179 protein-coding genes and 2 pseudogenes (1 of these 181 cut by a window edge) are annotated in these 230,686 nt (G+C 63.3%); 90 read left to right on the top strand and 91 right to left on the bottom strand.

The genetic code is table 11. From position 1 onward, the window contains the following. Positions 1 to 583, bottom strand: partial view of a thymidine phosphorylase family protein gene (locus tag PSO31014_RS00905; protein ID WP_150549879.1) — the beginning only. Its footprint begins 1,022 nt before the window's first position; the window shows 583 of its 1,605 coding nt (coding positions 1-583); it begins with the start codon at positions 581 to 583; its stop codon lies beyond the left edge, outside the window. A 424-nt stretch (positions 584 to 1,007) separates the two neighbouring features. Here PSO31014_RS00905 and PSO31014_RS00900 point away from each other — a divergent pair, with 424 nt between their 5' ends. From PSO31014_RS00900 to PSO31014_RS00875, 6 genes are all read left to right on the top strand, one after another. Further along, positions 1,008 to 1,517, top strand: coding sequence for a hypothetical protein (locus tag PSO31014_RS00900; protein ID WP_150549878.1), 510 nt, complete (start codon positions 1,008 to 1,010; stop codon positions 1,515 to 1,517). Between the two features lie 86 nt (positions 1,518 to 1,603). Next, on the top strand, positions 1,604 to 2,311 hold the full coding sequence (locus tag PSO31014_RS00895; protein ID WP_150549877.1) for an ABC transporter ATP-binding protein: 708 nt from the start codon (positions 1,604 to 1,606) through the stop codon (positions 2,309 to 2,311). Continuing rightward, positions 2,308 to 3,393 carry an HlyD family secretion protein gene (locus PSO31014_RS00890; protein ID WP_150549876.1) on the top strand — a complete coding sequence of 362 codons (1,086 nt, stop codon included), beginning with the start codon at positions 2,308 to 2,310 and terminating at the stop codon, positions 3,391 to 3,393. Before PSO31014_RS00895 ends, PSO31014_RS00890 begins: the two co-directional genes overlap by 4 nt. A gap of 31 nt (positions 3,394 to 3,424) precedes the next feature. After that, positions 3,425 to 4,567 carry an ABC transporter permease gene (locus PSO31014_RS00885; RefSeq protein WP_150549875.1) on the top strand — a complete coding sequence of 381 codons (1,143 nt, stop codon included), beginning with the start codon at positions 3,425 to 3,427 and terminating at the stop codon, positions 4,565 to 4,567. Positions 4,568 to 4,770: 203 nt separating this feature from the next. After that, the gene (locus tag PSO31014_RS00880) at positions 4,771 to 5,808 is read left to right on the top strand and encodes an Acg family FMN-binding oxidoreductase (RefSeq protein ID WP_150549874.1); all 1,038 of its coding nucleotides are present in this window, start codon (positions 4,771 to 4,773) and stop codon (positions 5,806 to 5,808) included. Positions 5,809 to 5,882: 74 nt separating this feature from the next. Further along, entirely contained in the window at positions 5,883 to 7,196 is a 1,314-nt protein-coding gene (locus tag PSO31014_RS00875) for an NRAMP family divalent metal transporter (RefSeq protein ID WP_425494829.1), read from the top strand. 62 nt (positions 7,197 to 7,258) lie between these two features. On the opposite strand, the gene PSO31014_RS00870 is transcribed toward PSO31014_RS00875, so the two are convergent. Next, on the bottom strand, positions 7,259 to 8,086 hold the full coding sequence (locus PSO31014_RS00870; protein WP_150549873.1) for a universal stress protein: 828 nt from the start codon (positions 8,084 to 8,086) through the stop codon (positions 7,259 to 7,261). Positions 8,087 to 8,400: 314 nt separating this feature from the next. On the opposite strand from PSO31014_RS00870, the gene PSO31014_RS00865 reads away from it, so the two are divergent. The 3 genes from PSO31014_RS00865 (at position 8,401) to PSO31014_RS00855 (ending at position 10,120) form a co-directional block, all read left to right on the top strand. Continuing rightward, positions 8,401 to 9,054 (top strand): BON domain-containing protein, encoded by a 654-nt coding sequence (locus PSO31014_RS00865; RefSeq protein ID WP_174975381.1) that lies wholly within the window; start codon positions 8,401 to 8,403, stop codon positions 9,052 to 9,054. A 66-nt stretch (positions 9,055 to 9,120) separates the two neighbouring features. Continuing rightward, positions 9,121 to 9,594 carry a pyridoxamine 5'-phosphate oxidase family protein gene (locus PSO31014_RS00860; RefSeq protein ID WP_174976327.1) on the top strand — a complete coding sequence of 158 codons (474 nt, stop codon included), beginning with the start codon at positions 9,121 to 9,123 and terminating at the stop codon, positions 9,592 to 9,594. 64 nt (positions 9,595 to 9,658) lie between these two features. Further along, the gene (locus PSO31014_RS00855; RefSeq protein ID WP_150549870.1) at positions 9,659 to 10,120 is read left to right on the top strand and encodes a universal stress protein; all 462 of its coding nucleotides are present in this window, start codon (positions 9,659 to 9,661) and stop codon (positions 10,118 to 10,120) included. Between the two features lie 63 nt (positions 10,121 to 10,183). Here PSO31014_RS00855 and PSO31014_RS00850 read toward each other — a convergent pair whose 3' ends face one another. Then, positions 10,184 to 11,143: a universal stress protein gene (locus tag PSO31014_RS00850; protein ID WP_150549869.1), complete on the bottom strand. Its 960-nt coding sequence runs from the start codon at positions 11,141 to 11,143 to the stop codon at positions 10,184 to 10,186. A gap of 167 nt (positions 11,144 to 11,310) precedes the next feature. On the opposite strand from PSO31014_RS00850, the gene PSO31014_RS00845 reads away from it, so the two are divergent. Together PSO31014_RS00845 and PSO31014_RS00840 are read left to right on the top strand one after the other, a co-directional pair. Further along, positions 11,311 to 12,561 carry an MgtC/SapB family protein gene (locus tag PSO31014_RS00845; protein ID WP_174976326.1) on the top strand — a complete coding sequence of 417 codons (1,251 nt, stop codon included), beginning with the start codon at positions 11,311 to 11,313 and terminating at the stop codon, positions 12,559 to 12,561. A gap of 125 nt (positions 12,562 to 12,686) precedes the next feature. Then, the gene (locus PSO31014_RS00840; RefSeq protein WP_150549867.1) at positions 12,687 to 13,115 is read left to right on the top strand and encodes an Hsp20/alpha crystallin family protein; all 429 of its coding nucleotides are present in this window, start codon (positions 12,687 to 12,689) and stop codon (positions 13,113 to 13,115) included. 51 nt (positions 13,116 to 13,166) lie between these two features. On the opposite strand, the gene PSO31014_RS00835 is transcribed toward PSO31014_RS00840, so the two are convergent. Next, a complete protein-coding gene (locus tag PSO31014_RS00835; protein WP_150549866.1) occupies positions 13,167 to 13,403 on the bottom strand; it encodes a hypothetical protein in 237 nt (78 codons plus the stop codon). 728 nt (positions 13,404 to 14,131) lie between these two features. Between PSO31014_RS00835 and PSO31014_RS00830 the strand changes: the two genes are divergently transcribed. Then, the gene (locus PSO31014_RS00830; protein ID WP_150549865.1) at positions 14,132 to 14,779 is read left to right on the top strand and encodes a response regulator; all 648 of its coding nucleotides are present in this window, start codon (positions 14,132 to 14,134) and stop codon (positions 14,777 to 14,779) included. A gap of 65 nt (positions 14,780 to 14,844) precedes the next feature. Here the strand turns inward: PSO31014_RS00830 and fnr are convergent, their stop codons facing one another. After that, positions 14,845 to 15,630 (bottom strand): fumarate/nitrate reduction transcriptional regulator Fnr, encoded by a 786-nt coding sequence (gene fnr / locus PSO31014_RS00825; RefSeq protein ID WP_150550387.1) that lies wholly within the window; start codon positions 15,628 to 15,630, stop codon positions 14,845 to 14,847. A 366-nt stretch (positions 15,631 to 15,996) separates the two neighbouring features. Here fnr and PSO31014_RS00820 point away from each other — a divergent pair, with 366 nt between their 5' ends. The 10 genes from PSO31014_RS00820 to PSO31014_RS00775 all read left to right on the top strand — a co-directional run bounded on the left by PSO31014_RS00820 (position 15,997) and on the right by PSO31014_RS00775 (position 25,229). Next, positions 15,997 to 16,623: a phosphoribosyltransferase gene (locus PSO31014_RS00820; protein ID WP_130026002.1), complete on the top strand. Its 627-nt coding sequence runs from the start codon at positions 15,997 to 15,999 to the stop codon at positions 16,621 to 16,623. A 70-nt stretch (positions 16,624 to 16,693) separates the two neighbouring features. Then, a complete protein-coding gene (gene polX, locus PSO31014_RS00815; protein WP_246176175.1) occupies positions 16,694 to 18,484 on the top strand; it encodes a DNA polymerase/3'-5' exonuclease PolX in 1,791 nt (596 codons plus the stop codon). Between the two features lie 149 nt (positions 18,485 to 18,633). After that, positions 18,634 to 19,008, top strand: a complete 375-nt coding sequence (locus tag PSO31014_RS00810) for an ElaB/YgaM/YqjD family protein (RefSeq protein WP_150549864.1) — start codon at positions 18,634 to 18,636, stop codon at positions 19,006 to 19,008. A gap of 13 nt (positions 19,009 to 19,021) precedes the next feature. Further along, positions 19,022 to 19,399 (top strand): TraR/DksA family transcriptional regulator, encoded by a 378-nt coding sequence (locus PSO31014_RS00805; protein ID WP_150549863.1) that lies wholly within the window; start codon positions 19,022 to 19,024, stop codon positions 19,397 to 19,399. After that, complete coding sequence (locus PSO31014_RS00800; RefSeq protein WP_150549862.1) at positions 19,396 to 20,205, top strand: polysaccharide deacetylase family protein; 810 nt, start codon at positions 19,396 to 19,398, stop codon at positions 20,203 to 20,205. Before PSO31014_RS00805 ends, PSO31014_RS00800 begins: the two co-directional genes overlap by 4 nt. Next, on the top strand, positions 20,198 to 21,466 hold the full coding sequence (locus PSO31014_RS00795) for a putative glycoside hydrolase (protein ID WP_174976325.1): 1,269 nt from the start codon (positions 20,198 to 20,200) through the stop codon (positions 21,464 to 21,466). Before PSO31014_RS00800 ends, PSO31014_RS00795 begins: the two co-directional genes overlap by 8 nt. A gap of 255 nt (positions 21,467 to 21,721) precedes the next feature. After that, positions 21,722 to 22,225 (top strand): BCAM0308 family protein, encoded by a 504-nt coding sequence (locus PSO31014_RS00790; protein WP_174976324.1) that lies wholly within the window; start codon positions 21,722 to 21,724, stop codon positions 22,223 to 22,225. A gap of 16 nt (positions 22,226 to 22,241) precedes the next feature. Continuing rightward, on the top strand, positions 22,242 to 24,047 hold the full coding sequence (locus PSO31014_RS00785) for an adenosylcobalamin-dependent ribonucleoside-diphosphate reductase (RefSeq protein WP_150549860.1): 1,806 nt from the start codon (positions 22,242 to 22,244) through the stop codon (positions 24,045 to 24,047). Between the two features lie 155 nt (positions 24,048 to 24,202). Then, positions 24,203 to 24,856: a nitroreductase family protein gene (locus PSO31014_RS00780; protein WP_150549859.1), complete on the top strand. Its 654-nt coding sequence runs from the start codon at positions 24,203 to 24,205 to the stop codon at positions 24,854 to 24,856. A 166-nt stretch (positions 24,857 to 25,022) separates the two neighbouring features. Next, positions 25,023 to 25,229: a dodecin family protein gene (locus PSO31014_RS00775; protein WP_017234467.1), complete on the top strand. Its 207-nt coding sequence runs from the start codon at positions 25,023 to 25,025 to the stop codon at positions 25,227 to 25,229. A 34-nt stretch (positions 25,230 to 25,263) separates the two neighbouring features. Here the strand turns inward: PSO31014_RS00775 and PSO31014_RS00770 are convergent, their stop codons facing one another. From PSO31014_RS00770 to ftsH, 3 genes are all read right to left on the bottom strand, one after another. Next, on the bottom strand, positions 25,264 to 26,874 hold the full coding sequence (locus PSO31014_RS00770; protein WP_150550384.1) for a methyl-accepting chemotaxis protein: 1,611 nt from the start codon (positions 26,872 to 26,874) through the stop codon (positions 25,264 to 25,266). 314 nt (positions 26,875 to 27,188) lie between these two features. Then, positions 27,189 to 27,995 carry a polyphosphate kinase 2 gene (ppk2, locus tag PSO31014_RS00765; protein ID WP_150549858.1) on the bottom strand — a complete coding sequence of 269 codons (807 nt, stop codon included), beginning with the start codon at positions 27,993 to 27,995 and terminating at the stop codon, positions 27,189 to 27,191. After that, entirely contained in the window at positions 27,967 to 29,913 is a 1,947-nt protein-coding gene (ftsH, locus tag PSO31014_RS00760; protein WP_150549857.1) for an ATP-dependent zinc metalloprotease FtsH, read from the bottom strand. The genes ppk2 and ftsH overlap by 29 nt, the downstream gene beginning before the upstream one ends. Positions 29,914 to 30,136: 223 nt before the next feature. Here ftsH and PSO31014_RS00755 point away from each other — a divergent pair, with 223 nt between their 5' ends. Both PSO31014_RS00755 and PSO31014_RS00750 read left to right on the top strand, forming a co-directional pair. Further along, positions 30,137 to 30,982 carry a TPM domain-containing protein gene (locus tag PSO31014_RS00755; protein WP_150549856.1) on the top strand — a complete coding sequence of 282 codons (846 nt, stop codon included), beginning with the start codon at positions 30,137 to 30,139 and terminating at the stop codon, positions 30,980 to 30,982. Next, on the top strand, positions 30,976 to 31,482 hold the full coding sequence (locus PSO31014_RS00750; RefSeq protein WP_217424899.1) for a TPM domain-containing protein: 507 nt from the start codon (positions 30,976 to 30,978) through the stop codon (positions 31,480 to 31,482). Before PSO31014_RS00755 ends, PSO31014_RS00750 begins: the two co-directional genes overlap by 7 nt. A gap of 18 nt (positions 31,483 to 31,500) precedes the next feature. On the opposite strand, the gene PSO31014_RS00745 is transcribed toward PSO31014_RS00750, so the two are convergent. From PSO31014_RS00745 to PSO31014_RS00710, 8 genes are all read right to left on the bottom strand, one after another. Further along, positions 31,501 to 32,895 carry a heavy metal sensor histidine kinase gene (locus tag PSO31014_RS00745; RefSeq protein ID WP_150550383.1) on the bottom strand — a complete coding sequence of 465 codons (1,395 nt, stop codon included), beginning with the start codon at positions 32,893 to 32,895 and terminating at the stop codon, positions 31,501 to 31,503. Positions 32,896 to 32,897: 2 nt separating this feature from the next. Next, complete coding sequence (locus tag PSO31014_RS00740; protein WP_150549854.1) at positions 32,898 to 33,569, bottom strand: heavy metal response regulator transcription factor; 672 nt, start codon at positions 33,567 to 33,569, stop codon at positions 32,898 to 32,900. A gap of 122 nt (positions 33,570 to 33,691) precedes the next feature. Beyond that, positions 33,692 to 34,615: a copper homeostasis membrane protein CopD gene (copD, locus tag PSO31014_RS00735; RefSeq protein ID WP_150549853.1), complete on the bottom strand. Its 924-nt coding sequence runs from the start codon at positions 34,613 to 34,615 to the stop codon at positions 33,692 to 33,694. A 5-nt stretch (positions 34,616 to 34,620) separates the two neighbouring features. Further along, positions 34,621 to 35,007 (bottom strand): copper homeostasis periplasmic binding protein CopC, encoded by a 387-nt coding sequence (gene copC / locus PSO31014_RS00730; RefSeq protein WP_150549852.1) that lies wholly within the window; start codon positions 35,005 to 35,007, stop codon positions 34,621 to 34,623. A gap of 73 nt (positions 35,008 to 35,080) precedes the next feature. Continuing rightward, positions 35,081 to 35,971: a copper resistance protein B gene (locus tag PSO31014_RS00725; RefSeq protein ID WP_246176174.1), complete on the bottom strand. Its 891-nt coding sequence runs from the start codon at positions 35,969 to 35,971 to the stop codon at positions 35,081 to 35,083. A 17-nt stretch (positions 35,972 to 35,988) separates the two neighbouring features. Further along, complete coding sequence (locus PSO31014_RS00720; protein ID WP_150549850.1) at positions 35,989 to 37,833, bottom strand: copper resistance system multicopper oxidase; 1,845 nt, start codon at positions 37,831 to 37,833, stop codon at positions 35,989 to 35,991. A 246-nt stretch (positions 37,834 to 38,079) separates the two neighbouring features. Then, positions 38,080 to 39,450: an APC family permease gene (locus PSO31014_RS00715; protein ID WP_130025986.1), complete on the bottom strand. Its 1,371-nt coding sequence runs from the start codon at positions 39,448 to 39,450 to the stop codon at positions 38,080 to 38,082. 228 nt (positions 39,451 to 39,678) lie between these two features. Next, positions 39,679 to 40,599: a LysR substrate-binding domain-containing protein gene (locus PSO31014_RS00710; protein WP_150549849.1), complete on the bottom strand. Its 921-nt coding sequence runs from the start codon at positions 40,597 to 40,599 to the stop codon at positions 39,679 to 39,681. A gap of 224 nt (positions 40,600 to 40,823) precedes the next feature. On the opposite strand from PSO31014_RS00710, the gene PSO31014_RS00705 reads away from it, so the two are divergent. The 6 genes from PSO31014_RS00705 (at position 40,824) to tcuC (ending at position 48,909) form a co-directional block, all read left to right on the top strand. Next, positions 40,824 to 42,269, top strand: a complete 1,446-nt coding sequence (locus PSO31014_RS00705; RefSeq protein ID WP_150549848.1) for an aldehyde dehydrogenase family protein — start codon at positions 40,824 to 40,826, stop codon at positions 42,267 to 42,269. Positions 42,270 to 42,389: 120 nt separating this feature from the next. Then, positions 42,390 to 43,718, top strand: a complete 1,329-nt coding sequence (locus PSO31014_RS00700; RefSeq protein ID WP_150549847.1) for an NAD(P)/FAD-dependent oxidoreductase — start codon at positions 42,390 to 42,392, stop codon at positions 43,716 to 43,718. Between the two features lie 176 nt (positions 43,719 to 43,894). Continuing rightward, complete coding sequence (locus tag PSO31014_RS00695; protein WP_150549846.1) at positions 43,895 to 44,848, top strand: LysR family transcriptional regulator; 954 nt, start codon at positions 43,895 to 43,897, stop codon at positions 44,846 to 44,848. A gap of 63 nt (positions 44,849 to 44,911) precedes the next feature. Continuing rightward, on the top strand, positions 44,912 to 46,321 hold the full coding sequence (gene tcuA, locus PSO31014_RS00690; RefSeq protein WP_150549845.1) for an FAD-dependent tricarballylate dehydrogenase TcuA: 1,410 nt from the start codon (positions 44,912 to 44,914) through the stop codon (positions 46,319 to 46,321). Next, positions 46,308 to 47,531, top strand: coding sequence for a tricarballylate utilization 4Fe-4S protein TcuB (tcuB, locus tag PSO31014_RS00685; RefSeq protein WP_150549844.1), 1,224 nt, complete (start codon positions 46,308 to 46,310; stop codon positions 47,529 to 47,531). The genes tcuA and tcuB overlap by 14 nt, the downstream gene beginning before the upstream one ends. Before the next feature lie 58 nt (positions 47,532 to 47,589). After that, complete coding sequence (tcuC, locus tag PSO31014_RS00680) at positions 47,590 to 48,909, top strand: MFS transporter (RefSeq protein WP_150549843.1); 1,320 nt, start codon at positions 47,590 to 47,592, stop codon at positions 48,907 to 48,909. A 199-nt stretch (positions 48,910 to 49,108) separates the two neighbouring features. Here the strand turns inward: tcuC and PSO31014_RS00675 are convergent, their stop codons facing one another. Beyond that, on the bottom strand, positions 49,109 to 57,751 hold the full coding sequence (locus tag PSO31014_RS00675; RefSeq protein WP_150549842.1) for a GH36-type glycosyl hydrolase domain-containing protein: 8,643 nt from the start codon (positions 57,749 to 57,751) through the stop codon (positions 49,109 to 49,111). Between the two features lie 27 nt (positions 57,752 to 57,778). Further along, positions 57,779 to 58,111 carry a hypothetical protein gene (locus tag PSO31014_RS00670; RefSeq protein WP_150549841.1) on the bottom strand — a complete coding sequence of 111 codons (333 nt, stop codon included), beginning with the start codon at positions 58,109 to 58,111 and terminating at the stop codon, positions 57,779 to 57,781. Positions 58,112 to 58,322: 211 nt separating this feature from the next. Here PSO31014_RS00670 and PSO31014_RS00665 point away from each other — a divergent pair, with 211 nt between their 5' ends. Further along, the gene (locus PSO31014_RS00665; RefSeq protein ID WP_150549840.1) at positions 58,323 to 59,141 is read left to right on the top strand and encodes a PRC-barrel domain-containing protein; all 819 of its coding nucleotides are present in this window, start codon (positions 58,323 to 58,325) and stop codon (positions 59,139 to 59,141) included. A gap of 80 nt (positions 59,142 to 59,221) precedes the next feature. Further along, positions 59,222 to 60,091 (top strand): slipin family protein, encoded by an 870-nt coding sequence (locus PSO31014_RS00660; protein WP_150549839.1) that lies wholly within the window; start codon positions 59,222 to 59,224, stop codon positions 60,089 to 60,091. Between the two features lie 37 nt (positions 60,092 to 60,128). Here the strand turns inward: PSO31014_RS00660 and PSO31014_RS00655 are convergent, their stop codons facing one another. The 3 genes from PSO31014_RS00655 to PSO31014_RS22280 all read right to left on the bottom strand — a co-directional run bounded on the left by PSO31014_RS00655 (position 60,129) and on the right by PSO31014_RS22280 (position 62,681). Next, on the bottom strand, positions 60,129 to 61,220 hold the full coding sequence (locus PSO31014_RS00655) for an AI-2E family transporter (RefSeq protein ID WP_150549838.1): 1,092 nt from the start codon (positions 61,218 to 61,220) through the stop codon (positions 60,129 to 60,131). A 387-nt stretch (positions 61,221 to 61,607) separates the two neighbouring features. After that, positions 61,608 to 62,069, bottom strand: coding sequence for a BON domain-containing protein (locus PSO31014_RS00650; protein ID WP_150549837.1), 462 nt, complete (start codon positions 62,067 to 62,069; stop codon positions 61,608 to 61,610). Positions 62,070 to 62,510: 441 nt separating this feature from the next. Continuing rightward, the gene (locus PSO31014_RS22280; RefSeq protein ID WP_174975356.1) at positions 62,511 to 62,681 is read right to left on the bottom strand and encodes a hypothetical protein; all 171 of its coding nucleotides are present in this window, start codon (positions 62,679 to 62,681) and stop codon (positions 62,511 to 62,513) included. A 225-nt stretch (positions 62,682 to 62,906) separates the two neighbouring features. On the opposite strand from PSO31014_RS22280, the gene PSO31014_RS00645 reads away from it, so the two are divergent. Continuing rightward, positions 62,907 to 63,146, top strand: a complete 240-nt coding sequence (locus tag PSO31014_RS00645; protein ID WP_174976323.1) for a hypothetical protein — start codon at positions 62,907 to 62,909, stop codon at positions 63,144 to 63,146. 185 nt (positions 63,147 to 63,331) lie between these two features. Here the strand turns inward: PSO31014_RS00645 and pgm are convergent, their stop codons facing one another. Next, positions 63,332 to 65,026 (bottom strand): phosphoglucomutase (alpha-D-glucose-1,6-bisphosphate-dependent), encoded by a 1,695-nt coding sequence (gene pgm / locus PSO31014_RS00640; protein ID WP_246176173.1) that lies wholly within the window; start codon positions 65,024 to 65,026, stop codon positions 63,332 to 63,334. After that, the gene (gene tkt, locus PSO31014_RS00635) at positions 65,023 to 67,131 is read right to left on the bottom strand and encodes a transketolase (RefSeq protein WP_150549835.1); all 2,109 of its coding nucleotides are present in this window, start codon (positions 67,129 to 67,131) and stop codon (positions 65,023 to 65,025) included. Before tkt ends, pgm begins: the two co-directional genes overlap by 4 nt. Positions 67,132 to 67,432: 301 nt before the next feature. Here tkt and PSO31014_RS00630 point away from each other — a divergent pair, with 301 nt between their 5' ends. Beyond that, entirely contained in the window at positions 67,433 to 67,591 is a 159-nt protein-coding gene (locus tag PSO31014_RS00630) for a DUF3309 family protein (protein ID WP_150549834.1), read from the top strand. Between the two features lie 126 nt (positions 67,592 to 67,717). After that, complete coding sequence (locus PSO31014_RS00625) at positions 67,718 to 67,894, top strand: CsbD family protein (protein WP_150549833.1); 177 nt, start codon at positions 67,718 to 67,720, stop codon at positions 67,892 to 67,894. Between the two features lie 81 nt (positions 67,895 to 67,975). Here the strand turns inward: PSO31014_RS00625 and tal are convergent, their stop codons facing one another. The 5 genes from tal to PSO31014_RS22890 form a co-directional block, all read right to left on the bottom strand. Next, the gene (tal, locus tag PSO31014_RS00620) at positions 67,976 to 69,049 is read right to left on the bottom strand and encodes a transaldolase (protein ID WP_150549832.1); all 1,074 of its coding nucleotides are present in this window, start codon (positions 69,047 to 69,049) and stop codon (positions 67,976 to 67,978) included. Between the two features lie 1,027 nt (positions 69,050 to 70,076). Next, entirely contained in the window at positions 70,077 to 70,796 is a 720-nt protein-coding gene (locus PSO31014_RS00615) for a Crp/Fnr family transcriptional regulator (RefSeq protein ID WP_150550382.1), read from the bottom strand. 230 nt (positions 70,797 to 71,026) lie between these two features. Further along, entirely contained in the window at positions 71,027 to 71,209 is a 183-nt protein-coding gene (locus PSO31014_RS00610) for a hypothetical protein (RefSeq protein ID WP_150549831.1), read from the bottom strand. 238 nt (positions 71,210 to 71,447) lie between these two features. Continuing rightward, the gene (locus tag PSO31014_RS00605; RefSeq protein ID WP_246176172.1) at positions 71,448 to 72,728 is read right to left on the bottom strand and encodes an NRAMP family divalent metal transporter; all 1,281 of its coding nucleotides are present in this window, start codon (positions 72,726 to 72,728) and stop codon (positions 71,448 to 71,450) included. Between the two features lie 165 nt (positions 72,729 to 72,893). Continuing rightward, positions 72,894 to 73,034: a glycine zipper 2TM domain-containing protein gene (locus PSO31014_RS22890; RefSeq protein WP_224785787.1), complete on the bottom strand. Its 141-nt coding sequence runs from the start codon at positions 73,032 to 73,034 to the stop codon at positions 72,894 to 72,896. A gap of 659 nt (positions 73,035 to 73,693) precedes the next feature. On the opposite strand from PSO31014_RS22890, the gene PSO31014_RS00595 reads away from it, so the two are divergent. Then, entirely contained in the window at positions 73,694 to 76,804 is a 3,111-nt protein-coding gene (locus tag PSO31014_RS00595; RefSeq protein WP_150549828.1) for a transglycosylase domain-containing protein, read from the top strand. A gap of 112 nt (positions 76,805 to 76,916) precedes the next feature. Here the strand turns inward: PSO31014_RS00595 and ppsA are convergent, their stop codons facing one another. Both ppsA and PSO31014_RS22860 read right to left on the bottom strand, forming a co-directional pair. Further along, complete coding sequence (gene ppsA / locus PSO31014_RS00590; RefSeq protein ID WP_150549827.1) at positions 76,917 to 79,322, bottom strand: phosphoenolpyruvate synthase; 2,406 nt, start codon at positions 79,320 to 79,322, stop codon at positions 76,917 to 76,919. 196 nt (positions 79,323 to 79,518) lie between these two features. Continuing rightward, positions 79,519 to 79,701: pseudogene (locus PSO31014_RS22860) on the bottom strand (transposase); the annotation flags it as partial. Positions 79,702 to 80,075: 374 nt separating this feature from the next. On the opposite strand from PSO31014_RS22860, the gene PSO31014_RS00580 reads away from it, so the two are divergent. After that, positions 80,076 to 81,038, top strand: a complete 963-nt coding sequence (locus PSO31014_RS00580; RefSeq protein ID WP_150549825.1) for a LysR family transcriptional regulator — start codon at positions 80,076 to 80,078, stop codon at positions 81,036 to 81,038. A gap of 66 nt (positions 81,039 to 81,104) precedes the next feature. Here the strand turns inward: PSO31014_RS00580 and PSO31014_RS00575 are convergent, their stop codons facing one another. From PSO31014_RS00575 to PSO31014_RS00540, 8 genes are all read right to left on the bottom strand, one after another. Further along, the gene (locus PSO31014_RS00575) at positions 81,105 to 81,911 is read right to left on the bottom strand and encodes an enoyl-CoA hydratase/isomerase family protein (protein ID WP_150549824.1); all 807 of its coding nucleotides are present in this window, start codon (positions 81,909 to 81,911) and stop codon (positions 81,105 to 81,107) included. Positions 81,912 to 81,986: 75 nt separating this feature from the next. Beyond that, positions 81,987 to 82,595, bottom strand: a complete 609-nt coding sequence (locus PSO31014_RS00570) for a UbiX family flavin prenyltransferase (protein WP_150549823.1) — start codon at positions 82,593 to 82,595, stop codon at positions 81,987 to 81,989. Further along, complete coding sequence (locus tag PSO31014_RS00565; protein ID WP_150549822.1) at positions 82,592 to 84,049, bottom strand: UbiD family decarboxylase; 1,458 nt, start codon at positions 84,047 to 84,049, stop codon at positions 82,592 to 82,594. The genes PSO31014_RS00570 and PSO31014_RS00565 overlap by 4 nt, the downstream gene beginning before the upstream one ends. 20 nt (positions 84,050 to 84,069) lie before the next feature. Then, positions 84,070 to 85,623 (bottom strand): AMP-binding protein, encoded by a 1,554-nt coding sequence (locus PSO31014_RS00560; protein WP_150550381.1) that lies wholly within the window; start codon positions 85,621 to 85,623, stop codon positions 84,070 to 84,072. A gap of 11 nt (positions 85,624 to 85,634) precedes the next feature. After that, positions 85,635 to 86,147, bottom strand: a complete 513-nt coding sequence (locus PSO31014_RS00555; protein ID WP_150549821.1) for a (2Fe-2S)-binding protein — start codon at positions 86,145 to 86,147, stop codon at positions 85,635 to 85,637. Then, the gene (locus PSO31014_RS00550) at positions 86,144 to 86,962 is read right to left on the bottom strand and encodes an FAD binding domain-containing protein (RefSeq protein WP_017234390.1); all 819 of its coding nucleotides are present in this window, start codon (positions 86,960 to 86,962) and stop codon (positions 86,144 to 86,146) included. The genes PSO31014_RS00555 and PSO31014_RS00550 overlap by 4 nt, the downstream gene beginning before the upstream one ends. Next, positions 86,959 to 90,003, bottom strand: coding sequence for a xanthine dehydrogenase family protein molybdopterin-binding subunit (locus tag PSO31014_RS00545; protein WP_150549820.1), 3,045 nt, complete (start codon positions 90,001 to 90,003; stop codon positions 86,959 to 86,961). The genes PSO31014_RS00550 and PSO31014_RS00545 overlap by 4 nt, the downstream gene beginning before the upstream one ends. Before the next feature lie 438 nt (positions 90,004 to 90,441). Then, on the bottom strand, positions 90,442 to 91,233 hold the full coding sequence (locus PSO31014_RS00540) for a sterol desaturase family protein (RefSeq protein WP_150550380.1): 792 nt from the start codon (positions 91,231 to 91,233) through the stop codon (positions 90,442 to 90,444). A 177-nt stretch (positions 91,234 to 91,410) separates the two neighbouring features. Here PSO31014_RS00540 and PSO31014_RS00535 point away from each other — a divergent pair, with 177 nt between their 5' ends. Beyond that, positions 91,411 to 92,049, top strand: coding sequence for a TetR/AcrR family transcriptional regulator (locus PSO31014_RS00535; RefSeq protein WP_150549819.1), 639 nt, complete (start codon positions 91,411 to 91,413; stop codon positions 92,047 to 92,049). 80 nt (positions 92,050 to 92,129) lie between these two features. On the opposite strand, the gene PSO31014_RS00530 is transcribed toward PSO31014_RS00535, so the two are convergent. The 3 genes from PSO31014_RS00530 to PSO31014_RS00520 form a co-directional block, all read right to left on the bottom strand. Continuing rightward, positions 92,130 to 93,587: an aldehyde dehydrogenase family protein gene (locus tag PSO31014_RS00530; protein WP_150549818.1), complete on the bottom strand. Its 1,458-nt coding sequence runs from the start codon at positions 93,585 to 93,587 to the stop codon at positions 92,130 to 92,132. Positions 93,588 to 93,743: 156 nt separating this feature from the next. Next, positions 93,744 to 95,099: an MFS transporter gene (locus PSO31014_RS00525; protein WP_017234385.1), complete on the bottom strand. Its 1,356-nt coding sequence runs from the start codon at positions 95,097 to 95,099 to the stop codon at positions 93,744 to 93,746. Between the two features lie 114 nt (positions 95,100 to 95,213). Continuing rightward, positions 95,214 to 96,989, bottom strand: coding sequence for a GMC family oxidoreductase N-terminal domain-containing protein (locus PSO31014_RS00520; RefSeq protein ID WP_150549817.1), 1,776 nt, complete (start codon positions 96,987 to 96,989; stop codon positions 95,214 to 95,216). 382 nt (positions 96,990 to 97,371) lie between these two features. Between PSO31014_RS00520 and PSO31014_RS00515 the strand changes: the two genes are divergently transcribed. After that, positions 97,372 to 98,379 (top strand): XdhC family protein, encoded by a 1,008-nt coding sequence (locus PSO31014_RS00515; RefSeq protein WP_150549816.1) that lies wholly within the window; start codon positions 97,372 to 97,374, stop codon positions 98,377 to 98,379. A gap of 384 nt (positions 98,380 to 98,763) precedes the next feature. Further along, positions 98,764 to 99,612 carry a class I SAM-dependent methyltransferase gene (locus PSO31014_RS00510; protein WP_150549815.1) on the top strand — a complete coding sequence of 283 codons (849 nt, stop codon included), beginning with the start codon at positions 98,764 to 98,766 and terminating at the stop codon, positions 99,610 to 99,612. A gap of 56 nt (positions 99,613 to 99,668) precedes the next feature. Here PSO31014_RS00510 and PSO31014_RS22490 read toward each other — a convergent pair whose 3' ends face one another. Next, positions 99,669 to 100,133, bottom strand: coding sequence for a hypothetical protein (locus PSO31014_RS22490; RefSeq protein WP_150549814.1), 465 nt, complete (start codon positions 100,131 to 100,133; stop codon positions 99,669 to 99,671). A 280-nt stretch (positions 100,134 to 100,413) separates the two neighbouring features. On the opposite strand from PSO31014_RS22490, the gene PSO31014_RS00500 reads away from it, so the two are divergent. The 9 genes from PSO31014_RS00500 (at position 100,414) to PSO31014_RS00460 (ending at position 110,704) form a co-directional block, all read left to right on the top strand. Beyond that, complete coding sequence (locus PSO31014_RS00500) at positions 100,414 to 100,959, top strand: carboxypeptidase-like regulatory domain-containing protein (RefSeq protein WP_343039565.1); 546 nt, start codon at positions 100,414 to 100,416, stop codon at positions 100,957 to 100,959. A gap of 41 nt (positions 100,960 to 101,000) precedes the next feature. After that, positions 101,001 to 103,547 (top strand): cation-translocating P-type ATPase, encoded by a 2,547-nt coding sequence (locus PSO31014_RS00495; RefSeq protein ID WP_246176171.1) that lies wholly within the window; start codon positions 101,001 to 101,003, stop codon positions 103,545 to 103,547. A 206-nt stretch (positions 103,548 to 103,753) separates the two neighbouring features. Further along, positions 103,754 to 104,371 (top strand): sigma-70 family RNA polymerase sigma factor, encoded by a 618-nt coding sequence (locus PSO31014_RS00490; protein WP_150549813.1) that lies wholly within the window; start codon positions 103,754 to 103,756, stop codon positions 104,369 to 104,371. Next, entirely contained in the window at positions 104,368 to 105,102 is a 735-nt protein-coding gene (locus tag PSO31014_RS00485; protein WP_150549812.1) for an anti-sigma factor, read from the top strand. The genes PSO31014_RS00490 and PSO31014_RS00485 overlap by 4 nt, the downstream gene beginning before the upstream one ends. 187 nt (positions 105,103 to 105,289) lie before the next feature. Next, positions 105,290 to 106,081 (top strand): DUF1295 domain-containing protein, encoded by a 792-nt coding sequence (locus PSO31014_RS00480; RefSeq protein ID WP_150549811.1) that lies wholly within the window; start codon positions 105,290 to 105,292, stop codon positions 106,079 to 106,081. A gap of 31 nt (positions 106,082 to 106,112) precedes the next feature. Continuing rightward, a complete protein-coding gene (locus PSO31014_RS00475) occupies positions 106,113 to 107,216 on the top strand; it encodes an SAM-dependent methyltransferase (RefSeq protein ID WP_150549810.1) in 1,104 nt (367 codons plus the stop codon). Between the two features lie 151 nt (positions 107,217 to 107,367). Continuing rightward, positions 107,368 to 108,672 (top strand): NAD(P)/FAD-dependent oxidoreductase, encoded by a 1,305-nt coding sequence (locus PSO31014_RS00470; protein WP_150549809.1) that lies wholly within the window; start codon positions 107,368 to 107,370, stop codon positions 108,670 to 108,672. Next, the gene (locus tag PSO31014_RS00465) at positions 108,669 to 109,496 is read left to right on the top strand and encodes a DUF1365 domain-containing protein (protein ID WP_246176170.1); all 828 of its coding nucleotides are present in this window, start codon (positions 108,669 to 108,671) and stop codon (positions 109,494 to 109,496) included. Before PSO31014_RS00470 ends, PSO31014_RS00465 begins: the two co-directional genes overlap by 4 nt. Then, positions 109,493 to 110,704: an SAM-dependent methyltransferase gene (locus tag PSO31014_RS00460; RefSeq protein WP_150549808.1), complete on the top strand. Its 1,212-nt coding sequence runs from the start codon at positions 109,493 to 109,495 to the stop codon at positions 110,702 to 110,704. The genes PSO31014_RS00465 and PSO31014_RS00460 overlap by 4 nt, the downstream gene beginning before the upstream one ends. 56 nt (positions 110,705 to 110,760) lie before the next feature. Here PSO31014_RS00460 and PSO31014_RS00455 read toward each other — a convergent pair whose 3' ends face one another. Both PSO31014_RS00455 and PSO31014_RS00450 read right to left on the bottom strand, forming a co-directional pair. After that, entirely contained in the window at positions 110,761 to 112,536 is a 1,776-nt protein-coding gene (locus PSO31014_RS00455; RefSeq protein ID WP_150549807.1) for a GGDEF domain-containing protein, read from the bottom strand. 226 nt (positions 112,537 to 112,762) lie between these two features. Next, positions 112,763 to 114,784, bottom strand: coding sequence for an NADPH-dependent 2,4-dienoyl-CoA reductase (locus PSO31014_RS00450; protein ID WP_150549806.1), 2,022 nt, complete (start codon positions 114,782 to 114,784; stop codon positions 112,763 to 112,765). 188 nt (positions 114,785 to 114,972) lie between these two features. Between PSO31014_RS00450 and PSO31014_RS00445 the strand changes: the two genes are divergently transcribed. The 3 genes from PSO31014_RS00445 (at position 114,973) to PSO31014_RS00435 (ending at position 117,781) form a co-directional block, all read left to right on the top strand. Continuing rightward, on the top strand, positions 114,973 to 115,542 hold the full coding sequence (locus PSO31014_RS00445; RefSeq protein WP_150549805.1) for a PadR family transcriptional regulator: 570 nt from the start codon (positions 114,973 to 114,975) through the stop codon (positions 115,540 to 115,542). A gap of 197 nt (positions 115,543 to 115,739) precedes the next feature. Further along, entirely contained in the window at positions 115,740 to 116,762 is a 1,023-nt protein-coding gene (locus PSO31014_RS00440) for a YVTN family beta-propeller repeat protein (protein WP_150549804.1), read from the top strand. 11 nt (positions 116,763 to 116,773) lie between these two features. Further along, positions 116,774 to 117,781 carry a sterol desaturase family protein gene (locus tag PSO31014_RS00435; protein WP_150549803.1) on the top strand — a complete coding sequence of 336 codons (1,008 nt, stop codon included), beginning with the start codon at positions 116,774 to 116,776 and terminating at the stop codon, positions 117,779 to 117,781. A gap of 31 nt (positions 117,782 to 117,812) precedes the next feature. On the opposite strand, the gene PSO31014_RS00430 is transcribed toward PSO31014_RS00435, so the two are convergent. Next, entirely contained in the window at positions 117,813 to 118,406 is a 594-nt protein-coding gene (locus tag PSO31014_RS00430) for a putative pterin-binding protein (protein ID WP_150549802.1), read from the bottom strand. 344 nt (positions 118,407 to 118,750) lie between these two features. Here PSO31014_RS00430 and metE point away from each other — a divergent pair, with 344 nt between their 5' ends. From metE to PSO31014_RS00370, 12 genes are all read left to right on the top strand, one after another. After that, positions 118,751 to 121,039, top strand: coding sequence for a 5-methyltetrahydropteroyltriglutamate--homocysteine S-methyltransferase (gene metE / locus PSO31014_RS00425; RefSeq protein WP_150549801.1), 2,289 nt, complete (start codon positions 118,751 to 118,753; stop codon positions 121,037 to 121,039). A 384-nt stretch (positions 121,040 to 121,423) separates the two neighbouring features. After that, complete coding sequence (locus PSO31014_RS00420; RefSeq protein ID WP_150549800.1) at positions 121,424 to 122,083, top strand: response regulator transcription factor; 660 nt, start codon at positions 121,424 to 121,426, stop codon at positions 122,081 to 122,083. Continuing rightward, the gene (locus PSO31014_RS00415) at positions 122,080 to 123,447 is read left to right on the top strand and encodes a sensor histidine kinase (RefSeq protein ID WP_150549799.1); all 1,368 of its coding nucleotides are present in this window, start codon (positions 122,080 to 122,082) and stop codon (positions 123,445 to 123,447) included. The genes PSO31014_RS00420 and PSO31014_RS00415 overlap by 4 nt, the downstream gene beginning before the upstream one ends. A 60-nt stretch (positions 123,448 to 123,507) precedes the next feature. Beyond that, the gene (locus PSO31014_RS00410) at positions 123,508 to 125,223 is read left to right on the top strand and encodes a glycosyltransferase family 39 protein (RefSeq protein WP_150549798.1); all 1,716 of its coding nucleotides are present in this window, start codon (positions 123,508 to 123,510) and stop codon (positions 125,221 to 125,223) included. 318 nt (positions 125,224 to 125,541) lie between these two features. Then, the gene (locus PSO31014_RS00405) at positions 125,542 to 128,718 is read left to right on the top strand and encodes an efflux RND transporter permease subunit (protein ID WP_150549797.1); all 3,177 of its coding nucleotides are present in this window, start codon (positions 125,542 to 125,544) and stop codon (positions 128,716 to 128,718) included. A gap of 13 nt (positions 128,719 to 128,731) precedes the next feature. Beyond that, on the top strand, positions 128,732 to 129,985 hold the full coding sequence (locus PSO31014_RS00400; protein WP_150549796.1) for an efflux RND transporter periplasmic adaptor subunit: 1,254 nt from the start codon (positions 128,732 to 128,734) through the stop codon (positions 129,983 to 129,985). Between the two features lie 8 nt (positions 129,986 to 129,993). Then, positions 129,994 to 131,448 carry an efflux transporter outer membrane subunit gene (locus PSO31014_RS00395; protein ID WP_150550376.1) on the top strand — a complete coding sequence of 485 codons (1,455 nt, stop codon included), beginning with the start codon at positions 129,994 to 129,996 and terminating at the stop codon, positions 131,446 to 131,448. A 9-nt stretch (positions 131,449 to 131,457) separates the two neighbouring features. Next, the gene (locus PSO31014_RS00390; protein ID WP_150549795.1) at positions 131,458 to 132,132 is read left to right on the top strand and encodes a heavy metal response regulator transcription factor; all 675 of its coding nucleotides are present in this window, start codon (positions 131,458 to 131,460) and stop codon (positions 132,130 to 132,132) included. A 32-nt stretch (positions 132,133 to 132,164) separates the two neighbouring features. Then, the gene (locus PSO31014_RS00385) at positions 132,165 to 133,619 is read left to right on the top strand and encodes a heavy metal sensor histidine kinase (protein ID WP_217424898.1); all 1,455 of its coding nucleotides are present in this window, start codon (positions 132,165 to 132,167) and stop codon (positions 133,617 to 133,619) included. A 112-nt stretch (positions 133,620 to 133,731) separates the two neighbouring features. Beyond that, positions 133,732 to 134,148 carry an alternative ribosome rescue aminoacyl-tRNA hydrolase ArfB gene (arfB, locus tag PSO31014_RS00380; RefSeq protein ID WP_150549794.1) on the top strand — a complete coding sequence of 139 codons (417 nt, stop codon included), beginning with the start codon at positions 133,732 to 133,734 and terminating at the stop codon, positions 134,146 to 134,148. 110 nt (positions 134,149 to 134,258) lie between these two features. Continuing rightward, on the top strand, positions 134,259 to 134,558 hold the full coding sequence (locus tag PSO31014_RS00375) for a helix-turn-helix transcriptional regulator (protein ID WP_150549793.1): 300 nt from the start codon (positions 134,259 to 134,261) through the stop codon (positions 134,556 to 134,558). Between the two features lie 26 nt (positions 134,559 to 134,584). Further along, complete coding sequence (locus PSO31014_RS00370) at positions 134,585 to 135,880, top strand: type II toxin-antitoxin system HipA family toxin (protein ID WP_150549792.1); 1,296 nt, start codon at positions 134,585 to 134,587, stop codon at positions 135,878 to 135,880. A 27-nt stretch (positions 135,881 to 135,907) separates the two neighbouring features. On the opposite strand, the gene PSO31014_RS00365 is transcribed toward PSO31014_RS00370, so the two are convergent. The 5 genes from PSO31014_RS00365 to PSO31014_RS00345 form a co-directional block, all read right to left on the bottom strand. Continuing rightward, the gene (locus PSO31014_RS00365) at positions 135,908 to 137,122 is read right to left on the bottom strand and encodes an MFS transporter (RefSeq protein ID WP_150549791.1); all 1,215 of its coding nucleotides are present in this window, start codon (positions 137,120 to 137,122) and stop codon (positions 135,908 to 135,910) included. 369 nt (positions 137,123 to 137,491) lie between these two features. Then, on the bottom strand, positions 137,492 to 137,734 hold the full coding sequence (locus PSO31014_RS00360) for a ChaB family protein (RefSeq protein WP_150549790.1): 243 nt from the start codon (positions 137,732 to 137,734) through the stop codon (positions 137,492 to 137,494). A 323-nt stretch (positions 137,735 to 138,057) separates the two neighbouring features. Next, on the bottom strand, positions 138,058 to 138,489 hold the full coding sequence (locus PSO31014_RS00355) for a PRC-barrel domain-containing protein (protein WP_150549789.1): 432 nt from the start codon (positions 138,487 to 138,489) through the stop codon (positions 138,058 to 138,060). A gap of 72 nt (positions 138,490 to 138,561) precedes the next feature. Further along, positions 138,562 to 138,924 (bottom strand): BON domain-containing protein, encoded by a 363-nt coding sequence (locus PSO31014_RS00350; protein WP_174976322.1) that lies wholly within the window; start codon positions 138,922 to 138,924, stop codon positions 138,562 to 138,564. A gap of 224 nt (positions 138,925 to 139,148) precedes the next feature. Further along, positions 139,149 to 139,880, bottom strand: a complete 732-nt coding sequence (locus PSO31014_RS00345) for a BON domain-containing protein (RefSeq protein WP_174976321.1) — start codon at positions 139,878 to 139,880, stop codon at positions 139,149 to 139,151. Between the two features lie 606 nt (positions 139,881 to 140,486). Between PSO31014_RS00345 and PSO31014_RS00340 the strand changes: the two genes are divergently transcribed. Continuing rightward, positions 140,487 to 140,699 carry a DUF2061 domain-containing protein gene (locus tag PSO31014_RS00340; protein ID WP_150549786.1) on the top strand — a complete coding sequence of 71 codons (213 nt, stop codon included), beginning with the start codon at positions 140,487 to 140,489 and terminating at the stop codon, positions 140,697 to 140,699. A gap of 15 nt (positions 140,700 to 140,714) precedes the next feature. On the opposite strand, the gene PSO31014_RS00335 is transcribed toward PSO31014_RS00340, so the two are convergent. Both PSO31014_RS00335 and PSO31014_RS00330 read right to left on the bottom strand, forming a co-directional pair. Then, entirely contained in the window at positions 140,715 to 143,798 is a 3,084-nt protein-coding gene (locus PSO31014_RS00335) for a transglycosylase domain-containing protein (protein ID WP_150549785.1), read from the bottom strand. 153 nt (positions 143,799 to 143,951) lie between these two features. Then, entirely contained in the window at positions 143,952 to 145,370 is a 1,419-nt protein-coding gene (locus PSO31014_RS00330; protein WP_150549784.1) for a DUF2252 domain-containing protein, read from the bottom strand. A gap of 418 nt (positions 145,371 to 145,788) precedes the next feature. Here PSO31014_RS00330 and PSO31014_RS00325 point away from each other — a divergent pair, with 418 nt between their 5' ends. Then, entirely contained in the window at positions 145,789 to 147,909 is a 2,121-nt protein-coding gene (locus tag PSO31014_RS00325; protein WP_150549783.1) for a putative bifunctional diguanylate cyclase/phosphodiesterase, read from the top strand. Positions 147,910 to 148,000: 91 nt separating this feature from the next. Here the strand turns inward: PSO31014_RS00325 and PSO31014_RS00320 are convergent, their stop codons facing one another. Together PSO31014_RS00320 and PSO31014_RS00315 are read right to left on the bottom strand one after the other, a co-directional pair. Then, complete coding sequence (locus tag PSO31014_RS00320; protein WP_150549782.1) at positions 148,001 to 148,405, bottom strand: cupin domain-containing protein; 405 nt, start codon at positions 148,403 to 148,405, stop codon at positions 148,001 to 148,003. 39 nt (positions 148,406 to 148,444) lie between these two features. Further along, positions 148,445 to 149,197, bottom strand: coding sequence for an SDR family oxidoreductase (locus PSO31014_RS00315; protein ID WP_150549781.1), 753 nt, complete (start codon positions 149,195 to 149,197; stop codon positions 148,445 to 148,447). A gap of 187 nt (positions 149,198 to 149,384) precedes the next feature. Here PSO31014_RS00315 and pdxR point away from each other — a divergent pair, with 187 nt between their 5' ends. Next, complete coding sequence (gene pdxR, locus PSO31014_RS00310) at positions 149,385 to 150,926, top strand: MocR-like pyridoxine biosynthesis transcription factor PdxR (RefSeq protein ID WP_150549780.1); 1,542 nt, start codon at positions 149,385 to 149,387, stop codon at positions 150,924 to 150,926. Positions 150,927 to 150,983: 57 nt separating this feature from the next. On the opposite strand, the gene PSO31014_RS00305 is transcribed toward pdxR, so the two are convergent. Next, on the bottom strand, positions 150,984 to 152,009 hold the full coding sequence (locus PSO31014_RS00305; RefSeq protein ID WP_150549779.1) for a DNA-binding protein: 1,026 nt from the start codon (positions 152,007 to 152,009) through the stop codon (positions 150,984 to 150,986). Positions 152,010 to 152,138: 129 nt separating this feature from the next. Between PSO31014_RS00305 and PSO31014_RS00300 the strand changes: the two genes are divergently transcribed. Both PSO31014_RS00300 and PSO31014_RS00295 read left to right on the top strand, forming a co-directional pair. After that, positions 152,139 to 153,308 (top strand): site-specific integrase, encoded by a 1,170-nt coding sequence (locus PSO31014_RS00300; RefSeq protein ID WP_150549778.1) that lies wholly within the window; start codon positions 152,139 to 152,141, stop codon positions 153,306 to 153,308. 164 nt (positions 153,309 to 153,472) lie between these two features. Beyond that, the gene (locus PSO31014_RS00295; protein ID WP_174976320.1) at positions 153,473 to 154,606 is read left to right on the top strand and encodes an NAD(P)H-dependent flavin oxidoreductase; all 1,134 of its coding nucleotides are present in this window, start codon (positions 153,473 to 153,475) and stop codon (positions 154,604 to 154,606) included. Positions 154,607 to 154,626: 20 nt separating this feature from the next. Here the strand turns inward: PSO31014_RS00295 and PSO31014_RS00290 are convergent, their stop codons facing one another. The 8 genes from PSO31014_RS00290 to PSO31014_RS00255 form a co-directional block, all read right to left on the bottom strand. Further along, positions 154,627 to 155,349 (bottom strand): ABC transporter ATP-binding protein, encoded by a 723-nt coding sequence (locus PSO31014_RS00290; RefSeq protein WP_017234338.1) that lies wholly within the window; start codon positions 155,347 to 155,349, stop codon positions 154,627 to 154,629. Between the two features lie 73 nt (positions 155,350 to 155,422). After that, on the bottom strand, positions 155,423 to 157,303 hold the full coding sequence (locus tag PSO31014_RS00285; RefSeq protein WP_150550374.1) for a branched-chain amino acid ABC transporter ATP-binding protein/permease: 1,881 nt from the start codon (positions 157,301 to 157,303) through the stop codon (positions 155,423 to 155,425). 110 nt (positions 157,304 to 157,413) lie between these two features. Beyond that, a complete protein-coding gene (locus tag PSO31014_RS00280) occupies positions 157,414 to 158,292 on the bottom strand; it encodes a branched-chain amino acid ABC transporter permease (RefSeq protein WP_150549776.1) in 879 nt (292 codons plus the stop codon). Positions 158,293 to 158,520: 228 nt separating this feature from the next. Then, positions 158,521 to 159,735 carry an ABC transporter substrate-binding protein gene (locus PSO31014_RS00275; RefSeq protein WP_150549775.1) on the bottom strand — a complete coding sequence of 405 codons (1,215 nt, stop codon included), beginning with the start codon at positions 159,733 to 159,735 and terminating at the stop codon, positions 158,521 to 158,523. 391 nt (positions 159,736 to 160,126) lie between these two features. Next, positions 160,127 to 163,456: an FtsK/SpoIIIE family DNA translocase gene (locus tag PSO31014_RS00270; RefSeq protein WP_150549774.1), complete on the bottom strand. Its 3,330-nt coding sequence runs from the start codon at positions 163,454 to 163,456 to the stop codon at positions 160,127 to 160,129. Between the two features lie 119 nt (positions 163,457 to 163,575). Next, positions 163,576 to 164,583: a hypothetical protein gene (locus PSO31014_RS00265; RefSeq protein WP_150549773.1), complete on the bottom strand. Its 1,008-nt coding sequence runs from the start codon at positions 164,581 to 164,583 to the stop codon at positions 163,576 to 163,578. A gap of 491 nt (positions 164,584 to 165,074) precedes the next feature. Continuing rightward, complete coding sequence (locus PSO31014_RS00260; protein ID WP_150549772.1) at positions 165,075 to 168,092, bottom strand: putative bifunctional diguanylate cyclase/phosphodiesterase; 3,018 nt, start codon at positions 168,090 to 168,092, stop codon at positions 165,075 to 165,077. A gap of 218 nt (positions 168,093 to 168,310) precedes the next feature. After that, positions 168,311 to 169,183, bottom strand: coding sequence for an N-acyl amino acid synthase FeeM domain-containing protein (locus PSO31014_RS00255; protein ID WP_150549771.1), 873 nt, complete (start codon positions 169,181 to 169,183; stop codon positions 168,311 to 168,313). A 363-nt stretch (positions 169,184 to 169,546) separates the two neighbouring features. On the opposite strand from PSO31014_RS00255, the gene PSO31014_RS00250 reads away from it, so the two are divergent. Next, positions 169,547 to 170,035, top strand: coding sequence for a MarR family winged helix-turn-helix transcriptional regulator (locus tag PSO31014_RS00250; RefSeq protein ID WP_217424897.1), 489 nt, complete (start codon positions 169,547 to 169,549; stop codon positions 170,033 to 170,035). Positions 170,036 to 170,117: 82 nt separating this feature from the next. Continuing rightward, positions 170,118 to 171,671 (top strand): MDR family MFS transporter, encoded by a 1,554-nt coding sequence (locus tag PSO31014_RS00245; protein WP_150549769.1) that lies wholly within the window; start codon positions 170,118 to 170,120, stop codon positions 171,669 to 171,671. A 7-nt stretch (positions 171,672 to 171,678) separates the two neighbouring features. Here PSO31014_RS00245 and PSO31014_RS00240 read toward each other — a convergent pair whose 3' ends face one another. The 8 genes from PSO31014_RS00240 to PSO31014_RS00205 form a co-directional block, all read right to left on the bottom strand. Then, entirely contained in the window at positions 171,679 to 172,473 is a 795-nt protein-coding gene (locus PSO31014_RS00240; protein WP_246176212.1) for an IclR family transcriptional regulator, read from the bottom strand. Between the two features lie 192 nt (positions 172,474 to 172,665). Further along, entirely contained in the window at positions 172,666 to 174,243 is a 1,578-nt protein-coding gene (locus PSO31014_RS00235) for an AMP-binding protein (RefSeq protein ID WP_150550373.1), read from the bottom strand. A gap of 74 nt (positions 174,244 to 174,317) precedes the next feature. After that, positions 174,318 to 176,069: an ABC transporter permease subunit gene (locus PSO31014_RS00230; RefSeq protein WP_150549767.1), complete on the bottom strand. Its 1,752-nt coding sequence runs from the start codon at positions 176,067 to 176,069 to the stop codon at positions 174,318 to 174,320. A gap of 46 nt (positions 176,070 to 176,115) precedes the next feature. Further along, positions 176,116 to 177,189: an ABC transporter ATP-binding protein gene (locus tag PSO31014_RS00225; RefSeq protein ID WP_150549766.1), complete on the bottom strand. Its 1,074-nt coding sequence runs from the start codon at positions 177,187 to 177,189 to the stop codon at positions 176,116 to 176,118. Positions 177,190 to 177,223: 34 nt separating this feature from the next. Further along, positions 177,224 to 178,306, bottom strand: coding sequence for an ABC transporter substrate-binding protein (locus tag PSO31014_RS00220; RefSeq protein WP_150549765.1), 1,083 nt, complete (start codon positions 178,304 to 178,306; stop codon positions 177,224 to 177,226). Between the two features lie 117 nt (positions 178,307 to 178,423). After that, positions 178,424 to 179,224: an enoyl-CoA hydratase/isomerase family protein gene (locus PSO31014_RS00215; protein WP_130025871.1), complete on the bottom strand. Its 801-nt coding sequence runs from the start codon at positions 179,222 to 179,224 to the stop codon at positions 178,424 to 178,426. 275 nt (positions 179,225 to 179,499) lie between these two features. Further along, positions 179,500 to 179,925, bottom strand: a complete 426-nt coding sequence (locus PSO31014_RS00210; protein ID WP_150549764.1) for a F0F1 ATP synthase subunit epsilon — start codon at positions 179,923 to 179,925, stop codon at positions 179,500 to 179,502. Positions 179,926 to 180,554: 629 nt separating this feature from the next. Then, positions 180,555 to 181,067 carry a hypothetical protein gene (locus tag PSO31014_RS00205; RefSeq protein WP_150549763.1) on the bottom strand — a complete coding sequence of 171 codons (513 nt, stop codon included), beginning with the start codon at positions 181,065 to 181,067 and terminating at the stop codon, positions 180,555 to 180,557. Between the two features lie 387 nt (positions 181,068 to 181,454). Between PSO31014_RS00205 and gor the strand changes: the two genes are divergently transcribed. Then, the gene (gene gor, locus PSO31014_RS00200) at positions 181,455 to 182,816 is read left to right on the top strand and encodes a glutathione-disulfide reductase (protein WP_150549762.1); all 1,362 of its coding nucleotides are present in this window, start codon (positions 181,455 to 181,457) and stop codon (positions 182,814 to 182,816) included. A 62-nt stretch (positions 182,817 to 182,878) separates the two neighbouring features. Here gor and PSO31014_RS00195 read toward each other — a convergent pair whose 3' ends face one another. The 10 genes from PSO31014_RS00195 to PSO31014_RS00150 all read right to left on the bottom strand — a co-directional run bounded on the left by PSO31014_RS00195 (position 182,879) and on the right by PSO31014_RS00150 (position 193,760). Beyond that, the gene (locus PSO31014_RS00195; protein WP_246176168.1) at positions 182,879 to 184,273 is read right to left on the bottom strand and encodes a sodium-dependent transporter; all 1,395 of its coding nucleotides are present in this window, start codon (positions 184,271 to 184,273) and stop codon (positions 182,879 to 182,881) included. A gap of 262 nt (positions 184,274 to 184,535) precedes the next feature. Next, complete coding sequence (locus PSO31014_RS00190; protein WP_150549760.1) at positions 184,536 to 185,297, bottom strand: phytanoyl-CoA dioxygenase family protein; 762 nt, start codon at positions 185,295 to 185,297, stop codon at positions 184,536 to 184,538. A 104-nt stretch (positions 185,298 to 185,401) separates the two neighbouring features. After that, positions 185,402 to 185,770 (bottom strand): hypothetical protein, encoded by a 369-nt coding sequence (locus PSO31014_RS00185; protein WP_017234319.1) that lies wholly within the window; start codon positions 185,768 to 185,770, stop codon positions 185,402 to 185,404. Between the two features lie 93 nt (positions 185,771 to 185,863). Next, positions 185,864 to 186,067, bottom strand: a complete 204-nt coding sequence (locus PSO31014_RS00180) for a hypothetical protein (protein WP_017234318.1) — start codon at positions 186,065 to 186,067, stop codon at positions 185,864 to 185,866. An 86-nt stretch (positions 186,068 to 186,153) separates the two neighbouring features. Continuing rightward, entirely contained in the window at positions 186,154 to 186,387 is a 234-nt protein-coding gene (locus PSO31014_RS00175) for a formate dehydrogenase subunit delta (protein WP_017234317.1), read from the bottom strand. Between the two features lie 27 nt (positions 186,388 to 186,414). Continuing rightward, the gene (fdhD, locus tag PSO31014_RS00170) at positions 186,415 to 187,359 is read right to left on the bottom strand and encodes a formate dehydrogenase accessory sulfurtransferase FdhD (RefSeq protein ID WP_246176167.1); all 945 of its coding nucleotides are present in this window, start codon (positions 187,357 to 187,359) and stop codon (positions 186,415 to 186,417) included. Positions 187,360 to 187,398: 39 nt separating this feature from the next. Further along, the gene (fdhF, locus tag PSO31014_RS00165) at positions 187,399 to 190,284 is read right to left on the bottom strand and encodes a formate dehydrogenase subunit alpha (RefSeq protein WP_150549758.1); all 2,886 of its coding nucleotides are present in this window, start codon (positions 190,282 to 190,284) and stop codon (positions 187,399 to 187,401) included. Between the two features lie 30 nt (positions 190,285 to 190,314). Next, on the bottom strand, positions 190,315 to 191,955 hold the full coding sequence (locus PSO31014_RS00160; RefSeq protein ID WP_150549757.1) for a formate dehydrogenase beta subunit: 1,641 nt from the start codon (positions 191,953 to 191,955) through the stop codon (positions 190,315 to 190,317). Further along, positions 191,948 to 192,421, bottom strand: coding sequence for an NAD(P)H-dependent oxidoreductase subunit E (locus tag PSO31014_RS00155; RefSeq protein WP_150549756.1), 474 nt, complete (start codon positions 192,419 to 192,421; stop codon positions 191,948 to 191,950). The genes PSO31014_RS00160 and PSO31014_RS00155 overlap by 8 nt, the downstream gene beginning before the upstream one ends. A gap of 265 nt (positions 192,422 to 192,686) precedes the next feature. Then, positions 192,687 to 193,760 (bottom strand): substrate-binding domain-containing protein, encoded by a 1,074-nt coding sequence (locus PSO31014_RS00150; RefSeq protein WP_150549755.1) that lies wholly within the window; start codon positions 193,758 to 193,760, stop codon positions 192,687 to 192,689. Positions 193,761 to 193,995: 235 nt separating this feature from the next. On the opposite strand from PSO31014_RS00150, the gene PSO31014_RS00145 reads away from it, so the two are divergent. From PSO31014_RS00145 to PSO31014_RS00125, 5 genes are all read left to right on the top strand, one after another. After that, positions 193,996 to 196,308 carry an FdhF/YdeP family oxidoreductase gene (locus PSO31014_RS00145; protein ID WP_150549754.1) on the top strand — a complete coding sequence of 771 codons (2,313 nt, stop codon included), beginning with the start codon at positions 193,996 to 193,998 and terminating at the stop codon, positions 196,306 to 196,308. Positions 196,309 to 196,614: 306 nt separating this feature from the next. After that, positions 196,615 to 196,893, top strand: coding sequence for a hypothetical protein (locus PSO31014_RS00140; protein ID WP_150549753.1), 279 nt, complete (start codon positions 196,615 to 196,617; stop codon positions 196,891 to 196,893). Next, positions 196,883 to 197,137, top strand: coding sequence for a hypothetical protein (locus tag PSO31014_RS00135; RefSeq protein WP_150549752.1), 255 nt, complete (start codon positions 196,883 to 196,885; stop codon positions 197,135 to 197,137). Before PSO31014_RS00140 ends, PSO31014_RS00135 begins: the two co-directional genes overlap by 11 nt. Before the next feature lie 10 nt (positions 197,138 to 197,147). Continuing rightward, positions 197,148 to 198,734 carry a PepSY-associated TM helix domain-containing protein gene (locus PSO31014_RS00130; protein ID WP_150549751.1) on the top strand — a complete coding sequence of 529 codons (1,587 nt, stop codon included), beginning with the start codon at positions 197,148 to 197,150 and terminating at the stop codon, positions 198,732 to 198,734. Between the two features lie 514 nt (positions 198,735 to 199,248). Then, complete coding sequence (locus tag PSO31014_RS00125; protein WP_150549750.1) at positions 199,249 to 200,829, top strand: isocitrate lyase; 1,581 nt, start codon at positions 199,249 to 199,251, stop codon at positions 200,827 to 200,829. A 91-nt stretch (positions 200,830 to 200,920) separates the two neighbouring features. Here the strand turns inward: PSO31014_RS00125 and PSO31014_RS00120 are convergent, their stop codons facing one another. After that, positions 200,921 to 201,691, bottom strand: a complete 771-nt coding sequence (locus PSO31014_RS00120; protein ID WP_150549749.1) for a ferredoxin--NADP reductase — start codon at positions 201,689 to 201,691, stop codon at positions 200,921 to 200,923. Positions 201,692 to 202,428: 737 nt separating this feature from the next. On the opposite strand from PSO31014_RS00120, the gene PSO31014_RS00115 reads away from it, so the two are divergent. Together PSO31014_RS00115 and PSO31014_RS00110 are read left to right on the top strand one after the other, a co-directional pair. Further along, entirely contained in the window at positions 202,429 to 202,707 is a 279-nt protein-coding gene (locus tag PSO31014_RS00115) for an HU family DNA-binding protein (RefSeq protein ID WP_150549748.1), read from the top strand. Positions 202,708 to 203,077: 370 nt separating this feature from the next. After that, positions 203,078 to 204,115 (top strand): CHAD domain-containing protein, encoded by a 1,038-nt coding sequence (locus PSO31014_RS00110; RefSeq protein WP_174976319.1) that lies wholly within the window; start codon positions 203,078 to 203,080, stop codon positions 204,113 to 204,115. An 18-nt stretch (positions 204,116 to 204,133) separates the two neighbouring features. Here PSO31014_RS00110 and PSO31014_RS00105 read toward each other — a convergent pair whose 3' ends face one another. Next, positions 204,134 to 206,584 carry a heavy metal translocating P-type ATPase gene (locus tag PSO31014_RS00105; RefSeq protein WP_150549746.1) on the bottom strand — a complete coding sequence of 817 codons (2,451 nt, stop codon included), beginning with the start codon at positions 206,582 to 206,584 and terminating at the stop codon, positions 204,134 to 204,136. 68 nt (positions 206,585 to 206,652) lie between these two features. Here PSO31014_RS00105 and PSO31014_RS00100 point away from each other — a divergent pair, with 68 nt between their 5' ends. The 5 genes and pseudogenes from PSO31014_RS00100 (at position 206,653) to PSO31014_RS00080 (ending at position 212,322) form a co-directional block, all read left to right on the top strand. Further along, positions 206,653 to 207,123 (top strand): Cd(II)/Pb(II)-responsive transcriptional regulator, encoded by a 471-nt coding sequence (locus PSO31014_RS00100; RefSeq protein WP_150549745.1) that lies wholly within the window; start codon positions 206,653 to 206,655, stop codon positions 207,121 to 207,123. 370 nt (positions 207,124 to 207,493) lie between these two features. Then, positions 207,494 to 208,729 (top strand): annotated as a pseudogene (locus PSO31014_RS00095) (NAD(P)/FAD-dependent oxidoreductase); the annotation flags it as partial. A 316-nt stretch (positions 208,730 to 209,045) separates the two neighbouring features. Next, positions 209,046 to 210,380, top strand: a complete 1,335-nt coding sequence (locus PSO31014_RS00090; RefSeq protein WP_150549743.1) for a putative bifunctional diguanylate cyclase/phosphodiesterase — start codon at positions 209,046 to 209,048, stop codon at positions 210,378 to 210,380. Positions 210,381 to 210,529: 149 nt separating this feature from the next. Beyond that, positions 210,530 to 211,813, top strand: a complete 1,284-nt coding sequence (locus PSO31014_RS00085; protein ID WP_150549742.1) for a phospholipase A — start codon at positions 210,530 to 210,532, stop codon at positions 211,811 to 211,813. Positions 211,814 to 212,106: 293 nt separating this feature from the next. Then, a complete protein-coding gene (locus PSO31014_RS00080) occupies positions 212,107 to 212,322 on the top strand; it encodes a DUF1289 domain-containing protein (RefSeq protein WP_150549741.1) in 216 nt (71 codons plus the stop codon). Here the strand turns inward: PSO31014_RS00080 and PSO31014_RS00075 are convergent. Further along, positions 212,303 to 213,736 carry an aldehyde dehydrogenase family protein gene (locus PSO31014_RS00075; protein ID WP_150549740.1) on the bottom strand — a complete coding sequence of 478 codons (1,434 nt, stop codon included), beginning with the start codon at positions 213,734 to 213,736 and terminating at the stop codon, positions 212,303 to 212,305. The two genes, PSO31014_RS00080 and PSO31014_RS00075, sit on opposite strands and share 20 nt — an antisense overlap. Before the next feature lie 335 nt (positions 213,737 to 214,071). Between PSO31014_RS00075 and PSO31014_RS00070 the strand changes: the two genes are divergently transcribed. Continuing rightward, positions 214,072 to 215,271 carry an NnrS family protein gene (locus PSO31014_RS00070; protein ID WP_150549739.1) on the top strand — a complete coding sequence of 400 codons (1,200 nt, stop codon included), beginning with the start codon at positions 214,072 to 214,074 and terminating at the stop codon, positions 215,269 to 215,271. Between the two features lie 97 nt (positions 215,272 to 215,368). On the opposite strand, the gene PSO31014_RS00065 is transcribed toward PSO31014_RS00070, so the two are convergent. Next, complete coding sequence (locus tag PSO31014_RS00065; RefSeq protein ID WP_150549738.1) at positions 215,369 to 216,964, bottom strand: ABC-F family ATPase; 1,596 nt, start codon at positions 216,962 to 216,964, stop codon at positions 215,369 to 215,371. A gap of 228 nt (positions 216,965 to 217,192) precedes the next feature. On the opposite strand from PSO31014_RS00065, the gene PSO31014_RS22270 reads away from it, so the two are divergent. Both PSO31014_RS22270 and PSO31014_RS00055 read left to right on the top strand, forming a co-directional pair. Further along, the gene (locus PSO31014_RS22270) at positions 217,193 to 217,897 is read left to right on the top strand and encodes a cupin domain-containing protein (RefSeq protein WP_174976318.1); all 705 of its coding nucleotides are present in this window, start codon (positions 217,193 to 217,195) and stop codon (positions 217,895 to 217,897) included. Between the two features lie 148 nt (positions 217,898 to 218,045). Beyond that, entirely contained in the window at positions 218,046 to 218,984 is a 939-nt protein-coding gene (locus PSO31014_RS00055) for a LysR substrate-binding domain-containing protein (RefSeq protein WP_150549737.1), read from the top strand. Between the two features lie 220 nt (positions 218,985 to 219,204). Here the strand turns inward: PSO31014_RS00055 and PSO31014_RS00050 are convergent, their stop codons facing one another. Both PSO31014_RS00050 and PSO31014_RS00045 read right to left on the bottom strand, forming a co-directional pair. Beyond that, positions 219,205 to 220,563 (bottom strand): 8-oxoguanine deaminase, encoded by a 1,359-nt coding sequence (locus tag PSO31014_RS00050; RefSeq protein WP_150549736.1) that lies wholly within the window; start codon positions 220,561 to 220,563, stop codon positions 219,205 to 219,207. Then, positions 220,563 to 221,924, bottom strand: a complete 1,362-nt coding sequence (locus tag PSO31014_RS00045; protein WP_281349033.1) for a nucleobase:cation symporter-2 family protein — start codon at positions 221,922 to 221,924, stop codon at positions 220,563 to 220,565. The genes PSO31014_RS00050 and PSO31014_RS00045 overlap by 1 nt, the downstream gene beginning before the upstream one ends. Positions 221,925 to 222,364: 440 nt before the next feature. Between PSO31014_RS00045 and uraH the strand changes: the two genes are divergently transcribed. From uraH to PSO31014_RS00030, 3 genes are all read left to right on the top strand, one after another. After that, positions 222,365 to 222,715: a hydroxyisourate hydrolase gene (uraH, locus tag PSO31014_RS00040; protein ID WP_150549734.1), complete on the top strand. Its 351-nt coding sequence runs from the start codon at positions 222,365 to 222,367 to the stop codon at positions 222,713 to 222,715. A gap of 42 nt (positions 222,716 to 222,757) precedes the next feature. Then, positions 222,758 to 223,963: a urate hydroxylase PuuD gene (locus PSO31014_RS00035; RefSeq protein WP_150549733.1), complete on the top strand. Its 1,206-nt coding sequence runs from the start codon at positions 222,758 to 222,760 to the stop codon at positions 223,961 to 223,963. Positions 223,964 to 224,522: 559 nt separating this feature from the next. Beyond that, complete coding sequence (locus PSO31014_RS00030) at positions 224,523 to 225,902, top strand: MATE family efflux transporter (RefSeq protein WP_150549732.1); 1,380 nt, start codon at positions 224,523 to 224,525, stop codon at positions 225,900 to 225,902. 77 nt (positions 225,903 to 225,979) lie between these two features. On the opposite strand, the gene PSO31014_RS00025 is transcribed toward PSO31014_RS00030, so the two are convergent. From PSO31014_RS00025 to PSO31014_RS00010, 4 genes are read right to left on the bottom strand one after another with little or no spacing between them, the layout of a single operon-like run. Beyond that, positions 225,980 to 226,825, bottom strand: coding sequence for a proteasome-type protease (locus tag PSO31014_RS00025; protein ID WP_150549731.1), 846 nt, complete (start codon positions 226,823 to 226,825; stop codon positions 225,980 to 225,982). Positions 226,826 to 226,874: 49 nt separating this feature from the next. After that, a complete protein-coding gene (locus PSO31014_RS00020; RefSeq protein ID WP_150549730.1) occupies positions 226,875 to 227,681 on the bottom strand; it encodes a transglutaminase family protein in 807 nt (268 codons plus the stop codon). Positions 227,682 to 227,685: 4 nt separating this feature from the next. Then, the gene (locus tag PSO31014_RS00015) at positions 227,686 to 228,684 is read right to left on the bottom strand and encodes an alpha-E domain-containing protein (protein ID WP_150549729.1); all 999 of its coding nucleotides are present in this window, start codon (positions 228,682 to 228,684) and stop codon (positions 227,686 to 227,688) included. A 45-nt stretch (positions 228,685 to 228,729) separates the two neighbouring features. Further along, entirely contained in the window at positions 228,730 to 230,154 is a 1,425-nt protein-coding gene (locus tag PSO31014_RS00010) for a circularly permuted type 2 ATP-grasp protein (RefSeq protein WP_174976317.1), read from the bottom strand. Between the last annotated feature and the right edge of the window lie 532 nt (positions 230,155 to 230,686).

The raw sequence follows: 230,686 nt of genomic DNA, 5'->3' as shown, positions 1-230,686 counted from the left end.
GGGTCTCGCCCGTAGCCACCATCGCGCGCGTGAGGGAAATGATCTCGTCGTCCGCGAGCCGATTCCCCGTGCATGCGGTCAGAAATGCCGAGATATGGATGGAGGAATAGCGGCCGGCGGCAATATCGCCGATCACCTCATCGAGTGCTGCGGGCGTAAACGCTTCGCCGAACATACGGCCTCGCACGTGGCGAAAGGACTCGATCGGCGGCATGTGACGCACGCGCACCCATTCGCCCTCGGACACATCAAGCGCGGCCAGGGCCGCTTCGCTCAAACCGATCTCGTCGAGTTCCACCCAATCGCCCGTCACGGTCTGTAGGGTTGCGACGACGCTTGCTGTCCGGTATTCAAGCTGCAGACGCGTCTGCGCCGCGAAACCTTCTGAGCGGCAGATCAGGCTATCGCGCCGAAGGTAAGCAACGGCTTCGCGCAACGTGTCGATTTGTACCCTGCGGGCGCGCAGCCGGCGTCCCGTGAACGGAAGGTCGGCGTGGGTATCGGCTTCTCCCGGTGACGAGCCTCGCAGGTCGGGACGACCGACGGCCTCAGCTTCCGGTGACTTCTCGATGTCGTCTGACACAGTGCGTATTCCTTGCAGAGCGCTACGGAGGCGCGTCCCGTCAGCGCGGATTCAGGGCCGATATCGGCGGTGCCTTAGCTTCCCAGCGTAGTGCCGGCAGGCGCGGTAGGCGGCGGGTGTCCGGTGAGACGTTGACGTGCATCAAATGGTGCATCTCCGCGTGTTTCTTGTGAACACCGCATCGGCCGACGTTGAGATATGTCAAGGCCTGGGCCGCTGCAACGGACTATCGTGGAGACATCGCCGGTTCCGACACAACCGACGCAAGCGACACCCGATCTTGCCGGTCCTCCGGCACTTGCGTTCGGATACGGCCCCGTTCCGAACGCAGGCAAGTTGGGTTTCTGCCCGCTTCGGCGGGCGATTTTTTTTCGCGCGTTGCGGTCGCGTTGTGTGACCCGCAATCCATTCGGGAGACGCTACGATGTCCAAGGCACCGATTCCCCCCTTGAGTCTGTGCAAGGCGCAAGTGTTCGCGGCGCTCGATGCTCACAGGAATTGGGTCGAGAACGTGCAGTGTCTGCGGCAGATGCAGCTAAAGGCCGACGAAGGTCTGATCGAGGCCGACAATGCGTTCGCCAGTGCACTGGAAAGTGCGTCGGATTTCAGTGCGCTCTTCAATAGCCAGCTCGCCTTCATGAACCGTCAGTTGGCGATGCAGAACCTGATCTGGCAAGGGTTGGTGAAAATGAGTGCCCGAGGGCCGACGGTGTGGGCCGAACAGTACTCTGCCGCGCAGAAGGCATGGCAACAGGTGTTCTCCGAGACGGCGGGCGAAGCGATGGATACGCAAAGCCCCGCCAATTGGTGGACGGCGTGGGGTGAACTGACCAAAACGGCGATGAGCACGTTCGGCTCACTCTCGGATCCGGTCGATCAGAGCGCGCCGAGGGCAAGGCCGGCGGCGTCGGCGCATAACGCCGCGCGCGGCTGATCGGCGGCGGAGCGTCGTCGTTGATCGCGCGAGTCCCCCTGGCGTCCTGACGCTACGCTCGCTCGTCACCGTGGAAGCTCATCCATATGCCCGGCGCACCTGCCACCGAAGCCATCGTCGCCACCGGACTTACCAAAGGGTTCGGGGAAGGGGCGGCCCGCACGACGGCCGTCAATGCCGTCGACTTGGTCGCCCATTTTGGCGAGATGCTCTTCATCGTCGGACCGTCGGGAAGCGGGAAAACCACGCTTCTTAGCCTGCTCTCCGGCATCCTGCGTCCCGACGCCGGCAAGGTGTGGGTGGGCGGCAGCGATATCTGGACGTTGTCGAAAGACGATCTGGCGGATTTTCGGCTGAACACGATCGGATTCGTGTTCCAGGACTATCACCTGTTCCCGAGGCTGACGAGCGCGGAAAATGTGGCGATACCGCTCATTCTCAAGCACAAGAACTGGAACGATGCGCTCGAGGCGGCCCGCCAGAGTCTTGCGATCGTCGGACTGAAAGACCGTACCGAGGTGGTGCCCGTCAAGCTCTCGGGCGGCGAGCAGCAACGCGTGGCGATTGCCCGGGCGATCATCGGCGCCCCTCAGATACTGGTGCTCGATGAGCCGACGGCGTCGCTGGACGGCGATACGGGCCGGATGATCATCGCTTTCGTCAAGCAGAAGATCCTGGACCGGAACCGATGCATCGTCATCGTGACGCACGACGCCCGCATCAACGAATACGCGGACCGGATCATTCATATGGAGGACGGACGCATCGTCTCGGCGACTGGGGGGCCTTCGTGAAAAACCCATGGCTCTTCATTGTCTCCGGCGCGGGCATTCTTGCCGCCGTGCTGGGCGCTTACGTTTTCTCGATCGAGCGTAAGCCGGAAGCGCCCGTCTTCACGCCGGTGAGCAACCCGTATCCGGCCGCGATCTACGCGACCGGTATTGTGGAAAGCGAGCAGGGCGGGGGCGCCAATATCAACCTGTACCCGGAGGTCTCGGGCGTCATCACGCAGGCGCTCGTGCACGAAGGCGACACGGTGCACGCTGGCGCGACGTTGCTGCGCATCGACGATTCGGTTCAGCGAGCGACGACGGAACAGCTGCACGCCCAGATGCTCGCGGCAGGTGTCGTACTCGACCAACTGAAGGCTGAGCCAAGGAAGGAAACCCTGGCCGTTGCCAAGGCGCAGGTCGACCAGGCGCGCGCGAATCTGACGGCAGCGCAGGACCAGTACGACAAGCGGCGAGCCTCTTATGAGATGGACAACCGGTCGATCAGCAAGGACGTGCTCGACACGGCCCGCGATGCGGTCGGTCAGGCGAGAGCAGCACTGGAAGTCGCACAAAGCCAATATGCGCTGACTCGCGCAGGCGCGTGGCGCTACGACGTGGACAATCAGGCGCACCAGTACGACGCGCTGTCCCAAGCCTATAGCGCGGCCAACGCCCTATTGCAGAAATATGCGATCACGGCCAAAGCGGACGGCGTGGTGCTGGCACTGAACGCCACCGTGGGCAGCTATGTCTCCTCGCAGGGCGTCTACGATACGTACACGGCCGGGTTCGATCCCCTGATTGTCATGGGCGGGCCCCAAGACTATCTGGCGGTACGTTGTTACATCGATGAAATCCTGGTGTCGCGGCTCCCGGCTGCCGGCCATATGCGTGCGCAACTCTCCGTGCGAGGCACCGATCTCAAGGTGCCGCTGGAGTTCGTTCGGGTACAGCCGCTCATATCGCCCAAAATCGAGTTGGCCAACCAGCGCCGGGAAAAGGTCGATTTGCGCGTCCTGCCCGTCATTTTCCGGTTCAAGACGGCAGACTTGCCGAAGATTTATCCGGGACTTCTCGTCGACGTCTTCATTGGGCAGCAATGATGAGCGCCTCCGATACCCGAGGAGGGTGAGCATGCAATCCACCGGCATCATGCGCATCGGCTTCCGGTTGCTCGTCAACGACAAGGCCAAGTTCTCGGCCTTGCTGGTCGGCATCGTGTTCGCGGTCTTCCTGATGACACAGATGACGGCGATGTTTGCGGGCATCCTGAATCGTGCCTATTCGACCATCACGAATGTCGGCGCCGAGATGTGGGTCATCGATCCCGCGGTCAAGACACCGAACTCCGCCTTTCCACTGCCCAATTTCCTGCTGGACGCGGTACTGAGCATGGACGGTGTCAAATATGCCGCGCCGTTGTATATCGGTGGCGCGCAGGTCAGGCTGGCCAGCGGCGTCTACCAATCGGTGAGCGTGGTCGGCCTCGACGATGCGAGTCTGTTTGGCCGCCCGCATATGGAAAAGGGCGACATTCTGGACATCTATGCCGACAACGCATTCGTGGTCGTCGACGATCCGGAAATCGCCAAGCTGGAACATCCGGCGATCGGCACCACGTTCGAAATCAACGACTTTCGCGGCGTGGTCGTGGGACTGGCGAACGTCTCTGCGAACGGCTTGAACGGCGTGCCAACGCTCTATACGACGTACAGCCGGGCCGTCGAATACATCCCGGGTACGCGCTTCACCATCTCCTACATTCTGGTGCAGCCCAAGTCGCCGGCGGCGATTCCAGCTATCAAGCGGCAGGTGGCCGAGCTGGGCTACATCGCGCTCACCAAGGACGAATTCAATCAACGAATTGCCAATTTCTATACCTATCAGACGGGCATCGGGACCAATATTCTGCTCATGACCATCATCAGTTTCATCGTGGGAGTCTCCATTTCGGGCCAGACGTTCTATTCGTTCGTGCTCGAAAACCTGGACAAATTCGGCGCGCTGAAAGCGATCGGCGCAAAAGGCAGCGAACTGGTGAAGATGATTCTGTTCATGGCCGCATTTACCGCATTGACGGGTTATGGCATCGGCGTGGGCCTGGTCACGCTGGTGATTACCCTTGCCAAGCGCACGTTGCCAAACTACGCCGCCATCACCACGTTCTGGAATCTCGCGTTCTCCTTCACGATGGTGTTGCTGATCGCGGCGATTTCCAGCTATATCGGCATTCGCAAAGTATTGCGGATCGAACCGTTCGACATTTTCCGCGGATAAGCCCGCGGCCCCTCGCGGGCGGCGCAGCTGCCCATTGACGTTCGTCAATGCGCAAGCGCGCCCGTTGCATCAGACTTCAGGCAATACGATCAATACGCTTGAAACGCTCGACAAGCGCAATCATCTCGCTCACCAAGCGCCTGCCAGGCCGATGTCACGTCGCGGTACCCGTGTTGTCGCGCCCTAGACCGAAGGAGGTTTTCGTGCCCCGATCCAAGGACAACTTACTCCCGGCGTGGACCGTCGACGATCAGGCGTTCGCCAGGACTGCGACGGCCGCCGAGCGGCTGAGATTCTGCCTGCAATACGCCATCCTCGCGCCCTCCACGCATAACACGCAGCCGTGGCGCTTCGTGATCAGCGACGACACGGTCCTGTTGTGTGCCGACCGCACCCGGGCGTTGCCGGTCAGCGACACCTATGACCGCGAGCTGGCGATCAGTTGCGGGGCGGCCTTGTTCAATCTGCGCGTCGCCCTCAGCCACTTCCGTTGCCCGTATGTGATCCGCATCATGCCGTCGAGCGCCGAGCCGGACGTACTCGCCAGCGTGCAAATCTCGGACGAGGGCTTCGTGGACGGGCAGATCGCTACGCTGTTCGCCGCCATCCCCAATCGGGTGACGAATCGTCAGGCCTTCGACCCGGCGCCGGTGCCGCAAGCGACGATCGCGTCGCTACAGGCGGCGGCCGAGGCGGAAGGCGCCCAACTCGCCCCGACAGCGAACGACGCAGAGCGCTTGCGACTGGCCGACCTGATCGATCAGGCGGATCGAATCCAACTGGGAGATCCGCGCTTTCGCCGCGAACTGGCATTGTGGATCAATGCCGCGCGGCGCGATGACGGCATGGCAAGCTACTCGGCAAGCGCGGCAAGCCTGCTCGACTTCGCTTCTCCGATCCTGGCCACCGTCGTGCGTACATTTGACGTCGGCGGCGGTTTGGCGGCAAGCCACCGCCGTCTTGTGGAGGGTTCGCCCTTGCTCGTCTGCCTGGCAACGCGCTCGGACGGCCCTGAAAACTGGTTGTTGGCCGGGCAGGCTATGCAGCGGGTGTTACTGACGCTCACGGCCCAGGGGTTTGATGCGTCGTTCCTCAACCAACCGATCGAAGTCGAGACATTGCGCTCGGCCATCGGTGCCATGACAGGCAGCGGGGACCATCCGCAGATCCTGCTGCGCGTGGGCCGAGGCCCCTCGCAGATCCACGCGCCAAGGCGCGCCCTGGAATCGGTGGCTTCGTAAGTGTGACGTTGCCCGAAATCACGAGTGCGCGCCAAGGGCTGGCGCGCGAGGCGTCTTGAGTCGCGAGGGCGGGAATGGGGCTGGAAACACAGGGTGAGCGGTCGTCGATGTGGCTTCAGGGGCTGCGCAAACGGCTGAGCGAGCATCCGCTCAGGCGCGTGGGCCCCGGGCTGATCACGGGCGTCGCGGACGACGATCCGAGCGGTGTCGTCACCTACACCCAGGCGGGCGCGCAGTATGGGCTTAACATGTTATGGACCATGCCGCTCGCGTTCCCCTTGATGGCGGCCATGCAGTTGATCTGCGCGCGCATCGGTCGCGTCACGGGCAAAGGGCTTGCCGCCAATATCGAGACGGCATTTCCGCCGATCGTCCTGCGCGGCGTGATCGTCCTGCTCCTCTTTGCCAATACGCTCAATATTGCGGCCGATCTGGCCGCGATGGGCGAAGTGGCGGAGCTGACCAGCGGCATCGATCGACATTGGATGACCATCGGCTTTGCGCTCGGCTCGCTGCTCCTGCAGGTCTTCGTGCCTTACCACCGCTACGTTGTCTTCCTGAAATGGCTGACCGTGTCGCTGCTCGCCTACGCCGCCGTCCTGCTGACGGTGCATGTGCCGTGGCGACAAGTGGCCATGCGCACGCTGTGGCCCGATCTCACCATCGACTCGGCCAGCGCGGCCGTCATTGTCGGGGTGTTCGGCACGACCATCAGCCCCTATCTCTTCTTCTGGCAGACCTCGGAGGAGGTGGAGGAGATGGAACGAGACCCCACGGCGTTGCCGCTGAAGGACGACAACGTGGCCGCCGTTGCTGCCAGCGGCGAGCTTCGGCGAATCGGATGGGACACCTGGACAGGAATGTTTTACTCGGACATCACCGCCTATTTCGTAATCCTGGCGACTGCCGTTACGCTCCACGCGAGCGGCATTCGGAGCGTCGACACCGCGGCGCAGGCAGCCAGTGCGTTGCGGCCGCTGGCCGGCGACCTGGCGTATGCGCTGTTCAGTGTCGGCATCGTGAGCGTGGGTCTGATCGGGGTGCCGGTGCTGGCAGGGTCCGGTGCCTATGCGATGGCGGAAGCCATGCACTGGAAGGAGGGGCTCGAGCGCAAGCCCAGTGCGGCGCACGGCTTCTACGGCATTATCGCGCTCAGCATGCTCGCTGCCACCGGCATCCAGTATTCGCCGATCAGCCCGATGAAGGCGTTGTTCTGGAGTGCCGTCATCAATGGTGTCGTGGCGGTGCCGCTGATGGTCGTTGTACTACTGCTCGCCTCGAGGAAATCGGTGATGGGCCAATTCACGGCGAGCTGGCCCATTCTTGCCTTGGGCTGGATGGCTACCGGAGTAATGGGCGCGGCGGCTGTGGCGATGCTGCTGATGTAGTCGGCGGGAGATCACCGCAGCCGACAGCGCTGGCGCGCCGACGACTGCAGTGCCGAATCACGTCAGTGGGACAGCAGCACCGGCGTGGACATGTGCTTGAGCACCGTGCGTGTTGCGCCACCGAACACGAGTTCACGCGTCGGACCGTGTCCGTAGGCGCCCATGACCAGTAAGTCCGCTTCGTACTCCTCGGTAACGGCCAACAACTGAACACCATCGCTGGCTTCGGTGTCCTGTCGGATCGAAACCGGCTTCGCGCGCAATCCGTGTTTCTCCAGCAGATGCACGATCTCGGTCAGTGACGGGTCGTCGCCGGCCGGGGAGCGGTTAATCCCCACCACGAAGATGTCCTGCGCGCGCCCGAGCAGTTGCCAGGCGTCGCCGATCGCACGTCTGGCTTCGCGCGAGCCATTCCAGGCGATCACGATGCGCCGGATTTCCTGCGGCAGGGTCACGTTGTGCGGAAGTCCGAGCACCGGTACGCCTGCCGTTACGACGATGTCGCCGATGCCATCGACACCGAGGGCGGCGACCCCACCCGGCGCATCGGGTTGACCGACGATGCACAGGTCGGTGCCTTTGGCAAAGTTCGACAGGATGGTCGGCGGCGCGCCGAACGGCGCATGCCAGTCTCCGGCGATATCGTGTTCGGCGCAAACCTCCTGGAACAACTGCTCGGCCGCGTGCAACGCCGTCTGAGCGCGCCCCTCCGTCCGGTAGTGGTCTCCGGACGATTCGCGTTGTCCTGAATGCACCGCGCCCGGGCGGTGGGGCACGTAGATTCCTGCGAGACTGGCGTCATGGTGACGGGCAAGCAGCCCGCTGAAGCGCAGCCGTGCCGCACTCGTCGCGGTGTCGTCTATATGGACACAAATTCTCCGTAAGCTCATTTCGCTCCTCCTCGCATGGGTGACCCGCGCATTCGCCTGCGACAAGTCGGATTACCACGCAGGCATGTTTTGTTATAGCGCGGACAGCCGGCTCGGCGGCGAGATTCCCGCCATCGGGTTGATGCGAATCAAGCTCGCGCGGCTTGCGTGCGGTGGGTGACGCCCTGCGTGACGTTGATGTCGGTCAAGCGCTGCCGAGAGAAGCCGGCAATGCGCCTGCTGAGGCGCTAAGGTGGAAGAACACGGCGCGATACCCGCAAATGTCAGCGACATTTGCGATGGCGCCATCCCTATTCTGTGGCACGGAGTACCCCATGAAGACAGATACTCAACTGCAACGCGACGTGATGGACGAGCTCGCGCGCGACACTAACGTTCACGCCAGCGAGATTGGCGTCGAGGTGCGCGACGGCATTGTCACGCTCTCGGGCGAGGTCGCGAGTTTCTTTGAAAAGTGCGAGGCCGAGCGCGTCGCGGCGAAGGTCGCGGGGGCGCGCGCGATTGTGATTGGACTGGAGGTCGTGCCCATGTCGAAGGATCGTCATACCGATGCCGATATCGCAAGAGCCGCGCTTGCCGTGCTGAAGTGGCACGCCGGCCTGCCGGACGATGGCATGCACGTCAAGGTCGAGAACGGCTGGGTGTCCCTGGCGGGCGACGTCGAAACCTACACGCAGCGCGTGTTGGCCGAGAGTGCCGTTCGTACGTTGCGAGGCGTGAAGGGCGTCATCAACGACATCAAGGTGCTCAGTGGGCCCCATCGGACGGAGATTGTCGGGCATATCGCCGCCGCGCTGGCACGTCAGGCGCAGCGCGAGGCGCGCCACCTAGACATCTCCGTTCTGGGCAATGGCGAGGTGCTGCTGACCGGCACGGTCCATTCGCTGGCGGAAAAGGAAGCCATCCGGGGCGCGGCCATGACCACGCATGGCGTATGTGCCGTCGTGGATCGGCTAACGGTTGAGTAAGCGCGCCGGGTGATGCCCACGGGGCGGCACTCGCAACGCGGACGCGATAGACGCAGGAGAAGCCTCATGAACGCAGACCTGGAGGCCGTCATTCTGGACGTGCTGGATTCGTGCCGGGAGTTGTCGCTCGCGACGCTCATGGCGGACGGGAACACGCAGTCCGATGTCGTTTGTTTCGTCCATCACGGACTCGACATCTATTTCGCCACCGGACGCGATAGCCGCAAGATGGCGAATATTGAGCGCGCCGCGCAGGTCTCGTTCTGTCTTTACAAGCCCTATGTCGGATGGCCGGACATCAAGGCGCTATCGGGCCACGCCTATGCCGAGATTCTGCCGGATGAATCGTCCGAGCGATTACTGGCGATGCGACTGCTCGATGAGCGCTTTCCGGACGCGTGGACACGCGTTCCCGAACACGGTTCGAGCCGCTCCACCATCGTGAAGCTCGAATGTTGGGCGCTTCAGGTGCTCGACTACAGCCGCGGGTTTGGTCATGCCGATATCGTTACCGTTCCATCGAAACGGCGCTGCGAATAGCGCGAATGGCGCGAATCGCCGTGACGTCGGTGGTTGAGGGATTGCAAAACAAGGGGAAGGAATCATGTACCGCAACATACTGGTGGCTTTCGATGCCAGTCCGCCCTCGGAAACCGCGCTGATCCACGCCGCGAGGCTTGCCAAGGCGCTCGGGGCGAGCCTTCGCGTCGCTTACGTCGAGGTCGACCCGGCACTCTACTTCCCCTTGATGGCGGCAGCGTTGCCGTCGGTGGCCGACATGCAGAACGCGCTCAATGCCGAGACGCTGGCCGTTCGGGAAGTGGCATTGGACATTCTGGCGCGCGAGGGCGTTGCGGCCGATTTCGCGACGCTACCGTTGATGGACAGCCATATGCACATCGCCGATCGGTTGCTGACGGAGGTCCGGCGCGTGGGCGCCGATCTCGTGGTCACCGGCTCGCACGGCCGCCGCGGCCTCGCGCGCCTCACGCTCGGTAGCGAGGCCAACCGCATGCTGCAGCGTGCCGACCGGCCAGTGCTCATCATCAAGTCGCCCACGCCATAGCGCGTCCGCGGCGTGCGGCGGTGCCATCAGGCCCCGCCGCACGCGGGTCTCGTCCCCGACGCGTCAGCCCGCCTGATTGACGACCAGCAACGGGCGATCGATCGCGCGGGCAACCCGCTCGTTCTCATGACCGTTGAACCATGAGCGCAACCCGTGACGATCCTGCGCGCCCACGACGACGAGGTCCGCCTCCCATTCCTGCGCTTCCCGGAGTAGGGCGGTGGCCACGTCTTCCGTCAGGCGCGTGTGCGACACGCGGCTCTCGATGTTGGCTTTGGCACCCAGTTCGGTCATGATCGCCGAGGCTTGTTTGAGCGCGTTTGCAGCGCGGGGAACGTTGGGCGTCGACGAGAGAAGGGATTCCTCCAATTCGGACACGTCGACCCCTCGGTCCTCGACATAAATAGCCAGCAGGCTCGAATGCGGCGGGGCCACCTGCATCCCCACGCGCACCGCGTGCAGCGATGCCTCGCTACCGTCGACCGCAAACAGGATCCGGCGCGCGTGGTGCAGTGACGATTCAGTCGCTTTCTTGGGAATCATGAGGATGGCGCGGTGGGTGTGCTCGGCCAATGCGGCAGAGACCTTGGTGCTCAACAGGGCGGCGATGCCGGCGGCGGGTTCGGCGCCGACGACCACCAGGTCAGCATTCCATTCATCGGCCACTCGGGCGATACCCGCCGAGATTTCGCGATTGCCCAGCGCAGGCCCCAGCAGTCGCTTGTGCACCTGTGCGCCAGTACGTTGCAATACCGCGTGCGCGCCCTCCAGCGCCACGAGTTCGTCGCGGCGGAGTTCGTCGAACGCGGCGCTGACATCGGCCGGCGTACGGGAGTGGGGCGTCAGGTAGGCCTCGGGATCCTCGAAGAATCCCAAGACCAGCACTTGCGTGTCCGGCGAACAGAAATGGGCGGCATACGGAATGGCGTTCAGCGACGCGCCGCTCGGATCGACGGCAACGAGGATCCGCCGGAATGGCTTGGGAAAGCCATGGGGCGACAGCAGTTGGGAGACAGGTTCCATGGTCGAAGTCGCCGGGCAGGGCGATCCTTATCGATGAATCGTTAATAGCATAGACGGTACACGGGCAGCGCCATTGCGTTCGATCAACATCGCACGCCACGACGCGGCGCCGACGCGCCCCATCGCTTATGCTATACCGTGCACAGAACGAAATATACGGGCGCGCGATGACCGAATCCATGCTCGAAATTCTGCCGTATGCAACCGCGCTGGCGATTGGCTTGCTCATCGGTGCCGAACGCGAGCGGCGCAAGGGTGCGACCCACGAGCGGTCGGCGGCAGGCATCCGGACGTTTGCGCTGACAGCCGTTCTGGGGGCAGCGGCCTTGGCACTGGGGGGCGTTTGGCTCCTGGCTGCGGTGGTGCTGGCGCTCAGCGCGGTGTTGATCGCCGCCTATCTACGTCCCCACGACGATCCAGGGATCACGACCGAGATCTCGCTGATCCTGACGTTGCTGCTCGGTGCGATGGCGCAACGCCACCCCGCCTTGACGATCGCCATCGCCGTGGCCGTCGCGAGCGTGATGCAGGTGCGCTTTCACTTGCATCGGCTCGTGACGCGCGTCGTGACGGAAGCCGAGTTGCAGGATGTGCTTCTGCTCGCGATGGCTGCCCTCGTGATCCTGCCTATCCTGCCGAATCGGCCTATCGATGTCTTCGACTCGGTCAATCCGTCCACGATATGGCGTTTCACCGTCGTCATGCTCTCCATTGCCGTGATCGGTCATTTTGCCCAACGCGCGCTCGGGCCGAACGCGGGATTGCCGGTCACGGGGTTGGCTTCCGGGTTCGCGTCCAGCATCGCCACGATCAGCGCGATGGGCCTGCAGGCCAGGCAAAACCCGGCCTTGTTGCTGCCCGCTGTTGCGGGAGCCGCGCTCTCCAGCGTCTCGACCATGGTGCAGTTGGCCATTGTGATTGGCACGGTCTTCCCGACCGTGTTGCTCCATCTTGCGTTGCCGCTCGGCGCTGGCGCCGTTGCCGCGCTGTCGTACGGCCTTTGGGCGCTTTGGTGCGCGAACCGGTGCGCCACGCCGCAAATGGTCCACATTGGAACCGCCATTGATTTGAAGTCCGCGCTGGTGCTGACCCTGAGTGTGTCCGTCGCGATGTTCGCTTCGGGGGCGCTTTCGCATTGGTTCGGGAGATCGGGCTTGCTGGCGGTCGCCTTGGTGGGCGGCTTGGCGGACGCGCATTCCATCGCGGCCAGTGCCGCCGCGCTGGCCGAACAGGGCCGGCTCAGCGTCACGGACGTTGGCCTTCCGATACTGGCCGGGGCCTCGACAAACGCCATGGTCAAGGGGATTGCCGCGTTCGTATCCGGGGGGCCACGTTTCGCGAAGCTCGTCGTTCCCGGCATCGTGCTGGTGATTGCCGCCCTCTGGCTCGGTTATGCCTTCGTGCCGTCGATTTCATGATCGACGCCAAGGTTTCTCTTGATGTCAGTCAATTCGTCGGCGCGCTCGCGATCTAGATTAGACAACGTGCGACATGGATCGCAGCCCCCTGGGCGCACCGCGCCCCTTATCCCACGGAGTCAGTCATGGCAAACCTCACCCGATTCGATCCTCTGAGTCTCGACGAGCCGTTCGAGAACCTCATTCGTAACGCGTTCTGGCGTCCGCTTGCGCTGGAGAGTTCGAAGCGTATGCAAATCAAGCTCGATGTCGAAGAGGACGACAAGCAATTTACCGTACGCGCCGATATACCTGGTGTGAGCAAGGAAAACATCAAGGTCGCGCTCGACGGCAACCAGGTGTCCATCAGCGCGCACCTCAGCAACACCACGGAAACGAAGGACAAGGGCAACTTCGTGCATCGGGAACGGTATGAAGGCGATATGTATCGCAGCTTCTCGTTGTCACAGGCAGTGGACCGGGACAAGGCCGTCGCGAACTATCGTGACGGAGTGCTGGAACTGGTGCTGCCAAAGCGGGCCGATGCCGGCCAGCGGGAGTTGACCATTCAGTAAGCCGCACAGGCGGCATGTGAGGGTGCCGCTCAGGTACCCTCGCGAGGCGGACTAGTGCAGCGTTTGCGGAAGCGGGATGAACGCGACGCCGCGCGGCATATCTTCAAATTCGGGCGACCGCAGCCCGTCGATCACCTGACACGCATAATCGATCGCGCATCGGAGCGCGCGATAGGGGTCTTCGTCCAACCGCTCGTTCAATGTGATCTGTATCACAACGCCTTCGGTCGGCGCGTCATCCGACAGAGGGCCGTCGTGCTTTGCCGTTGCGCCGCGCACGATCGCCACAGGCAAATAGCGCCGGTCCTGGCTCGGTATGGCATATCCGCCGCAACCGACAAGCTGCGCGTGAGCCTCGATAAGGAATGCCTTGTAATGTTGTCGCAGCGTAGACATGAGTACCTCTTAAGCACTTGGGATCGCTGGCACGATCTGGAGGGATTGACGACCGTGTCTGTATTCGCCATTTATAAGCCTGTGCACGAGAGGCGCCATGACCCAAGTCAATTCGTCACGATGCAGCGTCTTGAATACGTTGCGCGGGACCGCATCGACGCCGCAAGCACCCCAAAAAACGGCATCCCGCTGCGATTCTCCCGCGTACCGGGACGAACTGCCCGATGGGGGTACTTACCCGATGCCATAACGCCGGATCGTGCCTCCCATTTTTTGTTTGGAGGGATTCCTCTCATCTTTTCGGCTGATACGTCGGCCGCACCTCGACGGTAATATCTCTTGAAAGCTGAGAGAAATGCGCTTTAGTTAATAGAAGAACAACTGCGGGACGCAAGCGCGCTCGCAAACCGTTGCAAAAGCGAATCCCGAGCGGTGGTTTGCGCTCGGTGATTGCCGCCCCATATTGGGGGGGGTATAGGTCACTGAATAGCTCAAGATCGGACGGATGCGGTTTATCCGCAACGTGCCACCGCCTCGCCGGTGTCGCTGGGTACGCGAATCGAAGGCTCTGCCGGGCAGCCTCTCAGGCAAGCGGTTGCCACCAAATTCGGAGGCAAGGCATGACGCGTATCATGATCGCGGACGATCACGCCGTAGTGAGAGATGGACTCAAACATATCCTGGAGGGGGCGGGCATGTTTGACGTCGTCGGCGAAGCTGCGGACGGCGCTGCGATCCCCTTGATGGTCGATGATTGCTCTCCCAACGTGTTGCTGCTCGATCTGTCGATGCCGGGAAGAAGCGGATTGGAACTGATTCGGCTGTTACTGGATTCCCATCCTGCGTTGCGCATACTGGTGCTTACCATGCACTCGGAGGAGCAGTACATCGTGCGTGCTTTCCAGGCGGGGGCAGCGGGATACCTGACCAAGGAAAGCGCAGCAGACGAACTGGTCACGGCCATCAATCATGTGGCCGTGGGTGGCACCTATGTCAGCCAGTCGATCGCGGGCAAGTTGGCGTCGATCTTCCAGGGAAATGGCGACGACGTGCCGCATCGGCGCCTGTCCAATCGCGAACTGGAAGTCTATCGTCGCCTGGTGCGTGGCGAACCGCTCACCACCATCGCCAATGCGCTGTGTGTCAGCCCCAAGACCGTCAGCACCTACAAGATGCGTCTCATGGAGAAAATGCAGATGCTCAATGAGATGCAACTGGTGCGCTACGCGCTTCGCCATCATCTCTTCGACGAGGGCGATAACCTCTGACGATCTACGTGATCGGTCTCGCGTGGCGAGGCGTCGGACGTTCGGCGGCCGTCATGTCGGCGCCGTCAGCACGCGCCAAGCGCTTCGCGGTCCAGAAGCGTAATCCGCTTTCCCGCAACGAGAATCAACCCACCGCGCTGAAACCGCGATAGCGACCGGCTGACCGTCTCGAGCTTCATGCCGAGATGGCTTCCGATGTCTTCGCGCGTCATGCGCAATGTGAACTCGCGCGGCGAGTACCCCCGCTGCTCGAAGCGGTTCGAAAGATTCAGAAGGAAGGTCGCGACCCGCTGATCGGCACTCATGCTGCCCAATAACACCATTTGTGCCGTCTCTCGGACGATCTCGGCGCTCATGAGCCGGTGAATATGCTGTTGGAGCGGCGTCAATGCGCGGCACAGCACCTCCAGGGGCTGGAATGGGATCACACAGACGGCGCTATCTTCCAGGGCGAAGGCATCGCAGGGGTGTGACTCGGCGACGATGCCGTCCAGGCCGAGCAGTTCGCCGGGAAGATGAAATCCCGACACGTATTGGCGCCCCAGCGAATGCTGCGCCACGGTCTTGAACGAACCCGAGCGGACCGCGTAGAGACTGTGGAACGAATCGCCGGTCCGGTAAAGCGCATGCCCCTGCCGGACCATCCGCCAGGTACGCACGACAGATTTCAGGCGTGCTGCATCGTGGTCGTTCAGCTTCGACGCAACACAAAGGTGTCGCAATACGCACGTGCCGCATTGGGCGGGGGGATGCGAGATCAGCTCGCTCGACATGCCGTCACTAACCGTTGAAAACGCATCGACGGCACCGAAGCGACGCTCGGCGTCTGCCAAAAAATGTGATTCGTACATCGCCATCTCCCGGCCAGCCATTGGCCTGCATGCACCGATTGCGCGCGTTCATGCGCCCAATGTTCCGGTTGTCTTCCTGCATGTGCCTACCCGCGCTCGCGCACTGTCTGGCGTGGCCCTCAAGTGGCTTGTTTTGTCTTTGGGGTAGGGGCTTGAAACCAAGTATCGCGACGGCCGCGTCCGGGGGGAAGCAGGCGCGGCTGAGATCTCTGTAGGCAGACGCACGCCCCGTGTCAGGCAATCCTTACGCAGACCGTTTCGTGCAAACGCCTGACGGGAATGCTTGACCTTGGCTAAACCGGCGCCTCCCCCGATGACTAGGATGATCTTATGGGGGCGCTCAGCCGCCGTTCGAGGAGAACGTCAATGCCATTTATCGACAGGGCCGATGCCGCACGCCAGCTAGCCAAGGCACTCAACGCGTACTCGGGCAAGCACCCGTTGATCCTGGCCGTGCCACGCGGCGGGGTTCCGATTGGCGCCATCGTGGCCGATGCCCTCGGCGGCGATCTGGACATTGTGCTGGTGAGGAAGTTGGGCGCCCCCGGCAATCCCGAACTGGCGGTCGGCGCCGTGGACGAGAGTGGCTGGACCTACCTGACGCCATACGCGAAGCTGGCGGGCGGCGAGAGTGCCTATGTCGAACACGAACGAATGGTGCAACTCGACACCCTCAGGCGTCGCCGGGCCCGCTTTACGCCGGGAAGACAGCGGACGAGCGCCGACGGCCGGTTGGCGATTGTCGTGGACGATGGCATCGCCACGGGGGCATCGATCATCGCGGCGTTGCATTCGGTACGACAGCTTGGGCCGGCACGACTGATATGCGCGGTGCCGGTGGCCCCGCGAGATGCCTTGCGCGACATCGCGCCCTATGCCGACGAAGTGATCTGTCTGGAGACACCGGCCGATTTCAGCGCGGTGGGCGCCTTCTACCGAAAATTTCCCCAAGTCAGCGATGACGAGGTCGTCGCCTGCTTGCGTTCGCGCTGATTGTCCACGCATCGCCTGCGCAATACCGGGTGTCCTGCGTGTCGCGTCGCATGTCTGCCGGAGTCAAGGCGTGAGAGAACCCTCCGAAAAGCCTGAAATCATCGCGAAGGAAATTACCGCCACCGTGGTACCGCGCGCGGGCATGACCAACGACCGGATCGTTGCGATCTTCGACGAAATCGCCGACCTCCTCGACGTCGAAAACGCGAATCCGTTCAGGGTTCGGGCCTACCGCAATGCGGCCAGGTCGATCGGCGCGCTGACCGAAGACGTCGGTGTCCTGCTGGCGCGCGGCATCGACCTCACTACACTGCCGGGCATCGGCGCCGATCTCGCGGGAAAGATGCGCGAGATCGCCGAAACCGGCGCAAGCGAACTACTGACGCGCCTGCGCCGCGAAACGCCCGGACAGATTCAATCGTTGCTCAGTCTGCCGGGCCTGGGGCCGCGTCGTGTCCACCGGCTCGAGCACGATCTGGACGTGCATACGATGGAGGATCTGGTCGCCGCAGCCCGCGAACACCGCATTGGCACGCTGCCCGGATTCGGGCCGCGCACGGAACAGCGCCTGCTTGACGCCGTGCAGGCGCGGCTCGACCGGCACCGCCGTTTCAGCCTCGATATCGCGATGCGCGCCGTCGATCCCCTCATGGCGTATCTCCGCGAGACCGGCACCGCGCAGGCGATGGCGGTCGCGGGCAGCTACCGGCGGGGCAGGGATACGGTGGGGGACCTCGACATCGCTGTGGCGTCTGGTCGGCCTCAAGCCGTGATTCACGCGTTCCTTGCCTACGATCAGACGCGATCGGTGATCTCCGCCGGAAGCACGCGGGCAAGCACGGTGCTGATGAACGACATGCAGGTCGACCTAAGGGTGGTGGCCGCGTCGAGTTATGGCGCGGCGCTCGTTTATCTGACCGGTTCGAAGGCGCACAACGTGGCGCTTCGCAAGATGGCGCAGGCACGCGGGCTGAAACTGAACGAATATGGTGTGTTCCGGCAAGGGCGAAAAATCGCTGGCCGCGACGAGGCGTCGATCTACGAAGCGCTCGATCTGCCATGGATTGCGCCGGAGTTGCGAGAGGACACAGGGGAACTGGAGGCGGCGCGCGATGGCACCTTGCCGCGCCTTGTCGAAGCCCGCGAGATCCGGGGCGATCTTCACGTCCACACGAACGAAAGCGACGGTGTCGACAGCCTCGAAGCCATGGCCGTAGCGGCCGGCCGTCAAGGGCTTCAGTACCTGGCCATCACGGATCACTCGCCGCGTCTGGGCATCACGCATGGGCTGAGCGCCAGCCGTCTCGCCGCGCAGTCGGACGCTATTGACGCGCTGAATGCAAAGGGCGGATTGCCGGGGATTCTCAAGGGCGTCGAGGTCGATATCCTGGAAGACGGATCGCTCGATCTTCCCGACGCTGTGCTGGGGCGGCTCGACCTGGTCGTTGGCGCGGTTCACAGCCATTTCGATTTACCCACTGACAAGCAGACGGCGCGGCTGTTGCGGGCGATCGACCACCCGCACTTCAGTATCCTCGCACATCCCTTTGCTCGTTTGATCGGCGAGCGCGACGCTTGCCGGTTCGACGCCGCACGCGTTTTCCAGGCGCTTGCCGAGCGCGGTGCTTTCGTGGAAGCCAACGCACAGCCGCGCCGGCTGGACCTGTGGGACGCCGGCTGCCGGCTGGCGAAGTCGAGCGGTGTGCGGGTGAGCATTGCCTCGGACGCGCACCGCACGGCCGACTTCAACCATCTGGCGTTGGGCCTCATGCAGGCCAGACGCGGCTGGCTCGAGGCGGCCGACGTCCTCAACACCCGCCCGCTGTCCCGGCTGCGCACCATGCTCAAAAAGACGATGTAGGCGTGGCCGGCGGTCGTCTCCCCTGAACCCCATACACGAAGATCACGCCGATTTGCGCCATGTCATGGCACGCCGTGCGCAGATGTCTATAGTGAACCTGGCCCGCGCCGACAACGGCGGCGCATTGTCGAATTCGATGGGAGCGAGAAATGAACGACATTCGGACTGAATTCATGAATCACCGTCAGACCTTGGTCAACGACGCCGAGGCCCTCCTTGCCGATATCAAGGCGTTGCTGCGTGATATTGCCGACGAAGCCAATCCGGCGTCCGATGAAGCGCGTCCCGCACTCACTGCCAGGCTTCAGCAACTGAGCGCACAGCTCGATACGCTGCGCAAAACGAGCCAGCAGCGCGTGTCGGGATGGGCGCGAACCACTGACCATTACGTGCACGACCATCCCTGGCAGAGCGTAGCGGCCGCGGCATCCATCGCCGCGCTGGCGGCCGTCGCGGGCGCGGTGGTGGCCCCCATGATCGCTCGAGGCCGGCGTACGCCGTCGGATGCCGACCTGCGCCTTTGATGGGAGACCAACGATGGAAAGCCTCAAAAACCCGGGACTTGGCGCGTTGGAGACGCTGATGGATACGGAGGAAAAGCGCATTCAAAGCGTGATGGCCACCACCGAATCGCCGCTCGGCGAACGCTCGGCATCGGAGCCCCACGACGACGCCGACCTCGCGAACGAGGAAGCCGCCGAACGCGTGCAAGATGCCATGCTCGATCGCTTTCGCCAACAACTCTCGGATATTGAAGCGGCACGCGATCGCATACGCCGTGGCGAGTACGGCATCTGCATCGATTGCCGCCAGAGTATTCCGTATGCCCGGCTGAAGGCGTATCCGACGGCGAAGCGATGTGCCGCTTGTCAGCATCGCCACGAGCAACATTTCGCGATCGATCACGCGAGGTGACCGGCGTGCGCAGGGGCGCTCGCCGCCGCGCGCTTGCCCTTCTGGCCGGCGGGCTGATGGGCTTGACGTGTGCTGGCATCACGAATGCCGCCCCCGCGCAACATGACGTCCTGATTCTCGTCTATCACCGCTTCGCGGAGCGCGTCACCGATTCGACCACGGTGCGCACGGAGACCTTCGCGTCGCAACTGCGCTTTTTCGAGGAGAACGGCTATCGGGTGGTACCGCTGGCCGACGTCATCGCCTGGCATGCCGGCAGGCGGGACAACCTGCCGCCGCGCGCACTCGTCCTGAGCGTGGACGATGGCCACCGGTCCGTCTACGAGGTGCTGTGGCCGATGTTGAAGGGGCGCTCGGTGCCCGTCACACTATTCGTTTACCCGTCGGCCATCTCCAATGCGTCGTATGCCATGACGTGGGATCAGTTGCGCGCGCTTGCGCAATCGGGGACTTTCGACATCGAGTCTCACACCGAATGGCATCCCGATTTCAAGACGGAGCGCGCGCGGCTGGCGCCTGCGGCTTACCGGCGCTTCGTGCACGATCAGCTTCGCCGTTCCCGCGGTCGGATCGAGGGCGAACTGCATCGGTCCGTTCGTCTACTGGCGTGGCCGTTTGGCATTTACGATACTGAATTAGAGGCCATGGCTCGCGACGAGGGCTACACGAATGGGTTCTCTCTCGATGCCAAACCCGTCACGCCGCAGTCGAATGCCATGGCGTTGCCGCGATACCTCATGACGCAGCACTGCGACATGACGTGCCTGCGCGGCATGTTGCGCAATGCACAAACGCATCATGATTAGCCGATGGATCGTCTGGAGCCTTTCGCTCCTGTGCCTGCAACCCGTGGCGCCGGCCACGGCAGACACCGTGGCAGCGACCGTCGTCGATGTCGCGACCCGCGAGCCGATTGCGGGCGCGACGCTCGTGAGCGGGGGCCGCGCCTGGATAAGCAACCGCGATGGCGAGCTCGTGCTTCCCGACACGGCGGCGGGGGCGCCGATGGCCGTCTCGGTGCGCGCGCCGGGGTATGCGAGAGTACAAGCCTCGCTTCGCGGGGGAGGTCGCACGACCGTTCCCATGACGCGCATCCGGCCCAAAGCCGTGTATCTCTCCGTGTACGGCATCGCGAGCCGTGTATTGCTCGATGCCGTGCTGACGTTGCCCGAACGTACCGCCATTAACGCGCTTGTCATCGATGTCAAAGGCGATCGCGGCATGACGCCGTATCGCAGTCCTGCGCGGGAAGGCATCGGTGCGCAGGCGCATGTGCCCGCGAACGCGCCACGGGTAAAAGATCTGCCGGCACTGGTGAAATCGCTGCATGATCGCGGCTTGTACCTTATTGCCCGCATCGTGGTATTCAAGGACGATCCTTTGGCGCGGGCCCATCCGGAGTGGGCGGTGCGCGATGCCGAGGGTAACGTGTGGCGTGACCGCGAACAGCTCCGATGGATCGATCCGACGATTTCCGCCGCATGGATGCACAATCTTGACGTCGCCGAGGAGGCGGCGCGCATGGGGTTCGACGAGATCCAATTCGACTACCTGAGATTCCCGGACGCGCCAGGGCTGCAATTTCACGAGACCAACACCGCCGAACACCGGGTCGGCGCCATCACCGGATTCCTGAGCGCCGCGCGCGAGCGCCTGCTGCGCTACAACGTCTACCTGTCGGTCGATATCTTCGGCTACGTCTGCTGGAACCTCAACGACACGGCGATTGGGCAGCAGCTCGAAACCCTCGGCGAACAGGTCGATTACGTGTCCCCCATGCTCTACCCGTCGGGATTCACCCGGGGACTCCCGGGATCCGATCCACCGATCGACCATCCGGGCGAGATCGTGTCGCGCTCTCTCGCGCAGGCGATGCGCCGCACCGGATTGCCCGGCGTGCGTTTCCGCCCCTGGCTGCAAGCGTTTCGGGACTACGCTTTCGATCGTCGCAATTTCGGCGCCGCCGAGATTCGTGCCCAAATCGATGCGGCCGACGCCGCGGGGACCGACGGGTGGATGTTGTGGAATCCGCGCAATCGATACGAGCCGACGACCTTGCCGCATTGAAGGCGCGGACCTCGCCGCGCTCGCCGATGGTCCATGGGAGAGGGGCCTCGGCGCTCGCATGACGAGGCGTCGCGAGAGATGCTGCGCCATTTGATCCAGGCCAAGTTGTCGCGCGCGCAACCGCTTACTGTATCTATATCTGGCGGGCGAGCATGGCGTGTCGCGTTGATGTCGACCGCTTGGCATCTCCCGGTGGCGTCTGTGGCGGACGCGCATTCGGCACGAGCCTGCGCCAGCGTTTCAAGGAGTCACACCATGAAAGTCAGAGCTAGGTCTGCCATGGTCCGGCCCACGAGTTGGGATCACTTTCCGGACAAGCATGTACCCGACAGTTACAAGCAACCTTCGGCCGCTCCCGCACTCGCGGCTTGCCCGGTGTGTCACGCCGTCTACCTCCGCGGTCATTGGCAATGGCGCGCCGTGCCGCCCGACGCGGCCACCGTCACTTGCTCGGCCTGTCATCGCAGCGCCGACGGCGTGCCCGCAGCCCGTCTGGTACTGGACGGCACCTTCGAGGCTGCACATCGACAGGAAATTCTCGGTCTGGTGAATCATCGCGCGCAGCGGCTGCATCGAGAACATCCGATGGAGCGCGTGATGGCGATCACGTCGGGCGACGACGGTACGGCGATCACGACGACCGGCATGCATATTGCACGCGATATCGGCAGTGCGATTCACCATGCCTATGGCGGAAGCCTGGATCTCGACTACCGGCACGCCGAATCGGAATTGCACGTACGCTGGCACCGATCCTGACGAGGGAGTCATTCCCATGTCGATCACTCGCGATTCGGCGTCCGCGGTCTGCGATGCCGTGCTGGCGGATCGCTACCTTGGGACCGGGGAGACGGCACGCGACCAGGTCTTCCGGCGGGTGGCGCGTGCGTTGGCCGAGGCGGAGCCGCCGGATCGACGTCAGCATGCGGCACGGCTGTTCTACGGCAACATGCTGCGGGGCGCGATCGGCGCGGGCCGGATCATGGCCAACGCGGGCACGAGCAAACACGCCACAATGGTGAACTGCTTCGTGCACCCGATCGTGGGTCCGGACGTACCGGTGGCCCGTCAGGACGACATTGCGCGCGCGCTGGCGCAGGCGCTGACCACCCTGCGCATGGGCGGGGGCGTCGGATACGACTTCTCGCCGGTGGCGCCGGCCGACGCGCTGGTGTCTGCGTCGGATGATGGAACGGGCGATGTCTGCGACGTCATCGAGCGGTTCGACCTGGCCTGCCAGTCGGTGGCCTTGACCGATACGCGCGGCGGCGCGCAGATGGCGGTGTTGCGCTGCGATCACCCCGATCTGGACGAATTCATCAATGCCAAGCGCGGACGCCGGCGCTGGACGACATTGAATGTGTCGGTGGCGGCGACCGCCGAGTTCATGGAGGCCGTTGCCCGCGATACCGAGTGGCGACTTCAGCATCGCGCGGCACCCAATCGGCAACGACTGGCGACGGGCGCGCATTTGCTCGACAACGGCAACTGGTGCTACGCGAGGGTACCCGCACGGCAATTGTGGGCGCGGATCGTCGAAGCAGCCCACGAAAGTGCCGAGCCGGGCTTGCTGTTCATCGACACGATCCGTGCATCCAACGACCTTGCCGACATCGAATCGATTGTCGCGACGAATCCGTGCGGTGAACAACCGCTCCCAGCGTGGGGAAGTTGCGTGCTCGGTCCGATCGATCTGTCGAGGCGAGTCAGGCATCCGTTCGGCGTGGGGGGAATGCCGGCGTTCGACTTTGCGGGTCTGGCACGGCTCGTCCATGTCCAGGTCAGAATGCTCGATAACGCGATCGACGTCACGCGATGGCCGTTACCGGAGCACGGACACGAAGCCCGAAGCAAGCGAAGGATCGGTGTGGGCGTCACGGGGCTGGCTGATGCGCTGACGATGATGTGTCTGCGGTACGACACGCCGCAGGGCAGGGACCTCGCCAGCGCCATCGGGCGATGCCTGCGCGACAACGCTTATGCGGCATCGGCGGCATTGGCGCGCGAGCGCGGGGCGTATCCGCTGTTCGGCGGCGAGCGCATCCTGTCGACGGGATGCTTTGCGTCGGCGTTGCCGGATGCCGTGCGCGCCGATATTGCGCGTTATGGGCTGCGCAATAGCCATCTGCTGTCGATAGCCCCGACAGGCAGTGTGAGTCTGGCGTTCGGCGGCAACTGTTCAAGCGGCATCGAGCCGGCGTTCGACTGGGCGTATCGGCGTCAGTTGCGCTTGCGGCATCAGGCCCCGCGCGCTTACCGCATCGAGAATCACGCCTACCGGTGCTTCCGCGCCTTGTGTGGCGAGCAGGCGGCATTGCCGGACTACTTCGTCACGGCCAGTCAGGTGAGCGGCGACGATCACCTGCGCATGGTCGCGGCAATACAACCGTTCATCGATGCCGGCATCTCGAAGACGGTGCTGGTCCCTAGCGGGGTGTCGCGCGAGCGGGTCGGAGATATGCTCTATCGTGCGTGGCAATTCGGACTCAAAGGCGTGACGATTTTCCGGCCCGAGGCTGGCGCGGACGAGGTGCTTTCGGTGTTGCCGGCGTCGGCAGGGCGCCCGGCATGCTTTTGCTGAGCGACACTGACCGCGCGAATGGTGCGATCCGTGGCCCGGAGCCTGCTGCGGCTTCGCCCCTCGTTGACCCGTATCAAGGCCGACCGAGATCGGCTGCCTATGCTCGAAGCAGCCGGGCATGACCGCCCGCCATCGGTCTTTCGAGGGTTCCCACGATGAATGAGGCCAAGCTTCCTGCGTACGCCGTCGTGCACAATGCATCTCCTGTTCCGCTCGCCAGTGAGTCGCTGCCGCTCATATCGCTGCCGCCGCCGAGTCTCGAAGGCGGCGCCAGCTTGATGATGTCGCTGGCACGTCGCAAGAGCGTGCGAGACTTTGCGCCGACCGCGCTTTCCCGCCAGCAACTCGGCGATCTGCTGTGGGCGGCGGACGGCGTCAATCGCGCCGATACCGGCGGGCGCACTGCGCCGTCGGCGCGCGGCGTGAACGAGATCGACGTGTACGTCGCCCTGCCCGAGGGCGTATATCGCTATGACCCGGCGTCGCACCAACTGCGCCTCAAGCATGCCGTCGATGCGCGCAATCTCACCGGCTACCAGGACTTTGTCGGTCAGGCGCCGCTTGATCTGGTGTACGTGGTCAATCACGCGCGCGCCGACGCGTTTCCTCAGTCACAACGGGATTCGTTCGCCGGCATCGCCGTCGGCGCGATTGCGCAGAACGTGTCGCTGTACTGTGCGTCAGCCGGACTGGCGTGCGTCGTGCGTGGCTGGTTGAATCATCGAGTGCTGGCCAACGCCATGTCGCTCAACGAAGATGAGATACCGGTGCTGGCCCAGACGGTGGGCCATCCGATGGTGACGGGATAACGCGCGTGCGTGTCGCTGGCGTTGCTGGGCGGGGAAGCGGCGAGCGGATGCGTTTGACATCGGTCAACACGGCAGATGCACCAGCGACCATGCTTGGCTCATGGCAGTCGCACACCTTGGCCGGGAGACATCCCACGAGCTGCCATGCACCTTTGCGAGAGCCGTCATGTCAAAAAATATCGTCAAAGTTATCGAAGTGCTCGCCGAATCCCCCAAGAGTTGGGAGGATGCGGCGACGAAAGCCGTCGCCGCGGCCCAAAAGTCCCTTCGCGATGTCAAATCCATCTACATCGAGGACTTTTCGGCCGAGGTAGCCGACGGCAAGATCGTCAACTATCGAATCACCGCAAAGCTGAGTTTCAAACTCGAGTAGTCGCAGGGCGAGCTTGCCTGGACGACCTCCGGCCTCACGCTGCCAGCCTTTTTTCGCCAACCAGATAGGGGCGCTCGGTGATTCGCTGCGCTGCGGGTGCGGGAGCGATCTGGAACTCGGTTACGGCCTCTTGCAGGCGCGTTGCCTGCTCCTCCATGGATGAGGCGGCGGCAGCAGCCTCTTCGACCAGAGCGGCATTCTGTTGCGTCACCTCATCCATCTGCGTAACGGCACGGTTGACCTGTTCGATGCCCCGGCTTTGCTCGCTGGAGGCGGCGGAGATCTCGCCCATGATGTCGGTGACTCGCTTCACTGCCTGGACGATGTCCGTCATGGTCTGGCCCGCCTGCCCGACCAGCACCGAGCCTTCGCGCACTTGCTGAGCGGAACTCTCGATCAACGCCTTGATTTCCTTGGCTGCGGCAGCGCTGCGCTGGGCGAGGGTTCGGACTTCGCCGGCCACCACGGCGAAGCCGCGGCCTTGCTCGCCGGCGCGCGCCGCTTCCACTGCGGCATTCAGGGCAAGAATGTTCGTCTGGAACGCGATGCCGTCGATCACGCTGATGATGTCGACGACCTTGCCGGAACTGTCCGAGATGCCGTGCATCGTGCCGACGACCTGCCCGACGACATTTCCGCCGCGCTCTGCGATTTCCGAGGCATTCACCGCCAGCGCGCTGGCCTGCCGCGCATTGTCGGCATTCTGCTTGACCGTGGCGGTGAGTTGCTCCATGGACGATGCCGTTTCCTCCAACGACGCCGCCTGTTCTTCGGTGCGCGCCGACAGATCGGTGTTGCCGGCGGCGATCTGGCGTGCGGCCGACGTGATCGATTCGGTACCGCCGCGAATACGGTCGACCGTGGACGAGAGGCTTTCCTGCATGGCGCGCATGGCGGCAAGCAGGCTGGTGGTGTCGCCCGGTTGCGTCTCAATCGTCATGGCGAGATCGCCCTGGGCGATGCGCCCGGCAATCTCGACGGCGTAGTGCGGCTCGCCGCCCAGGCTCTTCTTGATGTTGCGAATGATCAACAACATCGCCGCCGAGACAATGGCGCCGAGCACTACCAGCAGTCCGGCCCATTCGGCGAGAGAGCGGTAAAACGCGTCGTTGATGTCGTCGGTGTAGACCCCGCCTGTAATGCACCAGTCCCACGGCGCGAAGTATCCGACACGGCTGATCTTGCCAACCGGCTTATCGTGACCAGGCTTCGGCCATTGGTAAGTGAAGTACCCCCCTCCGGCCCGGCCGACGTTGGAGATCTCCCGGAACACGTATTGGCCCGACGAATCTTTGAAGTCGGAGAGGTTCTTGCCATCCAATTCCGGCTTGATGGGATGCATCACCACATTCGCGTGGGTGTCGGAAATGGAGAGATAGCCACTGTCGCCAAAGCGCATGGCGCGCACTTCGGCGATCGCATCGCGCTGCGCTTCGGCTTTGGTGAGCGTGCCTTTTTCGGCAGCATCTGCATATCTTTTAATCACGCTGGTCGCGGAATCCACGACGTTCTTGAGGCCGAGTTCGCGCTCCGCGAACATGGTCTGACGCGTATTGATCGAGCCCCAGGCGCAAATGACCAGCAGGCTGATCCACATCAGGCCCAAGGCCAACAACAGTTTGGTGTTCAGGGTAAAACGGTGCACGACTACCTCCAGGACTGGCAGTGGGGGACAAGAGGTTGACTTTGGGAGCGCGGCATCGCGATGGCGCGCCACGAACGGCGGACGCTTTGCAAGTCAGTTGGCCGACACTTTATCGACAGGTGACCCAAACGTCTGCGGGTGTTTTCGCTCATAGACTGAATCGCCCGGGGCACGGACGCCCACGTCGATCAGCGCCCGTTGCTATTCCGCCACGGCGAACGTTTGGAGCGGGCGGAAGATGATACACGCGGGTGATGCCGATCTTCACCGCATCGCATCGCATCGCATGGCGTGCGTTCGTCACTGGCGCCGCATTACTTCGCGATCGCGCCGCTCAGCAGATGCTCCTCGGCATAAGGAAACACGATGTCCGGATTCGGACGAATCAGCTTCGTATCCTTGCCGGCGTAGTGCATGCGCGCGAGCAGGTCCTTGATGACATTGAGGCGCGCGAGCCGCTTGTCGTCGGCCCTGACCACATTCCACGGCACCCCGTCGTTCGTACGGGAAAACATCTCGTTTCTCGCCTTGCTGTACTTCTTCCACAGCGCCACCGCTTGTTCATCGATGGGGCTGACCTTCCACTGCTTGAGGGGATCCCGACGCCGCGACGCAATGCGTCGTTGCTGTTCGTCCTTGGTGATGTCGAGGTAATACTTGATAAGACGTATTCCCGAGCGCACCAGCATGCCTTCAAATGCCACGACGCTCGACATGAATTCTTCATGCTCCGTCTTGGTGCAGAAACCCATGACGTGCTCGACGCCTGCGCGGTTGTACCAACTGCGATTGAACAGCGTAAATTCGCCAGGGGCGGGGAGTTCTGCAACGTACCGCTGGAAGTACCACGAGCCACGCTCTCGGTCGGAGGGCGTTCCGAGCGCGACCACGCGTGTCTCCCGAGGGCTCAGATGTTCGACGATCCGTTTGATGGTGCCGTCCTTCCCGGAGGCGTCGCGCCCCTCAAAGATCACCAGGATCCTTTCGTTCAAATGACTGAGGAAGTGCCGCTGCAGCTTGACCAGTTCAATCTGCAGCAGGCGCAGTTCCCGCTCGTATTCGTCCTCCCTGAGGGAACTGACTTCCGTCTCGTCAGGATGATCGTGTGTCTTCGTCTTCATGCGGTTGCCCTGATTCGCGCTGCACTGACACCACGGGCACCGTCGGCCTCGTGGGCGATAGCTGAGTCACCTTCTCGGACAGCAGGAGCTCAAGCTCGCTGCGGCCTACCACTTCCTGGACAAGGAGGCGTTTAGCCAACGCGTCGAGCTTGGGGCGACAGGCCTGAAGCGTTTGTCGCACCCGCGCGCTGGACTGCGCCAGAATCGTCCGAACCTCAGAGTCGATCAGTCGCGCGGTTTCCTCGCTGCACGACCTGCGCTCATGCGGCACCATGCCGATGCCGTTGAAGAGCGGATTCGGCATGTCCTCGTAAGTGGCCAGCCCAAGCGGCTCGCTCATGCCGAACTGCGTAATCATCTGGCGCGCAATATCCGTCGCGCGCTGCAGATCGTTCTGGGCCCCGGTGGACACGTCGCCGAAAACAATCTGTTCAGCCACGCGTCCGCCGAGCAGTACATCGAGCCGGTCGAGCAGTTCACTTTGCTTGAGCAGATAGCGATCCTCAGTCGGTGTCTGCTGGGTATAGCCGAGCGCCGACACGCCACGTGGAATGATGGACACCTTCGACACGCGGTCGGCATGGGGACGCATTTCCGCCACAATGGCGTGACCGGCTTCGTGGTAGGCGATGGTCTCCTTCTCCTGTGGATTCATCACGCGATTCTTCTTTTCCAGGCCACCGACGATGCGGTCCAGCGCATCGTCGAAGTCGACCATTTCCACGGCATCCTTGCCCTTGCGCGCGGCCAGCAGCGCGGCCTCGTTGACGAGGTTGGCGAGTTCGGCGCCAGCGAAGCCGGGGGTACGCGCCGCGAGCACGGTCAACTCGACGGTGGGCGCGAGGACGACGTGCCTGACGTGAACCTTGAGAATTTGCTCGCGGCCTTTGAGGTCGGGGCGGTCCAGCGCGACATGGCGGTCAAAGCGCCCGGGGCGCAACAGCGCCGGGTCCAGAATCTCAGGCCGGTTGGTTGCAGCCATGATGATGACGCCCTTGTTGGTATCGAAGCCATCCATCTCGACCAACAACTGGTTCAGCGTCTGCTCGCGTTCGTCGTTGCCGGTAAAGGTGCCCAGGGCACGGGTCTTGCCGAGCGCGTCGAGTTCATCGATGAAGATGATGCAGGGGGCCTTGGTCTCGGCCTGATTGAAGAGGTCACGAACGCGCGCCGCCCCGACGCCGACAAACATCTCCACGAACTCCGAGCCACTGATGCTGAAGAACGGGACAGCCGCCTCGCCCGCGACCGCCTTGGCCAGAAGTGTCTTGCCGGTGCCGGGGGCGCCAAGCAGCAACACCCCCTTGGGAATCTTGCCTCCCAGGCGCCGGTAGCGGTCGGGATCTTTCAGGAAGTTGACGATTTCGGCGAGTTCTTCCTTCGCTTCGTCGATGCCGGCGACATCGGCGAAAGTCACGCCCGTCTCCTGCTGCATGTAGACCTTGGCCTTGCTCTTTCCGATCTCCATCACGCCCCCCGCGGCGCCGCCGACGCGCTTGATGAGGAAGGTCCAGAAGGCAAAGAACAGCGCAGCGGGGACAATCCAGGACAGCACTGCGCCGATCCACTTGTTGTCGGCCTGCCCGACGAAGCGCACCTTTGCCGCTTCGAGTTCCTGGACCAAGGCGGGGTCATTGACGCGGATCGTCGAAAAGGCATGCTCGCCCTTTCCCTGATGCTGCATCGCGTCAGCCTGGGGTTTGGGGAGAAAATTCTCGATGCCATCGGTATTTAGCGTCCCCGTGATGGCGCCTTCGCCGAGCGTAATGTTATTGAGCTTGCCCGCCTTCAATAGCACCTTGAAATCGCTGTACGGCAGCGTCTCGACGTCCGAAGGGGTAATGACGCTCTGAAGGATCAGCATCGCCGTGACGGCCGCGAGCACGTACCAAAGGGAAAACTGTTGGCGTGTTTCCATGGGATCCTTCTATCTTGCGGTCACATTCATCATAGGCAGCGCGCCAAGCGCACCGCTTGACGGAGGTCAAGCCCCGATCTCGCCTGTCGCGGCGCATGTCGCATGGGGTGGCTCGCCCGAGGCGCTCGCCATCTCCGTCATGGCGATGCCGACGTTTGACACGCGTCAATGCGAGAGGGTGGGGAGCGGCGATAGTGAATAGGTTCGTCCCCGGGAGGTCAACGTGAAATGGCTTCTGGCCGTCAAAGGCTTGTTTCCGGCGCTGCTGCTTTGCCTGTTCCTTGGGGCAAGCGCCGAGGTTGCCATTCCCCCATTGACCGCCCGAGTCACCGACCTGACCGGCACATTGACCCGCGAACAGACGGCAGCCCTGGAGCAAAAGCTGCAAGCTTTCGAGGCCGCAAAGGGCAGTCAGATCGGGGTGTTGATGGTACCGACCACGCAATCCGAAGACATTGCGCAGTACTCCATCCGCGTCGTCGAACAATGGAAGCTCGGGCGCAATGGCACGGATGACGGTGTGCTGCTGATTGTCGCCAAGGATGCCCGGCGAGTGCGCATCGAGGTCGGCTACGGTCTCGAGGGCGTGCTCACCGACGCCATCAGCAACCGGATCATCAACGAGGACATCGTTCCACGTTTCGAGCAAGCTGACTTCTATGGCGGCGTGAGCGCTGGCGTCGGACGCATCATGAGTGTTGTCAACGGCGAGCCGCTACCGCCGCCGAAGCGCACCAGCGATGAGGGAAGCGGCTCGGTGCGCTCCCTCCTGCCCGTAATGCTTGTGCTGACGCTCGTCCTGGGTGGCGTGCTTCGGTCGATCCTCGGTCGGGGTCCCGGCGCCGTCGCCACGGGGGGTATTGTCGGCGTCATCGGCTGGATTTTGTCCGGCACCGTCGTCCTGGGTGTGCTCGCTGGCGCGATCGCACTTCTCTTTACGATGTTTGGCGGCTCCCATCTCGGTTTCAGGGGGATCGGCGGCATGGGCGGCTTCGGCGGGTCAGGGCGAGGCGGCTTCGGTGGCGGCGGCGGTGGATTCGGCGGCGGCGGCGCCTCGGGGAAATGGTGATGCCAAACTTTCGGCGCATGGGGCGACACCTGCTGATGACGCACTGGAAAGTCGGACAAACCTTCCCGCGCAAGGCGCTGCAGGCGATCGAGCGGGCCATCTCGGCGGGCGAAGCCAGCCATATCGGTCAACTCTGCTTCGTCGTGGAGGGGGCGCTGAGCTGGGCCGGATTGCTCAAGGGGCTCACCGCTCGCGAACGTGCCATCGAAGTGTTCTCCCAGCAGCGCCTATGGGATACCGAACACAACACTGGCGTTCTGATTTACCTGCTACTGGCGGACCGCAGCGTGGAGATCGTGGCGGATCGCGGCATCCATCAAAAAGTCGGGGCGCGAGAATGGAGCGCCGTGTGCCGGCAGATGGAAGCCGCTTTTCGGAAAGGCGAATACGAAGCCGGTGTCATCGCCGGCGTCGAGTCCATTGATCAGCATCTGCGGCAACACTTCCCGGCACAAGGCGTCGGCAAGAACGAGCTGAGCGACAAGCCCGTGGTCTTGTAACAGGGTGAGGGAGCGGCGCTATGCGCTCGGTTGGCGCGGAAATAGCAAGATGAAGGTGGTTTTGCCCTCCGAGCTCACGACATCGACCTTGCCGCGGTGAAGTTCCACGATGGATTTGACGATCGCCAGGCCGAGCCCCGTGTTTTTCGCAGATCCGTGGCGAGACGGATCGACGCGATAGAAGCGCTCGAAGATTTTCTCGATATGCTCGGGGGCAATGCACTCCCCGTGGTTCGTCACGCTGACGATGGTCTGGCGCGTGGATTCACGTGCACAAAGCGTAATCGCGGTGCCAGCAGCGGCATGCGTCAGCGCGTTTGACACAAGGTTGCTCACGGCACGGCGAAACATGCCCGCGTCCGCCCAGATGCGGGCGTCTGCCTCGACCGCGATGTCCACGCCAGCCTCCTCCGCTAACCCCTGAAAGTAAGACGCGAGCCTGCGCAGTTCGCTTTGCGCATCGAGCATGCCGAGCGCCAAATGCTGTGTGGCATTGTCGGTGCGAGCGAGGAACAGCATATTCTCGGTCATGCGTTGGAGCCGCTCGCATTCTTCGATGTTGGAGTCGATCAGCGCCTCGTATTCTTCGATCGTGCGCGTGCGCGATAACGTGATTTGCGACGAGCTGATGACGTTGGCAAGTGGCGTGCGCATGTCGTGCGCGAGATCGGACGAGAATTGCGAAAGTCTCACAAACGCGCGTTCCAGCCGGTCCAGCATCCGATTGACAGAAAGTGCGATGTCCTGAAGTTCCAGCGGTGCGCCCCGAATGTCGAGTCGCTCGCCGAGGTTATGCGCTTCGATACGAGAGGTCTGGCGACCGATGCTCCTGATCGGCCGGAACCCGCGTCTGGTAACGGCATACCCCAATATGCCGACCAGCACCGCCCCTGCGGCCATCGCGAGAAGTACGTCAACGCGGTATCTGTCGAGGAGCGATCGGCGATCGGACGCGGTGCGCACGAGCGAGACGCGAACCGTGTCGCCCCCCGGCAACACCTCCTGCCCGGAGATACATCGCGACAGGCCGATCCCGGCGGGCTCGCACGTATAGGCCACGCCAAACGCGTGGTGCGACGTCGCAATCGGCAACAGGTCCACCGCCTCCGCGTCCGAGTGTTCCACCAGCGGCATGTTCGTCTCGTCAAAGATGCCGAGATAAACCCCGGGGTGGGACAGCAGCACCTCGTGGAAGAGCGTGGGATTAGACCGTATCGCCGCCGTCGAACCCTGATCGCGAATGAGCTGGAGGAACTGGTTCAGCTTGCCGGTAATTTCGATGTCGTCGCGCCGCTGCAGCTCCGTTGCCAACGAATCATAGAGGAACGTGCCCACCAGGGCGAATACGGTAATGGCGACCGTCGAAAACGCCACCGTGAGACGACGCAGCAGGGAGTAGGGCCTGCCGTCCACGCTCACGAACGATCCTCGAGTACGTAGCCCATACCACGAACCGTGTGCAGCAGCTTGTTCTCGAATGTGCTGTCGATCTTGGCTCGCAGCCGCTTGACGGCGACATCAACGACGTTCGTGTCGCTGTCGAAGTTCATGTCCCATATCTGCGAGGTGATGAACGTTCGCGTCAGAACCTCGCCCTGGCGCTCAGCGAGCAACTGGAGCAGAGAGAATTCCTGCGCCGTGAGCTCGACCCGCAACTGCCCCCTGCGGACACGGCGCTTGATAAGGTCGATCTCCAGATCTGCAATGAGCAGTGTGTCTCGCACGCTACGCGGAGCACGTCTCAGGAGCGATCGGATCCGCGCCAGGAATTCGGCATAGGCGAACGGCTTCGATAGGTAGTCGTCGGCGCCCAGCTCCAGACCGGTCACCTTGTCATCCACGGTGTCTCGCGCGGTCAGCAGAAGCACTGGCGTGGGCTTTTGCATCCGCAGGCGCTTGAGCACTTCGAAGCCATCCAGTTCGGGGAGCATGACGTCAAGGACGATCAGATCGAAATCTTCGTGCAGCGCAAGGAACAGGGCGTCTTTGCCGTTGTTCGCTGTGTCGACCGTATAGCTTGCCTCCGTCAGACCCTTCCTGAGGTAGGTGGCCATTTTGGGCTCGTCTTCGACTATAAGTATGCGCATATCAGAAATGGGCGGACACGCGGCCGATCCCGCACGGGCGGTGGGTGAGCGTCAGCCGCAAGCGAAGCATTATCCCATGTCGGGCTTGGGCATCGGGCGCCCATGCCTGACCTTCGTCCCGTTCATTTGGGGCTCAAGGTGCCGAGCGCCGCGACCACGGCGAGAATTGCCGTGGCCGCGTTGGCTTCGATAAAGAGGCTTCGGCGCAGCGCGGATATCGCCCCCTGGTAATCCCCGCTTTGTACCCGGATCTCGAGCAAAGGCGCCAGATGGTAGCGATTCGCGGCCGCGAGGCCAAGCATCAGGCCAAAGAGCGCCAGCTTCACGACGAGCAACTGTCCATAGGCGGTGGTGAACAGACCACTCAACGTGGGACCGGCGATCATGCCGTAGTTGACCAGTCCGGTGGCGACGAGCGTCACGACGATCATGGCGCCGACGACCGCAAAACTGTTCAGCGTTCGGCTCAACAGCGCGATGCGCGCTTTCGGCGTGGCATGATTGACGCGCAGTAGCAGCCCAAAGGCCGTCAATGCGCCTACCCATCCGGCGGCGGCAACGAGGTGGAAAACGTCGGACGTGAGGTGGAGGACGCCTTTGTCTCCCTCGTCCATCACCCCGTGCCCACCCCAGGCAAGCGTGATCAGCGCAATCCCACCCGAGACAGTCGCCACAGCAAGCGCGGTCGTAGGGCGGCGTGCCAGGGCGAGCAAGGCAGCAAGACATGCCCCCAGGGCGGCGACGCGAACCAGCCACGCCGCCCCGAAGGCCGTACCGGAAATCAGCATCGACATCGCGTGCGCCCCGATCGAGGTGTAATCGGACGCCCCGGTCATGGCTTTGCCCATCACGATCACGCTGCCGGCAGACAACGCCATGCCGATGACAACCAGCGCCACGAGCAGCGCGCGCAGCGGCCTCACGAAATGCGGGGAATGTCGTTCATGGCGCCGCAATGCGTAAAGGCCGAAGAGCGGCAATCCAAAAAGCAGCATGAGATCCAGGTAGAGCGCGAACCGGACCGCGATGTTGACCCAACCATCCATGCCAGTCACTTCACCGTGAACATGAGCTTGCCGGTCACCGGATGCGTGTCGGAAGAAATGGCGCGCCAATCGACGCGATAGGTGCCGGCCGGCAGGGGTTGCGACGGCGCGATGACCATGACCTTGGGATCGTCGCTGCCCGACACCTTCGCGGCAACGCGCATCGGCGCATGGCTGGACATGCCAGGCATGCCCGTCATGACGAGCGCCGCGCCGGAAAATTGCGTCATCAGGTTCTCGGAAAAATGCAGCTCGATCTTTTCGGGGGAAGCGCCTTCGGCGTTGTCCTGCGGCGTCGAGGACAACAGCTTGGGATGCGCATAGGCGACCGAGGCAAGGGCCGCCGTGGTGGCGATCACCGCGAGACGAGAGGCAACGTGTCGAAGATTCATCGGTAACTCCGTGGGTATTGGGGTGGACAAAAAGGGGGACGAACGTCGTGCGTCGGGCGCACGAACGTCGACATCAGAACCAGGCGCGAACGCCTGCGACAAGGGACACTTCGCTGCGTCGCTGGCCCTCTTGTTCCGCGAAACGCGCCGTATTTCCGTAGCTTCGGTCCCAGTTGACGCCGATATAAGGGGCGAACTGGCGATCGAGTTCATATCGCAGGCGCAACCCGAGCGAGGTGGACGACAGGCCGGCACCGATACCCCGGCTCGCATCGTTCTTGCCGTAGATATTGATTTCCGCAGTCGGTTGAAGCACCAGGCGGTTGGTAATCAGCAACTCGTACTTGCCCTCCAGCCTGGCGGCGGTCTGCCCGGCCTGCCCGACATAGGCGGTTGCCTCCACGTCGAAGTTGTACAGCGCGAGTCCCTGCAGGCCTAACGCGGCCCACGTCTGGGACCGTCCCGGCTTGAAGTCGTGGCGGACGCCACCGACCACATCCCACCATGGACTGATCGCATGGCCCCAAAGCGCCTGAACCTCCGCGTCCTCCAATCCGTGTTCCGTCCGCTTGCCTTCGGAACGGATCCATAAGCGGTCGATATCGCCGCCCACCCAGGCTGTCCCTTCCCAATTCAACGCGTTGCCGCCGCCGGCGTGTTGCCACTCCAGCTTGTCGAACAGCACGAGGTAGTTGATCTGCGCGTCGCCCATATCGTGCATGTGCCCGCCATGGAATACGGCGTTGCGATCCGCGTCCGTGAGCGGCGGCACCGGAGATGCGCTCGGGGTCGACGCGGCGGGTTGCATGGGTTGCATCTCTACGTCGCCCGACGCGGCCTGATCGTGCATGTGCGCCTGGGAAACCGCCGTCTGCGCAAGGACAGGAACGGCATGCCCGAAGGCGCTTGCGACGCCTATGGCGAAAGCCGTTCGCTTGAGCGTCAGCGGGATCGTCGATGACATTCGTCTATTCGCTCGCATCATTCTTCCACGCGCACTTCGCGAAACATTCCCGTCTCCATATGGAAAAGCAGGTGGCAGTGGTAAGCCCACCGGCCAAGAGCGTCGGCCGTGACGCGATAGCTTCGCTTCGACCCGGGAGCGATGTCGATCGTATGCTTGCGCACCATGAACTTTCCGTCCTCGTCCTCCAGATCGCTCCACATGCCATGGAGATGGATCGGGTGCGACATCATGGTGTCGTTGACCAGCACCAACCTGACCCGCTCGCCGTACTTGAGGTGAATCGGCTTCGCGTCCGAAAACTTCACGCCATCGAACGACCAGGCGAACTTTTCCATGTGGCCGGTCAGGTGCAGTTCGATCGTGCGCGTCGGCTCGCGTCCGTCGGGATCGGGAAATGCGCTCTTGAGGTCGGCATACGTCAGCACGCGTCGTCCGTTGTTGCGCAGCCCGATCCCCGGATCCGAGAGTCGCGACGTGGGGCTCATGGCTTGCGCATCGACGAGTGGATTTCCGTTTTCCGTTGTGGGATGCGATTGCATCGCACCCATCGCGCCCATTCCCGACATGGCGCCGTGATCCATGCCAGACATGCCCGCCGCTGTGCTGGTGGCCGACCCCGACATGCCGTCCATGCCCGGCATTGCCCCTGGATCGGTGGCAGGCGTGTCGTTCATGGTCTGCAGGGTTTCACCGCTCATGCTCGACATCTCCATGCCGGGCATTGCGCCGTGATCCATGCCACCCATGCCCATGTCGTCCATCGTGAGCAGCGGGCGCGGGTCAGGGGAGGGTACCTCGGCCGCCATGCCTTCGCGCACGGCCAGCGTGCCTCGGGCAAAGCCGGTTCGATCCATCGACTGGGCAAAAATCGTATAAGCCGATGTATTTGCCGGTTCGACGATCACATCGTACGTTTCGGCGACCGCGATCCGGAACTCATCCACGCTGACCGGATTGACGTATTGACCATCGGCAGCCACGACCGTCATCTTCAGACCGGGAATGCGCACGTCGAAATAAGTCATGGCCGACCCATTGATAAAGCGCAGGCGAATGCGCTCGCCCGGGCGAAAGAGTCCCGTCCAGTTGCCGTTGGGCGCCTGGCCATTCATCAAATAGGTGTACGTGTAGGCGCTGACGTCCGCCAGGTCGGTCGGGCTCATGCGCATCTCGGCCCACATCTTTCGATCGGCGATCGTCGCGCGCCACCCTTGGGTTTTGACGTCGCGAAAGAAATCGGTGATCGTGCGCTGGTGAAAGTTGTAGTAATTGGACTGCTTCTTGAGCTTTGCCTTGACTCGCTGCGGGTCCTCATCCGTCCAGTCGGAGAGCATGACCACGTAATCCCGGTCGTATTTGAACGGCTCGGGGTCCTTCGCGTCGATGATCAAGGGGCCGTACACGCCCGTCTGCTCCTGCATGGCCGAATGGCTGTGGTACCAATAGGTGCCGTGTTGCTTCACCTTGAAGCGATAGGTGAACGTTTCGCCCGGGTCGATGCCGTCGAAGCTCAGCCCCGGCACCCCATCCATATTGCTTGGCAGCAGGATGCCGTGCCAGTGAATGGAGGTCTGCGCGTGAAGCTTGTTCGCAACGCGCAGGGTGACGTCATCGCCTTCGCGCCAGCGCAGGATCGGGCCGGGCAGGGTGCCGTTGATCAGCGTGGCGGTTCGTGTCCGGCCGGTCACGTTGATGGGGGTCTGACCAATATCGAGATCGAACTGGGTGCCCGCGAGCACATGGGGCTGCCCCGGGCTCGAAATCGCCCAGACGGGTGGGCGCCACAGTCCAAGCCCGCCAGCAAGACCGGCGGCCCCCAATCCCTTCACGAAGGTTCGTCTGCCGAAATGGGTTTGCATGTATCCGTATCCGAATGTCTCGACAACGCCATACGGCGCAATGTCCCTCAGTCGGTACCGCGGTCTTGGCCCGGTCGGTACCTTGCGGTATGAGGCAAGATTATCTGGACGTCGCCATCGATCCCATGACGGCAAAATGACGAATTTGTCATGATGTGGGGGCTACGCGCGGAGGGGATGCGCGAATTCCACCGCCAGCACGGGGAGTCTGCGCCCCGTGCGGCCAATCTCAGGGCGTCAGTCGGCTCAGCCTTGCCGGGCCACCCAGATTTTTTTGCGGTTCAGCAGCAGCGGAACGATACCGATGAGAATGCCGCCCATGCCGACGACATTGGTGGCCCAATCGAAGGTCGGAATGCTGTAGACCGCGATGAAGAACAAGAAAAGCCCGCTTGCCACCGGCCAGATGACATGTGTCACGGCGGCCCACGGCCCCTGCGTCAACACCTTGCGGTAGTACCAGCCGCAGGCGAGTCCGGTCAGCCCAAGGTAGAAGCAGATCTGGAAGCCGATCGCGGTAATCGAATCCTGCAGAATGACGTTGATCGTCGGCAGATAAGACGACATGAACAGCAGCGCCAGCCCGATGATCCAGATGAAGAAGATCGCAACATGGGGCGTTTGCCAACGCGGATGCAGTCGCGCATAGCGATGGTGGAGGGCCCCGTCGCGGCTCTTGGCGAAGAGGGTGCGCGTGAACTGCAACATCTGCGTCTCGACCGTTCCCACCGTGCTCAGCAAGACCGCGATGATCGCGACGTAGCCCCAGGTCGGCCCGAACAGCTTCTCGGCGATGGCAAAGATGATATTGGTGTTGAAGTGCTGGATCTCGGCGTCCGACAGCCCCAGCAGAGCGATGACGATGAAAACGAGGAAGAACACCATCAGGAACACCATCGACCAGAACGCCGCCCGGCCGGGGATGCGGTTCGAGTCGCGCGTCTCCTCGCTGAGGTTCATGGTCACGTCCCAGCCGTAGAAGAAGAAGATCGCCACCAGGGCACCGCTGGCGAACTGCGCGGGCGTGAACGCGAGGGGCGAAAACCAATGCCACGAGAACGCGTGCTGCTGTGCGTGAGGGAACACGAAGAAGCTCGCGACGATGATGACCAGCAGGATGATGCCCTCGATGATGGTCATCACCACCTGCACGTAGCTGGTCAGCTTGACGCCCTTGACGACGATTGCACTGACGACCGTGAGCCACGCGGCCGCGATCAGCGTCACGTAGTGCACGTTATTCATCATGGGTCGATCAAAGATGAGCAGTGTGGCGTTGGCCGCTGGAATCATGGCCGAGACCATGAACACGCAGCACAGCACCAGCAGCGCCCAGCCGGCAAAGAAGCCCAATGTGCGCCCGAAGACCATGCTCACCCAGGAATAGGAGGTCCCGGCACTGGCCAGGGCACGGTTCATGTTGATGAACGCGTAAGCGATGCCAAACATGATCAACCCGCACACCAGAATGCTCGCCGGCGAAAGCGTGCCGGCCGTCCCGATGATGGTCGACGTCGTAATTTCGACGCTGTAGGCCGGCGCAGTGCCGGCGATGCCCATGATCACCGATTCGACGATGCCCAGCGAATCGGCGTTGAGCTTGGCGGGTTGGTCCATAGGCGTGGTGTTCTAGGCTAGGTTGACATGGATGGATCGACGTTTTACTCCATGCCGGATGTCCAGGCAAGAGGGGGTTGTCATTCTTGCATTCGTCGTTGATTTTCCAGTCCCGGCGGGTCGCAATTCGCTGTCGTAACGGACTTGCCTGGCCTTCCAGGGGGCACCCGTGGTCCACTTTGGTGCAAGGTGCGCTGAACCACGGGATGTATGGTCGCTGTCAGAGCGTCACCGACGCCACGGCGGTGGGTCGAAGGCGCGCTTCGCCGTTTCGAGAAACACCCGCTGACGGCTCGAAAGTCCGTGACGCGTTGGCACCAGCGCCATGATGGGGGCGGGCGCCAAGCGCCATTCCGGCAGTAGGCGAACCAGTTTTCCAGCGGCAATCAGTCGTGCGGCATCCCACTCGGACCGCTCCATCATGCCAATTCCGGCGACCGCCCAATCGCTGATGACCGTGCCGTCGTTGGACGACAATGCGCCGGTCATTCGAATGGTGGCGGCCTTGCTTGCACCCGTTCCGGGATCGTTGTTACGCATGAATCGCAAATGCGTGGCGTCTTCGTCGTTCTCGCGCAAGCATAGGCATTCATACCGATCGAGCTCGGACGGATGCACGACGGCCGGCAGGCGGCGCGCAAACGCGGGAGACGCGCAGAGATATCGTTCATTGGGCGCCAGGTAATGCCCCACCCAGGAAGACGCTTTGACGTTGCCAATGGAAATGACGACATCCGCGCCCGACGCTGCGGTGAGCGGACTGTCGGCGAGCACCAGTGAAATCGAAAGGCCTGGGTGTGCCCGATGAAGCTCGCGTACCAAGGGCGCAATGTGCGCGCGACCAAAGCCAAGCGGCGCAACGATGCGCAGATTGCCGGTGAGGCTGCCGGGTTCGCCCGACACTCGGGACGGAATTGCGTCTATACGTTCAAGGAGTTCAGACGCCTCATGCAAGAAACGCTGACCTTCATCGGTCAGCGAGATACCTTTCGCGCCACGTACCGCAAGGCGCACACCCAGCCGCTCCTCCACGCGCTGTAGGCGGACGGTGACTGCGGGGGGCGTCAGGTTCAGCAGCCGCGCCGCGGCGGCAAGCGATCGCGAAGCGCCCAAGGCGCGGAACAGGCGCAGATCGTCCAGATCGATCATTAAGTCACCATTAACGTCATGTTCCGTCAATATTACACAGGACAAAATCCTGGCGGCGCCTGAGAAGCGGCCCCGCGGCGGCCGGAGGCATGAGATATCAAGTGGGGAGGGCGTCCATTAAGAAAGGTTTAATGTCGAATTTACCCCGTGTTAAACACCGCACCCGTTTGCTTCTTTATCTTGAGCCCATCTGAATCGCCTACCGTTTTTGAGAGATCGGAATCATGACTCGCACAGCTACGACGACGGACAGCACGCGCACGCTTTACATCAATGGGGAATGGTTGGTACCGGCGAATCCCCGCACGGTGCCCGTCGTCAACCCGGCAACTGGCCAAGCGATTCGCCATCTGGCGGTCGGATCGCGGGAAGATGTCGACAAGGCGGTCGCCGCGGCCCGAAGGGCGTTCGACCCGTGGTCCAATACGCCGGTGGCGGATCGCGTCGAGATCCTGAACCGAATGTATCGCCTCATTCTGGATCGAAAGGAACTGCTCGCACAGACGATCATGTCGGAAATGGGCGCGGCGATATCGTTCGCCCGTGCCTCGCACGTCCCGTTCGCCGCGGAGCATATTCGTGTGGCAAGCGAAATCGCGGCCGGCTACCCTTTTCTCAAGATTGACGGGCACACGGCTGTTGCGCGCGAGCCTATTGGGGTATGTGCGTTGATCACCCCCTGGAACTGGCCGCTGTATCAAATTACGGCAAAGGTGGGGCCCGCGCTTGCCGCAGGATGTACGGTGATTCTCAAGCCCAGTGAATTGTCGCCCCTGAACGCTGAAGTCTTCGCGCAGATTGCGCACGATGCCGGGGTGCCTGCGGGGGTATTCAATCTTGTGCAGGGCAGTGGTCCGGAAGTGGGCGAAGCCCTCGCGGCGCATGAGCAGGTTGACATGATCTCGATCACCGGCTCCAACCGGGCCGGCGCGCTCGTGGCGAAGGCGGCGGCAGACTCGGTCAAGCGGGTCACGCTGGAGCTGGGAGGGAAGTCACCGAACGTTCTGCTTCCGGATGCCGATTTTGGGCGGGTAGTGGCCTTAGGCGTCATGGCCGCGTTTCGCAACGTAGGGCAGTCGTGCAGTGCGCCCACGCGAATGATTGTCCCTCGCGATCGTCTCGCCGAAGTCGAACGCTTGGCCTGCGCCACGGTTGAGTCGATGGTCGTGGGGGATCCTGGTTCGGGGCAGACAACGCTCGGGCCGATTGCAAACGAAGCACAATTTCACCGCGTACGGGCCATGATCGACGTGGGTATCGCGCAGGGTGCAAGGCTCATCTGCGGTGGTCCCGGATTCCCGCCAGGTTTGAGCCACGGTTACTTTGTTCGGCCGACGATTTTCTCCGACGTGACGGCCGACATGCGCATCGCACAGGAAGAGATTTTCGGGCCGGTCCTGAGCCTCATGGCGTACGACACCGTCGATGAGGCGATTGCGATCGCGAACGATACGAAGTACGGCCTGGGTGCGCACGTCCAGAGCGAGGACCTGATGCACGCGCGAGCGGTTGCCTCGCGTATCCGGTCGGGCCAAGTGCATATCAACCATCCGGCGTGGGACGCCCATGCCCCATTTGGCGGCTACAAGCGCTCGGGGAACGGTCGCGAATACGGCATCCATGGCTTCGAGGAGTACCTCGAGACGAAAGCGATCCTGGGGTACGCCTGATGGCGAACGCCGAGCACGTCGCATGCCATTCCGAATCGCGCAAGCCAGGGAAGGGAATGCGGCACACGGGTCGCCCTGAGGCAAAGGGCGGCGGACAACGGAACTTCAAACAAGATATCCATGTTGCAAATCGACGGAGTCAGCGATAGTCCCGTGATGCCTACCGATGTCGACGTTGTTATCGTCGGCGGCGGCATCATTGGAACCACTGCCGCGTACGAGTTGGCGCGTCAGGGGGTGTCGGTCGCCCTGGTGGAAAAGGGATTCATCGGCGCCGAGCAGTCTGGGCGCAACTGGGGATGGGTGCGTCAGCAAAATCGCAGGCATGACGAATTGGTCATGGCAATGCGCAGCTTGACGCGGTGGTCGGAGATCGGAAACGAGATCGGTCGCGACCTCGGTTTCCGCCGTCAGGGCAGTCTGTATGGGACGACGGCAGAGGCAGACATTGCGAAATGGGAAAAGTGGGCGGTCGGCGCAAAGGCGATTGGCTATTCGTTCGATCTTCTCTCGGCAGCGGAGCTTAAATCTCGCATTCCGACGGGGACGGCGCGGTGGGTAGGCGGCCTCTGGTCGCCGACGGACGGGTTGGCCGAACCGAGCAAGGCCGCGCCAGCCATCGCCGAGGGGGCAAAAGGACTGGGCGCCTATGTGTTGCAGACATGTGCCGCGCGAGGATTCGACATCAGCGCCGGCCGTATCGCCGGCGTGTGGACGGAACGCGGTCTTATTCGCGCGACGACGGTCGTGTGTGCCGGAGGCGCGTGGAGTTCGCGCTTGTTGAAACGCCATGGCGTTGAGTTGCCGGTCGCCAATGTGGTGGGCACCGCGATGCGCACGTCGCAAGTCCCGGCGTTGCCCGGCGGCACATTCAACGGTCCCGGGTTTGCGTTGCGTCGTCGTCTCGATGGGGGCTACACGCTTGCCGTACCGGGCTATGGTCGTGTCGAGCTGGCCCCGCAAGGGATTCGGTACGCCTTGAAGTTTTATCAGACCTATCGTTCCGAACTGACGAAGAAATTGAAGATTCGCATAGGGAAGAGTTTCTTTAATGGACCCGAGGCGTCGGCAAGCTGGGCGTTTGACGACATCTCGCCGTTCGAGCGTATTCGCGTGCTGGAGCCGGCCATTGATGAAGAATGGTTGGCGCAGGCGGTCAGCAACCTGACGACCTGCTTTCCGGAAATGAAAGGGGTGCGGATATTGCAGGCGTGGGCGGGCCTCATCGATACGACGCCGGATCTCGTGCCGGTGATTTCGACCGTCGATGAAATCCCGGGCCTGATCGTCGCGTCAGGGTTCAGCGGACACGGGTTTGGCCTGGGCCCGGGGGCCGGGTTGCTCGTGTCTGAAATGGCGCAGAATAAAACGCCTTACGCCGATATCACCCCCTTCAGTCTGAATCGATTCAAGAAAGGAGGGCAGCTCCTTCGTCCGGAGATGATGTAGGGTGACCCTGGCTGTCATTCAAGGCATTCTGCGGGACCGAATTCATTGAGGTCGGTGTCGTGCGGTCGAGTCGTCGACACGCGGGCAATGGTTGTCACTGGCGACGGCGGCGTTGGGACTTGCCAATACCGTCGCCTTCGACGCATGCTAGCCAAAACTTCTCGGTCGATCGCGAAATGGAATTGAGACAGCTACGGTATTTTGTCAGTGTGGTGGAACACGGAAGTATGGGGCGGGCCGCCTTGGACCTCGGTGTGGTCACGTCCGCGTTGAGCCAGCAGATCAGCCGTCTCGAAGGAGAACTTTCGACCCGCCTTTTGCAGCGCACATCCTCCGGCGTCGTGCCGACTGACGCCGGCATCGCGTTTTGGCGTCAGGCACAACTCGCGCTGCGCCATGTCGACGACGCCGCGGTTGCCGCGCGCTCCGCCCGTCTGTCAGGACATGTGAGTGTTGGGATGGCGCCAAGCACGGCGAGCGTGCTCGGCGTCGCGTTCGCGCAAGCCATGCGTGCACGATACCCCGATGTTCGGCTGCGCATCGTCGAAAGCCTTTCCGGCTATCTCGCCCCCATGCTTAGCGCCCGTCAGATCGATCTCGCGGTGCTCTTTCGAGAGGAACCCGCGCAGCGGTGGAGCGTGATGCCACTGCTCGACGAGCAACTGTTCCTGATCGGCGCCGAGGGCCTCGATGGCATGCCGACAGGCACATCCGTGCGACTAAAGCACCTCGGTAGGCTTCCGCTCATCCTTCCCAGCGGCACGCATGGGCTGCGCTCGCTGCTGTCGTCGGCGTTTCGACGCGCCGCTTACGAACCCAACGTGGTCGCCGAAGTGGACGGTCTTGCGCTGCTCATGGATCTGGTCCAAACGGGCATGGGCGCGACGATACAGCCCGGCGCCGCACTCGCCAGATCCGCGAACGGTCTGCTGGCGAGCGTGCCCGTCGCAGAACGCTACGCCACGCGGCCCAACATGATCGCCAGTGTCTCCGACGACGAACTGTCGCCCGCGGGTCTTGCCGCGCGCGTCGTCCTCGCCGATGTCGCGCGGCAACTTGTGCACGAAAGCCGCTGGCCCGGCGCACGTCTGCGCGCGCCGCAGTCTTCACAAACAGTGAAGGCCCCTTGAGGGGACACGACTGGCAGAACAGACTTGGCATCCCTATGATGCGTCCGAAAGGAGCCAAGTCAAATGGTCGATGTATTGGTAATTGGAGGAGGCAATGCGGCGCTATGCGCTGCGTTGATGGCGCGTGAGGCCGGCGCGTCGGTCCTGCTTCTCGAATCGGCACCGCGCGAATGGCGCGGCGGCAACTCGCAACACACGCGAAATCTGCGTTGCATGCACGATGCGCCGCAAGACGTGCTCGTGGATGCCTATACGGAAGAAGAATTCTGGCAGGACCTGCTCAAGGTCACGGGCGGCATCACCAACGAGGCACTTGCACGACTGACGATCCGCGCATCGTCGGCGTGCCGGCCGTGGATGCAGCGACACGGCGTGCGCTTCCAGCCACCGCTCTCCGGCGCGCTACACGTGGCCCGCACGAACGCGTTCTTCATGGGGGGCGGCAAAGCGCTTGTCAACGCGTATTACCGAAGCGCGGAAGCGCTCGGCGTGGACATCCGCTACAACACCCCCGTCGAATCACTTGAACTCGATGGCGCTCGCTTCGTCGCGGCGCGCAGCGGTGCCGAGCGGTTCGAGGCCCGCGCTTGCGTGCTCGCGGCGGGGGGCTTCGAATCGAATCGCGCCTGGCTGCGCGATGCTTGGGGGCAGAACGAGCGCGGCGAATGGCCTGCCGACAACTTCCTGATTCGCGGTACGCGCTTTAACACGGGCGTGCTGATCAAACACATGACGCAAGCCGGCGCCGATTTGATCGGCGATCCGTCGCAATCGCATTGCGTTGCCATCGATGCGCGTGCGCCGCTTTACGACGGCGGCATCTGCACGCGTATTGACTGTGTGTCGCTGGGTGTCGTGGTGAATCGCGATGGCGAGCGATTTTACGACGAGGGCGAGGATTTCTGGCCCAAGCGCTATGCGATATGGGGACGGCTCGTCGCTCATCAGCCGGGACAGATCGGCTATTCGATCATCGACTCGAAGGCGATCGGCCGATTCATGCCGCCGGTGTTTCCGGGCGTGAAGGCCGACACGCTGCCGGAACTTGCGCGTCAGTTGGGGCTGCCGGAGACGCAGTTCATGGAAACGATCACCCGCTACAACGATGCCTGTCGCATCGGCACCTTCGACCACACCGCGCTCGACGACTGCCACACCGAAGGCCTCACGCCAGCCAAGACGCACTGGGCACGCCGGATCGACACGCCGCCGTTTTACGGCTATGCGTTGCGCCCAGGCATCACGTTTACGTACCTCGGTCTGAAAACCAACGACCGGGCGCAGGTTCACTTCGGCGGCGAGGCGAGCGAGAACCTGTTCGTCGCGGGGGAAATGATGGCCGGCAACGTGCTTGGTCAGGGCTATACGGCCGGCGTTGGCATGTCGATCGGCACTGCGTTCGGACGCATTGCCGGCACGCAGGCCGCGCGCGCCGCACACAAGACAAGGGAGGCTCACAGTGCAGCAGTCTGACGTGCTCACGCCCGAACGTACGCGGACGGCGTCGCCGTTCGATACCAAGGCAACCCAACACGGCGCATCGGGCAGCGCGGCGCGCGTGATTCCCATTGTGCCGTTGAGCAACAGTGAAGCCGAAGTGGCGAGGCAGATGCAGATTTGCAACGCGTGCCGCTATTGCGAGGGATTTTGCGCCGTATTTCCGGCAATGACGCGCCGTCTTGAATTCGGCAAGGCGGACGTCAACTATCTGGCGAACCTTTGCCACAACTGTGGCGCGTGTTATCACGCGTGCCAGTACGCGCCACCGCATGAATTCGCGGTTAACGTGCCCAAATCGATGGCGCAAGTCCGCCTCGAAACGTACACCGAATATGCGTTTCCCGCGGCGTTCGGCGCGCTGTACAAGCGTAACGGCGTGACCTTGTCGGTCGCGCTGGCGGCAGGTCTCGCGCTCTTTCTGATGCTCGGATTGGCATTGCGCGGTGGTCTTTCCGCAGACGCCACGCCGGCAAACTTCTACGCGATCTTCCCGCACAACCTGCTCGCGGCAATGTTCGGCACGGTCTTTCTGTTCGCGATGCTGGCGTTGGGCGTGGGCGTTACGCGTTTCTGGCGCGACGTCTCGGCGGGAACCGCGAGCGCGAGCATGCCTGCCGCCGTCGAAGCCGCAAAGCACGCGCTGACGCTCAAGTATCTCGATGGTGGACACGGCGACGGCTGCAACGAATCGGACGATGGGTTCACGCTCGTGCGACGCCGCTTCCATCACCTGACGTTCTACGGGTTCATGTCGTGCTTCGCGGCAACTGCGGTTGCAACGCTCTATCACTATGCGTTCAGTCTGGAGGCGCCATATCCCTATCTGAGCATCCCGGTGTTGCTGGGCACGGTGGGCGGCATTGGACTGTTTGTCGGGCCGGCAGGGTTGTGGTGGCTGAACCTCAGGCGCAATCCCGAACGCACTGATGCCCGTCAACGTCCGATGGACCGCGGCTTCATCGCGCTTCTGATGTTGACGAGCGTATCCGGACTCGCGTTGCTCGCGTTCCGTGCTACCTCCGCGATGCCGCCGCTCCTCGCCATCCATCTGGGCATTGTCATGGCGCTGTTCGCGACGCTGCCTTACGGAAAGTTCGCGCACGGCATTTTTCGCTCGGCGGCGTTACTTAAATCATCGATCGAGAAGCGCCAAGGTAACGCGTTAAGCCTGGGCGCGGATTAAATCCCGCAGGGTGCCGACGGTACCCGTTACGTACATAAACCAATAATCAGGAGACACCATGACCCCCACAGAACCCATCTCCGCCAGTGGCGGCAGCTCGCGCGCGAACCGGGCCGCTGCCGTGCTACGGGTCACCAGCGGCAACTTTATCGAGCAGTTCGATTTTTTTCTGTTCGGCTTCTACGCGACATCGATCTCGAAGATTTTCTTCCCGTCGACCAGCGACTTCGCGTCGTTGATGCTCACCTTCGCGGTATTTGGCGCGGGCTTTCTGATGCGTCCGCTGGGCGCGATTTTTCTCGGCGCATACATCGACAGGGTGGGGCGGCGCACCGGACTGATCGTCACGCTGTCGATCATGGCGAGCGGCACCATCCTGATCGCGTGCGTACCAGGGTATGCGACCATCGGGCTGCTCGCGCCCGCACTTGTGCTGCTGGGACGCCTGTTACAGGGCTTTTCGGCGGGCGCGGAATTGGGGGGCGTATCCGTCTATTTGGCGGAAATGGCCACGCCCGGCAACAAGGGCTTCTACACGAGTTGGCAGTCGGCCAGTCAGCAAGTCGCGATCGTGATGGCGGCGGCGATCGGCTACGGCCTGAATCATTGGCTTACCGAGCATCAGATTGTCGCGTGGGGTTGGCGCGTGCCGTTTTTCATCGGCTGCGCAATCGTGCCGTTCCTCTTCGTGCTGCGCCGTTCGCTGCAGGAAACCGCGGCATTCGAAGCGCGGCGGCATCGTCCGCAGGTGCGTGAAATCTTTGCGATGCTGTGTGTCAACTGGCGTATCGTCATTGGCGGCATGCTGCTCACGGCGATGACGACCACCACGTTCTATCTCATCACGGTGTACACGCCGACGTTTGGCAAGTCTGTGCTCAAACTCTCGACGTCAGACAGTTTGATGGTGACGTTGCTGGCGGCCACGTCGAATTTCATCTGGCTGCCGATCGGCGGCGCGATCTCTGACCGTGTGGGGCGCAAGCCGGTTTTGCTTGCCATCTCCGTGTTGGCGATCTTCACGGCCTATCCTGCGCTTTCGTGGCTCGCCGGCGCGCCGAGCTTTGCACGCATGCTGACTGTGCTGCTGTGGTTCTCGTTTTTCTTCGGGATGTACAACGGCGCGATGGTGGCCGCACTGACGGAAGTGATGCCCGTGGAAGTGCGGGTGGCGGGCTTCTCGCTGGCGTTCAGTCTCGCGACCGCGGTGTTCGGTGGCTTTACTCCCGCCATCTCGACGTACCTGATCCAGGTCACGCACGACAAGGCTTCACCCGGGTACTGGTTGAGTTTCGCCGCGCTCTGCGGGCTGGTTGCCACGCTCGGGCTGTACCGGCGCGGCCAAGGTCATACGGCGACGGCCGCCTCGTCGGCCTGACGCATCAAAATGATATCGGTGGCCGGTGGAAGACCGGCCGCCGCTTTCTTGCGGTGGTGTCGGCCGTATTCCTCAATATGCCGCCGGCATTCGTGCAATGTTTCCGGGTTGCAGGACGCAATGGGGCAGGGTGTAGCCGGGGCGCGGATTGATTCGACCAAGCGGGAACGCAGCGGATGGCACTAGGTTAATCGTTCCATCATGCGAACGGCAGAAGTTGAATCAGCACCCTATGGATATGCCCGTCGTCGACTAATGGAATGTCCTGATCGTGGCGCTCGCGAAGATGTCCGTCGACTGTCACGGATACAGGGCCTTGGCTCCGGCCGTGCGGATTCAAAACCGAAATAAGATAGCTGGATTTGCCGAAACGGTAATTTAGGCGGAACTGACGCCATTCAGGTGGAATGCAAGGCTGAATGCGCAGAGCGTTCCCGCTTTTGTGCAGCCCCAAAATGGACTCCACGATACCGCGATACATCCACCCCGCAGCCCCCGTGTACCAAGTCCAACCGCCTCTGCGGACATGCGTGGGGGACGCATAAATATCGCCAGCCATGACGTAAGGTTCTACCTTGTAGGCATGCGCGCCGGCGCGAGTGTCAGCATGGTGGATGGGATTGAGCATCTTGAGCATGTCGCCAGCACGGTTGCCATCGCCCATTTGCGCAAACGCGATCATGCACCAGATAGCGGCGTGGGTGTATTGTCCGCCGTTCTCCCGCACACCCGGCAGGTATCCCTTGATGTACCCAGGATCTCGTTCTGTTTTGTCGAATGGTGGCGTCAACAGCAGGATGAGGTCGTCGCCAGGGCGCACCAGATAATGCTCGACGGACTCCATCGCACGACGCTGCCGGTCGACCTCTCCCGCCCCCGAGATCACACTCCAGCTCTGAGCGATCGAATCGATACGACACTCCGCATCGCCCGCACTGCCAAGCGGCGTTCCGTCATCGAAGTAGGCTCGCAAGTACCACGCGCCATCCCAGGCATCGCTGTTCAGCGCGACACGCAATCGGCCAGCATGTGCCCGCCATCGCGCTGCGGCTTCGATCTCTCCACGCGCTTGCGCCAATTCGGCGAAGGGCAGCGCCGTGGCTTGCAGGAACCAGCCCAGCCAGATGCTTTCACCTTTACCCTCCACCCCGACGCGATTCAGGCCGTCGTTCCAGTCGCCCCCGCCCATCAGCGGCAAGCCGTGGATACCCGTTGCGAGACTGCAATCAATGGCCCGCTGGCAATGCTCGAACAGGGTGCCGGTCTGCGCTGAGACATTCGGCACGTAGTACGCATTCTCTTCCGCGTCCGAGACAGCGCGTCCTTCAAGATAGGACACGGGCTCGTCGAGAACCTGGGTGTCGCCCGTCGTCCTGACGTAATGCACGACCGAGTACGGCAGCCAAAGCCGGTCGTCGGAAATATGGGTACGGACACCTCGACCTGAAGGCGGGTGCCACCAATGCTGCACATCCCCTTCGACAAACTGCCTCGCAGCTGCCTTGAGCAAATGCGCTCGCGCTAGGTCGGGGCACGCGAGGCACAGCGCCATGCAATCCTGCAATTGATCGCGAAACCCAAACCCACCGCTCGCCTGATAGAACGCGGCACGCGCCCACATGCGGCAGGACAGCACCTGATAGAGCAGCCACCCGTTGAGCATCAGATCGGTCGCCCGATCCGGTGTCTCGACCTGAAGCTGCGTGAGAATGGAGTGCCATTCGGATTTGACCGTGTCCAAGACCGTGGCGGGCGATGTCGCACGGTAACGTTGGATATATCCCCTTGCAGCGTCACGGTCGTTTGCCTGACCGAGCAGAAGGGTAAGTTCGACGTGTTCGCCTGGATCCAGCGTGATCTGCGTGAGTAGCGCGCCGCAAGGATCCAACCCCACGCCCGTCGCATTGCTAAGCGCAGTATCGGATATCAATCCAGCAGGACGGGCGAGGTTTCCGTTTCGCCCGATGAATTCGGTACGGTCGCCGGTCCAACTGGTCTGTTCGCCAAGCCAGTCCATAAAAGCGACGCGTTCACTAAATTCGGCGTTCCATGGGTTGGTGGCAAACATCGCGCCTGTGACGGCATCAATCTCCGAGACGACAAACGGAGCATTCCGAGCACGCTCGGTCCCTAACGCCCATTCGGCGTATGCAGTGGCAGAGAGTCTGCGCGGGCGGCTGGAGCGGTTTTCGATGGTGAGCACCGAGAGCTTGACGGGGTCGTGCCAACTCACGAACTGCACGAGTTCGGTCTTTATGCCATGCACCGCATGCGCGAAACGACTGTATCCGAATCCGTGAGAGGCAATATAGCGAGTGTTCTCCAAACGGATGGGCAATGCCGTCGGGCTCCACAGATCGCCTGTATCGTCATCGCGCAGAAAGAACGCTTCACCGCACGGATCGACGACCGGGTCGTTCGACCATGGGGTCAGCTGATTCTCTTGGCTATTGGACGACCAGGTATAGCCGCCCCCTGACTCCGAGACCTGAAAACCAAAGTCGGGATTAGCAATGACGTTGAGCCACGGTGCGGGTGTGCGTTGCCCCGGCCCGAGTACCGTCACATACTCGCGCCCCTGCTCGGCAAACCCACCCAGCCCATTGAAGTACTCAAGGACAGGGGAGGGCAACGGCGTGTCGACGAATTCATCGCTACGCGCTCCGGGCCATTGGGCGATGCTCAACGGCTTCCGGGCAAGGCTTCGTACCATGCGCACGACTTGCTCTTCGAGGCTGCCTTGTCGTGCCCCCGCGAGCACGACACGAGCGGCAGTTAGCAACAATGTCATTTCCGCGGCTTCGAGGCCGTCGGCACGAATGACGGAAATACCGCCGCGCCCGTCGCTCGGCTCGGGCGTGACTTGCGTGCCGCTGACCATCGTCTGCAGTGAACTTTGCAGATCCTGGATATACGACACTTTGCACTCGTTGAGAATAACGAGGTCGACCGGGACCCCCTTGCCTTGCCAGTATTCATGGGCACGCAGCAACTGTCTGACGATGTCGCGGTCGTCCGGATCGTTCACCCGGATCAGTACGATGGGCAGATCGCCGGAAATACCGAATCGCCATAACGATGGCGCACTGAGCGTGTTCCGTTTGAGCACCTCGGCGGCCGCACGCATGGCGGCGTCCACATAAAGCACCCGGTTGGCGATGAACTGGAAGAGATTCGCGTCGTCGGCCGTGATACCGAGATAGTGCAGATTGACCTGTCCCTGCGTCCAAGCCAATGTCGAAATGCGATGGAAGCTTGCCGGGTCGTGATACTTGTCGGTGAGATCGAGCAACGACTCACGGTCTGGCGCCACCATCGTAGAAAACACCAGGTGCTCGGTCGCGCCGGGGGCAACGGTAATGCGCGTGCGCAGGCTGAAAATCGGGTCCAGTACTGCGCCAACCGTATTCGACAACGGACGGCCGTCCATGACTGCTACCGGGTCGCAGATCGTATGTCCCCGTGTGATGAAACGTGCCCGATCAGTCTCATAGCCCACGTTGCCGCCATGCGGCGAGCGCGCCAGTACGTGCGCCGCCCACAGGGGCGCATCGTTGCCGCCACGAGGACGGCGTACGGCGAGCAGTCCCTGCACTTCCGGCAGATATTCCGTCTGGACAAACAGGTTCGAGAAGGCAGGATGCGCCGTGTCGCTCGCCATCGGGGCCAACACGATTTCGGCGTAGGAAGTGACTTCTATTTCACGCGCCAGCGCGCCCGCATTAGTGATGGACAGGCGGCGGATTTCTGCGTTGTCTTCTGGGGATACCAGGATTTCCAGCGTCGTGACAAGCGAACCCTCCTGCCGGACGATGGTTGCACGATCTTCGGAGAATGCCACGTCATAGCTGTCGGGCTCGGTGTCGACGGGTTGGAAGGTCGCAGACCAGACGGCGTCATCGGCTGTGTCCCGCAGAAAAAGGTAGGCTCCCCAGGGATCGCACGTAACGTCCTCACGCCAGCGGGTCACGGCCGCGTTTCCGCAGAGGCTGTATCCGGAACCGGCAGCGGTGACCATGACGGAATACTGGCCGTTCGATAGCAGGTGCGTGGCGGGAGGCGTCTGGCCTGCGGAATAGAAACGGCGCACGACCGGCACAATCGCATCAACACCAGGCGGCGTGTCAGCGATGTCAGGCGCGAGATCGACTTCGCAAATTTCACGCGGGCTAACCTCATGCAAGAGCAAGTCGGCGGCGCGTACGACGGCCTGACGATGGAAGCGTTGCCGCACGACGTCGCCGAACAGCACGTTGGACAGCGCGACCAACGACATGCCCTGATGATGGGCCATGTAGGTGCGAACCGGCACCGCGCTACAGTTATTCGGCAGGCGCGACGGGGTGTAGTCGACGGCGTCGTAGTAGCCGAAGACACCGCGAGCGCCAACGGCATCAAGCCGCTTCAGGTTGGTAATTGCGTTCGGCAGGTCATACTGTGCAGCGAGCACCGTGGCATAGGGTGCGATCACCAGGGACCGCGCCAGCCCGCGCTTCAAAGCCAACTCAGGCACGCCGAAATCGGCATATTGATAGGTCATCGCGCGGTCCCGAATGTTACAGGCCGACTCGGAGATTCCCCACGGCACGTTACGCGTCTTGCCATAGGCGATCTGACTCGCGACGGCAAGCCCGCACGATGAATCCAGAAGGCTCCTGTGGGGATAGTCCATCACCAGTGACGGCATCAGGTATTCGAACATCGAGCCTGACCATGACATCAGCACCGCTGCCTTGCCGTAAGGCGCCATGATGCGCCCGAGCCGGAACCAGTGCGTTGCCGGCACGTCGCCCTTGGCGATGGCGATGAAGCTCGTCAATCGCGCCTCGGACGCTAGTAGGTCGTAGTACGAGTTGTCCAGCTCCGCGTCCGCCATTCGATAGCCAATCGAGAACAAACGCCGGTCGGAGGCGAACAAGAAGCGGAAATCCATCTCGTAGAATAGCCGGCGAGCCAATGCCGCAACGGCTTCAAATCGTTTCGCAATGTCCGGACCGGGTAAAGGTGACGCCGTGAAATATAGGGGCGATTCGCCTGCAGGCGATACGTCCGGCGCGAGATCGAGCAGGTGGCTCTTGACATCGTTCCGGATCGCGCCGACCCAGTAGAGCACTTCGCTATGCGCAGCGTCACCACGCTCGTTCACGAACGTCTGGGCGAGATCGAGCAGCGTCGTCACGAGACGGTCGATCGCATACCAGCGCCGGCGCCACCCATCCGATGCATCGGCGATAACTTCGATCGGTTTGGACGGTACCGGCTGGAGGAGAATGTGTTCCAGCGCATTGAGTTCTTCGTATAAATGGTTGCGGTTCACGGTGAGCGTTCGCCGGTCGTCGCTCTCGTGAGCGATGGCGTCGCGCAAGAGGGCGACCGTGTCGAGAATTCCATCGAGTTGCGCACGGTCGAACACCGGTTCAAGAGTAATTTCTTCGCACGCGCTCGCGACCACGAGCAGATGGCCTGCCAGATTGCCGCTGTCGACGCTCGACACGTACTGTGGAGCCAGCGGGCTCAAATCTTGGGTGTCATACCAGTTGAAGAAATGCCCCTGGTAGCGCGCCAGGGTCGACATCGTGCCAAGCGTTCGCTCCAAGCGTTCGAGCGTCTCCGTCACGCCGATCCAACCGAAGTCGCGGGCAGAAAGTACCGACAGCAAATAGAGGCCAAAGTTGGTCGGCGAGCTTCGGTGCGCTACCACGGGGCGCGGGTCTTCCTGAAAGTTGTCGGGAGGAAGGTGATGATTGTCGTCGTCGACGAAGGTAGTGAAAAAGCGCCAGATTCGCCGGCCGGCCATTCGCAATGCCTCGCTATCTTCCGTCGAGACGAGGGACGAGCGCGCGGGGCCCGGATGGCGGCTTATCCGCTGGGCGACGAACGGAGAGAGGCCCCAGACGATCAGAAACGGCGCTGCCCAGGGAAGGCTGGCAGGTCTGGACCATGTCACGATAGCCGCGCACAATACCGTGAGTGTGATGGCACCGCGAAGCGACCAAATAAAATTGCCAAACGAGCGCCCCGCATGCAGTTTGAGCTGCGCCGCCGTCACCCATTCGAGCAGTCGGCGCCGTGAGACGGTCAGCCGGAATAACGTGCGCGCGATGGCGTCGGCGGCTAGCCACGCCTGGTTCGCCAACATCGACACTACGATAAAGGTACGCTCGACGCCGCTGCCAATGTCGCGGCCTACCGCGCGCAAGTGGCTCGGCATCGAAATGCCAGTCTGCGACGGGATCAGGCCTGCCGCGATCATGAATATCTCAGAGGCGGATATCGCCAGCAATACCAGTGCCGACCAGATCCCGACAGGCGCCTGCGCGACTACCCATGCGCACACCAGCGTGGCCAGCGCTCCTGGCGCAGTGAGCGAGCGGCGCAAATTGTCGAGCATCTTCCATCGAGCCGCAGCCGGAATCGCCCCACCGCGCTTGCCGACGATCCACGGCAGAAGTTGCCAGTCGCCGCGGATCCACCGGTGCAGCCGGGTGGCGGCGACCTGCGCATGCGAAGGGAAGTCTTCGAACAGTTCGACATCCGTGACCAATCCGCAACGGGCGAAGTTGCCTTCGAATAGGTCGTGGCTAAGAATCGTGTTCTCCGGAATTCGGTCCGCAAGCGCGGATTCGAAGGCATCGACGTCATACAGGCCTTTGCCGATGTAACTGCCCTCGCCAAGCAAATCCTGATACACATCGGACACGGCGCCGGCATAGGGATCGATGCCGTAGCGTCCCGAAAACAGACGCGAATAGACGGTTCCCTCGTGCATGGCGGGCAGTGTGGGTGTGATTCGCGGTTGCAGAATGCCGTAACCAGCGACCACACGCCGCGAGCCCCGATCGAAGTGCGGACGGTTCAGCGGGTGCGCCGCTGTGCCGACGAGCTGCCGCACGGCGTCGATAGGCAAACGCGTGTCGCTGTCGAGCGTGATGACGTACCGGACGCCGGGAGGTGTCCACGGCGCACGTCCTTCGACGTCCATGAACGAGGTGTTCGTGGCACCTCGCAGCAGCCGGTTGAACTCGTGGAGTTTGCCCCGCTTGCGCTCCCATGCCAGCCATTTGCGCTGCGTTTCATTCCAAAGTCGCCTGCGATGGAAGAGGAAGAATCGGGGGGTATCGGGAGTGCAGTCTGCATAGCGGGAATTTAGTGTCGCTATGCGGGCGCTGGCCGCTGCCAGAAGCGGCATATCGCTGTCGACGTGCTCCGCATCGGCATCCCGCCAGTCTGAGAGCAGGGCAAACCGGACGTCCCCCTTGGCATTCGCGAGATAGTGCACTTCCAACTGTGCGACCTGTGCGGCGATGTCCGCCTCGTTCGTCAGCATCATCGGTACGACGACGAAGGTTCTGAGTTCAGGCGAAATGCCGTCGGCCAGCTCAAGGCGCGGCAAGTGACGGGGGGGAATCAGTCGGGCTAACGCGCGGTCGATGAGCAAAACGGCAAGCTCCGACGCCGGGAACAGACCACATACGGCCAAAACAACCAGACCGGCGACGCTGACCCCCGCCGTGGCACTGAGCAAGACGGGAATGGCCAGGATTAGGCCACTCAACAGACAAACGCTCACGATGTAGGCGACCGCGCATTGGTGGGGATCATGCAACCGACAGCGACGGGTGATCGGCATACGATACGCGATCTCACGCTCAAAGGCCCGCCGGCCGGCCGACAGAAGATAGTAGCCCGGGTCCGTGCGACGCGGCATGTCTTCGACGTCAGTCGCATCGCCCGTGCCAGCCGCCGCGGCGGCCGCCATGGCGTTCAGCGCTTGCGTGACCTCAAGCTCCGAGAACCGCGATCTTGCCGCCAATTTCTCGATCTCGTGCCGGTACCCATCTCGAGTCGCAAAGTCCATTTCAGCATAACCTGCGTTGTGGCGCAGATGCGCGTCGACCAGGCTGACATCCTCGAACAGCGGCTGCCAATCGAACGCCCGCATGTCGCGCAAACTGGTGATGACATTGCGCACGCTCATGTTAGCTGCCGCCTGGTTCGCGTGTTCGGCCTGGACGATCTCCTCAGCCGATTGTCCTTGTTGCGCCAGTTGGTCGCTCAGCCATTGCAGGGACCTATCCTGATAGCGCAGGCGCTGAATCAACTGGACCGTGAAAGCCGGCTCGAACGGCTCGAACGGCTCGACGACGCGCGCGTGTGTCGTCGCTACATCACCGGCAGCAGGGGGTGCAGTCTCTTTGTGCGCGAGTAGGTCATCCGCATATCGGTCGGCGGCCTGACGGCTCACCTGGGCTCGTGTGACTTGCGCGCAGAGGCGCCGGAGATTCTCGATCATCACGGCGCGCAGTGTGAGTGGCATGGCCCAAAGCTCTGCCATGGTCAGCGGCTCGACCTTCTGATAGGCGAGCAGGAAGCACGTGAGCAGCGCAGGATCGAAACGGCTGTCGGTGTGAGCCACGAAGGCCCACATCACACCATAGATGCGCGGGAGGCCACGCAACGGGCCGTCAAGCAGCCGCGGCAATGATCGGAAAGACTTCGTGTTCAGACCGTTCCGGACCTCTCTGAACTGGTCCGAGACGGTACGGAAATTGTCGAGTAACCATTCCGCAGCCGGGGTAATCGAGCGGCGCTGCAAGGTGGCGTGCGCGGTTGCGTCATAGCACCGGCGCAATACACGCTCATTGTCGGCGGCGCGTAAGGTTAGCCCTCGGGTGCGCGGCGGATGCGCGGCGACTTGCTGGGCGCGCGCCAAACTGAGCGCATGCTGCTCCAGTCGGTCGCGGCTGAACAACTCCGCGCGAATCGGGGCCTCCACAGGCCCGAAGTCGCTCGTCCCCCGTGGGGTTCCGACAAAGTAATCCAGTCCTGGCGGTTTCCACATGCCGATGTCTCCGGCGTTGCACGGCTATCAGGAGAACACGGGATGCTTGTCATCCAGACCGACGACCTCGTCGTAAATGTGGTCTCGCGTATGGGGGTCGAAGTGCTGCCAGATTCGAGCGATCCAGTATCTCAGCTTGCGCTGGAAGACGTCGCGCCCGCTTACCGGAATGGCCGGGAACTGGATATTTTCACCAATCAATTTTCCCTGCAAGTACTTGTGGGCGTTCGCTCTCACATACGCCTTGGCTTTCATCAGATCCGTGGCGCTAGAGGAAAACGACAGATCCAGACATGTCAATGTCCAGACCGCGTCCTGACGTTCTCCGTAGACATGAAGCAGTATCCTTTCCTTTCTCATGATCGACTCCTCTTGGCGCATGCGCGGCATAGGTATTTGACGATCATCGCGGCTTTTGCCGACCGAGTCGGTTCGATACCGAACGGACTCGCCAGATACTTTGAAGTACGGTGAGAGCGACTACGGCGTCTGACCGTCTCCATCGCGTGGTGTTTGTGTACATGCAACGGCCGGGCGCCGTCATTGACAGGCGATTCACGGGAGGTTTGCCATGTTACGAACCCTGGACGAACTGGAGGGCTGCACCGTCCGCGCGACTGACGGTGATGTCGGTCTCGTGAAAGATCTGTACTTCGACGACAAGGCGTGGGTCGTCAGATACCTCGTCGTGGAAACCGGGACGTGGCTTGCGAACCGGCAGGTATTGATCTCGCCGATCTCGATTGGCCAGAGCGACTGGCTCGACGACATCATCCCGGTCACGATCACCAGGGACCAGGTCAAGCACAGTCCGAACATCGACATGCACAAGCCGGTTTCCCGCGAGCATGAAGCCGACTATCTGGCGTATTACGGGTACCCGGACTACTGGGGCGGCATGGGCGCATGGGGAGAATGCGCGTTTCCGGGCGGCCTCGCAAGCGGCAGCCGTTCTGAACTGGATGCATTTCGTGCGGCACGAGAAGCTGCGAATTCCAACGACGAGGGCGTGAATCGGCCGCGACACGATCCGCATCTGCGCAGTGCCGATGCGGTGAGCAACTATCACATCCATGCGAGCGACGGGGACATCGGACACGTGGAAGGCTTGCTCGTGGATGTTCACACCTGGGCGCTGCGCTACCTCATCGTGAACACCAGCAACTGGTGGATGGGCCATCTGGTGGCCGTCCCCGTGAAGGTGATCGAGCAAATGAACTGGCTAGACGCGACTGTTTCGCTGGCGCTGACGCGCGAAGCGGTGAAAGCCGCGCCGCCCTACGATGCCAAGGCCCGGCTCGATCGACGCCAGGAAATCAGCATCCATAACCACTTCGGCCGCGCGGGCTACTGGGACGATCCGCCGGCTAACAAGCGAGAGGACAGTTAGGGGCGTGGCTTCAAGGCCCCGCATCTTGATCGTCTCGATACGCCGGTGGACTGAAATCCGCCTGCACAGGAGCGCCCAACATGAATTCCATCACTTCATTCCTGGTACTGGTTCTGCTTCTCGCGGGAGCCGTGGCTGGCGTCTACGTCAGTCCGTATCTGGCACCATGCTTTCTCGTCGCTGCCGTATTGCTGGGTTCGACGCTGAAGATGGCTAACGCATGGCAGAAGTTCGTGATCCTGCGCGCCGGCAAACTGCAAAGTGTGAAGGGCCCGGGACTGTTCATGATTCTGCCGGTCATCGATAGCATCACGGCAGTGATCGACGAACGCATTCAAACCACGGCATTCAACGCCGAGCAAGCGCTGACAAAGGACACCGTGCCAGTCAACGTCGACGCGATCATCTTCTGGCACGTCGACGATGCCCAGAAGGCCGCCCTGGCGATCACGGATTACCGGCAGGCGATCGACCGGGTGTCTCAGACCTCCTTGCGCGAGATGATAGGCGCGTCGATGCTATCGACCCTGCTTTCCGATCGGAAGGCATCGGACGAACAACTGCGCGCGGAAATCGGCGCCAAGACGGCCGCATGGGGCATCGCGGTGATGTCGGTGGAGGTGCGCGACGTCGCCATTCCGGTCGCCCTCCAGGACGCCATGTCGAGGCAGGCTCAGGCCGAGCGCGAAAAGCAGGCTCGCATGATTCTCGGATCTGCGGAAGCCATCGTCGCGGCGAAGTTTGTGGAGGCTGCGGCAATTTACGAAGGACATCCGCAGGCGTTGCAACTGCGCGCCATGAATATCATCTACGAGACGACCAAAGAACGCGGCGCCACCATTCTGATGCCGTCCTCGATGGTCGACAGCATGAATCCGGTAGCGATATCGTTTGCTGTAGCCAGCACCGACCTGGGCAATTCGATGCCGGGACTGAAGACAGCCGCGTAGTCTCCGATCTACCGCATGTGGCGGGGCTGCCGTCGATCTAGTCGCCCAGGAGTTCCGCCACAGGCTGGAAGTGCTCCACGTGCTGCGATATGACCTTCACGATGACAATGATCGGGATGCTCAGCAGCATGCCGGCGATTCCCCAGAGCCAGCCCCAGAAAAGCAGCGAGACGAAGATGGCGACCGGATTCATCTTGGCGATCTTCCCGGTAATCCACGTGGAGACGAAGGTTCCGACGAGCGTCGCAATCGCAAGAGACGTCGCCGAGACCAGCAGCGCCATCGAGAACGATTGGAACTGCATGTACGCGGCCATACCGGTCGCCGCAGCGCTCACGCCCGGCCCGAGGTAGGGCACCACATGCAAAAGCCCCGTCGCCAGGGCCCAGGCCCCCGCGTTATCCAGACCCATTGCGCGAAACGCAACCCAACTGAGCCCGCCGACCAGCATATTGGTCACGAGCAGCATCAGCATGTATTGCTGTATGGAGTTGTTGATGTCGTCGAGAATGCGCACGGTGATTTTTTTCGACGATAGCGACGGCCCCGCCAACCGCACGAGCTTGCGCTTGAACGTGTCTCCGCTGACCAAAAGAAAAAATGCCAGCAGGATCACTGTCAGGGCTTGGGCAATGAATCCCAGCGCCCCCATTGAACCCACCCACAGAAAGGTGCTCAGCTTGAAAGCGGGCTGATCCAGCACGACATGCGTCACCGACTGCCTCGGCGGCGAGGACAGGTCGGAGGCCCGATTGGCCGCGTTCTCGATCGCCCCCGCAGCGGCTTTCATCTTTTGAAGATTGCCGAATGTGCCGCTGTGCAGGTTATCCAATAAGGTCGAGAACGTCCGTGTGACCGCAGGTAACTGCTCGACCACTCTGTCGATCTGATCGCGCAAGGGATAGCTGCCGGACACGAATATGCCGACGACGGCGAGCATCACGATAACGGCGCCAGCGTAACGTCCGACTCTTAGCTTCCCCAGCCCAACGACCAGAGGGTTGAGGGTGTAAGCAAGGAAGACGCCGAGCAGGACCGGGACGACAAATCGTTGCGCCCACTCAAGGGCGAATAGGACGGCGAGCGTCGCCAGAATGCCCAGTGCCAGGCCTCGCGCGTCCACTGGCATGCGCGGTGTCGGCTCGACCAGGGACGCTGCCGTGTCCACGCCTTCCGAGCTGTTCGCGGATAGGGGCGGGCTGGCGTCGGGTCGTTGCGAGATTGGGCCGCCATGACTTCCTATAGATCCGAAAAGACGAGCCGCGCCCCGGTTGATCCATGCGAATGACCACACGGTGGACCTCCTGATTCGTAGGAATATGCGAGCGAGTCCATAGGCTCGATCGATTGAAGGGCATGTGGCGTGATGCTCGTTTGCAAGCGGCACTTGCCGCTATGGGCAGCGCAAAATGAAACCCTTCGTGACAAACAGAAGCACCGCATAACGCGTGACAATCACCTCGCTTCCTCGGTGAGACTCACCGATCTCTTCATGCTGTTATCGAAGTTGTGCAAACTATCGCGGGCCAACGGTCAATCCCGAGCTATCTACGCGCTTGACGCCCTTGACATGTTCCGCAATGCGCTTCGCACCGCTGACGGCGTCTTGACTGGCAAGCGTCCCAGTCAACACGACTACGCCGTGGGTGGTCTTCACGCTGACGTTCGTGCCGTCGCTGATGCTATTCGCGAGGAGCTCGGATTTCACTTTGGTAGTAATCCAACTGTCGGACATGACACGTTCCGAACGGTGCATGTCGCTCTTGGCCTCAGAGGTCATGCTGCTGTCCTCGGCCTTTGCGGGCACAAGCGCGAGGCCAAGTGCGATTGCCAAGCCGCCAGTGAGCGCCCCGCGCCAAGCGGGCCGATGGACGCGAACCATGTTCAGCAGATGTTTCCTTGGCTTGGGAGTGGTGGGTCGCACATCGGTGCCGAGACCCTCGGCAACAGCGGGAACCACGGAAATTTGGGTAGTCATGGCGATCTCCGTATGACCACGGTGGCCTTAACCGGACGTCGGCATGACGTACGCGAGGCGAACCGGACGCGACCATTCACAATTCAGGCCGCGCTCAACCGCACGGCTGAGAAGCTCAGCATGCGCGTACGTCTGCGACATGTCAGTCCGCTACCGAACCGATGGGCCGCATTCGGCGTGCGGACTGTCAACGCTTGGGGCACTGGCGAATCGTCCGGGCGCGTACGTTGACGTACCGTATCTGGAGGCGCGCGGGCATGGCGTAAGCGTGTCATTGACGATCATGGATGCGGGCTTCGTGGTGGGCGGGCAGTACGGCAAAGGATCGCTGCGCGTTGCAGACCACACTGTGGGATCAAATCGTTGTGATGCCGCGCATTGAACCGGGCCCCCGAATGGGGGCTCGGTCCGTTAGCGCACCAGACCTTTTGGTGTGGCGATTTACTCGTCGGAAAGCTGCACCAGCGCTGCTGTCTCGCCCGGTGTAGCCACGTTGACAAGCTTGTTTCTCGCACCGCAGCCGGGGCAATCGAAATAAAAGCCGAGGTCGTTGACTTCCGGAGTCACGTCCGGAAAGTCGCTCAACTCGCCGCACGTTCTGCATGTGAACATCTGCCTCTCCCTAACGTCTTGACGAAAGTGCTTTACCAGCCACTCGGCGCCGACGACCTAAGCCGCTCAAGGGTCGTCAGTGCCGCTCGAACCCATATCGATGGCGTGATGCAGAGGCTAAGGGCGGACGTCCCGAACGTCTGTCCGATAGCGAACAATCTTTGATCCGGGGAGAACGGGGAGGAGGGTCCGCCAGCGAACAGACGCAACCTCGGTGCGCAGATAATGCTAGACAACGCCAACAGGGCGCAGTCGTTGCTTAAAACACACGCCGATGGCGAAAACCATATGAGCGTCGTTGACGATTTGCGGTCATACGGTCAAGTTGCCAAGGCCCATGCCGACGGTATCGGGAAATTGACGCCCGCCTTAGAGGCGCGTTACAACAGCATGTCCGACGTGCAGAAGCACAATGCCGACCTGATATTCCGCAAGGAAGGTCATCAAGTGGGCCACAAGCGCTGAGAAGGCAGGAGTCTATGATGAAATCCTGGCTCACACGAAAACAAAGCACGAGTCCCATCAGGACGATCGGTCTTGCGTTGGTGATCCTGGGCCACTCGAGTTTCGATAGTGTGCGAGTGCCCTGACCGGCCGGGGTCAACTGATCACGAGGGGCCTGCTTCAGGCAGGCTTTGGGGAGACGCTTGCTATGAAGGCGGCGAGGTTACGTCGCCAAGCGCCTCTTTGACGATGGCTTGAGCCTCGTTCAGCAGTCGCTGCAGGTGGCGCTCGCCCTGAAAGCTCTCGCCATAGATCTTATAGATCGCTTCCGTGCCGGACGGGCGCGCGGCAAACCAGCCATGATCGGCCACCACTTTCAAGCCACCGATTGGCGCGTCGTTGCCGGGCGCCTGGGTCAGAATTGCATTGATCGGCTCTCCGGCGAGCCGCTCCGATCGCACCGTGTCGGCTGACAGGGCCGCGAGCGCAGCCTTCTGTGCGAGTGTCGCACTCGCTTCGCGCCGGGCCTCCACGGGTGAGCCCAATGCGTACGTCAGTGTCTTGTAAAGCGCTCCGGGGTCCCGCCCGGTGCGCGCCAGCATCTCGCCTGCCAGCAGTGCAGGGATCAGACCGTCCTTGTCGGTTGTCCAGACGGCGCCGTCGCGCCGCAAGAAGCTCGTGCCTGCGCTTTCCTCTCCGGCGACCGCAAGGGATCCATCGAGCAGCCCGGCAGCAAACCATTTGAACCCGACGGGAACCTCGTAAAGACGGTGCCCGAGCTTCGACGCCAGACGATCGATCAACTGGCTGCCGACAACGGTCTTGCCAATCGCGGCGTCGGCCGGCCATTCGGGGCGGTGCTCAAACAAGTACTCGACCGTCACGGCCAAATAGTGGTTGGGCGCAAGCAAGCCCCCGCCTGGCGTCACGATGCCGTGCCGGTCATGGTCGGTGTCGCAGGCGAAGGCGACGTCGAACGCATCTTTCTGTGCGATCAGGCCTTGCATCGCAAAGGCCGACGACGGATCCATTCGGATTCGGCCGTCCCAATCGGCGGTCATGAAGGCAAATGTCGGGTCCACGGTCGTCCGGGTGACCGTCAGATTGAGTCGATACCGATCGGCAATGGCCGGCCAATAGTGAACGCCGGCTCCCCCCAGTGGGTCAACGCCCATACGAATGCCTGAAGCACGCAACACATCCATGTCGATAACGTTGGGCAAGTCGTCGATATAGGTGTTCAGGAAGTCATAGGGGTGCGTCGTGGATGCGCGCATGGCCTGCTCGACGCTGATCCTTGGCATCGTTCGCAGTCCGCCGCGCAACAACTCGTTGGCTTGCGTCTCGATCCAGGTGGTCACCGCAGACTCCGCCGGCCCGCCGTGCGGCGGGTTGTATTTGAAGCCGCCGTTATCGGGAGGGTTGTGCGACGGCGTGATGACGACACCGTCAGCGAGCCCTGCCGTACGCCCGCGATTGTATGTGACGACGGCATGCGACACCGCAGGCGTTGGCGTGTATTCGCCGCCCGCCGAAATCATCACGTCGAGACCGTTGCCCGCGAACACCTGCATGGCAGTTGCAAACGCCGGTTCGGACAAAGCATGCGTGTCGATGCCAACGAATATCGGTCCATCAATACCATGCCGTTGGCGGTAGCCGCAGATGGCCTGACTGATCGCCAGGATATGCGCTTCGTTGAACGTCGTCAGGAACGACGAACCGCGATGGCCGGAGGTTCCGAACGCTACGCGCTGCGCCGGAACGTCCGGGTCGGGGGTGTTGCAATAGTAGGCCGTTACTAGACGCGAGACGTTGACCAGCTTGTCCGGCGAGAGCTGCTGTCCAGCGTATGGGCTGACCGACGCGATCCGCGATGCAAGCGTTCTGGATTCGCTCACGACGGTGTCCCGCGCGACTTCGTACCGTGACGCATGAGCTGCGCCTTGGCGGCAGTGACGATATGCGCCACGTCGAAGCCGAAATGACATGCCAGCGCCTCGCGCGGGCCAGACTTGCCAAACGTGTGCATCCCGAAAATGGCGCCTTCATGCCCGGCATAGCGCTCCCATCCAAAGGTGGAAGCCTCCTCCACGGCAACTCGCGCGATGACGGAGGGCGGCAGAATGTGGTCGCGATACGCCAACGACTGACTCTCGAATATTTCCCACGACGGCATGCTGATCACCCGCGCGAAAATTCCATCCCGCTTCAGTTCGTCGTACGCCGCAGCGCACAACGCAACTTCGCTGCCAGTGGCCAGCAGCAGCACGTCCGGGGTACCGCCTTCGATGTTCATTTCCTCGCAGGCATCAACCAGGATATATGCGCCTCGGGCAACGCCTGCGGCACTTGCGTAACGTTGTCGATCAAGAATTGGCACGGCCTGACGGGTGAGTACGAGGCAGACCGGCCCGCGCTTGCGCTCCATGATGACGCGCCACGCCTCGGCGACTTCTGCGGCGTCGGCTGGACGCAGTACGGTCATGCCCGGCATGGCCCGCAGCGAGGCAAGTTGTTCGATCGGCTGGTGCGTGGGCCCGTCTTCCCCCAGGCTGATGGAGTCATGCGTCCAAACCGTGACGAGCGGCAGTTCCATCATCGCACCCAGCCGGAGTGCCGCCCGGCAGTAATCGCTGAAGATGAGAAAGCTGACGACAAACGGACGTAGCGACGACAGACTCATGCCGTTGGCTATCGCACACATGGCATGCTCGCGCGCGCCGAAGTGAAAGTTCCGGCCCCGATAGTTGCCGCCAGCCTGTGCGTCGGGGTTCTGGAAATCGCCCACGAGATCGAAGGTCAGGCGAGTAAGCGTCGATGGGGAGAGATCGGCAGCGCCCCCTAGTAACCAGGGTACACGCTCGGCAATGGCATTGAGCACTTGCCCCGATGCAGCGCGGGTCGAAAGACCGGCCGTCGTCGCGGTAAAAGCGGGTAGGGGGGCGTCCCACCCAGGGGGTAGCTCCCGCGCCTGCATTCGCTCCAGTGCATCGGTCAAGTCGGGATACTGGGCCCGATAGTCCGCAAAAAGCTCGAGCCAACGCGTATGGGCGTCGCGGCCACGGCGGCCGAGGCCTCCGTGCAAATGCGACGTTACGCCATCGGGCACGTCGAACTGCTTGTCGGGATCTCTGCCGAAAAATTCTTTGGCTAGACGCACCTCCGCCGCGCCGAGCGGCTCTCCATGAGCTTCACGCCTGTCCTGGCGGTGTGGCGCGCCATAGCCGATATGGCTTTGCACGATGATGAGGGTTGGCGCGTCGCCGGTGTCGAGAAAACCTTGGTAAGCACGCGACAACTGCGTCAGGTCATTGGCGTCGCTTACGCGCTCGACATGCCAGCCATACGATGCAAAGCGCGCACCGACGTCTTCGGTGAATGCCAGGCGGGTGGATCCTTCGATGGTGATGTGGTTGTCGTCGTATATCCAGCACAGATTGGCCAGCTTCAGATGACCGGCGAGCGAGGCGGCTTCGGCACCGAGCCCCTCCATCATGTCGCCGTCGCCGCAAAGCGCGTAGATGTTGTAGTGAAATAGCGGAAACCCCGGACGGTCGTAGGTTGCACTTAGCCATTTCTGTGCGATCGCCATACCCACGCTCGTGGCAATGCCTTGCCCAAGCGGACCGGTCGTGGTCTCGACACCCGTCGTCCAACCGTACTCGGGGTGTCCGGTGCATCGGCTTCCCGGTTGTCGGAAGGACTTAAGGTCGTCGATCGTCACGGCCAATTCGTCGGCTGCATCATCGCTCTTGACACCACAAACGTGCAGCAAGCTGTACAGCAGCGCACAGGCATGCCCGTTCGACAAGACAAAGCGATCCCGGCCAGCCCAGAGCGGATGGTCCGGGTCGTAACGCAGGAAACGTTGCCACAAACAATAAACCGTCGGAGCAGCGTCCATCGGCGTGCCCGGGTGCCCGGACTGCGCCTTTTGCACCGCGTCGATCGACAAGGTGCGCAGGGTGTCGACGCACAACTGATCAAGATCATCGTGCTGCATCGCTGGCATCTCCATCGAATGGTGAAACGGTTGACTGCTACGCCCTTTGACTCACGAAGGTATTGCGATCGGGCAACATCGCTCGCTCGACACTAGGAGCGTTTGTTCGGTAGGTCTGTCCACTACCGAACAGAAATCCATTGCCGCACCACCTGATCGCGGCGCTGATCAGAGGCTTCCAATACCGAACGAGCCTCGTTCGCCGTCTTAGTACGGCACCGAACCGACGTGCCGTCGTTGTGCGACTACCCTTATTGTGAGGGCCTGGAAATCTCCCTCTAACCAAAGCAGGGAGTAAATCATGTCTTTAGGAATTGTGGCGCTGATTGTTCTGGTACTTCTGTTGGTAGGAGCATTCCCAGCCTGGTCGTACAACTCGGGTTGGGGATTTGCGCCGAGCGGCGCAGTGGGATTGCTGCTGGCCGTCGTGATTGTTCTGCTCTTGATGGGTCGACTATGAGGCGCGCAATCCATATCTTGCTCGACACCGTCAATCGGCGTGTGACGCATGTCGCCACGAAAGCGCGCGACACCCGAGCCCCGGTCAAGGGGCTCAATTTCTTATCCACCGAGAACGTAAATCATCATGAACAAAGACCAAGTGAAAGGCCGGGTCAAGGAAGCCGTCGGCAAAATCAAAGAGGTCACCGGTAAGGTGGTCGGCAACACGAAATTGGAGGTCGACGGCAAGATCGAGAAGCATGTCGGCAAAGTTCAGTCAGTCGTCGGCGACGCACGCCACGATCTGAAGAAGCACACGTAAAGGAATCGCCCGACCCCGTCATACGCGGCGCTTCGGCCATCAGTGCGCTCGGGGCGTACGCTGTGCCGCCGGGCTCGGGTGTCAGTCGGGTGTGCGCTTGTCGGCAATGGCCTGCATGAGTTCAGTCCATGCCTGCCGAAACGACGCAACGCCTTCGCGCTGAAGGCGTGCGGCGAGTGCTGCGACGTCGATGCCGGCGTGCGCGAAGTCTGCGAGCACCGGATCGGCGTTACCACCATCCTCGCGCATGACACTGATCAATTCGCCGTGCGTCGCAAATGCCAGAAGGGTTGCCTCCGGCACCGTGTTTATCGTATCCGGTGCGGCAAGTGCTTCAACGTAGTAGCCCGGCGAGAGTTCCCGGCTCTTGACTCCCGTACTGGCCCACAACAGGCGCTGGGAGCTTGCACCAGCTTCGGACAACTCGTGCCACATCGGGTGCGACATGCGCTCACGGTAGGCGCCGTACGTTTGTTTGGCCACGGCCACGCCGAGACGGTTGCGCAATCCGAACGGCACCTCCCCTGTGATGGCGGTGTCCCAGCGGCTGACGAAAAGCGATGCCACGGATGCCACGTGCAGATCAAGCCCGGCATCACGCCTGCGCGCCAGGCCTCTCCAGTAGGCGTTTGCCGCCTCTACGTATTGCTCTCGAGAGAAAAGGAGCGTGACATTGATCGGCACGCCGGCAAAGATTGCCTCCTCGATCGCGACGAGGCCGATCGCCGTGCCGGGGATCTTGATGAACAGATTGGGACAATCGGCGCTTGCATGCAGGCGCTTGGCGGCTGCTACTGTTCCGACGGCGTCTTCGGCGAGCCACGGCGACACTTCCAGCGAGACCCATCCATCGACACCGTCGGTCTTTTGGTGCACCGGAAGGAACAGCCCGGCCGCCTGGGTCAGGTCCTTGATCGCAAGGGAGAAGAACAACGCTTCGTCGGTGAGCGTCGGATCGGCCGGCTTCGCGATGTCCATGTCGTACGCTGCGGTATCGCGAATCGCCTTGAGGAATATGCTGGGATTCGACGTCAAACCTGTGACGTCGTATTCATCTCGGTAACAGGCCAGCGTCCCGTCAACCAGCAAGCATCGCGTGATGTTGTCGAGCCACAGACTCTGCCCGAGCGCCTGCAATTTCCGAGTGGCTTTCATGGAACCTCGCCGAAGGCGTTTCGCAAGACGTTATCGAGCTGCAGCTATTCCGGTATTGACCTCACGTTACACGGCAGACCGACGCCGATACGGTACGTCAGCGTACCAATCCACCGACACGATCGGGGCAGGGATGACGCATCGCGGCGCGAGATCGGCCGGTTCAGTGTTTGTCATATTCCGCAGCATTTCTTCATCGCCATGTGCGATACCGGACGGACACCCCATATCCCCCACGAGCAAAGTGGTCACGAGCCATGGGCATAGGCACGCACGTGAGTCTACGGAGAGGGTTATGACACCGAGTCAGGTCAGAGAGCGAATCAGAGAGTTGGAAGCGAAATTCTCACGCATCAAAGAAGATTTCTTCCATGTCGTGCATAGTCAGGAAGACGCGCCTCGCAGAAATGACGAGGCGACGCCGTCAGGCGAGGCGGGTGAAATCAGGGAGGATCTCACCAGGGACCGTTAGGACTATCAGGCGGCCGACCATTTGTGTTGAGAGACGTACGGAGGGCATAGGTGCCGGTTACCCCGGCGAAAATGCCGTTCTCGGAGGAGGGTGCCATGAAAGCGGTTCGAAGTTTGCTATTGATGCTTGTCGTCGTCACATTGGGCGGCTGTTGGTGGGGACCCGGCCCCGGTTACGATCACGGGGGCTATGGGCAAGGCGGTTACGACCACGGGGCAGATGGCCACGGCGGTTATGGTCGTGGGGGAGATGGCCACGGCGGTTACGACCGCGGGGGCGGCCCGGGACGAGAAAGATAAGTGGAGCCCCGTTCAGAGCCCGCGCAAGTGTCGCGCGGACAACGCGGACAACCTGCACCGGAGCAAACAGGACAAGCGCCTCGTGAAAGGCGGCAAGGCGGTGGGGACTAGGGGCGAGACGCTGGACACTGTGAATCGCACCGCTAACTCGGCCAACGGCAGACATTCCCGATTACAGCGGGTTGGGGCGAACGAAATGCCAGTGCGGCAAGACTCGATGAAACGCTCGTTGACACTCCCGCTGGCGGGGGCGACGTCAAATGGCCTGGATCTCGGGAAGCAATCGATCGAACTCCCGTTTCACCACACCATAGCACTCGCAGACACGCTTTTCGAGTCCGGCCCGGTCCAGCACTTCGATATGCCCGTGGCTGTAACGGATAAGCCCGGCTGTCTGAAGCTTGAGCGCGGCTTCCGTGACGCCGGATCTGCGTACGCCCAGCATGTTGGCGATCAACTCCTGTGTCATCCGCAACTCGTTGGACGGCAGGCGATCGAGACTCAATAACAGCCAACGGCACAGTTGCTGGTCGATCGAGTGGTGGCGGTTACAGACGGCCGTTTGCGCCATTTGCGTAATCAATGCCTGGGTATAGCGCAATAGCAAACGTTGCATGGGTCCAGCGCGCCTGAACTCTTCCTTGAGCAACCGGGCGCTCAGCCGATAGGCGTACCCGGCGCTTTGCACGATCGCTCGGCTCGGCGTTGTTTCGCCGCCCATGAAGAGGGCGATGCCGACGACACCCTCCTTGCCCACAATGGCAATCTCGGCCGACGAGCCGTCTTCCATCACATAAAGCAATGAAACGATTGCTGTGGTAGGGAAATACACATGATCCAGACGGTCTCCAGACTCGTAAATGACCTTGCCAAGTGGCATTTCGATCAACGTCAACTCTGGGGCGATTCGCGCCCACTCGTCGTCCGGCAAGACGGACAGCAGATCGTTGGCGTCTTTGTTCGGTTGCGCAAGCATGCCTTTCCTCTCTTCCATGCCCTGAGATCGGACACGTGCGCGTCTGAATCGCTGCGTAATGAGTGCGTTGAGTGAATCGATGGCGCTACCATGATTGAACGAGGCTCTGCGTGGCAGGGCTCCCTGGCGGTTGCTCTGAGCTGTTGCCGCTCAACAGCTCACTTCTGAATTTTTTTCCGCCGTAATGAAAATGTCAATCACTCATTGCCAGAGAGCCTTCGGCGATCCTTTCACGCATGGATGAAAAAATCCAGGGCGGGTAGCCATCGGGACGATCGTCCGCCTTCCTCTTCCCAAACAAGAACTGCCGCCTGATACCGGTCACGCTCCTGCTTGGTGAGAGAAAGCCGAGTCTCGCGGATCGCCAGTTGCAAGGCGATCATTCGCTTGCTTAATTGCTTGTGGCCTCTCATGGTCGTTGTCCTCGCCCGCAACTTCCAGGCATTAGTCCGAGTGAACTCGCGTCCTGAGCGCTTGTCGCGTCATTCACAATAGGCCCAACTCCAACGATGATCCGTACGTAAGCGTACGAACTATGGCGTGCTGGACGCTCCCCGCGTCTGATATCGAACACGCAGTCATCGTTGCACAGCAATGCACCTATTGGAAAGGGCATAGCAATCGCGTCACGTGCTTCGGCACGCAAACAACTCACCGCCCCCATGTGGCGAACATGGTGAGGACTGCGCAAGCCATGGTGCCGGTGGCTAGCCAGCCCAGCGATTTTAGCCGCAGACTGATCGCAAATTTACCCATCACGTCGCGTCTGCCCGCCATCAGCATCAAGATTGTCATGATCGGGACGGCAATTACGCCATTAATCACGGCGCTCCAGAAGAGCGCCTTGATGGGATCAATGGCGGTGAAATTCAACGCCAGACCTAGCAGGGTGGCGAGCGTCAATATCATGTAGAACCCACGTGCCTGTAGGACTTCGCGCCCCAGACCAATGCGCCATTCGAAAGCCTCGGCGACTGCATAGGCCGACGAACCCGCCAGCACCGGCACCGCCAACAGCCCGCATCCGATAATGCCGGCAGAGAACAGCAGGAACGAGACTTCGCCGGCAAGCGGCCGTAGGGCTGCGGCTGCCTGCGCCGACGTCTGGATGTCTCTCACTCCGTGCTGATATAGCGTGACAGCGGAAGTCAGTATGATGAAGAAGGCGATCACGTTCGAGAACGCCATTCCGATATAGGTGTCGATTCTGATGCGGCGCAAGTTTCGCCGCGCTTGCGATGGGGCCTCGGTCAGCGGCTCCTGCCCCTTTGTTGCGCGCTGGACCTCCACCTCCTGAGACGCTTGCCAGAAGAACATGTAGGGACTGATGGTCGTGCCGAACACCGCGACAACCGCCACGATGTAGCCGCCGTTGAATGACAGATCGGGAATTACGGTCCGATACAGCACGTCCCCCCAAGAAATCTTGACACTGAAGACCGTGGCCACATACGCGAGCAGCGCAAGCGTAAGCACCTTAAGAATGGGGGCATAACGCGGAAACGGGATGAAAACCTGCAACGTCAGCGACCCCATGCCGAAAGCGACCGCGTACCAGACAGCCGGACCACCGATCAGGAGCTTCAATGCCGCCCCCATCGCACCGACATCCGCCGCGATGTTGATCGTGTTTGCCACAAGCAAAAGTCCAACGAGGACATACAGTATCCAGCCGGGGTAGTGCTTTCGAATATTCGCCGCGATGCCGTCCCCGGTGACGCGACCGATTTGCGCACTCACCACCTGAATTCCGATCATGAGCGGATACGTCGCCAAAGCCGTCCACAGCAAGCCGTAGCCGAATGCTGCGCCTACCTGGGAATAGGTGGCGACGCCGCTCGGGTCATCGTCTGCCGCGCCGGCAATCAACCCTGGTCCCAGCTTCTCCCAGAGCGATTGGTTCTTATGGAGTGCAGTGCGGTCGAGCGGCACGATATCCACCCCGTGAGGGGAGACCGACCGAATATCTCGGTCACATCAGGCGATTTTGCCAATCTGGTCGGTACGCTCGTCAACCGAGGGGCCGGCCGTCCGTGCTCCGCGGCGGCGGTATGCTCATCATTTCGAAAAGGACTCGGCAAGGGAAGACGGCGAATGCTATTTGCCGATCACATTCCCAACGACGCCACCGACAACAGCGCCCCCGACGGTGCCCACCGCACTCCCGCCGGTCAGTACTGCGCCGGCCACCCCACCCACGCCTGCGCCTACCGCAGTATCTGTGCCGCGCCGCGACATCCCCGCGCAGCCGCTCAAACTGGCCGCGATGACAAGAACGGAAATTCCCCAAGACAACATACATTTGGCATTGTTCATTTAACTAGCCTCCCGGCACTATCGCCTAGATGACGAGTACGGCCGATCTGAATCGTTGCCCCCTCAGGGAGTTCGGATTGGAAATTTATGAACTGTCGTAGTGTCGACGACGGCCTGAGGCGAGTCATCAGCACAGTGCGGTCGAGATGTGTGAAAGAGATATGCCATCCCGCTGCCTGCGTGCGCTTCTGCGAAGGTTTGTGTGCCATGGCTATCGGCGCGCAGAAGCGCGGCGGTTTCATGGCTTGCACACTCAAACGGCATAGTTGAGAGTTCCACAATGCGTCATTTGGCCGGGGCAATCGGTTCGGTAGCCGACGCTGGCGGACGGGAATATCGCGCTGTGGTGTCAGCGCATTCTGACGTTCGTTGTGACATTCCCGAGTCGCTGTTAGCGCCGACGTAAAACTGACCCGCCTGGGAGAGGATGGCGGATTTTGCCGCCGATGCTGACTCCGGAGCAAGCAGTGGATGGTTTGAGGTGAACAGAGACAATGCGCGGGAAACTCCGCATGGCGGTTTATCAGGGAAATGTGCTCGACTAACATCGGCATGGCTCGTGCTGCCCGGAAGACCCAATCATGGATCGGCATCTGATTCAAGTACCGCTTCGCGCAGCTGCCACCCCATCTTCTGTGCGGTGGATCAAGTGGCTGCTGCTCGCCGGTTTTGTGATCGTCCTTGCGATCGCGGCGCAACTTCTTCGAATCGAAATCGGAACCTCGCGGATGCAGGCGCGCTACCTGTCCGAACTGGGACACGACATCCACTTCGCGGTTGCCGACGGCCCAAGCGACACCGTCCGATTCCCGGTAGCCGGCGGTCCGTACGACATGCGTCTCGGCTACGCGTCGTTGCCCACCTTCGCGCGGCGCCTGGCCGACCGCGGCTTTTCCATTACGGCACAGGCGCGCGACTCACCCATGATGACGTCAGTGGCAGACCATGGGCTGTTTCTACCTTACGAGGAAAAGGATCAGGCTGGACTGCAACTGTTCGATGCAACGGGAATACCGCTTTATAGCGCACGCTACCCAGAGCGAATCTACAGCCGCTTCGAGGCGATTCCGCCACTGATCGTCAACGCGTTGCTATTCATTGAGGACCGAAGTTTGCTAGATGCAAATCAGCCGAGCCGCAACCCGGCAATCGACTGGGGACGTTTCAGTCGTGCGTTGTACGACCGGGGCGTGCGCATGTTCATCAGGAGCCAGCCGAGCCCGGGCGGTAGCACCCTCGCCACCCAGATCGAAAAATTCCGTCATTCGCCCCGCGGCCGCACCGCGACGCCGCCGGAAAAATTGCGGCAAATCGCGTCTGCGTCCGTACGCGCCTATCTCGGCGGCCCGATGACGCTACCGGCGCGCAGGCAGATCGTCGTCAGCTACCTGAACACGGTGCCGCTTGCCGCGCAGCCCGGCATGGGCGAAATCGAGGGCATCGGCGACGGCCTCGCGATCTGGTATGGACGCGACTTCGACGACGTGAATCGCCTGCTGTCGGCACCTCCGCATGCCGACACACTCGGTGCGCAGGCGATCGCGTTCAAACAGGCGCTGTCGCTGATCATTGCGCAGCGCGCGCCGTCATATTTCCTGAGCCGGAACAACGCCGCGCTCGAACAACTGACGGACAGCTATGTGCGCTTGCTGGCGAGCAACGGGATCATCTCGACGCCGCTGCGCGACGCCGCACTCATGGTCCATCTCGAACTGAAGCACGCGAGCCCGACTCACCCGCAGGCATCGTTTGTCACGCGCAAGGCGGTGACTGCGTTGCGTGCGGATTTGCTCAATACGCTCGGCGTGGCGAGCTTCTACGATCTCGACCGCCTCGACCTCTCCGTACACGCGACACTTGACGACCGGGTGCAGCAGGCGGTTGGCGAAAGGCTCGCGCTTGCCACCACCCCCGGGGGTGCGAAGGCGGCAGGCCTGTATGGCTTCGAGATGCTGCGCCCGCAGGACGATCCGTCGCGAATTGCCTTCAGCTTCACGCTGTTCGAGCGGAGTCACGGCGCGAACCTCATGCGCGTGCAGACTGACAGCGTGAACCAGCCGTTCGACGTCAACCAGGGCGCGCGCCTGAATCTCGGTTCGACGGCCAAGCTACGCACGCTGATTACGTATCTGCAAATCGTTTCGGAATTGCACGCGCGCTACGCGCCGATGAGCACGGATGATCGGCGCCACGTCAAACCCGACAGGCAGGACGTGCTGACGCGCTGGGCGCTCGATTATCTGTCGCACACGCCGGATCGCTCGCTGCGCGCAATGCTCAATGCCGCCGTCGAACGCAAGTATTCCGCGAGCACTGGCGAGACGTTTTATACGGGCGGTGGTGCGCAGACATTCACCAATTTTGACGCGACGGACAACGGCAGCATCCTCACCGTTCATCGGGCGTTCCAGCGTTCGGTGAATCTGGTGTTCGTGCGACTGATGCGAGATATCGTGCGCTACGAGATGATCCAGACCGCGGGGCCGTCATCGCAATGGCTCGACGACCCGGTCGTGCGCGGAAAGTATCTTATGCGGTTTGCCGGTCAGGAAAGCCGCGTCTACGAGCGTCGCTTCTATGCGAAATACCACGGCAAGACGCCCGACGAGGCGCTGGCGACGCTGCTGCACGAAGTGCGCAAGTCGCCGCCGAAGATTGCAACGGTCTTGCGCAGCGTCGCGCCCGACGCAGCCGAAACATGGTTTGACGCGCAGATGCGCGCCACGCTCAAGGGCACGCCAGCGGCGTTGCTGACGCCCGAGGATCTCGCGAAGCTCTACGTGAAGTACGGCATCGACAGGTTCAACCTGAACGACCGAGGTTATATCGCCAGCGTGCATCCGCTCGAACTGTGGACGGTCAACTACCTGCGCGATCATCCGGATGCGACGGAAGCGGATGTGCAAGCCGCCAGCCGCGATGCACGCGTCGCTGCGTATTCGTGGCTCTTCAAAACGCGCTATCGCGCGACGCAGGATCGCCGGATCAGGCGCATGGTGGAGTTGCAGGCGTATGAGGAAATCGGCACATCGTGGCGCGCGCTGGGTTATCCGTTTGCGGCGATCACGCCGTCGTATGCCGCGGCGATAGGCGCGTCGGGTGATCGACCCGCCGCGCTCGCACAACTGATCGGGATCGTCGCGAGCGGCGGCACGGCGTTGCCAGCCCGGAACCTCACCGCGCTCGACTTCGCGCAGAACACGCCCTACGAGACGCATTTCGTGCACGCGCCCGTTGGCGGACAGACGGCGCTGTCGCCCGAGATCGTCGAAGTGGTGCACGGACTGTTGCGCGACGTAGTCCTTGGCGGCACGGCGAAGCGGTTGGCGGACGGCATGCCGGTCTCTAACGGTCGGGGGCTGGATGTCTACGGCAAGACAGGTACTGGCGATCAGCGCTTCAACGTATTCTCGCGAGGGCGTCGACTAATCGAATCGCGCAAGGTGAATCGGACGGCAACCTTCGTCTTCGTGATCGGCAATCGTTTTTTTGGTGCGCTCACCGCCTATGTGCACGAGCCATATGCGGCACGCTACGACTTTACGAGTGCGATGGCGGTGCAGTTGTTGAAGTCCATGGCACCGGTGCTTCAGCCATTGCTTGACGTGGAGGCGACTCGGGTTTCGAACCGATCTCTCGATAGGTCCACAGGGGATGCGGTGGTGGCGGGCGCGAGGTCAGCGCGACAATAGCCGTATGCGATCGCGCAATCCGGCCGCTATGTCTTCGGCCGGGTTGCGCGTCTTCACGGTGACAATGCCTGTCGTGGCCGATCCCGCCTTGCCGGGATGGGCCCGTACATCGCTATATTGCCGGGGCCTTCGGCGCCACCCCCTCCGCGGCAGCCACGCGGCGCTTGACCGCGATGAAGCTGTCAGGACTCACCGAAATGGAATCGATGCCACATCCCACAAGGAAGACGGCAAACTCCGGGTGGTCGCTCGGCGCCTGTCCGCACAAACCGACGTCGGCGCCGGCTTTGTGTGCCTGCGTGATGACGCTCTGGATCATCCATTTGACGGCGTCGTCCTGCTCATCGAACAGTTCCGCAAGATCCGCCGAGTCGCGATCAACGCCGAGCGTCAGTTGCGTGAGGTCGTTACTGCCAATCGAGAACCCGTCAAAGCGTTGCGCGAAAGCCTTCGCCAGAATCACGTTCGACGGGATCTCGCACATTACGTAGATCTTGAGTCCGGCTTCGCCGCGCCTGATGCCGTTCTCGGCCATGACCTCGAGCACGCGGTCTGCCTCCTTTGTTGAGCGGCAGAATGGGATCATGACGATGACATTCCTGAAGCCCATCTCGTTGCGCAGGCGGCAAATGGCCCGGCATTCGAGCGCGAAACCCTCCCGGTAGCGGGGAGAGTAGTACCGTGAGGCACCTCGGAATCCGAGCATGGGATTCTCCTCCTTCGGCTCGAATTCCGCGCCGCCGATCAGGTTCGCGTACTCGTTGGTCTTGAAGTCGCTCATGCGAACGACAACGGGATGGGGGTGCTGCACCGCGGCAATCCGTCCCAATCCACGTGCGAGACGATCGACGAAGTACTCCGTCGTGTCTTCGTACCCCGCCGTCAACGCGGCGATGGTCTGCTTGGCGACTTCGTCCTTGAGTGTCTCGTAGCGCACAAGCGCCATCGGATGGATCTTTATAGAATTGCTCACTACGAATTCCATTCGTGCGAGCCCGACACCATCTGCCGGAATCCGCCACCAGCGAAACGCTGCCGCCGGATTGGCGAGGTTTAGCATGACCTTGGTGCGTGTCGTCGGGATACGGCCAAAATCGATCTCCTCGACCTCAAAGTCGGCGGTGCCCTCGTAGACGAATCCCTCGCGGCCTTCCGCGCAGGACACAGTCACCACCTGCTCGTCGTGCAGCAGATGGGTCGCATTGCCCGCACCCACGATGGCCGGAAGCCCTAGTTCGCGACTGACGATCGCGGCGTGTGATGTGCGGCCGCCCTGGTCGGTGATGATGGCCGCGGCGCGCCGCATAACAGGCACCCAGTCCGGGTCCGTGGTCCGGGTGACGAGGATGGCGCCGTCGACGAAGCGCCCCATGTCGCGCGGGCTTTCGATAACGCAGACGTTGCCGGCTCCAATGGCTTCGCCGATGCTTATCCCGGTGATGAGCTTGCGACCTGCCTTCTTGATGCGCCAGGTTTTCACTGCGCTGGCTTCGCGACGTGACTCGACCGTCTCCGGCCGGGCCTGCACGATGAACAGCTCCCGGGTATGGCCGTCTTTTGCCCATTCGATATCCATCGGCTGGCCGTAGTGCTGCTCGATCACACAGGCCCATCGCGACAAGGTCAGGATCTCCTGATCGCTCAAAACGAAGGTCGTGCGCTCGGCTTTCGATGTCGGGACGTTCTTTGTCGGTCGCGCGGTCTCGCTCGTGTAGATCATCTTGAGAACTTTGTCGCCCAGCTTCTTCCCGACGATAGGCGCCAACGATGGCTCCGACAGAAGCGGTTTGAATACCTCATACTCGTCAGGATCGACCGCGCCCTGGACCACGTTCTCGCCGAGCCCCCAGGCCGCATTGATCAGGACGGACTTGTCAAATCCAGTCTCCGTGTCGATGGAGAACACGACACCGGCGCCCCCCAGATCGGATCGCACCATACGTTGCACACCGACTGACAGCGCGACCTTCAGATGATCGAAGCCCTTCGCCTGGCGGTAGCTGATCGCCCGGTCTGTAAAAAGCGACGCGTAGCATTGCCGGCAGGCATCGAGCAACGCACGCTCGCCGCGGATGTTGAGATAGGTTTCCTGCTGCCCGGCAAAGCTCGCGTCCGGCAGATCCTCGGCGGTCGCACTCGATCGCACGGCGACGTCCAGGTCGGCCTGTCCCGTGCGGTGGTTCAACTCGTCGTAAGCGAGCCGGATAGCCTCGGCGGTCTCCTTTGGCCAATCGCCCCGAAGCATGGCCCGGCGGATTGTTTGTCCGGCCTCGGCCAGGGAAAGCTTGCAGTCACCCAATTCGCCGAGCACCGAGGCGATTGTCTGTTGCAACCCGTTCGCGTCGATGAAGCGCCAGTAAGCATCGGCTGTGAGTGCAAAGCCCGGTGGGACATTAACGCCCCGGTTCGCGAGATTTGCGATCATCTCGCCGAGCGACGCGTTCTTGCCGCCGACGCGCGGAACGTCGGTTCGTCGCAGTTCCTCAAACCAGACAATCTGTGATTTGTCATTGGCCATGTATGGGTCCTTTGCGGCGGGGATGGTGATATTTCCCCAGAGTCGTCATTTCGGTTCGAACATGCGGCGCACCGTGGCGATGGCGAAATGCTGCCGTTCCGACGCTGTGGCTGCCTGCAGGACTGGAAACGAGTCAAGGGGGGAGGGAACAGATCGGCCGTCGGACAGGTACAAAAAAGTACCCGCTGTCGAAAGTCTTGAGGCGCGCGTTCTCGGTTTCTAATGCTTTGAGGCGTTTGACATCATCGCTGATCATGTCGCCGAACTGTTTTCGCCAAGCGTAGCAGGTGTTCTTGTTCAAATTTAGGATGCCATGGCGAACGATGTTCCCGCTCAGCAAGACAAGCGAAAATCGTGATCGATGACTGGCGGGACGCATCATAGCGAAGTGCGTCCGCGGCAGGGAACGCATAGCACGGCGGCGCTCTTCATTTAACATAATGTACATTATGCGAATAGAATCCGCATTTTGGGCTTGCGGGTTTACCACTTTCGCTCCGCAACATCCTTCAATCCCACATTGTCCAGCGTCGCGTCCGCCAGCAATCCCTCTAAGCGTAGAAAGTTATCAGAGTGGCCGCGCATCATGCCAAATAATGTAGCCTAGCCGCTACAATCAACACTGTTGATAATCTTTAACGTTCGTCGGGAATTTATCTGAAGCACGATCACTGTGCTAGCAACCAGCGCCCCGTCATTGCTCCTTGTCCCTCATCAGATCATCGCAAGCAGCGCTATTATTTGGCACGAGTCATGGAATTTCGTCAGGTTCAATATTTTCTCTGTCTTTTTGAGGAAGGCACCGTAACGAAGGCGGCGCACCGTCTGAACATTGTGCAGCCCGCTCTCAGCATGCAGATTGCGAAGCTGGAAGATCAGCTTGGTCAGCAGTTGTTCGAGCGCACCAAGCAAGGCATGGTGCCGACTGCGGCTGCTCGCGAAATGTACCGTCTTTTTCTGCCGATCATGCGCGACTTCGCAAATGCTCGCGCACAATTGATATGCAGCGATGGTGAAATTCTCGGTCACGTCGACATCGGCTTGATCGCCTCCATCACTGAAGGCGTGCTGGTGGAAACGCTCAGCGCGTTCTCGCAGAAATACCCGGACGTGAGCGTGAAAGTCGCGGACGGTTACAGTACCACGTTGATCGATGCGGTAACCGCGGGTCATCTCGACGCTGCCATTGTCAACAAGCCGCGCCGGCCGCTGGCGCTCACCGTCGAGCACATCGTCGACGAGGAAATGGTCCTGATTACCAGCGCGGGCAATGCGTCGACGCTGCCACGCCAGCTGACGCTGCGCCAAGTCGCCTCGCTCGGCCTGCAACTCGTGCTACCCACCCGCGGGCATGGCCTGCGGAGCAACATCGACAGCTTCGCGCAGAACGAGGCCATCGAGCTTGTACCGAAGTTCGAGATTGACTCCCTGGTCGCGACCATCAAACTCGTGGAGCAAACCCAGTTGGCAACCATCGTGCCGCGTATCGCCGTGCATCAGGCGTTGGCTGCTGGCCGCCTGCGTTCTCACAACATCGTCTCGCCGCGCCTGATCAGGCAGGTGGTCGCCGTCTCGCATCCGCGCCGACCGTTGAATCCGGCAACCAAGCTCTTCCTGGCAATGCTGGCCAAGAACATGATCCTGCGTCTGCAGCAACAAGCCGAGGGGTCTGTGCATGGCACGACCGGGGAGCGCTCATCGGCAGATGCAGAATGACGGAACGCCGCCGGCTTGCGGCGGCATTGCGGATCAAATCACTGACCGTTCCGTCGGTGGCCGTGATCAGGAACCGATGAACTTCGGCGCTCGCTTGCTGTGGAATGCTTCCACGCCCTCCCGGAAGTCGTCGGAAGAACGCAGCCGGCTGTAGCAGTGCCCTTCCAGTTCGATGGCAATGGACAACGGGGAATCCTCGGTGTCGTTGAGCAGCTTCTTCGCGGTGCGCTGGGCGATCGGCGAGAACGCACGCAGTTCGTCCACAAGTCGATCGGTGGCCGATTCGAGTTCGACATCCGGCACGATCTCGGTAGCGACGCCCCAGTCGTAGGCCTGCTTGCCGGGGATGCGGCGCGAACGCATCACGATGTCCTTGGTGCGGGTGATGCCGACCATCTTTTGCAGACGGGCCGAACCACCGGAGCCCGGAATCTGGCCCAGCTTCTGCTCGGGCAATGCATATTGCGTGGTTTCGGTGACGATGCGGAAGTCGCAAGCCAGCGAGATTTCAAACCCCACACCAAAGCAGTAGCCGCGATTGGCAGCAATCACCGGCTTGCTGCAGCGAGCCGGGGCGGCAATGTTCCATGCCAGTTTCGACACATGCTCGGGGCTGGCCTCAAGGAAGCCCTTGATGTCCCCGCCGCTGGAGAAGTGCTCGCCCTCGGCGCGCAGCACGATAACGCGGACACGGTCGTCGGCATCCAGCGCTTCGAACACCAGGCGCAACTGGTCACGTTCCGGCATGGAGATGATGTTGAATGGCGGACGCTGCAGGATGATGTCGGCGCGTTGGCGAGTGGCGTCGATTTCAACGCGGAAGCCGTCGAGGTTCTCCAACAGGCTTTGAGCGGGATGGCTGATTTGTGTCATTGCGTTCTCCTTGGTGGCTTGTTGAAGCGGCGCTGCCCGATGGGGCGGCTGTCCGCTGGAATTTTCATTTCCGGCTTATTCGTCGTGACTGTTTCGCTTTTCCATGCCGGCCCAGCGCTTGACCAGACCTTCATGCGGAATGTCGAACAGGTCGAGCAGCCGGCCGATCGTATGGTTGACGATGTCGTCCAGCGTTTCCGGCTGCGTATAGAAGGCCGGTACCGGCGGAAAGACGATGCCGCCCATTTCGGTGACGCTCGTCATGTTGCGCAGGTGGGCGAGGTTGAGCGGCGTTTCCCGCGCGAGCAGCACGAGGCGGCGCCGCTCTTTCAGAATCACGTCCGCCGCGCGGCTGACAAGGTTATCGGCGAAACCCTGCGCAATGCTCGCCAGCGTCTTCATCGAACACGGTGCGATCACCATCCCCGCCGACTGGAAGGAGCCGCTGGCGATGGTGGCGCCGATGTCCTTGACGTTGTGCACGACGTCGGCAAGAGCTTCGATCTCGGCACGCCTCATGTTCAGTTCCTGCTGCGCGGTCATGACACCGGACGACGACATCACGAGATGCGTTTCGCAGGTGCCCGTGGCGCGCAGCATTTCCAGCATGCGCACGCCGTAGACCGCGCCGCTGGCGCCGGTGATGGCGACGATGAGCTTGCGCTTTGGCGGGGCGGAGTTCATTTGCGTACGAGGCTCAGGGTGTTCCAGTTCACCGCAACGCCGCTTAGCACTTCTTCGTTCAGATCAACCTCGTTCTCGCCGGGGATGCGGACCTTGGTGAAGACGTGGCCGTGGTAAACCACCGGCTTGGTGGCATCCAGGCCCATCTTGGCGCTGACACCTTGCATATGGGTTGGGGCCGGCTCGCCATTGGGCCCTTCGGTGCCCACCGTGGTGGAAGGATCGAGCACCGAACCGAGCGCGCCCGAGATCACGATCAGGTCGCGATCGGCCTGGAACCGCGTGGCAACTGCCCACTCAACCTGCTGCGGATCATGCACGTCGACGTCATCATCGACCACCGTGACCTGCTTGATGTCGTAGTGCGCGCCAAACGCGGCCAGGATGACGTTCTTCGCCTCACCCTCGCGACGCTTTTTCATCTTGACGAACAAGTGGTAGCGGCCGACGCCGCCGATGGACAGATGCACATCGAGCACGTTGGGATGACTGCGCTGCAGATGAGCGAGCAACGTGGCCTCGCGCGGGATCGAGCCCAGCAGCAGGTGCTCCATCTCGGCCGGAATGATGGTGTGATACACGGGCGAGTTGCGGTGTGTGACCGCATCCACGGCGATCACTTCGCGGTTTTCCTGCTCGCTGTAGTACTTCGGAAACTCACCGAAAGGACCTTCCAGTTCGCGCACCTTGGGCAGAATCTTGCCTTCGATGACGATCTCGGCATTGGCCGGCACGCGCACATCGTTGGTCAAGCACTTGACCACCGGCAGCGGCGCACCTTGCAGGGCGCCGGCGATTTCCAGCTCGTCATGGTCGATCGGTGTGATCGCCTGCGAAGCCAGCAGCGTGAGCGGGTCGGCGCCAATCACGACGGCGACGTCTAACGCCTGGTTGCGCCCTTCCGCCTCCTGATAAAACGCGTGCAGGTGGCGCGGCAGCATCAGGATCGCCATGCGATCCTTGGCGTGGACCTGGATGCGGTTGATCGAGACGTTCTGAATGCCAGTGACCGGATTGCGGGCGATTACCATGCCGGCCGTGATATAGGGACCGTTGTCATGCTCGCTATGCGTCGGGATCGGCAGCAGTGCATGCAGGTCGATCTCGCGATGCACGACTTGCTGGCAGGTGGCTTGCGCTTGCGGCACTTCGCGCCACGGCAGCGGATTCTCGGCCGCGCGGCGGAAGGTTCCGAGCAGTTCCGACGATGGCACGCCCATTGCCTCGGCGATCCAGCCGCGGCTCGCCATGAAACCGGAAATGACTGGGATCGCGTGACCGTCAGGCAGGGGGAAAAACGCGGCCTGCTTGCCGTCCAGGCGCTTGGCGATGGCGGCCAGGCGATGCTTGAGCGGCACGTTCTCGCGCAGCACTGCCAGGCGGCCCGTGTTGCTCAGATGCTCCAGCCATTGGCGCAGGTCGCCGGCGACGGCCTGGCGTTTTGCTGCCTCCATTTTCAATGCCTCCTCTTCTCTTACTTGGTGTTCGTTGTTGCGTCGGCCGGCGGTACGACGCCTTCATATTCGCCGGCGACGAGTTTGCGGCGCAGCACCTTGCCGACCGGCGACTTCGGAATCTCGCGCACGAAGACGTATTCGCGCGGGCGCTTGAAGTTCAGCAGGTCGGATTGCTTGCAGTGCGCATCCAGCTCGGTCGGGTCGATAACTTCCTTGCACTTGATGAAGGCCACCACGCGCTGGCCCCAACGCTCGTCCTTGAGGCCAGCCACAACGACTTCATCGACCTTCGGATGCAGCGACAGCACCGATTCGATATCCACCGGTGAAATGTTCTCGCCGCCGCTGATGATCATGTCGTCCACGCGGCCGCTGACAAACAGGTCGCCGTCGTTGTCGATGTAGCCGGTGTCACCGGTGAAATACCAGCCCTGACGAATCGCTTTCGCGTTGGCATCCGGACGGTTCCAGTACCGCTCGAAGGCCTCGTCGCCGGCGAGGTCTGCAATGACCTCCCCTTCTTCGTTCGGTGCAGCGACATCGTCGGGCGACGTGGCATTGAGCTTGACGACGCGGATGCGGGTATTGATGCCAGCACGGCCAGCGCTTCCGGGTTTGCGCATGGCCTCCTGGTCGATGGCGAAGGTATAGACCTCTGAGGAGCCGTAGTGGTTGACGAACAGCCCCGGCTTGAAAGTGTCGTTCAGTCGCTGCAGCAGGGCATCATGCATGGGCGCACCGGCAAAGCCCAGCTTGGTGACGGACGAAACGTCCGACGGATGCTTCTCGCGCTGGGCCAGCATGTCGTGGTACAGCGTCGGCACGAGATAAAGGCAGGTGATGCGTTCCTCGGCGATGTAGCGCAATGCGGCGACAGGGTCGAACTTCGGCACGCAGACGAACAGGCCGTCGATGAGCGCCATGGCCAACAGGGAGCGTACGCCCATGGTGTGGTACAGCGGCATCACGCCCAGGGTGCGCTCACCACGGCGATACAAGTTTTGTGCCACATGGGCCAGGGCCGCGGCGCGCTCATGCCGGTGCCGGCGCGGTACCCCCTTGGGCCTGCCGGTCGTGCCGGAGGTGTAGAGCATCAGCGAGATGTCGTCGCTCTCGGCCTGCAGGATGGGCTGCTCGGGAGCGCGCTCCTGTAGCTTGCCGAATGCCATGGTGCCGCCTTCGGCGCCGTTGACGGCGATGCGCGTCAGCTTCTGGGCCACCGGACTCTCGGCAACGGCGGCCGCGCTCACGGTTTCGAAAACCACGGCCTTCGCGTCGGCGTCGGTCGCGCAATAGTCCACCTCCTCCGGCTTCGCGCGCCAGTTCAGCGGCGTGGCGACCACGCCCAGGAACTGGCAGGCCCAGTGCAGGGTCGCCATCTCGATACGGTTCTGCAACACCACCAGGAGATGATCGCCGCGCTGGAAGCCAAGCTCGCGCAGGCCCGCGGCAGTGCGCTGTATGACCTCATACCACTGTGCATACGTCAGTCGCTGCTGCCCGTCGACGATGGCCAGCGCATTCGGACTGCGTTCGACACTTTGCAAAAATGTGCGTCCAAGATCCAGCATTGATGTCCCCTTTATTTTTGGTCTGCGGCGCGGGCACGGCGGGATGCAGCCGTCTCGAGCACAGCCTTGACGATATTGGTGTAGCCGGTGCAGCGGCACAGGTGTCCGGAAAGCATGTCGCGCACTTCGGCTTCCGTCGGGTCGGGCTTGCGCTGCAGATAGTCCTGGCACGACATCATGATGCCGGCGGTGCAGAAGCCGCATTGCAGCGCGTGATTGCGACGGAAGGCCTCCTGCAGGTCCGACAGCCCATCACCGCCGCCGTTGAGTCCTTCGACCGTATCGACGCGGTGGCCGTCGGCCTGGACGGCGAGCGTGAGGCAGGAGCGCGCCGCGACGCCGTCGAGCTGCACGGTGCAGGCGCCGCAGACGCCATGTTCGCAGCCGACGTGGGTGCCCGTTGCGCCGAGTGCTTCGCGCAGGAAGTCGGACAGCAGCATGCGCGGCTCGCAGCTTCCGGTGCGTTCGCGGCCATTCAAGGTGAGGCAGATTTTCACGGTACTGCCCTTTTCATGCTTTTTCATGACAGTGCCTTTTGGATGACGGCGTTACCCAGGTGGCGCACGAGCTGGCGCCGGAATTTCGCCGAAGCGTGATGATCGTCACGTGCGCCGAGTTCCCACGCGAAATCGTTGATCGCGCTTTCGAGATCCGCACCCTGCAACCGCTCCCAGGTCTTCGCGCGAGGACGGTCGGACACACCACCGACGGCGAGGCGGATGCTGTTCGGACCGACCACGGACGCCACCGAGACGATGGCAAAGTCGCCGTGACGCAGAGAGAATTCGTCGAAGGCATAGCGAAAGCGTCCATCAGCCAGCGGATAGCGCACCTCCTCCACCAACTCGTCAGGTGCGCGTGCGGTCATCAGCATGCCTAGGAAGAAGTCCTCCGCCGCCAACACGCGACGGCCCTTACGATTACGCAACACCACCTGACCGCCGAGCGCCACCAGAGCCAGCGGCAGTTCCGCGCTCGGGTCGGCATGTGCCACCGAACCGCAGACCGTGCCGCGATTACGGATCTGAAAATGCGAGATATGGGGAAAGGCTTGCGCCAGCAGCGGCACTTCCTGCGTCAGCGTCTTGCGCCATTCCACGCTGCCCTGCGTTGCGGCCGCACCGATCGCCAGATAGCCGTTGTCAGGACGCACATAGTTCAGGTCTACCGTGTGCGATACGTCGATCAGCACGCTGGGCTGGGCCAGACGCAGGTTGAGCACCGCCATCAGCGACTGGCCGCCGGCGAGGATGCGCGCATCTTCGCCGCTGCTGCCGAGCAGTTCGACAGCTTCGGCGACGCCGTCGGCGCGAACATAGTCAAATGCTTGAGGCTTCATTTACCGATTCCGAAGAAAGCGAGCAGACGGGCGAGGAACGAGGGCTTGGCTGTCGTTGCAGCCTGTGCCCCAGTGCCGCCAGCTTCACGCCCGAGTTGTTCGAACAACTGGTTGAGGACCATCTTGGCCGCGCCTTCAAGCATGCGGCTGCCGACCGCAGCGACCTTGCCCGAGACTTCGGCGGCGTAGTCGTAACGCACCCGCGTGCCGCCATCCTTGGGCTCGAGCATCACGAGGCCGCTGCCGCGCGCGCTGCCGACCGACGACAGACCGGAGCCGGCCAGGCGCAGGCTGTGCGGCGGCTGCAGTTCGGACAGCGCGACCTCGGCGGTATAGCGCGCCTTGATCATGCCGATGCCAAGCGTGACGTCGGCGCGATAGCGGTTCTCGCCCACAGGTTCGAGCGCATTGCAGCCCGGGATGACTTTGGCCAGCGCCACCGGATCGAGCAACACGCGGAACACGGCTTCGGGCGGGGCGGACAGCACAACTTCGCCCTTGGCGGCGAGCGACTTGCCGCCCTTGCCGCGCTTCGCCTCAGCGCCTGTGTCGGCGAGTGCGCCCTGCTCTTGCTGGATCTGCTGCTGCACCTGTTTGCTCGGCGGCGGTTCGTCGATGCCGATCAGCTCCATGATCTTTGCGGGCGTGAGTGGCAGCGTGACATCGTCCACGCCGAGCGCATCCGCGACGGCATTGCCGATGCATGCCGGCGTACTCATGTTGTTGCCCTCGCCCAGGCCTTTGGCACCGAGCGGCGTGAAGGGCGACGGCGTCTCGATGTGAATGATGGTCGGTTCGGGGATCTCGCAGGTGGTCGGCACCAGGTAGTCCGCAAAGGTGCCGGATTGGAAGCTGCCGTCCTCGCCATAGCGGAACTCCTCCATTAGCGCCGCGCCCACCCCTTGGGCGAACGCGCCGCGAATCTGGCCGTCGGCCAGCGCCGGATTCAGGATCTTGCCGGCGTCGTGGGTCGTGATGTACTTGTCGATACGCACCCGGCCGGTGTAGCGGTCTACTTCCACGGCGCAGATGTCCAAGGCAAAGCCGTACGCGGCCGAGGTATTGATGCGATCCTGTTCGTCGGGTGCCTGTAGCGATTCGCCAGTCCAGAACGCGGTTTCCCGCAGACCCGGCTCGACGCCTTCGGGCAGTAGGCCGGGCGCCCAGTGCGGGCTGGCGGCCATGCGGGAGAACACGAGTTGTTTCTCGGGATTCTGCGTCGCATAGACCTTGCCGCCGGCAAACACGACATCTTGCGGCGCGCATCCGAGCTGTGGCGCGGCGATCTGGGCCAGCTTGTCCCGCAGCTTGCAGCAGGCGAGGTGCACGGTTCCAGCGACGGCACCGGCAAAGCGGCTGGAATAGTTACCCGCCGCGACCGACCAGGCATCCTTTTGCGTATCGAATTCGACGTTGACGGCGACTTCATCGGGATGGATGCCGAACACATCAGCCGCAACCTGCGTGCAGACGGTGCGATGGCCCTGCCCTGCCGGTGCCGAGGCGATCACCACGTTGATACCGCCAAGCGGATCGATGCTGACACTTGCGGCGGCGATGGCACCATTCTTCGGACCGGCTTTCGCCCGTGCTTCCTTGGGCAGCACGGTGGAGATGTAGCCCATGTTGGAGATGGAAGGTTCCACGATGGCAGCGAAGCCAATGCCGTAGAGCCGACCTTCGGCGCGCGCTGCCGCACGCTTGGCATAAAGCGCTTCCAGCCCGCCCTCGCGCGAGGCAAGTTCGAGCGCCAACTGGTAGTTGCCGGAGTCGATCAGCGCGCCGGCAGCGGCACGGTACGGAAAGGCGTCGGCGGGGATGAAATTGCGACGATAGAGTTCGGGCTCGTCAATGCCGAGCGTGCGCGAAATGCGCTGCATCAGGCGTTCGAGCTGAAAGTAGACCTGCGGGCCACCGAAGCCGCGCACCAGGCCGGCGGGCGTCTTGTTAGTCAGCACCACGCGGTTGCGCACGAGCAGGTTGGGGATCGCATAAGCGCCGGTGAGGCAGCCGTGCATACGGTAGAAAGTTGCCGGTTCCGGCGCACGCAGATAGCCCCCGCAGTCGTCGAACTGGTCGTACGCGAGCGCGGTAATGCGGCCATCGGCTTCTACCGCCGCCTTGAGATTGGACACGCGGCCGGTGGCGGATGTGAGACCCACCAAGTGTTCAAGGCGGTCTTCCACCCATTTCACCGGAGCACCGGCCTTGCGGGCGGCGAGGCACATCAGGACCACGTACTGGAACACAGCATGCTTGACGCCGAAACTTCCGCCCGAATCGCGGAAGGTGCGATGGCGTAGCTTGGTGCCGGGCACCCGCAGCGCCATGGCCATCACGGTGTGCAGCGAGAACGGCCCCATGAAATTGGAACTGACGTCGAAGCCTTCTTCGGCGGAAAGATATTCCGCAACCACAACAGCCCCCTCAATCGGCGTGCAGGAGTTGCGCGGGTATTCGGTAGCGATTTCAATGCAGTGCGCGGCGTTGGCGAACGCGGTTTCGGGATCGCCGTAACGGAAGCTGCGATCGCTCACCACGTTCGAACCCACGCCTTCGTGCAGAATCGTCGCATTTGGGCCGATGGCGTCTTCGACACTGACCATCGGCGGCAATGGCTCGTAGTCCACGGCAACCAGATCGGCGCCGTCCTCGGCAAGGTAGCGCGACTCCGCGATCACTACGGCAACGGGATCGCCGACATAGCGCACGCGATCCGTCGCCAGCGCCCACATCTCCATCGGCGCCTTCACGCCGACGACAAAAGGCTTTGACCAATCGCGGATATCGTTGCCGGTCAGCACGGCACGCACGCCCGGGGCGCGCTCGGCGTGGCTGGTGTCGACGTGCTTCAGGACGGCATGCGCATGCGGTGAGCGCACGATGGCGGCGAACAAGGTGCCAGGTTTCACACCGACATCGTCGCCATACTGACCGCGGCCGATCAGAAGTGACGCGTCTTCGATCCGGCGCTGCGGGCGGCCGACATGCGGCTCGGCCTGTGGCGACGCTACCCGAGGTTGAGCGACTTTCATTTCCATGGTGCTAGCCTCGTAACGGCGGTGCGCGACGGGACCGCGCAAGCGCGCCAGCCATAGATGGCGTGGCGAAATAATTGGGTCATCGGCGTCTCCATTCGTACTCCGCACGCGGGCGCTGAACGCTGTGCAGCGCTCGCGCACTGCCTGATATCGGCATGCGGGCCGGCGTATTCGATTTAATCGTTCCGAGTATAAGCACCGAATATCATCACATCAAATAATCTTTAATGATTCAATTCATCAGTATTAATGATGACAAGATTCACGCATCGGGCTTTTCAGGATTTCTTTCCTGACGTTTCCGCAAGAGGGGGCGAAATAGGACGGAACCACGTAAAAAAGCGCCCGCCCGGCTAAGCCGGGCGGGCGCTTTTCGTTATCTTTTCATTGCAAGGGATACTGAGTCAGTATCTCCGATTGACATGCCGCGACCCGTGCTCAGACAGCCCGGCGCTTGGCCTGCGCCCTCGCCTCGCGGTCCAATTGCTGGGCGGCGAGCTTTTCCTTGTCTTCCGGCTTGCGGGCGTCGTCGGACATGCCATTGAACAAGGTAGCGACTACCCCCTTGTTCAGGTCGCTGGTGCCGAACAACGCGTCACAGATCGGAAACGTCAGGTTGAAGTTGCGGTCATGCATGAAGTCCGGATTGTGATGCAGAACATGCATGCGGCGCACGGTGTTAATCAGCGGAATGTGGTCAAGGATCGGATGATCCAGGTGAGACGCGGTATGCAGCCCTTCATACATCAGGAAGTACGAAGCCATGGCCAGCATGGCAATATAGCCGGCGTTGGCCGTCCAGAGATTGCCGACCAGCAGCGCAGGAGGCAGCGCGGCGAAAACGAACAGGATTGGCGCGAACGGCGGGAACAGCAGCGCGCGCCACTCTTTCTGGCCGTTATATTCCAAGGTCTTGTGCGAGAAGAACTGATGATGGGTAGCGACATGGCGCTTGTAGGCGGACTTGAGCACGCTCTTCGGGCTGTGCAGCAGGTAGCGGTGGGCGGCCCACTCCGCCCAATTGCCGAACAAGAACATGGGCACGACGACGTACGCCCATTCCTGCCAGCTCACGTTGTGCAGGTGGGTCGCGCAATATACGATCACCGAGAGGGTGAACACAAGGGTGAAACCAAGGTGCATTTCGCCCCGGTACCAGCTCGGCGTGTTTTGCACATAATCCTGCCGGAATGCGCGCGAGCGCGCGACGATTTCTTCTTCGCGGTTCATCATCAATACCTTCCTGTCTCCAAGCGCTGGTCCAGCCCGAAATTTTTGTCGGGCAACTTGTGCCATAGAATGACGATGGCATAATTAAGTCAATTGACTTAGTTAAGTCTACATACTTAAATTAAGATGTCAACTCCAAAAACACAAAGATCGGATGGCAACGAGACCCGCACCCGGATGAAGGCGGTAGCGCAACGGCTGTTTGCGCTGCATGGCATTCACGGTGTTGCGATCAAGGACATCGTCGAGGCCGCCGAGCAACGGAACAAGGCCTCGGTGCAATATCACTTCGGTTCGACGGAAGGCCTGATCGGCGAATTGCTGGTGGACGGCGCCAAGCAGATCGATGCCTTTCGGCAAGCCATGCTTAACGAAATGGCGGCTGCCGGCGGACCGCGCAACGTGCGCGATGTGCTGCAAGCCTTCATCCGTCCAGTGGATCAGATGGCGGAGAGTGCCGAGGACAGCACTTATCTGCGCTTCCTGTCCAACGTACAGATGACGCACCGTGCGCTGATCAAGACCCACATCGGTAATCGCTGGAACGCTGGCTACCGGCAATGCCTGGAGCACTTCCGCGCGCTGCTCGGCCACATCCCGCCGGCACTGGTGGAGCAGCGAATGTCGCTGGTCGCTACCTATGCCACGGCCATCTTTGCCGCCAAGGAAGCGGCACGCGACGAGGGACGGACGTCGAGCCGCTTCTGGAGCGTGCCCTACACGCTCGACAACATCATCGACACTTTCCAGGCCATGCTGGAATGCACGCCCTCGGCATCGACGCTGGAACTGCTGGACGAGCGCGATAGCGCATGAAAATCGGCCAGGTCGAGCCGCGCGACCTGGCCGTTTCTGGCAAGTAGAACCTCGAGGGCGGAGGCGCGCCCTACAACCGCTTACACCACGCCCGAACGGCGGAAAATGTGCTTGGTCTCGAGGAAGTCGAACAGGCCCTCGTAGCCATGCAGGCGGCCGATGCCGCTGCGGCGATAACCGCCTGTCTCAGCTTCCGCGAACAGCCGGTTGTGGTCGTTGATCCAGACCGTGCCGTTGCGCAGTGCACGCGCCAGGCGCATGCCGCGGTCGCCGTCGGCGGTCCAGACGCTGGCCGAGAGGCCGTACACCGTGTGATTGGCGCGCGCCACCGCTTCCTTCTCGTCCTCGAACTTCTCCAGCACCAGGAAGGGGCCAAAGATCTCTTCCTGCACGAAGGAGGCGCTGGTGTCGGCGTGCGCGACCAGGGTCGGCGTCAGGAAGTGGCCGTTGGCCAGCTTGCCGCCGGGACGACCGCCGCGCAGGACCACTTCATCACAGGTATCCATGGCCTGCTGGGCCGCGCGGTCTACCGCTGCGGCGGCACTCGCGTCGATCAACGGCCCCATGCCGGCGCCTGGCGTATCTCCCGGCGCCACCACGATGGCTTCGAGCGCCATCTTCAGCTCGCGCTTCATCTCGTCGTAGCAAGAGGCATGCACCAGCACGCGGCGCGCGGCGGTGCATTGCTGGCCGGAGATCACCGTCGCTGCTGCCGCGATGCGCGTGGCGACCGTGGCGAAGTTTTCGGTAGTGTCCGGAAACACCAGACAGCAGGACTTGCCGCCGAGCTCCAGAGAGAGTTTCTTCATGGTCGGCGCGGCGGCAGCCATGATGCGCTGGCCGGTCGCATTCGAACCGGTGAAGCTGAGTACGTCGACGTCTTCCGATGCCACCAGCTCCTGCGCCACTTCACTGCCGCCTTCGGAGACGAGATTCACCACGCCACGCGGCAAGGCCTCGACCGCCGCCAGCTGCCGCAGCACCTGCGCGGTGATCTGCGTGGTCTGTGCCGCCGGCTTGATGACTACCGTGCAACCTGCGGCCAGGGCCGGAGCGAGCGAGCGGATCAACAGCACGATAGGCGCGTTCCACGGAATGATCAGGCCGGCGACGCCGGCGGGTTCACGTAGTGTGGCGGTGTAGGCGCCCGGCTCGACTTCCATGAAGTGACCAGGAATGTGCCGGGTCAGGCCGGCGTAGTAGCGGATCTCGGAAATCGCGCCCGCCAATTCTCCTCGTGACTGGGCCACGATCTTCCCGTTTTCCTGCGTCAGCAGACCGGCCAGCTCAGGGTGCCGTTCCAGACGATCAGCCCATTGCAGCAGGACGTTCTGGCGCAGGCGCGCATCATGCGGCCACAGCGAGGTCTCGAACGCTTGCTTCGCTGCGGCAATTGCGATCCTGGCATCTTCGCGATTGCTCTGCGCGAAGGTGCCCAAAAGGCTGCCGTTCGCCGGATTGCGGCTTTCTCCAGTGGCGCCGCTCAGCGCGCCCTGCCATTGGCCATTGATCAGATTCAGTGCTGCGAGCTCGGTCATGTTGATTTTCGATGCATTGCGGCGAGTGCGGTCGGCATCGCCATCGGATGACGGATGACTTTGCGCACGTCTTGCGCATTTTCATAACAAGGTTGGGAAGCGGCGGTCCCGCTTGTCCGCAGGGCCGCGCCACTAACCACTACCACTAGCCACTACTTAAACTGCGTCATTGGACGGCTTGTCGAGATTGCCCTGTGTCTCCGGAACGATCAGCGCCCCAATCAGGTAGATCACGCTGATGCCCGCGAGGAAGAATGCGAGGGTCGTCGGCAGGCTCGTCGGTGCCGGCGAAGCCAGCGACACGAAGGTCGGCATGATGCCGCCGATGGCGAAGCCGATGTTCCAGGACAGACCGGTACCCGTGGCGCGGATGGCCGTCGGGAAGCGTTCGTTCAGGAAGATCAGGACCGGCGCATAACCGCTGCTGCCCAGCATGCTGAACAGGACGACATAGCAGGTCAGCGTGGTGATATCGGAGATGCCGGGCATCTTCAATGCGAGCATCGGCAACAGAATCAGACGGGCAACGCCGACGACGAGGAAGGTCTTCTTGCGGCCGATCAAGTTGCTGAGGTGTCCGGTCAGGACCGAGGCAACGATCACGCTTACGCTTGCCAGCATCAGAATGGCCCCAGCGGTTTCGCCGGGCGTATGGTTCACGACCTTCAGGTAGGTCGGCAGGAAGCCGGAGGTCAGGTAGTAACCACTGCCGCCGCCGATCGTCAGCAGCAGGTTGACGAACAGAATGGAACGGTAGTCTGCCGAGAACAGCGCGCGCACCGGCGAGCGGGACGACTTGGCCTGCGCCGCCTTGGTCGCTTTGGCTGCCTGCAGCTTCTTGAAGAGCGGGGATTCTTCCAGGTTGTTGAAGACGAAGATGCCCAGGATGGCGCTGATCAGGCCGGAGAAGAACATGCAGCGCCAGCCCCATTCATCGAAGGCCGCGCCAGGGAAGATCCACGACAGAAGGTAATACACTCCCGACGCGAGCAACGCCCCCAAGCCGGCACCGCCACCACCGATAAGTCCGGAGCAGGCACCGCGCCACTTTGGCGCCACCGATTCCGTACCGATCGTGTGCGTCGAAGCGACCACGCCACCGACGAATATCCCTTGCACCAAGCGCAGAGCCAGGAAGATGACCGGCGCAATGAAGCCGACCTGATGTACGGTTGGCAGCGCCCCGAACAATGCGGTTGAAACGCCAACGCCGACCATCGCAAAAATCATGGCGCGCTTGCGGCCATGCTGGTCAGCGTACGAACCGAACAGCGCGGAACCCAGCGGGCGCATCAGAAGGGTGACGCCGAATGAGGCATAGACCGCGGCCAGCGACAGCATCGCATGTTCCGACGGAAAGAAAAGGCGGCCGATGATCGGTGCCACGAAGAGCAGGATAAAAAGGTCGAAGAGGTCGAGCGACCAGCCGACGCAGGAGGCCAGTACGGCGCCTAATACCTGTTTGTTGCTGACCGGTTGAGCGAGTGCCGCATCGTTTGTTGCTACAGCCATGATTGTCTCCTTGTGTTTTTGTAAGCGCGCGTGGCAAATGCGGCGCATGTGGTCAAATCAAATCAAACCAAATGAATCGTTCCTGGGAAGACGTGTGCAATTCGCGTTGTCGACCTACGCCTCACTGCTAACGAGGACGCCGGGAGGCGCCTTGCGCCGCGCCAAGATCGCGTCGGCAATTTTTTCCGCCATCATGATGGTCGGGATATTGGTATTCGCCGACGGCAGCTTGGGCATCAGGGAAGCATCGACCACGCGCAGGTTCGCCACGTCGTGCACCAGCCCTTCCTGATTGGTTACCGCCATGCGATCGCTGGCCGGCCCCATGCGGCAAGTGCCGCTGGCATGCCAGACGCCGAACACATACTTGCGGATGAAAGCATCGAGCTCCTTGTCGTCCGCCAGCAGCGCCGACATGCGAATGCCGCCGGTGACGAATGTGTCGATGATCCATCGGCGCAGCGGCGCCGGTGTGTCGAGAGCCAGGCCCAACACCTTGGTCAACGCGGCATTGCCGGCACTAAAGCGGCTAAGTGCCTTGACCCGCGGCGAAAACGCGGCAGGGAAGAAATCGTCGGGATGGCGGTGCAATGCCGTCTGCTGCACGATCTGCGCGACCCTGCGCACGCCGATGGCCATGCGCCTTGCGTCGCGCTCGTCGTCCAGCAGATTCAAATCGACGCGCGGTGGCGTAAAAGGGTCAGCGGAAGTGAGCTGCACGCGCCCGCGCGAGAATGGCCGGTTGCACCACAGGAAGAACAGGCCAAGCCGATTGCCCAGCGCATGCCATGCTGCGCGCGTGGCACTCGACAGATACATGTCGGCGTTATCACACCCGTCCAGGCCGGAGGAAAAGCGCGCTGCGGTCATGCTCGCGCGGCGTCGCGAGAGCGGCATGCGAAATTCAGGGTCCAGGAAGTGGCAGAAGGTCAGCGAGGGATGGTCCTGCAGGTTGCGGCCCACGCCCGGCCGGTCGGCGACAACCGGAATGCCCAGCGCTTGCAACTCGCTGCCGGCGCCGATACCGGCGCGTAACAACAAGGCCGGGGATTGCAGGGCGCCGGCCGACACGATGACCTCCGCGGCATCGATCTGCAGGCGCTCGCCGCTCGCGCTCATCGCCACCACGCCATGCGCGCGCTGGCCGGTGACGATGAGGCGTTCGACTGTCGTATTCGAGTAAATACGAAGATTGGTCCGCGCGCGCGTCGCCGCATCGAGGTAGGCAACCGCTGTTGAGACACGCTTGTCGTCGAAATTGGAAAACGCAGCGGGGAACATGCCATCGCCGAATTCCGCGTTCTGGTCCTCAAGCATTGGTAGACCGTTGCGCTGCAAGCCTTCCGCAAACGCGTGACAGAAGCGCGGCCAGGCATCCGGCTTGATGCGGCGGATGGCAACCGGCCCATCGGCACCGTGCAGCGCAGAGCCACCGTAATCCACATCACGCTCGAGCTTGCGAAAGTAAGGCAGGACATCCTTCCATGCCCAGCCGGAGGCGCCCTGCTCGGCCCAGTCATCGTAATCGCGGGGCAAGCCGCGGTTGGCAGCCTGGACATTGATGCTCGATCCGCCGCCCATCACCTTGCCCTGTTCATAGACCTTGAGCGGTGAGGCTGCGGTCGCCTTGGCTTTAAGCTCCGGCCAGATATAGCGGTCCCCGCAGAATACGGGCATTGGGTAACTGTCGAGGATTTCCGCCGGTATGGCACCAGGCGGCGTGTCGGAACCAGCCTCGATGAGGGCGACTCGCAGCTCGCGATTCGCGGACAGTCGATGCGCGAGTACACAGCCCGCCGATCCACCGCCGATGATCACGTAATCGAATCGCTCACGCACGTTTTGCACAGAATGTCTCCTGATTCGTCGATGCGCATGGCCTCGGGGCATTGCCGCATCTCGACTATCGCCAACGGGTGCCGCAATTCGCGGCGACATGCAGCGACTTGCCTTCCGGCCAGGTACAACTTGTTCTTCGACGTGTGCCTTTTGCCTGGAACCGGACTGCGTTCTTCCTGCTGCAGCGCTTTTTGGGCATTCACGGCACATCTTGTCCTTGCGTTTGGCAAAGATTAGACTGATCACGTCATCGCTTCAAATAATGTTTACTGATTTAAATTATCATTATGACTGATACAAAGAAATGCAGGTCGCGACGCAAAGCCACTGAAGGCGCCCATGCATTCATTCCGACGAATCGATCCCTTTGCCCTTCAATGCCCATCCTCTCCATCATTCGATGGGACTGAACCATCTGGCATACACGAAAATCATGGACAACATTGATCTGGAAGTCTTGAAGACCGCAGTGCAGTGGTCTGAGTCAGGGGCCTACACGCTGCTTGCCACCGTTGTTCGCACGTGGGGCTCGGCACCGCGGCGCGTAGGCTCCTTGATGACCATCCGCGAGGACGGGCATGTTAAAGGGTCGATCTCGGGCGGCTGCATCGAAGACGACCTGATACAGAAGATAAGCACCGGCGAGTACCGCGACCGGAAACCACGTGTACTCACATACGGCCTGAGTGCCGACGAAGCCCATCGCTTTGGATTGCCATGTGGTGGAACCCTGCAGTTCGTACTGGAACCGGTTTGCGCTCAGTCGCGGCTGCCGGAACTGCTTCAGGTGCTGCAAAGGCAAGAGCTGGTGACGCGCAAGCTGAACCTGGACACCGGCGTTGTATCACTCACGCCGGGTGCGCAAGTCCCCGCCCTCCGATTCGACGAGCATTGCCTCACGGCAGTGCATGGCCCGCGCTACCGCCTGATCATCGTAGGCGCCGCACAGGTGTCGCGCTATGTGGCCGCGATGGCGAAGAGCCTGGACTATCAGGTCGTCGTGTGCGATCCGCGCGAAGAGTACCTGGATGAATGGGATGTGGAAGGCGTCGAGTTGTCGCGCGAGATGCCGGATGATCTGCTTATCCGACTGCAGCTCGATGCCCGAAGCGCAGTCCTGACGCTAACCCACGATCCCAAGCTGGACGACATGGCATTGCTCGAGGCACTGATATCGCCGGCCTTCTATGTCGGCGCTATCGGCTCACGGGCGAATAACGAGAAGCGGCGCGAGCGACTGGCACTGTTCGATATCAGCGAGGCGGAAATCGCGCGACTGCATGGCCCGGTCGGCATGCACCTCGGTGCGCGCACGCCACCTGAAATCGCGATCGCGATCCTTGCGGAGATGACCGCCATACGCAATGGCGTGCCAGTGCTGCAAATCCATGAGACGCGGCACGCGCATCGTCTCGCCTCGCCTGAGGGATGTGCAGCTTGAGCAAGGTCAAGCATAGTTTGAAATTCTAGCGGTGCGCATGACGGTGTCTCACTCGCAAATGGTCACCGTCGTCCTGCACGGACCTGATCATCAGTTGGGAACACCATGGATCGCGCCGGAACGAACGCCAGGCTGATCGTGTTCCTGCATGAAGGGCTCTGCTCGATTTCGATGTGGGGGAGACTGGCCGCAGCGCCTGTGCGATGCCATCGGCCGCCGTGGCTGGGCATATGCGCGCGATGGATACGGTCGCTCCACCCGACCAGACGTGAGCACGGCCGCCGATCATGTTCAGCAGGGCGATTCCGCGCGTCAGCGAGTCTTTTCGGTAAACTGCCGGTATTGACGGGACGGACCACCGCCCGATGTTTACCTAGCCTGCTCATGTCAAATACCCACGAAGTCCGCGCCGGCCAGTCTATCGAGCTGCTCAAGGAACTCCACATCCTCACGCGCGACGGCAAGATGAACCAGGACAGCCGGCGCAAGCTCAAGCAGGTCTATCACCTGTTCCAGTTCATCGAGCCGCTGCTCCAGGAAGTCAAGGCCGAACGCGGTCGCGTCACGCTCGTCGACCACGGTGCCGGCAAGTCGTACCTGGGTTTCATCCTCTATGACCTGTTCTTCAAGGCACTCGCGGACGACTCGCATATCTACGGCATCGAAACCCGCGAGGAACTGGTCAAAACCTCGCAAGCGCTCGCCGAGCGGTTGGGCTTTAAGGGAATGTCGTTCCTGAACCTGTCCGTCGCGGAGTCGATCACCTCGCCAGCGCTGCCGCCGACGGTCGACGTCGTCACCGCGCTGCACGCATGTAATACCGCTACCGACGATGCGATCCGTTTCGCGCTGGCCAAACAAGCGCGTCATATCGTGCTCGTGCCCTGTTGCCAGGCCGAGATCGCGGGCGTGCTGCGCAAAAACAAAGGCAAACAACTGGCCGGCAATCCACTCACGGAAATCTGGCGCCACCCGCTGCATACGCGTGAATTCGGCAGCCAGATCACCAACGTGCTGCGCTGCCTGCAACTGGAGGCCCACGGCTATCACGTCAGCGTGACCGAACTGGTGGGCTGGGAACACTCAATGAAAAACGAGCTGATCATCGCGCAATACAAGAACCTGCCGCGCCGCCGCCCCGCCGAACGCCTGGAAGAGGTGCTCGCATCGCTCGGGCTGGAAGAAATGCGCGAACGTTTCTTTACCTCGCCAGCACCAGTGTCAGCGGAGTAGGCCCCACAATCTGAGGTGCGCGAAGCGCAAACAACAACGCGCCACGCGCCCTACTCTCAACGCGCCGGTCGAACGAACCCGGAGTGCCGGTTGACCTCATAGCGCTGAACGACGACATCTTTCTCCGCCGTCACCACATCGGCGGTGATGGTGTCGGCATCTCGCTCGACCACCTTGCCGAGTTTGAGGCGCGCGTTGCCCATGCGCTTGAGCCACCCGTCCATGTTGTTTCGGACCTGATCAACGCTCAACTTGAGATCTTCACGCTGGGCACCCGGCCCGCCCCCGCCCGTGGCGCCAGGCCCCCAGCACGGCCCGCAGCCGCCGGGGCCCTCCATCATGCCGCCCCGCCCCATCATGCCCGGCCCGTAGCCATAACCGCCGCCCATCATGCCCGGCCCATAACCCCGCTCGCATCCCCAATCGCCGTCTTTCGGTTGGGCAAGCGCCGGGATTGCGGCGAGCATCAAAACCGCTGACGACGCGATAGACAACGCGCGCTTCATGGTTCTCTTATCCATCTCATCAATCTCCTGAACCTAAATCCTGACGGCACCAACGCGCGTTCAAACCGCGCGAATGCCGGGCCAATCGTGCATGTTCAGCGTAGGCGACGCCCCAAGGCGTGCCTTGAGGCAGGTCAAACCTTCGATCGCGTCGGCCGTGCGGCGCCAACGACGTCGGTGCGCATCAAGCGCTGCTGCCGACCGGCCGCGCGGCACGCGCGCGTGTCAATGGACGCACGGCAAACGCCGCGCCCAATGCAATGACGTCGAGCGCGATGACGTCGCAAGCGGCTCCTTGACATCGATCAACACGCAAACGAGCGCCACCGGCCATTCTGGAAACGAGACCGATATGGGGAGAATTGTGATGTCGAGAAGCGCCCGCGTTTCGCTGTTTGTGCCACTTTTCGCGTGGCTATGCATGATTGGCGTCGCGCTGGCAGCATCGACACCACAACCGGAATCGGAAAGTGGCGTCTCGTACATCACGGGCGGCATTGGCGAGGACGAAGTCCAGGTATTTCGCGCCGCAGCGCCCCAGTACAACCTCCGGATGACGTTCACGTCGACGTCGGGAAGCTATCTCTCCGACGTCGATGTCACTATCACCGCAGGGGCCGGGCGACACGTCCTGGCGGTGCGAACGGAGGGACCGTTCCTCTTTGTCAGGTTGCCCGCAGGCGACTATCGCGTCTCTGTGCACACTCCCGCCAGATCGGAATCCAGGAATATCCATGTCCCCAAGCGCGGTGCCGTCGACCTCCATTTCTCCTGGGACGATCCGGATGCGCCAGGCGTGCTGCATCTCTGTAAGCATTGCCCACGGCCAAACCGCCGGTGAGCGGCACGGCCACGCCGCGAGACGCCCAAGCGCCGACACGCATGCGCGCAACGCCATCCACATCCGCTTCCAGTGGGTCCACTGACGTCGCCAGCGCACCCGAGACCGCCCCGATCCGGTCGCCCGACGCCGAACACGGCCTGTCGAGCGCCGAGGTGCTGGCCCAGCGCGCTCGGTTCGGCTGGAACGTCGTGGACTACGCGGCGCGCCGCACCTGGTGGCTCACGTTATGGGAAGTGCTACGCGAGCCGATGTTCCTGCTGTTGCTCGCGGCAAGCGCCGTCTATCTCATTCTCGGAGATCGCGCCGAAGCGCTGACACTGCTTGCCTTCGTCACGGCGATTGTCCTTCTCACCGTCTATCAGAGCCATCGCACCGCCCAGGTGCTCGACTCGCTTCGCGAACTGTCGGCGCCGCGCGCCAAGGTGCTTCGCGACGGCAGTCGTCAACTCGTCTCCGCCTCGGAACTGGTTCCCGGCGACATCGTTTTCGTCGATGAAGGCAACCGCGTGCCCGCAGACGGTCTTGCCGTTGAACTCCACGAACTCAGTGTGGACGAGTCACTGCTCACGGGGGAATCCGTTGCCGTCAGCAAGGCTGTTGCCCCGCTCGATGCCCGCTCCCGCCAATCCAGCGAACAGGGCGAGGCCGCCGACAACCAGCTATTTTTCGGGTCCATGGTGGTACAAGGTCAGGCCCGCATGGTCGTGACCGCCACCGGACCGAATACGACGCTCGGTCGCATCGGCAAGTCGCTGAGCGGCATCTCGGAAGCGCTCTCCCCGCTGCAAATCGAGACGAGAACCTTCGTCAATCGCTTTGCCGCCGTCGCCATCGCCACGGTCTTTCTCCTCACGCTCACTTACCGTTGGCGCGTTGGCGAATGGCTTCCCGGCATACTCGCCGGGATCACGCTGGCGATGGGCCTCCTGCCCGAAGAGATTCCGGTCATCCTCACGGTGTTCTTCGCCTTGGGCGCACGCCGGATCGCCAAAGAGGGCGTGCTCACGCGCCGGATGAGCGCGATCGAGACACTCGGTCAAACGTCGGTGCTGTGCGTCGACAAGACGGGCACGCTGACACAGAATCGCATGTCGGTGAGCGCACTCGTCGCCCATGGCAGACGGCTTGACGTGGATCCCTCGACCCCAAGAATTGACGCCGCCTTTCACGAGTTGATCGAGTACCTCGTGCTCGCCAGCGAAATCGAACCCATCGACCCGATGGAGCGGGCGTTCCACGAGACCGGACGCCTGGGCCTCGCGGGCACCGGACGTTTGCACACGGATTGGTCGTTGGTGCACGAGTACGCGCTGACGCCCGAGGTGCCCGCGATGTCCCACGCGTGGCGCACCCCGGAACCCACGCATCATTCGGTGGCCTGCAAGGGGGCACCGGAAGCCGTCTCTGCGCTTTGCCATCTGGACGAGACGGCAACCCAGGCGGTCCTGGATCAGGCGGCGGCCATGGCGTCGGGCGGATTGCGGGTGCTGGGGGTGGCGAAAGCCTCGCATTCCCACCCCGAGTGGCCGAAGGATCAGCACGACTTCGCGTTTACGTTCCTGGGGCTCGTCGGTCTGTCCGACCCGGTCCGGCCGGAAGTCGCACAGGCGATCGCGCAATGCCATGCCGCGGGCATTCGCGTGGTCATGGTGACCGGTGACTATCCGTCGACGGCGCAGGCCATCGCGACCGAAGTGGGCATCGACTGCCGACGGATCGTGACCGGGCAGGCCCTGGCGGCCATGACCGACGCGCAAGTGCACGACGCGGTCAAGGACGTCGAGACCTTCGCCCGCATCCGCCCCGAGCAAAAGCTTCGCCTGGTGAATGCGCTGCGAGACAACGGCGAAGTGGTGGCGATGACGGGCGACGGGGTGAACGACGCACCGGCCCTGAAGGCGGCCCACATTGGCATTGCGATGGGATTGCGCGGCGCGGAAGTCGCTCGCGAAGTCTCCGCGCTGGTCCTGCTGCGCGACAACTTCGCCCCGATCGTGTCGGCCATCCGACTCGGGCGACGCATCTACGCCAATCTCGTTCTCGCGATCAGCTATACCATCGCGGTGCATGTTCCCATGGTCGCGGCAGCCGTGGTGCCGATTCTGGTCGGCTTGCCGCCCATGCTCGCGCCGGTCCACATCGTCTTCCTGCAACTCGTGATCGATCCGGTCTGCTCGATCGTATTCGAGAACGAACCGGAAGCCGCTCACCTGATGACGACCCCTCCCCGGCACGCCGGGGCACGACTCCTATCGTCCCACGCCTTCCTGCGAGTGGCCTCCGTGGGCGCGCTGGCTGGCGTGCTGGTCCTTGGGGTCTATGCGGGATTGCTGCACTATGTCAGCGCCGACGCCGACCCTCTCCCCTTGGCCCGCACATTGGCATTCGAACTGTTGGTCGTGGTCAATGTCGCGCTGATCTTCGTGGTCCGGCGGGTACTGCGAACGAAACGCCCCGATCGCGGACAGCCCCGAAACCCCTATCTCTGGCGGGTGTTGGGCCTGACCGGGGGCGCGCTGATACTGCTGATGTCCGTACCGCCCCTGGCACGACTGTTTGGACTTGTGGCACTGCTCACTCCCTGAACGCGAGCCAAAGGCGAACCGAGAATACACCGATGCCGCGCATCCGGACGCGTGCCTGATACGTATGACTCAACACGCTCATCGTCGATCAGCACGCCATGCCGAATCCTCGCCTTCTCATGCCGGACACAACGCGCCATCTCGCACCGAAGGTGCTATATTGCGCGGAACGTCAATGCTATGGTTCACACGAAGGCCTCGTCCGCATGAACGACATGCCCAGAAGTGCCAATCGAGCACGTACATCCCCCTCGCAGCGCCAGCACGACCCCAATGCCGACATCGCATGGCGCGACGCATTGAACCGCGCATTATCGGCCGTGGGACAGGAAGATCGCGATGCTTTTGCCGCCGTCTATCAGATGACATCGGCACGTTTGTTCGGCGTGATCCTGCGAATGGTGCGCGACAAGGCGGAAGCCGAGGACCTGCTTCAGGAGGTGTTCGTCAGCGTCTGGCGACGCGCCGGCGGCTTCGACCCCGAGCGCGGCAACGCCATGACATGGCTGATCACGTTGGCCCGCAACCGAACCATCGACCGACTGCGCGAGCACCGTGAGGCCGCCCTCGATGATGCCGATGCCCTCGCCATCCCCTCAGACGACCCCACGCCCGCCGCGCTTGCCGAGGCGTCCGAGGAACGGCAACGCCTGGAGCAATGCCTGCAACGCCTCGAGCCGCAACAACGTGGCGTGGTGCGCGAGGCGTTCTTTACCGGCGCCTCGTACAGCGAACTCGCGGCTCGCCTTAGCGTGCCGCTTGGCACGATGAAAAGCTGGATTCGCCGCAGCCTAATGCAACTGAAAGTGTGCCTCGAGCAATGAATACGCCCGCCAACCAAGACGACGAGCTGCGCTGCGCCGAATATGCCCTCGGCGTGCTGAGTGCCGCCGAACGGCGCGAACTCGAGCAGGCCGCCGACGCGAATCCGCTGATTCAGGCAACCCTGCTCCAGTGGCAAGCACGCATCGCGCAACTGGCCGAAGACGTTGCGCCCATCGCCCCCCCGCCGCGCGTGTGGCAACGCATCCAGCGCGATCTTGGCGTTGCGCCGGAAGCCCTGCGCACCACCCGCCCGCGACCGGCCACCTGGTGGGACAACTTGCGCCTCTGGCGATGGGTGGGGCTCGGCGCAAGCCTCGCGGCGCTAGCACTGCTTGCCGTAAACGTCGTCACGCTGATGCCCTCGCGCAGTCCGTCCGCCGTGACGGCCAATGCCTATATGGTGTCGACCATCGCCCGCCAGGATGGCGTCGCTCACTGGACCGCAACGGTCGACAGGCGTCGCTCGAGCATGGTCGTGGTGCCGGTTCTCAAGCCCACCATTGCCGCCGGCCGCGCCACCGAGCTGTGGCTGATCCCGCGTAACGCCAAACCCATCCCGCTAGGCGTATTTGCGTCGGATCAACCCGCGTCGATGACCCTGTCACCGCAAATCCTCGCGCAGATGGACAGCAACGCCGTACTCGCGGTGTCCGTCGAACCGCCGGGCGGCTCCCCCACCGGACAACCGACCGGTCCCGTGGTCGCGACCGGCGCCATCCGACCCGCCTGAGCGCTCTGGCGCGCCTCCGCCATCGTGTCATTTGAAGGGGTTGTCCGTACGTTGGACAACCCCTTCGTCGCTTTCCCGCAAGTCCGCTCCCCGCTTCGATTCCACGATGTCTCCGGCGCGTGCATCCGGCAACGCGTGACGTTCGTATACAGCAGCATCGAGCCCCGAATCCCTATCTGGAGCCTGCATGCTGTCTGCTGTCACCGTATCGTTCGCTGGAATGTGTGCTGCGTTAACGCTCGCCTGGTGCTACCAATGGCGCTCGCACAACGCCGGCATGGTCGACCCGGTGTGGGCCGCCGCGCTCGGGAGCGTGGCGATCGTGGCGGCAGGGCTCGGCACCGGCCACGCGATCAATCGCATCTTCGTCGGGGTGGCCGGTGGCGTATGGGGCCTGCGCCTCGCAATGCATCTCTGGCGTCGCAACTACGGGCATCCGGAAGATGCGCGTTACCGGCAGTTTCGCGAACAGTGGGGCGAGCATGCCGGACGCAACCTGTTCTGGTTCTTCCAGTTGCAGGGCGTGATCGCCATGCTGCTCGCGGCGGCGTTCTTCGTGCCGGCATTCAACGCCCACGCGCCGGCGCCGTGGGCGCTGGCCGTCGCCGCGCTCATCTGGCTGGCCGCCGTCGCGGGCGAGGCGTCGGCCGACCGTCAACTGCGACGCTTCACCGCCGTCACCAGCCATCGTGGCCAAGTCTGCCAGGTCGGCTGGTGGCGGTACTCGCGGCATCCCAATTACTTCTTCGAGTGCCTGCACTGGTGTGCCTACCCGGTGATCGCATTTGGCGCGCCCTGGGCATGGACGACGCTGCTCGCGCCGCTGCTCATGGCGTGGCTACTGCTCAAAGTGTCGGGCATCCCGCTGCTTGAAGCGCACCTGATGCGCTCTCGCCCCGCCTACAAAACGTACATGCAAACCACCAGCGTGCTGATTCCCTGGCCCCCCAGGAAGCCTGTGGAAACGCCGCTGCCATGAATCCGCCCATTGATGTCAGGAGCCCATCGCCATGACCGCCTCCCTTACGCAACCGCCCGCCGCACGAGCCCAAGCGCCCGACGAAACCGGTTTGATCCGGCTCTGCGAGCGGGGCCTTGTGCCGGATATTGTGTTGCGCGCGGGCATGCGCATGCTGATGCGCCAGCGCCTGCGCGAGGCGCACGCGCACGATCCCGAGCGAAGCGCCGAATCGCTTGCCGCGTTCGTCAGTGAACTGCGCGCGAGTCCGATTGCCGTGGATACGCAGGCCGCCAACACGCAACACTACGAGGTGCCAAGCGACTTCTTTGCCGAGCACCTGGGTCCCGCCGTCAAGTATTCGTGCTGCTATTACCCGAATGGCGACGAGACACTGGCCCAGGCCGAGCAGGCGATGCTGGCCCTCTACGCGCAGCGCGCCGACATCGCCGACGGTCAGCGGATTCTGGATCTTGGGTGCGGCTGGGGCTCGCTCTCGCTCTGGCTCGCCGCGCAATATCCCGCTGCGCAGGTCGTCGGGCTGTCGAATTCTCACGGTCAACGCCGTTTCATCGAGTCGACGGCGGCGCGCCGCGGGCTTCGGAATCTGCGGATCGTGACCGGCAATGTGGCGGAATTTGAGTTCGATGACGGCGTTCGCGCAGGATTCGACCGCATCCTGTCCATCGAAATGTTCGAGCACATGAAGAACTACGGCGCATTGCTCGGCAAGATCGCCCACTGGCTGAACAACGACGGCACCCTGTTCGTCCATCTCTTCGCGCATCGTCATGTGGCCTACCCCTTCCAGAACAAGGATGGCAGCGACTGGATGTCGCGACACTTCTTCACCGGCGGCACCATGCCCAGCGCGGATCTGTTGCTGCACTTCCAGGACGACCTGCGCATCGTGAACCGCTGGTGGGTCGACGGTCGCCATTACGAACGCACAGCCAACGACTGGCTGGCGGCCCTGGACGCGTCGCGTGCGACGACGCTGCCGATGCTCGAGGCCGGTTACGGCCCGCAGGCCGGCGTTCAGTTCCAGCGCTGGCGCATGTTCTATATGGCAGTCGCCGAACTGTTCGGCTACGCCCAAGGCCGTGAGTGGGGCGTGGGCCACTACCTGTTCGAAAAGCGGGGCCAACGGGCATGAGCCGCCGCCCCGCTCCCGCCATGCCGTGGCGCGCCCTGCGTATTCGGCCGCGACGTCCAAATTCGTGGGTGTCTCGCCGCTTTTTCAAACGCGCCTGCATCCGCGCGCGCTCGTGTTTCGTATAAGCAAAAAACTTCGACGAGACAAGCCAATGAATGCATCGACCGCCACCCTGCCTCCCGGACAACGTGTCGCCGTGGTGGGCGCGGGCATTGCCGGACTGGCCAGCGCCTATTTTCTCGCGCGCAAGCATCACGTGACCGTGTTCGAGGCAGGCGATTATGCCGGGGGACATACGAACACGGTCGATGTCACGCTCGACGGGCATTGTGCCCCTGTCGACACGGGCTTCCTGGTCTTCAACGATCGCACCTATCCCAACCTGATCGCGTTGTTCGACGAACTCGGTGTGAGCGCCATCGCGAGCGATATGTCGTTTTCGGTCTCGGTCGACGGCGGCGCGCTCGAATGGGCGGGCACGAACCTGAACACCGTATTCGCCCAACGTCGCAACCTGTATTCCCCGCGCTTTCTGGGAATGCTCCGCGACGTGCTGCGCTTTAACGCGACGGCCGAGCAACACCTGCAAAGCGCCATGCGCGAGCGCCAATCCGTCGGCGACCTGCTGGTGGCCAACGGTTACGGACAGTCGTTCCAGCATCACTATCTCCTGCCGATGGCCGCCGCGATCTGGTCGAGCCGGGCGGCCGACATTCTGCACTTTCCGGCGGCGACCTTCCTGCGCTTCTGCCTGAATCACGCGCTGCTGCAGATTCGGCATCGTCCGCAATGGAAAACCGTCGCCGGTGGCGGACGCGCCTACGTGCGCCGCTTGCTGGCAACGCTTGACGATGTCCGCCTGCGAACGCCCGTACGGCGGGTGATGCGCGAGCGCGATGGCGTGACAATCGCCTTCGGCAACGGCGAATCGCAGCGCTTCGACGCCGTCGTGCTCGCCGGTCACGCCCCGGACAGCCTGCAGTTGCTGGGCGACGCCAACGCGGCGGAGCGTCAGATACTCGGTGCGGTGCGATATCAACCGAACGTTGCAGTCCTGCACACGGATCCGAAGCTGCTGCCGCGCCGCCGACGCGTCTGGTCCGCGTGGAATTACGTCAGTCAGGCGAACGCGGCTGCCGACGCGCATCGTCCCGTATGTGTGAGCTATCTGATCAATCAGCTCCAGGCCCTGCCCTTCACGTCCCCCGTGATCGTCACGCTCAATCCGAGCCATGAGCCGGCGTCGGACACGGTGCTGGGACGCTATGCCTATGAACACCCCCTCCTCGATCTGGCGGCCGTGGACGCACAATCACGCCTGCCCGATATCCAGGGCTGCCAACGGACGTGGTTCGCAGGCGCCTGGACCGGCTACGGCTTTCACGAAGACGGCCTGAAATCCGCGCTACGGGTGGCCGGCGACTTCGGCGTGATGCCGACGTGGGCGCAACCATGAGCACGAATGCTGCGATGGCCAACCCATCGACACCGCCCGCCTGGCTGCTGCGCGGCCTCGTGACCCACGAACGGCTGCATCCGGTGCGGCATGCGTTCACTTATTCGATGTTTCAGATCGCTTGCGATGTCGAGCGTCTCGACGCCCTGCGCAGCCGGTGGTTCGCGCTGGACCGACGACGCCCACTCGCCTTGAGATCGGGCGACTATGGTCCCCGCGACGGCAGTGCGCTCCTGCCCTGGATGCGCGCGCGTCTGGCGGAGGCAGCGATTCCCGCCGACGGCGCCATCTGGCTGCAGACGATTCCACGCATGGCCGGCTACGCGTTCAATCCGGTGAGCTTCTGGTACTGCCATGATCGTCAGGGGAATTTGCGCGCCTTGTATGCGGATGTGCGCAACACCTTCGGTCAACACCACGGGTATCTGCTCAGTGCCGACGATCATGCGCCCATTCGTGGCGATACGCGGCTCGTCTGCCGCAAGGTCTTTCACGTCTCCCCATTTTGCGACGTGCAGGGGCAATACGAGTTTCGCGTGCGCCGCAAGGGCGCGATATGGTCGGTCGCCATCGACTACCGCGTCGGCGATGCGCTGCTGCTGCGCACGGCCATCGCCATGCGGGCCGAACCGTTCACGGGGCGGCGCGTTCTGTTCGCCGTGCTTTCGCAGCCTCTCAATGCGCTGAACGTCGTCATCAGAATTCACTGGCAAGCGCTGAGGCTCTGGCTCAAGCGCGTGCCGTTCTTCGGCAAGACGCCGCCAACGCTACGTGCAACGGCGCCGGAGCGCGCCGCTTCCGCCGACCGGGAGATCCGTCCATGATTCCGCTCCGCCTGCTTTCCGTGCGTCCGATCGCACCGATTTCTGCGCGCCTGTTTATCGCATTGCTACGCCGGATTCACGCCGGACACCTGACGCTGATCTGTCCCGACGGCACCCTGCATGTGTTCGGAGATCCCCACAGTTCGCCGGGCGCAACGCTTCACCTGCGCGACTGGCGGGCGTGCCGCCGCATCATGCACGCCGGGGACATCGGCTTTGCAGACGCCTATCGCGCCGGCTGGGTCGACTCGCCCGATATGGTGGCGCTGCTCCGGCTCGCGATACGCAACCTCGCGTCGATCTCCAACACCGTGACGGGCTCGCGGATCGCTCGCCTCTGGTATCACCTGCGCCATCGACTGCGCGGCAACACCAAGTCGGGCAGCCGTCGCAACATTCACGCGCATTACGATCTCGGCAATCGCTTCTACGAACTGTGGCTCGACGCAACGTGGACCTATTCCAGCGCCTGGTTCGAGGGCGATCCCCACCGTTCGCTTGCCGACGCCCAAGCCGCCAAGTATCAGCGGATCATCGATACGCTGGCGCTGCGTCCGGGCGAGCGGGTGCTGGAAGTGGGATGCGGATGGGGCGGATTTGCGCTGCACGCGGCCCGGCAAGGCATCGCAGTGCATGGCATCACCCTCTCGCAAGCGCAACTGACGCTCGCCAAAGCCCGCATCGACGCCGAGGGACTGAGCCACCTGGCCGACATCTCGCTCACGGATTATCGTGACGTGCAAGGCCAGTTCGCCGCCATCGTCTCGATCGAGATGTTCGAAGCCGTGGGGGAGGCGTTTTGGCCGGCGTACTTCGCCATGCTCAGATCTCGCTTGCTCCCCGGGGGCCGTGCGCTCATTCAGTCGATCACCATCGAAGACAACGCCTTTGACGCCTATCGCGCGTCGAGCGACTTCATTCGCGAGTTCATCTTTCCGGGCGGCATGCTGCCAAGCGCAGAGCGATTTGTGAGCGCCTCGGAGGCAAGCGGCATGACCGCCGTCGAGACGCTACGCTTCGGTCTCGATTACGCCAGAACGCTGCAGCACTGGCATGCCGCCTTCGAAGGGCAGATCGATGCGGTGCGTGCGCAAGGCTTCGACGACACGTTCGTCCGGTCGTGGCGGCTGTACCTCCAATATTGCGAGGCGGCGTTCGCCGAGCAGCGCATCGATGTGAGGCACTTCGTTGTCGCGCATGGGCGTTGACAGGCCTTGCGACGTTGGCTGGGCGACGAGCGGACCTTGACGTGATACGAAGCGCCCTACTCGATGGTGCGCCGACGGGCCCGTCGCGCGGCGTCGAGCTGGCGCTCTGCCTGACTCAAGAGTGCCGAGACATTGGCCGGCCCACCGCTGGACACCCGCGTCGCACCCAACGTCGTCGGATCGTCGATGGCTATGCCGACGCTCGCTGTCAGCGGCACGACTTCGCCGTTCGGCAACGTCAACGTGGTGGCCTCGATGCGCCCGCGCATCAGTTCCGCGAATTGCTGCGCGCGAGACGGGGCGAGCACACGGGCCACGATCGCGAACGCGTCCGCGCCCAACCGCGCCACCACATCCCCCGGCTGACACGTGTTCAGACACACCGCGCCGACACGGCGCAGCACATCGTCGCCGACACCGTGTCCCCAGGTCGCGTTGATCTGCGTGAAGTTGTCGATATCCAGCTTGATCAACGCCACCAACCCCGGCGACGGCATCGCACACAGTGCCTGGGCCTGCCGCTCGAACGCTCGCCAGTTCATCAGTTGCGTCAGCGGGTCCGTGTCCCCGCTCATTTCCAGTTCACTCTGCAACCGGGTGCGATCGCGCCGCAATTGCCGTAATTCGAGGGCGTTGAGCCTGAGTACGCGCAGCGCATCGAACACGGCCCTCACCTGCGGACGTTGCCTCGGCATGTCGTCGCCCGGCACCGCCGCGTCGAGATCGTCCTGCGCCAGCGCCTCGACGAAACGCGTTGCCGCCTCGAACGGTTGCACCACGCTGCGGCGCAAATTCCGCAACGCAACGATCATCCCGAGCACCAGCGTGATCGCAGCGGTTGCCGAAACGATCAACCACTTGAGCGCGAGCGCGGCGCGGGCGTCGACCTTGCGTTGGGCCAGCGTCAGCATGTTGTCGCGGAAGTCGGTGATCGCGCGCATCGTCGGCACGTATTGGCGCGCAAACTCGGCCGTGGTTGGCGCAACGGGTTGGGGCTGACTGGCCAGCGTGCGCACCGTCGCCACATAATGCAATCCGGCGGCGAAGTACTGGGTGTTCAGGGCGTCAAGTGTCTCGGGGCTGAGTTCAGGGGGATCGATCATGCGCGCGGCGATCATGTCGTGCAATTGCTCGACGCGCCCGAGCGTGCGTTCAATCGCGCGCTGATCGACCTCGGCGAGCGGCTTCCCGGTGGTGAGCGCCGCGGTGAAGCGTGAGCCGAGTTGACCGGCAAACTCGCGCAGATCCGCCGCCAGTCGCGCCAGAACGACGTAGTGAAGCGCATCGGGTGCGCCTCGCGAAATCACGTCGATGCGCGACGATGCCACAGAGGTGAACTCGGGGATGACACGGATCATGCGATCGACGGCATCGCGCACGGCCGCGTCGCCGCGCATGTCGCGTGGACGTTGCACCAACAGGTCGACGTTCGCGCTGGCCGCCGCGAGATCCAGGCGCGCGCGCTCGACGATCCGCAAGCTGCCGCCGCAGGCGTCGCACCGATCGGTCGAGAGCGCAGACAGCAGTTCCTGCAGACGCGCGTTGGTCGCCTCGCGGGCATTGCGCAGCGCAATGACCGATGCGTCGGGAAGTGGGAGATCCGCGCCCAGCACGGCATTGGCCGGCCCGCGTTCCGCCGACGCCTTCTCCATCGCGAGCAGCGTGGCACGCAAGGCCTCAAGGGCAAGGGACGCGTCGCTGGCGCGCTGATACGTTCCCCAAGTCCAGGTGAGCAAACTGCCGCAAAGGATGACGACAACACAGACGACTGCGAGATTCAGCCACCGAAGGCGGCCAGCGAGCGAAACGGTGGAGAGTAACGTGCGCTTCATGGACGATGAGACCGTCGGCCACACGGTTCAGGCTCCCACGCGGGCCGCTTCGGACGCTGCCGTGACGACGGCAATCCGCAGCGTGCCTCGGACACGTGACGCCCGGCACTTGGCGCCCACGCTTTGGCATTGCGACAACGCCGGCGGACGAAAAAAGAGCGGCCGAAATCGACGAGACGCCATTGTCGCACAACGATCCGGCGCCGCTCGCGCCCGCCCGGCACCGTCACAGGTCGATCGCCACCTCGGTGCCCTGCTGGATCGCGCGCTTGGCGTCGAGTTCGGCCGCCACATCGGCCCCGCCAATGACATGCACGCGCGCACCGGCCGCCCGAAGGCCGTCGGCCAATTCGCGCAAAGGCTCCTGTCCAGTGCACAGCACTACGTTATCGACGGGGAGTACGTGCGGCGTGTCGTCGATGGTGACGTGCAAGCCGTCGTCGTCGATCCGGCGATAGGTCACCCCGGGGATCATTTCCACGCCGCGATGCTTGAGCGCGGTGCGGTGAATCCATCCCGTGGTTTTACCCAGTCCGTCGCCCACCTTCGAGGTCTTGCGCTGCATCAGGTAGACCTTGCGAGGCGACGTCTGCGGCACTGGAGGGCGCAGGCCGCCGGCATGCGCGTAGGCCGGGTCGATGCCCCACTCCGCGTAGAACTTCGCCGGCACGAGCGTGGCACTCTCGCCGGCTTGCGTGAGAAACTCGGCCACGTCGAAGCCGATGCCACCTGCCCCGATCACGGCGACGGTCTTGCCGACCGATGCCCCGCCACGCAGCACATCGATGTAACTGAGCACCTTGGGGTGATCCAGTCCTTCGATAGCAGGCCGACGCGGCACGACCCCGGTGGCCAGCACGATGTCGTCGTACCCGCCGTCGACCAGCGACGCCACCGTCGCACGCGTGTGCAATTGCACCTTGACGCCCGTGGCATCCAGTTCATGACGGAAGTAGCGCAGGGTCTCGAAAAACTCCTCCTTGCCGGGAATCCGCTTGGCCATGTTGAATTGCCCGCCGATCTCGGCATCGGCTTCGATGAGCGTGACGTCGTGTCCCCGCCGCGCCGCGACGGTTGCCGCCGCCAGACCTGCGGGGCCCGCGCCGACGACGGCCACACGACGCGTGCGTCCGGCCGTCTCGATGCGCAGTTCCGTCTCATGACAGGCGCGAGGATTGACCAGGCATGAGGTGATCTTGCCGCTGAACGTGTGATCGAGACACGCCTGATTGCAGCCGATGCATGTGTTGATGGCCTCGGCGCGGCCGGCCGCCGCCTTGTTCACGAACTCGGGATCGGCCAGCAGCGGGCGCGCCATCGACACCATGTCCGCTTCGCCGTCGGCGAGAATGCGTTCGGCCACGTCCGGCATGTTGATGCGGTTGGTCGTGACGAGCGGAATGCCAACGTGCCCCTTGAGCTTGCCGGTGACCCATGCGAATGCGGCGCGCGGCACGCTCGTGGCGATCGTCGGGATGCGGGCTTCGTGCCAGCCGATCCCCGTATTGATCAGCGTCGCCCCGGCCGCCTCGACCGCGCGGGCCAGTTGCGCCACTTCCTCGAAGGTGGACCCGCCTTCGACCAGGTCGAGCATCGAGAGGCGGTAGATGATGATGAACTCGCGCCCCACGCGCTCGCGCACGCGGCGCACGATCTCGACGGGGAAGCGGATCCGGTTGTCGTAACTGCCGCCCCAGGCGTCGGTGCGATGGTTGGTGCGCGCCGCAATGAATTCGTTGATCAGGTACCCCTCGGACCCCATGATTTCGACGCCGTCGTATCCGGCCTGCTGCGCGAGCGCGGCGCAGTTGACGAAGTCGTCGATGGTCGCCTCGACCTCGTCGCTCGTCAGTTCGCGCGGCTTGGCGGGCGTGATGGGCGCTTGCAATGCGCTGGGCGCGACCAGGTCGGGATGGTACGCGTAGCGCCCGAAATGAAGGATCTGCAAGGCGATCTTGCCCCCGGCCGCATGCACCGCCTGAGTCACCACGCGATGCTTGTCCGCCTCATCCTCGGTGCTGAGCTTCGCGCCGCCCGCGTAGGGCCGACCGGCGTCGTTCGGGGCGATGCCGCCCGTCACCATCAACGCCACGCCACCGCGCGCCCGTTCCGCGTAGAAGGCTGCCATGCGGGCGAAACCGTTGCGTGCCTCTTCGAGCCCGACATGCATCGAGCCCATCAGCACACGGTTGCGCAAGGTCGTAAAGCCCAGATCCAGCGGCTGCATCAGGTGGGGATAGGCGCTCATCGTTGTCTCACTTATCGTTCGGCGGGGGCCGTGGGTTTCGGAGGTCACTTCCCGGCAAGCACAGGCCGCGTCGTTCGCGCGGCTTCGATGGATGCAACCGGTTGCATAGTTCGAGAGCGATTTTAAGGGGCTGTCGCGCACTATGCAACGGGTTGCATAGTAGAAATAGAGTCCCTACACTGCCGGACATGCCGCTTGCCCACGCCCTGATGACCTCGTTACTGGAGAAATCCTCCTCGGGGTACGACCTTGCCCGCCGCTTCGATAAGTCGATCGGCTTTTTCTGGCATGCCACCCATCAACAAATCTACCGGGAGCTGGCCCGCATGGAGGCGTCCGGCTGGATTGACTCCATGGCCGCGCCCGACGGCGGGCGCACACGCAAGCGCATCTATCGCGTGCTCGACGCCGGTCGCGACGAACTGCTCGCTTGGGCGGCCACCCCGACGGCCCCCGCCGACCTGCGCGACGACCTGATGGTGCGGTTGCGGGCGGATGCCGCCATCGGGCCGCTTGGCCTGCAGCCTGAACTGCAACGCCGCGCGGCACTCCACACCCAAAAGCTCGCCGCCTACCGGGCTATCGAGACGCGCGACTTTCCCCCTCAAACGCCGCTGACGCGCGAAACCGCCCTGCAACGGCACATCCTGTTGCTCGGCGTGCGTTATGAGCAAGGCTGGCTGGACTGGACGCGCGAGGCGCTCGTCCTGCTGGAAACCTGGGACGGCGTGGCGCCCGCCGATGCGCCTTCCGCCTGACAAGACGCGCCGTGAACCAATGAGCTTGGGGAGCGCGGATGAGTTTTATCGGACTGCGGCATCCCGTTTTGCCGTGTTTCGTCCCGTCTCGTCCCATTTTTCTGTCAACGCGCCGGGCACGTGGCGCGTTTAACGAAGGAATCGACGCATGGCTTACCGGCCCTGCGTTACTGTTCTACGCCCCACCCCAGGCTCTCATGGCGTTCTCTCTCAAGTTTTCCCGGCTGACCGGCCGTGTCCGCACCGTGGCGACACTTTCGGCCCTGGTCGCCGCTATGCTCCCGCTCTCGTCCGCGCATGCCGGCACGGTCATCGTGCTCGATTCCGGCGCAGCCCAGCTTTCCCTCATCGATCAGGCGTCGCACAAAGTCGTCGGCACCATGCCAACGGGCAAGGAGCCGCATCACCTGATGATCACGCCGGACAAGCGTTCGCTGATCGTGGCGAACTCGGTCTCGAACAGCCTGATGTTCCTCGATCCGAACACCGGCAAGCTGCAACGTCAGGTCGCGGACATCGAAGACCCGTATCAACTCGGCTTCTCGCCCGACCGCAAATGGTTCGTCACGACGGCACTGCGCCTTGACCGGCTCGACGTCTACCACTACGACGGCCAGAACTTCTCGATCGCCAAGCGCATTCCGCTGGCCAGGACGCCCAGCCATATGACCTTCACATCGGACAGCAAGACGGTGTTCGTGACGGTGCAGGACACGGGCGAGCTGGCCGCCATCGACCTTGCAACGCAAACGGTGAAGTGGCGCATGGCGCTCGGCAAAACGCCCGCGGGGCTGTGGATGACGCCGGGCGACAAGTACCTGCTCGTCGGCATGACAGGGGAAGACGACGTGGCCGTGGTTGACTGGCGCACGCAGAAGATCGTCAAACGCATACCGACGGGACGCGGCGCCCACAACTTCCGCTCGCTCGCCGATGGCCGTCACATCGCCGTGAGCAACCGTGTCGAGAGCACGATCAGCATTCTCGATTACGAGTCGCTGACCAAGGTGGCCGATATCACCGGCCTGATGCCTGGGCCGGACGATATGGAATTGTCCGCCGACAAGCGTTATCTTTGGGTGACATTCCGGTTTGCGCGTCACGTGGGGGTGATCGACCTGACGACGCGCAAACTCATCGACCGAATCGCCGTCAACCGGTCGCCGCATGGTATTTTCTTTGCTGATCGCGCGCCCGTACTTTCGCCGAATCCGGACTGACGAGACCCCAGATGATTCAGGAAGCCATCAACTTCGTAGACAGCGGCATCGCCGCTGTGCAGACGCTCGTCTACGTCGGTGGGGTGCAGCCGCTGCTGTTCCACTTCAACCTGATGGGCTACGCCGACGACATCTATGACGCCTTGTACTGGGTGCTCGTCGGTGTCTTCCAGATCGGCGTGACGTACGCCCTGCTGCGTCCGCTCGAGGCGTTGCGCCCGGTCGAACAGTGGCAGGATCGCCGCCAGGTGCGGGCCGACGTGATCTACACGTGGATCGCCAAGCTCGGCATTCTCAATCTGCTCTTCTTCCTGGTACTGCAACCCGTTTTCAGCGCGTTGCAGAGCCAGATGGTGATCCACGGGCTGCCGAACGTCCAGTTGGACGGCCTGTACCCGGGCGTGACGGATCAACCGCTCGTGTCGTTTCTGCTCTACCTGATCGTGCTCGACTTCGCGGGCTACTGGTATCACCGCTGGCAGCATCGCTTCGGGGTCTGGTGGGAACTGCACGCGGTACACCACAGCCAGCAGCAGATGTCGATGTGGACGGACGACCGCAACCACTTCCTCGACATCATGCTGCAAGCCGCCTTCTTTGCGTCGATTGCGCTGTTCATCGGCGTGCAACCCGCGCAATACGTCGTGCTCGTGGCAGTGGGGAATTTCTTGCAGAGCGTGCAGCACGTGAATGCACGGCTACCGTACGGCCCTGTCCTCGAACGTCTGATCGTGAGCCCGACGTTTCACCGTCGTCATCACGCCATCGGCTACGGGCACGAAGGCACCCGGTACGGCTGCAACTTCGGCGTGCTGGTTCCCTGGTGGGACATGGTATTCCGTACCGCCTCCTGGGAGCGTGCCGTGGAGCCGACCGGCATTCGCGACCAACTTCCCGCCCCCGAAGGCCGTTCGCGCCGTTATGGTATGGGCGTGATGGCGCAACAACTCCGCGCCTTCGGACGCATCGCGAGACGCCTTACCCTGCGTCGCCCCACCTTGCGCACCGACGCTTCCTGACCGGACGGGCCCGCCCCAACGCGGGCAGGGTTCAGGGGACGGCGTTGATCTGGATGTGATAAATGCCCCACGGGCAAAGCGCGAACTGCTCCCTGAGGGGTTTGCCCGCCAGCATGGGGATCGCGGCCGGGTCGTAGACGGCCCACAGCGGCCCCAATCCACCGAGCGCAAGCGGCTTGTCGTCCAGATGGGTGGCGAGCAGGAAGCGATACTCGCGCAACTGCGCCAGCGTGGTCGCGACGATGTACCCGTCGATCGCGCGCAACAATACCTGCGTCGCCGGATGGGCGGGTACACCCGCCTGCGCAAGGACGTCGATCAGGCGTGGGCCTCGCAGCGTGTGCGGCCGGGCATCGTATTCCAGCGTCGGACGAATGGTCTGCGCGGGCAGGCGCGTCAACATGCCGAAGTCGAACGCATACGCGGTGTCGAATTTCACCAGTTGCTTGTGAAAAAGTTGATCCAGCGCGGGATCGACCGCGCCGCGATTGTGATGACCGATAGCACCACTGATCGTGACGAGCGGCGTGGTCGCGGACGATCCCGGCGTAACGGTCGCCTTGGCGAGCACAGGGGCCGATGCACCAAGTGCCGTGACACTGGCGAGAAATTCACGTTTCTTCATGACTTTGGCGAAGGCAAGGGGCGGACAGACTCCGCACGAGCGTACCATCGAATCCGCCCGGTTCACCATCGGCCAGCGTCTCGTCCCTCCACGACTTCGGCCTGCATTTTTCCCAGGCGCCCCGCCCGAGCGTCTGAGTGCTGCGCGGCCATCTCCGTCGTTCAACGACGCTCGCCCTCCTCCGCGGGATGAACGATGTCCTACGCGCACGCTGTGGCAGCCGAATCTTGAACATGAAAATAATTAACGTTAATACAAAATAAGACCATTTTCATTCATGAAGCGGAATCTCTATGATCGTCGTCACGATTTCATTCATCTGGCGGCAAGCGTCATAAGAGACCATGGCAAAGACACACAATCTGGGATTTCCGCGCATTGGCGCGAAGCGTGAACTTAAATTCGGTCAGGAAGCGTATTGGAAAGGGCAATCGTCGCGCGACGATCTGACGGCGCTCGGCGCATCGCTACGCCTGCGTCACTGGCACGATCAAGCAGCCCTGGATCTGGCACCCGTCGGCGATTTCTCGTTCTACGACCACGTCCTCGACATGAGCTTCACGCTGGGTAATCTGCCCGAGCGCGTGCAAGGCTTCCACGGGGACGCGCTGGACAACTACTTCCGCGTCGCCCGCGGCCGGTCGGCCCATGGCGCCGAAGCGCACGATGCCTGCTGCGGCGGCGTCGCCGCGGGGGAAATGACAAAGTGGTTCGACACGAACTATCACTACATCGTCCCCGAATTCTCGGCCGCCACGACATTCGCGCTCGACGCGTCCCGTCTGGTCGGACAACTCGCACAAGCCCGCGCTGCCGGTGTGAAGGTCAAGCCCGTCATCATCGGCCCGGTCACCTATCTGTGGCTCGGCAAGGCCAAGGACGACAGTGACAAGCTCGCCCTGCTGCCGCGCCTGCTCCCGGTCTACCTGAAGCTGCTCGAGACGCTCGCTGCGCTGGGCGTGGAATGGGTGCAGATCGACGAGCCGATCCTCGTCACCGAACTCGGCACCGAATGGCAACGCGCCTTCGAGACAGCATACGCGGCGCTCGCCGCCGCCCCGGTCAAGCGCCTGCTCGCCACGTACTTCGGCGAACTGCAAGAGAATCTGCCGCTGGTCTGCGGGTTGCCTGTCGACGGTCTGCATCTGGATACCGTGAACGCCCGGAGCGAAGTCACCAAAGTCATCGACGCCCTGCCCCCCGACACGGTCGTGTCGCTTGGCGTGGTCAACGGCCGCAACATCTGGAAGTCCGACCTGAGCGCCGTGCTGGACTGGCTGGAGCCGGTCGCCCAGGCATTAGGCGATCGCCTGTGGGTCGCACCGTCGTGCTCGCTACTGCATGTGCCGGTGGATTTGGACAGCGAGCAGAACCTCGATGCCGAAATCCGATCATGGCTGGCCTTCGCCAAACAGAAGCTCGCCGAAATCGCAATCGTGGCGCGCGCCATCAACGAAGGCCGCGACGCCGTGCGCGCCGAGCTGGCCGCCAATGCCGCCGCCATCGCCAGCCGTCGCGCCTCGCCGCGCGTCCACAATCCGGCCGTCAAGGCCGCGGTGGCGAAGATCGAAGCGTCGCTGGGCCGACGTCAGCACCCGTACGCCGTGCGCGCCGAGAAGCAAGCCACCACGCTGAACCTGCCGAGTTATCCGACCACGACGATCGGCTCGTTCCCGCAAACGTCCGAAATCCGTACTGCGCGCCGCCAGTTCAAGGCCGGCGAACTGGATCAGTCCGGTTATGTCGCCGCGATGCAGGCCGAAATCGCCCGCAGCGTGCGCGAACAGGAGGCCCTCGGTCTCGACGTGCTCGTGCATGGGGAAGCGGAGCGTAACGACATGGTCGAGTATTTCGGCGAGCAGCTTGACGGCTACGCCTTCAGCCAGTTCGGCTGGGTGCAGTCGTACGGGTCGCGTTGCGTGAAGCCGCCCATCATGTTCGGGGATATCCGCCGCCCGAAGGCCATGACCGTCGAGTGGATCCGGTACGCGCAATCGCTGACCCGCAAACCGATGAAAGGTATGCTGACCGGGCCGGTCACGATCCTGAACTGGTCGTTCGTGCGCGACGATCAGCCCCGCTCGGTGTCGTGCTACCAACTGGCGCTGGCGATTCGCGAGGAAGTGCTGGATCTGGAGCGTGCCGGCGTGCGCGTGATCCAGATCGACGAGGCAGCCCTGCGCGAAGGCTTGCCGCTGCGCCGCGCGCAATGGCAAACGTATCTGGACTGGGCCGTCGAGTCGTTTCGCATCACCGCGAACGGCGTGCGGGACGACACCCAGATCCACACGCATATGTGCTATTCGGAGTTCAACGACATCATCGCCGCCATCGCCGACATGGACGCCGATGTCATCACCATCGAGACATCGCGCTCCGACATGGAACTGCTGGATGCCTTCGATTCGTTCCAATACCCGAACGAAATCGGACCGGGCGTCTACGACATCCACTCGCCGAATATCCCGACGCAGGCGCACATCGTGTCGCTCATGCGCAAGGCGGCCGAGCGCATTCCGGCTTCGCGTCTGTGGGTCAACCCCGACTGTGGCCTGAAGACGCGCCAGTGGGCGGAAGTGATTCCGGCACTGCAGAACATGGTGGCGGCGGCAAAGACACTGCGCGCTCAGTAAGCGGCCTCCCGGCGAAACGGTTCGAGAGGGTTCGATCTGCCGCCAGACAATCATTTCAAACGCCAGCGGGCCGGCACTCGCCGGCCCGCTGGCGTTGGGGCGCCGTATTTGTCTCCCGATCCGCGGTGAAACGACGCCAACCGGCGTCAGCGATGCCTCAGAACAAAGCCGATGCGGTCCCGCCGTGGCGAGGTTACGTGAAAAAACCTTGCTAAGTCATTGATTGGTTAACGGTTTGCATGGCATAGTCGCGCGGACGCACCTCGCCGCGGACTAAGTTTCTCCTAATTCTCGCGCGCTATCGTGCGCCCGTGCCGTCCTGCTTGACTGGCGGGGTATTGGGCGTTCGTCCTTGGGGCGACGTCGGGAAGCGTTCGGAAAACCATGCGGATATTGCTCGTAGAAGACGACACCATGATCGGCGAGGCCATGATGCAGGCGCTCAAGGACGCCTCTTATGCGGCCGACTGGTGTCGTGACGGCGACGCCGCCCTGGCGGCGCTGGCCGCGCACGCCTACGACCTCATGCTGCTCGACCTCGGCCTGCCCGGGCGCGACGGCTGGGAGGTGCTGCAGGCGCACCGCACGGCGGGTGGACGCACGCCCATCATCGTAGTGACGGCCCGCGACGGTGCCGACGACATTATCCACGGGCTCGATCTGGGCGCCGACGACTTCGTCGTGAAGCCGTTCGAGGTGGGCGAGTTGCTTGCGCGCATGCGCGCCGTGATCCGCCGGCAGGCGGGCGTTGCCGCTCCGGTGCTCACCAACGGCGCGCTGGTCCTCGATCCCGCCACCCACCAGGCCACTTACGGCGAGAACCAGTGTGTGCTCTCCGCACGCGAGTACGCCCTGCTGCACGCGCTGATGCTGCGCCCGGGCACGATCCTCTCGCGCGACGCGCTGGAGCACCGCCTCTACGGGTGGGGCGAAGAGATCGAAAGCAACATGATCGACTTCCTGATCCATTCCATTCGCAAGAAGCTCGGCGCGGACGTCATCCGCAATATCCGTGGTGCGGGCTGGCTGGTGCCCAAGCCATGATCATGATGCGTTCGCTGCAGTCGCGACTGGTGGTCACGCTCTCGGCCTGTGCGCTGGGACTGGCCATCGTCGCGGGCTTCGTCTCGTACGCGGCGGCCTTTCGCGAGGCCTACCGTTTCCAGGACGATCAACTGCTGCAACTCGCCGCGCTCGTCGACACGCGCAATCTCGCCGAGGCCGACAGCGCCATGCATGGCCTGCCGGTCGAGGATCACGACTACCGTCTCACGGTACAGCGGCTCGGCGGCAGCTTCCCGGTCACGCTGGCCGACGGCTTTCACACGGTCAATACGGGCGACCACACCTGGCGCGCCTTCGTGCGCACTATCGAGCCGGAGCTGCGTATCGTCGTCGCCCAGCCAACCGAGGGTCGCAACGAGATCGCCCGTAACAGTGGACTTCGCACCGCGCTGCCCTTCGTGGGGTTCGTGCCGCTGCTCATCGGCGCCATCGTCGTGACGGTGCGCCGCGCATGGCGGCCGGTGCAGCGGCTGGCCGACGATGTCGACATTCGGCGCGATACCGATTTGCGCGGCCTCGACGCGCAAGACGCGCCCACGGAAATCGAGCCGTTCATCGTGTCGATCAATCGTCTGCTGGCGCGACTCGCCAAGGCGCTCGACGAGCAGCGCCGGTTTGTGGCCGACGCCGCGCACGAATTGCGCTCGCCGGTGACCGCCCTGGTAATTCAGTCCGAGAACCTCGACCGGGCGCTCGATCCGGTGCCCCTCGATACCGAGACGCGCAATCGTCTGACCAAGCTCAAGAGCGGGCTGCGCCGCACACGCGCGCTGCTCGAACAGTTGCTGACCCTCGCGCGAGCCCAGAGCGCCCCGACGGTCGCCGCCACGCCGCTCACGCTGCTGCCCGCCGTGCACGAAGCGCTCGAAGACGTGTTCGTGCTGGCGGACCGCAAGCAGATCGTGCTCGACCTGGTCGATACGTCTCAGGCAACGCCCGGCCGCCCCACGCTGCGCGTGACGGGAGCGAAACGCGATATTGTCACGCTGCTGAGCAATCTTGTCGGCAATGCCGTGCGCTATACGCCCGCGGGCGGCAGCGTCGGCGTGCGTCTGTCGGCCACGGCGACCGAGGTGGTCATCGACGTGATCGACTCGGGACCAGGGATCGACGCCGACAAGCGCGAGCGCGTGTTCGATGCGTTCTACCGCGCGAGCGACCAACGCGAAGCCCGTGATCACGGCGGCGAAGGCACGGGCCTGGGCCTCGCCATCGTGCGCGCGATCGTCGACCGCCTCGGCGGTCAGGTGACGCTGGCGGATGCCAGCCCGACTCCGCCGCACGGCTTGCATGTGCGTGTGACGTTGCCTAACCCCGACGCCGCCGACAACACCGGCGCCTGATCGTCATACGCCTTATTCACGACACTTACCTCATTCAACAAGAACGGAAACCTCCCATTCATGTCCATACGCCCTCAACGTGACGCCGGGCTGGAACCCTGGCCGATCTCTCCCGCCGCCTTGCTCTGGCTGCTGGCCGCGTTCGCGCTGGTCTGGTTCGGCGTATTGAACCTGCGCCATCTGGTGCCCAGCGACGAAGGCCGTTACGCCGAGATGGCGCGCGAAATGCTGGCGACCAACGACTGGGTCACGCTGCGCTACAACGGCTACCTATACTTCGAGAAACCGCCACTCCAAACCTGGATGAACGCGCTGACGTTCATGATCTTCGGTCTCGGCGACTGGCAGGCACGCCTGTGGTCGGCATTGACCGGATTCGCGGGGGTGCTGCTCGTCGGCTACACCGGTCGTCGCGTGTTCGGCGCGCGCGCGGGCTTCTTCGCCGCGCTGGTACTGGCGAGCGCGCCGCTGTGGAGCCTGCTCGGTCACTTCAACGTGCTCGACATGGGCGTGTCGTTCATGATGGAACTGGCGCTGTGCGCACTGCTGCTGGCACAACGCCCGGGCCTTACCGACACGCAGGTCCGCAACTGGATGTGGCTGTGCTGGGTCGCGATGGGGTTGTCGATCCTGAGCAAGGGGCTGATCGGGGTGGTGTTACCGGGCGCCGTCCTGGTGATCTACACGCTGATCGCGCGCGACTGGGCGCTGTGGAAACGCCTTCACCTCGCGAGCGGCCTGATCGTGATGCTCGCCGTCACCGTGCCCTGGTTCGCCGCCGTCATGGCGCGCAACCCGTCGTTCTTCGACTTCTTCTTCATCAACGAGCACTTCAACCGCTTTCTGAAGCCGGATCACCATCGTCCCGGCGCGTTGTGGTACTTCGTGCCGGTGCTGATCATCGGCTTCCTGCCGTGGCTGTCGATGATTCCGCGCGCCATCTCGGCGTCGCGTGCCGTGCCGCGTCAGGTCAACGGATTCCGCCCGGTCCTGATGCTCACGGTCTGGGCCGTGTTCATCTTCTGCTTCTTCTCGGCGTCGCACTCGAAACTGCTGTCGTACGTGCTGCCGGTGTCGCCTGCCCTTGCGCTGCTCCTCGGGCTCGGGCTGGCTGGGATCTCGCGCGAGTCGCTGCGCAAGCACCTTGTCGTGTCCGCCGGGCTGTTCGTGGCGACGATCGTGACCTGCCTGGTCTTCCTCTCGCATCACTCGGACAACCGCAACCCGGTCGAGGCGTACCGCACGTTTTCCTACTACCTTTACGCGGCGAGCTTTGCCGGGCTGATCGGCCTCGCACTCGCGCGCTGGCTGAGCACGCGCAGCACGAAGCAGGCGCTCGTCGCGTTTGCTGGCGCGTGGCTGGCCTTTGCGATGATTGGCGGATCCGGGCATGAAGCGTTCGGGCGCAGCAGTTCGGGGATCGATCTGGTGCCGGCCGTGCGCGCGGAAATGGATCGCCTGGGACCGGACACGCCGTTCTATTCAATCGGCACGCTCGATCACACGATGCCGTTCTACCTGCGTCACACCATGATCATGGTGGCGGTGCAGGACGAACTCGAGTTCGGCATCTCGCAAGCGCCGGATAGCTGGATCCCGACGCTCAACAAGTTTGCCGATGTCTGGATGGCAGCGCCCAAGGCGCTCGCGCTGGTCGATCCGCAAAAGTTCACGGTGCTCGAGACGCTCGGCCTGCCGATGAAGGTCATCGCGCGCGACAACCGGCGCGTCATCATCGAGAAGCCGACGACTGAGACGCCGCCCGCCGCCAACTGAGCACGGCCGCGTCGAGACGGAAATGGCTGGGGGCAATGCGTTGCCCCCAGCCATTTTTTTGCGCAGCTTGTTGAAAGCGCAACACACCGTAATATGCCACGCCCATCGTCATGACTGTGCACAGCGCCTTGCCGGACAAGGCTGTGCGGCTGGCGTTGAGATTTCTGGCAGTTTTGCCATTTTCGCGCCATTTTGGCGTTGGGGGCGCACCCCTACCATGGCGGCATTCCATCCGGGACCGGTGCCGCGCCATGGCGCACGCGCGCCGGACGGCCCTTGTCCCGTACGCCTGTGACTGCGCCCGAGCGCGTCTGAACCATGTGGATTGTCAACGTTGCGCTCAAGCGGCCCTACACGTTCATCGTGATGGCCATCCTGATCCTGCTCGCTACGCCGCTCGCGCTCATGCGCACACCGGTCGACGTGCTGCCGGAGATCAACATTCCCGTCATCAGCGTCATCTGGACCTATAACGGCCTGGCAGCACAGGATGTCGCCAACCGGATCATCTCCGGCAACGAACGCGGACTGACGACCACCGTCAACAATATCGAGCACATCGAGTCGCAATCGCTGCCCGGCATCGGCATCATCAAGATCTTCCTCCAGCCGACGGCGAACCTCCAGACGGCCATCGCCCAGGTCGTGGCGATCGAGCAGGCGCAGGTCAAGCAGATGCCGCCGGGCGCCACGCCGCCGCTCATCATCAGCTACTCGGCCTCGTCGATTCCGGTAATGCAGCTCGGCTTGTCGAGCCCCAGCCTGTCGGAACCCGCGCTCAACGACACGGCGCTCAATTTCCTGCGGCCGCAGTTGGTGACGATCCCGGGGGCCGCCGTGCCCTATCCGTACGGGGGCAAGACGCGACTGATCTCCGTGGACATCGACACGCGCGCCTTGCTCGCCAAGGGATTGACGGCGCAGGACGTGGTGGCTGCCGTCAACGCCCAGAACCTGATCCTGCCGACCGGCACAACGAAGATCGGCTCGCGCGAATACAGCGTTGACATGAACGGGTCGCCGGCCACCGTCGAGGGCCTGAACAACATCCCGGTGCGTACGGTAAACGGCGCCACGACCTATCTGCGCGAAGTCGCGCACGTGCGCACCGGCTTCTCGCCGCAGACGAACATCGTGCGCCAGAACGGCCAGCGCGGCGTGCTGATGTCGGTCATGAAGACGGGCGATGCGTCCACGCTGTCGGTGGTCGACTCGCTCAAGGCCCTGCTGCCCGAAGCGCGCGCTGCGCTGCCGCCGGATCTGCACATCTCCGCGCTGTTCGATCAGTCGGTGTTCGTGAAGGCAGCGGTGCAAGGGGTGATTCGCGAAGCGCTGATCGCCGCCGCGCTCACGGCCGCCATGATCCTGCTGTTCCTCGGCAACTGGCGCAGCACCTGCATCATTGCCATCTCGATCCCGCTCTCGATTCTGTCGTCGCTGCTCGCGCTGCATGCGCTCGGTCAAACGATCAACATCATGACGCTGGGCGGATTGGCGCTGGCCGTGGGGATCCTGGTCGACGACGCGACGGTGACCATCGAGAACATCGAGCGCCATCTGCATATGGGCACGCCGCTGCACCAGGCCATTCTCGACGGTGCGGGCGAAATTGCCGTGCCTGCCCTGGTCTCGACGCTATGCATCTGTATCGTGTTCGTGCCGATGTTCTTCCTGACGGGGGTGGCGCGCTACCTGTTCGTGCCGCTCGCCGAGGCGGTCGTGTTTGCGATGCTGGCCTCATACCTGTTGTCGCGCACGCTGGTGCCCACGCTCGCGATGCTGCTCATGGGACACGCCCGCGCGGCCGATCCGGACGCGGCGCCCGGGGCGTTCCGGCGCGTCTATCTGCACTTCGATGCCGCCTTCGAGCGCATGCGCGCCGCCTACATCGCCGTGCTCTCGATGCTGCTGGTACGCCGGCGCGTATTCGCCACGGGTTTTCTGGCGTTCTGCGTGCTGTCGATGGGGCTGGTGTTCGCGTTGGGGGCGGATTTCTTCCCGAGCGTGGACGCGGGCAACATCCGGTTGCACATGCGCGCGCCCACTGGCACGCGCATCGAGGAAACGGCGCGTCTGGCCGATGAAGTCGAAAAGGTCGTGCGCGAGATCGTGCCCGCCAACGAACTCGAAACGATTCTCGACAACCTGGGCCTGCCCTACAGCGGCATCAATCTGTCGTACAGCAACGCGGGCACCATTGGCACGCTCGACGGCGAAATCCAGATCGCCCTAACACCCGACCATCACCCAAGCACGAGCTATGTCGACAAGCTTCGTGCGGTACTGCCGCAGCGCTTCCCCGGCGTCGAGTTCTTCTTTCAACCGGCCGACATCGTCACGCAGATTCTCAACTTCGGGCTGCCCGCGGCCATCGACATTCAGATCAGCGGCAACCGGCAACTGGCGAACTTCGACGCCGCAACGAAGCTCCTCAAGCAGGTGCGTCAGGTGCCTGGCACCGTCGACACGCATATCCAGCAACGGGTCAACGCGCCGACGCTTCATCTTGACATGGACCGCACGCGCCTTCAGCAACTGAACCTGAACGCCAACGCCGTGGCTCAGAACGTGCTGATCTCGCTCTCGGGCAGTTCGCAGACGTCGCCGGGCTTTTGGTTCAACCCGGAGAACGGCGTGGAGTACAGCCTGTCGGTGCAATCGCCGCAGTACCGCATCAGTTCCATCGACGACCTGTTGCGCCTGCCGGTGGCGGGTACCGCCAACAACGGCCAGCCACAACTGCTCGCCAACTTCGTGAAGGTCGAGCCGACGCAGCGCTTCGCCGTGGTCAGCCATTACAACATCCGGCCGGTGATCGACATCTTCGTGAGCGTGGAAGGACGGGATCTGGGGAGCGTCGCGAGCGACATCGATCGGCTCGTCGCACAGGCGCGCAAGGATCTGCCGCGCGGCAGCCAGATCACCGTGCGCGGCCAGGTCAGCACAATGCAAAGCTCCTACCTCGGACTGGGGCTGGGCGTGGCGATGGCCATCGTGCTCGTCTATCTGCTGATCGTGGTGAATTTCCAGTCGTGGGTCGACCCGCTCATTATCGTGAGCGCCCTGCCCGCCGCGCTCGCGGGCATCGTCTGGATGCTGTTCCTGACCGGCACACGGCTCTCGGTGCCTGCGCTCACGGGGGCCATCATGACAATGGGCGTGGCCACGGCCAACAGCATTCTCGTGGTGGCCTTCGCACGCCAGCGCATGGAAGCGGGCATGGCGCCACTCAAAGCGGCGCTCGAAGCCGGGGCGAGCCGGATCCGTCCGGTGCTAATGACGGCGCTCGCCATGATTATCGGCATGGTGCCGATGGCGCTCGGTCTCGGCGAGGGCGCCGAACAGAACGCGCCATTGGGCCGTGCGGTCATCGGCGGCCTGATGTTCGCCACGGTTTCCACGCTCTTCTTCGTGCCGCTGGTCTTCGCCGGCGTGCACACGCGGCTCGCGCGACGCAAGGTTCGCCGCGCCGAACCCGATATCCAAAAATCCTGACGGGTCGAATCTCATGACCGAGAAACATCACGCCGAACTGGCCATTCCCGAACACAAGCCCGCCGACGGCCGGCAGTTGCCGCCGCGACAAGGCGAATTCCGGCGCGCCAAGCGCCTGTTGATCGTCGTGGCCGTGCTGCTCGCGGCCGGCGCGGCACGCACGACGATCTCCAATGCGCTGCAACGTCGCGATGTCGCCAAGGCCACGGCCGAGAACGCCTTGCAATATGTCAGCGTCGTCACGCCACGACCGACGCCGGCGAGCGAAACGCTGTTGCCCGCCACGTTGCGTGGCGCGGTCGAGTCGCCCATCTATGCCCGAGCGACCGGCTATTTGCGGCGGCGATATGTGGACATCGGTGCCCGCGTCAAGCAGGGGCAGTTGCTGGCCGAACTCGATACCCCCGAAATCGATCAGGAACTCGCTCAGGCGATCGCCCAGCGCAACCAGATCGATGCCAGCCTCGGACTTGCGAAATCGTCGCTTGCGCGTTGGCAGCAACTGCGCCAGCGCGACGCCGTCTCCCAGCAGGAAGTCGACGAGCGCCAGAGCACCTACACGCAAGGTCTCGCCAATCTGGCGGCGGCCGAGGCCAACGTCAAAAGGCTCCAACAACTCGAGTCGTTCAAGCGAATCGTCGCGCCCTTTGACGGCGTGATCACCCAGCGCAACGTTGACATCGGCGATCTCATCGATGCGGGCAGCGGCAACAGCCGCGCACTGTTTTCGCTGGCACAGACGGATCCGCTGCGCGTCACCGTTCAGGTGCCGCAGGCCTATGCCCAAGGGGTGAGCGTCGGCCAGTCTGTGGTTGTGACGCAAGCGGAGCTTCCCGGCATGCACTTCCAAGGCAAGATCACGCACGTCTCGGGCGCCATCGATGTGGCGACCCGCTCGCTGGAAATCGACGCCGCCCTGCCGAATCCCGACAGAAAGCTGCGCCCGGGCGCGTATGTGCAGCTTGCGCTGCCAAGCGCCGTGCAAGCGCATCTGAGCGTGCCGGCCAATGCCCTGCTGTTTCGCGCCGAGGGCCCGCGCGTGGCGGTCGTGGACGACCAGGGTGTCGTGCATCTACACAAGATTGCGATCGCGCGCGATCTGGGACAGTCGCTGGAATTGTCGGCCGGGGTCTCCCCGACCGACTGTGTCATCGTCAATCCGAGCGATTCGATCGACGACGGCGATCAAGTGCAGGCCAAAGCGCCGGCGGTCAAGACCGCCCCGGCGGCCAGACCCGACGGCAAGGCGCAAGGGGGCCAGTCGTGAACGCCCCAATGCGCGGCGCGCGCTCTGGCATGGCGCTGCTCGCCGTCGCCACATTGCTCGGTGGGTGTGCGGTCGGCCCCGATTATCGTCGGCCTGACGTCGCGGTGCCGCCCGACTGGAAGACGGACACCGGGTGGCAGCTCGCGCAGCCGTCGCACGCGGCGCTGCAGCCGGATTGGTGGAAGGCTTTCCGCGACCCGGTGCTGGAGGCGCTCGAAATGCAGGCGCTCGCGCAGAACCAGACGCTCGCCGCCGCCGTGGCGCATTACGACCAGGCCCAGGCGACGCTCTCCGGCACCTCGGCACAACGGCTGCCGGAAGTCGACGCGTCGGTCGGTCTGGCACGCCAGCGCGTCTCGGCAAACCGGCCGGTCACGAGCTATACGTCGACGAGCATGTCGACCGTTCAGAACAATGTGCAGGCGGGGTTGGGTGTGAGCTACGACACCGATCTGTTCGGCCGCCTGCGTCGTCAGGTCGAAGGGGCGCGCGCCTCCGCCGAACAGGCGGGGGACGATCTGGCCAACGCGCGTCTGGTGCTCACGACGCAACTGGCCACCGCCTACGTCCAGCTACGCGCCGCCGACGACGAAATCAAGGTGCTCGACGAATCCGTCGCGCTGCAACGCAAGGCGCTCGATTACGTGAGCGCGCAGCATGATCTGGGCGCCGTGTCGGGTCTCGATGTCCTTCAGCAACAATCGGAACTTGACACTACGCGCGTGCAGGCGCGCTTGCTGCTTCAGCAACGCGACCAATACGAGCATGCGATTGCCGCGCTCGTCGGCGTGCCCGCCCCGGCCTTTTCAGTGCCCGCGGGAACACTGCCGGCCACGCTGCCGTCGATCCCGATCGGCGTGCCGAGCGACATCCTGCAGCGTCGTCCCGACGTGGCATCGGCCGAGCGCGCCATGGCAGCGGCGAACGCCCAGATCGGCGTGGCGAAGGCGGCGTTCTTCCCCAGCCTCACGCTCAATCCGGGCATCGGCTGGCAAAGCACGCAATTCGCCAACCTGCTCTCGGCGCCGAGTCTGCTCTGGACGCTGGGCACGCTCGCCACGCAAGCGGTCTTCGATGGTGGACGGCGTCAGGCGAGTGTCGACTTCGCCAGTGCGGGATACCGCGCCGTCGAGGCGAACTACCGGCAGACCGTGCTCACTGCGTTCCAGCAAGTGCAAGACGGCGTGACGGGTCTGTCGGTACTCGACGCCGCCGCGCGCGAATCGCATGCGGCTGTCGTCGACGCGCAACGACTCCTGAGCTTGGCCAACGACCGCTACTCGGGCGGGCTCACAGCCTATCTGAGTGTGATCACGGCGCAGCAAGGCCGGCTGGCGAGCGAGCGCCAGGACGTTCAGATTCGCGCTCAGCAATGGGTCTTGTCGGTGGCGCTGGTCAAGGCGCTGGGCGGCGGCTGGCAACCCTCGGAGGTCAGCACCGACTCGTATAATGCGCAAAGATGAGGTGGCGAAATGAAAGTATTGATCGTTGAAGACGAACACAAGGTCGTGGACTACCTGCGCGCCGGGCTGACCGAGCAAGGCTGGGTGGTCGACGTCGCGCTCGATGGCGAGGAAGGCACGCATCTGGCGCTGGAGTTCGACTACGACGTGATCGTGCTCGACGTCATGCTGCCCAAGCGTGACGGCTTTGCCGTGCTCGGCGCGCTGCGCGAGCGCAAGTCCACGCCCGTCATCATGCTCACGGCCCGCGATCACGTGAACGACCGCGTGCGGGGTCTGCGCGAAGGCGCGGACGACTATCTGACCAAGCCCTTCTCTTTTATCGAGCTGGTGGAGCGCCTGCACGCCCTCGCCCGTCGCACGCGCGTGCAGGAATCGACGTTGATCTCGGTCGGCGAACTCTACGTCGACCTGATCGGTCGCCGGGCCACGCGCGACGGCCAACGGCTTGATCTCACGGCCAAGGAGTTCCAGTTGCTGTCGGTGCTCGCGCGCCGGCAAGGCGACATCCTGTCCAAGACGGCGATCACCGAACTCGTCTGGGACGTCAATTTCGACAGCCACACGAACGTGGTCGAGACAGCGATCAAGCGATTGCGCGCCAAGCTCGACGGGCCGTTCCAGTCCAAGTTACTGCACACCGTGCGCGGCATGGGCTACGTGCTGGAGGTCCGCGAGGCCTGAGTGCCGCGCGTCATTGCCATGTCCCTGTCATCGTGACCCATTCGATCGCCCGCCGCCTGGCCGCCATGTTCGCTATCGTGGCGCTGTCGGTGTTCGCCATGGTGGGGGCTGCGCTCTTTTTGATGCTGCGCATCCAGTTGGAGCGGCATCTGCGGGAATCGCTCGACGACCGTGCCCAGATCGCCCACATCATCGTCTATCACGGCGCCACGCCGCAGAAGTGGCAGATCGTGCGCGAAAAGCTCACCGACATGACGCCCCGCGATGGCACCACGACCTATGCCGTGACGAGCGACGACCCGAATTACACGTTCGGCAAGCCCGTGAGCGGCATGTTCGTCAAACGGCTGGCCAACGGCTATGTTCGGCTGCGCCCCGATGGCGGGGGCGACGACATGCTGAGCACGCGCGAAATCCTGCCGGCTTATGGCACGCGTCCGGCGGTTTCCCTGCAGGTCACCGCGAGCTACTCGCGCAACGAACGCACGCTGCGCGCCTTCGGCCTGGGACTCGCGGTGCTCTCGGCGCTCGGCAGCCTGGGCGTGCTGCTGCTCAGCTATTGGGCGACGCGGCTGGGCTTGGCGCCGCTCACGCGACTGACGCGCGAAGCGTCCGAGATCCGCCCGGACAATCGTTCGCAACGGCTCGACACGCGTTCATTGCCCGTCGAACTCGACGATCTGGCACATTCGTTCAATGGCGCCCTGGCACGACTCGATAGCGCCTACGAGCGCCTGGAGTCGTTCAATGCCGATGTCGCACACGAGCTGCGTACCCCGGTGACCATTTTGATCGGCCAGACGGAAGTGGCGCTCACACGTGAGCGGCCTGTCGAGGATTTGCGGGCCCTGCTGCAATCGAATCTGGAAGAGCTGGGACGCATGCGCACGATCGTCAACGACATGCTGTTCCTCTCGCGCGCCGATCAGGGCGAACGGGCCACGGGGCTGAGCGCGGTGTCGCTCGCGAGCGAGGCGGCGCACACCCTGGAGTTTCTGGAGATTCTGCTGGAAGAGGCGCAAGTCACGGCCCGCTTGCATGGGAGCGCCGTCGCCCAGGTGAACAAGGCGCTGTTCGGGCGGGCATTGGCCAACCTGGTGACGAATGCCATCGAGCATTGCGCCCCGGGGGCGAATATCGATGTCCACCTGCGCATCGACGCCGATGACGCGCGCACCGTGTGCATCGATGTCGTGAATCCCGGCCCGTCGATTTCGCTCGATGTGCTGCGGCATCTGTTCGACCGCTTCTACCGGGCGGAGGCGTCGCGCACCAACAGCCGCGAGAATCATGGCCTGGGGCTGGCCATCGTCAAGGCGATTGCCGACATGCATGGCGGCACGGTCTGGGCGCATAGCGCCAACGGTCTGAATACGTTCGGCTTCTCGGTGCGTGCCGACACGGCAGCCGGCGTGCAGATAGCCGCGCAGGCATCGAACCGCGGCCGCGACGAAAACCTCCAGCCTGTCGTTCAAGGCACCGTTTGATCGGCACCTCTGGCGCGCCGCCCCACTCTCGCCCCAGGCTCACCTCGTCATGGCACAGCGCCGTCGTTCTGCGCGCTTGTGAGCGAGACGGTGAGAACGGTATCCTTGCCCTATGAACCGTCGCATTCTCATTGCTCCCGAAGACGTCGAACTCACTGCCATGCGCGCCCAGGGCGCCGGCGGCCAAAACGTCAATAAAGTCTCCAGCGCCATCCATCTGCGCTTCGATGTGATGCGTTCGTCCTTGCCCGACGATGTCAAATCGCGTTTGCTCTCCCGGCTCGACCAGCGCATCACTCAAGACGGCGTGATCGTCATCAAGGCGCAGCAGCATCGCTCGCAGGAACTCAACCGGGCCGATGCCCTTGCGCGTCTGCAGGCGCTGGTCGATGCGGCCGCCGTGGCGCCGCGTCGGCGGGTTCCGACCCGGCCCACGCTCGGCAGCCAAGTCCGCCGACGGGACGCGAAACAAGGTCGCGCCCGCGTCAAGGCAACGCGTGGCAAGGTGCATGCCGGTCGCGACGATTGATGATAGTCATCGAGATCTTTTTCGACTAAAAGATTGCAATTATTAGCTTTCATGGAAATCTTCTTGAGAAAATGCTAATATAAAGTATCTTTTTTATGTAAAAGCACACCATGATGAGCTTCATTGCACCGCTGATCGCGGCACGCAAGGCCGCCGGCCTGACCCAGGCGGAACTCGCCGATCAGGCGGGGCTGTCGCGCATGACCGTCCAAAAAGTGGAGTCTGGCGCGTTCGATCCGCGCCTGTCGACCGTGCTCGAGACGGCGCGCGCCCTCGGCCTCGAACCGATGCTGGTACCGGCGGGTCTGCGACAGGAGGTCGAGGCCTTTCTTCGCTCCGGCGGCAAATACCTCGCGCAGCCCAGCGGCATCGCCGCCCCGCCCTCCATCGTCGAGACGCTTGCAGGCTAACCTGCCACGGGATCACGCCCCCGCCCATGAACATCAAATACCTGCGCGCCTATCTGCACATGCCCGACGGGTCACGTCGCCCCATCGGTTATCTGTCGCAGTATGGCGACATCCTGCGCATGTCGTTCGATGAGGACTACATCGCCGACGCCCAGCGGCCGGCACTCTCACTGGCCTATCGCGGCGCCAACGAGACGGCGACGCGAGCGATTCTCGCGGCGCCCCACGATGCGCGCCTCGTGCGCACTGACGGCCGCTGGCCGATGTATTTCGAGAACCTGCTGCCCGAGGGCCATAACCGTGAACGGCTCGCCGCCGAGCGCCGCTGCAGCCCCGACGATGAGTTCGAGCTGCTCGCCGCCGCGGGACACGACCTGATGGGCGCGCTCGAGGTCGAGCCCGTGCCCTTGCGCGAGGGCGTGCCCGACGTCGTGCATCGCTGGCACACGGCGCTCGGTCTCGAAATGGTGGAACCCGGTTTCGTCGATACACCGGTGGAGGACGCCGCGTCGCTGCCCGGCGTGGTGACCAAGTTCTCGGCCGTTCGCGATGGACGGCGCTACGTCGTCAAGCGCCAGGGGCGCGCGGGCTCGGTCATTCTGAAGTTGCCGACGACGCGCCACCCGGATCTCGTTGAGAACGAATTCACAGGCTACCGACTGTGCGAGGCCCTCGGCCTGGATTGCGCGAAAGCCGAGATCATCTCGCGACGCGATGCCGACTTGCCCGAGCAGGTGCCGTTCGAGCATATCCTCGCCGTGCCGCGCTTCGACCGGCTGCCCGACGGACGGCGCGTGCATATGGAGGAATTCGCGCAGGTGCTGCAATATCCACCGCGCAGCAAGTACGGGCGTGGACTTGATATCGACTACACGACGATGCTGCGGGTGCTGGATCAGTTGTCCGCTCAGCCGGTGCGCGACGTACGCGAGTTCCTGCGTCGTCTGATCGCCTTCATCCTGCTCGGCAATACTGACGCCCACCTGAAGAACTGGGCATTGATCTATCCCGATGCCCATACGCCGCAGTTGGCGCCGGTGTATGACCCGGTGTGCGTCGTCGCCTTCTTTCACGACGTGCCGGCATCGCATTACGGCGTGAACCGGGCGATCGACAAGACACTGCGGGCATTCGACTGGCATGCCCTCGACGCGCTGCTCAAGGGCGCCGGGCTGCTCCGCGTGAGCCGCTTGAGCGCCATTGCACGCGAGGCCGTCCGAGACGCGCAGGCCCAATGGCCCGCACTGCTCGCGGACGCCCCGGCCGCCGTGCGCGCCACCGTGCTCGAACGTCTGAACGGCGGCGTGGCCCTCACGGCCTGACCGGCGCCTTAGCGGGCACCTGCCGGCTTACCGCGCCTTTTGACGGGCATTGTGGCGCGCCCAGAAGAACATCAACATGCCGGCGCACGACAGCAAGACACCGACCCAGCCGGTCGATGTCCAGCCGTAACCCGCGGAAATTGCCACACCCCCGAGCCACGCGCCGGCCGCGTTGGCCATGTTGAACGCCGAGTGGTTGAGCGCCGCCGCGAGTGTTTGAGCCTCGCCGGCCACATCCATCAGACGAATTTGCAACGCCGGGCCGATGATGATGATCGTGCCGATGGCGAGCACGTTGACACCGGCCAGCCAAGGACTCGACGCCGTGAAGGTGAAGGCGCCCAGGAGCAGCGCCGACCAGATCAGCGTGCCGCCGATGGCGCGCATGAGCGACGCGGCCGCGACCAGGCGCGGTCCGACGACCGTACCCGCGACCATGCCGACACCGAACAGTGCAAGGTAGAACGGCACCCACGCTTCGGGAACGCCGGCGACTTGCATGAGCGTCGGCTTGATGTAGCTGAACACCGCGAACATGCCCCCGAAGCCGATCGCGCCGATGCCCAGCGTGAGCCACACCTGGGCGTTACGCAGCGCGCTCAGCTCGCGCATCGGACTCGCGCCATGCGGTGCCGGCGCATTCGGGACCCAACGCCAGACCATCACGGCTGTCAACGCCCCGATGATGCCAACGAGGACGAACGCAGCGCGCCAGCCGAGCCACTGCCCGAGACCTGCGGCCAGGGGCACGCCGAAGAGCGTGGCGAGCGTCAGCCCCAGCATGATCTGCCCCACCGCATGCACACGCCGATGTGGCGGAACAAGCGAAGCCCCCACCAATGCGGCGACACCGAAGTAAGTGCCGTGCGGCAGGCCGCTGAGAAAGCGCAGCACGATCAGCGCGAGGTAGCTCGGCGCAAGGGCGCTGGCCAGGTTGCCGACGGCGAACATCGCCATGAGCGCGATCAGGAACGCGCGGCGCGGCAGGCGCACCCCCAGCACGGCGAGCAGCGGTGCGCCGATCACGACGCCCAGTGCGTAGGTACTGATCGCATGGCCGGCTTGCGGAATGGTGATATTCAGACCTTGGGCGACATCGGGAAGCAGGCCCATGATGACGAATTCGCCGGTCCCGATGCCGAAGCCGCCCATGGCAAGCGCCACGAACGAGAGCCAGACGGGAATGGACGACGGAGCCAACGCTTCGGCCGCCTGAGCGGGCAGGATTTGGGGGGCACTCATTGGGATTCGGTCATGACAGCCAGTCCGGGACTGGCGAGGGGGTCGGCAACGACAAGCGAAACGATATTGGGCGCGGCAGGCAGTGGATGTCGAACGCTCGTCGCCCCCGGCCCATCAAGGATGGCCGATTCTACGCCAACGCGACAAATCCTGCAGACCGCGCGCCGCAATGCAACATTGCGCAAACTTCATCCGTGCCGACAAACGGCCGACAATCGACACACCAGACATTGCGTTGCAGGATGTGCGCAACATCGGTGACAGCAGCGCCCCAGGATCGGCCCGGCCAGACAGCCGGCATATGCGGAGCCCGCACAAAAAACCGGCCCAAAGCATGGGCCGGCGAGTGGCGATTTCCCTCAGATTCGATCACTGGCGACGCGCTTTCGCGCGCCACTGACCGGATCCTTCGTCCTTTTCGTAAGTCTTCTTCACCGCGGCCCAAGCCACTTTGTGTGCTGTGGCTTCGCGCGATTCATGACCGCGCCGCTCGCCGGGATCTCGGTATTCGTCCCAAGCGGCATTGAACGCCTTGAGGTAAATCTCCTTCGCGTGCGCGGGCAAGTGATCCTTGACACTTGCCGGCAGCTCCTCGGTCTGACGATAAGGCATGACTTTCCTCCCTTGGGGATCCGGCTGTCACGAACGGCGTCGCTCCCTGTGCCGCCGCTGCCGGTCCACCGGATCGCCCCAAAGCGGACGTCGTTGAGCGGACGTATTTGCCCGGCGGCCGCAGCGGCGGCTCTTGCACCGGGGGATCCAGCGGTCTGTCCGGTGGCGGCATCGGCTCGTCGTCGTCGGGCGGCGTTTTCGGCGGCGGTGTCCCGGGCGGCTTGCCTGGGTCGTAAGGCTCAGGCAGATGCGCGTACCGAGGCAGCGCTTGCGTCATCCGGCAAATCTCGGTTTGACTCGACATAAGCAAGCTCTCGCCCTGCTCAATGCCAATAGGGATCGACGGTGTAATACGTGTGCACCTGTTCGGCCCATTGCATGTCAGCCATGCTTGGCCAGTGATCCTTGTCGAAGCCTGGCGCCTTCTTGAGCGCTTCCTTGTCGATATCCAGAATGAAACGCTTGTTCCCGACGTCGAGCTGCAAGGCATGCCAAGGAATGGCAAACAGCTTGTCGCCCATGCCGAGAAACCCACCGAACGACAGTACCGCGTAGGCGACGGTGCCGCGTTGCACATCGAGCATGATGTGCTTGACCTTCCCGAGGCTTTCGCCGGTGCGGTTCACAACGTCTTCGGCGTCGAGCGTGTCGGCGGCCATCACCGACGGGCCCGGCCCCTCGGGCAACGTGTGCGGATCGCCCACGATGCGAGCGCCTGACTGGGGCGTTTCGCCCCGACCGGTTTGCATGGTCATGCTCTTCTCCTTCTTCCAGTGATGTCGAGGCGCGCGACACGCGCCATCGACGGGGAGAGAATGCGGTTACGGTTACTTGCCCATTACCTTGATGTCGTCCTTCACGTCGACGACACCTTCAACGCCCTTGACCGTGTCGACGACGAGGGTCTTCTGCGCGGATTGCGGCACCGAACCGGTCAGATGCACCACGCCGTGACGCGTCGTGACATGCACCTTGGTCGACGGCACGTCCTTCTTGGCGAGCAATTCAGCCTTGACCTTGGCAGTCAGCGCCGAGTCGTCAATTTTGCGACCGGTATCGCTCATCACGCCGCTGGCGCCCGACTGATCGGCGATCTTGATGATGCCGCCCTGGTCGAGGGCATGCGCTGCGATGCCGGTCGTAGCAAGTGCACCGGCCATGATGAGTTTGAGCAGATTGGCTTGTTTCATGGTTGACCTCCCGAAATTGAGTCGTCGCACCAATGGCATCGCTGCCTTGGGCGTCACCTCCAGCACGTTTGGCGTGCGGCACCCCTGCGGCGACCGAGTCTTAGGTGATACCTTCCCTCGCGTGGAAATACGCGGGATCTTGCCCTGCTTCCGGCAGCCGGCGCCCTTCTATGCGAAGGGATCGCCCGAATGTCCGGTTGTCCTGCATAGCAATGTCGCCCGAGTCAGATCTTGTGACCCTCCTGACTTTCTCCGGGACGGCTCATCGGCTGTGGGCGCCGTTCGTGCAATCGGTTGTCGACGCCGCTCACGCCAGGCACTTCCGAGACGACCGCCTGCACCTCATGCTGCATCCAGCGCTCCGGCACATCGCCGGTCAGCAACGCCAGTCCCGCGCTCACCGCAATGTCGATGTGCGAGATATCGAGGTCGGGTACGGCGGCCAGCCGCTGACGAATGTCGTCTCGTATTGCCAGATCGCCCGACCGTTGCGCCGCGGTCGGCTCGCGGGGCTTCGGCGCCGCTTCCGCCCCGACCGTGCCCTCCGGCCAGTCGACCTGGTGAGACGCCGGCGGTCGGTTCTCGGGCGGCTGAGCGCCTGCAGTATTTCGGCCGGTGCCAACGTAATCGTCATGTGGGCCGTACGCACTTTGGCGGCCGAACCGGGGATGTGCGCCCGGCGCACTATCGGCCGGTCCATAGCCGCTCTCCTCTCCGTGGGCGATGTCCGGGGCATACCCATGCCCTTCCGCTACGGCCCCACCGTCCTTGTTCTTCGTTCCTGGCTTCTCGCTGGAAGCCCCCAGCCAAACGGGATCGGACTGCTTGTGCGCATGGGCTACCTGCGCATCACGAGCGACCGACTGTCTGGCCTCGTGCGGTTGCGCGGGTGCCGAACGCTCGCCTGCAGGCGTCGATGCGCCGGTTGTCTCTGCGTCACCATCCTCATGCGTCAATGCATGCTGCGCGTGCGCCGTCCCTGAACGGGACGTTCCACGCGGTGTAGACGCTATCGGTGATGGGAGAATGCGCTTCGCCATGACAACCTCCTATACGGCCGTCCGTGCTTTGGTGAGTGGCACCGGAACTGTTGAAATCGATTGTAGAGAGGTGGTCTCGTTTGGCGAATCGGCGGACTCCGAAAGATGTGTAGGCGGACACCGTCAAACGATGCAGCGTCGGGGTCGCATTGAAATGAATATTATTAATTTCAATTAAAATCAACTACTTGAAATTCACATCTCATGTAATTTAGAGAAAAAATAGCGACATTCGGACAATATCGCGTCCCAATTGCCTCACTCCATTGGACGATTCCTGCGAAGCAGTCCTTAACCGGACCCTACGTCGACCGGCGGCGTGCCGCGTTGCACGGCGCACCGATACCGAATGCGTGTCAACGCGAATTGGCATTGACCGGTATCAACAAGCGTTTCATTGGTCGACTTATGCTTCTTACGTGATTTTCCTGAACCGCAGCAGGATGCCATGCACAAACACATCTTGATTACGCCCGGCGTGGTGGCTCATGGCATGAATGGTCACGCCCCCCATCGCTTATCATGAGAACCGTAAGCAGCCGTCGCTCGGTAACCAAGGCGCTTACGTATCGGATTGTGGTCATGTGCCTCGACTTCGGGACGCTCTACCTGCTTACCGGCACCATTCACATTGCGGTCGGTTTCATGATCATCAGCAACATCTACACTTCGGTCGCTTACCTGGCTCACGAGCGTCTTTGGGCGCGTATCAAGTGGGGCATTGTTGAAACGTAGCTATGCGTTCGTTCGTCATGGCAGCGGTTGAGCGACGATTGTCTTGCCGACGAGCGGCGCGAGTGTCGGTCCGAGGGACTTCAGGAGCTGGACGGCCATCGCGCTAGTGTAGGTGTAGTGTGTCGCGTAGGGCTCGTGCACATAGGCGCTCAACACACCGTAGAAGCGGTTTCCGATCATGAACACGAATGTCGCCGTGCGGTTGACCTTGCGCGATTCGATGAGCCTGGCGCCGCGTGCATAGACGTTGAAACGCTGATCGCCGGTGCCAGTCTTGCCGGAGACTTCGAGGGTGCGGCCCCGGCCTAGCGGCAGTCCGTCGGCGAGGCGCTTTCCCGTGCCGCCCTTCACGACGTCACGCAGCAGGCCCCGCACGACGTCGATGATCGCGGGCGCAATCACGACCTGTCCCGCATCGAATGCACGGGCAAAATGCGTCTCGTATGGCGTGGCGGCCGCGAACGTGAGCGAACTCAGGCTTTCCTGTTGCACCTTTCGGCCGTCATTGGCGATGATGCCCATGAGTGTCGCAAGCGCGGCTGGCCGGTCACCCGCAGCGCCGATGGCGCACCCATAGGACGGCGTGATGCGCTTGAATGGATAGCCGAGCGAGCGCCACGCGCGCACGATTGGGACGTAGGCCTGAAGCTCGATCGTTTCCCGAATCCGGCGGTCCTGGGTGGCATGGAAGCGCGTCTTGAAGAGCCACGCGTACGATTCGAGACGCACGTCACGACTCGCGTCTCGCAAGTCGCTCTCGGTGGCATTGGGATGAGCGCGAAGGTAGGCGAGAAGCCAAAGCTCGATCGGATGAACGTGCGCGAGATAGGCGCGGTCGGTGAGGTTGAACTTGTCGGGGCCATACTTTGCGTATAGCGCCGCCATATCGTCGGCGCGCATCAAGGCCGCTGGCGTGCCCTTCAGCGCCGCGCGCATCTGGCCCTCGAACCAGGCCAGCGGGGCAGCAGGCGCCACGCTACGCAGGGCCGCCGCGAGCCTGACCGGCGACTTGGGCATCCCCGCGACAAGCTTTTCCACTGCCTGGTCGGCCGCAAGCCCTGCAAACCTTTTATTGAAGCGGTCGAGAAAGGTCAGGCTCTCTTCATCGGCAAAGCGTGTCAGATACTGCTGCCGCAGCGCCGGATCCGTAAGCCAGTGCGCCGACGGCCCCGCCTGCCTGACCATCTCGTAGCGGACAATGTCGCGCATCAGCCTCACGAACACGAGGTTGACCGAGCGCTGGAACGCTTCGTGCACGCTCAGGATGCGGCCATTGTCGGCGGGCTCGAAGTTCGAGAACGCCTGTTCGCCGCTGCCGGTGTGAAAGACTTCCCCGGGATTGGCCGAGTACCTGCGTTCGACGGCGGCGTTCAGCATCGCCGGCAACGAGTGGTCGGTCGTGTGCGCAAGATAGTTGAGCGCCCACGATGTCAGGGCGTCGAGCGCGTCGGGCTTCACGCTCGCAAGTTCGGGCGCTGTGAGCGAGGCATAGTGCGCGTGGAGATCGGAGACGATCTGCAGATACAGGATGAGGGTGCGAAGCTTCGCGGTCGAGCCGAGATTGAGGCGCGCCCCCTGGTTGATGTCGAACGGCTCGTTCACGGTGTCGGTTTGCACGCGCAGCACATTCTCACCGCGGCGGCGCTCATAGAGCGAGAAGCTGAAGGCGATCTTCGCAGGATCGTCGCCGGGGCGAAGCATCTCGAAGCCATAGAGGCCGGCCTGCTGCGCGCCAGCCACCGTTTGTGCACGCGCAAGCTGCTTGCTGACGGCTTGCTCGAGCGCATCGGCGAGTGTCGAGCTGGCAGTGAGGTCGAGGTGATCGAGCGCGTAGGTATTTTTGAGGCCGAGTGTCTCGAGCAAATGCGCGCGCAATACCGAAATCGCCTTACGTTTGGCAAACGGGATTGCCGGCGCGGTTGCCAGACCATGCCGTACCTGCAGGGGCTGACCGAGCGCGGCGTCGCGCAGCCGCGCCGAGATGACGTGGTTGTCGGCAAGCAGCCGAAGGTAACTGTTCGTCAGCGTCTCGAGCGCTGCATTGTTCCGTGTAAGGAAATACGACGGTGCGCGTTGCGCGATCAAGAGTGAGAGCACCTGCTTGAATGCGAGCGCTTCGTTGGTGAGTCCGCCGGTGACAGGCGCCCCGGTTTGACCTCGAGCGTCCGTGTCGAGCGCTGCGAGCAGATGGTTCGCCTCGTCGAAGTCGCGGCCGTACCAGGCCACGAGCCCATCGCCAATGCCTTCGATCTCGCCGATGCCCGGCTGCGCACCAAGCGGCTCCGTATTCAGGTAGGCGACGATGATCCCACGGCGTGCCGGGAGCGTCCGTTCACCGCCAAGATAGGCGCGCAACGCCGCCGAGACCATCTGCCGGAGCTTCTCGGACGGGTTGACGGTACGCCCCCCCGGCGAGTGACGATACTTCTCGATCTGGGTTGCAAGCGTGCTGCCGCCGGGCATTGCATGGTCATGGAGCACGTGTTTGAGTGCCAGATCAATGACGGCGAGCGAGAAGCGCTTCCAGTTGATCGCAGGATTGAGGTACGGTTCAGCGGCATCGAGCAGTGATCGGTCTTCGATGAAGGTCAGCGCATCGGCAACAATCGGTGGTACAGCCTCGAAATTGGCGTAGGTGCGCAACGGGTAGCGCGCCCTGTAAAGCGGCGCGCCGCTGGCGTCGAAGAGCTGAAGGCCGGCTTGCGCCTTTTCCTCATAGGGAACGAAGAGTCCCTGGTCTGCGATGCGGGCCATCGTGACTGAGTCGCGCGCCTGTGCCGTGACGACGAAGCCACGTGCGGTAAGGCGAGCGGTAAACTCGGGTAGTCGCTCATAGCCCATGCGCAGGTCGTAGGGACCGCCGTGGGAAGGGAAGCGGATGGTGTCGCTTGGGCCTTGCGCAACCCTGAACGAAACTTGGCAGTCAACTGCCGCAAAGTACTTCGCCTGGAGGCGCGAAGTCTGCATCTCGCGCGCCACGGAATAGACTCCGATGGCGCACAGTGACGCGGCCGCAAGCAAGAGAAGCCATTTCAGACGTATGCCAAACGGCTTTGTCGCTACTGCGCGCAACGTCGAATTGGCGGGCGGGCGGTTCATGTCAGTTCCGGAGGACGCCCGCATGCAAGCATGCGTGGCGGTGGACGTCCAGCGTACCTAGTGTCGCGCTTGTGAATTCGCGCTTGTAAATAGTAGTTTAGTCACGCCCGATCGCCGATGCATTGGGGGAAGCCTGCATCGCCCCCGTTCGGCTCACGCAATGAAATCGGCGGCCATGTCGGCATCGGTGCGCGCCTCGAGCTGACCGTCACGACATGCCTTTCGGAACAGCTCGTAGTCGCGTTCGACCTGGTCGGCGTAATCGGTCGCGTAATGGACCAACGCTTGTGCGAGCCGGTTGCCTTTGCCCACATACCCAACCAGCTCAGCCGCACAACCGCCCGCTTTGGCGTGCGCGCGCGCCAGTACCCATCCGCAAAGCCCGGCGTACTCACGGAAGCCGTCGGCGCGGAACAGCTCGAATTGCGCCGACACCTTCATGTCGCGCAGTTGACGTCCATACACGCTGCGCCCGAACGGGCCGCTGCCCCAGCCCAGAAAGGCGTCGGAGGCCGCCTGCATCAGTCGCTGCCCCTCCACGACGCGACGCCCGTCGTGCTTCGACGAAGCGCCCTTGAAAAAGCGCGTGACGACCGACTTCGACGCCTCCTTGAACTGCAGGAAGAGCGGTTGCTCGTGGGTATCCATCATCAGCAACACCAGACACCGGGTGCCGACGCTACCGACACCCACGACCTTGAACGCCAGATCCTCCTGCGTGTAGCTCGACAACATGAGCGCACGATCGGGCGAGAGCGAGTTCAGATAGCTCTTGTAGACGGGGGCGAACAGCGTGCGCCACTCGCCCAGGCCGAGCCAGTCGTCTTCCGTGCCGAACAGCGTCGTGGCGCCGTGCACATGGAAAATGCTCGGCGGTGCGTCGCGAATCTGCCAATGATCGCCCACTTGCTGGGCGAACTTGGGGAGCACGTTTTCATGCGTGCGCCCGGTGGCGCGCGCAATGCCGCGCTTCACGCCCTCTCGCACGCGTTCGCTTTCGGCAAGGTCGAGCATGCGCTCGAACGTCACCTGCTCGTGCCATAAGGCGATGGTCGGCATGTGTGCGTATTCATTCAGGCGACGCGCGTACGTCTGAACCGCCGTGCGCACCATCTCGACGCCCAGCGTATCGCCGAAGCCGAATTGGCGGGCGGCCAGTACCAGGCTTGCGCATAAACGCTTCAGATCCCACTCCCACGGCCCGAGGGCTGTCTCGTCGAAATCGTTCAGATCGAAGATCAGGGTGCGCTCCGGCGTGGCAAATCCGCCGAAGTTGGCCAGGTGGCAATCGCCGCAGATCTGGAGCGTGAGACCGGTATGCGGGGTTCCCGCCAGATCGTGGGCCTGGACAATGGCGCTGCCCCGATAGAAAGCGAAGGGCGACGCGAGCATGCGTCCGTAGCGCAGCGGCACGAGCGCATCGACGCGCCCCTCGCTGCTGGTGCGCAGCAGTTCCACAATGTCTCGGTCGACGTTGCCGACATGCGCGTGGCTACCACGCGGTGTGGTGTCGCGCAGCTTGCGCCCGGCCGCGATGCGGGCTTCGAACGGCACCACGGAATCGACGGGCATATGCAATCTCCCCATACGAATGCGCATTTCAAGGCGCGGGCGGGGAAATTGACCACCCGGATTAACACAACGCGAGGAATTCCCGCGAAACTCAGGCAAAATTGGGGGCTTCCTTACTTTGCCCCTCAGACGTCGTACGACGTCACGTCCGAGATTTCGTGTTCCTGACGAGCGATCGCCGAGGCGTGTCGCGCACGACGCCACCGGCCAAGGCGAGGTATGGGCGGATTATTCACTATGACGTCGGCAGTGTCGAGTCTCGGCACAACGTGCCACCGACATCAGGGAATTCCTTCGCGCCTCCAACGCTATCGGACCGAATCGGCAGCGTGATGTCGGAAAAATTCCGACAGGACCCTCAACTATCGGCCGCCCTTGCCGATAACCAGTTAAGCAGGACTTTTCGGTCGGTTCTCATATGTCCAGTTCGTACAGTGGTTGGCTCGTTGCACTATCGCTCGCGGTTGCCGTGCTCGCGTCCTATACCGCACTTGACCTTTCGGGTCGCATCTATCTCCTGACGCACCGCGGCATGCGTCACGCGTGGCTCGCCGTCGGCGCGGCCGCGATGGGCATTGGTATCTGGTCGATGCACTTCATCGGCATGCTCGCGCTGTCGCTCGCACCGATCGGGTCGCCGCTGGGTGCGCACGCTACGCTCGCGCTCGGATACGACCCGATCATTACGGCGGCCTCGCTCGGCATTGCCGTCGTCATCTCGTGGGCGGCGCTCTGGCAGGTCGCCCGCGAGCACTTCACCAAGCGACGGCTGGTCATCGCAGGTGTCACGCTCGGCCTCGGGATCGCGGCCATGCACTACACCGGCATGGCCGCCATGAAGATGAATCCGAGCATCGAGTACGATCCAGGACGCTTTGCCGCCTCGATCCTGATCGCGATGGCGGCGGCCACGGCGGCACTGTGGATCGCGCGCACGCTGCGCGACGGCAGTCTGCGTTACGTCATGGCCAAGCGCATCGGCGCCGCCGGGGTCATGGGACTGGCGATCACGGCCATGCACTACACCGGCATGTCGGCGGCCCACTTTATGCCGGGCGCCATCTGTGGCGCGGCGGGCGGGGTGAGCTCCCCGTGGCTGGTCACGACCGTCAGCCTGTTCACCTTCCTTATGCTCGTCACCACCCTGCTCGTCTCGCGCCTGGACGCCCGCACGAGTTTCCTTGCCAACTCCGTACTGCAACTGAACTCGCAGATCGCCAGAATGGCGACCTACGATGCGCTGACCGATCTGCCCAATCGTCGCGCGCTGCATGACGCCGCTGCCCGCATGCTCGTGAACTCGCGTCGCGACGAGCGCCGTTTCGCGGTGCTGTTCATGGATCTGGACGGCTTCAAGACCATCAACGACTCGCTCGGCCACAACGTGGGCGACGACGTATTGCGCGCGTTCGCCAAACGGCTTCGCAAAAACGTCAATGGCGACGACGTGGTCGCCCGACTGGGCGGCGACGAGTTCGTGGTACTGCTGGGCTCCCTGTCGTCGCCCGCGGTCGCGGGGCGCGTGGCGCAACGCCTGCTCGACGATATGCGCGACGGACTGCGCGTGGGCAACCAATCGCTGCACGTCATGCCCAGCATCGGCATCGCCGTGTTCCCGGACGATGGCGATACCATCGACACCCTGCTCAAGCACGCCGACACGGCCATGTACGAAGCCAAGCGCGCAGGCCGCGGCATCTTCCGCTACTTCGAGCCTCGCATGAATGCCGCCGCGCAACGCACGTGGGAGATCCAGCAGGCGCTCCACGACGCGGAACACGAGCAGTATTTTTCGCTTCACTTCCAGCCGAAGTACCGGGGCGACACCGAGGCGCTGGCGGGTGCCGAGGCATTGCTGCGGTTGTCGCACCCCACCTTCGGCGAACTGCAACCGGCCGACTTCATCCCCGTCGCCGAGCGCACCGGCCAGATCGTGCCGATCGGCTATTGGGTCGTGCGAGCCACCTGCCGACAGATCAAGGAATGGGACGCCGCGGGTCTGCCGCCCGTCAAGGTCGCGATCAACCTCTCGCCGCGCCAGATGGCCCAGTCGCAACTCGTGGAAAACATCGTGGAGATCGTGCGCGAGGCGGGCATCGCCGCCGACCGGCTCATGTTCGAAATCACCGAGACGGTGGCCATGTTCGACGCCCAGCACACGATCGACGTGATCCGCGCCTTCCACGAGCAGGGTTTTGAAGTGGCCATCGACGACTTCGGCACGGGCTATTCGAGCCTGGCGTACTTGCAGCGCTTCCGCGTCAAGCAATTGAAGATGGACCGCTTCTTCACGAGCGGGCTGGACACCTGCGGCCGCGAGGGCAGCGCCGTGGTCTCCGCGATCATTGCGCTGGCGCATTCGCTCGATATGGACGTGGTGGCCGAAGGGGTCGAGACGCCGTCGCAGCGCGAGGCGCTCAAGACCCTCGATTGCGACGAACTGCAAGGCTTCCTGCTCGGCAAACCCGTCACGGGCGACGCCTTCGCCCGGATCTTATCGGCGCTGCCGGGCGCCCCCGGTGCGGCGGCGATGGCCTGAGCAGCGGGCATCCACGCTCGCCCGTTCGGGGGCGCCGAAGCGCCCCGCAGGAGTGGCGCCGGGGTTGCCGGCACCGGCGGGAACGACCGTGTTACTTCACCGGGGTCAGGATCGGCGCGCCCTGCTTCTTGATCAGGAACACGACAAACTTGGCAGGCCGCGTGGCACTCGCATTACGCCCTACGGTATGAATGTCGTTGGGGCCTTCGTGGAACGTATCCCCCGCCTTCAGCGTCACCGTTTTGCCCCCCTTGACGCCCATGACAATGCTTCCCTCGAGCACATACACAAACGCTTGCGCGTCGTGACGGTGCACGGGGTCGACTGCGCCCGGCGGATACTCCACAACGATCATCTGGGCTTCCTTGCCCGGGTACTCCGGCAACGGCGTCGAACGCAGCGACACCACGTGCGCCTCGGGCGCGGCCGTGACCGGGCGCACTCCCATCAGGCACAGACACATCAGCGTTGCGCCGAACAAAACCATTCGTTTCATGACTTCACTCCATCGGGGGGCCTTCGTCGGCCCAAAAAATCAGCCTTCGCGCGTTTGGGCGAGCCACTGGTCGAGACCGATACGGCCGATCGTCGCGTCGCCGAGCGGAACTAGCGACAGTTCCTCGACGATGCCGCCGTAGTACCGCGCGTTGCGATCCGTCACCACCGGGCGCGCGTCGCCCTTCGCGCTCAGATAGCGCGCAATGATCTGCGCCAGCGACGCACGGTCCGGGCCGGCAATGTCCATCGTGGCGTTGCGCGGCGCCGCGAGCGCGACCTGTGAGAGGATCTCGACGATGTCGTCCACAGCGATCGGCTGGAACAGCCCGTCGCCGACGCGCACACTGTCGCCATCCGTGCTGAAATCCGCGATGCCGCCGATGAACTCCATGAACTGCGTGGCGCGCACAATCGTGTACGGCACGCCGGCGGCTTCGATCGCCGCCTCCTGCGCGACCTTGGCCGTGAAATACGCGTTCTCCGGCATGCGCTCGGTACCGACGATCGACAACGCGACATGATGGCGCACACCCGCAGCGACCTCAGCCTTGCCGAGATTGCGAGCCGAGGTACGGAAGAAGTCCAGCACCGCCTGAGGCTCCCATGACGGTGCGTTCGTGACATCGACGACGACGTCCGCGCCGACGAGCGCTGCATCCAGACCTTCGCCGGTCACGGAGTTGACGCCGGTACGCGGGGACGCGGCGAGCGCCTGATGGCCTGCCTGGCTGAGCAGGGTGACAAGACGTGAGCCGATCAGGCCCGAACCACCGATTACCACGATCTTCATGGCAGATTCTCCAAAGGGGTAACTGAACGCGCGAGACGCGCAATGAGCGTGGCATCGCGTGGAAGGGTCCTCGCCATGGCATTGCCTAAGGGCAGTATGTAACAATCATGTCGTAACAATAAGGGCCAAAAATCATCGATATGACTAGTCCAAATGGACCTGGCCCGCCCTCATCCACGAGACTCTCATGCCCGCACGAACGCCCTCCCTGGACATCCAGATAGATCGCGAGCGATCGCAGCCGATCTATCTGCAGATTTGCGAGCGTTTCAGGACGGCGATTGCAGCGGGGCATCTGCGTCCTGGAGACCGCGTGCCGGCACTTCGCAGCCTCTGCGCGCAATTGAGCACCGCTCGCGGCACCGTCGAATTGGCCTACACGATCCTTGTCGATGAGGGTTACCTGCAGATGCGCGGCGCTGCCGGCACGTTTGTTTCCCCATCGCTGGCGCCGTCAATCGGGCATTCGACTTACGGAACAGGTGGCCCCGAACCCCAAGGCGCCCCGCACACGGCACGAACGGACGCAGAATGCGCCGGGCAGAAGAAATCCTCCTCGGCGTCACCGAGTCAGCCGGCACCGCACCCAGTGGCCATCACTGTCGCGATGAGCGGCGAGCCACGACCGTTGCAGCCCGGGCAACCGGCGCTCGACGCGTTTCCCCGCAAGATATGGAGTCGACTGGTTTCGCTTCGTGTGCGCAGCGGCGATCGCGCCATGCTCTCCTGTCCGGATCCGATGGGCTACCGGCCGCTTCGGGAGCGCATTGCCACTTATCTTGGCTTATCGCGGGGTGTCACGTGTCTGCCCGAGCAGGTGTTCGTGACCGGTGGCTACCGCGCGACGCTTGAACTCGTGCTGCGCAGTCTCGCGAAGCCCAACGATCGCGTGTGGTTCGAGGATCCCGGCTATCTGCTCGCGCGCAATTTCTTGTCCGAGTCCGGGATGCAGTTCGTCCCCGTGCCGGTCGACGATGAGGGGATCGATGTCGCGCGCGGCATACAACTGGACCCGGAAGCGCGCTTCGCCCTGGTCACGCCATCGCACCAGAGCCCGCTGGGTCATACGTTGTCGCTCGCAAGACGTCTGGCACTGCTGAATTGGGCCGAGAAAGCGTCTCGCTGGATCATCGAGGACGATTACGACAGTGAGTTCCGATATTCGGGCAGGCCCTTGCCGGCGCTGAAGAGCCTCGATCGGCACGATCGCGTGATCTATTGCGGCACGCTCAGCAAGCTGATGTTCCCCGGCCTGCGGCTCGCTTACGCGGTGGTGCCGGAGCGTGCCGTGGAGCGCGTCGCGCGGGTGGCATGCAGCATGAACACCGGCTCTCCAGCGCTATTGCAGGCGGCCGTGGCAGATTTCATGGCGCAAGGCCATTTTGCGCGACATGTGAAGCGAATGCGCACGTTGTACGGGCAGCGCCGCGTTTTGATCATGCAAGCGCTAGGGCAGGCGTTCGGCAAGCGGCTGAGCCTCGAATTGCCGCTCGGTGGCGTCCAGTTCGCGGTGAAATTCGTCGAAGGCCCGCACGGCCCCGTCGACGACGTTGCCGTTGCCGCCCGGGCCCGCCTGGCGGGGCTTGCCGTGTTGCCCCTCTCCATCTGGTATTCGAACGGACATACGCCGCACACGCCGCGTGGCCTCGTGATTGGTTTCGCAAACGTCGCCGATGCCGGGGAAGCCGCTCGACTGGCGCAAACGTTGCGCGCATGCCTGGACGACTGACTTGTTGACCGACGGCTCGCCAATCCCGACAAATCTCAGACGCGCTGCACTACCCCGTCATGGCCGGCGCGCGCGACGCAACACCGACGTTGCCGGCACGGCCACATGGCTCACGCGACGCTTTTTTCCCGACACGTTGCCGCGCCCGGGCGACGACACCATCGGCGCCGCCAGCATCGACTGGTACGTCGCCGTCAGCGCCTCCTGCGTACTGACCTGCTCGCGCAGCCTCGCCACGACTGCATCCTGCAACGCCTTCGCGGCCCGCATCTCGTGCTGCGCCTCGGTCATCGCCGCAAGCCCAGTTTCGGCATCCTGCAACTGACGCTGCACCTGCTTGCGCTCCTGCTGTAGCGCCTTGATCGATTCGCGCGCGGCGTCCAGTTCAAGCATCAAGCGGCGTTCATTTGCTTCGGCACGCTCACCCAGCCTAGTGCGCTCGGCGTCCCAATGAATGTGCTGCGATGCATGGGCTTCCTGAAGCGCCTGTGTGCGCTCGCGCGCCACGGCAAGCGCCTGCCGCGACGCCACCGCATCTGCCTGTGCCTCGATCAGCAAGGCCTCGGCGCGTCGTGCCTGCGCCTGTGCTTCCTCCCTCGCCTGGCGCGCATCCGCCGCCGCCGTCTCGGCAGCGGCAATGCGCTCGTGGAGCACGGCCCGCGCCTGTTCCAGCGCCTCGCGATCCGCTGCCAGCTCGGCTTCGCGCGCGTCCAGCACCGCGCGCCGCGCCGCTTCGTCTTCCGCCAGTGCGGCACGCCCCTCCTTTAGCGCCAACGCCCACAGATCGAGCGCGGCACGCGCCACCGATTCCGGCATCGTCACCCCCTCCGGCAACCCGGGCGCGGCGGCCGTCGCGCCCGGCAAGCGCGCACCCAGCCCGGCGAACCACGCATCCAGATAAGGGCTCACGGTATTGGGCGAGCCGCGCCCCAAATGCTGACGAATTCGCTCGATGGTCGGACGCTGCCCCGCCATCAACAACGTATCGGCCGCCGTCCAGACGTCGTGCTCCGAAATACCTCGCCCGCCTTGCCGCGGCAACGGCATGGACATGGCGGACGTCAGCGTTTGAGGCGTAGTCATCGCGTAGAGCTCCTGAATATCGAGGGCATTGCCAAATAACCCGCGATAATGGAAGATTATCGCTAGCTATTTGTCGATTAGATTATATTTCGTACATATTACATATTAAATCATATGTCAGGCAAAAAAATGACATCCGGGAGCCCGTGGCCAGTCGAATCGGTGCACAGCGCAGCGACGGGAGGCGCGTCGGCCCTCGGACTGCCCCCACCGCGAAATCCGGCGGCGCTCCATGACGACGCGCTCGACGCGGCACAAGCCCTCGCCCGGGAAGGCGACTCGCAGAACACGCGTCAGAGCTATCAATCGGCCATGCGCTACTGGATGGGCTGGTACCGGCTGCGGTATGGGCAGGCGCTCGTCGCGCCGCTGCCGGCCGCCGTGATCGTGCAGTTCGTGGTCGACCATGCGCTGCATCAAGGCAAGCACGGTCTCAGAACCGAGATGCCGGACACCCTCGACGCCGCGCTCGTTGCGCAGGGACTCAAGGCGCGTCCGGGGCCACCGGCGCTCGCGACACTGCTCCACCGGTTGAGCGTCATCGCCAAGCTGCATACGTCGCGCCACTTGCCGAACCCGTGCGCGGAACCGGCGGTACGCGAACTGCTGGCAAAGACACGTCGCGCCTATGCAAAGCGTGGCGTTCGCACGGCAAAAAAAGAGGCGCTGACGCGCGAGCGTTTGCGCGCGCTACTCGCGACCTGCGACGACACCCTGCGCGGCAAGCGCGATCGCGCGCTCTTGCTGTTTGCTTGGGCAAGCGGCGGCCGCAGGCGCTCAGAAGTCGTGCGGGCGACGTGCGAGAACGTGCGGCGCAGCGGGCCAGACCATTACGTCTACACGCTCACTTGGTCGAAGACGAATCAGCAGGGCGCAGACCTCCCCGAGAACGAAAAACCGGTCACGGGTGCGGCGGCCGTGGCGCTCACGGATTGGCTGACGGCGGCGGACATCACGGAAGGGGCGATCTTTCGGCGCGTTCGACGCGGCGGACATGTGGGCGAACCGCTCTCCGAGGCCGCCGTGCGCGACATCGTGCGCGAGCGATGCGCACTCGCCGGTCTCGAGGGCGACTTCTCCGCCCACTCGCTGCGCGCCGGCTTCGTCACTGAGGCCGCGCTTCAGCAGGTGCCGCTGGCCGAAACGATGTCGATGACGGGACATACGAGCGTGGCGACCGTCATCGGCTACTTCCGACGGGCCGATATGCAGCGCTCACGCGCCGCCGATCTGATGGGGACCGACGAGGGGGGCAAGCGTCACGAAGGTGCCGGCGAGCGTACCGACCCCAAAGCGTGACCCCGTTATCGCGAGCCGATGCCCGTGCCGATGTCGAGGGCAGCCGACATAAAGATGCATTTTAATGATATCTTTTGTCGCACCGGGCGTATGCCATAGTGAATCGACCCCCTGCTGCGACGGGTCCGGTTCCCCCTACCGAACACTCAAAGGTGCAGATCGTCATGTCAAGCTCCACTGCCTCGCAATCCCGCAATCGCGCGCTCGTCGAACGACTCGGCCTGTCGACGCCGATCGTTCAGGCCCCGATGGCCGGCACGTCCACGCCCACCCTCGCGGCGGCCGTCTCCAACGCGGGCGCGCTCGGCTCGATCGGAGTTGCCGCGATGAATGCCGACGCCGCGCGCAAGGCAATTCACGATACGCGCGCGCTGACCCGCAAGCCGTTCAACGTCAACGTGTTCTGCCACGCGCCCGCCAAGCTCGACGCGTCGCGCGACGCCGCCTGGTTGGCCTATCTCGCCCCGGAGTTCGCGCGTTTCGACGCCGCGCCGCCGACCACGCTCAGCGAGATCTACAAAACCTTTGCGGCCGACGAGGCCATGTTCGCCATGCTTCTGGAAGAACGCCCGGCCGTCGTCAGCTTCCATTTCGGGCTGCCGTCGCAGGAGAAGATCGATGCGCTGCACGCGGCGGGCATGATGCTGTTCGCCTCGGCGACGAACCTGGCGGAAGCCAAAGCGATCGAGGCCGCGGGGGTCGACGTTATCGTTGCACAGGGATATGAGGCAGGCGGTCACCGTGGCCGCTTCGAAGATCTTGGCGACCGCGTGCCGACCGATGACGAGCAACTGGGCACGCTGGCGCTGGTGCGGCTGATCGTAACGCACACGTCGGTGCCGGTGATTGCCGCCGGCGGCATCATGGACGGCGCGGGCATCGCAGCGGTCCTCGCGCTGGGTGCACAGGCCGCTCAACTCGGGACCGCCTTTGTCGCTTGCCCCGAATCGTCGGCCGATGCGGCCTACCGCGAGCGCCTGACCGGCAACGCTGCGCCGCGAACCGCCTTGATTCGTGCGATCTCCGGGCGTCCGGCGCGCGGCTTCGTGAACCGCCTCTATGCGCTGGAGCAAGCAGCCGAGCGCCCCGACCTGCCGGCCTATCCGGTGACGTATGACGCAGGCAAGGCGATCAACGCGGCCGCCAAAGCCAAGGGCAACAGCGATTACGCGGCCCAGTGGGCCGGTCAGGCGGCGCCGCTGGCTCGCGCCATGCCCGCCGCCGACCTCGTGGCCACGCTAACGGCCGAACTGCGCGAAACGTTCAGCACGCTACGCGAGCTTTCCGCCGCGTACTGAGCGAGGTACGTCGGCAAAGGTCAGTGACTGCCGCCCAGGTAGGCGGCGCGCACCTTGTCGTCGTTGCGCAGGTTTTCCGCCGGGCCGTGCACGGAAATCTGGCCGTTCTCCAGCACGTAGCCATAGTCGGCCACCGCCAGCGCGGCCGCCGCGAACTGCTCTACGAGCAGCATCGTCACGCCCTCCGACTTCAGGTTGCTGATGATGCGGAAGACTTCGTCGACCAGGATCGGCGCCAGCCCCATCGACGGCTCGTCGAGCAGCACGATGTCGGGGCGCAGCATCACCGCACGGGCCATGGCGAGCATTTGCTGCTCGCCGCCCGACAGGGTGCCGGACAACTGATTGCGCCGCTCTTTGAGTCGCGGGAACAGATCCATCGCACGCTCAAGATCGGCCGCGACATCGCCGCGCGGGCGGCTACCCGTCAGACGCGGAAAGGCACCCAGGCGCAGGTTGTCCATCACCGACATGGTCGAAAACACGCGTCGGCCTTCGGGGGAGTGCGCCAGGCCAAGCTTGGCGATGCGATGCGAGTCGAGTCCGTCGATACGCTTGTCGCCCAGCGTGATCTCGCCTGCCGTCGGCTTGATCATGCCGGACACGGCACGCATGGTCGTCGTCTTGCCCGCGCCGTTCGATCCGATAAGTGTGACGACCTGGCCGCTCGGCACATTGATGTCGATGCCGTGCAGCACCTGCACCTTGCCGTAGCCGGCTTGCAGATTACGAATGGAAAGCATAGTGGTTCCGTTTGTCCGTCGTGGCTGCGGCGCAGGGCATTGTCCCCGCCGTGCGCCGCATGCGCGAATGTCGTCAGTGCGCCGTCGATGCGCCGCCCAGATACGCTTCGATCACCTTCGGATCGGCCTGGATCTGCGCCGGCAGGCCCTCGGCGATCTTCTGTCCGAAGTCGAGCACGGAGACCGTCTGGCACGTGCTCATCACCACGTCCATGTGGTGCTCGATCAGGATGACCGTAATACCGTGGTCGCGAATCTTGCGAATGATCGTGAGCAATTCACGAATGTCGGGGGCCGTCAGACCGGCGGCCGGCTCGTCAAGCAACAGCAGACGCGGATCGAGTGCCAGTGCGCGCGCGATTTCGAGCAGACGCTGCTTGCCGTACGGCAGGTTGCGCGCCTCCTCGTCGGCGAGCGACGCCAGCCCCACGAAGTCGAGCAGTCGCATCGCCCGCGCCCGTGCCGCCCCTTCCTCACGCTTGTAACGCGGCAGACGCAGCGATACATCGATCAGCGTCGCGCCGAACGTGTGATGCAAGCCGACGAGCACGTTTTCCAGCGCCGTCATTTCGCCGAACAACTGCACGTTCTGGAATGTACGGGCCACGCCCGAGAGCGCAATATCCGACGACGAACGCCCCGCAAGCGACTGACCCGCGAACTCGATGCTGCCCGCCGTCGGCACGTAGATGCCCGTGAGCACGTTCATCATCGTGCTCTTGCCCGAGCCGTTCGGGCCGATCAATCCGTGAATCGTGCCGCGCTTCACACTCAGATCCACTTGATTGAGCGCTTTCAGGCCGTCGAACTGCATGAGCAACTGGCGCACGTTGAGCAGATCGTCGGGACCGCTCGCCGCCGCTGTCAGGATCGGGTCGCGCTCGCCATCGACCGACTCGTCGATCTGCGCGGCCGAGACGGTCAACGTGCGACGGCGATGCAGAATGCGCGAGCGCACGAAGCCGATGATGCCGTCCGGCAGGTAGTACACGACAAACAGAATCATCAGCCCGAAGATCGTCAGGCGCCAGTCGGTGATGCTGTCGCGCCACCAGGTTACGCCGGCCAGGGCCGCCGTCCCGACGATCGGCACCGCCGCCTTGGCGAGCGAGGTGCGCCCGCGGGCGATGGCGGTCACCGCCACGACGGTGGTCACCGCGGCGATGACCGTCGCGACGATCCGGAAGGTGCCGATGTCGTCGAGCAATTGCGGCAGCAAGACGACGATCGCCGCGCCTAACAACGCGCCGCTGCGCGTCTTGCGCCCACCCATGATGACGGCGAGCAGGAACAGGATCGTCAGCTCGAAGTTATACGTATTCGGCGAGATGTACTGCTCCGAGTAGGCGTACAGGCTGCCCGCCAGGCCGGCGAAACCGGCGCTGATCACGAACGCATACACCTTGTAGCGATACACCGACACGCCCATGCAGTCCGACGCCACCGGTGAATCCCGCAACGCCTCGAAGGCGCGCCCAAGATGCGACTTGAGAATCCGGTGCGCCACAAGCATGCTTGCCAGCAGCAACGCGGCCACCAGCCAGTAGTACTCGGTCTCATTGATCGGATGCCCCCCGACGAGTGGCTTCGTGAGCGTGATGCCCATTGGCCCGTCGGTCAGGAAATCCATCTCGTTGATGAGAATCTGGATGATGGTGCCGAACGCGAGCGTCACCATCGCCAGATACGGGCCGATGACCCGCAGTGCGGGCAAGGCGAGCACGGCGCCGAACGCGGCCGTAATCAGGACGGCGGCCGGAAGCGCCAGCCAGAGCGTGAGTCCGAGCTTGGTGAAGAACACCCCCGCCACGTAGGCGCCGATGCCGAACAGGCCCGCATGGCCCAGCGACACCTGCCCGGTGTAACCCACGACGATATCCAGCCCGAACAGCAGGATCGCGTAGATCATGATCGTCTCGATCATGTGGATGTAGTAAGGATTGCCGATGGCCATCGGAAAACCGAACAGCGCAACGATGCCCACGATAGCAGCCAGCTTCGTGGTCACGCGCAGGCCGCCGAGATCGCGGGCCCCGCGTGCGGTGGAGGTCTGGGCGGTCATGGTTACACCTTCTTGATGGCGGTCTTGCCGAACAGGCCCGCCGGCTTCACGGCCAGCACGAGCAGCAGCAGTACGAGACCCGGCACGTCTTTGTAGCCGGTCGAAATGTAGAATGCGGTCGTCGTCTCGGCGATGCCGAGAATCAGGCCACCCACGAGCATGCCCATCCCGCTCGACAGCCCGCCGATGATCGCCACGGCGAAGGCCTTGAGCCCTAGCACCGCCCCCATCGTGGCGCCGGTGAGCGTCAGCGGGGCGACGAGCACGCCCGCAAACGCGGCCGCCATGGACGACAGCGCATACGAGAAGGTGATGACCAGACTGGTGTTGATGCCCATGAGTCCGGCGGCGTCGCGGTCGTTGGACGTAGCCACCACCGCCTTGCCGTAAATCGAGCGTCGATTGAAGAACTCGACGGCCGCCATCATGAGCAGCGCGCCGACCACGACGAGCAGCTCCATCGGCAGCACGTTTGCGCCGAACAGGTGGATGGGCGACTCGGGCAGCGGCGAAGGGAACTTGAGATCGTCGCGTCCCCAAACGTTTTCCGCGACGTTACGAAAGATGATGCCCAATGCGATCGTCGACATGATCCAGCCGAACTCCGACTTGATCCGCAAGGCAGGCTTCACGCCGATGCGCTCGACCAGCGCCCCTTGCACGAGACCGAACAGGCAGACGATGGGGATCATCAGCCAGTAATTCAGACCCAGGGTATCGACCAGTGTCAGGCCGACCAGTGCGCCGAGCATCAGCGATTCGCCCTGGCCGAAGTTCAGCGTGCCGGACGTCGCGAACGTCAGTTGGTAACCGAAGGCGATCACGGCGTAGATCATCCCCAGCGCGATACCGCTGTAGATGAGTTGAATCAGGATGGTCATGCGGTCCTCTCTCGCGAGTGCGAGCCTACGAGCGATGCACGGGAGGTATTCGAGACGTGTGCCGCGCGCCGGTCCCGAGTGCCGGTGCGTGGCGCGGGTGAACAGACGGCGCGCGCGCTGCCTCCGGACACCCCGTTGCCAGGGGTCCGGATCACAAGCAGCGCGCGCCGCTGTTTATCCGTCATGGCTGCAAAGCGCAACCGAAATGCCAGGGAGTGAGAGGGCGAATTACTTCGCGGCCTTCTCGCGGACCTTGCTGCCCGCCTTCAGATCGCTGTCGTAGGCATACACGACACGGCCGCCCTTCACTTCGCCCATCACCGGAATATTGGCAGTGATGGCGTCGTGATCATCATGCGTGAATGGGTGATCGTAGGTCGTGACCACGCCGTCGACCGGCGCCTTCAGGTCTTCGAGCGCGGCACGTACCTTCGGGCCGTCGGTGCTGCCGGCCTGCTTGATGGCCGCGGCCAGCAGGTAGACCGAGTCGTAGCCCTGCGCCGCCGACACCGCCGAGTCGATGCGGTTGTTCTTCGGCTTGAACATGGCCAGATACGCGTCGATGAAGGCCTTGCGCTTGGGCGTGTTGGGCTCCTGGATGAACGTTTGCGGCATACGGGCACCTTCGCCGTTCGCGCCCGAGTTGTCGATGTAGTTCGACATCGCGAGCGTCCAGCTGCCGACCAGCGGCAGCTTCCAGCCGAGCTTGGCCATGCCGTTGGCGATCTGCGCCAGTTCCGGGCCGATACCGTATGTGAGGATGACGTCAGCGCCGGCCTGCTTGGCCTTGAGCAACTGGGCCGTCATATCGACGTCCTTGATGTTGAACTTCTCTTCAGCCACCGGCTTGATGCCCTTGGCGGCGAGCGCCTTTTCCAGATCTTCGCGTCCGAGCTGGCCGTAGTTGGTCGAGTCGGCGAGAATCGCCGGCTTCTTGAAGCCACGGCGCGTAATCGCCTCTTCCACGATCATCGGCGCCTGAATGCTGTCCTTGGCCGAGTTGCGGAAGACGTAGTTATCGGCGTACTGAGGCGGTTTGAATTGCTGGGTGATGACCGTGCCGGTCGCCACGTTGTTGAACACCGGAATCTTGGCGTCTTGATAGAAACGCTGGGAGGCGAGCGCCACGCCCGTATTGATGAAGCCGACGGTCGCGACCACCTTTTCCTTGTTGATCAGTTCCTGCGCGACCTGCACGCCGCGCTCGTTCTTCGCTTCTTCGTCGCGCTCGACCAGCACGATCTGGCGGCCCAGCACGCCACCCGACTTGTTGATTTCCGATGCGGCGAGACGCACGCCGTCGCGCATGGAAACGCCCATCGACGACGAGCCGCCGGTGAACGGGCCGGATACGCCAATCTTGATCGGATCGGCCGCCACAGCCATCGAGGCGGACAGGGCAAATGCCACGGCGCCAGCCATGACCTTGAATCGGAATTGCATAAGGGTCTCCTTCGGTGCGATGCGTTTCGATATGACGCTTTTCTGCTGCGATTTCCTGATGTCGCAGGCCCTGCCGTAGAATGCGCGACGCGCGAGTCGAATTCCCCCCGCCGCATCCCCCCGATGTTGTAATTCGTGTCGGGGCGATACCGTACCGCACGCCTTGAACGACCAAGCTAGCGCGCCGATTATGTGTTCGCTGAGTTTTACCCGCAAAGGCGGGAATACCCCTACGCTCGCGAGGGTATACGCGCTGCTATCGCCAATTGGCGCGGGTTTCCAAGGGGTTTGACGGCACGCGCCACGGGTGGCGCGTGTCTTGAGATCGGCACGGAGTGCCAAAGAGTTCGACTCGGGGGGCGGGTCGTAAGGCAGGTGTAAGCGATGGCGATTAGTCGCCCGGTGCAATCACTTCGCGCGCGCCGTTTCGCCCCATCGGACTGACGAGGCCGGCCGCCTCCATCTGCTCGATGAGACGGGCGGCGCGGTTGTAGCCGATGCGCAATTGCCGCTGCACCGCGGAGATCGAGGCACGACGGGAATTCAGCACGAATGCCGCCGCGTCGTCGTAGAGCGGATCGGCCTCGGCATCGCCCGACGACTCGCCAAACAGATCGGTGGAAGCGGCCTCGCTCGGGTCGCCCGCGAGGATCGCTTCGTCGTAGTCCGGCTCGCCATATTGCTGCCAGTGCTGGACGACGCGATGCACCTCGTCGTCGGCAACGAACGCCCCGTGAACGCGTTGCGGATACCCCGTGCCCGGCGGCAGGAACAGCATGTCGCCCTGCCCCAGCAACGATTCCGCGCCCATTTGGTCGAGAATCGTGCGCGAATCGATCTTAGACGACACCTGAAAAGCCACCCGCGTCGGAATGTTCGCCTTGATGAGGCCGGTAATCACGTCGACCGAAGGTCGCTGGGTCGCGAGAATCAGGTGAATACCCGCCGCGCGCGCTTTCTGCGCAAGCCGCGCGATCAGTTCTTCGATCTTCTTGCCCGCCACCATCATGAGATCCGCCAACTCGTCGATGACCACGACGATGAACGGCAGACGGTCCAGCGGCTCCGGCGCGTCGGGGGTGAGCGAAAACGGGTTGCGCACCTTGTCGCCCGCCGCGCGCGCGGCATCGATCTTCTCGTTGTATCCGGCCAGATTGCGCACGCCGAGCGCGGACATCAGCCGGTAACGCTTTTCCATCTCGCCCACGCACCAGTTCAGGGCATGCGCCGCCTGCTTCATGTCGGTCACGACCGGGGCGAGCAAGTGCGGAATGCCGCCGTAGACGGATAGCTCCAACATCTTCGGATCGATCATGATGAGGCGCACGTCGTCCGGGGTTGCCTTGTAGAGCAACGACAGGATCATCGCGTTGACGGCCACCGACTTGCCCGAGCCGGTCGTGCCCGCCACCAGCAGGTGCGGCGCACGCGCCAGATCGGCCACGACAGGCTCACCCGTGATGTCCTTGCCCATGGCGAGCGCAAGGTGCGAGCGATGGGCGTCGAATACGGGGGCGGTCAGGATTTCGGACAGCCGAATCATTTGCCGCTGCGCGTTGGGCAGTTCCAGTCCCATGCAGGTCTTGCCGGGAATCGTCTCGACCACGCGGATCGACGTCACGCCCAGCGCTCGCGCCAGATCCCTCACGAGTCCGACGACCTGCGCCCCGCGCACCCCCACCGCCGGTTCGACTTCGAAACGCGTGATGACCGGGCCGGCCGACGCGCCGACCACCGTGACGGGCACCTTGAATTCGGCCAGACGTTGCTCGATCAACTGGCTCACGGCCGCGAGCGCTTCGTCGGAGACGACATTGGCGACATCCTGCGACGTCACGGGCGACAGCAGGTCGAGCGGCGGCAAGTCGTAATCGATGACGACGCGCGGCGGCGCAAGTTCGTAGGGGGTGTTCCCCGAGAAGCTGGCGGCGCGCGACTCAGCCGTCGTCGCCATGCCGATCGGCACCGATGCGGCGACCGCCGGAATCGCAGGCACGGCGGCCGCAGGCGGCGGCAAGGTTGGCGGCAATGACGCGACGGCATCGTCGTGCGTCTGCGGAGCGTAGGCCGGATGGGTGGGATGGGGCGGCTCATCGGCACGCGCCCACGTACCGTCGGCGCGCAAGACGTAATGCGGCTTCGATGCGGACGCTTCGGCCTCCGGCGTGTCGGGTAGGTCTAAGGATGCAGCGTCAATGGCGACGGATTCGATAGCGTTCGTCGCTTCCGTGCTCAAGGGTTCCTCGCCTATCGCGACGCTTTCCGGGCGATCGACAGCGGTCACCGGATAAACCGATGCCATCGCGGGTGCATCGCCGGCCTGCACCATGTCGGATGCTGACCATTGACGTAAGTCGCGAAGCAACGCTTGTGTCTCGTCGCGCAGCACGGCCAATGCCTGCACGCGCGCCTGTTCGGCGGCACGCGCGGCCGCTTGCTGGGCCAGCACCTCCGGGGTCGGCTCGAGCGGCAAGGCTTCGACGGCGAGCGCCTGGACGTCCTTCGCCGACAAATCGACGGGCGAAAATGCGGAGACGGGCGCGCAAAGCGGTGAGGCAGCGTCGGTCGCGGACCAGGACGCGGCCCCCCGCATCGCAGGCGCCGCCGGGTGACGCGCGACAGCGCCCGACGCCGCAACGTTGGCCGACGTGTCGGCGATCACCGGCGTCCCGGCATCCGCCGGGGACGACGCGACAGGCGGCGCCCCCCGTGGCGGCATTTCTTCAAGCCCGAGCTGCGGCTTGCGGAACGGGCTATGCACGATCGTGCCGCGCAGATGGGCGGGCGCGACGCCCACGGGGCGGCGATATCCCGTCGCCCCAGAAATCGACGTCAAATTCAGGGGATCGGCGGGCGTAGGCGGCTTCGCGGGCATGCCTGCCTTGGTTGCCGTGAGCGGCGCAGCAACACTAGAGGGAGCGGTCGACACAACGGATGTCGCGGTCCTCACCGAAGCCGCGGATACGGAAGCCCCGCTCGCCCGCGTGGTCGCTGCGGAGGCGACGGTGGCAGCCACGGCGGTCCCTGCACGTCCCACCGTGGCGCCCTTGCCTGTCGGACGAAGTCGCGCGCCATTCGCAAACGACGGCTCGGTGCGCGGCGCACCCGGTACCCTCAACGGCGGCGGTCGCATGGCGTCGAGCCGCGCGCGCTCCTCGTCGGACAACTTCCAGCGCGGCTGTGCCGCCAGACCACGGCGGCGCGGCAGTGGGTCTTCCCTCAGGCGGCCGACGTCGTGATGTCCTTGTCCGAGCGTGGGCGTAAATCGCTCACCACGCTCACTCGTGTCGAACGACATGTGCGAGAGACCCCGCGCCGGCTCGCGGGCGGCGCCATCGAAACGCGATTCGTAGGCGGGCGCCTCGGTATCGTCGTCGGACGATTTGCCGCGCGCGAACATGCCCCACCAAGTGGTGCCGAAGACCAGCGGAAGGGAAAAGAGCAGGACGAAGCTCGCCACGCCCATCGCGAGCGTACCGCCCAACGCGACGTGCAAGCCGTGAGACAGGGATTCGCCGACGCTGCCACCCGCGGTGTTGCCCTCCCCGCCCGTCAGCGCGGCGAGCGTGGCACTCGATCCGATCGCGAGCGGTATACCGAGCAGCATGCGCAGCGTGCCGGGGCCGAAGATTCGTATCTCACCGCCAAGCAGACCCCGCACGCCAGGCCAGCACAACGCCAGCAACCAAAACGTCGACAGTCCGAACCAGCCAAACCCCATAATCGCTCGTGCTTCAGGAAAACCCGGAGTGCGATTGTAGCAGGTAGACCACCGTGCGGAGGCCCTCTCGGCAAGGACTTTCGCGCGTCGTCTGGCGTGGGTGCCGCGCGTGGCAGACGTTACGGCCGCCCGTGCGTGCCGGTCGAACGCCACGTCGGCAGGGTGCCAAGACCGGCGCTTTCGCCGCCGGCGTCCGGCACGACCAGACTCAGGTTTCGGCGACGCAGCGCGCGCCAGTCGACCTTGGCGAAGATGTCCTCCCCCAGCGCGCTCGCGTACGACAGGTTCTCGACGCGCACACCGCGTGCGCGCAAGACCGCCGCCGCGTGGCGGAACGACGGTTCGATCAGGCTGGAGAACTCCACGTCCAACCGCGTCGGTGCACGCGTTTGCAGCGTCTCGTAGAAGCGTGGCGTCTGCGCGGCGTCGCGCAGATCGACCCCATGTAGATACAACTCGGTGAAGCCGAGCCATGTCGCCACCTGAAGTGCGAAATACGCCACGGTGCCACCGTGGAAGAAGCCATGATCGAGATCGAAGCTGTAACCGAGGCGGCCCTGCTCGCCCAGGAACGTCGCGCTTGCCGCGACCTGCGGATCTGCACGCAGGGCTTCGGGGGTCCTGGCCGCGTCCATCCCGCGCTTGAAGATATCGTCCACAAGATAGAAGCGGCACCCGAACGCCGACGCCGGGAATGTGTCCAGCAGACGGGCGAGCACGACGGGCGTGACGAACAACACCAGATCACGCGCCACGACGCGGCGCGCCAGGTCAGGACGCTGACGCACGAAACCGGCGTCGAGAATGCAATAGAAATTGAATTTGACCGGCGCGTGGTCGGTCAGCGCGATGGCCCCATTCACGCCCATGACGTGATGCATCGGCAGCGCTTCGTAATCGATATCGGCAACCGACGGGCCGCTGGCGATGATGTGGCACGGCAAGCGGCGCAGGCGCTGCAATTCGGCGCGCCGAACGAGTGGCACCCGGCGCGAGCGCCACGTAAAGCGCTCGATGGCCCCCATGGCGTCGCGCTCGATGCGCGCGTGCGGCCAGAGGCGTTCGTTGTGCCGCCACTTCGCGGTATGGCTGTAGCGGTAGACGAGTTTGAGAAGCGTCGAGATCATTGTCGTTGTTCTGGCTAGGTCATACGGTTGCGCCGCGCGCATCTCGTGAATGTGCGCGGTCCTAACCCCGTTGCATATCGCGTGCCTGTCATTTGCCGAACGCCGATGCGCCGCATTGCATTCCGCGTCATGCCCCGCCCACGGAAACGGCTCGCCGGCGCATGGAGGATGCGCTCCACCACGTCGATGCGTTGATTCTGCCACCCGGCCTTTATCGGGGACAAGATTTATTCCAATTGGAATTCTTACTTCGGGTTACGTTTTGATGACGCCCAGAAAAAAATGGCTTGACGCGAAAACGCCCGATTCATGGGGGTTTCCGGCAGATTGGGTACTGCGGACGGAGTGCCGCACGGGAGTCGGGCGGGCAATACAGTATTGCGGAAAATACAGATAATTCGCACGACAAATCGTCGACTGATGCGACTTTCATCGGCTGACGGACGCACCTCGCCGACGGACTGTCGAAGCGTCGCGTCGGGAGAATCGAATCAGTGCAACGTCGAGTTGCTGCGATGACGCGGGTAGAACGCATCCCCCAACTCGACCAGCAATGACGCCAATTGCGGATCGCGAACGAAACTGATGGCCGAGTCGGCGGCCAGAATAGCCTCAGGCGTTTGCGGGCGCGCAATCAGGAACCCCTGGACATAGTCGACCCCCAGTTCCGACAAGGCTTCAAGCGTTGCGGCGTCTTCCACCCACTCCGCGACGCTGCGAATCCCGAGATTCTTCGCCAGCGCCACAATCGCTTCGACGATCGCCAGATTGGCCGGATGCGCCGCCATGCTTTTCACGAACGCGCCGTCGATCTTGATGGCGTCGACCGCGAGATCCTTCAGGTATGAGAAAGAACTGAAGCCCGCACCGAAGTCGTCGAGCGCGATGCGCCCGCCCATTTGGTGAATCCTATCGACAAAGCGACGCGTATTGTCGAGATCGTGCAATGCCACGGTTTCCGTGATCTCGATGCACAGCAACCCGACCGCACGCTCATGGGCCGCCAGTGTGGCGAAGATGTCCCGAATGAAATGTTCGTCGTTGAGCGACGCCCCCGACAGATTGACGCAGACAAATCGTGTTTTTGTGAGACGGTCGCGGTTAAAGTCGATCCAGGCGAGCGTGTTCGTCAGCACCCATTTATCGATCATGCCGATGCTGCCGTTCTCCTCGGCCGCGCTGATGACACGCGAGGCCGGTACGATATTGCCGTCGGAATCGCGCATGCGCAGCAGCACCTCGAAGTTGAGCGACTCGCCGGGCGACGCCATCTCCATGATCGGCTGCATTTCGAGAAACAGCGTGTTGGGCGTGAGCCCGGCGTCGAGCGCATCGATCAACCGCAATTCGGCGAGGCGCTCACGAAATGCCGCGGCCCCGCGCTCGTAGACCACCAGCTCTCGGCGACTCTTCTTGGCTTCGCGACAGGCGCGGTCGGCCGACGAAATCGCGTCGGGCACCCGCATATCGGCCGTCAGCTCGATGACCCCGGCCGACGCGCGCACCTGGAACGCACGCTCCCCGATCTGATACGGCTCGCCGCAAATCGCGTCGACCAGACGCCGCGCCACGGCGGCCGCCTCCTTGATCGTTGCATCGCGAAACACCACAATGAACTCATCGCCGCCGGTACGACCCACGCTCTGATCCGTCGACAGGCGCGCGCGCATCCGGTCGCATGCCTGGCGCAGCACCTCATCGCCCGCCGCGTGACCGAACAGATCGTTCACGAGCTTGAACCGGTCCAGATCGAGATACGCCAGTGCCGCCGGCCGGGCGTCGGATAAGGTACGAATCGCCTCGGCAAGCGCCTTTTCGATGCCGCGCCGGTTCGAGACACCGGTGAGCGGGTCGTTCTCCGCCAGATAGCGCAATTGCTCCATCGTGCGAGCCCGTTCGGTGATGTCCTGCAACGAGCCTTCGATTCGACCTGCGGAAAAAATAGCCTTGACGAGATAGCGGCTGGTGCGGCCGTCGTCGCGGGGTAGCGAGAGAATTTCGAGTTCCGATTCCTCGCTGTGCTGCGCGACATCGAGCAGCATGCGCCACGTGCTCTGGCCGAAGAACTGGTCCCAGCGGAACGCTCGCCCTTCGGTATTGGGAATGCCCAGCATGGTGTGCAACGCCGCGTTGCCACGAACGAAAATACCCTGATCGTCGAGGGTGAACAGACCGACGGGCGTCACGTCGTAAGCGTTGCGCAGTTCGGTCTGGGCTTCGAGCTTGCCCTGGTGCTCGGCCCGCATCTGCTCGGCGATGGCCAGCGCCGCCATGAGGCTAGAGAACAGCGCCGCAGTCACGCTGTTGAACGCCGTCGCCAACGCGCGCACATTGAACGCGGCGGCGATCACTTCGGAAAACGTGGCAAACAGGACGATGGACAGCGACGCGCTGTACCACATCGCGACCCGCGAGCGCGTCAGCACGAGAATGCGGGTCAGCAGCACCAGGACGATGGCGATGCCCAGGGCGGCCACAACCCACAGCACGGGGATGAAATGCGCATACGGCAATGCGATGGCCGCGCAGCAGAGCACCACGCCGGCCCATTGCAGCACCATCACCATCCACCGCCAGCCGATGCGGCGCAACTCCCGCTTGAAGAGCTGCGTGAACAGTGAATAGGTCAGCACGTAGTAGATGGCGAACGTCGCCTTGCGCACCAGGGCGTCAAGGTCGGTCGGAATGGCGCGTTCCAGCCATTGCGTGTCGGCCCCGAGCGAGTTTGCCGCGAGCCGCAAGTTGCCGATCAGCCACGCCGCGAACAGGACATAGAGCCATTCCTTGTTGATGATGGCGGTGACGAGCACGAATGCCGAAAGCGTCAGCAGACCGCCTTCGAGCAAGCCGTTGCTGCGATGGAACTCCCGTTCGGAGACATTCAGTTCGGACGCCGGCCAGGCTACCAGCGTGAGATGCGCCGGCCCGGTGAATGTGCCCTCGCAGAGGAGCGTTACCGGCGCCACGAGTTGCCCGAGATCGATAGCAAAGCCCGCTTTCGACATTCGGATCGCCCCGCGCACGGCGCTGCGGTCCGCGCGTCCGATGGCCGGGGCGTCGGGGTTGCGCCAGCAGATCAGCGTTTGCGCGTGGCGCGAGGGAAATTCGATGACCGTATGTTGGGCGGCACCCACGGGCGGCACGGTGACGCGGAACCACACCGGCGCCTCGGACAGATGCGTGCTGAACTGCCGAACGGCGGGCGCGCGCTCAAGGACGCTCTGCACCATCGGCGGGCCGAACGTCGCGGGCACATCGCCTTTCGCCTGAAAGGTCAATGATGTTTCGCCGCGCACGGCGTACTGGCTCTCCTGGAACACCAGCACCAGGCCCGAGAGGAGCATGATGGCGGCGGGAACGGCGTACAGCGAAATGGTGCGAAAAAGCTCGTCGAGCCGCGCGCTCACGCGCCAGCGGCGCCGCGTACCGGAGCGTTCCGCCCACTCGTCGGCGAAATCGGTCGAATTGCGGCTGTAATCGTCACGCTCGTTGCCGAGTTCCCCCGCCATAGAAATCTTAAGCCCTTATCTTGTTGGTCGCCCCCGCGATCATCGCCGGGCAAGGCGTACCCCTCGGCACGCCCTGCCGGCCGGGCCGGTCCTGGCCCGTGCGACCCCGATGCAGGCCGACACGGGCAGGTCTCTTTTGCCCGTCTTGCGCGTTATCGCCATCGCCGAAAAAACCGAATGCGGCAGGCGACGGGATAACGTTAGTTCGAATAACGGCATTACACCGACAAGCTGAAGCCTGATGCACCGCATCGTACCGCGTCGCCACCAAAAGATAAATCCCGCAAATGCGCGCCAACACTGGCTTCGCCCGATGACGCCCGCACAACGTCCTGCATTCCGGGCACCCCCAGCCGCAGGTCGGGATGATGGGTGAGGCACATATAGGCGAACAAAGGATGCTCCGCCGCCTGCCAACGCGTGCGTGCCTGCGCCACGTCGAGCGCCAGCACGCGGTGTCCGATACCGCCGACGTGTGCCATCGGGATCAGGGCTTGCGACGGAAACACATCGATAAACATCAGGGCTTCATACTGCCGATGCAGCGGCGGACGCGCCGTAATCACCATCCAGTCGACATCGGACAGCAGGCAATACTGATAGAACGCCTTGAACAGTGCGGTCTTGACGACACGTCCCGCCGGCCCGGCCACCACGCCCAGACGCGTCGCCTCGGCCAGCGCGGCGCTGTCCAGCCACTGGGGCAACGGCGCCGAATCTTCGAGATGCAACGGCTGGTAACGGTTGGTCTGGATACGCATCGTGCCAAGGACCGCGCCGTCGAGCCGCGCGCGCGCCACGAGCACGATGGCCCCCGGCTCGCGGTCGCTGGGCTCCGGCTCGTTCAACGTGGCGGCCAGATCGGGAAGGTGGCGACCGTAGGCGGCCTGACGCATGGCGACCGCGTCGCGCAACGCGGCATCGTCGCTCGCGATGGTGACGATGAAGGGCAGACGTTCTTCGCGCAGGGTATCGAGATCGGGCGCCGGGGCCTGCACCGGGGCCGACAACGACGTGGGACGACGTTGGCCGGACGGCAGGTCGGTCGGGGCGATGGACAGGACATCGGAGGCGTGGGCAAGGTCAAACATGATTGATACTCCTTAAGGTCAATAGAGGATGAGTGCCATGCACGGGCGGGCTCGCCGATGCATCGCACATATCCTTTCTTGACCCGCCAAGGCGAAGTGTCAAGTGCTTATTTTTCTTGGCTTTTTCAGATTTTCACGGGCGGCGCAACGGCGTCTGGCCGGAGATCGTGCTCGCCGCCCGGGAACCCGCGTCGCATCGGGCGAAACCGGCCGACCGCGTTTCGGCGCCTTTGGGGGGCGAGTTTGGGTGTCACCTATTTGCGACAGTTGCAGTCCGAAGAAAGACTCTGGCAAAATGATAAACCTGTTTACTAAATGACCTGGCCGGGACTGCCCAACGGCGCCCCCGGCACGCCCTCCGATATGCCGAAAATCGATTGGTCTTCCCGTTTCGGCACGCTGGTACACGACGTCGCGCGCGTTCATTCGCGCCTGTTCGACCGGCGTGCCCGCGGCAACTTCGACCTCACGCGTGCGCAATGCCGCGTGCTGGTCATGTTGCATCGCTATGGGGTCCAGACACAGGCCGAACTGGCCGAACGCATGGAGTTGACGCCGATGGCGCTGGTGAGACTGCTGGACCGGCTCAGGGACAAGGGACTCGTGCGGCGCGAACGGGATCCGAACGACAAACGCGCCCACCTGCTTTATCTGACGGAGGCCTCGGAGGCCAAGATCGACATGATCGTCGCGTTCGCCAATGCCACCGAACGCGAAGCGCTGGCCGACCTCACGCCAGCCGAGCGGGGCGAACTGTCGCGCTTGCTGGGCAAGGTGCTGACGAACCTGACGCGCGCCGAATCCGAATGCCCGCCACCGGCACGCCGCGGCGAAGAAGCCGCGCCGGAGTAAGCCGCCGGCGCGGGAGACAACGCGTGCGACGCATCGATGCGTCGCACCGCCGTCACGATAACCATCACGATCCAGCAAAGAAATGAGCGTGTCACCCCCCGAAACAGCGGACGATCCGGGCAAGCATCGCTCGCTCGTCAGCCTGTCCGTTATGCTCGCGACGGTGTTGCAGACACTCGACAGCACCATCGCCAACGTGGCACTCCCCCACATGCAGGGCAGTCTTTCCGCCTCGCAGGACTCGATCACCTGGGTATTGACGTCCTATATCGTGGCGGCCGCCATCGCCACGCCGCTCACCGGCACGCTCTGTGCGCGCTTCGGGCGCCGGCGCGTCTTCCTGTGGTCCGTCGCCGGCTTCACGATCGCCTCGGCCTTGTGCGGCATGGCGCATTCGCTCACGGAAATCGTGGCCGCCCGGCTGTTCCAGGGGATTTGCGGCGCGGCGCTCGTGCCGCTGTCGCAGGCGACCATGCTCGACATCAACCCGCCGCACAAGCACGGCTCGGCGATGGCGGTGTTCGGCATGGGCGTGATGGTCGGGCCGATTCTCGGCCCGTCGCTCGGCGGCTGGCTTACCGACAGCTACAACTGGCGCTGGGTGTTCTACATCAACCTGCCCATCGGGTTGATCGCGTTTCTCGGCATTGCTGCTTATCTGAGAGAGCCGCCGGAGCAGAAGGCCGGGAAATTCGATGTGCTCGGTTTCGTCACCCTCAGTCTGGCCATCGGCCTGCTGCAACTGCTGCTCGATCGCGGGGAACAGCAGGATTGGCTGAACGCCACCGAGATCTGGCTGGAGATGCTCGGCGCCATCATCTGCTTTGCGTACTTCGTCATCCACACGTGGACGGCCGGCGAGCATTCGTTCTTCGACCGCGCGTTGCTGCGTGACCGAAACTTCAACACAGGCGTCGTCTACATCTTTGTCGTCGGCATCATTCTCTACGCCACGCGTGCCCTGCTCCCGCCGATGCTGCAAAGTCTGTTCGGCTACCCCGCGATTCTCACCGGGATGGTGACGGCGCCCTCCGGCGCCGGGACGATGGCCGCCATGCTGATCGTCGGACGCCTGGTCGGCAAGGTCGACGTTCGCTACCTGCTGGGTTTCGGCTTCGGACTCACCGCCTATTCGCTGTATCTGATGGCCGGTTACTCGCTCACGCTGCGGCCGTCTGACATTGTCTGGCCGGGGGTCATTCAGGGTTTCGGTCTCGGCTTCGTTTTCGTGCCGCTCACCACGGTCACGTTTGCCACGCTCGCCGGCACGCTGCGCGCGGACGGCGCCGCCATCTACAGTCTGTCGCGCAACATCGGCAGCAGTATCGGTATCTCGGTCGTGCAGACGCTGCTCACCCAGAACACGCAAGTCAATCATGCGGTGCTCTCGGAGCGCATTACGCCGTTTACACAAGGCGTGGAGGCTTACGTGCAGACGTACGGTGCCGCGGCGATGGCCGCCCTGAATGCGGAAGTCACGCGACAGGCGGCGATGATCGCCTACCTGGACGACTTCCGACTGATGATGGCGCTCACGATCGCCGTCATGCCGCTGCTACTCTTCATTCGGCTGAAAAAGCGCACCCCCGGCGAGATCGACAAGCACGACGAGATCGTGCACGTGGCGGCCGACTGACGCGGCGTCAGCTCTCCTGGCGACGCCGCGCCGACAACGCGCCGGCCGTCTGGATCACGAGATCGGCGAAGCGCCGTTCGTCGCGTTCGGCGTTCCACCGCACGCGCGGCACGGCAATGTTGATCGCCCCGATGGCCCGGCCGTCCTGGTTCACCACGGCCGCTGCCGTCGAAATGTCGCCCATGAAGAATTCGTCTTCGGTGTGCGCATATCCCTGTTTGCGAATGCGCGCGAGCCGTTCCTTGATCTTGCGCGGCTGCGCCACGGTCGCCGGCGTGAACTGCACGAGATTCGTGCGCGCGAGAATGTCGTCGACCTCGGCATCGTCGAGCGTGGCCAGCAACGCCAGCCCAGGTGCCGTGCAATAGGCCGGCAGGCGCGAGCCGACGATGACATTCGCATTGAACACGCTGCGGCTCACAATGCGCAGCACGAACACGATGTCCGTGTCGAGCCGCACCGTCAGGTTCGTCGCCTCCTCGGTTTCCGCAGCGAGTTGCTGAAGATACGGGGCGGCGCGGCTGACGAGTTCGTTCGAGACGAGGTAGTGATACGTGAAGTCCAGCAGCTTCGGCGAGAGTTCGTACTTCTTGCTCTGCGGGTCCTTGAGCAGATAGCCCAATGCCGAGAGCGTAAAGGTGAAACGCTGCGCCGCGCTGATGTCCAACCCCGTGGCCGACGCGATTTCGGAGAGCGACAGATGGCGCTTCGACCCGTCGAACGCCGTCAACACCTTCATCGCCTTTTCCACGGACTGCACGTAAAGCGTGGATTCGGTCGATGGGGCGGTGGCGGCCGCTATCTCGCTGGCGGTTGCCGCTTTGGCGCGGGTGCGGGGTGTCTTGGAGGTGGCCACGATATCGATGGAATGGGGCAGGCAGAGACGAATTATCTCATAAAAATAACAATCTATCTTATACCGATAACACAAGAATCACGGTTATCGTGATCATCATCGTGCCGATGACCGTGACGGCCGTCCTGCCCTCATGGGTTACGTTGCCGCCGTGAGCTCCCACGCCTGCGAGGTATCGCGCGAGAGCAGATGCTTGCGGATGCGCTCCGACGGCGTCGTCTCGAAACGTTCGGTGGCGCGATAGTAACGCGGTCGCTGGTAGCTGGCGAGTTTGTCGGCGGCCCATTGCGCGAGTACCGTCCAATCGAGCGTCTGGCCATCGCGAAACTGAACGTAAAGCATCACGTCCTGCTCCCCGATGTCGCTTGCCACCCCAATGGCGGCACAGGCCGCCACCGCCGGATGTCGCGCAAACACGCGCTCGATCTCCCAGGCGGACACGTTCTCGCCACGCACGCGCATGCTGTCCGTGCGCCGGCCGATGAAGACCAGGCTGCCGTCGTCGCTACGCCGCGCACTGTCGCCCGTAAAGAGCTTGCCGTCGCGCAACGCCTTCGAGGTGGCTTCCGGATTATCGAGATAGCCCGGCAGGAAGACGCCTTCCACCTCGCTCGACAGCACGATCTCACCAGGTTCTCCGTCGGGCACGGGCTGGCCGGCGTCGTCGAGCAACTCCAGCGTCAGCCACGGCAGGGCGTGACCGATCGAGCCCGGCACTTGCGCATCGTTGAGGGTGGCGAAGCTCGAACATTCCGTCATTCCATAGCATTCGCGCAACGTGCATTGCAGGCGCTCGCGCGTGGCTTGCCAGGCGCTCGCCGACACGCCCGCGCCCCACGCCACGCGCAACGAGTTCCGTACCGGCTGGGCGTCGCGCGGCAGTTGCATGAGGATGTCCAGGATACCGCCGAGATAGTGCAGATGCGTGGCCTGCGCGGTCGCGCATTGCTGCCAGAAGCGGCTGGCCGAGAATCGCTCCACCACATGCATCTCGACATCGGCGAGAAAGGGCAGCAGCAGCATCTGGGCACCGCCGATATGGCATAGCGGCTCCCACAGGAACAGCCGGTCGCCGTCGTGCGCATTGGCCACACGCAGCGCCGCCTCACTGGCGATGCGCATCATACGGTGCGTGAACAGCACGCCCTTGGGCGCGCCGGTGGTGCCCGAGGTGTAGATGATGCACAGTACCGACGCAGGCGCGAGCTCCGCCGCCGCCGGCGCGGTACCCGTGTAAGCGGCGGCCTGGGTCATGACTTCCGCGAGCCAGTGACGAACGACGCGCGTCCCGTGGTGCCCCGGCTGCTGTGCCGCGAGGGTGGCACCGGCGTCGAGCACGTCGGCGAAGGCCGGTTCGGCAATGAGCAGTGTCGGCTTGGCGTGGCCGAGCAAATACTCGATGCCGTCGCCCTTCAGGCGTGTGTTGACGGGCACCCACACCAGCCCGGAGAGCATGAGCGCGTAGATCAACGCCACCTGCGCCGAACTGTTACCCAGCATGACCGCCACGCGGTCGCCCGGCACGAGGCCTTGCGCGGCGAGCCAGCCCTGCATGGCGCCCACGCGCGCGGCCATCTGGGCCCGATCGATGGCTTCGCCTTCGAACACGACGACCGGCTTGGCCGACGTGGCGTGCAGCCCCGCCATCAACAGCGGCACCACGTCGAGCCGATCGCCTTCGGCCCGCTGGGGAAAGTATTTCGTATATGGATGCATGGAAGAAAACGTCTGCGCATTCACCGGCGCAACTCGGGCAACGTTGGACATGGACATACGGAATTCCGCGGATATCAATAGCGCTTGCGTTTGAAGATCGACGACAGCCAGACGATGAATACCATCAGGAACACCAGCGAGGTCGCCACGGCAGCCAGCGTCGGCGTGACGGCCAACTGGATGTCGTCCCACATCTGCTTGGGTAGCGTGGTGTTGATGCCGCCAGACACGAAGATGGCGATCGTCAGGTCGTCGAACGACACGATGAAGGCGAACAGGAATGCCGACCCCAGGCTCGCCGCCAACAACGGCAGCAGCACAGTGCGCACCCGGGTAAAGGCCGATGCACCGAGCATCTTGGCGGCATCGTCGAGCCGCCAGTCGAAGCGCTTGAAGCTCGCCGACAGCGTGACCACGACATAGGGAATCGCAAGCACCGTGTGGCCGATGACGAGACCGGCATTGGTGCCTGCGAGCCCCCAGCGCGCGAACAAATACAGCAAGCCGACGGCGACCACGATACGCGGCACGATCAACGGCGCGATGAACATGGCGAACAGCGGCTTTCGCCAGCGCGACGGTAGCCGCACGAGCGCCAGGCTGGCGCCGAAACCGAGGATGAGGGCAAGCGTCGCCGTGGCGAAGCCCACGCCGAGCGAGCGCAGCAACGCCGCCTGCCATACGCTCGACTCGATGAACGCCACGAACCATTTCACCGTGAAGAGTTGCGGCGGGAACGCCACGAACGACTGCTTGGTAAAGGCCAGCGGCACCACGAACGCGATCGGTAGCACCAGAGCGAACACGACTGCCCCCGTATACGCCTTGAGACCGAAGCCGCCCTCCGCCCGCGTCCGCCCTCTCGATAGCGACAACTTGCCCGCGAGGCGGCCGACGGCGATCAGCATCGGCAACATACGCCCACCGGTCCCCGCACGGCGTTCGGGCGCTTCGCCTGCGAGCGACGACAACCCCACGACGCGGTCGTACACGAAGAACACGACAATCGAGCACAGCAGCAGCACGCTCGAGAGCGCGCCGGCAAAGCGCAGGTCGAACAGATCGAGTACCGACGAGATGACGAGCTGCGCCACCATCGATTCGCGCGGCGAGCCGAGCAGTGCGGGCACGATGAAGAACCCCAGGCTCGTGATGAAGACCAGCAACCCGGCCGCCGCCGCGCCCGCCCCGGACAGCGGCAGGAAAACGGTGAAGAAGCCCGTCGCCCGGTCGGCACCGAGCGTTTGCGCCGCCTGCACCAGTTGCATGTTGATGCCGCGCATGATCGGCAACATCGTCATGACGGCGAGCGGCAGCATCGCGTGCACCATGCCGATCAGCACACCGGTGAGCGACGGCGCAAGCGTGCCCGCGCTATCGATCAGCCCGAGATGCGTGGCCACGACCGTGAGCAGGCCGGTCTTCGAGAGCAGCAGCATCCACGCATACGTCTTGACGAGATAGCTGGTCCAGAACGGCAGCACGATCCACAGCAACCAGCGCTCACGCGAGCGCGCCGATAGCCGCGCGAGCAGATACGCCACCGGATATCCGAGCAGGACCGAAAGCCCGGCGGTAAGAAACGCAATCCAGAACGTCGAAGCCAGCACTTTGATGTACACGGCCGAGTGCGTCATGCGGGCAAACTGGGCGACGGACAGCACACCGTCGGCATCGTAGAGGCCGCCCTGCAGAATCTCGACGACCGGTACGATGAAGAACACCACGAGGAACAGCAACGCGGGCAAAGCCGGCAACCACCGGGCCACCTGTCGCGGCCAGGCAATACGGGGCCCCGCCTGAGGTAGGCGTTGAACAAGCCACATGACAAAAACTCCTGAAGCGGATGACGAGGACGTTGGCGCAATACGCTCAGCGCGTGAGCAGCGTCGCACGGCCGTGATCCCACGCCAGTCCGACGCGCTCACCGACACGCGGCGTCAGATCGCGCGGGCAGCGCACGGTAAAGTCGGCCGCTTGCGCCCCATCGTTCTCCTGCCCCAGCGAGACAATGGCGCGCGTGTCCGATCCCACAAAAACGACTTGGCGAATCGTGCCGGCGAGCGCCCCGTCTTCGGGCGACGTCAGACGCGCCGCCTCCGGGCGCACCAGAAGACTGGCCTCCCCCGCCGCGGGCAAGTCGGGGCTCGGGCCAATGGGCAACAGACGCTCGCCCACGCGTAGTCCAACACGGCCATCGGCCATGCGCTCGACCACGCCATCGAGCAAATTGGAGTGACCGAGGAAATCGGCCGCGAAACGTGTGGCCGGGCGGTCGTACAACTGTGTCGGCGTACCGATCTGCTCGATGCGTGCCTGGTTCATCAGGCAAATGCGGTCGGACAGCGTAAGCGCTTCGTCCTGATCGTGTGTGACGTAGATGAACGTCGCCCCCAACTCCTGATGCAGTCGCCGGATTTCCAGTTGCATGTGCTCACGCAATTTCTTGTCGAGCGCGCCGAGCGGTTCGTCGAGCAAGATGATCGAGGGACGGAACGCGAAGCAGCGCGCCAGGGCAATGCGTTGCTGCTGCCCGCCCGACAGCTCCGACGGCAGTCGCTGCGCGAACGCTTGCATCTTGACCATCGCGAGCGCGGCGTCGACGGCCGGCGCCAGTTCGGCGCGCGGCAGCTTGCGCATGCGCAAGCCGTACGCCACGTTGTCCCAGACGGTCATGTGCGGAAAGAGCGCGTAGCTCTGGAACACCATCCCGATGCCGCGCTTGCCGGGCGCTTCGTGTGTGGCGTCGCGCCCGTCGATGAGCAGTTGCCCGGCGCTCGGCTCGACCAGCCCCGAAATCATCTGCAACAGCGTGGTCTTGCCCGAGCCTGACGGCCCGAGCAAGGTCAGAAACTCTCCCGCCGCGACCCGCAGGTCAGTCGGCAGGAGCGCGGGGGTCTCGCGATACGTCTTGGCAAGACCGAGGGTTTCCAGTTTGGTACTCATAGTCGTTTCTTCCTGCTTCGCGGTACCTGACGGCTTACGACAACAGCCATGCGTTGAAACGCTCGGTGGCCTTCGTGCGGTTCTCGGCCCACCACTGCGGGCTTGGCAAACGCATGCCCTTCAAATTGGCCGGGGCCGTGGGCATTAGCGGGGCGCGATCCTTCGGGATCGCGTCGAACGCCTTAAGGTTCGTCGGACCGTACGCGAGGTCCTGGGTAATCAACGCCTGACGTGCCGGGTCGCCGCAGAACCGTACGAACTGCCGTGCGAATTCGGCACGCGGCGTGCCCTTCGGAATGCCCCACCCTTCAATGGAATACAGCCCCTGGTTCCAGACGATCTTCACCGGCGCCTTGTTGTCGATGGCGGCCTGCGCACGACCGTTCCACGTCGACATCATGTCGACGTCGCCGTTCTGGATCGCTTGCATGGCCTGCGCGCCGGACGTCCACCAAAGATCGATGTGCGGCTTGATCTTGTCGAGCGACTTGAAGGCGCGGTCGAGGTCGAGCGGGTAGAGCTTGTCGATCGGCACACCGTCGGCCATGAGCGCCTGCTCGAGCGTGTCGAGCGGGCTGCGGCGCAGCGAGCGGCGTCCCGGGAAGCGCTTCACGTCCCAGAAGTCCGCCCACGTCTGCGGCGCGTCTTTCGGGAATTTGTCGGTGCGGTAGGCCAGTACGGTCGAATACACGTCGACCCCCAGCCAGTCGGGCGTCACCGCCTCGGGCATGATGCCGGGGAAGTCGGCGACCTTCATGCCGATGGGCTCGAGAAAGCCCTTCGACTCCAGATACGGAATGTCGGCCGAGAGCGTGAGCGTCGTCACATCCCAAACGAAGTTCTTCGTCTGCACCATCGCGGCGAACTGCGCCACCGGCTGCGAATCGCGCGCCACGCTCACCACCTTGATGCCGGTGGCTTTCTCGAACGGATCGTAGAACGCGCGGCGGTACGCCGTCGCGTACGGGCCGCCCGGATCGGAGACGATCAATTGGCGTGCCTGGGCATACGCCGTGCGCGATGCGGCCAACGGCAAAGCGCCTGCCAGCGCGGCGGTGCCGGCCACCTGCAGCAGGCGGCGACGGGACGGATTTTGCGGGTCGTGCGAATGTGACATTAGAAACTCCGCTAGCGTGTGGACAGACGCGGTGCGCATGCCCTGTCATGGTTGCCGCCCGGCAATGCTGAGCACAATGCCGAGCGGCGCGACGTGATTAACAGTGGACGGAAGCGCTCAGGCCTTCGCCGTCTCGGCCTTGGCCGCGCGCTTGGCAAAGAACGCCGCCATCATGCGTGCCGGCTCGCCCGATTCATACGACTCGCGTTGAATGCGCATACCGGCGGCGATGGCATCCTGGAACGTCCCTTCGGTCATCTCGCGAAAGCGCTGCTTGTCCAGGCGCATGGCCACCGGCGGCTTTTCGGCCAGCTCGGAGGCGATCTCCAGGGCCTTCTCGAACACCTTCTCCTCCGGTACCAGGTGATGAATCAAGCCGAGGCGGTGGCACTCGTCCGCCTCCATCAGACGGCCGGTGAGCGTAAGTTCAATGGTGCGCGACAGCCCCAGCATGTGATTCATGATCCACGGGCCGGTCGTGCTGGCGATCCCGGCGTTGATCTCCGGCTGCCCCATGCGCACGCCCGGATGGCCGACGCGAATGTCTCCAAGCAGCGACACCTGGAAGGCCGAACCGGCTGCCGTACCGTTCAGCGCCATGACCAGCGGCTTCTTCAAGCTGCGAATCACGTCGTAGTAATGCTCCCAGCCCTTGATCCATTCGATGGCGGTGTCACCGTCGAAATGCTTCGCCTCGGCCAGATCCTGCCCCGCCGAGAAGGCGCGCCCCGCCCCGGTCATGATCACGGCCGCCACGCTGTCGTCGGCATTGAACCGCTCGAGCGCATCGATGATCAGTTCGCGCATGGCGATGGTCCAGGCGTTGAGCGCCTGCGGGCGGTTCAACGTAATCACCGCGACGCGGCCAACCTGCGTGAAAAGAACTTCCTGCTCCGATTGCTTTGCTGTCTCGCTCATTTGAACTCCAAGGGCACGCCACGCGTGGCATCACGCGGGCATTGAGATGACGATCATGCGATCAACGCATTTCCCACTAAACAGTTATCTCAGTGCAATAACTGTTATCTGAGAGAAATATAGTTATTTCAAAAAGATGGCGCAAGTCGAATCGCTTCGGGGTTTACCTCAGGGGGTTGCACCTCCGAAGCGACGGGCGAAAAAAAACGGGCAGCCCCTGAGGATTGCCCGTCGTGCCGGCGTTGGCGCTGGCGCCGATACGCTGTATCACTGTCTCAGCGAGACCCCTTTTGCTTGCGAATGCGTCGGATGGCCTGCAATTGCGCCACGGCTTCCGTCAACTCCGCCTGCGCTTTGGCGTAATCGATATTGCTCGCCTGGGTTTCGAGCACCGCCTTGGCTTCTTCGCGAGCGCGCTCGGCGCGCGCTTCATCGAGACTCTCGGCGCGGATGGCGGTGTCGGCCAGAATCGTCACTCGATTTGGCTGGATCTCGACGAAGCCGCCCGCAATATAAAGAAACGTATCGGTGCCGTCACTCGCTTCGATCCTCACCGTGCCGGGACGCACGCCCGTGAGCAGCGGCGTGTGTCCGGGGAGCACGCCCAGTTCGCCCGCTGTGCCCGGCACCGCGACGAAACGTGCCTCGCCCGAAAATATCGCCCGCTCGGTGCTCACCACGTCGACCTTGAGTAATGCCATGCCTTTCACTTCTCCCTGCGATGCCGCAGACATCGCTTAAATCGATTCTCGTTTCACACCGAATTGCGTGCGCGGCGCGCCGAGGGACGTGTCGCCACGCGCGCGCTCCGGCTGAAAGGTGCCCTCAGCGCACGCACATCCCATGCGGTGGGCCGCGAACGGAAGGCCGTCAGGCATGGGCATCAGGGCACGGCGGTCGTCGCGATCACATCGGCGATCCATCCGTTGGGTATCGCTTTCGTCTGGCCGTGATTTTGTACAAACACATCAGGCGCGCTCATAAGGGAGCGCTGGGGGACGGAATGGCATGGCAGCCGTCGGCATGTCCTGAGGGAACGGCACACGTTATCTGCGGATTCATGCTAACCGCATTGCGCTTGGCGAGGCAAGCACGAGCGCAAGGTCCGCGACAGTGGCGATGTGCGTGAATGACTGGGTGCGCACGGCCTGCGCGGGTGCAATGTACAGCGAGCAACGATCGACCCAGCGCGCATAATGCATCGGATACCTATCAACTCGGCAGGGAATGCGGCATCCGCAGCGCCGGGGTCGACGCGGGCGCGCACGCGTGTCCCGCGACGCCGCCGGTCGGGCGCGATGGAGACGATGGGGGACGAGCCCCGATGGGGTTAGAAATGCAGCCCGAAGTACTCAGGTGCGCCGGCGAAGAGTTGCGTGCTCGATGCAGGATTGGACAGCGCGCGATGCCAGACGCTTTGATACAGGCTTGTCAGCCCGGCGTGAGGTCCGGTGACCATGCCTTCATCGGCTCGCGTCACCCCTGCATTCCCCAGCATGCCGCCGAGCGTGCCGCCGCTCACGACAATGGGATCCGACGCCCAGACGCCTGCCTCGGTGAACACGTCGTGCCACGGGGCCGGCGCGACACCGATGAGTGCCGGCGGAGGGGCGCCCGGCGGCGCGAAGTCGGGCGCTCGGGCCGCACGCCTCATACGTGCGGCCCGCGACAGCCGGACGCCATGCCGGGTGTGCGCGACCGTGGGCTTCTTGCTTGCCGATGCCCCCGCATGACGCAGGGTCCCCGACGGATTCGCGGCATGTGCCGATGCCGGTATCCAGAAGCAACACAGCCACACCAGCGCCAGCATGGCGCCCATGAGGCGAAAGAGCGACTTGGTCATGACATCCTCGTCTTCATCGTCTTCTGTCTGCGGTGAATCCCGCCTGTCCCGAGAGATTCGGAGCAACTTTCGGACCACGAGCCACAACCCATTGATTCTTAGACACTTCCGTTTCCGTGACATGCGCGTTGCCGCGGCGATACCCACGAATTGTTTCATTTCAGAAACATCGGATGGCGACACGTGACACGTCCGCGTGCGATCGGCGCCGGTGATGCGGCAATCGCCGACTCGGGCCTCGGATGGCTCTGAAATCGTGGTGGCCCGCCGACGTCCCGAGCCGGTCTCTGGCACAATCGCTCATCGCCGGAAGCCGTGGTCGTCGACACACTGCGCGCACTTGCGCTGCGACGGTGCGACGCGCGGCATGACCTACAGGAGTCAGCAATGCCCCAGTTCGATGTGGATCTTTTCGTGATCGGTGCCGGTTCGGGCGGTGTGCGCGCAGCGCGCGTCGCGGCGCAATACGGCGCCCGTGTGAAAGTCGCCGAAGAGTTTCGCGTCGGCGGCACCTGCGTCATTCGCGGTTGCGTGCCGAAAAAGTTGCTCGTCTATGCGAGCCGTTTCGCCGACGAGTTCGAAGATGCCGCCGGTTTCGGCTGGCAAGTGCCCTCCCCCAGGTTCGACTGGAAAACGCTCATCGCGCGCAAGGACAGCGAAATCGCGCGGCTCGAAGGCATCTACCGAGCCAACCTCGAACGCGCGGGCGCCGAACTCGTCGAGGCGCGTGCCGTGGTCGAAGGTCCGAACACGGTCGTGCTGCCCGCCACGGGCGAGCGCATCACGGCGCGGCACATCCTGATCGCCACCGGGGGAAAACCGGCGGACCAGCCGCACTTCATTGGCCGCGAACATGCGATTTCGTCAAACGAAGTGTTCCACCTTGAATCCCTGCCCGAGCGCATCACGATCATCGGCGGCGGCTACATCGCGCTGGAGTTCGCGGGCGTGTTTGCCGGACTCGGCTCGAAGGTCACGCTCGTGCATCGCGGCCCGCACCTGCTGCGCGGCTTCGACGACGACGTTCGCACCTCGCTCGAAGCCGCGTATCGCGACCGCGGAATCGATATCCTGCTCGAGCGCACCGTGGCGCGCGTCGACAAGGCATCGGGCCTGTTGCGCGTAACGATGTCGGACGGCAGCACGCACGACACCGATGTGCTCCTCAGCGCGGCGGGGCGCGTGCCTTACACACAAGGGCTCGGCCTGGCCGCGAGCGGTGTGGCGCTCAACGAAAGGGGCGCGGTGATCGTCGATGAATTCTCGCGCACCAACGTGCCGTCGATCTTCGCGGTGGGCGACGTCACCGACCGCGTCAACCTCACGCCGATGGCGATTCGCGAAGGGCAGGCATTCGCCGACACGGTGTTTGGGGAACGCACGACACGCGTCGACCACAAGCGGATTCCGACGGCCGTGTTCAGTACACCGGAGATCGGCGTCGTGGGCCTGACCGAGCGCGAAGCGCGTGCCGATTATGCACAGCTCCAGGTCTTCAAGGCGTCGTTCCGGCCCCTCAAGGCAACCCTGTCGGGCCGTCAGGAACGGGTGCTGATGAAGCTGCTCGTGGACGGCGCCACCGACAAGATCGTCGGCGCCCACATGGTGGGCGATCACGCTGGAGAGCAGGTGCAGTTGCTCGGCGTGGCCCTGTCGATGGGCGCCACGAAGGCCGACTTCGACCGCACGCTGGCGGTACATCCGACCGCCGCTGAGGAATGGGTGACGATGCGAACACCGGTCGCGTGATGCGCCGGCGCGTCGCCTAGGTTACCTAAGTCACGAACGGGCGCGACGGCCCGTTCTGCGCATCAGAGACTCTGGTACCACACGCCGAAGATGGCAATGGGCGTGAGCACGAGCAATAGCGCTCGCCACACGGGCACGAACCACTGCGCTCGCGTGCCATCGAGAACGGTGCGCGCCGTTGGCCAAATTCGCGCGCCGACGAAGCATGCCACGCACAACCCGCCCGCGGGCATCAACAGATTGACGGTCGTGTAGTCCATCAACTCGAATATCGTACGGTCAAAAATGCGTATGTCTGACCACACACCGAAAGACAACGCGGCCGGAGCACCAAACACGAACGTGGCCACGAGCACCGCCACCACGGCCTGTCCGCGGCGCCATTGATATTCGTCGATGAGAAATGCGGCGACCGGCTCGAACAGCGAAACGGCGGACGTGAGCGCCGCAAACAGGAGCAGCAGGAAGAACGCGATCGCCACCAGATGGCCGAACGGCATCTGCGCGAAGATCGCGGGCATCGTGATGAAGGTCAGACCGGGCCCCGCGTTGGGCGCCACGCCGAATGCGAACACCGCTGGCAGAATCATCAGCCCGGCGAGGCAGCAGGCCAGCGTCGCGAGCGTCGCCACCCAGACGGCCGAGCCGGCCAGTCGTGCGTCTTTGGGCAGATAGGAGCCGTAGACCACGATCATGCCCGCGCCGAGCGACAACGAGAAGAACGCCAAACCCAGCGCTTCGAGCAACGTGGCGCCGGAAATGGCGGAGAAGTCCGGCGTCAGGAACCAGGCAACCCCGGCCATCGCGCCCGGCAAGGTGAGTGCGCGCGCGATGACGAGCAGCATCAGCACGAACAGGGCGGGCATCAGCCACTTGCCTGCCCGCTCGATGCCCTTCTGCACGCCGGCGGCAACGATGACGGTCGTCAGCCCGAGAAAGACGCCCATGCTGGTGAGCGACGCGACCGGATCCGCGATGAACGCCGAGAATTCGCTGACGAGCCGCTCTGTATCGTTGGCCAATACCGTGCCAGTCATCGCCCGCACGAGATACGCGACCGTCCAGCCGCCGACGACGACGTAAAACGACAGAATCGCGAATGCGTTGAACGTGGCGATGCGCCCGACCCAGGCCCAGCGGCGCCCGCCCAGTTCACGTAATGCCGTCGTGATCGACTTGCCCGTCAATCGGCCGAGGGCCATTTCGGCAAGCAACAGCGCGACGCCCAGCGTCAGCACGCAGACCAGATACACCGCGAGGAACGCGCCGCCGCCGTGCTTGCCCACCACATAAGGGAATTTCCATACTGCGCCAAGTCCCACGGCGGAACCGGCCGCCGCGAGAATAAAGCCTAGCCGCGATCCCCAGGTGGCGCGGCCAGCGACAGCGAGCGCGTCGGCGCTCGCGCACGTCGGCGCGATGGGCGATGCGGCGGGAGTATCAGGCAATTGGGACACGTGTCTCCTCCGGAAACGGCCGTGCGCGCCTTGCCGACCAAGGTCGGCACAGGCGCCTCACGGCACTTGTCATGGAATGGCGTCAGGCAGATTACCGGCGCGGCGCGGCATCGCCATCGGGACGATGCGGCTCACGAGCACCAGCGCACGACACCCTCAGGGTGGCCGGAGAGTCTACGCGGGAAAAGGTGCCGACCTAATTAGGAAAGCACCCAAAATTCTCGGCGACGCCGGAACGTGGGCGTTCCCGGCGGAAGGCGCGTCAGTGGCCCAGTGCGACTTCGCCGGCGGACGCGGAGCGTGTGCCCGGCGTTGGCGGATTACTCTCGCCGCGATACGCAAACACGACGGAGAATTTCGTGGTATCGCCCTCGTTGCGTCCAGCCGCGTGGAACAGACCGCTGTGAAACAACACGACATCGCCCTGCGCCAGGGCCACCTGCCGACCACGTGCGACGAGCGGCTGATTGTCGGGCTCGTCGGGACGCAGGAAGTCGAGCGAATCGAGCTGGTGCGGCTGGAGTTGTTCGCGATGCGACCCGGGGATGAAGCGTAGCGCACCGTTCTCGCGCGTTTCCGGCCCCAACGCCAGCCACACGGAGATCAGCGAATTCTGCGGGAATGACCAATACCGGATATCGCGATGCCAACCGGTCGCCGTGCCGAAATGGGGATGTTTGGTCATCACGCAATTGTGATGCGCCAACGTGAGCACCACATCCTCGCCGAAGATTTGCGCGAGCGACTCGACCAGATCCGGACGCGTTGCCCAGCGACGCAGCGCATCGCCACGATCGTAGGCCTTGAGCAGACGACGAACGGTCTGACCACCCTGCGCGTCACGCGATGCCGGTGCCCCTGCATAACCCACATCGGCTTCGAACTCGAGCGGCAACGTGGCCGATGCCAGTTGCGCTCGCGCGTCGGCCAGCATCGCCTCGCAGTCGGCCTGCGCCGCATAGCGCGGGAGAATCAGATAACCGTCGTTACGGAAGGTTTCGAGTTGCGATGCGGTAAGCGCCATGATGGTCGGCGAAGCGGGCAAGTAACTGGACGTTGAGGGAAATTCGGTGGCTTAACGAAGTCGGTCGGGAGAACTGGCTCGGCATGCTTTCCGAGACGGCGGACTCAGGCGGCGCGTTTGCGTCGTCGCGGCGGTAGTTCGGCGGCGGGCTTGCGCTCAAGGGCGAGTTCAGGCTGCGGCACGTCGGTGCCGGGCAGCGATGCTTGCGGATTTCCGACAGGGCGCGGCGTATCGACTACGGTGCGAAGTCGATCGAGTTCGCGCGTGAGCTTCGCCAACTGGTACTCGAGCTGACAATTTCGGCGGTACAACGTGCGCATCTTCTGGCTAAGCGCCTGCGTCTGCGTCCAATACTCCGGATACATGACGAAACGCCCGTCGGGGCGCTCGACGACACCCAGTCCGCTCTGCCCCATCACATCGATGGTTTCCAGCGCGTAGCGTCGAACTTTTTTTACCGTACCTGCCGCCATTGAATTCCTACAGTCCCAGCCTGAGAGAGTCAGGCGCGGAATTTTGCCACGAATTCGCCCCGGCCGGGCGGCAAACCACCACCGGGCCGAGATTTATTTTCGGCCGCCAGCCCCGCCCGCGGGACCTGTCGAGTCGCCCGATGTCGACTTGGGCGCCCGTTTTGGCTTGTCGATTTCGATGGAAACGGGGTCACTTGCCGGAAACGTCTCCTCAAGGGCTTCGTCGAGGTCGCGTTCCACGACGTCCTCCGGCTCAGACTTCTGTTGGACCGGCTTGCGCGTCTGGGTATCGCTCATCAAGTCCTCCGCGGGTAAAGCCGCGCCGAAGCGCGACGGCAGTTCCCACTATACTGCGAGCGACGTATCTTCGCCTGGAACCGGCCTCACCCAGCCGGCGTCAGCCGCTCACGATGGCGGACGAGCGCTTCACGCACCAGCACGTGCATCTCGGCGGAGACCGGCGTGTCGGCCAGTGCGAGGATCTCAGCGCGCATGCGTGGATCCCAGAACTTGTGCAGGTGCGCGGCGACTTCATCCAGCGCTTCGTCGCGATCAGGTAACGATTCAAAGAAGTCCGCGATGCGATTGGCCATGCGCACGAGGTTATTACCGTCCATCAGGAAGCTCCTGCTCGTTTGTTGGCGTCAGGCACTGGCGTCGAGCGCCGCCCCGCCGGTGTAAATCACGCACTGCTCGCCGCGCACGAAACCGACCAGCGTGACGCCCACGGCCGTCGCCGTTTGCACCGCGAGGGCCGTCGCCGCCGAGACGGCTGCGACCATCGGAATGCCGACCTGCGCGGCCTTTTGCACGATTTCAACGCTCGCACGACTCGTCATGAGCACAAAGCCACGATCGAACGGCTGTTCGTTGCGCGCGAGCGCGCCGATCAGCTTGTCGAGCGCATTGTGCCGGCCGACGTCTTCACGCAAGCAAAGTATCTCGCCCTGCGGCGAGCACCAGGCCGCGCCATGCACGGCGCCCGTCACGCCGTTCAACGGCTGATGGCGCGACAGCCCGCCATACGCGGCCGCCAACGCCGCATGCGACACACGCAGCGGGGCACTGGCCGCCGGCAAGGGCCGCAGAACCTGATCGAGACTTTCCGTGCCGCACAGTCCGCAGCCGGTGCGCCCCGTGAGGTTGCGGCGCCGTTCCTTGAGTCCGGCAAACGCGCGCGACGAGACGTCGAGATGCGCCGTCACACCCTGTGTCGTTGCCGTCACGTCAATGCCATAGCACTCGCGCCGGTCGTTCAGAATGCCCTCGCACAACGCGAAGCCCAGGGCAAAGTCTTCGACGTCTGCAGGCGTGGCGAGCATCACCACGTGGGAGATGCCGTTGAACTCCAGCGCCACGGGCACTTCTTCGGCCAACTCGTCGCTCGCCGACTGCCACGCCCCATGACGGAAGCGCCGTACGGCAAAGGTCGCACTCGGCGACAAGCCGTCGGGGTCGAGCGCGGCGGGTGCCACGTCGCACACCGGCGCGACGCGCCCGCCAACGGTCTCGTCGATCACGTCGGCATCGCCCTCCTGCGGTTCGCCTGCGGGCTGCCGATCGTCCCGGTCACCTAATGGGTTGAACATCGTCAAACGCTGACTCCACGTCAATTCACCGAACGCGCCCTACTTCGCCGGTACCGGCTCGGAGGGCATGTGGGCCGCATCGAGCAGCGCGAGCTGCGTGCGGTTGAAGGTTGAGTATTCCGACTGCCATGCGGAGGGCTGTACCACCGGCAGCACTTGCACGGCCGTCACCTTGTACTCGGGGCAGTTGGTCGCCCAGTCCGAGTTGTCGGTCGTGATGACGTTCGCGCCCGACTCCGGGAAATGGAAGGTCGTGTACACCACGCCCGGCTGCATGCGCTCGCTGATGATCGCACGCAGCACCGTTTCACCCGCGCGGCTGCGGATGCCCACCCAATCGTTGTCATTGATTCCGCGATCCTCCGCATCGACCGGGTGAATTTCGAGCCGGTCTTCATCGTGCCAGGCTACGTTATGCGTGCGACGTGTCTGCGCGCCGACATTGTATTGCGAGAGAATGCGTCCCGTGGTGAGCAGCAGCGGGTAGCGGGGCGTAACCTTCTCGTCCGTCGGCACATATCGGGTGATGATGAAGCGCCCCTTGCCACGCACGAACTCATTCACGTGCATGATCGGTGTGCCGTCGGGCGCCTCGTCGTTACACGGCCATTGCAGACTGCCCGCTTCATCGAGACGCGCGTAGCTCACACCGCTGAACGTCGGGGTCAATCGGGCAATCTCGTCCATGATCTGCGACGGATGCGCATAGGGCATGTCGTACCCCAGTCGCTTCGCCAGCGCGATCGTCACCTCCCAGTCCGCCATGCCGGGCAGCGGCGCCATCACCCGACGCACGCGCGAGATACGCCGCTCCGCATTCGTGAATGTGCCGTCCTTTTCAAGGAACGTCGTGCCCGGCAGCAGCACATGCGCGTACTTGGCCGTTTCGTTCAGGAAGATATCCTGCACGACGAGGCACTCCATCGCCTCCATCGCCGCCGCCACGTGCTGCGTGTTCGGGTCGGACTGCACGATGTCCTCGCCCTGGCAGTAAAGCCCCTTGAAGCTGCCCTGCACCGCCGCGTCGAACATGTTCGGAATGCGCAGCCCCGGCTCGGCCTGCAGCGTGACGCCCCAAGCGGCCTCGAACGACTCGCGTACCAGCGTATCGGAGACGTGGCGATAACCGGGCAGTTCATGGGGGAACGACCCCATGTCGCACGATCCTTGAACGTTGTTCTGGCCACGCAACGGGTTCACGCCAACGCCCTCGCGCCCGACATTGCCCGTGGCCATCGCCAGGTTGGCAATGCCCATGACCGCGGTCGAGCCCTGAACGTGCTCGGTCACCCCGAGTCCGTAATAGATTGCCGCGTTGCCGCCCGTGGCGTACAAACGCGCCGCGCCGCGGATCTGCTCGGCGTCCACGCCGGTGACGACCGACACGGCTTCGGGAGAATTCTCCGGCAATGCCACAAAGTCGCGCCATTGCGCGAAAGCCCGGTCTTCACAGCGCTCGGCGATGAAGTCCTCGGCCAGCAGCCCTTCGGTGACGATCACATGCGCGAGGGCATTGACCATTGCCACGTTCGTTCCGGGGCGCAGCGGCAAATGGAAAGCAGCCTTCACGTGCGGCCCGTCGACGATGTCGATGCGCCGCGGATCGATCACAATCAGGTTCGCCCCCTCGCGCACACGACGCTTGAGCCGCGAGGCGAACACCGGGTGCCCATCGGTCGGATTGGCGCCCATCACGAGAATGACATCCGAGTGCTCGATCGACTTGAACGTCTGCGTGCCCGCCGACTCGCCGAGCGTCTGCTTGAGCCCGTAACCGGTTGGTGAATGGCACACGCGCGCACAGGTGTCGACGTTGTTGTTGCCGAACGCGGCACGCACCAGCTTCTGCACGAGATACGTCTCTTCGTTCGTGCAACGCGACGACGTGATACCGCCAATGGCATCGCGCCCATACGTCGCCTGAATGCGCCGGAACTCCGACGCCGCGTAGTCCAGCGCCTCGTCCCACGACACCTCGCGCCACGGATCGGTAATCTTGCTGCGGATCATCGGCTTGGTGATGCGCTCCTTGTGCGTGGCGTACCCCCACGCAAAGCGCCCCTTCACGCAGGCGTGGCCCTCATTCGCCCCGCCATCCTTGTACGGGGTCATGCGAACGACTTCCCCGCCCTTCATTTCCGCCTTGAACGCGCAGCCCACGCCGCAGTACGCACACGTCGTAACCACCGCGTGCTCGGGCTGCCCCATCTCGATGACGCTTTTTTCCTGCAGCGTCGCCGTCGGACAGGCTGATACGCACGCGCCGCACGACACGCACTCCGAATCCATGAACGGCTGATCCTGCCCGGCCGAGACCCGTGCCTCGAAGCCGCGGCCGGAGATCGTCAACGCAAACGTGCCCTGCGTCTCCTCGCACGCGCGCACGCAGCGGTTGCACACGATGCATTTCGACGGGTCATACGTGAAATACGGATTTGACTCGTCCTTCGCGCTGTGAATATGGTTATCGCCCTCGAAGCCATAGCGCACTTCGCGCAGCCCCGTCACGCCCGCCATGTCCTGCAATTCGCAATCGCCGTTGGCCGCGCAGGTCAGGCAGTCGAGCGGGTGATCGGAAATGTAAAGCTCCATCACGTTGCGACGCAGATCCTGCAGCGCCGGCGACTGCGTGCGCACCTTCATGCCCGGCTCGACGGGTGTCGTACACGAAGCGGGAAATCCGCGCCGCCCCTCGATCTCGACCAGACACAAGCGGCAAGACCCGAACGGTTCGAGCGAATCCGTCGCACAGAGCTTGGGGATGTTGACGTCGCGGCCCGCCGCAGCCCGCATGATCGACGTGCCGGCTGGCACCGTCACGCGCTCGCCGTCGATTTCGAGGGTAATGCCGACATCGCTCTCGCGCAGCGGCGTGCCCATGTCCGGGTCGTGGCCCGGCGTGACTGATGTGCTCGGATGGATCATGTGTTCTCCTCCCTGTCTGACGCTGGCGCGTCAGGCGGCTTCGGCGCGCCCGGCGCCATCGGGCAGACCGAAGTCTGCCGGGAAATATTCGAGCGCCGAGCGCACCGGGAACGGCGTCATGCCGCCCATCGCGCACAGCGACCCTGCCACCATCGTGTCGCACAGATCACGCAGCAGTTTTACCTGCCGCACGGAGGTATCTCCCCGTCGGATCTGATCGATCACCTCGACCCCGCGCGTCGCACCAATGCGGCACGGCGTGCATTTGCCGCACGACTCGTGTGCGCAGAACTGCATCGCGTAGCTCGCCAACGCCGCGAGGTCGGCCGTGTCGTCGTGGATGACCACCCCGCCGTGACCAACGACCGCGCCGAGCGAGGCATACGCCTCGTAATCCATCGGCACGTCCCACTGCGCGCTTGGCAGATACGCCCCGAGCGGGCCCCCGACCTGAATGGCCTTGGCAGGGCGCCCGCTGGCCGTCCCGCCGCCGAACTCGTCGAGCAGTGTGCGCAGCGTCACGCCGAACGCCAGTTCCACCAGTCCGCCGCGACGCACGTTGCCCGCGAGTTGCACCGCCAGTGTGCCTTGCGAGCGGCCCATGCCAAACTCGCGATAGGCGTCGGCGCCATGCGCGAAGATGAACGGCACGCTCGCGAGGGTAACGACGTTGTTGACGAGTGTCGGCTGCCCGAAGAGTCCGGCCACCGCTGGAATCGGCGGTTTCGCGCGGACCACGCCGCGCTTGCCTTCCAGGCTTTCGAGCAACGCCGTTTCCTCGCCGCAGATATAAGCGCCCGCCGCCTTGGCGACGCGCAACTCGCAAGCGCGTCCCGAGCCCAGTACGTCCGGGCCGAGCCAGCCTTCGCGGCGCGCGACGGCAATCGCCGCCTCGAGTGCCGCAATGGCGTGGGGATACTCGCTGCGCACGTAGATGATGCCCTCGCTCGCCCCCACGCAAAGCGCTGCGATGAGCATCCCTTCGATGAGAACGAACGGATCGCTCTCCATGATGAGCCGGTCTGCAAATGTGCCCGAGTCGCCTTCGTCGGCATTGCAGACGACGTATTTGGTTGCCGCCTGGGCGCGGCTGACGGTTTGCCACTTGATGCCCGCCGGAAACGCCGCACCGCCGCGTCCGCGCAGGCCCGAGTCGAGTACCGTCTGGCACCCTGCTGCTGCGTCGAGCGCCAGGCATGCGCGCAGTCCGACCAGGCCACCGTGCGCTTCATAGTCCACCGGGCTGAGCGGGTCGGTCACGCCAATGCGCGCGAACGTCAGGCGCTGTTGCCGCGCCAGATACGGAATCGCATCGACCCGCCCGACGCAGGCAGGCATGGGGGCGCCCCAACTCCCGTCGGCGTTGTCAGCGGGAACCTCACGCTCGGCGTCCTGAACGGCACATGCGGGCCAGCCGCTCTCGAACAACGCGCTGACCTGAGCGGCCTGCACGTTGCTGTACCCGATGCGCCCGGCGGGGGTCTCCACTTCGACGAGCGGCTCAAGCCAAAACAGCCCACGAGAGCCATTGCGCACGATATCGACGGCGATGCCTCGCAAGGTGGCTTCCGTTGCCACGGCGGCGGCGACCCGGTCCGCGCCCAAGGCGAGCGCAGCGGAATCGCGCGGGATATATACGCGGTACGGACCGCGCTTCGAAGACTCAGACATGGTCACCTGCCTTGCGCGCCGGCAGCAGCGCATTGAAGCGCGCCGGACTCACGCGCGCATGCAGTTCGCCGTTGATCATCACGGCCGGGGACAACGCACACTGTCCGAGGCAATACACCGATTCGACGCCGACGCCGTGACACGGCTCGCCGTCCACCGTTGCGCCGGTACACGCCTCGATATGGGCCACGAGCGCTTCGCCACCCCGACTGCGACAGGCCTCCGCGCGGCAGACCTGTACCACGACCGGGGGCGGCGGCGCGCTGCGGAAGTGGTGATAGAAGGTAATCACGCCATGCACTTCGGCGCGAGAAAGATTCAGCGCGGCGGCGATCGCGGGCACATGGGCGGGGTCGACGTAACCGTCGCTGTCCTGCAGGGCATGCAACAGCGGCAACAACTCGTGCGCACGGCCGGCGTGGCGAGCCAGCAGCGGCGCGAGCGTCGCGTGAGGGGTGGACACCATCTCGTATGTTTCCTGGGGCGAAACGGCGCCTCATATGTTCTATGTTGCATATGATGGCGACGCGTTTCTGGGGGCTCGACAGTTAGGACATTAGTCCAAACGTCCCCTCCCAACAAGCCTCGTGGAAACACCGATAGCTTGCTTTGTTCGCTTTTCCCACGCTCGCTGCACAGCAGCATGCCAACGCCGCATAAACCGCGCCGGCCGGCCGTTCGACGCGACCGATGTTTGCGCGCAACATATGCACATTCTTGCATATTAGACTTCACCCCAACGAGGGGAACGCCTCAGACAGCGGGGCGATGCTACCAGTCGCCGCCTCGCTGTAGCCGGGGATGGCATGCACCGCCTGCCGATACGCGTCGCTTTGCAGAATTTCCAGCAGCGCCCGCAAATGCGCGGACTCGCTGCCGGTCTCGGGAAACATCAGGCAATAGCGCTCCGTCAGAATTGGCAGGAAGTCGAGCCCGAACTGGCTTGCCGCCGCCTCGATGGCGAGTCCCGCGTCGGCGCGTCCGCTGGCGATGTAGGCCGCCACGGCGGCATGTGTGAACTCGATGTTCTCCGCTCCCGCAACGGCAGCCGGATCGATCCCCTCACGCGCGAGCAGCAGATCGAAGATGATTCGGGTGCCGGACCCGCGCTCCCGGTTCGCGAAGCGCGCTCCCGTGCGCGGCAGGTCGGCCAGCGTATGAATGCCGAGCGGATTGCCGCGTGCAACGAGCAACCCGAGACGGCGCGAAGCGACGTCGGCCACCCGATACGACTTGCCCTTGAGCAAGGGCCCATAGTGATCGAGCACCGGCGCTGCAAGCGCGCCGATCGGTACGTGGAAACTCGCCACCTCGCATTCGTGCTTTGCGAGCGCGGCGATGGCTTCGATGCTGCCGCGATAGCTCACTTCGATGGGCAGGCCCGCGCGTCCTGCGAAATCGACCAGCGCCGCGATCGCCAGCCCGTGGCTGGCAAACAGTCGCATTTGGTCGCTGTCCTGCAATAGCAGGTCATCAAGCTCCGTCTGCAACTCCGACGCCATCGTCTCCAGCAGGGGACCGAGCCGAGCCTGCAGGCGCTTTTGCCCCCACAGCAGCCGCTGTGCGAGCGGCGTGAGCACCGCGCCACGGCCGCGCGCCATCGTCAGCAAGGGCGCCCCCATGAGCGCCTCGACTTCCTTCACGTGCCCCCACGCGCCTCGATACGATTGCCCGAGCACTTGGCTTGCCGCCTGCAGGTTGCCGTGCGCCTGCACCTCGGCGAGTAACGACAGCACCTTGTCGAGCGGAAGATCATTGCCGTCGTGGCGAAACCGGAGCTGCGGGGCGATCGATATCTGCTTCATTGACTCACCATATATGCCATTAATTGCATAAATCAATTTATGCAATATCCTGATAACATGCCTGAAAACGTCGAATTCATAGGGATTTCCGAATCGGCGTCGGCACCAAAATACCGTTACAACGTCGTTATATTATGCATCATTTTGCCTATTTAACGTTAGCCGTTTGTCCATGGCCGAAGCGTTCCCCCGATATCGACGCGCCGCGCCACCTCTTCTCGTCAGAAAACGCACCATGTCTGCCTCGAAAATCGCCCCTTACGATCGCCCCGCCGGCGGCTGGGGAGCCCTCAAGAACGTTGCCATTCAACTCGTCACCCAAGGCATTCCGCTCAAAGGCGCCCGCACGCTGCTCAGCGCAAACCAACCCAGCGGCTTCGACTGCCCGGGCTGCGCGTGGCCGGATCGCGAACACGCCTCGACGTTCGAATTCTGCGAAAACGGGGCCAAGGCGGTCGCCGCCGAAGCCACCAAGCGCCGCGTCACCCCTGACTTTTTTGCCGAGCACAGTGTGACCGACTTGCTCGCGCTGGACGATTACACGCTCGAAGGCTACGGCCGTCTCACGCATCCCATGCGCTACGACGCCGCCACCGACCGCTATGCACCGATCGCTTGGGACGACGCCTTCACCTTGATCGGCCAGCACTTGCGCGCCCTACCCGACCCCGATCAGGCGGCGTTCTATACGTCCGGTCGCACGAGCAATGAAGCCGCGTTCCTTTATCAGCTCTTCGTGCGCCAGTACGGCACGAACAATTTCCCCGACTGCTCGAACATGTGTCACGAGCCGACTAGCGTTGGCTTGCCACCCACGGTCGGCATCGGCAAGGGCACCGTCACGCTCGACGACTTCGAACACGCCGATACCCTGCTGCTGTTCGGCCAGAACCCGGGCACCAATCATCCGCGCATGCTCGGTGAGTTGCGTGAGGCGGCCCGGCGCGGTGCGACCATCGTGTCGGTCAATTTGCTGCACGAACGCGGATTGGAACGCTTTGCCGACCCGCAAAGTCCGGCCGAGATGCTGAGCCTCGGCGGCACCGCAATCAGCAGCCACTACGTCACGCCGGCCTGCGGCGGCGACTTTGCGTTCGTGAAGGGCGTCATCAAGCGCGTGCTGGAGCGCGACGCCCTGGCGCGCGCCAATGGCGAACCCGCGCTGCTCGACGACGCCTTCATCGCGGAACACACACACGGTTTCGCCGATTTCGCCGCCGACGTGCGCAGCGAACGCTGGGACGATCTCGAGCGCGCGTCCGGTGTCTCGCAAGCCCAGATGCACCAGATTGCCGACGTGTATCTGCGCGGCGAGCGCGTCATTGCGACGTGGGGCATGGGCATCACGCAGCACAAGCACGCCGTGGCGACCATCCAGATGATCGTCAACCTGATGCTCCTGCGCGGCAACATCGGACGCCCGGGGGCGGGTCTGTGTCCCGTGCGCGGTCACAGCAACGTGCAGGGCGACCGTACCGTCGGCATCAATGAAAAGCCGTCGGCCGCCTTCCTGGACCGACTCGGCCAGGTGTTCGCGTTTGCGCCGCCGCGACGCGATGGGTTGAGCGTCGTCGATACGATCTCGGCCATGCGCGACGGCCGCGTCAAGGTCTTCATCGGCATGGGCGGCAACTTCGCAATGGCCACACCCGACACGCCGCGCACGTGGGAGGGGCTTCGCCAGTGCAACCTGACCGTGCATGTGGCGACCAAGCTCAATCGCAGCCATCTCGTTCACGGGCGCGACGCACTGATCCTGCCGTGTCTGGGCCGCACCGAAATCGACATGCAGCAAGGGGCGGTGCAAGGCGTCACGGTGGAAGATTCAATGAGCATGGTGCACCTGTCGTATGGCATCAACGCCCCGGCGTCCGAGCATCTGCGCTCCGAACCGGCCATTGTCGCGGGCATCGCGCAGGCAACGATGGGCCACGCGCTCGGCGGTGTCGAGGATTGGCACTGGTACGTGGAGGACTACGACCGCATTCGCGACGCCATGGCCGCCACGTTCGACGACTTCGAGGATTTCAATCGTCGCGTGCGCCATCCGGGAGGTTTCCGGCTGCCCGTGCCGCCGTCGACGCGTCAGTGGCTGACCGCCAACGCCCGCGCCAACTTCACGACACACCCGCTGCCGCACGAGATGCCGATCGACGTGGCACGCCGCCAGGCGGGTCAGCGCGGCGACGACGTGCTGCAACTCGCCACGATTCGCTCTCACGATCAATACAACACCACGATCTACGGCCTGAACGACCGGTATCGCGGGGTGTTCGGGCAGCGCCGAGTCGTCTTCGCCAACTCGGAAGATCTGGACACCCGAGGCTTTCGCGCAGGTGAGCACGTTGACCTCGTGGGTGTCTGGCACGACGGCATTGCGCGTCGCGCCGATGATTTTCTGCTCGTTGCCTACGACATTCCGCGTGGCTGCATCGCGGCTTACTACCCCGAGACGAACGGACTGGTGCCGCTCGACGCCATCGCTGAGGGTGCGGGAACGCCGACCTCCAAGTCGATCCCGGTGTTGCTGGAGCGCCGCCCGGCCTGATGAGCCGAGGCGGCGCGACGCTTGCGGTTTGGCGTTTGCCGCTTGCCGGCTGACGCCTGACACCTGACGCTTGCTGCTTGACGCCTGACGTGCACTCAGGCGCGGCACCCCATTTTCAGGTGCGCTATTTGGGGATTTGACGAATCATGCTATAAATGCGAATCGTTTTCGTTAACATTCGCATCATCACTGAAAAATGTGTGATCGCTGCGTTTGTCCGGAACCGCTTTCGATCGGCCTCGTCAGTCGCGTCGCCAAAGGGTGGCGTCTTCGCTTGCGGGCCATATTTTCATGTGATTCCCGAGCATGTTGATTGGATTGGCTATTGCCCTGGCATGGCTGGCAGGCGGCGCCTGCTATCTCACCTCTGAGCACCAGCGTGTGCGCGCACGACGTTTGGCTGCACAGCCCGCCCGGTCGCTCTCGCTGGTGGCCGCCATTGCCAGCCTGAGTTGCTGGTGGCTGGCGGCCGGCGCGTCGGCCGGCATCGCGGCGGCGTTCATGTCGCTGTGTTTCGGCCAGCTTTTCTGGCCGTATGCGGTGGGCGGCTGGCGCTCTCTGCGTGGAGACGCCCATGTGGAGTAGAACCTTCGCGGGCCTGGTGCTCGGCGGCTTCGCGGCGATGGCGCTGTGCGGCGCTATCGCCCACCTGACGCCGGCCGGTTGGCAAACGGCGGTGATTCCCGTCATCGCCCTCTTCCCGCTCCTGTGGCTTGGCCTCTGTGCCGTAGCCTACGCGAGCCGCACCGCCAAACACGCGTGGGTTGGCCTTGGCGCCACCACCGTCGTCGCCTGGGTTGCGCTGCTGTTGGCGCACGCCGTCGGGTAAGGATTGTTCAATGCGCGCCCAAACCCTTCGTCAATATCTGAGTGTCCATACGTGGGCCGGCATCGTCGCCGGCTTCGCGCTGTTTACCGCCATGCTCGGCGGCGCCCTGACCGTCTTCCATCATGAGATCGAACGCTGGGAGCAGCCCGCCACGCGTCATGCACCGCTCTCGCTCGCGCAAACGGAACAGCTCGCCGAGCGGGTTCGCATGCAATTCCCGGCCGCGCGCGAACAGATGGGCGTGGTGTTGCCCAATCACTCGCCGACCCCCTTTGCCTACTGGCAGGAGCCGAACGGCGAATGGCAACAGGCACGCCTGCACGCCAACGCCGAGGGTACCGCGGCGTCGCTCGTGATCGGCGATGCGCGCCCGGGCCTGTCGGGCACGGTCAATGCGCTGCACTACTCGCTGTCGATTCCGACCTACGGCCTGTATCTCATGGGCGTGGTGTCGCTGTTCTACGGCATGGCGTTGATCTCGGGCGTGATCGTGCATCTGCCGCGCATAACGCGAGACCTCTTTGCGTTGCGCCCGGGACGCAACGTCAAGCGCTTCTGGCAGGACGCGCATAACGCCATCGGCGTGCTGAGTCTGCCGTTTCATATTGTCTTCGCGCTGACAGGGGCGCTGCTGTGTCTCCTCCTGCCGCTGATGATGGCGTTCAACGTCGTGACGTTCGATAACAAGCTGCTATCGCAAATTCCGCAGATAACGGGCGCGGTGCCGGCAACGATCGCACCGGTCGACGGCAAGCCGCTCGGTCTCACAGCCCTGCTCGCCCGCGCCGAGCACGCGGCGCCCGACATGGAAGCGACCGCCGTGGCGTGGACCCGCTACGGCAAGCCGGACGCGGTGGCCGAAGTCTACGGCGAGGCCAGCGACTCGCTGGGTGTGTTCTCGGCCGTGGCCGTGCGCCTGAACGACGGGGCGATCGTCGGTCAGCATAGCCCCGGCCTTCGTGACGCCAACCACGCGGTGCTCAGCATGATCTACGGCGCCCACTTCGGTAACTTCGCGGGCGACGCCATGCGCTGGGTGTACTTCGCCCTGGGCCTGATGGGTGCGGTGCTCGTCTACAGCGGCAACCTGCTCTGGCTCGAATCGCGTCGCAAGCGCAACGCCACCCTACAACCCGCCCATCTGCGAGGGATGGCCAAGGCCACCGCCGGCGTGTTTCTCGGCACATGCCTGGGGATTGCCGCGGCCTTCGTCGGTGCGATCGTCGCACCCGACATGACGGCACTCTCGATCTTCATCGCCACGCTCACCGCCTCGATGCTTTTCGCCGCGCTTGCGGCGCCGGCGGTGGCAGCCACGGGACTACTCGCGGCGACGGCGCTCGTCTGCCTCACTATCCCGGCAGCCGACGCCCTGCTCACGCCGGACAATCTCGTGCGCTCGATGGCTGCAGGCGATTGGGTGCTGGCCGGCGTTGACCTCGTCGCTATCGTCTGCGCGGGCGGATTTGCACTGTTCGCGTGCGCGACCTGGAAACGCGCCCGCGGCGGCGATCCGCACAGCGTGTGGGCACGACCCGCGCCGAATTCCGCTGCCCCGACCTCGGAAGCCGGCGCTGACCTGAGCGCCAAGCCCTAGCAGCGAGTCGCACGCAAGGTCATGTCGACGCGCGCCTGACCGGCTGCCTGTCGATCCGAGGCGCTCGGCCTTCCAAGACGAGATCAGGCCCCAGCCGAGTCCGGCTGGCGGCTTGCGTAGCGCGCTTGTCCGCAGATTGCATCGCGCCACGCATCGCGCGTTGGAACGTCGCCTCGTCTGAACAGATGTCCACAAAATCATTCCGCCAGCGATCGTTGCTCGCGCCATCCGCGCTTGTCCCGTCTCCGGTTAACGAAAGCACATTTCACATTGCGGAATTCGCTTGAAATTTCGCTCACCTCATTTTTCCGTCACTCGAAAACGTGTTTCGAATTGCGAAATAGCGTGCTTATGTCATTGAAAAATAAACATAAATTAACTCTTATGTCTTATATAAGACTTGATCAAACCGCGCCAAACGGCGGTACCATTTCGTCATGCAGTTCGCTTCGGCATACGGGGGCGACACGCTGAACCCTTTATTCAAACGCGCTTTGCTCTCTGGAGAGGCAACATGACCCAATATCAAGACGACATCACCGCTGTGGCTGGTTTGAAGCAGAAACAAGGCAGCGCCTGGGATGCCATCAATCCCGAATATGCCGCACGCATGCGTGCCCAGAACCGATTCAAAACGGGTCTGGACATTGCCAAGTACACGGCCAAGATCATGCGCGCCGACATGGCCGCCTACGATGCGGACCCGTCCAAGTACACCCAGTCGCTGGGTTGCTGGCACGGCTTCATCGGCCAGCAGAAGATGATCTCCATCAAGAAGCACTTCAACACCACCGACCGCAGCTACCTTTATCTGTCGGGTTGGATGGTTGCCGCACTGCGCTCGGAGTTCGGACCGCTGCCGGACCAGTCGATGCACGAGAAAACCTCCGTCACCGCGTTGATCCGCGAGCTGTACACCTTCCTGCGCCAAGCGGACGCCCGCGAACTCGGCGGCCTGTTCCGCCAACTGGACGCGGCCGACGGGGCTGCCAAGGCCGCCATCCAGGAAAAAATCGACAACCACGTCACCCACGTCGTGCCAATCATCGCCGACATCGACGCGGGTTTCGGTAACGCGGAAGCCACCTACCTGCTGGCCAAGCAGTTCATCGAAGCCGGCGCATGCTGCATTCAGATCGAGAATCAGGTGTCCGACGAGAAGCAATGCGGTCACCAGGATGGCAAAGTCACCGTGCCGCACGAAGACTTCCTCGCCAAGATCCGCGCGATTCGCTACGCCTTCCTGGAACTGGGCGTGGACGACGGCATCATTGTGTCCCGCACCGACTCGCTGGGCGCCGGCCTGACCAAGCAGATCGCTGTGACCCACACGCCGGGCGACTTGGGCGACCAATACAACTCCTTCCTCGATTGCGACGAAATTTCGGCGGATGCCCTGGGCAATGGCGACGTCGTCATCAAGCGCGATGGCAAGCTGCTGCGTCCTAAGCGCCTGCCTAGCAACCTGTTCCAGTTCCGCGCGGGTACGGGCGAAGCGCGCTGCGTGCTGGATTCGATCACTGCGCTGCAAAACGGCGCCGACCTGCTGTGGATCGAAACCGAAAAGCCGCATATCGCCCAGATCGCCGGCATGGTCAGCGAGATTCGCAAAGTCATCCCGAACGCGAAGCTGGTGTACAACAACAGCCCGTCGTTCAATTGGACCTTGAACTTCCGTCAGCAGACGTATGACGCGATGAAGGCAGCCGGCAAGGATGTCTCAGCCTACGAGCGTGGCCAGTTGATGAGCGAGGAATACGATCACACCGAATTGGCCGCCGTCGCCGACGAAAGAATTCGCACGTTCCAGGCCGATGCGGCGCGCGAAGCCGGTGTCTTCCATCACCTGATCACGCTGCCGACGTACCACACCGCCGCACTGTCGACCGACAACCTGGCCAAGGAATACTTCGGCGATCAGGGCATGCTCGGCTATGTGGCTGGCGTGCAGCGCCAGGAAATCCGCCAAGGCATCGCCTGCGTGAAGCACCAGAATATGTCCGGCTCGGACATCGGCGACGACCACAAGGAGTATTTCAGCGGCGCAGCGGCCCTCAAAGCGGCGGGGAAAGACAACACCATGAACCAGTTCTAACCCGTTCCGATGATAAAAAAACCGCTCGATCGAGCGGTTTTTTTTCGTCCCAAGGCAGCAAGCGCTGCCTTGAGCATGGCGGCTGACGGACTTAGCCGACGAACGCACGCTCGACGAGGTAATGCCCCGGGGCGTGGTTGTGGCCTTCCACGAAGCCGCGCTTCTCCAGCAGCTCGCGGGTGTCCTTGAGCATGGCCGGGCTACCGCACAACATGATGCGGTCGTTTTCCGGCGAGAATTCCGGCAGACCGATGTCGGCGAACATCTTGCCCGACTCGACCAGCTCCGTGATACGGCCCTGGTTCTCGAACTCTTCTCGCGTCACCGTCGGATAGTAGATCAGCTTGTCGCGCACGTATTCACCCAAATACTCGTGCGCCGGCAGATGCTGCGTAATCAGATCGCGATACGCCAGTTCGCTGGTGAAGCGGCAGCCGTGAACCAGGATGATGTGCTCGTAGCGATCGTAGACTTCCGGATCGCGGATGATACTCATGAATGGCGCGAGGCCCGTGCCCGTCGAAAGCAGGTACAGATTCTTGCCCGGCAACAGGTTGTCGTCGATGAGCGTGCCGGTCGGCTTGCGACCAACGATGACCTTGTCACCCGGCTTCAAGTGCTGCAGACGCGAGGTCAGCGGACCGTCCTGCACCTTGATGCTCAGAAACTCAAGCTCTTCCTCGTAATTCGCGCTCGCCATGCTGTAGGCGCGCAGCAGCGGTTTGCCTTCCACTTCCAGCCCGATCATCGTGAACTGGCCATTGACGTAACGGAACGAAGCGTCGCGAGTGGTCTTGAAGCTGAACAACGTATCAGTCCAGTGGTGGACTTCCAGCACGGTCTGTTGATTCTGAGTACTCATATTGGCTTGACGTATGACGACGGGCGGCGGCGCGGCACATCGACGGGATTGACGCCCGAATCGCCTGACATGCGAGTGCGCGAGCCGTCCTTGATGGCCCCGATGCCCGAACCTCAGGCGCGTCAGGAAGACGCACTTCCGGTTTTGGGCGGGAAAACCCCATTATTTTACCTCAAACGGGAATTGCTTTCATTTGTCCCCATCGGGTTGCAGGGGTTTTGGCGGAATCGTGCGTCAACGCAGCACGCCGACTCGACGGGACATTCGCGAAGTCCTTCGTATTCCGACGGATGTGACGCATCGAGCGGATCGCCAGGCAAGTCGACGCGAACCAAAAGTCGCGCGAGTGCGCAAGCCCCCCTCGGCTAGGGAAACCCCCAAAGCCCGCCCAGCAAGGGATTGCGCCGGCGCATGACCGGAGATGCCTGTAGTTACCGGGTTTTTATCATCATGAACAAGAAAGTACGCGGCATCGCACAACAAAATGGCCGCAAACCGTTGTCAGGACTGGCCCACAGCCCGCCGAAGGCTCTATAATGCGGCTGCCCGGCCAGTGTCGGCGCCCTCTCGAGGCGTGACGGGATGGATCTTAGGATCGCGTTTGCGTGACGTGTCGCGATGGCGACTTTCTGGCATGTGCCGCGTGCCTTATGGCGCGGATACAACACCGACACTCGCCAAATGGCGAAAGTGTTAGAGTTGTCGCCGGTATTCACCACCTCTCAAGGGAAACACACATGAACAAACAGGAACTGATCGACGCCGTCGCTGGTGTTACGGGTGCTAGCAAGGCTCAAACCGGCGAAACCCTCGACACTCTGATCGAGACCATCAAGAAGGCCGTCGCCAAGGGTGACGCGGTCCAGTTGATCGGCTTCGGCTCGTTCGGTTCGGGCAAGCGCGCCGCACGTACCGGCCGCAACCCGAAGACCGGCGAAGCGATCAAGATCCCGGCCGCCAAGACCGTGAAGTTCACGGCTGGCAAGGCGTTCAAGGACGCTGTGAACAAGAAGTAAAACCAGTTGCGCGCAGGCCGGCCTTCGGGCCGGCCTATCTTTTTTGCTCGCATGGCCGCCCTGCGGTGTGCGGCAATGGATACGCGTCACGTCATCCTCTCGCGAGGTCCACGACTGATGTGACGCTGCGTGCCTCGCGGGTGTCCTGCACACTGCAGCTCGGGCACCGGGCGCCCGCGACGAGACGCTCCCAACGTCTTCTCCTGCCGTTCTCCGGCAGCGACCCTCCTGTTGTCATCCTCCGCCGTCAACACCCACCGTTCCGATGCGCATTGCGGATGGCTTTTTGCGAATCGCCGCACCTCGCGCAGCCCTCGCGCCAACCTGTCGCATCGGTCTTCCTTGGCGCTTGGCCGCAGGCAACTATGCTATGTTGCGTGACATGACACGCGTGACGACAGCGGCCATCGCCGCCGCCATCGAGGGACCGCCCGCTGCCGGCCAGGCCCCCACGGAGACGCGCACGGCGCTTGGCGCCGGGCGCATGCGGCGCATGTCCGCCGCACGGCTGCTCGTGACCCTTGCCGCGCAGATCCTGCAATCATGGCCATCGTTACCGACGGCTGGCGAGAACGACGGCGACACCGCGTCCATCGACGCCGAGGCCGTGCACCAGTTGCGAATTGCGATACGCCGTCTGCGCGCATTGATCGACGTTTTTTCACCGTGGCTCAAGCCTCGCTGGCACCATCGAATGAACGGGGAATTGCGCTGGCTGGGGCAATCGATGGGCCCCACGCGAGATACGGATGTTCTGGCGACAACGACGTTACCCGCACTGCGCGCCGACTATCCGGACATCGATTGGCCTGCGGTGGATAACCACGTCGAACATCTGCGCCGCGATGCGCGCGCACAAGTTGCTGCGGCATTGACCGGCGAGCGTCAGCAGGCATTGCATGCGTTGCTGCTGAGGGCATTCGGCATTCGCCAGGACGGCCGATGCAAGATTTGCTCGGCCAAGGCATTGCGACGCCCCTCCCGTACGCCAGGCAAGCGACCACGCGCGTTGGCGAAGCATGCCCGCAACATGCTGCGTGCCCAATACGTTGCGTTATTTCCGGATTGTCGCCAGTTGGCCATGCTCGACACCGAGCAGTTGCACGCGTTGCGCGTGAAGATCAAGAAGGCCCGTTACAGCGCCGAACTGTTGACGCCGTGGCTGCGCAAATCGGTCTGCTCGCCCTACGAGAGCACACTGCATGCCGCACAGACGCTCCTTGGCCAACTCAACGATGCCGTCGTCGCGCAGCGAATGTGCGAAGGCATGCCGTTGCGCGACGAGCAGCGCGACGCCTTGATCCGACGCCTCGATACGATCATCGTCAACACCACTAGCCGCGCGGCACACGTGCTGGGCCAGTTGCCAGACGCGCACACGCTGGAGCGCGGCATGCGCGGCCGCTGAGCGCCGGGCGCTCGGCGCTCACGCCACCTTCGTGCGCAGCAGGCGCGTGCCGTTTGCAATCACCAGCAAGCTGGCCCCCACATCGGCGAACACCGCCATCCACAGCGACGCCAGCCCGACCACCGCCAGCGCGAAGAACACGACCTTGATGGCGAGCGCCACGGCAATATTCTGCTTGAGCACCGTTGCCGCACGCCTCGACAGCGTCAGGAAGGCCGGCAACTTGTGGAGGTCATCGTCCATCAGCGTGACGTCGGCCGTCTCCAGGGCACTGTCGGTGCCCGTCACGCCCATCGCGAAACCGACGTCGGCGGCCGCGAGCGCAGGGGCGTCGTTAATGCCGTCACCGACCATGCCCACGTACCCGTACGTCTCCCGAAGGGCCGACACCGCCTGCAATTTGTCTTCCGGCAGCATTTCGGCACGCACGTCGCTCACACCCGCCTGCCGACCGATCACTTCCGCAGTCGCACGATTGTCGCCGGTCAGCATCACCGTGCGAACGCCCATGTCGGCCAAGCGCGCGATGGCGTCACGGCTTTCCACGCGCAGCGTATCGGCGACCGCCAGCACGGCGATCGTCTGCGTTTCACTAGCCAGCACGATGGCCGTGCGGGCTTGCGCCTCGAGACGTGCCAACGTCGCCTCCACGTGCGCATTGCACACGCCGAGGGATTCGATCAGACGATGGTTGCCGAGGTAGTACAGGGTTTGACCGATGCGCCCCTTCACGCCCATACCGGCGAGTGCCTCGACCTCCGTCACGGACGGTAATGTACCGAGACCCGCTCGCGTATAGCCGTCGACCACGGCGCGCGCAATCGGATGGGTGGTTTGTGCGTCGAGCGCGGCGGCAAGGGTGAGCGCCTCGTCGTGTGTCGATTCGCCCAGCGGTACCACGTCGGTCAGGCGCGGCTCGCCACGCGTCAGCGTGCCCGTCTTGTCGAGCGCCACCGCGCGGATCAGACGGCCGGTTTCCAGAAACGCACCGCCCTTGATCAGGATGCCGGCACGGGCGGCGGCCGTCAGACCGCTCACGACCGTGACCGGCGTCGAAATCACCAGCGCACACGGACACGCGATGACCAGCATCACCAGCGCCTTGTAGATCCAGGGCGACCACGCCAGACCCAAGGCCAGCGGCGGCACGAGCGCGACGAGCAACGCGCACAGCACGACAGTCGGCGCGTAGATCCGCGAGAACTTGTCGACGAAACGCTGCGTCGGTGATCGTTGCTGCTGCGCGGTCTCCACGATTCGCACAATGCGGGCGAGTGTCGTATCGCCCGGCGCAACGCGCGTGCGATACACGATCAAACCGCTTTCGTTGATGCTGCCCGCGTAGACCTCGTCGCCCACCGTCTTGTCGACGGGAACGCTCTCACCGGTGATCGACGCCTGATTGAGCGCCGAACTGCCCTGCTCGATCACGCCGTCGATGGCAATGCGCTCCCCCGGCCGCGCACGCACGCGCGTGCCCACCGCAAGCGATGCCGAGGGCACGTCCAACCAGTTGCCATCCGGCTGTTCGACCGACGCCCGATCGGGCGCCAGGCGCATCAGCGCTTCGACGGCCCGGCGGGCACGCGTGAGCGATGCGGCTTCGAGCTTTTCCGACAAGGCGAACAGCACGATCACCATCGCCGCTTCCGGCCATTGCCCGATGCACATTGCGCCAATCACGGCCAGCGACATCAGGAAATGAATGTTCAGCGTGAGGTGACGCAGCGCGATCCAGCCCTTCTTGAGCGTCGGCAGACCGCACGCCAGAATGGCGGCCACCACCACGGCGCCGACCCAGGGACTGTGCTCAGGCACGCCGGACCAGACCGCGATCTCGCTTGCCGCAGCCAGCAAGCCTCCCGCCACCAGACGGGCAATGTCTGCCTTGCGGCTCGCGGGGGGCGGCGGTGCATTGGTGTCGCCGGCGGCCAGCGGCACCGGCGTCATGCCAAGCTTTCGCAAGGTGTCGGCGACCGCCTCCCCTTCTCGGACAATGTCGGTCGACGACGCGTTGTCGTCGAAAACGATTGTCAATTCTCGCTTGAGCAGATTGAAGTACAGCGCATCGACGCCGGGCCGATGCTCAAGCTGATCGCGGATGAGACGCTCTTCCGTCGGGCAATCCATCTGATCGATCCGGAAACGGGCCTGCGGCGCCCCCGTCGCTGGCATCGGTTCGTCGGGCGCAAAACGCGCAGCGCCTGCGCAACACGACGCATCGTCATGCGCATGCGCAGGACTAGGGCCGCATGTGGCGACATGATCGTGCGCATGTTCGTGGTCGTGGCCGTGCGAGTGGCCGTGCGAGTGGTCGTGCGAGCGGCCGTGAGCTTGCCCGTGTTCGCTCTCGTTGGCGTCTGAGGGGTCGTGCCGATGCCCGTGATCGTGACGCTGACCGGGGTCATGCGTGGGGTGATCTGTCGCCGTCGAGCCGGCCAGACGGGCCGATTCCGAGGGGTGGGACATGGGAACTCCTGATTGACTGATTCGTGTTACCCTCCATTCAAAACCCTGTAGTCACTACGGAGTCAAGCATGAAAATCGGAGAACTGGCCCGCGCGGCGGGTACCGATGTCGAAACGATCCGCTATTACGAGCGGGCGGGCCTGCTCGCGGCCCCGCCGCGCACCGACGCCGGGTATCGCGCCTACGGCGACGACCATCTGGAAGCGCTGCGTTTCATCCGCCACTGCCGCTCGCTCGACATGCCGCTCGCCGATGCGAAACGTCTCGGCGAACTCGCCCACGACACGAACGTGACGTGCGAAGACGCGAACCAGTTGATCGAAGCTCACCTTACTCGCGTGCATGCCCGCATTCACGAGTTGCAAGCGCTCGAACAACAGTTGCTGCACCTTCAGGCGCAATGCCATAGCCGCCACGAAACCAGCGATTGCGGCATCTTGCGTGCCCTCATGCAAGGCGCGCATGGCGAGGCCTGCGCGTGCCACAGCGAAATCGACCCGATCGAAGTCGCCTGCGACCACGATCACTCACCCATGTAAACCTCGCGGGCGTCGCCGTCGTGCCGCGCCCCACTGCCGACGCCCCGGGTATCGACACCCCCGGCCACGGCAAAGCGCGCACGCCTCTACAGTCCCTCACGCGTGCTTGCCGCTCGCACGCCAACCTCGGCTCGGTTTGCCCTGAGCGTGGCGACGATTGTGAAGAATGGCGGCGTTTCCCCTGAAAACAAGGGCAAACCGACACAGTTTCTATATACAATGTCCCGCACACGAACACGCGGGTAGGAACCTATTCGTGTGAGCCGCCAGCGCGCGGCGTTCAGGATGCCCATCGATATGTTGGCATCCGTTTCAATTTTGCTTATTTGTCGGAGACCTTATGTCCAGCGATGTATCCGCTACGCCCACCCCCGCGACGGAAAGCACCGCCGACATCGTGATCATGGGTGCTGGGGCGGCGGGAATTTCCGTGGCGGCCAGTCTGCGACGCCGCCGTCCATCGCTCTCGATCACGATCGTGGACCCCGCCGACACGCATTACTACCAGCCGGCCTGGACGCTCGTCGGTGCCGGCGAGTTCGATGCGGCGCGCACGGCGCGTCCGATGTCGAGCGTCATTCCCAACGGCGTGACGTGGATTCAGGCGGCTGTCACCGCTTTCGCGCCGGACCACCAGCAAATCCTGCTCTCGGACGGTCGTCGCCTCGGCTATCGCTACCTCATCGTGGCGCCGGGCCTGCAACTGAACTGGGAGGCCATCGACGGCCTGACCGACACGCTCGGACGTAACGGTGTCACGTCAAACTATCGCTTCGATCTCGCGCCCTATACGTGGTCGCTGGTGCGCGACTTCAAGGGTGGCAATGCGCTGTTCACGCAACCGCCGATGCCGATCAAGTGCGCGGGGGCGCCGCAAAAGGCAATGTATCTGTCGGCACACACCTGGCGTCGGAACGGTGTGCACAACAAGACGAAGATCGAATTCCATCTCGTGGCCCCGGCCCTTTTTGGCGTGAAGGATTACATCCCCGCGCTCATGGAATACGTCAAGCGCTACGAGATTTCGCTCAATCATCTCTCGCACCTGCGGGCGGTCGACGGGGAACGTCGCGTGGCCCGCTTCGAGATTTTCGACGCCGACGGTCAATCGCAGTTCGTCGACAAGCCCTTCGACTTGCTGCACGTTGTCCCGCCGCAAAGTGCACCGGATGTGTTGCGCGCAAGCCCGTTGGCCGACGCGGCCGGCTGGTGCGAAGTCGATCCGGCCACACTGCGCCACGCGCGCTTTGCCAATATTTTCGGCGCGGGCGATGCCATCTCCGCACCCAACGCCAAGACGGCTGCCGCCGCACGCAAGCAGGCGGTTGTCGTTGCCGAGAACCTGCTCGCCGCCATGGACGGCCGTCCGCTGCCCATGCACTACGACGGCTATGGCGCTTGTCCGCTCACGGTCGAACACGGCAAGATCGTGCTCGCGGAATTTGGCTATGGCGGCAAGCTCATGCCCACGTTCCCCCTCGACGGCACGAAAGCGAACCGTATCGCGTGGATGCTGAAAAAGTATGTGCTGCCAAAGATTTATTGGGATGTCATGCTTCGCGGTCGCGAGTGGCTGGCGCAACCCAGTCGTCCCGGCCATAGGTAAAACCCGAACTCAATTTTCAAAGACGGGTGCCGTTAATGGACATAGGACCCGGTTTCGCGACCGGGCACGAGCTTCTTGTCGGGCCACGCCTAGTGCGCGGTCTGCCTGAGCGCGAGGAACGCGGTGCCATGGCCGGCAAGCCTTATCCGCCTCCTCGCACGACGGCCGACACATTTTCGCGTCTTATGCAGAACATGATTCAAGGGCTTTCTGGCGGCACGACCTGTTCGACGCGTGAGCTTCCTCTGCCGGGGGGCGCTGCCCACGGCGATGACAAACGTTCAACCTTACGGGCGACGTCTGCCTGCTTGCCGAGATGAACGATACCAACGCGTTGCGACGGCAAGTTGTCCTCGCCGATCTACTGCTGGATCGCCAGCGGCTCCTGCGCGCCCTTAGTCTGGAGTTGCGCACCCCGAATCCGCCAGGCAGCCACTGTGCGCTGGTCGTGCTGCACGTGGGCCGCGGACAGCGTATGGCGACCCGCCAACCGGCCATTTCAGACGCCGATCTGCTCGCCACCGTCGCGTTTCGCGTCGGTTCGCGCATTCGTCGCCGCGACATCATCGGTCGCGCGTCCGATCAGCAGATCGCCATCTTGCTGCGCGATCTCGGCAGCCGCGAGGCGGCGATACAGATCACCCGCCGCTTCATTCGCGCTGGCGAATCGCCGGTACCCTGCGGTGACGGCTTGCTCTACCCGATTATCTCGGCGGGGATCACCCATCTGCCCCAGGTCCCGGTGTGGCCCGCCACACTGCTTGAGCACACGTCGGATGTCGCCGACCAGGCAATTCGCGAGAGCGCCTCGCGGTTTCTCGTGACCGAGGCCCCGGCGGCGCCCACAGACAGTGTCAATCCGCCGGATGAAGCCGGCAACGAGCACCACTGGCGCAACGCCATCGAACGCGCGCTGTCGGGGTCGGAATTCCGGCTGCACTACCAGCCACAGATCGACATGCGCACGCACCGGCTAACCGGTCTCGAGGCGCTCATCCGCTGGCAGCGCGATGACGAGCTGATCATGCCGGGCGAATTCATTCCGGCTGCCGAGCGTTGTGACGTGATCGGCCCTATCGGCGACTGGACGCTGCACGAAGCCTGCCGCCAGCTCGATCAATGGCATACAAACGGCCACGAGTATCCGCGAGTGGCGGTGAACCTGTCGGCGCAACAAATGCGCGTGCACACCCTCGACACGATCCGCTACGCCCTCAAGCACCATCGGGTGCCGCCGGACAAGCTCGAAATCGAGATCACCGAGTCGTCGCTGATTTCGCACCTCGACGAGGCCGCAACGCTGATGAACGAACTTGTGGCGATGGGCGTGCGCCTGTCGCTCGATGATTTCGGCACCGGCTATTCAAGCTTTGTGCGGCTCAAACGCTGGCCGTTCGGCACCGTCAAGATCGACTACCAGTTCGTGGCCGGCGTGCTGCTGGGCGGCTACGACACCGAGTTGATCCGTGCCATCATCGCCATTGCCCGCAAGCTCGAAATCGAGACTGTGGCGGAAGGCGTCGAGACCAGTGCCCAGCGCGATGCACTCGCGTCGATGGGTTGCCATGCGTGGCAGGGGTATCATTGCACACGTCCCCTGCCGCCAGGACACATCGAGACGTTCATCCGCGACTGGCACGGGCGGCTGTAAGCGCGCCCGCCGCCTTCAACCGGCCGACCCTGGGTCGGCGCGCGGTGTAATCGTCGCCGTCCACCGAAAGCCCGCCCCGGCGACGCCCGGGGCGAGTCGACCCAGACATCGGGCTCACCGGCCCGGGGTCGCCAACCCAGACAGGTCCGATGCCCAAGACGAATCCCGATGCATTCGCCCCATCACCGTTTCGCGCCATTTCACTCGTTGCCGCCACCCTCTGCCTGACCCTAAGCACCGCGGCACGTGCCGACCTATCGCTCTTGCAACCTCCGCGCGCCCTCTCGGGCGGTGCGCCGTTGCAACTGACATTGCTGGCCACGCACGACGGCGACGGTCACAAGACGTTCACGTTGCCAAACACGATCGTCGTGCGTATCTCGAACGATGACTTCAAACCCACGCTGATCTCCCTCAAGCGCGCGGCGCTCGCGCCCGCGCACGTGACACTCTCGAGCGGCCAGTTCCGGCGCGTTACATACACCGCCGACCTGCCGAAGGAGCTACGCGGCTCGGTGCGCATCGAGCCGGTCGATTGGGATGCCTCGACCACGATGATCGTGCTCGATCGCGCCGCACCGACCCAGCCGATGGTGGCCGCCACGCCGGTCCCACGCGGCAGCGGTGCCGTGCCGGGAGCCGCCGTTGGCGCATCCGCGTCAGTCGCTGCCGTCGCCGCTGCCGCCCCCGACGCGATTGCACCGACAAGCGACGCCGAGTTTGCGCGCATTTCATCGAATGAGCCGATGTACATCGCCTTCGGAAAGAACGGCGACGCCAACGCACGCTTCCAGCTCAGCTTCAAGTTCCATATCCTCAAGCCGGAAAATCCCGCCTCGAAGGCCTTCCTCGACAACCTGTACTTCGGCTATACGCAGCTATCGGTCTGGGATCTGGAGGCCGAGTCGGCGCCGTTTCGCGACTCGAACTATCGGCCGAGCCTCTTCTACTACGTCCCCGACACCGGCGCGCGCGCGAGCTGGTTCTCGTCGCTGGGCGTCGCAGCGGGCTTCGAGCACGAGTCCAACGGCAAGGCGGGCGAGGATTCTCGCAGCATCAACACGCTCTTCGTCAAACCGATCTTCAAGTTCGGCAATCCCGCCGAGTACCACTGGACGGTGGCGCCGAAGCTCTACGCGTATCTCGAAAAGAAGGACAACCGCGACATCCAGGACTACCGCGGCTACCTGGACCTGCTCGTCTTGTGGGGCAAGCCGAATGGGTGGCAGATCGGCGCGACCTTGCGCAAGGGCATGAAACGCAACTACGGCAGCGTGGACCTGCAGGTGACCTATCCGCTCGGCAAGCTGATTCCGGGCACTGGCGGCTACTTGTGGCTCGGTTACTTCACCGGTTATGGCGAGGATATGCTCGACTACAACCGCCACTCTCGGTCGCAAGTGCGGATCGGGTATAGCGTGTTCCGCTGGTAGCCGAGCCGGAGAGCACCAGAAACAACCACGTGTTTGCGCTCAGGCTCGCCGGCCGCTGTCACTCGTCGCGCATGTCAGCGCGGCGAAGAACGCCGAGCCCAGCGCAAAAAGTTGCCAGCTACGCAACATAAATCATCCTTATCGCTATCCCTTGGGCTGGCGCCCACCTGAAACTCACCGGCATGTCCACCGCCAAGACCCTACCGTAGGGGATTCAACGGCGATCCGGCCATCAATGCGATAATGGTGCCTGCTTTGAACACCCCGCCCGCCTTTGGCCGACACGCCCCCCTATGTCCGAACTGCACGACCGCCCCGACAGCCCCTGCATTGGCGTTTGCTCGACGCTCTTCGACGACATCTGCAAGGGTTGCGGGCGCACCGCCGACGAAGTGTCGAACTGGGTGTTCTTGACCGACGCCGAGAAGGCCGCCGTCTGGGCGCGCATCACCCGCGAGGGCAAGGCGATGCGTTTTTGCGAGAGTCGCTCTACGACTTCGCAGCCTTGAACTGAAGCGACTTGTACTCGAGGAACTCCTCGAAGCCGTACACGCCATTCTCACGTCCGTGCCCGGACTGTTTGAATCCGCCGAACGGCGCCTTCACGTTGAATTCCCCGCCATTGATATCCACCTGCCCCGTGCGGATCTGACGCGCCACCCGTACCGCGCGCGCCTCGTCGCTCGACCACACGCCGCCACCCAGCCCGTAGATCGAATCGTTGGCGATACGCACGGCATCGGCCTCGTCCTGATACGTGATGATCGAGAGCACCGGACCGAAAATTTCCTCCTGCGCGACCGTCGCGTCAGGCGCCACGCGGCCCAGTACCGTCGGCTGGACGAAGAACCCCGCCTCGAACCCGGCCGGCACCGCGTCCCCGCCCGCGATCAATTCCGCACCTTCCGCCAGGCCTTTGCGGATATAGGTCTGAACTCGTTCGCGCTGTGCGGCGGACGCCAACGGTCCGAGACGCGTCGTTTCCTCACGCGGATCGCCCAGCGTGAAACGCGCGACAGCCTCCTTCGCCAATGCCTTGACTTCCTCATAGTGTGAGACAGGCACGAGCATGCGCGTGTGCGCCGAACACGTCTGGCCGGAGTTCAGATAGCAGGCGTTGAGCGTACCTTTCACCGCGGCGGCGAGATCCGCATCGTCGAGCACGACCGACGCCGATTTCCCGCCGAGCTCCAGTGCCACCCGCTTGACCGTCTGCGACGCGACTTCGGACACGCGCTTACCTGCCCGCGTCGATCCCGTAAAGGACACCATGTCGACGTTCGGATGCCGCACCAACGCCTCACCGACCACCGGCCCGAGCCCGGTCACCAGATTGAACACCCCGGGCGGCAGCCCCGCTTCGGCGATGACCTCGGCCAGGATGAAGGCGTTGAAAGGCGCCACTTCCGACGGCTTGAGCACCACCGTGCAACCGGCCGCCAGGGCTGGCGCCACCTTCAGCGTGATTTGATTCAGCGGGTAGTTCCACGGCGTGATCGCCGCCACCACGCCGACCGGCTCGCGCACCACCAGCGAATTGCCGACGCGCGCTTCAAATTCGAACGTCTCGGCCAATTCGGCGTATTGATTCCAGTGATAGACAGGCCCACCCACCTGAATGGCGCGAGCGAGCTTGATCGGCATGCCGGTCTCGCCCGTGATCACTTGCGCGAGCGCGTCCGTGCGCGCCTTCAGGCCCGCAGCAATCCTGCGCAGGTAGACGGCCCGCTCGGCAGGCGGCGTGGCCACCCAGCGATCGCGCGCATTCAGCGCGGCGGCAACGGCCGCCTGCACGTCGTCCGTTGCGCCCTCCGGAATGCGGCCCATGAGATTCCCATCGGCCGAATGAAAGACGTCCAGCGTTGCGCGCCCGACCGGCGCCACCCACCGGCCGTCGATGAAAAATTTGTCATACGTGATCATGCGATGTCTCCTGCGGGGAAGTTCCCGACGAGCGATCATTGTAGTCCGCGCGCCCACGCGTCTCGCACGCTCGCGACGAAATCAGTCGACTCCGACACGCAGCTTCCGAGATTCCTAAGTTACGGTCAGATGACACAAGCACCGATTGCCCGCATCGGACCGACGCGCCCACGGCATCGGGTGTCCAGAAGGCAAGCATTCTCGACAGGGTATTGGGCCCGCCCCGTTCGCCAAATAGCGCTATCGTCACGCCGTCCCCCATAAGGACATTTCTCCCCGATCGCCCCATGATGCGATAAGATGCATTTACAATACATCTTATCGCGGAGGTCGCGATGTCAATCAGCCAACCCACCACGAAACCGTCGTCGCAATCGGCCCCCGGACTGCCCCTGCTTCGGCTTGGCTTTCGCCCGTTTTACCTAGGTGGCGCAGGCTTTGCGGTATTGGCCATTGCGCTATGGCTGGCCGCGCTTCACGGCTATCCGGTCGCCGGTCGGGCCGCCCCCATGAACGGCCTCGTCTGGCATGTTCACGAGATGATATTTGGCGGCTTGGCCGCCATCGTCGTGGGATTTTTGCTCACCGCGGTTCGTGCGTGGACCTCGCTCGATACGCCCCGCGGTGCACCGCTTATGTGGCTGTGGGGCTTGTGGGCAGCGGGACGCGTACTTGTTTATTACGGACCGGAATGGCTCGCCGCGGGCGTCGATTCCCTTTTTCTTCCCGTAGTTGCCATCGTGCTGATGCGCGTGCTGATCAAGGCGAACAATCGTCGCAACCTATTTCTCCCTGTCGCCCTCGGCGCTTTCGGCGCGTTGAACGCCCTCTTCCACTGGTGGGCGTGGCAAGGACGCGTTGATCTCTCATTGCAGGCCGCTAACGCCGCCATCGGACTGGTCGTCATGTTCGTCACGGTGATCGCGGGGCGCGTAGTCCCGATGTTCACCACGAACGCGGTGCCGGGCTATTCCGCGAAGCGCTGGAAATGGATTGAAACGCTAGCCGCCCCGAGTGTCGTCATCACGCTCCTCGCAGATGCGTTCCTGTCGGTGCCCGCCCTGACGATCGTGTGCGCCGGATTCACGGTGTTGATTCACGGTATCCGGCTGGCAGGATGGCGCTCCTGGCGTGTCGGGCCTCGACCGATACTGGCGATCCTGCATGTGGCCTATGCGTGGATTCCGATCGGCTTTGCGCTTCTGGCGCTCGCGGCTGCGGGAACGATTGCGCACTCCCTTGCGATCCACGCCTTGACGGTCGGCGCGATCGGGTGCGCCATCATGGGCATGATCACTCGCACGGCACTGGGACATACCGGCCGCGCGCTGATCGCCGGGCGCTTCGAGATGGTCAGTTACGGATTGATCATTGCCGCGGCGCTCTTGCGCGTCTTCGGCCCCTGGTTGGCGAGCGGTGCCACAAGCGTCTGGATTGACGCAGCGGGCGTGTGCTGGCTAGCGGCATTTGCCGTCTATCTGATGCGCTATGCGCTCTATCTGGTGACGGCACGCGTTGACGGAAAGGACGGTTGAGCCGTCAGACCGCTCGGCGAACTGGAACGCCGCAGCGCCAATGAAAAAACCCGCCGAAGCGGGTTCTTTCATTTGAACGACGCAGACCGAACGCAACTCAGACTTCGACGCCCTGGCTCGCCAGATACTCGTCGTACGTGCCTTGGTAATCGACGAGCGTACCGTCGTTCTTCACTTCGATAATGCGCGTGGCCAGGCCCGACACGAATTCCCGGTCATGCGAGACGAAGACCAGCGTGCCCGGATACTTGTCGAGCGCGATCTGCAGCGACTCGATCGACTCCATGTCCATGTGGTTGGTCGGCTCGTCCATCATCAGCACATTGTGGCGGCCCAGCATCAGCTTGCCCCAGATCATGCGGCCCTTCTCGCCCCCGGAGAGCACACGCACCGATTTGCGCACGTCGTCGCCACCGAAAAGCAGACGGCCGAGCGAGCCGCGAATCACCTGATCGTCGTCGCCTTCCTTGCCCCACTGCGTCATCCAGTCGGTGAGCGTCAGGTCTTGCGGGAACGCTTCCGACGTGTCTTGCGGCATGTAACCGATGTTCGCGTTCTCCGCCCACTTCACATCCCCCGCATCGACCGGCAACGCCGCCATCAGGCTGCGAAGCAGCGTGGTCTTGCCTGCGCCGTTCTCGCCGATGATCGCCACACGCTCGCCCGCGCGCACGGCGCCGGAGACGTTCTTGAAGATCTGACGATCGTACGACTTCGCAATGCCCTCGAATTCGAACGCCAGGTTGTGCAGCTTCTTCTCGAATTCGAAGCGGATGAACGGATTCTGACGCGACGACGGCTTGATGTCCTCCACCTTGATCTTGTCGATCTGCTTCAGACGGCTCGTCGCCTGACGTGCCTTCGACTTGTTCGCCGAGAAACGGCGCACGAAGTCCTGCAGGTCGGCGATACGCTCCTTCGCCTTCGTGCTTGCCGCCATCTGGCGTTCGCGGGCCTGGGCCGACGCGAGCATATAGTCGTCGTAGTTGCCCGGGTAGATCTTCAGCGTGCCGTAGTCCATATCCGCCATGTGCGTACACACGGCATTCAAAAAGTGGCGATCGTGCGAGATGATGATCATGGTGGAGTTGCGCTCGTTGAGCACGTCTTCCAGCCAGCGGATCGTGTTGATGTCCAGGTTATTGGTCGGTTCGTCGAGCAGCAGCACATCCGGATTCGAGAACAGCGCCTGCGCGAGCAGCACCCGCAGCTTCCAGCCCGGCGCAACATTGCTCATCGGTCCCTGATGCTGGTCCGTCGGAATGCCCACGCCCAGCAGCAATTCGCCGGCACGCGCTTCGGCCGTGTACCCGTCGTACTCGGCAAACTTCGCCTCGAGTTCGGCCGCGTGCATGTAGTCGTCGTCCGTTGCCTCGGGATTGGCGTAGATGGCATCGCGCTCGCTCATGGCCGCCCACATCTCGGTGTGCCCCATCATCACGACATCGAGCACGCGCATGTCTTCATACGCGAACTGGTCCTGCTTGAGCTTGCCCAGGCGAACGTTCGGCTCAAGCATGACGTTGCCGCCGCTCGGCTCCAGATCGCCGCCAAGGATCTTCATGAACGTCGATTTGCCGCAACCGTTGGCGCCGATCAGGCCATAGCGGTTGCCCCCACCGAACTTGACGGAGATGTTCTCGAAGAGCGGCTTCGCGCCGAATTGCATCGTGATATTGGCAGTAGACAGCACAGGTGGTATCCGGGAGATGAGGTGCGGCGGCACGAAATTGCGCCACGAAACCCGACATTTTAACACCGATGCATGTCATGCGCCCCGGGCCGCCCCCAGCGGTTGTGAAGCATCCGAAATGTGGCGTGCGCAGGGGCCGACGCGCCATCGACTGTCTTACGCTGCCCGAAGCCGCGTCAATCGGTGCGTATGGCGGTGCGTACGCCGCACCTGTGCCTGCGCGTATGAGTGCGCTTAAGTCTGCGCAGGATCGGCATCAACGCCCGCAGCGCGCCGACCGACGTGGCCAAACACGCCGGAGCGGCCAGCTTTTTTCCGTTTTCTGCCCTTTCCTCGATCTTTCCTCGTGCTTTTTTGGCTCGCCCCGGCGATTCCATCGCCCTTATCCACACTCCCATTCCAGCCATGACCGCTATCCGCTTGTCGATGACCGCCTCACGTGCCTTGCATGCCCACTACGGCGCGCTCCTTGCCCTGCTGAGCGCCGCCCCGCTGATGGCGACCTCGGCGCTGGCCGGTGCCGAGGCCCGCCCCTCCGGCGTGAGCACCGAAACCCTCGTCAAATCCTCGTCCGCATGGGATCAGACCGGTTACACGGCCTACCCGAGCGGCGCTCCTGAACCCACGCTGGTGCGTATCTCCATTGCCCCGAACACCCGGCTGGACTGGCACCTCCACCCCATGCCCGCCATCGGCTACGTGACGTCGGGCCAGTTGACCGTCGAGCGCGCCGATAACGGCACACAACGCTCATTTACCGCCGGGCAGACAATCATGGAACTGGTCGATGTGCCCCATCGGGGACGGACGGGCGATGCCGGTGCCGAACTGCTGGTGTTTTACGCGGGCTCGGCACAGCAGCCGCTGTCGGTCGCCGCCCCCGACGCGGGCAAACTCGCGTGGGACCCGACAGTGCAGCCAGCCCGCGATTAACATTGTTGCAGCGCCTGTCGCTTCGCGAACGACAGGCGTAACGTTCGCTGGTAGGGGCTTTCCGCTATAGAAGCCGGTGAGCCTTGTGCTTCATAATGATTTCCTTATGCAATTCACAGTCTGACATATTCAGATTGTTATATTCCTTATGAGCCAGAACCGCGAACCGATTGACACTTATTTGCTGCGCGTCCTTCATACCTTGTTGATCGAGCGCAGCGTGACGCGCGCAGCCGTCAAGCTGAACCAGTCGCAGCCGGCGATCAGCGCGGCGCTGCGGCGGTTGCGCGACATCACCGGCGATCCGCTGCTGGTGCGCGGCAAGTCGGGCATGGTGCCCACGGAGTACGGTCAATCGCTGCTGGAGCCAACGCAGAACGCGTTGCGTGAGATCGAGCGCATTACGGTTCAGCAATCGAATTTCGATCCGGCGACGACGGTACGCACGTTCCGCATCGGCTCTCCCGACTATCTGAATACGCTATTCGTACCGACAGTCGTCGAGCGCTTTCGCCAGCAGGCACCCAACGCCCAGCTCGAACTCCATTCGCTGGGGCCCGCCTTCGACTATGAGCATGCCCTCGAAGACGGCAAGGTCGACATCGTAATCGGCAACTGGCCCGAGCCGCCGGAGCAGCTTCACCTCTCGAACTTGTTCGTCGATCAGATCGTTTGCCTGGTGCGCAATACGCACCCCTACGCCAAACGCGGCCTCACGCTCGACCAGTATCTCGCCAGCCCGCATCTCGCACCGACGCCCTATTCCGTTGCGCAACGCGGCGCCATCGATATGCATCTGGCTCGCGAGCGTTTGAAGCGCAACGTGGTCGTGACGATTCCGTATTTCAATCTGGCGCCTTACGTTCTGCTCAAATCCGATCTCATCTTCACCACGACGCGCCTGTTTGCCGACTATTACGCGGAGTTCCTGCCGCTCACCGTGCTCGAAGCGCCCATCGACTTCCCGCCGATGCAGTATTACCAGTTGTGGCACGAACGCACGCACTATTCGGATGAGGTGCGCTGGCTGCGCAGCGTCATTTCCGACGCCACGCGAACCTTGCTCGAGATGCGTCCGCAGTCCTAGCATCGCCGCAGTCATCACCAGCGGTGACCTGCGGTCACCTCTGCGCCATCGATTTGCCTCGGGGTTCGCCGCGGGGTTTTTACCGGCGAAGCGGCCCCCACCGCTCCGCCGAACCGCACGGCAGCGTACCCGGAGTTCAGGCACACCACCCCCGACGTCCCGCCGGCCCGTTGCCGCGCCCGGCCGCACACCCTGAAGGTGCGGCCGGTGCGGCGGGGCCTTATCGGGATGCCTCGGCCAGTTGCCGCGCCAGCGCGTTGTGACGCGTGACGAGCGACGGCAGGTCGAGCGTCGCCAGACGCCCTTCGCGCACCACCACCCGACCGTTCACCACGCTGTAGGCGGCTTGTCCGGGATTACAGAAGACCAGCGCCGCCACCGGATCGTGCAGGCCACCCGCCATGCCGATGCCACGTGTGTCGAACGCCACGAAGTCCGCCGCCATGCCGGGTGCGAGCACGCCGATGTCGTCTCGCCCCAGCACGCGCGCGCCCCCCACCGTGGCGATCTCCAGGGCCTCGCGCGCGGTCATCGCGCTCGGGCCGAATCCGACGCGCTGCAGCAGCAACGCCTGGCGCGCCTCGCCGATCATGTTGGCCGCGTCGTTCGATGCCGATCCGTCCACGCCCAGCCCGACGGGCACGCCTGCGTCGCGCATGCGTCGAATCGGGGCGATGCCCGACGCGAGCCGCATGTTCGAGCAAGGGCAATGCGCCACGCCGGTGCCGGTCTTGGCGAACAGCGCGATGCCCGCGTCGTCGAGTTGCACGCAGTGAGCATGCCAGACATCGTGGCCGACCCAGCCCAGATCCTGCGCGTACTCGGCCGGCGTCATGCCGAACATCTCGCGGCTGTAGGCAATATCGTTGGCGTTCTCCGCCAGATGGGTATGCATCGATACGCCGTAGTGACGCGCCATCGTCGCCGACTCGCGCATCAGGTCGCGACTCACGGAGAACGGCGAGCACGGCGCCACAACGACGCGCAGCATCGCGTAGCGACCCGCGTCGTGATACGTCTCGATGAGACGTTGCGTGTCGGTAAGAATGTCGTCTTCACGCTCCACGACACGATCCGGCGGCAGCCCTCCCTGACTCTGCCCGACACTCATGCTGCCGCGACTGGCATGAAAGCGCATGCCGATCTCGGCGGCCGCTTCAATGCTGTCGTCGAGCTTGCAGCCGTTCGGGTAGATGTACAGGTGGTCGCTCGACGTGGTGCAGCCCGAAAGCAGCAACTCGGCCATGGCTGTCTGGGTCGAAACGCGGATCATCTCCGGCGTGAGGTTCGCCCACACCGGATACAGGTTCGTCAGCCAGTTGAACAGTTCGCCGTCCTGCGCCGCCGGAATGGCGCGCGTGAGGCTCTGATACATGTGGTGATGCGTGTTGACCAGGCCGGGAATCACGACGTGCCCGGTCAGATCGAGCACTTCGTCGGCCGTGTCCGGCAGGCTATCGCGGGTGCCGACAGCCACGATCCGGTTGTCCTCGATGTACAGGCCGCCTCGGGCAATTTCGCGGCGGCCCGCATCCATGGTGACCAGCACGTCGGCATTCGTGACGAGCAGCGTTTTCATCAATGCGCCTCCAGTCCCATTCCTGAGCCGTTTTGCTCACCGTGGCCGTTGGCGGCCGGGACTTTGAAGCCATTGAAATAGGCGTTCAGAATCACCGCCGAGAGCGTGGCCAGCAGAATCCCGCTGTGGAGCAACGGCGCGAGTTGTTCCGGCATCTTCGCGAAGAACTTGTTCGACGCCACCGGAATCATCGCCATGCCGATGCTGATGGCCACAATGTACAGGTTATAGCGGTTGTGCGAGTAGTCGACCTTGGACAGAATCTTGATGCCCGTGGCAAGCACCATGCCGAACATGACCACGCCCGCGCCGCCCAGCACGAATTGCGGAATCGAGGCCACGACCACCGACATCTTCGGAATGAAGCCGAACACGAGCAGAATGACACCCGCCGCCACGCACACCCAGCGGCTTTTCACGCCCGTCACGCCCACGAGGCCGATATTCTGCGAGAAGGAGGTATGCGGGAACGTGTTGAACAGGCCGCCGATCACGGTAGCCACACCGTCGACACGCAGACCGGCCACCAGCGCCTTCTCGTCGACCGGCTTGCCCACGATCTCGCCAAGCGCCAGGAACATGCCCGTCGATTCGATGAACGTGATCAGCATCACGATGGTGAGCGTCACAATGGCCCACGGATCGAACACCGGCATGCCGAAGTGGAACGGCAGCACGACGTCGAACCACTTCACCTGATCGAGGCCGTCGAAATTGACTTTGTGGAGCATCAACGCAATGGCGAATCCGAACAGAATGCCGAGCAGCACGGCAATGTTCGAGAAGAAGCCCTTCACGAAGCGCGTGATCAACAAGATGAAGATGAGCACCGCGAAGGACACGCCCAGGTAGACCGGGTCGCCGTAATCGGGATTGCCCACCCCGCCCGCCGCCCAATTGATCCCCACGCCGATGATGGTCAGGCCGATCGACGTGATGACAATGCCCGTGACAATGGGCGGAAAGAAGCGCAGCAGCTTGCCAACGGCCGGCGCGAGCAGCGTACCGATGATACCGGCGGCGATGGTCGCCCCGAAGATACCCGGCAACCCAAGCGATGGATTGGTGCCGATCGCGAGCATCGGACCGACCGCAGCGAAGGTGACGGCCATGACGACCGGCATGCGAATGCCGAAACGACCCACGCCCACGCTCTGGATCAGCGTGGCAATGCCGCAGCACATCAGGTCTGCGGAAATGAGAAAGGCGATCTGGTCCTTGGGCAAGCCAAGGGCGCCGCCAATGATGAGCGGCACGGCGACCGCGCCCGCATACATCACGAGCACGTGTTGCAGGCCCAGCATGAACAGTTTTCCGATCGGCAGTCGCTCGTCGACTGGATCCACGGTGTTGGTTGTCACACTCATTGCGTCTCCGTCCCAGGGGGCTGTTTGATTGCTATTTTTGGGTGACTCAATGGTGCAGGTCGACGCCTTTTGCGACAAGACCGTCGGGGGCTATAGTGTTTTTTTCATGGAACGTATGCCTGAATGCTTATCTTGCCGCTCGGGTTTTCCCGAGGCACGCACGTCGCCATTGGGCTTTCCGGACGATGCGTCGCCCGTGGCAGCAACGCATCATATGCACGGAGTTATACGGCGGATAAACGAAACAAATAGTGCTCCCAAAAATCCCCATCGCAGGGCACGCGGGGTACGCTGAGCACGTCGGCATGTCGCAGGGACACCTGTCACGTATTTGTCTGGCGTGGCGTGGTATGTGCGCGTTTTTATCTTTGGTATTGCGCCCGTTGCCACGCCGCCATCTCCCTACAATGCACCCATCCATCACAGGAGACATCATGGGACGACTGACTACCCACGTACTTGATACATCGCACGGCAAGCCAGGCGCGGGCATCCGTGTCGAGCTATGGCGCGTGGATGGCGAGCGCCGCTCGCTGCGCGACGTGCGGACGAATCACGACGGCCGTTGCGACAAGCCGCTGCTCGAAGGCGAGGAATTCGTCGCGGGCGAATACGAACTCGTGTTCCATGCAGGTGACTATTTCGCCGCTCAGGGCGTGGACGTCCCGTCGCCGCGCTTCGTGGATCGCGTTGTGCTGCGTTTCGGCGTGGCCGAGCCTTCCCAGCATTACCACGTGCCCCTTCTGGTGTCGCCGTGGAGCTTTTCCACGTATCGCGGTAGTTGATAAGCGCGAACGTGAACGTCAGGCAGTTGAGGAGAACATAAGATGGAAGCGTTTATTACCGACTGGGTCAATCTGTTGTTGCGCTGGCTGCATGTGATAGCGGCCATTGCCTGGATTGGCGAGTCGTTCTATTTCGTGATGCTGGACAACGGTCTGAAGCCGCCGAAGGCTACCGAAGACAAGCAAAAGGGCGTGTTCGGCGAGATGTGGTCGGTGCACGGGGGCGGCTTCTATCACGCGCAGAAGTACCTGAACTCGCCGCCGCAGATGCCGGAAGACCTGCACTGGTCGAAGTGGAAGTCGTACACGACGTGGCTGTCGGGCTTTGGCCTGTTCTGCGCGCTGTATCTGCTGCAGCCGCAGACGTATCTGATCGACAAGACCGTGATGGATCTGCAGCCGGGTCAGGCGGTGGGTCTTGCGGTGGCGTTTTTGATTGGCGGCTGGTTTGTCTACGATTTCCTGTGCCGCATGCTGGGCAAGAACGAACGGGTGCTGGGCATTGCGGTTGCGCTGTTCGTGGTCGCCGCGACGTACGCCACGACGCATATTTTTGCCGGTCGCGCGGCGTTCCTGATTGTCGGCGCCATGATGGCGACGTCGATGTCGGCAAACGTGTTCTTCTGGATCATCCCAGGACAGCGCAAGAGCGTCGATGCGCTGTCGAAAGGCGAAGTGCCGAACCCGATCTGGGGCAAGCTGGGCAAGCAGCGCTCGGTTCACAACACGTATTTCACGTTGCCGGTCGTGTTCATCATGATCAGCAACCACTACGCGTTCACGTATAGCAATCCGCACAATTGGGTGATTCTTTCGATCATCATGGCCGCGGGCGCGATGATTCGTCAGTTCTTCGTGCTGCGTCACGCGGGGAAGAATCTGTACGTGCTGCCGGTCGCGGGCGCGGCCCTGCTCGCCGGGGTTGCCGTGTTCGCCGCACCGCGCCCTGCCCCGACGCCAGCCGCAGGCGCGCATGGCGAAGCGGTGGCGTCGAGCGTGAAGCTCTCGGAAATCCAGCCGATCCTGACGCAACGCTGCGCGACGTGTCACTCGGCCAAGCCGACGATGATGGGCAGCGCACCGGCAGGGGTGATGTTCGATACGCCGGCCGAGATTTCGCAAAACGCCCAGCGGATCTATCAGCAGGCGGTGGCGCTCAAGGCGATGCCGCTGGGCAACGTGACCCAGATGACCGACGACGAACGCCAGAAGATCGCCGCATGGTTCAACGGCGGCGCACAGCAGTAACTTGCACGACGGCTTTTCTTGCTGGACCCATGTTGGGGCGCTTCGGCGCCCCGTTTTTTTACGTCATTGCATTGCATTGCGCTGATGCACGGCACGGCGTTGTAAGCGCTGAACGAGATGTGGACGTTTTCGACTGCTCCCAGACAAAACCATCACTTGGGAACTTCGGTACGGGTACGCAGGTCTGTATTACGCGCCCGGCAGTCCGGGCGTGACGTATTTGCGAAGGTGGCATCCGCTCAACCTTCCCATCACGTCAAACTACGGGTGCGATGCCGACAACGGCAGGCGCATCACGAATCAGACATCATGAATTTCCTGCTTTTCTCCGCTTCCCGGCAAGGCGTTGTCTGGGTGCATCTGCACCAGGCAATGTTTCCGCCGTCCGATCCGACTGCCTGACGACGTCTGCGCGCCATTGTTGCGCGTGATGTTGCGGGCGGGACGGGTGCGCCATCGCTTGCGCGTGCCCGGTCGATCTCCCATCTCGAAGTTTCGATGTGCAAGCCACGGTGAGCTGCGTCCCGACACGACGCGGCGATGTGTCATCGGGGGGACCATGTCTCATTCCACTATCCATCAATCCACGCAGGGCACAAGGACGCCGCTGCTCAAACAATTTACGTCGCTCGCGATTCCAACCATTCTTTCCGGCTGGGTATACACGGTCTACACGTTGATCGACGGGATCTTCATCGGTCGATACGTCGGCGAACAGGCATTGGCAGCGCTCAATCTGGTCGTCCCGTTGCTGTATGTCCCGTATGCGTTCAGTGTCATGATCGGTGTGGGCGGCGCCACGCTCATTGCCCGCTTGTTGGGAGAGGGACGCGACGCACAGGCGCGTCGCGCATTCTCGCAGGTGCTCTGGGTGATGCTCGCCTTCAGTATCGCGATGAGCGCCGGGGTGCTGTCCTTCCGTCACGAAATCGCCGCCGCGCTCGGCGCACACGGCGAAATTTCACAACACGTGGTGGGCTTTCTGTCGGGCTGGGGCTGGTTCGTGCTTTTCGCGAACGGTCTTTACGCGATGGAGCTGTTCCTGCGCGTGGAAGGCGCACCGGCGGCGAGATTCGGACTGTACGCGATGTTTCTTGGCGCGCTCGCCAACGTGGCGCTGGACTATTGGTTCATCGTGGTGAAGGCGATGGGCATGTACGGGGCGTCGCTCGCCACCGGCTTGTCGATGATGGTCTCCAGCAGCGTGATGCTCGCCTATCATTTCGTGCTGGCCAAGAAGGTCGTGCCTGCACGGCGGGCTTTCGCAGACACCGAAGTCCATATCTGGCGCGTGATGTACAACGGCGCCTCGGAGTTTCTGGGGGCGATCGCCCCAGCGGTGACCGTGTTCGCGTTCAATCGCGTCATTCTGTGGAACTTTGGCGAGCCCGGGCTGGCCGCCTACGCCATTCTGGAATACATGACGCTCGGTGCCACGGTGACGATGGTCGCGCTCGTGCAAAGCATGCAGCCGATGATCAGCTTCTACCGTGGCTCGCGCGATCTGAACGCGTTGCGCGAGTCGTTTCGGCTCGGCGTCATGGCGGTGACGGGGTTCTCGGTGCTGGTGGCTGTCGCCATGGCCACACTGGCACGCCCGCTGACGTTCCTGTTCTTGCCGGCAGGCGTTCAGGCGTGGTCGATTCTCGAGCACGCGGTGCTTTGGTACGCGCTGGCGTTTCTGCCCGCAGCCGGCAATTTGATCGTGGCGGGTTTTCTGACGGCCGTGGAGTCACCGGGACCGTCGGCGGCCATTGCCATGCTGCGAAGCTGGGTGTTGTTGCTGGGCGTTCTTTGGCTGCTCAATGTTGGGTTCGGCGGCGCGGCGATCTGGTACACGCTGTTGATCACTGAAGTGCTGACGCTTGCCATCAGCGTCTGGCTATATTGGCGCAGTGATCGGGGCGACGCGCTGTTGGCGCGCGCAGCGTCTCGCTGAGGCCCTGGCCCCTGGCTACCCGCCAAAACGGCGTGACTTCGCGGTCACGCCGTTTTTTATGGTCGTGCCGCGACGGCTCAGCTCGGCATCTTTAGCGAGAACGTTTGCGCGAGCGACTGCACGCTGGACGCGTCGTCCGCGCCCGGCGCGCTTTCGGGTGGCGCGGCGCGTGGCGGCAGCGCTGCGGGCCGGCTAACTTCGCTGGCAGCCCACTGCGGTTCGGGCAGTTCGTCGAACACTTGGCGCAGGCGCGCGCCCCACGATTCGTGGATCATCTTGTAGTAGACGTTTTCGTCGTCGAGCGACGCGAACCGCGTCACGCGCAGGCTGTCTTCTTCATACACGAGAAGATCGAGCGGCAGTCCCACGGAGACGTTGGAGCGAAGCGTGGAATCCATGGATATCAGCGCGCACTTGGCGCCGTCGTCGAGCGAGGTCGCGGGCGTGACGAGCCGATCGATAATGGGCTTGCCGTATTTGGACTCGCCGATCTGGAAGTACGGGTTGACCGACGACGCTTCGATAAAGTTACCTGCGGAGTACAGTTGATAAAGGCGGCTCGGCGCACCGGCGATTTGCCCGCCGAGCAGAAAGCTGCAATTGAAGTCGACACCGAAGGCTTCGAGCGCCTTGGCATCGCGCGTGTGGACGTCTCGAATCGCCTGGCCGACGACGCGTGCGACGTCGGTCATGCTTTTGGCGTTCCACAGTGTTTCGGTGTCGCGCGCTTCGACCAGTTGTTGGCGCACGGCCTGGGTGAGCGCGAGGTTACCCGCCGAGAGCAGTACGAGCACGCGCTCGTTCGCGCGCTCGAACACGAGCATCTTGCGAAAGGTGCTCACGTGATCGACGCCCGCGTTGGTACGGGTATCGGAGAGAAAGACGAGCCCGGCATCGAGCTTCATGGCCACGCAATACGTCATGTCGTTCCTGTCTTGCCGTGCGCGGTACGCTGCCCGGGCACGCGGAAAGCTATTGTTGTTGGACGAGCGGCACGGTATCGACTTTGACCGATACGTGCAGCGCTTCTGTCGCACCACCGCTGCGCATGCCTCTGACGGGCGCGGCGGACTCGTAATCGCGTCCGACGGCCAATCGGCAATAGTTGCCGCTGGCGAAACAGGCGTGCGTGACGTCGACGCTGACCCACCCTGCTCCATCGACCCATACGTCGACCCACGCGTGGCTGGCCGCGTGCGGTACGTCGCCGGGATCAAGATATCCGCTGACGTATCGCGCGGGCACGCCTCGCGCTCGGCATACGGCGAGCATCAGGTGGGCGTGATCCTGGCAGACACCTCGCCCAAGCGCCAGTGCCTGAGCCGCGGTGCTGGTCACGGCCGTGATGCCGGATGCGTAGTCGACATGTTCGCAGATGGTGGCGGCGAGCGCCAACAGGTCGCCCGGCGAGGCGACACCGGCGACGGCGGCAAGCGCGTCGATGGCGTCGCTCCGCGCGGTGAGCGGCGTCGGGCTTGCGAAGGATAACACCGGTAAGGCCTGGGTCGTCTCGCCGAGCCGTCCATCGATGAGCGGTGTGGTGTCGACCTCGCCTTCGGCCGTGAGGTGGATTTCGCTGTGCGGCTGATGAAGCACCAGGGTATGCATGTCGTTCCCGAATGCGTCGCGCGCGGGCGTGAGTTTGCCGGGTGCGCTCAGCCGCCAGTGCGCGATACGCTGCACTTCGGACGCCGCAGGCGTCAGCCGAAGCTGCTGGATGGTGTAACGCACCGGCGTGTCGTAGCGGTAGGTGGTCTCGTGGCGGATGGTCAGGCGCATGGCATCAGGCGGCGAGCGGAATCAGGAAGGTCTGGCTGATCTTGTTGCCGAGCACGGAGACGCGCTCGAGGAATGCAGTCAGGACGGGGTGGAGGCCTTGTTGGTGGATCTGCTGGATGTCGGTGTACTTGAGTTCGGCTTGTAATTTTCCTGCGTAGCGTTCCACATCCCCGGACTGGGCAGAGGACAGGGTGGCGAGGTTTTCGCATACGCCGGTGAGCGAGGCGAGCAAGGAGCGTGGCATGTGAGCGTTGAGCATGAGCAGTTCGACGACGCGCTCTGGGGTAATCACGTCGCGGTAAACTTTGCGGTAGATCTCGAAGCCGGACACGCTGCGCAGCACGGCGGACCAGTAGTAGAAGTCGGTGGGATGGGAGGCGTCGGGGCCCGCCCGGTCGGTGCGCACGGCTTCGTGGAAGCGCACGTCGAGAATTCGCGCGGTGTTGTCGGCGCGTTCGAGGAATAGGCCCAGCCGAGTAAAGTAGAAGGCATCATCCTGGAACAAGGTGCCGAAACTGACGCCGCGCGAGAGGTGCGAGCGCACTTTGACCCATTCGAAAAGTTGGGCCGGATCGTGCTCCAGCAAGTCGAGTATGCGCGGAAAATCGAGCCAGGTGCTGTTGACGGTTTCCCATAGTTCAGTGGTGAGCGTGCCCCGCACGGCACGCGCGTTTTCGCGCGCCGCCTCGAGACAACAGGCGATGCTCGACGGGTTATCGCGGTCACGCACGACGAAGTCGAGGACATTGGCACGTGTGGCACGCCCATGTTTGCGATTGAACGCGGGCTCGAGTTCGGAGATGCGCAAGGTGGCACGCCAGCCAGCCTCGTCGCTGAAGGTGCCGGCGTGCGCACGGGCGCCGTCGGCATCGTCGTCGTCATCGATGGCATCTTGCGGCAGCAGCAGGTTCTGCAAGTTGACGTCGAGCAGGCGCGCGGTATTTTCGGCCCGCTCCATGTAGCGAGCCATCCAGAACAGGTGATCGGCGGTACGGCTGAGCATGATGGCTTCCCGATAGGATTTTTTGTCGTTTCCGGCGAACGTGGCTTATTTTTCGAGTACCCAGGTGTCTTTTGTCCCCCCGCCCTGGGAGGAATTGACGACGAGTGAGCCTTCGGTAAGCGCAACGCGGGTAAGTCCGCCCGGTACCATGGTGACGCCTTTGCCGGAGGAGAGTACGAAGGGGCGCAGGTCGATGTGACGGGGCGCAATGCCGGCCTCGACGAAGGTGGGGCACGCGGACAGTGCAAGCGTAGGTTGGGCGATGTAGCCGTCGGGTTTGGCGATGAGCCGTTGCCGGAATGCCTCGATTTCGGCTCGGGTGGCCGCCGGGCCCACGAGCATGCCGTAGCCTCCGGCACCATGCACTTCTTTGACGACGAGTTCGCCAAGGTTGTCGAGGGTGTACGCAAGATCGTCCGCTCGACGACATTGGTAGGTCGGAACGTTGTTGAGAATGGGCTTCTCACCGAGGTAAAACTCGATCATGTCGGGCACGAACGGGTAGATGGATTTGTCGTCGGCAACGCCGGCACCAATGGCATTGGCCAAGGTGACACGCCCCGCCCGGTAGACGCTGAGCAAGCCAGGCACGCCCAAGGTGGAGTCGGCGCGGAAGGCCAACGGGTCGAGAAAGTCATCGTCGATTCGGCGATAGATGACGTCGACGCGCTTCGGACCATTGGTGGTTCGCATGTAGACGAGGTTGTCCTCGACGAACAGGTCTTGCCCCTCGACTAGCTCGATACCCATCTGTTGCGCCAGAAAGGCATGCTCGAAGTACGCAGAGTTGTAGATGCCCGGGGTCATGACGACGACGGTAGGATCGTCGACCCCCACCGGTGCCACCGCGCGCAGACTGTCGAGCAACAGATCCGGATAATGCTCGACCGGCGCAATCCGGTTTCTCGCGAACAGTTCAGGGAATAACCGCATCATCATTTTGCGGTTTTCCAGCATGTACGACACGCCGGACGGCACCCTGAGATTGTCCTCCAGCACGTAGAACACCCCATCGTCGCCCGCCCCCGCCCGCACGACATCCACACCCGCGATATGTGCGTAGATGTCGCCCGGTACGTCCACCCCCTGCATCTCAGGACGATACTGCGCGTTCTGTAATACCTGCTCCGCTGGAATAACCCCAGCACGCAAGATGTCCTGCTCATGGTAGACGTCATGAACGAACCGGTTCAACGCGTCCACGCGCTGGCGCAACCCCGTCTGCAAGGTCTGCCATTCGTGTGCAGGAACAATTCTTGGGATCAGATCGAACGGGATCAAGCGCTCCGTGCCAGCCTCATTGCCATAAACAGCAAATGTGATCCCCACACGCCGGAACACCAAGTCGGCCTCGGCCCGCTTGTGGTGCAAAACATCGTCGGACTGGCATTTAAGCCAATCGTCAAACCGCCGATAATGCGCGCGCGTCGCACCCGTGATGCTCGCCATCTCGTTGTAGCTCTCGACCATATGCTTCTCCACAGATTGCTATGTCGAGATCGTGCAATATCCATGCCCGTGCCGCTTTTCAACCCTTTCGCACGATTTCCGTGCACCCCACCCAGCATTTCGCACCACACTAGTGATTTGAACTCAACACCGCTCCCCTAGACGGACCGGGGCCCCTTTCCGCCTCTCAAACATAAACCCAACTCGCTGCAGAAAGGGGCCCCGGTCCATCCCCCCTCCACGCCCCCAGTCCCTCCACCGACACCGCCCGCTTCCCACGCCACCCCCAACCGCCCCTGTCCCGCCGACACCGCCCGCCTCCATCGCCATCGCGACGCCGCACCCGCCCCGCGCGTGCTCCGCATCTGCCGCAGGACGGCCGCGACGTCGCCCACTCCTCTCCAGTTCCTCTTCCCCTCCTACCTCCTTCTCGCTCCTCCTCTCGCTCTCCCTCTCTTCCCTCCCTCGCTTTTTCCTCCCCCCCATATGCAAAACGCCGGGCTCTCCCCGGCGTCTTCGCTGTCTTGCTCTTCCCTTTCTCTGTCCCTGTCGC

The sequence above is a fragment of the Pandoraea soli genome, from assembly GCF_902459595.1.
Classification (GTDB): Bacteria; Pseudomonadota; Gammaproteobacteria; order Burkholderiales; family Burkholderiaceae; genus Pandoraea; species Pandoraea cepalis.
Note: the sequence above shows the minus strand (reverse complement) of the source record. Positions and strands in the feature narration are given on the sequence as shown.

Excerpts from the sequence above, each read along its gene's own strand:
- PSO31014_RS00160 (WP_150549757.1), bottom strand. The coding sequence starts at position 191,955 with ATGTCTGAGTCTTCGAAGCGCGGTCCGTACCGCGTATATATCCCGCGC.
- PSO31014_RS00320 (WP_150549782.1), bottom strand. The coding sequence starts at position 148,405 with ATGAAACGAATGGTTTTGTTCGGCGCAACGCTGATGTGTCTGTGCCTG.
- PSO31014_RS00130 (WP_150549751.1), top strand. The coding sequence starts at position 197,148 with ATGCGCGCCCAAACCCTTCGTCAATATCTGAGTGTCCATACGTGGGCC.
- PSO31014_RS00860 (WP_174976327.1), top strand. The coding sequence starts at position 9,121 with ATGAACGCAGACCTGGAGGCCGTCATTCTGGACGTGCTGGATTCGTGC.
- PSO31014_RS00015 (WP_150549729.1), bottom strand. The coding sequence starts at position 228,684 with ATGCTCAGCCGTACCGCCGATCACCTGTTCTGGATGGCTCGCTACATG.
- PSO31014_RS00700 (WP_150549847.1), top strand. The coding sequence starts at position 42,390 with ATGTTGCAAATCGACGGAGTCAGCGATAGTCCCGTGATGCCTACCGAT.
- PSO31014_RS00400 (WP_150549796.1), top strand. The coding sequence starts at position 128,732 with ATGACCGAGAAACATCACGCCGAACTGGCCATTCCCGAACACAAGCCC.
- PSO31014_RS00055 (WP_150549737.1), top strand. The coding sequence starts at position 218,046 with ATGAGCCAGAACCGCGAACCGATTGACACTTATTTGCTGCGCGTCCTT.
- PSO31014_RS00520 (WP_150549817.1), bottom strand. The coding sequence starts at position 96,989 with ATGCCCCGAGGCCATGCGCATCGACGAATCAGGAGACATTCTGTGCAA.
- PSO31014_RS00340 (WP_150549786.1), top strand. The coding sequence starts at position 140,487 with ATGAGAACCGTAAGCAGCCGTCGCTCGGTAACCAAGGCGCTTACGTAT.
- PSO31014_RS00435 (WP_150549803.1), top strand. The coding sequence starts at position 116,774 with ATGATTCAGGAAGCCATCAACTTCGTAGACAGCGGCATCGCCGCTGTG.
- PSO31014_RS00115 (WP_150549748.1), top strand. The coding sequence starts at position 202,429 with ATGAACAAACAGGAACTGATCGACGCCGTCGCTGGTGTTACGGGTGCT.
- PSO31014_RS00630 (WP_150549834.1), top strand. The coding sequence starts at position 67,433 with ATGTCTTTAGGAATTGTGGCGCTGATTGTTCTGGTACTTCTGTTGGTA.
- PSO31014_RS00075 (WP_150549740.1), bottom strand. The coding sequence starts at position 213,736 with ATGATCACGTATGACAAATTTTTCATCGACGGCCGGTGGGTGGCGCCG.
- PSO31014_RS00460 (WP_150549808.1), top strand. The coding sequence starts at position 109,493 with ATGATTCCGCTCCGCCTGCTTTCCGTGCGTCCGATCGCACCGATTTCT.
- PSO31014_RS00145 (WP_150549754.1), top strand. The coding sequence starts at position 193,996 with ATGTCTGCCTCGAAAATCGCCCCTTACGATCGCCCCGCCGGCGGCTGG.
- PSO31014_RS00230 (WP_150549767.1), bottom strand. The coding sequence starts at position 176,069 with ATGTGGCTTGTTCAACGCCTACCTCAGGCGGGGCCCCGTATTGCCTGG.
- PSO31014_RS22890 (WP_224785787.1), bottom strand. The coding sequence starts at position 73,034 with ATGTCGCGGCGCGGCACAGATACTGCGGTAGGCGCAGGCGTGGGTGGG.
- PSO31014_RS00300 (WP_150549778.1), top strand. The coding sequence starts at position 152,139 with ATGACATCCGGGAGCCCGTGGCCAGTCGAATCGGTGCACAGCGCAGCG.
- PSO31014_RS00150 (WP_150549755.1), bottom strand. The coding sequence starts at position 193,760 with ATGAAGCAGATATCGATCGCCCCGCAGCTCCGGTTTCGCCACGACGGC.
- PSO31014_RS00665 (WP_150549840.1), top strand. The coding sequence starts at position 58,323 with ATGTTACGAACCCTGGACGAACTGGAGGGCTGCACCGTCCGCGCGACT.
- PSO31014_RS00330 (WP_150549784.1), bottom strand. The coding sequence starts at position 145,370 with ATGCCCGTCGATTCCGTGGTGCCGTTCGAAGCCCGCATCGCGGCCGGG.
- metE (WP_150549801.1), top strand. The coding sequence starts at position 118,751 with ATGGCAAAGACACACAATCTGGGATTTCCGCGCATTGGCGCGAAGCGT.
- PSO31014_RS00490 (WP_150549813.1), top strand. The coding sequence starts at position 103,754 with ATGAACGACATGCCCAGAAGTGCCAATCGAGCACGTACATCCCCCTCG.
- PSO31014_RS00720 (WP_150549850.1), bottom strand. The coding sequence starts at position 37,833 with ATGCAAACCCATTTCGGCAGACGAACCTTCGTGAAGGGATTGGGGGCC.
- PSO31014_RS00480 (WP_150549811.1), top strand. The coding sequence starts at position 105,290 with ATGCTGTCTGCTGTCACCGTATCGTTCGCTGGAATGTGTGCTGCGTTA.
- PSO31014_RS22280 (WP_174975356.1), bottom strand. The coding sequence starts at position 62,681 with ATGTTCACATGCAGAACGTGCGGCGAGTTGAGCGACTTTCCGGACGTG.
- tal (WP_150549832.1), bottom strand. The coding sequence starts at position 69,049 with ATGAAAGCCACTCGGAAATTGCAGGCGCTCGGGCAGAGTCTGTGGCTC.
- PSO31014_RS00335 (WP_150549785.1), bottom strand. The coding sequence starts at position 143,798 with ATGAACCGCCCGCCCGCCAATTCGACGTTGCGCGCAGTAGCGACAAAG.
- PSO31014_RS00560 (WP_150550381.1), bottom strand. The coding sequence starts at position 85,623 with ATGCTGGATCTTGGACGCACATTTTTGCAAAGTGTCGAACGCAGTCCG.
- PSO31014_RS00670 (WP_150549841.1), bottom strand. The coding sequence starts at position 58,111 with ATGAGAAAGGAAAGGATACTGCTTCATGTCTACGGAGAACGTCAGGAC.
- PSO31014_RS00265 (WP_150549773.1), bottom strand. The coding sequence starts at position 164,583 with ATGATCTCGACGCTTCTCAAACTCGTCTACCGCTACAGCCATACCGCG.
- PSO31014_RS00885 (WP_150549875.1), top strand. The coding sequence starts at position 3,425 with ATGCAATCCACCGGCATCATGCGCATCGGCTTCCGGTTGCTCGTCAAC.
- PSO31014_RS00275 (WP_150549775.1), bottom strand. The coding sequence starts at position 159,735 with ATGCAATTCCGATTCAAGGTCATGGCTGGCGCCGTGGCATTTGCCCTG.
- PSO31014_RS00070 (WP_150549739.1), top strand. The coding sequence starts at position 214,072 with ATGTCAATCAGCCAACCCACCACGAAACCGTCGTCGCAATCGGCCCCC.
- PSO31014_RS00535 (WP_150549819.1), top strand. The coding sequence starts at position 91,411 with ATGAAGGCGGTAGCGCAACGGCTGTTTGCGCTGCATGGCATTCACGGT.
- PSO31014_RS22490 (WP_150549814.1), bottom strand. The coding sequence starts at position 100,133 with ATGGATAAGAGAACCATGAAGCGCGCGTTGTCTATCGCGTCGTCAGCG.
- PSO31014_RS00050 (WP_150549736.1), bottom strand. The coding sequence starts at position 220,563 with ATGAAAACGCTGCTCGTCACGAATGCCGACGTGCTGGTCACCATGGAT.
- PSO31014_RS00855 (WP_150549870.1), top strand. The coding sequence starts at position 9,659 with ATGTACCGCAACATACTGGTGGCTTTCGATGCCAGTCCGCCCTCGGAA.
- PSO31014_RS00210 (WP_150549764.1), bottom strand. The coding sequence starts at position 179,925 with ATGGCATTACTCAAGGTCGACGTGGTGAGCACCGAGCGGGCGATATTT.
- tkt (WP_150549835.1), bottom strand. The coding sequence starts at position 67,131 with ATGCAGCACGATGATCTTGATCAGTTGTGCGTCGACACCCTGCGCACC.
- PSO31014_RS00305 (WP_150549779.1), bottom strand. The coding sequence starts at position 152,009 with ATGACTACGCCTCAAACGCTGACGTCCGCCATGTCCATGCCGTTGCCG.
- ftsH (WP_150549857.1), bottom strand. The coding sequence starts at position 29,913 with ATGGAAACACGCCAACAGTTTTCCCTTTGGTACGTGCTCGCGGCCGTC.
- PSO31014_RS00495 (WP_246176171.1), top strand. The coding sequence starts at position 101,001 with ATGCGCGCAACGCCATCCACATCCGCTTCCAGTGGGTCCACTGACGTC.
- PSO31014_RS00550 (WP_017234390.1), bottom strand. The coding sequence starts at position 86,962 with ATGAAGCCTCAAGCATTTGACTATGTTCGCGCCGACGGCGTCGCCGAA.
- PSO31014_RS00615 (WP_150550382.1), bottom strand. The coding sequence starts at position 70,796 with ATGCTTGCGCAACCGAACAAAGACGCCAACGATCTGCTGTCCGTCTTG.
- PSO31014_RS00865 (WP_174975381.1), top strand. The coding sequence starts at position 8,401 with ATGAAGACAGATACTCAACTGCAACGCGACGTGATGGACGAGCTCGCG.
- PSO31014_RS00430 (WP_150549802.1), bottom strand. The coding sequence starts at position 118,406 with ATGAAGAAACGTGAATTTCTCGCCAGTGTCACGGCACTTGGTGCATCG.
- PSO31014_RS00790 (WP_174976324.1), top strand. The coding sequence starts at position 21,722 with ATGAAAGTCAGAGCTAGGTCTGCCATGGTCCGGCCCACGAGTTGGGAT.
- gor (WP_150549762.1), top strand. The coding sequence starts at position 181,455 with ATGCCCCAGTTCGATGTGGATCTTTTCGTGATCGGTGCCGGTTCGGGC.
- PSO31014_RS00565 (WP_150549822.1), bottom strand. The coding sequence starts at position 84,049 with ATGGAGGCAGCAAAACGCCAGGCCGTCGCCGGCGACCTGCGCCAATGG.
- fdhF (WP_150549758.1), bottom strand. The coding sequence starts at position 190,284 with ATGATCCATCCGAGCACATCAGTCACGCCGGGCCACGACCCGGACATG.
- PSO31014_RS00810 (WP_150549864.1), top strand. The coding sequence starts at position 18,634 with ATGAACGACATTCGGACTGAATTCATGAATCACCGTCAGACCTTGGTC.
- PSO31014_RS00455 (WP_150549807.1), bottom strand. The coding sequence starts at position 112,536 with ATGAAGCGCACGTTACTCTCCACCGTTTCGCTCGCTGGCCGCCTTCGG.
- PSO31014_RS00705 (WP_150549848.1), top strand. The coding sequence starts at position 40,824 with ATGACTCGCACAGCTACGACGACGGACAGCACGCGCACGCTTTACATC.
- PSO31014_RS00025 (WP_150549731.1), bottom strand. The coding sequence starts at position 226,825 with ATGACGTATTGCGTGGCCATGAAGCTCGATGCCGGGCTCGTCTTTCTC.
- PSO31014_RS00840 (WP_150549867.1), top strand. The coding sequence starts at position 12,687 with ATGGCAAACCTCACCCGATTCGATCCTCTGAGTCTCGACGAGCCGTTC.
- PSO31014_RS00375 (WP_150549793.1), top strand. The coding sequence starts at position 134,259 with ATGATGAGCTTCATTGCACCGCTGATCGCGGCACGCAAGGCCGCCGGC.
- PSO31014_RS00295 (WP_174976320.1), top strand. The coding sequence starts at position 153,473 with ATGTCAAGCTCCACTGCCTCGCAATCCCGCAATCGCGCGCTCGTCGAA.
- PSO31014_RS00870 (WP_150549873.1), bottom strand. The coding sequence starts at position 8,086 with ATGAGCTTACGGAGAATTTGTGTCCATATAGACGACACCGCGACGAGT.
- PSO31014_RS00830 (WP_150549865.1), top strand. The coding sequence starts at position 14,132 with ATGACGCGTATCATGATCGCGGACGATCACGCCGTAGTGAGAGATGGA.
- PSO31014_RS00875 (WP_425494829.1), top strand. The coding sequence starts at position 5,883 with ATGGGGCTGGAAACACAGGGTGAGCGGTCGTCGATGTGGCTTCAGGGG.
- PSO31014_RS00370 (WP_150549792.1), top strand. The coding sequence starts at position 134,585 with ATGAACATCAAATACCTGCGCGCCTATCTGCACATGCCCGACGGGTCA.
- PSO31014_RS00795 (WP_174976325.1), top strand. The coding sequence starts at position 20,198 with ATGATTAGCCGATGGATCGTCTGGAGCCTTTCGCTCCTGTGCCTGCAA.
- ppsA (WP_150549827.1), bottom strand. The coding sequence starts at position 79,322 with ATGGCCAATGACAAATCACAGATTGTCTGGTTTGAGGAACTGCGACGA.
- PSO31014_RS00580 (WP_150549825.1), top strand. The coding sequence starts at position 80,076 with ATGGAATTTCGTCAGGTTCAATATTTTCTCTGTCTTTTTGAGGAAGGC.
- PSO31014_RS00250 (WP_217424897.1), top strand. The coding sequence starts at position 169,547 with ATGCCGAAAATCGATTGGTCTTCCCGTTTCGGCACGCTGGTACACGAC.
- PSO31014_RS00555 (WP_150549821.1), bottom strand. The coding sequence starts at position 86,147 with ATGAAAAAGCATGAAAAGGGCAGTACCGTGAAAATCTGCCTCACCTTG.
- PSO31014_RS00360 (WP_150549790.1), bottom strand. The coding sequence starts at position 137,734 with ATGCCTTATCGTCAGACCGAGGAGCTGCCGGCAAGTGTCAAGGATCAC.
- PSO31014_RS00710 (WP_150549849.1), bottom strand. The coding sequence starts at position 40,599 with ATGATCGATCTGGACGATCTGCGCCTGTTCCGCGCCTTGGGCGCTTCG.
- PSO31014_RS00125 (WP_150549750.1), top strand. The coding sequence starts at position 199,249 with ATGACCCAATATCAAGACGACATCACCGCTGTGGCTGGTTTGAAGCAG.
- uraH (WP_150549734.1), top strand. The coding sequence starts at position 222,365 with ATGGGACGACTGACTACCCACGTACTTGATACATCGCACGGCAAGCCA.
- PSO31014_RS00290 (WP_017234338.1), bottom strand. The coding sequence starts at position 155,349 with ATGCTTTCCATTCGTAATCTGCAAGCCGGCTACGGCAAGGTGCAGGTG.
- PSO31014_RS00030 (WP_150549732.1), top strand. The coding sequence starts at position 224,523 with ATGTCTCATTCCACTATCCATCAATCCACGCAGGGCACAAGGACGCCG.
- PSO31014_RS00090 (WP_150549743.1), top strand. The coding sequence starts at position 209,046 with ATGAACGATACCAACGCGTTGCGACGGCAAGTTGTCCTCGCCGATCTA.
- PSO31014_RS00445 (WP_150549805.1), top strand. The coding sequence starts at position 114,973 with ATGCCGCTTGCCCACGCCCTGATGACCTCGTTACTGGAGAAATCCTCC.
- PSO31014_RS00780 (WP_150549859.1), top strand. The coding sequence starts at position 24,203 with ATGAATGAGGCCAAGCTTCCTGCGTACGCCGTCGTGCACAATGCATCT.
- PSO31014_RS00415 (WP_150549799.1), top strand. The coding sequence starts at position 122,080 with ATGATCATGATGCGTTCGCTGCAGTCGCGACTGGTGGTCACGCTCTCG.
- PSO31014_RS00440 (WP_150549804.1), top strand. The coding sequence starts at position 115,740 with ATGGCGTTCTCTCTCAAGTTTTCCCGGCTGACCGGCCGTGTCCGCACC.
- PSO31014_RS00020 (WP_150549730.1), bottom strand. The coding sequence starts at position 227,681 with ATGCGCCTGACCATCCGCCACGAGACCACCTACCGCTACGACACGCCG.
- PSO31014_RS00315 (WP_150549781.1), bottom strand. The coding sequence starts at position 149,197 with ATGAAGATCGTGGTAATCGGTGGTTCGGGCCTGATCGGCTCACGTCTT.
- PSO31014_RS00675 (WP_150549842.1), bottom strand. The coding sequence starts at position 57,751 with ATGTGGAAACCGCCAGGACTGGATTACTTTGTCGGAACCCCACGGGGG.
- pdxR (WP_150549780.1), top strand. The coding sequence starts at position 149,385 with ATGCCCGCACGAACGCCCTCCCTGGACATCCAGATAGATCGCGAGCGA.
- PSO31014_RS00035 (WP_150549733.1), top strand. The coding sequence starts at position 222,758 with ATGGAAGCGTTTATTACCGACTGGGTCAATCTGTTGTTGCGCTGGCTG.
- PSO31014_RS00845 (WP_174976326.1), top strand. The coding sequence starts at position 11,311 with ATGACCGAATCCATGCTCGAAATTCTGCCGTATGCAACCGCGCTGGCG.
- PSO31014_RS00105 (WP_150549746.1), bottom strand. The coding sequence starts at position 206,584 with ATGTCCCACCCCTCGGAATCGGCCCGTCTGGCCGGCTCGACGGCGACA.
- PSO31014_RS00405 (WP_150549797.1), top strand. The coding sequence starts at position 125,542 with ATGTGGATTGTCAACGTTGCGCTCAAGCGGCCCTACACGTTCATCGTG.
- PSO31014_RS00895 (WP_150549877.1), top strand. The coding sequence starts at position 1,604 with ATGCCCGGCGCACCTGCCACCGAAGCCATCGTCGCCACCGGACTTACC.
- PSO31014_RS00715 (WP_130025986.1), bottom strand. The coding sequence starts at position 39,450 with ATGGACCAACCCGCCAAGCTCAACGCCGATTCGCTGGGCATCGTCGAA.
- PSO31014_RS00805 (WP_150549863.1), top strand. The coding sequence starts at position 19,022 with ATGGAAAGCCTCAAAAACCCGGGACTTGGCGCGTTGGAGACGCTGATG.
- PSO31014_RS00595 (WP_150549828.1), top strand. The coding sequence starts at position 73,694 with ATGGATCGGCATCTGATTCAAGTACCGCTTCGCGCAGCTGCCACCCCA.
- PSO31014_RS00270 (WP_150549774.1), bottom strand. The coding sequence starts at position 163,456 with ATGGGGTTTGGCTGGTTCGGACTGTCGACGTTTTGGTTGCTGGCGTTG.
- PSO31014_RS00740 (WP_150549854.1), bottom strand. The coding sequence starts at position 33,569 with ATGCGCATACTTATAGTCGAAGACGAGCCCAAAATGGCCACCTACCTC.
- tcuC (WP_150549843.1), top strand. The coding sequence starts at position 47,590 with ATGACCCCCACAGAACCCATCTCCGCCAGTGGCGGCAGCTCGCGCGCG.
- PSO31014_RS00625 (WP_150549833.1), top strand. The coding sequence starts at position 67,718 with ATGAACAAAGACCAAGTGAAAGGCCGGGTCAAGGAAGCCGTCGGCAAA.
- PSO31014_RS00395 (WP_150550376.1), top strand. The coding sequence starts at position 129,994 with ATGCGCGGCGCGCGCTCTGGCATGGCGCTGCTCGCCGTCGCCACATTG.
- PSO31014_RS00610 (WP_150549831.1), bottom strand. The coding sequence starts at position 71,209 with ATGAGAGGCCACAAGCAATTAAGCAAGCGAATGATCGCCTTGCAACTG.
- PSO31014_RS00645 (WP_174976323.1), top strand. The coding sequence starts at position 62,907 with ATGCTAGACAACGCCAACAGGGCGCAGTCGTTGCTTAAAACACACGCC.
- PSO31014_RS00725 (WP_246176174.1), bottom strand. The coding sequence starts at position 35,971 with ATGTCATCGACGATCCCGCTGACGCTCAAGCGAACGGCTTTCGCCATA.
- PSO31014_RS00365 (WP_150549791.1), bottom strand. The coding sequence starts at position 137,122 with ATGAGTGCCCCCCAAATCCTGCCCGCTCAGGCGGCCGAAGCGTTGGCT.
- PSO31014_RS00185 (WP_017234319.1), bottom strand. The coding sequence starts at position 185,770 with ATGGCGGCAGGTACGGTAAAAAAAGTTCGACGCTACGCGCTGGAAACC.
- PSO31014_RS00010 (WP_174976317.1), bottom strand. The coding sequence starts at position 230,154 with ATGGTCGAGAGCTACAACGAGATGGCGAGCATCACGGGTGCGACGCGC.
- PSO31014_RS00280 (WP_150549776.1), bottom strand. The coding sequence starts at position 158,292 with ATGACCATCCTGATTCAACTCATCTACAGCGGTATCGCGCTGGGGATG.
- PSO31014_RS00510 (WP_150549815.1), top strand. The coding sequence starts at position 98,764 with ATGTCAAATACCCACGAAGTCCGCGCCGGCCAGTCTATCGAGCTGCTC.
- PSO31014_RS00515 (WP_150549816.1), top strand. The coding sequence starts at position 97,372 with ATGGACAACATTGATCTGGAAGTCTTGAAGACCGCAGTGCAGTGGTCT.
- PSO31014_RS00525 (WP_017234385.1), bottom strand. The coding sequence starts at position 95,099 with ATGGCTGTAGCAACAAACGATGCGGCACTCGCTCAACCGGTCAGCAAC.
- PSO31014_RS00155 (WP_150549756.1), bottom strand. The coding sequence starts at position 192,421 with ATGGTGTCCACCCCTCACGCGACGCTCGCGCCGCTGCTGGCTCGCCAC.
- PSO31014_RS00135 (WP_150549752.1), top strand. The coding sequence starts at position 196,883 with ATGTGGAGTAGAACCTTCGCGGGCCTGGTGCTCGGCGGCTTCGCGGCG.
- PSO31014_RS00285 (WP_150550374.1), bottom strand. The coding sequence starts at position 157,303 with ATGGCCATCGGCAATCCTTACTACATCCACATGATCGAGACGATCATG.
- PSO31014_RS00235 (WP_150550373.1), bottom strand. The coding sequence starts at position 174,243 with ATGCATCCATATACGAAATACTTTCCCCAGCGGGCCGAAGGCGATCGG.
- PSO31014_RS00900 (WP_150549878.1), top strand. The coding sequence starts at position 1,008 with ATGTCCAAGGCACCGATTCCCCCCTTGAGTCTGTGCAAGGCGCAAGTG.
- PSO31014_RS00475 (WP_150549810.1), top strand. The coding sequence starts at position 106,113 with ATGACCGCCTCCCTTACGCAACCGCCCGCCGCACGAGCCCAAGCGCCC.
- fdhD (WP_246176167.1), bottom strand. The coding sequence starts at position 187,359 with ATGTTCAACCCATTAGGTGACCGGGACGATCGGCAGCCCGCAGGCGAA.
- ppk2 (WP_150549858.1), bottom strand. The coding sequence starts at position 27,995 with ATGAAGACGAAGACACACGATCATCCTGACGAGACGGAAGTCAGTTCC.
- PSO31014_RS00570 (WP_150549823.1), bottom strand. The coding sequence starts at position 82,595 with ATGAACTCCGCCCCGCCAAAGCGCAAGCTCATCGTCGCCATCACCGGC.
- PSO31014_RS00255 (WP_150549771.1), bottom strand. The coding sequence starts at position 169,183 with ATGTTTGACCTTGCCCACGCCTCCGATGTCCTGTCCATCGCCCCGACC.
- PSO31014_RS00355 (WP_150549789.1), bottom strand. The coding sequence starts at position 138,489 with ATGACCATGCAAACCGGTCGGGGCGAAACGCCCCAGTCAGGCGCTCGC.
- PSO31014_RS00540 (WP_150550380.1), bottom strand. The coding sequence starts at position 91,233 with ATGAACCGCGAAGAAGAAATCGTCGCGCGCTCGCGCGCATTCCGGCAG.
- PSO31014_RS00650 (WP_150549837.1), bottom strand. The coding sequence starts at position 62,069 with ATGACTACCCAAATTTCCGTGGTTCCCGCTGTTGCCGAGGGTCTCGGC.
- PSO31014_RS00140 (WP_150549753.1), top strand. The coding sequence starts at position 196,615 with ATGTTGATTGGATTGGCTATTGCCCTGGCATGGCTGGCAGGCGGCGCC.
- PSO31014_RS00695 (WP_150549846.1), top strand. The coding sequence starts at position 43,895 with ATGGAATTGAGACAGCTACGGTATTTTGTCAGTGTGGTGGAACACGGA.
- PSO31014_RS00470 (WP_150549809.1), top strand. The coding sequence starts at position 107,368 with ATGAATGCATCGACCGCCACCCTGCCTCCCGGACAACGTGTCGCCGTG.
- PSO31014_RS00260 (WP_150549772.1), bottom strand. The coding sequence starts at position 168,092 with ATGGCGGGGGAACTCGGCAACGAGCGTGACGATTACAGCCGCAATTCG.
- PSO31014_RS00655 (WP_150549838.1), bottom strand. The coding sequence starts at position 61,220 with ATGCCAGTGGACGCGCGAGGCCTGGCACTGGGCATTCTGGCGACGCTC.
- PSO31014_RS00175 (WP_017234317.1), bottom strand. The coding sequence starts at position 186,387 with ATGGACGGTAATAACCTCGTGCGCATGGCCAATCGCATCGCGGACTTC.
- arfB (WP_150549794.1), top strand. The coding sequence starts at position 133,732 with ATGAACCGTCGCATTCTCATTGCTCCCGAAGACGTCGAACTCACTGCC.
- PSO31014_RS00660 (WP_150549839.1), top strand. The coding sequence starts at position 59,222 with ATGAATTCCATCACTTCATTCCTGGTACTGGTTCTGCTTCTCGCGGGA.
- PSO31014_RS00785 (WP_150549860.1), top strand. The coding sequence starts at position 22,242 with ATGTCGATCACTCGCGATTCGGCGTCCGCGGTCTGCGATGCCGTGCTG.
- PSO31014_RS00545 (WP_150549820.1), bottom strand. The coding sequence starts at position 90,003 with ATGGAAATGAAAGTCGCTCAACCTCGGGTAGCGTCGCCACAGGCCGAG.
- PSO31014_RS00120 (WP_150549749.1), bottom strand. The coding sequence starts at position 201,691 with ATGAGTACTCAGAATCAACAGACCGTGCTGGAAGTCCACCACTGGACT.
- fnr (WP_150550387.1), bottom strand. The coding sequence starts at position 15,630 with ATGTACGAATCACATTTTTTGGCAGACGCCGAGCGTCGCTTCGGTGCC.
- PSO31014_RS00850 (WP_150549869.1), bottom strand. The coding sequence starts at position 11,143 with ATGGAACCTGTCTCCCAACTGCTGTCGCCCCATGGCTTTCCCAAGCCA.
- PSO31014_RS00110 (WP_174976319.1), top strand. The coding sequence starts at position 203,078 with ATGTTGCGTGACATGACACGCGTGACGACAGCGGCCATCGCCGCCGCC.
- PSO31014_RS00215 (WP_130025871.1), bottom strand. The coding sequence starts at position 179,224 with ATGAGCGAGACAGCAAAGCAATCGGAGCAGGAAGTTCTTTTCACGCAG.
- PSO31014_RS00205 (WP_150549763.1), bottom strand. The coding sequence starts at position 181,067 with ATGACCAAGTCGCTCTTTCGCCTCATGGGCGCCATGCTGGCGCTGGTG.
- PSO31014_RS00180 (WP_017234318.1), bottom strand. The coding sequence starts at position 186,067 with ATGAGCGATACCCAGACGCGCAAGCCGGTCCAACAGAAGTCTGAGCCG.
- PSO31014_RS00465 (WP_246176170.1), top strand. The coding sequence starts at position 108,669 with ATGAGCACGAATGCTGCGATGGCCAACCCATCGACACCGCCCGCCTGG.
- PSO31014_RS00225 (WP_150549766.1), bottom strand. The coding sequence starts at position 177,189 with ATGAGTACCAAACTGGAAACCCTCGGTCTTGCCAAGACGTATCGCGAG.
- PSO31014_RS00450 (WP_150549806.1), bottom strand. The coding sequence starts at position 114,784 with ATGAGCGCCTATCCCCACCTGATGCAGCCGCTGGATCTGGGCTTTACG.
- PSO31014_RS00390 (WP_150549795.1), top strand. The coding sequence starts at position 131,458 with ATGAAAGTATTGATCGTTGAAGACGAACACAAGGTCGTGGACTACCTG.
- copC (WP_150549852.1), bottom strand. The coding sequence starts at position 35,007 with ATGAATCTTCGACACGTTGCCTCTCGTCTCGCGGTGATCGCCACCACG.
- PSO31014_RS00245 (WP_150549769.1), top strand. The coding sequence starts at position 170,118 with ATGAGCGTGTCACCCCCCGAAACAGCGGACGATCCGGGCAAGCATCGC.
- PSO31014_RS00775 (WP_017234467.1), top strand. The coding sequence starts at position 25,023 with ATGTCAAAAAATATCGTCAAAGTTATCGAAGTGCTCGCCGAATCCCCC.
- copD (WP_150549853.1), bottom strand. The coding sequence starts at position 34,615 with ATGGATGGTTGGGTCAACATCGCGGTCCGGTTCGCGCTCTACCTGGAT.
- PSO31014_RS00485 (WP_150549812.1), top strand. The coding sequence starts at position 104,368 with ATGAATACGCCCGCCAACCAAGACGACGAGCTGCGCTGCGCCGAATAT.
- PSO31014_RS00350 (WP_174976322.1), bottom strand. The coding sequence starts at position 138,924 with ATGAAACAAGCCAATCTGCTCAAACTCATCATGGCCGGTGCACTTGCT.
- tcuA (WP_150549845.1), top strand. The coding sequence starts at position 44,912 with ATGGTCGATGTATTGGTAATTGGAGGAGGCAATGCGGCGCTATGCGCT.
- PSO31014_RS00220 (WP_150549765.1), bottom strand. The coding sequence starts at position 178,306 with ATGTCACATTCGCACGACCCGCAAAATCCGTCCCGTCGCCGCCTGCTG.
- PSO31014_RS00575 (WP_150549824.1), bottom strand. The coding sequence starts at position 81,911 with ATGACACAAATCAGCCATCCCGCTCAAAGCCTGTTGGAGAACCTCGAC.
- PSO31014_RS00530 (WP_150549818.1), bottom strand. The coding sequence starts at position 93,587 with ATGACCGAGCTCGCAGCACTGAATCTGATCAATGGCCAATGGCAGGGC.
- PSO31014_RS00410 (WP_150549798.1), top strand. The coding sequence starts at position 123,508 with ATGTCCATACGCCCTCAACGTGACGCCGGGCTGGAACCCTGGCCGATC.
- PSO31014_RS00085 (WP_150549742.1), top strand. The coding sequence starts at position 210,530 with ATGCCCAAGACGAATCCCGATGCATTCGCCCCATCACCGTTTCGCGCC.
- PSO31014_RS00750 (WP_217424899.1), top strand. The coding sequence starts at position 30,976 with ATGGTGATGCCAAACTTTCGGCGCATGGGGCGACACCTGCTGATGACG.
- PSO31014_RS00325 (WP_150549783.1), top strand. The coding sequence starts at position 145,789 with ATGTCCAGTTCGTACAGTGGTTGGCTCGTTGCACTATCGCTCGCGGTT.
- PSO31014_RS00100 (WP_150549745.1), top strand. The coding sequence starts at position 206,653 with ATGAAAATCGGAGAACTGGCCCGCGCGGCGGGTACCGATGTCGAAACG.
- PSO31014_RS00420 (WP_150549800.1), top strand. The coding sequence starts at position 121,424 with ATGCGGATATTGCTCGTAGAAGACGACACCATGATCGGCGAGGCCATG.
- PSO31014_RS00190 (WP_150549760.1), bottom strand. The coding sequence starts at position 185,297 with ATGGCGCTTACCGCATCGCAACTCGAAACCTTCCGTAACGACGGTTAT.
- PSO31014_RS00820 (WP_130026002.1), top strand. The coding sequence starts at position 15,997 with ATGCCATTTATCGACAGGGCCGATGCCGCACGCCAGCTAGCCAAGGCA.
- PSO31014_RS00080 (WP_150549741.1), top strand. The coding sequence starts at position 212,107 with ATGTCCGAACTGCACGACCGCCCCGACAGCCCCTGCATTGGCGTTTGC.